This window comes from Lysinibacillus cavernae (genome assembly GCF_009724685.1).
GTDB lineage: Bacteria > Bacillota > Bacilli > Bacillales_A > Planococcaceae > Lysinibacillus > Lysinibacillus cavernae.
Window position 1 is genome coordinate 1 of sequence record NZ_WMEF01000001.1, and the last position, 230,686, is coordinate 230,686.

A 230,686-nucleotide genomic window follows, 5' to 3' on the forward strand; every position below is an offset into this window, starting at 1 on the left:
ACCAGATGGCTGCGTAGTGTTTTTTAGTGTTGTCTACTTAACAGGGGTAAGTCCAGATACCTTCTTTCGAAAGCATCCTCTTTTATTATTGTCCTGATTGTTCAATCCAGTCCTGTAACTTATCTTTTAAAGAGTTAAAACCATTTGCATCCGATTCATCTACACGGTCCTGCAATGATTTACGGGGTGGTGCATCTTTTTTTCGTACTGTTGCAGGGCGATCTTGTAGCGCTCTCATCGATAAACTAATTTTTTCGGCCTCTTCATCGATTTCGAGAATCTTTACTTCTACTTCTTGCCCAACAACTAAAAATTCACTAACATCCTTTACAAAGCCGTATGTTATTTCCGAAATATGCACAAGGCCTTGCGTATTGTCATCTAGCGCAACAAATGCACCGTATGGTTGAATACCTGTAACTTTTCCGGTCAACACGTCTCCTAATTCATATTTTTTCACCATAACCTTTGCCCACTTTCTATTTGTTTGCTACGTATTTATCGGTTAAATTATAACATACGTGTAAAAACGGGGCAAAAAATCTCCTTACTCGGAAATGGCTGTTATGATGCAACGTTTTTCACCTTTCCCTGTAGCCACTGTACCTAACTGGAAGGTTAAATGCTGACCAATCATTTGAGTTGATTCTGACTTAACACCAGCTTTTATAGTTGTTTGAGAGGTATCTGTTGCATAAAGAATTGTAAAATGTTCCATACCATCAAATTGAACCACTTTACTCAAATCTACATCCTGAGATAATAACCGTTTAGCTGTTTCTTGATCACCTTTTCCTTGTGCATATAAGAATAGACTTACAACGTTCATTGGGTTTAATGAATCTAGGATGGTATCATCTTTGCTTGATATATATGCATTATATAGACCTTCGGTTTGAATAATCCACCGGTAATCAATTTGTAAGCTTGTCGAACCATCTTCTGATTCCATATAGACTTCGTTACTCAAATATGAAAGATCCAACCCAATATCCTGTCTTGTCAGATTGTCTATTGTTTTGGATGTTCCTTTTCCCTTAAATTCTTCGAGGATGAATTGTGCAGTCAAGCGCATCGATTCCCCATACTTCCCATTTGCCGTATCATTTAATAGCTTTATATGCTCGGGTGAATATCTACTTTTGTCATCAATCCCTTTTAATAGTACAAACCACCCATTTTCAAACTCTTTCTTTAAATTGTGGAATTGGAAATCAAGTCCTGATGTTGATAGATTATTTATTAATGTTCTTTCGTATAATTTTAAAATACGAGCAGATTCTTCTACAGAAAATCGTAAATCCTCACCTTTTAATAAAGAACCAGTAGCCAAATATTTATAGAAGCCTAAGATATCAGGATGAAGACGGTCAATAGAGGCTGGTGCATCCTTCATAAATATAGGATTTGTTTTAAAACTATAAATATTCCCATCATGAGACAACTCGAAATATTGTTTTTTGGTCGTTGCAATCAATTGTTTTAGTTCTTTAGGATAATCTTTCTTTTCTTGTGAAAGTACCGTATTAAAATGGGAAAGTTCATTTGTATAATATTGCAAAATATCTTTCGTTGTGTAGTAATATATGCTAAAGAAATATCTAGACTCGTCAAAAGACATCGGTTTTTCATGCGTTTCAATTTGCTCTATCAGTTCTCGAGGTGTTTGCAAACTGTCTAGTATTTCTTGTTCTAACTGTGTTAAATATTTTGGATCATAAGTCATTTTATTTAGAACTATTTTTTTATTTTTAGCTTTATCATTGTATTTATAATCAGCGGATTTAACAAATGTTAGTTTCTTAAAGTTTTCCTCAGGTATGTTGAGCTCAAGGCGTGTTTTTTCACGTTTCTCTTGATATTTCTTTTGAAATCTAGAAAACCAATCATCATAGCTGCCTTCTATCTTTTCTTCATCTGAATGAACGAATGCTGAAGGATACATATAAGACGAAATTAAAATACCTACCAAAAGCACACTGGCAATGCTAGCGATCCATACAGCCGATTTTTGCCATTTTGCAGAAGGCTTTCGAACAGGATTGACGCTTTTTAGAGACTCTCTTACATTATCCTCTTCTTCAATCTGTTGAAGAACACGACTGGGATCTAGCTGCGATTCCATTCGTTCATAGGATTTTTTCAATAAAGCCATGCGTTGATCAAATTGCTTATCATCCATTCTCAACACTCCCCTCTTGCACTAATGCTGCCTTTAGCTTTTCTTTCGCACGCAATAATCGCACCTTAACCGTTGATAATGAAATAGTTAGGACCTCTGCGATTTCTTCGTATTTTAATTCGTGGAAATAATACAACACGAGAGGATAACGGTATTTTTCATCAAGAGCCTGAATCGCACTGTGTAGATGCCTGTCCTCTTCGAACAAAAGAACATCCTCTTCTGCAGATGAATAGGTCTTTTGCTGTTGGGCATGTAGTTTGTCCTCTTTTGCCTGCTGTCGCTGTTCCTTACGATAATAATCACGTGTAGCATTTAATGTGATTTTATAGAGCCACGTTGTAAATCGATCCTGTTTAAATTGATGTAAAAAGCGATACAGTTTGACAAATACCTCCTGTGAAACATCAGCTAAATCATTACTATGTACACCACATTGAAAGGCAAACTTTTCAACAGTTCGCTGATGAATACGAATAAGCTCGATATAGGCCTCTTTATCTCCTTGCTGTGCCCTTGCTATTAATTCAACCTCCGTCAAAGCTACCCCCCCTTTTTTTGTTAATGGAACGAAACAATCTACCTAATTGTTACATAATATAGATGTCTTTCCTTATATGTAATCATTCTATAATTTTATGGCTTTCAAAGTAGCATATCTATCATCAATTTTCTGATATTTGCTTGTGTTATGAGAATATTGAGGTAAAATAAATCTTTAGTATAAGGAGGATTTATTTTCGTGTCATCGAGAGATCAATTTACAACTAAAATAGGGTTTATTTTAGCTGCTGCAGGAAGTGCCATTGGGCTAGGGGCTATTTGGAAGTTCCCTTATATGGCAGGTACAAATGGCGGTAGTGTTTTTATTTTATTATTTATTTTGTGTACATTCTTTATTGGCTTACCAGTACTTATTGCTGAGTTTATGATTGGTCGTCGAGGACAAAAGGATGCTGTAACATCATTTAAAGAACAAGCACCAGGAAAGCCTTGGTATTTGATTGGTTGGGGCGGTATGGTTATTGCAGGCCTTATCTTATCATTCTATAGCGTTGTTGGCGGATGGATTTTAAGCTACTTGAGTCGTGCCATTACATTTAAGCTAACGAATGCTAGTTCTGAGATTAACTATGCAGATTTATTTAGCAGTATTATTGCGAGTCCATTTGAGGCAGTTCTTGTACAGGGGCTATTTATGCTATTGACAGTAGTAATCGTATCAGCTGGTATTAAGGGTGGTATTGAAAAAGCTAGTACGTGGATGATGCCTCTACTCTTCATTTTCTTCATTGTGTTAGTTATACGTTCATTAACTTTAGATGGGGCAATGGAAGGCGTTAAATTTATGTTTGTACCTGATTGGTCTTACTTTAACGCTGAAACATTTTTAATGGCTTTGGGGCAAGCATTTTTCTCATTAAGTGTAGGTATTGCTGTTATGATTACGTATGCTTCTTATTTATCTAAAACTGAGAAGATTGGTAACTCAGCTATCAATGTAGCATCCATGAATATTATCATCTCTTTACTTGCAGGTCTTGTTATTTTCCCTGCTGTGTTTGCTCTTGGCTATACACCTGATCAAGGACCTGGCTTAGTATTCATTATTTTGCCAGCTGTATTTGAACAGTTACCTCTTGGTGGTCTATTCTTAACCATCTTTTTCATCCTGTTACTATTTGCTACAGTCACTTCTTCCATTTCTATGTTAGAAATTGTAGTAGCAATTGCAATTGGAGACAAACCAGAAAAGCGGAAAAAGATTGCGTGGATAGGTGGAATCATCATTTTTATCTTCGGTATTCCAAGTGCGCTGTCGTTTGGTATATTATCAGATGTAAAAATTTTAAACCGCTCCATTTTTGATTTTGTTGATTTTCTAACCAACAGTATTGGGATGCCTATAGGAGCCTTCCTAATTTCTATTTTTGCAGGTTATTATTATACAAAGGATATTTCACGTAAGGAATTGGCCGCATCCAGCTTAATGTTTACTATTTGGTACGTTCTAATTCGCTACGTCTCCCCTATCGCCATTTTAATTATTTTCATTCAGGGGATTTTACCTTTATTTAAATAAGTACTAACCTCAAACATTCAATTAAAAAAGAGGTTGTCGAATGACAAACCCCTTTTTTTATAAGAAATATGCAAAATATTTTAAATAATACATTTTGCTTCAAATTTAATAGCAATTAGTTTGTAAGATATGGCTACACAATCTTCAAATGGTATCCATTGTTCAAACGAATGCTCGTATGTTTCTTGAATAACTTTTGCAAGTTTTGATGGATCATCAATCCCTTGCAATGCTGCTACTACATCTGCTGTCTCCGTATCATAATGGTCTGGACCTAAGTGGAATGGATCCCACTCCTCTAGCAGATGTACAGCTGCTTGATTCATTTTAATATTTTCCAAAATACTCACCTATTATCCTTTGATCATACTCGTATGATACCATAGTAAATAAAAAAGAAAAGAGTGATTTGCTTGTCTATTTTTGATCAAACTATTGAACGTCGTTGTACAAATTCCGTAAAATGGGACGCAATGGAAAGTGTTTATGGGCTAAACAATGCGTCAGATATCTTGCCAATGTGGGTAGCCGATATGGATTTCGCTGCTCCTATGGCCGTTTCAAAAGCATTACAGAAACATGCTGAAAACACTGTTTTTGGCTATAGCTTTATGAGCGAAGAAGCGATCCAGTCAATAGTAGACTGGCAAAATACTCGCCATGACTGGCAAATTGATAAAGAATCTATCCTATTTTGCAATGGTGTTGTAGCTGCTTTAGCAAATAGCATTGTAGCACTAACTAATCCCGGAGACAAAGTACTCATTTCACCACCAGTCTACCCACCATTCTTTAACATACCAAAAAGTAATGGTCGTGAAGTTGTAAGCTGCCCGTTAGTAGAAAAAGATGATGTATTTGTCTATGATTTTGAAGCCTTTGAACAGGCATTAGCTCAAAATGTGAAAGCCTACATATTATGTAACCCTCACAATCCAGGAGGCTATGTATGGGATGAAGCTACTTTAAAAGAAATTGTACGACTTTGTGCTAAATACGATGTTATCATTATTTCCGATGAAATCCATGGTGATTTAATGTTAAATGGAGAAAAGCATATTCCTTTAGCAAAAGTTGCAGGTGATGAAATCAATCGTATTGTAACGTGCATGGCTCCTACAAAAACATTTAACTTAGCAGGAATCCACGTTTCTTATATGATCGTGGCAGATAAGAAAAAACGTCTACAGCTAGAGGCAATTAATATGGCAAGTGGGCAAGGATCATTAAATACGTTTGCATCTGTAGCGCTTCATGCTGCTTATACAGAGGGCTCTCCTTGGTTAGATGAATTACTTCCTTATATTTCTGCAAATATGGATTATGTGAAGGCTGAGTTAGAGCAAATTCAAGGCATTCGTGTTCTGAAACCACAATCCACTTATTTACTATGGATTGATTATCGAGAGCTAGAGCTTGAAGAAAATGACATCATGAATCGCTTATTAGAAAATGGCAAGCTTGCATTAGAGCCAGGGACAAAATACGGTGAAGAAGGTAGAGGCTTCCTACGTATGAATGTGGCTTGCTCATTTGAGACCGTACAAGACGGTGTAAAACGCTTTAAAAAAGTTTTTGAACAATAAACAAAGGAAAGAAAGGAATTGAGAAGCTTACTCTCGATTCCTTTTGTCATTTTTCTTCTTTTTTGTGTATTCAGCTATCAATCGCATCCGCCCGTAATAGAAAAAAATGTGTTTTCTATATTGTGAAAGGATAGCTCAACTTAAAGAAATACCTTTTGTATGTTTAAAACTATTGTTTTGTGGAAAAGTTTCTTATCAATTGGATGTAAAAGAGGTGTTTTCTATGGACTTAGCTCCATTAGCGATTAAGCGTGCGTATATGACATTCCTATTTCCCTTCGCCTATTCCACGAAAAATCGTCAAAAAATTTATGATGTTCTATTAAAGGAAGGTTTTTCTTTTTTCACCTTGAATAACACTACTCTTGAAAATGCCTTTTACGGAGACATAACGATTATACATGAGGAGCTTGCCCAATTTTTCTATCCCTTTCTAGAGGATAAATTATTTCCAAACGACAGGAATAGCCCTGACTTTATTCGTTTTTCGAAGGCATTCTATACGCAAGGCTCCTTACATCATCGAGAAAGGCGTATCAATTATGAAGTTATGAGTATTGATGTGACACTATGCCCTTTCGGAAATGGTATCGTGACGGTACGAACAAGCATTACTGATATGCAACATGACATTAGTGATATTTTAAATTTTATTCACTATTTTAGAGTGTTAGAGGCAAAACTACGCGAGGAAAAAGGAGCAAGTCATCATTTTTCATTTGGCAGTTATTCTTCAACAAGTGAACTATTATTTAGCCATTTCATTTCCTATTTACGGCCTTTTCTACTGCATCAACAAGAACTTAGCTATGAAGGCTTACCTTTTTTGGAAGATGAGCGCATGTTTTCTTCTGCTTATTTAATTAGTGAGGAAGAAGAAATCTTACCAGAACATTTATTTCGATTAGGGCAAGTAGATGGCAGGGCACCTGATGGCAAACCCTTTATGTCCAGCACTAACTTTTCGTATATTTCTAACTATGTACAAGAACATGCACATACACGATGGGCACCAAATAGTTATATTATCACTTCGGCACAAGCACAAATGACGCTGACGAATCTACCATTAGAAAATTGTACACATAGCATCCAAGAATTTATGGGTACTCACTATTATAATCTTTTCATTCATTATTTTTACAAAATGATGCTCTTAAAGCTTTCCTATGAATATAGTGAAATTAAGTGGGGCAAGGATAAGCTAGTAGTTAATGAATTAATTGAGTTGATTACAAAATTTTCTGCTCGCTATTATTTTGAGGAGGTCATTGTTCGGACGGAAGGCAGAGAAATTTCCCAAATGCTACGAAAGCTTTTTCGTATAAATGAGCATTATATAGAAACGAAAGCAACGTTGGACAGTTTATATCGAATACAAGAGGATCAATCAGATAATCGAAGTAATAATTTACTGTTTATTTTAACTGTATTTACTGTTGTATCTGGTATTTATGGTATGAACTTAGTCATTGATGGTTGGAAAGATAGCAGTAATTTCGATGGTATTTGGAGCTATACCCTATTCGAATGGGTTGCCTTTATTACCGCTATGTGTGGGATCGGCTTGTCGGTTGTGCTTGTTTGTTTCAGCGCAATCAAATCGCTTCAAAATATTGTTCGTCGTAATAAAAGAACTTAACAATAAAAGAATCTGCTTCCTCAAAATGTAAGGAGGAGGCAGATTCTTTTTCATTATATATTTTGTTGGTTGTTTGTATTTTTCTTCTCTGCTAGAATACGTGCTTCGATTTCTTTTGATTTCATTTCTTGTTTCTTAGAAATTTTTTTGAAAAGCATAAACACGATAATACATAGAATAAGCATGATTAAAAATTCAAAAGCCGCTGGGACATAGCCTGATTTATCTTCAGGGAAATATAAAAATTGGTACATTAAGTTTTGCATACGCTACACGTCCTTATAATTATTATTCAAAGACTGTAATTGACTCAATTTTCACATCTTCTAATGGCTTATCACGGCCATCTTTTTCTACATCTGCAATTTTATCTACAATGTCCATACCTTCTACAACATGGCCGAATACTGTATGTTTATGGTCTAACCAAGGTGTACCACCGTTTTGAGCGTAAGCTTCGATGATCTCTTCTGGGAAGCCAGCTCCTTGTAATTGACGAAGCATATCACTTGGAAGGTGCTTCATTTGTACAACAAAGAATTGAGAACCGTTTGTGTTTGGACCTGCATTCGCCATTGAAAGCGCTCCACGTAGGTTAAATAATTTATCTGAGAACTCATCTTCAAAAGAATTACCCCAAATAGATTCTCCACCCATACCAGTACCAGTTGGGTCTCCACCTTGAATCATAAAGTCTTGAATAACACGGTGGAAAACGATGCCGTTATAGTAACCTGATTTAGCATGACCTAAAAAGTTCTCAACCGTTTTTGGTGCGTGCTCTGGGAACAATTTAATTTTGATGGCACCTAATGTTGTGTTCATTTCTACAAGCACTTCGCCTGCTTGTACGTCTGTTGTTAATTGTGGAAACATTGAAGTCTCTCCTTTAATGGTAAATTTCAGTTTCAATGAAAAAGATGACAGTGCATCCATTCTGACCTCATTTTAGTCTAACATACTTCCTATTGGTTTTCTTCATCAAAGTATTGACGATTTTTGCACTTTTAACAATCATGCTCAAAAGCAAGGAAATAGGTCCGACCGAGTATTTGGAATCCATCCAAAATATGTTATTCTGATGAAGGATTTATAGAAAGAGTGGAGGCACATATGAAAAAGGCTTTTGGTTTTTTTATTATACTTCTATCCCTACCTGCTCTGTGGTGGATTAGTACAAACATTAGGATAGAAATCAATATAGCACAAGCACATGAAGAACAAATCACTAGTGCTATCCATTTACCCGAGGTGCAAACCCAGCTGCCTGTCACCCTTATTGATCAAAATGGGCAAACATTTAGTGAGGAATATGTCGAATGGCGGCAGCCACTAACCTTACAAGAAATTCCACAAATTGCCCAGGAAATATTCATTACAAGTGAGGACGCTGATTTTTACGAACACATAGGCTTTGATTTAAGTGCTATCATTCGTGCGGTTGTAGCCAATTCGAATACCAACACAACCTCTCAAGGCGGCAGTACGATCACACAGCAACTCGTTCGGATGCGGTATTTATCTGATGAAAAAACATATGAACGGAAATTAACAGAGCTTTTTTATGCGTACGAATTAGAAAAAGAATTTGACAAAGAAACCATTTTAACCATGTACCTTAATGAATCCTATTTTAGCAATCAAGTTTATGGAATTGGCGGAGCAGCCACCTTTTATTTTCAAAAGCCACTCCAAGAATTATCCATTGCTGAGATAGCGTTTATTGCTGCTATTCCAAATAACCCCTCGCTTTATAATCCTTTAAAAAATTTCGATCAAACTAAGGCGAGGCAGGAGCGTTTGCTAGATACACTCGCAGCACATGACGCCATATCCAAGGAAGATGCAACAACCTATAAAGCTGAAGCGATTACATTAAATGTTAAAGATAAAATTCAAAGTTATCCGATGTATAGCACTTATGTTCTTCAAGAGCTAAAATGGTTAGTTGCTGAAAAAGAAGGTTATGCGGATCGACTGAGCAATACGGCTAGTGAGGAAGAACAGAAAAAAATTAGAGCACAATTAGATAATCGACTCGATACATTATTTCAAAATGGTCTCATTATTTATACTGCGCTTGATCCAAATAAACAGCAACATGATGAGGATAAAATGTCCGCTATTCTAGGTACAGATCAATTGCAAGCAGCAGGTGCTGTCATTCACAACCAATCTAGAGAAATTGTCAGTCTGTATGCAGGAAAAAACTATGAAAAATTTGATTATCATCGTGCGTTCCAAGGAACACGTCAGCCGGGATCAGCCTTTAAGCCACTGGCAGTCTATGCACCGTTCTTCGAAACAACATCACATACACCCGATTCTATTGTCAATGGTGGTAATTATTGTGTTGGCTCGTTTTGCCCGCAAAACTATGGAGGCTATACGTATGGTGATGTGTCTATTCGTACAGCATTTCGACACAGCTATAATACATCTGCACTGCGTCTCTTTCAAACAGTCGGAGTTGAAACAGCATTCAATTATCTGAATCGCTTTCATTTCCGCTCTATTGAAGAAAAAGATCATAATTATTCGGCTTCATTAGGCGGATTAACTTATGGTGTGACAGCATTAGAGTTAGCAGATGCCTACACAAGTTTTATTGATGGATCTTACGTTCTCGCACATAGTATTCGTAAAGTAACTGCTTTAGATGGGACAGAGCTTTATAGTTGGGATACACAACGTGATCAAATCTGGTCTCCTAAAACTGTGAAATATATGCGTGAACTTCTTGCCGATGTAGTGGCAAATGGAACAGGACAAGGGGTTTACAGTAATAGCGACTATATAGGAGCAAAAACAGGTACAACCAATGACTATCGAGACTACTGGCTCGCCGGGCTTAATGATGATTATACTGCCGCTGTATGGCTTGGTTACGATAAACCTCAATCCATGCAAAAATTAGAAGAATACAAAATTCATCATCAATTGTTTAATGTTTTGCTTGAGTAATGGATAACAAAAAGGTAGCAGTCGCCAATGACTGCTACCTTTTTACTAGTATGTATCTAATTGGCAAACGGTAAGCTTGCCAAAATGCCATTATATAGCTTCAATACAACATAGACAACGAGTGTTAAAAGAATAGTCCACATAAAAAGCTCAAATATTAATAGACCAATTGTGCTACCCATTGACATAAAGTGACTCATTTTATATATGAGATAGATAAAATAAGTAAACACGGTTATGACAAAAACACCTATTAAAACATAAATAAATTGGATCGCAAATGCTGAACACATGGCACCGACAAATAAGATAATGTAACCGCCCCTAGCTTGACTAACGGTTGCTCCATCGTTATCTTTTGAAAAAAACAGCATTCCTAACTCATGAATGGTTTCTCCTACTAGTTTGAGTGCAGAAAAAAGCATAAAAAAAACAATGGCAAAAACAATGAGTAAAAATACACGTAATTCAAAATCAGATAAAAATTCTCGCATACCTGAATAAACGCCAACTGCTTGAAAAATCTGTAAAGATTCTCCAACAGCATACATGCCAAATGTCAAACTAAACAATAAAATTGTAATTAATGGTAAATAACCATAGATATACGGATTCCTCATAAAAAATTTTTTTCCTCTATTTTTATTGATAACTTCCTATTTATAATATAACGAAAATTCTTCCACTACCGCAAGCCAAATCCCATTGGTCCATATGCATTCCCAATAAAAGTACGTTATAATTGGTTTACTTACCTGCATAAAGGAGGGTTTTTTTGTTACAAGTACTTTATATTTTCATTCCAATGCTTGCTGCAATATTTGTGCCATTTTTATATAGACGCATGAAAAATATTCACACAGGCTGGTTTGTTCTTGCTGTACCTGCTACTCTTGCGGTTATCTATGCAACATATATTGCTCAAGTAGCCAAGGGTGAAGTATTTACTGCAGAGCTTCCTTGGATTCCATCGCTCGACATTTCCATCGTCTCCTATTTAGATGGTCTGAGCTTATTATTCTCGCTACTGATTACTGGAATTGGCTCGTTGGTTGTACTTTACTCCATTTTTTACCTAGATAAACATAAAGAAAAATTACATAATTTTTATGTTTACTTACTATTATTTATGTCAGCTATGCTGGGGGTAGTACAGTCAGATCATTTAATTACTTTATATTTCTTTTGGGAACTAACATCTATTTCTTCATTTTTACTCATTGGGTATTGGTATAACCGGGATGCTTCGCGCTTTGGTGCACTAAAGTCCATGATGATTACAGTTGGTGGCGGTTTAATGATGCTAGGTGGGTTCGTTCTTCTTTACTTAATGGGAGGAACCTATTCAATCCGAGAACTCATTGCTATAGCACCCAATTTAGTAGATCAGCCTTTATTCACCTGGTCGCTCGTTTTATTACTCTTAGGAGCATTTACAAAATCCGCACAATTTCCATTCTATATTTGGCTACCCGATGCAATGGAAGCACCAACACCAGTAAGTGCATACTTACATTCCGCAACAATGGTAAAAGCAGGTATCTATTTAGTTGCACGCTTTACACCTATTTTTGCTGCCTCTGAGCTTTGGGTATGGCTTGTAACAGGAGTAGGTATCTTAACATTATTCTGGGGTTCCTTCTTCGCAGTAAAGCAAACAGACTTAAAAGGCATTCTTGCATTCTCTACCGTCAGCCAACTGGGGCTGATTATGTCTCTGCTTGGGGCAAGTGCTGTTGCTTTTCATGCAAACGACTCAGTCGATACGATTAAATTTGCGGCGTTTGCTGCCATTTTCCACCTGATCAATCATGCAACATTTAAAGGTAGTCTATTCATGATTGCGGGGATTGTAGATCATGAAACAGGGACTCGTGATATTCGTAAACTTGGTGGGTTAATGAGTATTATGCCAATTAGCTTTACTGTGGCAGCAATTGGAAGCTTATCAATGGCGGGTCTTCCTCCATTCAATGGCTTCTTAAGTAAAGAAATGTTTTTGACAGCTATGCTTGCACTTCAAAAGTTTGAATTATTCGGCTTTGAAACGTGGGGAGTACTTTTCCCTATAGTTGCTTGGGTGGCTAGTATTTTCACATTTATCTATAGTTTTTATTTTGTGTTCCGAACATTTAATGGAAATTACAAGCCAGATCAATTACCTCATAAACCACATGAGGCACCAATGGGGATGCTAATTTCTCCAATTTTTTTAGCGGCATTAGTTGTGATTATTTTCTTTGTTCCAAACTTTATCGGCAATACCTTTGTAAAGCCAGCTGTTCAAGCGATCCAGCCATTTTTATATGATACACCTCAAGATGTTGATATTCATGTAAATGCTTGGCATGGCATTACCCCTGAACTACTGATGACTATAGGCATTATCCTCATTGGAGTATTGTTATTTGTAGCCTTACCAAAATGGCAAGGAATGTACCAACGATTCCCGCAATCATTAACATTGAACAATGGTTATGACAAAATCATGCAGGGACTCGATGTCGGATTAAACCGTATATCTCGACGCTATATGACAGGCTCGATGCGTCACTATTTACTCTATATGTTTAGTGGAATTGCTATTATTGTTATTGGCTCTCTTTTTGTGAAGGATGCTTTTAGTCTTTCATTACAAGGCTCTTCACCAATTAGACCATACGAAATTATATTGATCGTGGTTTTATTAATTGGAACATCTATCACTATACTGGCGAAATCACGTTTAACGGCCATAATAGGGCTTGGTACTGTAGGTTATACAGTAGCATTATTCTTTGTTATTTTTAATGCACCTGATTTAGCATTAACACAGCTAGTTATTGAAACAATTTCAGTAGCACTATTTTTATTGGCGTTCTACCATCTACCTAAGCTTGGTAAACGAGAGGAACGAATGAGATTCCAGTTAAATCGTGCCATTGTTTCGATTGCAGTTGGTGTTATGGTGACACTGGTTGCACTATCAGCCCATTCACAGAAACTGATTCCGTCCATTTCTAAGTACTACGAGGAAACCGTGTACTCATTAGCTGGTGGTGGAAATATTGTAAACGTAATTTTAGTAGACTATCGTGGTTTCGATACATTATTTGAAATTACCGTACTAGGCATTGCTGGCATGGCCATTTTAGCCATGATTAAATTGCGTATGAATAGAAAGGAGAAAACACATGAAAACAAATGATGTGATAATACAATTTACGGCTAAAATTGTATTTTTCATTATTTTCTTCTTCTCCATTCATATCTTTATGGCAGGTCACTATACTCCTGGAGGAGGCTTTGTTGGGGGACTTCTAACATCAAGTGCCATTGTGCTCTTAGTTTTAGCATTTGATATCAATACAGTTCGTCACATTTTACCTATCAATTACACGTATTTAACAGCTATCGGCTTACTACTCGCCCTTGCTACAGCGGCATTCCCTATGTTTGTGGGCAAACCGTTTTTCACTCATTTCTTTGATTATTTCGATTTACCGCTTCTAGGCAAACAGTCATTACACACGGCTATGCTTTTTGATAGCGGTGTCTACTTGGTTGTTGTTGGCGTTACAATGACCATTATTCAAACGATTGGGGAGGATGAATAATGGAAATAATTATGGCCTTTGTAATCGGCTTTCTCTTTATGGCTGCCGTCTATTTAATTTTATCGAAAAGTTTATTACGCATTATCATTGGGACAGGTCTATTAAGTCACGGCGCCCATTTACTGATATTAACGATGGGTGGCCTTGGTGGCGAAGCACCTCCTGTATTAAACGAAGGAGCTAAAACGTTTGCTGATCCTTTACCCCAGGCACTTATTTTAACAGCTATTGTGATTAGCTTTGGGGTTACAGCATTCTTCCTTGTACTTGCCTATCGTTCCTATCAGGAGCTTAACACAGATGATATTAGCTTAATGAGAGGAAGTGATGAGGATGAATAACTTCCTACTGCTGCCTATCATCATTCCGTTTTTCTTCGGTATGATTCTAATGTTTGGGCAAAAAAATCTAACCTATCAACGATCATTTTCAGTACTTGGAATTGGGCTTGCCTTGATTTCAGCCTTTTCACTTCTTTTTAAAGTAAAAAATGGTGGTATACAAAAGGTAACATTCGGGAATTGGCCCGTTCCTTACGGTATTACAATGGTATCGGATATGGTATCTGCCTTGCTCGTCACTACGACATTGCTGATTGCACTTTTTGTTGTTTGGTATGGTTTTGGTTCTATTACAAAGGAACGCGAACGATTCTTTTATTACCCTGGAATTATGTTTATTTTAACAGGGGTCAATGGCGCCTTTACAACCGGCGATATTTTTAACTTGTTCGTGTTCTTTGAGGTATTGTTAATGGCTTCCTATTTACTTATCGTCCTAGGTGGTGAAAAGGGTCAACTGAAAGGGTCTATTAAATATATTTTAATTAATGTTATTTCATCGGCCTTATTCGTCATTACCGTTGCCTTTTTATATTCTGTAGTAGGTACATTGAACATGGCAGATATTGCTGTCAAAATAGCTGAAATCAATCAACCAGGTATTATTACTGTTATTGCAGTACTGTTTTTAATGGTATTTGGACTAAAAGCAGCTATTTTCCCATTATACTTTTGGCTTCCTACTTCGTATGCAGCAGCACCGATCCCAGTCTTAACACTATTCGGCGCTCTGCTCACAAAAGTTGGCCTATATGCCATTACACGTACCTATACACTATTCTTTGTACATGATTTATCCTATACCCATGATTTATTAATGGCACTAGCCATTGCTACAATTGTTGCTGGGTGCATTGGAGCACTAGCCTATTTTGATGTCAAACTTATTATTATCTATAATATTGTCATTGCAGTAGGTGTCATTTTATTTGGTGTCTCTCAAATGAACGAGGTTGCATTAAAAGGGGCTATGTTTTATTTAATTCACGATATGCTTATAAAGGCCGCGCTCTTTATGCTAATCGGCATTGTCATCTATATTACTGGTACATCTGATTTGCGTAAGATGGGTGGTCTCATGAAGAAATACCCTGCGTTAGGATGGTGTTATTTAATTGCAGCTTTTGGTTTAGCTGGCATTCCACCACTTAGCGGATTTGTTGGAAAGCTACTGATTGTACAGGGGGGCTTTGAGGCGGGTAGTATGTGGAGCAGTATTTTCATTTTAGCTTCTTCACTGCTTGTTCTATTGTCCGTTATCCGCATTTTCATCTATGCTTTTTGGGGTGAGGAGAAAGAAACACACGGATCTGTCGATCAATCCGTCTATAAAATGCTGTTGATGCCAACTGTCCTTTTAGTACTCATTACAGTAGCATACGGCGTTGGTTCGGAATGGATTACGCCATTCATGGACGATGCAGCAAAACTATTAAATGATCCATCTATCTATATAGATGCTGTGATGAAGGAGGATTAACACGATGGCATTTCAAATTATTTTAAACTTTGTACTTGCCTTTGTATGGATGTTCCTATCCTCTAATTACACAGCAACTGGCTTTATCATTGGGTTCTTAATGGGGATCGTTTCACTTATCATCATGCGGAGATTTTTCAAGTCTCGTCTTTATGTCTACCGCTTGTGGTCCCTTATAAAATTGACGTTGCTGTTCTTTAAAGAGTTAGTATTAGCGAATGTTCAGGTTCTAAAAGTGGTGTTAAAGCCTAAATTGGACATGCAGCCTGCTTTCTTTGCTTATCCTACTGTTTTAACACAAGACTGGGAAATCACTTTATTATCGAGTCTTATTACTCTTACACCAGGAACTGTGGTAGTGCATGTATCAGACGATGCAAAAACATTGTATGTACATGCTATTGATATAAGTGATGTGGATGAAGCGATTGCTTCGATTCGAGATTCATTTGAGAAAGCGATTTTGGAGGTGAGTAAATCATGACAACGTTTATTATGGCTGTAATTGTAGTGATTTGCTTATCGATGATTGCGGTCATTTATCGAATGGTAAAAGGTCCTTCCGCATCTGACCGTGTCGTAGCGCTAGATTCACTTGGTGTTTCACTTATTTCTCTTATCGGATTATTTTCGATATTAGTGGAAACAAGCTTTTTCCTTGAGATTATTTTATTGCTGGCGATTTTATCGTTTATCGGTACAGTTGCTTTCTCTAAATTCATAGAGAAAGGAGACATCATTAAACGTGACAATTCTCGCTAATAGTTTAGTGATCTTTTTCATATCTGCTGGGGTGCTTTTTATTGTAGTAACAGCTATCGGACTTGTCCGCTTACCAGATTTGTATACGCGTGCCCACGCTGCTTCAAAAAGTGCAACGCTTGGTGTCATGTGTGTGCTGATTGGTGTATTCTTTCACTTTTGGCTGATTGAAGATCATTTCAATCCACGTATATTATTGGGGATATTATTCCTCTTCATCACTGGCCCTGTTGGTGGACACATTATGACTCGTTCTTCCTATATTGCTGGTGTAAAGCCTTGGAAAGGTACAGTACGTGATGAGTTAGGTCCTGAAATTGACAGAATGAAAAAGGAACAAAATGTGAAATAAAATATAAAAAATCTGCTCGATCATCCAGAAAATCGAGCAGATTTTTTCGTTTAAATATATCCTTTTGAAGTTAAAATAGCAGTCAACTGTTCAACGCACTCCTCAATAGAATGTTGTTCTGTATTTAACATAATTTCAGGATTTATTGGTTCCTCATAAGGAGCACTTATCCCTGTAAAATTAGTAATTTCAGCATTCCTTGCTTTTTTATATAGACCCTTTGGATCTCGTTTTTCACATGTTTCTACCGAACACTTTACAAAAACCTCAATAAATTCACCATCTTCTACAAGCTCACGTACAACTTGCCGATCTTCTCGGTAAGGCGATATAAAAGCTGTTAATACAATTTGGCCGCTTTCTATAAATAACTTTGAAATTTCTCCTATTCGGCGAATATTTTCTTTGCGCCCTGCCTCATCAAATCCTAAATCCTTATTCAGACCATAACGCACATTATCACCATCTAACACGAAGGCTTGATTGCCTCTTTTAAATAATCGACGGGCAAAAGCATTGGCCACAGAAGATTTTCCTGAAGCAGATAGGCCAGTAAACCATAAAATAAAGCTTTGATGCTTATTTTGTAATCGGCGCTCCTCTTTTGTAATGGAGGCTTCGTGCCAAACAATATTTGAACTCATTTGACTACCTCCTTACGCATGCCCTTAATTAATACATCTACTACTTCTTTACGGCTGAATGTACTTGGTGGAACTTCACCATTTCGTAGCATTTCACGTACCTTTGTTCCTGATAAAATGACATGAGCAGAGCCATCGTGTGGGCACGTTTTTGTTGTAGCCATGCCCTCACATTGCTGACAGTAAAAGCTATGCTCGAATTTTAATGGGACTATTCCTAATTCATCTTCAGTGAATTGTTCAAAGATTTTTTGTGCATCGTACGTGCCATAGTAATCGCCTACACCTGCATGATCACGACCTACGATAAAATGTGTACAGCCATAATTTTTCCTTACTAGTGCGTGGAAAATAGCTTCCTTTGGTCCTGCATAACGCATTGCAGCTGGAAAGACACCTAATTGTACACGGCTTGTAGGATAATAGTTTTTCAATAATACTTCATAGCTCTCCATACGTATAGCAGCCGAAACATCATCCGATTTTGTTTCGCCAACAAGTGGGTTTAAAAATAAGCCATCAATCGTTTCAAGTGCCGCTTTTTGAATATATTCATGTGCCCTATGCACCGGATTACGTGTTTGGAAGCCGACAATTGTTTTCCATCCCTTTTCAGCAAATAATTGTCGCGTTTCAATAGGATCAAATGAATACGCAGGAAACTTTTGTCCAATACGTTTGATTAATGTAATTTTTCCTCCTACATAAACATTAGAGCGTTCATGTAGCTTTTGAACGCCGGGATGTGCTAAATCCTCTGTCCCATATACAAGTAAAGCCTCTTTTCGCTTATTCGGCTCATAAATATCGACTACTTCAATAACGCCGTAAATTTTATCATCATAGACTAGTTTTACCTCGTCACCAGGCTGTAGGGTCGCTGCTCTCTCTTTTGTAACAGGTAATGTAATAGGAATACTCCAAACTACGCCTGATGCTAAGCGACTTTTCTCTACGACTGACTCATAGTCTAGTTGTGTTAAAAAGCCTTCGATTGGACTATAGCCCCCTATAGCAATTAACTCTAAATCACTCAAAGAAATTATATCCAGCTCAATCTCCTTGTGAATCGTTGTAATGTCTTTTTCTGGATTAAATGCTTGCACAAGATGCCCACCATGTGGTTGTAAACTCATATAAACTTCCTCCTAAATCTAGTTAAATACTAAGTTTTATGATCAAAATATATTAATAGGAACTATGACACGATTTAAATGCTTTAAATGCCATCCCCTGCATCATAGATAGACTGTTCTTCTTCACGCATCGTACGCATTAAGCTAATGACACCCAGTGTTCCAACAATAATGCTACCATTCAAAACAATGGCATAGAGATCCTTTTCTAAAAACAGCTGCACTAAAAAGTAAGAAATAGTTAGCGAAAAGATGGGCGATACAATCCAAATGCGAATGATTTTTTTCACAATATGTTGATGGAAAATTCGTTTCCCATTCTTCGCCATACCGATTCCAATAATGGATGAAGATGTTACTTGTGTTAATGGCACTGGTAGCCCAAAAATTGAGCTGACGCCAACTAGCAGTGCACCTGTACTTGAAATTAAAATCCCTTCCGCCTTTTGAAAGCGCACAATTTTTTTACCATTTGTTTCAAGAACTCGTTTACCAAGTAGTATGGCGCCTATTGCGACAAATGCTCCTCCAAGTATAATCCCAGTAGTAACATCCATCATCCCCGCCCCAACAAGTGGCCCAACTGCATTAGCTACATTGTTCATACCTGCTGAAAAGGCTTCAAAAAATCCTGCTAATATGAGAAGAACTGTTAAAATAGGACGATCTCTTAGGAGCCCTCTAGTTTGTAATTTATATAACAACTTTCCAAATAGAAAGGTAATGACAAAGGCTACAAGCGGTACAATGACCCAAAAAGCTATGATAACAAGCAAAGAGTGGACAAATAGCACTTTATAAGCAATTCCTACGCCTACGACCGCTCCGACCGTTACTTCACTCGTTGATAAGGGAATGCCTAATAGATTGGCAAAAAATAAGGAGCTCGTCGCAGAAATCAAAATAATAATGACAACCTTTACGGTAATATACTCCTGTGGCATAATGCCTGAGCTAATCGTTTTGACAACTTCTCCTCCGCCTAATACAGCCCCACTATAGACACCTATTGCACATAACAGTAATGCTTGCCACGCTTTGTTGATGGCACCTGCACCGTAAGCGACACCCATTGAGGCTGCTGCTCCGCTTGCCCCTATATTCATCGCAAAAAATAAACTAATCGCTATTGCAACATATTCAAGCATGGCTTAACTCCTTTATTCATGTAACCCGCATTCCGTTTTACCAGACCCTTGCCATCTGCCAGAACGTAAATCATCCATCGTAAACGCTGGCTTTGTACAATGCTCACAGCCGATACTTGGATAGCCTTGATCATGCAATGGATTGTATGGCAAATCGTGCTTGGAAACATAGCGCCAGACATCCTTCCAAGTCCAATGAATCAGTGGACATATTTTAATCGACTTAAATTTATCGTCACGATTAAGAAAATTTGTCTGTTGACGTGTTGGTGATTGTTCTCGACGTAAGCCAGATATCCAAGCCTTTTTACCTGACAAAGCTTCATGTAAAGGCTTAATCTTGCGAATGTCACAGCATTTATTTGGGTTTGACTTCCATAGTTCATCACCATGTTGAGCAGCTTGTTGCTCTAGTGTAAGTGCAGGCTTCTTCATGACAATGTTTAGTTGTGGATATTTTTCTTTGACTTTATTAATCGTTTCATAGGTTTCTTTAAAATGGACATCTGTATCTAAAAATACAATCGTAGCGTCTGGCTTTACCTTAGAAATGAGGTCAATTAAAACAATGCCCTCAATGCCGAAGCTACATGCATAGACGATTTCCTCCCCATATTCTTGATAGCTCCACTGTAAAACCTCTAGCGCAGCCTTATACAGATCATCGACCTGAAAATCAATGATCGGTTCTTGCCAATTTTCGTATGTTAACATCGAATCCCCCTCATAGCAAAAAAGGCGTTCTAACAACAGACACAGTAAAACAGGTCTTTGTTAAAACGCCTCTAGTTTGACTAGCCAGCTCTGTATTTAATGATTGTTCACTAGTATTTGCTACCTCGTTCCACAATCATTCTTCTTATTACCAAATATATACTAAAGTACACCAAGCAGTCAACTAGGTTTTTTAAACTATCTTTTCATTTCACCCATTTTTTCAGTTTCTTGTTGCATATGATGGATTTTATATAAGGGTATGCAAATTAATTTTCTAAATAAATAATCTTTTTTATAATTCCTTGTTGACTAATAGGAAATATATGTTTAATGTATTATTAAAGCTTTAACACAAACAATAAAATGCCGATCAGAAGATCTGAAGGCCATCTACCCATGATATTAGTTCATTGTGGGCGATGGCCTTTTGCATTTTCTAAGCTGAAAAGGAGCGAAATTATTATGAAAAAAAAGAGGAACTTTGTTCTGCAATCATTGGCACTTATATCTGTATTATCCTTGAGTTTAACAGGCTGTAGTAGTGCTAATTCAGATGAAAAAGCAAGTGATCAAGAAGCTAAAAAATCGGTAGAGCTACTAAATGTATCTTATGATCCAACACGTGAGCTTTACGATGAGTTCAACAAAGATTTTATTAAAAAGTGGAAGGATGAAACGGGTCAAGATGTCACAATTAATCAATCGCATGGTGGATCTGGAAAACAAGGGCGAGCCGTTATTGATGGTCTTGAAGCTGACGTTGTAACACTTGCACTAGCTTACGATATTGATGAAATTGCTCAAACACGCGAGCTGTTAAATAAAGATTGGCAAACTGAATTTGACCACAACTCTACTCCATATACATCAACAATTGTCTTTTTAGTACGCAAGGGCAATCCAAAAAATATTCAAGATTGGGATGATCTGACTAAAGACGATGTGTCTGTCATTACACCTAACCCTAAAACATCTGGCGGTGCACGTTGGAACTACTTAGCTGCTTGGGCCTATGCTGGAAAGTTATATAACAATGATGAAACAAAAATAAAGGAATTTATGAAATCACTTTATAGCAATGTAGAAGTACTAGATTCTGGCGCTCGTGGTGCTACAACGACATTCGTAGAGCGAAAAATTGGAGATGTCTTAATCGCTTGGGAAAATGAAGCTTACTTGTCTCTAAATGAATTAGGTAAGGACGAATTTGAAATCATCACACCATCGTTAAGCATTTTAGCAGAGCCACCAGTTGCTGTTGTCGACAAAATCGTTGATAAAAAAGGTACACGTGAAGTTGCAGAGGCTTACTTACAGCATTTGTATAGTGAGATCGGGCAAGAAATAGCTGCGAAAAATTATTATCGACCACGAAACGAAACCATTTTAGCGAAATATAAAGAGCAATTCCCTCAGCTTGAACTTGTTTCCATCGATGATTTTGACGGATGGGCACAAGCACAAGCAACCCATTTTAAAGATGGTGGTACCTTTGATGAAATATACTTACCACAATAAGGAGCGTTTTGATGAGTAGTTTAATCATGCCTAAAAAATCGCGTCGAATTATTCCAGGCTTTCATTTATCTCTTGGTTATACGATGCTATACGTAAGTTTACTAGTGTTGCTACCACTTTCAATGATTTTTATTCATACCATGTCCTTAAGCTGGTCTGCATTTATCGATATCATTACAGAACCTCGTGCTGTTGCTTCTTATAAAATAAGCTTCAGCACAGCGCTGATTGCTGGCTTACTCAATGTTATTTTCGGAACAGTTATCGCATGGGTTCTTGTTCGCTATCAATTTCCCTTTAAACGAATCATTGATGGACTTGTAGATTTACCCTTTGCCTTACCTACTGCTGTAGCTGGTATTGCTTTAACATCTCTCTATGCGCCAAATGGTTGGATCGGCCAATTTTTTGATTTTAAAATTGCCTTTACGCCCCTTGGCATCATTATTGCTTTAACCTTTATCGGGCTACCGTTTGTTGTACGTACTGTACAGCCCGTATTACAAAATATTAGCGCTGAAGTCGAGGAAGCTTCAGCAAGTCTTGGGGCAAATCGTTTACAAACCTTTCGTAGAGTCATTTTGCCAGAGCTATTACCTGCTATTTTAACTGGCTTTTCATTGGCTTTTGCTCGTGCTCTCGGTGAATATGGATCTGTTGTTTTCATAGCAGGAAATATGCCGATGAAAACGGAAATTACGCCATTAATTATTATGACAAAACTAGAACAATATGATTATGCAGGTGCAACAGCAATAGCAGTAGTGATGCTTGTCACGTCCTTTCTTTTATTATTAACCATTAACTTGATACAATGGCTAGCCAATCGTCGGTTTGTACATTAGGAGGTACTATATGGAACAATCAACAGCTATTCAGCAGGCTAGTAATGTGAAAAATAAAGCCGCCACCAAGTCTGCTGCTTTACAGGAGCCTCGTATTATTCGCTATACGTTAACGTTTATTGCCCTAGCTTTCTTAGCTTTCTTTATCGTATTACCTTTAGTAACTATTTTTATTACAGCCTTTCAAAAAGGAGTCGACGTTTACTTTGCTGCTATTACCCATCCAGATGCATTAGCTGCTATTAAACTCACCTTAATTGTCGTAGTTATTGCCGTACCACTGAATGCGATCTTTGGCGTAATGGCTGCTTGGTCGCTCACAAAGTTTAATTTTAAGGGGAAAAATCTATTACTTACCATTGTTGATTTACCTTTTGCAGTCTCCCCTGTTATCGCAGGTTTAGTATTTATTTTGTTGTTTGGCTCACAGGGGCTATTTGGTGATTGGTTGTTCGCAAATGATATCAAAATTGTTTTTGCGCTTCCTGGTATTGTCCTTGCCACTATTTTTGTCACACTACCCTTTGTTGCACGTGAGCTAATTCCTCTGATGCAAACACAAGGTACGTCTGAGGAAGAAGCATCCATTTCATTGGGGGCAAGTGGCTTTAAAACCTTTTGGTATGTCACGTTACCCAATATTAAATGGGGATTATTCTATGGTTTGATTTTATGTAATGCACGAGCCATTGGCGAATTTGGTGCTGTCTCTGTTGTATCTGGTCATATTCGAGGTATGACAAATACGATGCCGCTTCATATTGAAATTCTCTACAATGAATACCAATTTTCAGCTGCCTTTGCTGTTGCTTCTTTAATGAGTGTCATGGCCATCTTTACATTAGTTGTGAAAGACATTATTGCATGGAAATCAAAATCTAGTTAAAAGGAGATGGTCTATTTGAGTATACAAATTAAAAACGTATCTAAAAAATACGGTTCTTTTCAAGCATTGGAAGATATTTCAGTCCATATTCAATCTGGGGAATTAGTAGCGCTGTTAGGTCCTTCTGGATCAGGAAAAACTTCATTATTACGTGTGATTGCTGGACTTGAAACCACTGATGTTGGCGACATCTTATTTGATGATCATTCAATAACTGATAGACACCCTAAGGAACGTAATGTAGGTTTTGTCTTTCAACATTATGCTCTTTTTCGCCATATGACGGTCTTTGATAATGTGGCTTATGGATTGAAGGTACGCCCTCGAAAAAGCAGACCCTCAAAACAAGAAATCAAAGATAAAGTGATGGAATTGTTGCGACTTGTGAAACTTGAAAATTTCTCAGATCGGTATCCAACGCAGCTTTCAGGTGGACAGCGACAGCGTGTGGCACTAGCAAGAGCGCTTGCAGTAGAGCCTAAAGTTCTTTTATTAGATGAACCATTCGGTGCACTCGATGCAAAAGTACGCAAAGAATTACGTCGTTGGCTACGAAAACTACACGATGAATTTCATATTACAAGTATTTTTGTTACACATGACCAAGAGGAAGCTCTAGATGTGGCAGATCGTATTGTAGTAATGAACAATGGCAAAATCGAGCAAATTGGCAGTCCAGACGAGGTCTATACAAATCCAAAAAGTCCATTTGTCTATGACTTTTTAGGCAATGTCAATCTCTTTAAAGGTCGCTTACATAACGGTAAGCTCATGCATGGTGAAATTGCTCTTGATGTACCTGATGCCCTAACACATTCAGATGACAATGCAATAGGCTATGTACGTCCCCATGACATTCATATTGAGAAAGAGCGTAATCTAGGTACGGTTCCTGTTAAAATTAATCATATCCATTTGCTAGGACCTCTTGTTCAAATTGAATTACGCCGTGAGGATCTTGATGAATTTTTAGAAGCAGAGTTATCAAAAGAACAATTTCACCTTCTGCAACTGAAAGTGGGTGACCAAGTATTTGTAAAGCCTAAACAATTAAAGGTGTTTATCCCCGAAGATTACTCCATTTAAAAAACCATGTAGCAGAGAAATTTGCTACATGGTTTTTATTATGAATGAAAATTTCTACCATCATGAACAGCTGTCACATATCCAGTACGAATAACAAAATCACCAAAATGCTCACCTTCTAAACGTTCTTTTGCAAAATGTAGAAGGATTGGTCGTAGCTCTGCTAAAATTTCTTCTTCACCAATATTCTCACGATAGATTTTATTTAATCGGTTGCCTGTAAAGCTTGCACCTAGATACATATTATATTTGCCTGGTCCTTTACCAATAAAGCCGATTTCACTCATGGCTGCACGTGAACAGCCATTTGGACAGCCAGACATGCGAATGACAATTTCTGTTTCATTTAAGCCCGCTTCATCGATAATCGCATCAATTTTCGTAATGAGAGAGGGTAAATAGCGCTCTGCTTCGGCCATCGCTAAACCACATGTAGGTAAAGATACACAGGCAATGGAATTGCGGCGCAGGGCGGAATAATGAGCTCCATCCGTCAGTTTGTATTGTTCAATAACAGCACTAATTTTTTTCTTATTTTGTGGTGTTACATCACTAATCATTAAATTTTGGTTCGGTGTTAAACGAAAATCACCCGTGTGTACCTTTGCGATTTCACGTAATCCTGTTAATAACTGATACTCTTCAAAGTCTTTTATACGACCATTTTGAATGAATAACGTATAATGCCAATTACCATTTGAACCTTTGATCCAGCCAAATTCATCTCCTGTACGCTCGAATGTAAAGGGACGAGCCTTCTGAATTTCCCAGCCTAGACGACGTGTTAATTCTTCTTGGAACCATTCAAGTCCTCTTGCATCGATTGTGTATTTAAATCGTGCATTTTTTCGGACAGAGCGATTCCCATAATCACGTTGGATCGTAATTATTTTTTCTGCTGTTTCCAATAATTTATCTGGCGTAATAAAGCCAATTACACGAGCAAGCTGTGGATAGGTTTCATGATCGCCATGCGTCATACCCATGCCTCCACCAACCGCTACATTAAAGCCAATAAGCTGACTATCTTCAACGATGGCAATCAATCCGATATCTTGCGAATAAACATCAACATCGTTACTTGGTGGGATGGCAATCCCAATTTTAAATTTTCGAGGCAAGTATTGAGCTCCGTATATCGGTTCAATTTCTTCATCCTGACTATCTACTACCTTTTCCCCATCCAACCATAATTCATGATAAGCACGTGTTCGAGGCAATAAATGCTCACTTAGTTTGGCAGACCAGTTGTAAACCTCTTCATGTAAGGCAGATTGGTTTGGATTGACATTACACATCACATTACGGTTTACATCCCCACAGGCCGCAAGAGAATCCAAAAGCACTTCATTGATTTCCTGCATATATTTTTTGACATTCCATTTTAAAATGCCATGTACTTGAAATGCTTGACGTGTTGTTAATTTTAAAGAGCCATTGCCATACTTTCTAGCCATTTCATCCATCACAAGCCATTGTGCTGGTGTGGCTGCTCCACCTGGTGTTCGTACACGCACCATAAATTGATAAGCAGGTTCCAGCTTTTGGCGTTGACGTTCATTGCGAAGATCTCGATCGTCCTGTAGGTAACTACCATGGAATTTCATTAGGCGATTATCGTCCTCTGGAATACCAGAGCTTAATGGATCATTCATGGTACGTTCAAGACTTCCGCGTAGGTAATTACTTTCGGTCTTAATGCGCTCTACATCACTTGGTTTTCCAGGCTGTGGAGGTAAAACTATTTTATCTGTCATTCTATATCGCTCCTTTAATCCATTACACCACGGCGTTTCGGTTTACACCTGAGGCTTCGCTTGCTATTAAAGTATTTATCTTACTATTCGAAAGGGAGGGGTTTTTCTCATATAAAAGGGTGCCCGTTCAGTTAATAAACGTCACGTTGGTAGCGTTTTTGCTGTTTTAATTCGTTCACAAAGACTTTCGTTTCCTCTGTCGTTTTCTGTCCTTGCTGTTCAATAATTCGATGAATAGCTGCATCCACATCTGCTGCCATTGCTTTTTTATCACCACATACATAAATGACAGCACCCTGCTCAAGCCATTCATAAAAACTTGCCGCATTTTCTTGCAATTTATGTTGAACATAGACTTTTTTATCAGTATCACGTGAAAAGGCCACATGCATTTGGCTTAACGTGCCAGAAGCAAGCCAACGTTGACAATCGGTTTGATAAAGGAAATCCGTTACAAAATGCTGATCGCCAAAGATGAGCCAAGCTTTCCCCTCAATCCCTAACTCTTCTCGCTCCTCTAGAAAAGCTCTATATGGAGCAATGCCTGTGCCTGCACCAATCATAATAATTGGTGTATCCTCATGTTCTGGTAATCTGAAGTTTGGGTTTTTATGAACATAGATTGGCAATGTATCGCCAATTTGTATTCGTTCTGCAACATTACCAGAGCAAACACCAAAACGTTGTCGGCCAGCTGTTTCGTAGCTTACTTTGCTAATTGTTAAATGCACTTCTTCACTATTGGCCTTTTGGCTACTAGCAATGGAGTAAAGTCGTGCTGGAATTTTACGCAGCATTTCAACAAACTGCTGAGCACTCCATGTAAATGGTTTAAAATCTTCTACTACATCAAGTAAGTCTCTGCCTGTTGCATAGTCCTTCCATGCACCAGATTCTTGTATTAGCTTTATAAACTCATGATGCTCAGTGTAAGTACCGATTTTTTCTAACAATGGCCTAGATAACACAGTAATTTCTACTTTTTTCTGTAATGCATCCCTTAATGGCATCGTTTCATTTAAAACGGTCACCTCAGTTTCTGGATCGAATTGCAATGCAGTCAGTAATGTATTTACTAACTGCTCATCATTCTCTGGTTGAATCCCAATACTATCTCCAGGCTCAAAATGGAAATTAGCTCCCTCAATAGATAATTCAAGATGACGCGTTTCTTTATTAGAGCCACGACCATTTAAGTTTATATTTTCAAGCACCTCAGCATAAAATGGATTTTTTCTTGAATATGTAGAATCTCCTAGTATTTGTGTTTCATTGTTCGGTGTTGAAGTTGACGCTGCTGAAGTTGCTTGTTGCAGAAATTCCTGTTGAACCTCTGAGAACCACTGTGCAGCTGCGTCATCATAATCCACATCACAATCAGTTCGGGGGACAATTCTTGTTGCGCCTAATTTGGCAAATTGCTCATCAAAGTCCTTACCTGTTTTGCAAAAAAATTCATAGGAGCTATCTCCTAATGCAAGGACTGAATATCGAAGATGCTCTAGTTTTGGTGCTCTTTTACTATGCAAAAATTCATAGAATTGAATCGCTTGATCTGGCGGATCGCCTTCTCCATGTGTACTCACAATAAGTAAGAGATTTGTAATCTTTTTTAAGTTCGTTGCTTTAAATTTCCCTAATGAGGAAACAGTAACATCTACATTTTGAGCTTTTAAGGCTGATGCATACTTTTCAGCTAATCCTTGACTATTGCCTGTTTGAGAGCCATATAAAATCGTCATTGTTGTCGTTATGGGTTGGACTGCTGGTGTTGCTTGTTCACCAATAGCTTCAAGTGTTGCTTGTGAAGCACTTAAATAGCCGCTTAGCCAAATTTTTTGCTCCATTGTTAATTTAGGTAGAAGCTCGTTTAATAATTTTACCTGCTCTTCATTAAATGGACTGTTTATTACTTGCAGTTTCAATCTTTGCCACCTCACGAATCATCATCATTTAATTTTCTTTAAAAAAATTTATCGAAGTCTTATTTTTTCTTTTTTTTCAATTTGAACCACATATGAGTTTTGAACAATCAATGTAATCGATCCATGGTTCACAGTATTTAATATTTGGCGGACATTATCTAATGCTAGATTTACATTTTCAGTCCTTTTATCTACCATTACGAAACACCTTCCTCTTTAAAATGTAGTAATTCATGAATACGTTCTACTAACACTTTTTTTACATTGTCGTCATAGCCTAAGCTTTCACATAACAACATATTCTTGCTGTCAAATTCCTGTAATCGCTTTTTAATACTTTTCCTTAAAATGCCTGTAAATAATAAATACGGTACAATAAAAACCTGCTGTTGCTTCCCGTTATCTTGCTGTAGCCAGTCTTCAAAGGTTGGTCCCATTCCATATAAGAAACATGTATCGACTGCCTTATAGTGATATTTAGTACGTAACCTCATAGCAATTCTAGATAAATCTCTCTTGACGGCTGGATCACTACTCCCACGTCCTATGAGTAAAACACCTGCATTGCTGTTAGGTTGCTGTTTTTCTATTATCCGAGTTTGTAACGTGTCAATTAAAAGTTCATGGATTCCTAGTGGCTCACCGTAAGTAAACTTTATATATGGATATTGCTTTTGAGCTTTTGCAATTTCACTTGGTATATCCTTCTTTGCATGGTGAGCAGCTAACAATAGAATGGGCATAACAGCAATTGCTGTTGCCCCTTTCCGAACGCAGCTCTCAATCCCTTCCGCGATGGTAGGCGTTGCTAGTTCTAAAAAACATATTTCCTGAATGGATAAATCAACAGCTTGTTGAACTCCTTGAAGAAATATTACAGCTTGCTCAACCCCTGCCTTGACACGGCTACCATGTGCAATATATAAAATAGCCTGCATGATTCCACATCCTTACCCTGTAATTTGGGCTGGCTGTGGATTGCCTTGCTCAAACCATTGAATGGTTTCTCTTAATGTCACAACCGCCCCTACTAGTATGATGCTAGGATTTTGAATATTTTCCGCATGCACAATTTCTTCAATTGTTGCTAAAGTACCCGTAACAGTTTTTTGTTTAGAAGAGAATGTTCCCCAATGAATAACAGCCACAGGCGTTTCTTCATCACGTCCATATTTTAGTAATTGGTGGCGGATATACGGCAGATTACCAACCCCCATATAAATGGCAATCGTATCAATCCCTTTGGCAAGACTTTCCCAACGTATCCCATCTTCTTTCCCTTCCTGCATATGTCCAGTAACCATGGCAAAACTCGAACCTAAGTCCCGATGTGTCACAGGAATTCCTGCATAGGCTGGCGCAGCAATACCTGAAGTAATACCAGGTACAATTTCAAATGGAATATGATGCTTGGCTAGCACTTTTGCCTCTTCGGCACCTCTTCCAAAGACAAAAGGGTCCCCTCCTTTTAATCTTGTTACGACTAATCCTTGCTGCGCATAACTGACAAGTGTTTGATTGATATGTTCTTGAATCATGGCATGTTGTTGTGGCAGTTTCCCGCAAAAGATCAATTTAGCGTCCTGCTTGGCATAGGCTAATAGCTCTTTATTAATGAGTCTGTCATATAAAATGACGTCTGCACATTCAATACAACGTAATCCTTTTACCGTAATGAGATCAACATCTCCAGGCCCAGCACCTACGATATACACTTTCCCCATTTCATTTCACTCCTTCTATCAATTACACCTCGGCGTAATTGCCGCTGACGCTTCATTTTTGCGCAGATAAACAACGTTATAAATTTTATTAAGATTGCTAGAAAAGCTCCTCTGTACATCCGCTGGAAGCTATGGGGCAACAAGATGTTGGTCACACTGCTATTGCTACATTATGCGGCTTTTTTTGACGTGTTCCCCTATTTCAGTCTGCGTTTGAATACAAGCTAAAAAACAAAACAAATATTCATCTCTCCCTCTCGAGGAAGGAGTTTTCTGTACCTGATGCTTCGCTTTCGGCACAAAAAATGTTTGCCGAATCAAGATAAAGTAAAAAGGCCAATATTATCCTAGGCACAAAAATGCCTATGAACAATACAAGCCTCTAGTTTGCTAGTCAGCCACTTATTTAATTCTTAGTAATATAATAAGAATAATAAATAATTTAGTATATTCTGTCAACACTAAATTTGCTACTTCTTAAAGCACAACAAAAAACCAGCTGCCGATTTTGAATCTGGCAACTGGTTGATTAATTTATGTTCTTACCAAGGTCTACGATACCGCGGACGTGGTCTATAATATGGACCCGGCGGATATGGACGATAGTTTGGATAATATGGATTGTATGGATATTGATTAAATTGAGAGCCAAGAAAACTCCCTAAAAACCCACCAAAAAACGGTGCGCCAAATGGCCAAAGAAAACCTCCAAATCCTCCTCCTGGGTAACCTCCGAAATTACGCATATGCTACCTCCCCTTTTTACTCTATCCTATGAAGGAAGATACTTCTATCATATGTATAATGCCTAATCTATCGGGATTAGTGCTTAAATCACAAAAAATCAGCGAGAACAGACTCCCGCTGATTGACATGCTAAATTATTTTTCTTCCCCTAGACGTTGGACAAAATTAGCAAGCGTACGTACCATAACCCCTGTACCACCTTTAGGCCCTAAATCATGTATAGCTACTGCATCGGATGTACCAGCAATATCTAGGTGAATCCATGATGTATCACCAACAAATTCGCCTACAAAGCCTCCACCGAAAATCATATGACCATCACGACCAGGAGAGTTATTTAAATCAGCCACATCTGATTTACGAATTCGTTTTTTATCATTCTCTGTTAAAGGCATACGCCAAACAAACTCATCTGTCTCTTTTGCTGCTCCCATAAATGCTTCAAAAAATTCATCATCATTTGAAAGTGCACCAGTTTTATCCATACCAAGCGCAGTAATTACGCCTCCAGTTAAAGTAGCAACATCAATGAGCGATGTAGCTCCCTGCTGTTTCGCATATGTAGTCGCATCTGCCAGAACTAAACGTCCTTCTGCATCAGTATTTAAGACCTCAACTGTTTTCCCACTATACGTCGTAATCACATCGTCTGGCTTAAAGGCTGTGTCAGACACCATATTATCTGTTGAACCGATTACGGCTACAACATTTTTATTTGGACGTAATTCGCCGATAATTTTCATGGCACCAAGTACAGCAGCTGCACCGCCCATATCACCTTTCATACCCACCATCGAGTCTTTTGGTTTTAAAGAATAACCACCTGTATCATACGTTACACCTTTACCCACCAGGCCAATTGGATCTTCAAAATCTTCAGTCGCTTTATATTTTAATGTGATTAATCGAGGTTCTTCATAAGAGCCTTGGTTAACACTTAAAATACCGCCCATACCTAGTTCTTCTAATTCGGCTTTACCTAAAATCTCTACCTCAAAATTGTATTCTACTGCAAGAGATTGTGCATAATTAGCTAAATCCGTTGCTGTTAGTAAATTCGGTGGTAAATTAATTAAGCTACGTGCTTCATTCACAGCATCCGCATAAATCACACCTACTTCAAAGCTAGCCACAACTTCATCTAAATCCTCTGATGTTGTCACAAGATGAACAGCATCGATGCGTTTATCTACTTCATTTGAAGTTGTTTTGTAATGAGGAATAGAATAATAGCCAAGACCTGTTCCTTCTCCTGCTAAAAACGCAACATCTGCCACTGTGATTGATTCTGTTGTAAATGATTCCAGCCAAATGGAATACTCTTTCACTTTTAAAGCTTTTAATTCTTTCCCTACTAAGCCAAATGCTGCTCTAATATCACCTTCTGTTAGGTTTTTACGCTCATCCAAGCCTACAAACAAAATACGTTTTAGGTTGGCATGGCCTTTCACAAATGGTAATTTTGTTAGTTTTTTTAATTCAGTTGACACATCGCCAGCACTAATCCACAAATCAAGGGATTCACCGTAAAAAGATGAAAAACTTGCCCAGTCCTGCATTTGTTCACGATGTTTTGTGACGCCCACCACCAATAGTTCAGTAGAAATTGTTTCAAATGTTTTTGCTTCTTTTACAATATTCATGCAAATTCCTCCATTTCATTTACTATTATAACGAAGTTTCTGAAAAGCGCGTAATATTTGCCTATATCTTCTTTTAGAAAATAATGAATGTTATAATAAAAGCAATTATTTGCGAAGGTTGTGATGAATTTGAGTTTACTTCAAAATACCCCACTACTAATTGCCCTCTTTGCGGTTCTCTTTGCACAGTTTGTTAAAATCCCCATCCATTTTTTAATGACCAGACAAGTGAAGTGGAGTCTCTTTACTTCAACAGGCGGTATGCCTAGCTCTCACTCCGCTTCGGTCACTGGACTGGCAACTTCTATTGCTTATGAGACTGGTTTGGCATCTCCTATTTTTGCGGTAGCCGCTATGTTTTCCATTATCGTTATGTACGACGCGAGTGGTGTTCGCTATCAGGCAGGGCAACATGCTGCTGTATTAAATCAATTGCGCAAGGATTTCCAAACATTACTCCATGATGTAAAAAAATGGCCTCAAATGGATGGGCAAGAGAAAATGGAGGAATTAAAAACATTATTAGGTCATAAACGAAGCGAGGTATTTTTCGGGGCTCTCACTGGTATTTTTATCGCTATCATAACCTACGAGTTTTTCATATGATACACGCAGACACACCCCCTATATGGAGGCTGTGTTTTTTTGATATAAAAAAAGTATTCTTCCTTCAATTGAAAGAAGAATACTTTGTAAGTTAAAACATTCGATATCCATTTTTTCGTAAATAAATCATCACAATACCTGCGACTATAGAGCCCGCAAAGCCACCTGATAAAATAGCAATATCTACAAACTGAAGTGCCTGTAATTTATCCATTAACGCTGGAAATGCAGAACCTGGCTTAAAAATATAATCTAAAAAGCTAACTTCATCAACAATAAAGATTACAACAATTGGATACACAATCGCCATTAACCATGTCATACGTAACAGCATATTTAATAAGAATCCGATACCAAAGAACATGACGAAAAATAACAAAATAGAAATGATTAACTGTACTAATGAAACTGGACCATCCATGTATGTATAACCTCCGTTTTCCTCTCATTAGTTTACATGATTACGACAACGCTTTCAATGAACATATCCTCGTTTTCGCTTGTTCGACATAATTAGGAAAATCATTTTTCTATTTTCAGAAGTTGATCTTGGGTATTCCTTTGCTTTCCGCGGGTAAACTTCCTCCTATCGCGGGTATTACCGCATTAAAAAACTATTGAAGACAAATGCTAATCTTCAATAGTATCTTCTATTACTTTATGAAGCTGATTGAGCTAACAAAAACTTGGGTGATTTCCAAAGCTGTGCCCACTTTTTAAAGGCTGTGATGACGATTAATAAACCAAGCATCAGCATTATGACTGATAATATACCATTTAACATATTGAAGCCTGCAGCCGCTGGATTCCAATACACATTTTTAATCATCCAATAGCCTGCAACATTGACAGTAACGTATAGATAAGTCAATGGAATAAAGCATGTCAATGCATAGATTCGCTTATCTGCAACCTTCAATACCATGGTAACGCCACATACTAAGCCAATGGCTGCCATCAGCTGATTGGATACACCAAATAATACCCAAATGGAACTAATGTCTCCTGAATACAATAGATAGCCCCACATAAAGCAAGCAAGTGCACTGGCAAAAATAGTACCTGGTACCCAGTTGGTACGCTTCAACGGCTTATAAACATTCCCACCAAAGTCTTGAATTAAATAGCGTGCTACCCGTGTACCCGCATCAATTGCTGTTAGAATGAAAACAGCCTCAAACATAATCACAAATTGATAGAAATACGAAGATAATTCTGCGAACCAAGGAATACCTGTAAAGATATCCGTCATTCCAACAGCTAATGTTACAGCACCACCTGTCCTTCCTTCTAAATCCATGCCAATACTTTGTGATAATGCTTGTAAATGAACAGGCTCCATTCCTAATGTAGCAAACACTGCTGGTGCTGAGTTAATCGCAAAATAGTCTGCAGGATGAAGTGCTGTAGCCGCAATTAAGGCCATTACACCTACTAAAGACTCTACTAGCATTGCGCCAAAGCCTACGATACGGATATCTTCCCAACGATCAATCATTTTAGGCGTAGTTCCTGACCCTACAAAAGCATGGAAACCTGAAATGGCACCACAAGCAATTGTAATGGACACAAATGGCCAAACAGGACCTGCAATAACTGGCCCACCACCATGAATAAACTCTGTCAATGGAGGGAATTGAATAGCAGGGTTGACGAAGAAAACGCCAATAATTAATGCAATGAAGACGCCAATTTTCATGAAACTACTTAAATAATCACGCGGAGCCAATAACAACCATACAGGTAAGGCTGCTGCGAAAAAGGCGTAAATCGGTAAGATAATTGCTAATGTATCACGATCAAATGTTAAAAAATCTCCAAATGCTGTGCCTTGAATAAACGGTCCTACAAATACCCCAATCATTAATAAAATAAAACCTACTGTTGACGTAACAATTAAATTGCCTGTTTTTCGATAAGCGATACCCACAAGCATAGCAATTGGAATTGTAATCCCTACCGCAAATGTTCCCCATGGGTTGCGTTCTAATGCACCTAACACCACCATCGATAGACCTGCCATTGTAATCGTAATAATAAATAGCATCGCAAGGCCTGTACAGAATCCAGCAATAGGACCGAGTTCCTCTTTCATAACTTCGGATAATGACTTACCACCATGACGCATGGAAGCAAATAACACAACAGCATCATGGACAGCCCCACCAATCACTGCTCCTATTAGCAGCCATAGGAGCCCAGGTAAATAACCAAATTGTGCAGCCAAAATCGGTCCAACTAAAGGCCCTGCTGCGGCAATTGCTGCAAAATGATGCCCAAATGTTACCCATTTATTCGTTGGAACATAGTCTTTACCATCTTCCAGAGCGTGGGCTGGCGTGGGCGTATCATCTTTTATTTTTAGCACCTTTTTAGTGAAGAAAATGCCATATAAACGATAGCTGATCATCAATATACAAATAGAACCTATCACGATTGTAATCGCATTCATGCAAACACCCCTTTTACTTTTTTCACATCATAGCAAAGGAATGTCCTCATTATTCCGCAATAGACTGAAATGTCAGAATCTTAAGCTGAAAGGTAGTATTCTTCTGTTGAAATGCAACTATTTAGAGAGATCAAAAATTTTTCGTACATCCTTCATATACAATCTACTGACAGGAATCGAATGTCTGTTGTACAATATTAAATTATATTTTGAACTACTCCAAGGCTCTAGTTCCACGATATGCTCTAAATTGACAATGAACGCGCGATGGACACGCACAAAACCTTTTAAAATTAGCTTCTTTTCTAACGCTGCCAATGACTCAGAAGCAAAAAATCTTCCTTGCTCTGTCACAACAACCGTTTTACTTTCTTCAGATGTACAATATAAAATGTCCTGAGTTTTTATTAACAAAATTCGATCATTTACATAAACCGTTAATTTATCGAGCTTGTCCAACTGTGAGACCTTCATTTCTTCTATTGTTTTTGCCTGTGCAGCTCTTTTTTTAGCTAATAATTTTTCAACAGCATTTTGTACTCGCAGTGCATCAAAAGGTTTCAAAATATAATCAAATGCATTGACTTCAAATGCCTGTAATGCATATTCATCATAGGCTGTAGCAAAAATAATTTCTGGTCTCTGTGCATTCAGTATGAGTTGCTTAGCTAAATCAAGTCCATTGTGCATTCCTAACTCAATATCTAAAAATACACAATCGATCTCTTCAAACTGTGATTCTTTATAAAACTCCACTAGATTCTCAGATTCACCACAAACATTTACTAATGCTATTTGTTCTAATAAATAACGCAGCTCAGCGCGTGCCAACGGTTCATCATCCACGATAAATACATTCAATTTTACCTACTCCCATCTTGTCGCCTTTAACGGCAGTTGAATCATAATTTTTGTTCCTACATCTAACGTACTGGCTATATGAAAATCAGCCTCTACGCCGTATATTTCATGAATACGCTGATAAATATTCCATAAGGCCGTCCCTGTTCCTTGCTCCGATTGCATAATACGTTTGCCAAGTTGTTTCACCTGTTCTTTTCGCATACCACAGCCATTATCTTCCGTTAACAGCACTAGTTTATCGTTCACCCTTTGTACTTTGACATAAATTTTGCCTTCCTTGCGATTTTTAAAGGCATGATAAATGGCATTTTCGACAAGAGGCTGCAAGGTAAATGGAGGAATCTGCACATCAAATAGTGATTCATCTAAGATAAACTCAACTTCATAACGATTTGGAAACCTCGTTTGTTCAATTGATAAATAGGCTTCAACGTGATCAATTTCATTTTTTAATGGAATCAGCATTTGCCGAGCACCTTGCAAATTGCTTCTAAAAAATGTACTAAGTTTAATCAATAAAGCTCTCGCCGCATCTGCATCTGTTCGAATCAAGCTTGAAATGGTGTTAAGACTATTAAAGAAGAAATGAGGATGAACTTGTGCCTGTAATGCTTTAATTTCAGCATCCTTTAATAATTTACGCTGTTGTTCAATTTCAGCATACTCAAGCTGTGAGGAGAATAGTCTACTTAAACCCTCCGCGAGCTCCTTCTTCACCCCTGTTAAGGAACCTTCTTTGGTGAAATAAAGCTTCAAGCTTCCTACTGTGCGATGCTGCACTTTTAAAGGCAAAACAATTGCCGCACTTAAGGGGCAACCATCGTGCAGACAATGGATTTCCTTTGCAGATGTAGCCATTAGAATTTTGCCTTCCTTTAATACTCGTTTTGTCAAAGCCGTCATGATTTGGCGATGAATTAAATGATGATCCTCACCAACCCCAACATGAGCCAAGACGCCATTTTTATCGGTAATGGCAACTGCATCTACTTTTATTTCTCGTTTAATAATTTCTGCAACCGTTTGGCAAGATTCTTCATTCAAGCCCTTCCGAAAATGCTCAATTGTTTGTTGGGCAATTGAAAAGGCTTGATGCGTTTGTAATGCCTTTGTTCGTTCTTCTTCATCAATAAACGTTTTAATAATCATGAAAAATAAAAATATCCCAAAGGCATTCATCATGATCATCGGCATCGCAATTAACGATACTAACTGCAAAGCTTGCTCAAATGGCTTCGCGACTACTAAAATCACGATCATCTGTACCGTTTCTGCACAAATTCCAATCACTACAGCTTTTTTATAGGAAAATGTCTGACGTATTTTAAATCGTTTACTTAAACTACCTGTGATAAAGCCCGCTAAAATGGTGGAAATACCACAGGCTATTGCAGTAAAGCCCCCAAGTGTAATGCGGTGAATACCAGCAATAATTCCCACACAGACGCCGACAAGCGGTCCACCAAAAATACCTGCAATGGCAACACCAATTAACCTCGTATTGGCAATAGCCTCCTCTGCATTGATGGTACTATGTATCATCTGATTTAAAGGATGTATTGAACCGCTTTCAATTTTAATACCTGTATAACTACTGATAATACATAAGCCACTAAAGATAAGAATCAGCCATATTTTCTCCTGACTTCCTTGCTCCTGAAACAGCTTCTCTCGAAAGAGACGCCATCTTGACATTAAAAAGGCAAACACAATGATCAGCCCAACTCGCTCTAACATAAATAAAAATAGCTCCATCACAGGTCCCCTCCTGAAGGCTTGTCATTTTTTAAAGAATAAGCGATAAGAGGTATAACCAAAAATATCCCCAGGATTTATCCCTTCTATTGCTTCTAATTGATGTTTTTCGAATTGATTGGATGCCATTTCCCTCAGCATTACAGATGTCGTTTCATCTTGTGCCAGCTCCTGAGGATACAACCATTTGGCTTCTAATATTTCTTTTTCCTGAATGCATACTTGCTGCTGCTCAACTAGCATACGACAATAAAAAATGGCCATATTATCACTTATGTCGTCACGAATGACACCCGTTCTAAATCCAATTAAGCCAGATACTCTACAATCGATCCCTGTTTCTTCTTTTATTTCACGAATGACTGCCTCGTCCACTGTTTCACCTGCATTGACAAACCCTGCTGGCAATGACCAGCGTCCCTTAAGACCGCTATAAGCCTTTTTCACAACTAACCATTGTCCAAGTTCATTGACCGTAACACCTGATACACCCAACCATATTTTCCCTCGATCTTTTTTCATAACTCTCACCTCTATCTAACTATTATACCTGCTTGCTTTCAATGGAAAGAAGCTTTTATTCAGAATTTTAAGACCAATTTATAAATACGTATGTAACCCTCATTTGTAAATATGTTACACTTTTCATAACGAATACGTTCTGTTTAGGAGGAGATCTTATATTAAATACACTATCAGTGTGAGCAAAGTACCTTATAGCAGCACTTATATTAGCAATATTAACTCCTTTTCTAGCCTTTTTTATGCCCTTAACCATATCGCATTCATTCTATTTTCATAGAGATAATGTCGTATTGATTACACCTCCTAGCAACTTTATTATGCTGTTAATAGCCTTAGGATTGACGGTCTTAGCTTTGATTGTACTTGGATTAAAAAGAAATCCATACATCTACGCCATTTCGTGTGTAATCATCTTAAGCAGTATCGTATTAGGTTATTATTCTTTTTTAAGCTATAGCGCCATACAAAAGGAACAAATCGTTTTTCAACATTATCACCATCAAACTATTTATAAATGGCAAGATATAAATGAGGTTATATATGAATACGAAATAGGTACGGTGGGAACGTATTATTTTCAAACGACAAACAATGAACAATTTGTAATAGAAGAAAACGGCCAATTTGGTCTTAATGAAAAGAGGGCCATTTATCAGCTAGCCATTTTAAATGGGACAAAGTTTATTGAGCGTGAAAAGTCTGATTAGCTCATTGGATTTTAATAATTTTTCCATTTTAGAAACTTCTATTACCATAATTACTGAGTTTTAAGAATAATAAGAAGGGAGGAATAGCTATGGTGAAAAGACGTTATCTACATAGAAATGATTGGGATCGAATTATTAAGAGATCTTACAGAGAAAAAGAACTAAATGACGAACAATTTGTAGGTTATATTTCATTAATTCAAATACATAAGGTATCACAACCATTAATTACAAAACACTTAAATAGAGAAATATGTATTGTTGATAATAATTATTCGTGGTTACAACAATTACCATTAAATGAGTGTTTCGCCATTACTACTATGTTTAATAGTGAAGGTGAAATTATTCAATGGTATATTGATATTACTAATGAAAATGGGATTGAAAACAACATGCCTTATATGGATGATTTATTTTTAGATTTAATTGTCTTTCCCACTGGTGAAATAATTCAAAAAGATAAAGAAGAGTTGGAGGAAGCCTTAAAAAATAAATGGATTACCGAACAACAATACGTTCTTGCTTACAAAACTTTCAATAAAGTGTTGGAAGAGATTCAGAATGGCAATTTCAAATACCTTTCTATGAGTTTACAACATCGCAGCTACTTAATATAGACTGACAATATTAACATGACAACTGTTCACAGCTTGCCCCCCAATCATTATGTTGTTTCGAACAAATTGATGGAAAACTAGTATTCACTAATGAGGGAGATTAAGATGATCATTAAAATGACTCAATCAAATATGAAGGATTTTAATAAATCAAACGACGGTTTCATCGTGTCGGGAAGGATTGTACCGACATATGAAAATAATGTTTGGTCATACGCAGAGGAAATATTTTCTGAGCCTTACTTCAAGAAATATGATGATGATGAAATTGATCTTAGTTATATAGAAGAAGACGAGAAAGCTGTATTTTTTTATTACGTTGAAAATAACTGCGTTGGGCACATTAAGATGTGCACTAATTGGAATGGATATGCACTTATTGAAAACATTGCTGTTGCAAAAGATTATAGAAAAAATGGCGTGGGCACAGCCTTACTAAATAAAGCAATGGAGTGGGCAAGAGAAAGGGACTGCTGTGGTCTTATGCTTGAAACACAAGATATCAATGTTTCAGCTTGTTATTTTTATGCAAAAAATCACTTTGTAATAGGTGCAGTTGATACGATGCTTTATTCAAACTTCCAAACAGCGAATGAAAAAGCGATTTTTTGGTATTATAAATTTTAGATCACCGAGATGCCCTGTTTAGTTATACAAAAGGGCTTTCGTTTTAGATTTTTATGCTTTTAGACATAGTAAAAGCCCCTTCAATTTGTTGTTTTCACAACATACAAATCAAAAAGGCTTGTTATCTACAATGCTAAATACATCATTTTAGGGTTATGTTTACACATTTTAAGGTTTGTGTACACATCAATTTCTGCTGTTATTCACAACCCTACTTCAACATTTAGACAATTTATTTTTATTCACAAACCTCAGGCGTACCTTCACGTTTTGCTGTTTTGAAAGACGTACCGCAGCCACATGATGCAATGGCATTTGGATTATCTATTGTGAAGCCACCGCCCATTAGCGATTGTTTATAGTCAATTTTTGTTCCCATCAAAATCGGCGCATCTTCACGGGAAACAAGAATTGATAAACCATGCTGTACATCTTCAAAGTCATCCTCTTTTTTCTCTGTATCAAAATGCATGCCATAGGATAGGCCGCTACAGCCGCCACCGTTCACCACTACACGTAAAAAAGAATTTTGTTCTTCATTATGCTCCATCATTTCATTAATATGAAAGCCAGCAGCTTGTGTAATTTCAATTACTTGCTTTGTACTTGTCATCCCAATCACCTTCCTTCTTATGTATTATCATATCAATTTTGACCATTGTATGACAAACATTCAGCTTCAAGTCGATTTTTAGTCATAATTCTTATAGTTTTCACATAATCAGTATTTTTTATTCATGTTTATAAATACTCTATTGGTATAATAGTTACAACGACTTCTTTCCAGGGGGTAATATATATGGAGATTTCACCATATTATGAAAAAAATATTCAATGTTTGAATTGCAAACAAGAATTTCCAACATTAAAAGTACGCTCAAAATTTATTAAAGTAGATCATACAGAAACTGATTTTCAACCTATTTATGCGGATGATGTGAATGCTCTTTATTACAATGTCTTTGTTTGCGAGCATTGCGGATTTTCCTTTACGGAAGACTTTACAAAATACTTTGCACCAGGAATTCAAGATGAAATTCGCATTCAAATTACTGAAAAATGGGTGCACCATGATTTCAAGGGTGAACGTACTGTATTTCAAGCAATTCAAGCCTATAAGCTTGCTTTTCTTTGTGGCACAATCAAAAAAGAAAAAAATGTCGCGATTGCTGGATTAGCTTTACGTCTTGCATGGCTCTATCGTTCTTTGAACAATAGTGGGCAAGAAGAGCGATTTATAAAATTAGCACGTGATAACTATATGGAATCTTACTCAACTGAGGATTATAGCTCCACACAAATGACAGCTGTCCGTATTATGTACATGATTGCTGAATTATCCAGACGCATTGGAGATATTGAAAATGCCACACGCTTCTTTTCAAGGGTCATTGAAAAACAAAGTGCTGGTGGCGAAGCGAAGATTATTGATATGGCAAAAGAACAGTGGGCTATTATACGTGAAGAAAAAGAACATGCACGCCATGTGTAGCGTGTAGCTAATAAGAAAAGTTCTAGCTGTCTATTCAGCTAGAACTTTTTATGATGACTTAGAATACTTGCTCTACTTCCACAATTCCTGGTACTTCTTCTAATAAAGCACGTTCAATACCAGCTTTCAATGTAATCGTAGAACTTGGGCAACTGCCACAAGCACCTAATAAACGCAATTTAACAACGCCATCCTCAATATCTACTAATTCACAGTCTCCACCGTCACGTAGTAAGAATGGACGTAATTTATCTAATACCTCTTGAACTTGATCATTAATTGTTGCTTCTGCCATTTATCTCGACTCCTTTCCTTATAATGATTATAATGTTAGCAACAGAAAAAATCCAATATTGAATCACAAGGAGAGAAAATATGATGCAACCAACAAAACCTATGATTGAAATTTATGGAACAGCTGTAATCTGTGCTAGCTGTGTCAATGCTCCATCTTCCAAGGATACATATGAATGGCTTCAAGCAGCCATCGATCGCAAATATCCAAATCAACAATATGCTATTCGATATGTCGATATTGAAGGTCCAATTGAGAATGAACGTGACCAACAATATGCGACACGTATTCAAGAAGATGAGTTTTTCTACCCTCTTGTCCTCGTTAATAATGAGGTCGTTGGTGAAGGCTATGTGCAATTAAAGCCTGTATTTACAGCGCTTGAAAATTTAGGCTTTGTTCCAGATGAAACCGTCTAAACAAAGCCAGGGGATTGTTTCAATGATTTTGAAACAATCCCTTTCATTTAGATAATCAGTCTAATTAATCATTTTGACGCTTGTAATACCATAATAATCCTGATTTCATTAAGCGCGCGATGCGTCCTGTTACTGTTGTGTCTGCTAAATACACAAAGCCTTGTTTTTTACCAAGAGCCCCCATGAAGCCTTTTAATTTAATATCCGGCATCTTCTCTGGTAAATGTTCACCTTTCCAACGCATACGAAGAACTTTGACAATTTGCTCTGCTTGTTCCTCCGCTAGTTGCGCAGTTGGAGGGAAATCTGATGAAGCACAATCCCCTACTACATATAAATGTTCATCGTCAAGTACATTAAAATACTGTGTGACAAGTGGACGGTCATGTTTATCCTTCTCAACATCCATATCACGAACGATTTTAACTGGCTGTACACCAGCAGTCCATACAACCGCATCGAGTAAAATTTCGTCTTCATGATTGAAGATTTTACCTGGTTCGACCTTTGTAATATTTGAATTAGCAATAACATCAACATTATGTTTAACGAACCAGTCTTTTACATACTTACTCAGTTTTTCAGGAAAATCTTTTAGAATACGTTGACCACGGTCAAATAACTTTATTTTTAAATCTGATCTACTTTCACGTAGCTCACTTGCAAGCTCAATTCCACTTAAGCCAGCCCCTACAATACCAACTGTAGACCCAGCAGGTAAACCACAAAGTGCTTGGAATGTTGCACGTGATTGTCCCATTGTTTGAATGCTGTATGTGTGCTCTGCTGCACCTGGTACACCGTGATATTTATCTTCACAGCCTAGACCAATGACTAAATCATCATATTCAATACGTTGCCCATCTTCTAGAATGACTACTTTTTCCGCACGATTAATTTCAACTACTTCTCCATATATAGCCGTTAATCGTTCATGCTCTGGGAAGCTTACACGAATTTCTTTATCTGTTGCAGTTCCTGCTGCTAATGCATAAAATTCTGTTTTTAAACTATGGAAAGGGGCTCTATCTACTATAACTACCTCTCTGTCTAATGGTAAGCTATTTAATAGACGAAGCATGACACGCATATTGCCATAGCCGCCACCTAAAAGTACTAATTTTCCCATAATAGTCTCCTTTTATATCTCTTTTAATAATTGTTCACAAAGTATCCACAAACGAGTATAACTGATTGTGAGAAGTTTCACAATATCAGAATGAAATTTTGTGAAAGATTTCACAAAATAAAAGAGAAGTTGTTCATTTCGATTGATTTTAACGCATTTAATAACGTTTTTCCCTTTATCATGAATAAAAAAACAGTTCTTTCCCTTAAACTTAAATCATTGACGAAAATCGTAAAACCGAGTAGCATTACTTTGGTGAGGTGACATGGATGAATCCAATGGTTGAATTTTGTATTAGTAATTTAGCAAATGGCTCTCAAGCAACTTATGAAGTACTCGAACGCGATCCGAACATCGACGTTTTGGAATATGGCTGCCTCAGTTATTGTACAAAGTGCTCTGAATCTTTTTATGCAATTGTAAATGGTGAATTAGTTGAAGCTGATTCTCCTGATGCATTAACAAAAGCCATTTATCATTTTATTGAAGAAAATCCTTTATGGTAGTTTTCTTAAAATACCTATATGAATAAATTTTGAACAAATAAAAAGGATGTTATGCTTAAAATCAGCATAAACATCCTTTTATTACTTTAAAACATCCAATACATATGTAGGCTGATAGTCTTTCTCTAGTACAACCTTTGTGGGCGTTACACCAGTATTAACATGAATCGTATCACAGCCAAAATTAATTCCACACATAATGTCAGTATCATAATTATCACCGATCATCACCATGTCTTCTTTAGCAATACCATGTTCAGCAGCTATCACTTCCAGCATGGCTGGTGATGGCTTACCTATATATATTGGCTCAACATCTGCAACCTCTCCTACTAAGCGAGCAAAAGAACCATTGCCCGGTAAGAAACCGTATTCTGTTGGGAATTTAATATCCTGATTAGTAGCAATAAAGGTTGCCCCTTTTTGAACAAAAATCGTAGCTCTGGCAAGTGCCATATAATCAAGAGTTCGATCAATCCCCATGACAAATACATCTGGCTCATCCTCAACAGGCACAATATTTTCGTTGAGTAATGCCTGACGAATACCATCTGTACCCATCATGGCTACTTTTTTGCCTGTGAAATTTAGTGCCACATACTTCGCTGTTACCAATGCACTTGAATAAATATGCTCTAATGGCGCGTTCACACCAATAGATAGTAAAGCTCCTTGCAGTTGTTCTCGCGTCTTCGAAGAATTATTCGTTACATAGAATGGCTCGATTCCTGCTTGCTGTAAACGATGAATAAAAGCAACTGCAGAAGGAATTCCTTCCTTCCCACGGTAGACAGTGCCATCTAAATCAAAGCAATAAGCCTTATATTGTTTCATTGGTGATCCTCAGGCAAAAATGCAGAAACTGGCCCTAATTCATTGGTTAAATAATTATGAACTGCTGGTGGGAATTGCTTTAAAGCTGATAAATTGTCTGTTAATACATTGATAACCTCTTGGATATCTACATTTATAAACTCACGTACAAGCATTTTACGCAAGCCAACAACTGCTTTATATGGTGCCTCCATTTCAGCAGCTACAACTTTTTCGTCGACTAATATATCAATAATATCCTCGTAGCTTCCTGGATCGCGCATAATGAAACCGTCAATCATTAAATTTCCTACATCCATCATTGACTCCATAATGTTGTGTCCAATTCGCTCGATAGCTAATTTCTTTATATCATTTTGTAGCCAGTTATCCTCTGTCTCCAAAATTGTTAATAGCTCATCTAAGTACTGTAAATTTTTTGTGATTTTATTACGATCTACAAAATACACAAGGAAAGCCCCCATTCAAATCATTAAAAGTTGATAGTCTTTTCTCTTCTATAGTACCATAACTATAGGACTGGAAGGAGATTAAAAGATGGAACGTTTTTTTTTATATGATGATGTAGAAGATACAAAAACACGCTTTGTTAGTTTTGCAGGAAATAAGTTACGTTATGATTTAGCTATTTTACAATCAGGTCGCTTCTTTGGAAAGGTGCTTGTAATGGATATCCAATTTGGCCGCTTTGCTATTATCGGCCCTGATGATGTAGAGGAGCCTGGTTACTTAGAACATGTGTACAATCGCACAGAGGAAGAAACAATAGAACTACGAGAATATTTGCGAGAATTATTGAACTAACACCCTTTCTATCGGGTGTTTTTTTTATGACATCCGCCTTAGGGGTTTATCTTGATGCAGCAAAAAACAACATTTGCTGCAATCAAGATAAAAAAATCCCGCTAGCCTGTAGGCACTTGCGAAATCTTTTTACATATTGTTATTTATTTAAAGTGGATGGATTATCTTTATTATGTGGCTTGTCTTTATTTTCATTATCATTTTGCTTTTTCGCTTGCTGATTTTGACCAATAACTCCTAAATCATCAACACTAATATCAAAACCATATCCATATTCCTCTCGATCTAATGGCTTTTTATTGCGCTTTTCCTTTGCCAAACTCATCACCTCCAATCATAAATTATCCTTTTTTAAATGATTTATACTTCCTTTTTCGCAATACTATGAAGCTGTAGCATCCTTAATAATCCATTGCGCAGCACTTATTAAATCTGGAAAGATGGCATCTGCCAATGGGTCTTGTTCACCTAAAAACACACCTTTTGTTCCTGCTTGTTTTCCAGCGATAATATCTGTGTCCGTATCGCCGACCATATAGGATTTTGATAAATCGATGTTATATTTTTCACCTAAATCCACAATTAATTTACTATTGGGCTTTCGGCAAGCACAGCCTGACTTTGGTTTATGTGGGCAATAAACAACTTCATGAATTGTTGCCCCCTTTTTCTTCAGCTCCTTCACCATATGTTCGTGTATTTTTTGCAAACCACTTTCCTTCATAAAGCCTAAACCGACACCACCTTGATTTGTCACGACAAAAACATAATCAAAATGCTTATTTAATTTCCTGATAGCTTCAGGTACTTGTGGTAAAAAATACAGGTCCTTCGGCTTATTAACAAATTTCACACGACTCGTTAGTACTTCATTGATCACACCGTCACGGTCTAAAAATACGGCTCTTTTCATTTGCAACACACCCTTGATAAGCTGTTTTGTGCTTTAGTTTTCCCAAAATACTTAAAAGAAAACAATGACAAAGAAAAAACCTGATGCCTATCACATCAGGTTTTACTTATTTATTCTGCTAAAGATTCATTGTCTGTTGGCTTTGGTACCTCATTAGTATCCAACACTTCTGGCTGTTTCATTACTTTACCTGTTTTACGTAGTACAAAATAAGCACAGCCAAAATTACAATACTCGTATAGGTAATCTTGAAGCGTACTTATTTTCGTATCAAAAGTTGATTTTTGATTTTTATCATCGAAAAAGCCCTTTAGACGTAATTGATTATAGCCCCAATCACCTACAACATAATCGTATCTGGCTAAGATATCTGAATACCTTTCTTGAAAAACTTCTTCCTGAAAGGCTTCTCGATAATCTTTTATTAGTTCATATTCTAATCCTTCAACTATGATCAAAGTGACACCACCTTTTTCGTTCAGCCTTGACGTTTAGATTTCTGCTTGTAATTGACGTTCTTTCGTTGCTGCATTTACTTGTTCGTCTGCATGATAACTACTACGTACAAGTGGGCCAGCTTCACAATGCTTGAAGCCTTTCTCCATGGCAATTTTACGCAGTTTACCAAATTCTATTGGTGAATAATATTTTTTAACTGATAAATGCTTTTTCGTTGGTTGTAAATATTGACCAATTGTCATAATATCTACATTATTTGCACGTAAATCATCCATTACTTCTAAAATTTCTTCGTGTGTTTCGCCTAAACCAATCATTAAAGATGATTTAGTTGGAATTTCTGGTTGCATTTCTTTAGCTAAACGAAGGAACTCTAAAGAGCGCTCGTATTTTGCACGAGCACGAACTCTTGGTGTTAAACGACGTACCGTTTCAATATTATGATTTAAAATATCTGGTTTCGCATCCATCAACATTTGAAGGTTCTCCTGCATACCACCTAAATCTGATGGTAATACCTCAACAGATGTAAACGGACTTTTACGGCGAATGGCACGAACTGTTTCTGCTAAAACTTGCGCACCGCCATCCTTTAAATCGTCACGTGCTACCATTGTAATAACAACGTGCTTCAAGTTCATAATTGCTACTGAATCTGCTACGCGTTCTGGTTCTGCTAAATCCAGTTCATTTGGTAAACCTGTTTTAACGGCACAGAAACGACAGGCACGTGTACAAACAGAGCCAAGAATCATCATTGTAGCAGTCCGTCTCTCTCCCCAGCATTCATGGATATTTGGACAGCGAGCCTCTTCACATACTGTATGCAGATTTTTCTCACGCATCAGCTTTTTAAGCCCTTTATATTCATCATTCGTGTTTAGTTTTATTTTTAGCCAGTCTGGCTTTCTTACATGTTCTTCTTTACTTGTAGGTTTACAAGATGTCATACGAATATCGCCCCTATCAAAAATGTACATTTTTTAATATTAACTATCTTCACTGTTGTCAATGTAACATATTAAATGAACTCCAACAACTATCACAACAACATTTCTATTTGAAAGGGACAGGTATTTCAATGGAAGGTTGAGGGGCATCAGTGCTATTTGTGTAAATGTTCGGAACGGGACCTCTTGTTAAGCCCATTGCTACTGGGATATCCTGTGCAACGGTTGAAGATTTACTTGCAAATGGGACAATAATCTGGACATTTACCTCTAAATGAATGCCTACTTCCACATAAGCACTGTTGATCCCGAATTCCTGAATGGACGACGTCACATTACTATGAACATTACCAATCACATGAAATCGAATCGGAATCTTTGGCCCTAAGTTTCCTAGCAAGGGTATATTGGCTGCTTGACCCAGCGGAACAAAGAAAACAATACCATCTCCTTCTTGAATTCTATTTATATCATATTCAACATTTTCTAATTCAGGTAAATGTGATAGTTCTCCTTGTTCAGCTTGCTCTAAATACATTTTGACAAGCTCTAATGTCTCTGCTCGAACACGATTAATAATTTCAGTATTAAATTTAGTCGTCATCATTTCAGATGTCCCTGGAGGAATATCTTCAATAATATCATTCACATCTAACACATTGGAAGTACGCGAATTAATAGCTTTACTCACAACGTATGATGCAATCTTAGTGGTTTGTACTTCAGCGTATTGCAAATAGGTTGGCATGAGCCGTTCATTTAAAAAATAAATAAATAATATAAGGCAAAAAACCGTACCAACAATTAAAATCGTTAATCGATTAAGACGCATTCCCCTTCTACTATATGAGCGTAATTTCATTCTTTTTCGAGGGAAAAACAAAAAAATCTCCTCCTGTTCCATAACGTATGAACAGGAGGAGCAATTTATTCTACTTTTGCAGGAACCACATAATCCGTCTCAACATTTTCAATTATAACCTCTGGATAGTCCACTAAATTGATTTCGTATGTAGCTGTGAGCAATTGATCTTGTTCCTCAAAAATACGAATCCACGGCATTGCCGCATCCATTGTATTTTGTCTTGATACAATACCACGTCGTCCATCCGATAATTTTAAAATAACACCATTAGGATAATGGACAACAGCTCTTTTTAAAGCTTTTACAATATGTGCATCATAAAGCGTACCAGATCCCGCTTCTACAATGGCTAGTCCTTGTGAAGGTAGCATCTTTTCACGGTAAACACGATTTGTGGTAACAGCGTCAAACACATCTGCAACGCCAATAATCTTGGCAAATGGATGAATTTCAAAATCAACAAGCCCTCTTGGATAACCACTTCCATCAATGCGCTCGTGATGCTGAAAAGCGCAGTGAGCCACAAGCAATGAGATGGAATGTAAATTCCGCAATAAATCGAAGCCATGGCGAGCATGCATTTTCATTGCCTCATACTCATCATTTGTTAAGCGACCTGGCTTTGTTAGAATATCTTTTGGTACCATTAATTTGCCAACATCGTGTAATAATGCACCAATCCCTATTAAGCGTAAATCTTCAGCTGAATAGCCAAGTTCTTTGGCAATCGCAATTGAATACAATGTCACTTGGAAGGAGTGTTGATATAAATACTCATCAAATAAATAAGCATCCGTTAGAATCGTCAAAATTTCATCATTTCCCGTTACTGCGGAAAGTAGTTCATCTACAATGGAGACAATTGTCTTTGATTGCTGATCTAATATATAAGACGCATTTACTGGATTTAAACCATCCATTGATTGGAATGAATCTTTTATGGTTGAGATTACTTTATTGCGCATAGCAGGTGGAACTGTCTCTTCTACTTCTATACCTTCAGAAATTTCATCGTCAATATATAAATAATGTGTATTTAATTGTTGAAGTCTTTGAATAATACGGTCATTAATGACAACATCTTTCTTTAAAAGCGGATGACCTGCCTCATTCCAAATGGTTCTTCCTAATACCATTCCTTCTTTTAATACATCGATTGAAATTAATCGCATGACTTCTTCCCCAATCCATTCTTTAAACTCTCTCTATTGCTTAAAGAATCTTTGACCATAATCTATCATAATGTTTCGTAAAAATTCAGGTAAAATATATTGCTTTTTTGCATATTTAAAACTTGGATAAAAATAACCAAAAGTAAATAAATCTAACGTTACAAGTTTATAAATGTGATCATTATCTGCTAATTTTCCATTAATCAGTAATTGTCGATTTTCATTCATTGAAAATCCATATGTCAATATTTTTCCAAAAATAACGCCTCTAAACCCTAATCCTTTTAACTCGATATAAGGCCACTCTTCATTTTTGGATTGTATATAAATCTCTTTCATTTCAGCAACAGATAATTCAATTGTACATAAATTAATAGGATGGGGAAAAATTCGATGCAAATCAAGTGCAGTCACAGTTCCCTTAGGTAGACCATCTAAAAATATCCCTGCATTGAATAATGCACAGTCAGCACCACTTTTTTCCAAAATAGCATTTGCAAATAAATCTGATAGCTGTGAGTAATGGAACCATTCCTTATTGTAGGATTTTTTCGTTGTAAATACTGGGGTATTCAGTATTCTATTACCTTCATCCTCCCAAAACTGTACAATTTCCTGTTCGTTTTTAACAATTGGCAAATCCTTATTATGAATTAAAGTATCCTTTTTTTCAACAATTTTCCTCATATTTTTATCGTATTCTATAACAAGATGTCCTGTATATTGTCCAAATTTCCCTCCACCTGTCAGCAAAACACCATTAATGCGTTTACCATTTGGAAAGACATGATGTGTATGAGAGCCGAATATAACATCAATTTCTGGACATTCTTCAGCTAAGAGCTCATCTTCTGTGATGCCTAAATGTGATAGGCACACTACAATGTCTACTTCATCACGTAGTTGATGGGCTAGACGAAGGAGCGTGCTACGTGCCTCGTCCATCTGCCAATTTAACTCTTGATAGTACACTTCAAACATGGCTGTTGCAGCTATTACCCCTACCTTCGTACCTGTTACTGTTGTTAAAACAACGGAAGGCTTCATCCAAGCTGGTTTCTCCCCGTGAGAGGCATAGACATTCGCAACCACAACATCAAATTTTGCTTCATCATATAAATGGAAGAGCTCCTTATGGGACAATGTAATGCCTTCATTGTTACCGATTGTGACAACGTCGTAACCCGCCTCGTTTAGTAACTGTACATTGCCTTTGCCAACTGTCGCCTCTGTATAAATATTAGAACGGTCTAAATGATCCCCAACATCAAACAAATAGCTCGTTTCCCCTATTTTCGCCAGATTGTTACGTATCACTTTCACATAGCTTTGCATTCGTGGCCAATACTTAAAATGACTATGCAAATCATTCGTGTGAAAAATATGGATTCTTTCAAGCATAAAAGCCACCTCATTTCAATTAGCTACATTAATTAAGCCAGTATGCCTTCAATGATGGAACGAATTCCTAATAATAATAAAATAATTCGAAGGGCGAATACAAGCGTATCTGATTTAATTCTTTTATTTAACGCTGCGCCCAATTTTGCTCCAATATACGCCCCTGGAATAACAGGTATTGTGTAAAGCCACGGAACATGACCGAAGTAAACATGACTCGCAGAATTGACAATGGACGTTAAAAATACCATAAACATCGATGTTGCCACAGCGACATGCGGAGGAAATAAAAACAGAATAATCATTGCTGGTACAATCATGGAGCCACCACCGATGCCAAACAGCCCTGAGGCAAAGCCAATGCCAAATGTTAATGCAATAGCAAACCAAATGGGATAACCATACACAAAGGTTTTACCCTCAGAATCAGTAAACTCCTGTTGCATACCATTTTTCACGAACCATTTTACAGGTTTCAATTTTTCACGGACAAGTAAAATAATCGATAAAATAATAAGGAGAATACCAAAATATAAATTGAATGATGGTAAATCTAACCCTTTATTTACCCAAGCACCAAGGATTGTTCCTGGAATGCTCCCAATAAAAAAGATAAAGCCACTTTTATAATCCACCGTTTTGGATTTCATATAGCTTAATGTCGAGGCAAGTCCTGTAAAAATCATCATAACAACCGATAAACCAACTACTTTTTGTGGTGTGATGTCTGGAATCATTCCTAGATTTAAACCGATATATAAAGTTGCTGGTACTAAAACAACGCCACCACCTAGCCCAACTAACGAGCCAATTAGACCAGCAAATAATGCGATAATTACCAAAAAAATAAATTCCATTATAGTTCTCCTTCAAACATGTTTAATTGTTTAGGTGCTAATCCAACATCTTGAATCTTCAAAATGCCTTGTAACTCCTTTGCGTTTTTCGCTGCATGATTACCTGAATTATTATTAAATAACACGAAGAGTTCATCGACCTCTGTTTCGAGCTTTAGCATGCTCTGTCCCAGTTGTTGTAATTCTTCTTTATTATAATCATATAAAAAGCGAACTTTCCGCCAATTTTCTGCATTCCCTGTATTGCGCCAACCATGTATATTGCGACCATGTATACGGACAAGTGCCTTATCGGCAGTCACTACAGGGTAGAAGGGAACTGACCCAACACCAGCCTGTGGTTCATCACAAATCGTATGGATTAATTGATGTTCTCGTAAAAAATCCATCGTCTGCTGTACTACTTTTTCTGCGTACCATGTTTGATTTCGAAACTCAATAGCTACTTCAAAATCCTTAAGTTGTTGTCGGATATACAATAAGTATTGAACATTTTTTCCCTGACAATCAAACCATGGTGGGAATTGTGCTAATATCATGGCTAGCTTTCCATAACGTTTGAATTCATTGGCACATTCGATAAAAGCATTGAACATGTCATTTTTTGATTCAAAAGGAATATCACCACGTAAATGTCCAGTCATGCCTTGATAGGCTTTCACGACAAAACGAAAATTTTCTGGTGTATCCTCACACCATTTACGAACATTCTCCTTAGATGGTATAGCGTAAAAAGAAGTATCGACTTCAACTGTTAAAAAATGACCTGTATAATCGAATAATTTATTCTTTGAGGTAGTCACGCCACTATAAAGTGAAGGGTGATCGCCCCAACCAGTTAATCCAACTACAATCATGTGACATCCTCCTCTATGACCTAATCATAGCACACAGTATCACACTACAAATAACCATCATGTAAAAATTATAGCTTTCTTTCTCTTCTATTATGTACCTACTTTTTTATGGGAACTACAGGGTTCATCATAAAAAGAAAAAGCATAAGTCCATATATCATTGAACTCATGCTACTTAAACTTTATTTAGCAAGATTTTCTTGAATAGCTTCTAAAAACTTAATTCGGCTGTATGCTGGGCCGCCTTCCATTAACGGGTCTAGCACATTGACAAACACTTGGTCATTTTTAAAAGCATTAATATTTTGGATGATTGGATTCTTTTTAAAGTCTTCTAAAGCATTTGGAGCATCCGCATTTTCATCTGTCGAAAACTGAACAAATAAATAATCAGGGTTCATATCTGCAAGTTGTTCCACAGAAATAGCTTCTTGTGATTTTGCTTTTGCAACCTCATCAGGAACTTCTAAACCAAGCTCTCCATATAATACAGCATTTAAAAATACTTCTTTTGGATAAACATAAGCTTGTCCGCCTCGAATACGTATAGCCGCTACTTTTTTACCTTGCAAGTTTTCTGTTAAAGAAGATTTAGCAGCTTCAATATCAGCCTTATATGTAGACAGTATCTTCTCAGCATCTGCTTGCTTGCCAGTTAATTCTGCTACTAAATTCAAATTAGATTCCCAGTTCGTAGAAATATGTGACACTAAAATCGTAGGGGCAATTTTCTCTAATTTACTTTGTACTTCTTCTGGAAACTTTGTTGAACCTAATATCACATCTGGATCTAGCTCTAGTATTTTTTCAAAGTTTGGTTTGATTTTCTCACCAATTGATTCTGCTTTGTCTGTGACTGAAGCATATAGCTCAGGGAACTTACCACCAATAGCAATAGCTCCTACTGGATGAACATCAAGAACGACCATATCCTCCATTGCTTCCATAGCACCTGTTACAACAATTCTTTCGGCCTTTTCTGGCACTTCGTAGCTCTCACCAAGATATTGAATTGTTCTCGTACCATTGTCATCTGTAGCTTTATCTGATGTTTGTGTTGCTTCTTCTTTAGTAGAATCTGTGGATGGTTCTTCTTGTGCTGCCTTTTTCTCGCCACATGCAGTAAGGATCAGCATAAATAATGCTATTAAACTAATAAATAGAAATTTCTTTTTCATGACAATAATCTCCTTTGAATTGTTATGATTATGACAAATAGCTATGGCATTTGGCATATTGAAGTACTAAACATGTTGTAACATTATCAGCTCCTAGTTCACTAATTGATATTGATTCTCATTATCATTTTAGTATGTATTCTTTCAAAAATCCAGTACTATTTCAATATATTATGAAATTAATTCTCAATTAGATTTTTATATAGACATTAAAAGTACAAAAAACCCTTGCTCCAAACCTAGTTGTGACAAGGGTAAGATATAATTAACTGAAACCCTCCATCTCGAATTTGGTAAATGAATGGTTTTAAAGTGTATTCTATCTATTGAAGCAACTCAATCAAATCAACCTTTATAACTTGTATACTTATACTTTTAAATGCCATCAGCAAGAAAAGCGGTATCCAAAATAGTACTATCAGACACCCATTGAGGTGTAATTTAGTTTTATCCTTATAAATAAGCTTTTTTAACTAAATCACGCTAAAATACTTACACTTCATGTAGATATAATTTGAAAACATTACTAAGTAGTCAAAGGTTATTCAGAAAAACATTTTGGTGAATTAGTGGAAGGATTTAAATTAGTAGCCATATGGACGGTTGTATGGTTGGCGGTAGTACGGTGGGTAGAACGGAAAGAACGGGTAGAATGGATAGAATGGGTAGAATGGGTATTGATAACGTGGACGTCTTCTTCTCCGACGCCTTCCATAACTGTCATAATCATAATCGTAATCATCATCGTACCTATCTCTACCATATTGTTCATAATAATCACGCATAATTTTTCCTCCTTTCGATTTCCGTATAGGTTATGCTACATAAGGATTGACCTTCTATATATTTGCCTATATTAAACATCATTCATCTTGCTTGAACCGTGTACTGGCTTTACAAGGAAATTCTTGATGAATTGATACAAGCTATCGGTCTTAAGATCATTTTAATTAATCAATTTAAAAACATAATTTTTCAGAACTATTAGAATCTAGGACAGTAAAAAATCGATTGGATAACAAATGCTTCCGATACACATTTACATAGATATGAATAAAAAAGAAGACGAACTAAAAAAGTTCGCCTCCATAAAGTCAGAATCGGCACGTTTCCGGCACGATCGATTTTTATTGTTGTTTAAAAACCTTTAAATGCTTTTATATCAAGCATTTCAGGTGTATTACCCGATACTGCCTTCCATCTCAAACTTAATCAGACGGTTCATTTCTACTGCATATTCCATTGGTAGTTCTTTTGTGAATGGCTCAATGAAGCCCATTACGATCATTTCTGTCGCTTCTTCTTCAGAAATTCCACGAGACATTAAATAGAATAATTGCTCTTCAGATACTTTTGAAACTTTTGCTTCATGCTCTAAAGAAACATTATCATTAAAGATTTCGTTATAAGGAATTGTATCAGAAGTCGATTGGTTATCCATGATCAGCGTATCACATTCGATGTTTGCACGGGCACCACTTGCTTTAGGACCGAAACGAACTTGTCCCATATATGTTACCTTACCACCTTGTTTAGCAATCGATTTAGATACGATTGTTGAAGATGTGTTTGGTGCCATATGGATCATTTTTGCTCCAGCATGTTGATGCTGTCCTTTACCTGCTAATGCAATGGATAATGTCATACCACGAGCACCTTCACCTTTTAGGATACATGCTGGGTATTTCATTGTTAATTTAGAACCGATGTTACCATCAATCCATTCCATTGTACCGTTCTCTTCAACAACTGTACGTTTCGTAACAAGGTTGTATACGTTATTCGCCCAGTTTTGAATCGTTGTATAACGGCAATATGCATCTTTACGTACAACAATTTCTACAACTGCTGAGTGTAAAGAGTTGGTAGTGTAAACAGGAGCTGTACAACCTTCAACATAGTGTACATGTGCACCCTCGTCCACGATAATTAATGTACGTTCGAATTGCCCCATATTTTCAGAGTTAATACGGAAGTAAGCTTGTAATGGTGTTTCTACTTTAACACCTGGTGGTACATAGATAAATGATCCACCTGACCATACAGCTGAGTTCAATGCAGCAAATTTATTGTCAGTGTAAGGAATAACTTTACCCCAGTATTGTTTGAAAATATCTTCGTTTTCACGTAAAGCAGAGTCAGTATCTTTGAACACAATTCCAAGATCCTCAAGGTCTTTTTTCATGTTGTGATAAACTACCTCAGACTCATATTGTGCTGATACACCAGCAAGGTATTTTTGTTCTGCTTCAGGAATACCTAATTTATCAAAAGTAGCTTTGATTTCTTCAGGTACTTCATCCCATGATCGTTGTGTAGCTTCTGATGGTTTTACATAGTACGTAATTTCATCAAAATCTAAATCTCCAAGATCGCCACCCCATTGCGGCATTGGTTTTGTATAAAATGTTTCAAGTGCTTTTAAGCGGTATTCAAGCATCCACTCTGGCTCTTGTTTCATATTTGAAATTTCACGGACGATTTCTTCAGTTAAACCACGTTTTGAACGGAAAATTGATACGTCCTTGTCATGGAAACCGTATTTGTAATCGCCGATATCAGGCATTTTTTTAGCCATCGTTTCTCCTCCGTTCATTGAGATGTATTTTTCAAGGTATTCACCCCTTGCCTTGAGTGAAAGTATTTTGCTTTCACTCAGGCAATAAGGAAGTAAGTTTTACTTAACACCTTTTTCCATTGCTTTCCAAGCTAATGTCGCACACTTAATACGTGCAGGAAATTGTGAGACACCTTGCAGTGCTTCAACATCCTCAAGGTCATAATTATCGCTGTAGTCTTCACCCATCATCATTTTAGAAAAAACATCTGAAAGCTCTAAAGCTTCTTCTACCTTTTTCCCTTTAATGAGCTGTGTCATCATCGATGCAGAAGACATAGAAATAGAACAGCCTTCACCATCAAATTTCGCATCTTCTACAACGCCGTCAGTCACTTTCAATGTTAAGTGAATACGGTCCCCACATGTAGGATTGTTCATATCAATTGTTACAGCATCATCTTCTAAAGATCCCTTATTACGGGGATTTTTATAGTGATCCATAATAACTGAACGATATAGTTGATCTAAATTATTAAAAGACATCGCCAAAATACTCCTTCGCAGAACGTAACCCTGCAACTAAACGATCAATATCCTCCTCTGTATTATACAGATAGAAACTTGCACGCGCTGTTGCTACTTGCTGAAGACATTTCATTAGTGGCTGCGCACAATGATGTCCTGCACGAACAGCAATACCATTCATGTCAAGCACCGTTGCCACATCATGTGGATGTACATCATCTAAGTTAAATGTCACAAGTCCACAACGCTTCATTGGGTCACGTGGGCCGAAAATTTTCAAACCGTCAATTGATTCAAGCTGATCCATTGCGTAGCCTGCAAGCTTATGCTCATGCGCTGCAATGTTATCTAACCCAATATCAGTTAAGAAATCAATAGCGGCTCCTAAACCTATTGCACCTGCAATAATAGGCGTTCCACCTTCAAATTTCCACGGTAATTCCTTCCACGTTGAATCATAAAGCCCAACAAAGTCAATCATTTCGCCACCAAATTCAATTGGCTCCATCTTTTCAAGGTGTTCCTTTTTACCATATAGTACACCTATTCCAGTTGGTCCGCACATTTTATGCCCAGAGAATCCTAAGAAGTCTACACCTAAATCTTGCACATCAATTTTCATATGTGGAGCAGCTTGTGCGCCATCGGCGACCATAACAGCACCATTAGTATGTGCAATTTGCGCAATTTCTTTAATAGGATTTATTGTTCCAAGTACGTTTGATGCCATTGACACCGCAACAATTTTTGTATTAGGTGTGATTGTCTCACGTACTTTTTCCAGGCTAAGTGTGCCGTCCGCTTCTAGCTCAATATATTTCAATGTCGCATTTTTTTCTTTGGCTAGCTGTTGCCAAGGAATGATGTTGGAGTGATGCTCCATATGGGTAATAACAATTTCATCACCCTCAACAACATTTGCACGTCCATAACTTGACGCTACTGTATTTAAAGCAGTTGTTGTACCACGAGTGAAAATAATTTCCTGTGTTGATTGTGCATTAATAAACTTACGCACCTTTTCACGTGCACCTTCATATTTATCTGTTGCACGATTCCCTAATGTATGCACACCACGGTGAACATTAGAATTATCGAATTCATAATAAGCCTTAATAGCTTCAATCACTTGAACAGGTTTTTGAGACGTTGCAGCACTATCAAGATAAACAAGTCTATGACCGTTTACATCCTGATTTAAAATTGGGAAATAGCTTTTAATGTCTTTATTCATCATTAGCGAACTTTCCTTTCAATAACCTCCGTCAGTTGCTTTTGAACGCCTTCGATTGGTAATTGCGTAACAACTGGCGCAAGGAATCCATGTATAACAAGGCGCTCTGCTTCTGCTTTCGAGATACCACGACTCATTAAATAGTAAAGCTGTAATGGATCTACTCGACCAACAGATGCTGCGTGTCCTGCTGTTACATCATCTTCATCAATTAATAAAATTGGGTTGGCATCCCCACGAGCTTTTTCTGACAGCATTAATACACGAGATTCTTGCTGTGCATCTGCTTTTGTCGCACCATGTTCGATGTAGCCAATACCGTTAAAGATAGATTGAGCTGCATCCTTCATTACACCATGCTTTAAGATATGCCCGTTAGAGTTTTTACCCCAGTGACGAACCTCTGTAGTGAAGTTAAGTTTTTGTTCTCCACGACCAACAACTACTGTTTTTGTATCTGCATGAGAACCGTCACCAATTAAATGAGTAATGTTTTCAGAGATTGTGTCTGAGTCATTCATCAAACCAAGAGCCCAATCAACTTTTGCATCACGTGCTAAACGTGCACGACGATTTACATATGTTGTATAGCCTTTTGCAAGTACATCTACTGCACCATATGTTACTTGCGCATTATCTTGGACAACAACTTCCGCAATAATATTCGCTTGGCCTTTTGCTTCTTCAATTGTAGAAATATATGTTTCAACGTATGTTACAGCAGAGTTTGCTTCCGCTACTACTAATACGTGGTTGTATAATGATGCTTCTGCATTATCATTTAGGAAAACAACTTGAAGTGGTTGTTCAATAATCACGTTTTTAGGTACGTATACAAACACACCACCATTAACAAGTGCTGTATGAAGCGCTGTTAACTTATGCTCATCCACTTTAACAGCTTCTGTCATAAAGTATTTTTGAACAAGTTCACCATGTTCACGAATTGCTGTGAAAATATCTGTAAAAATAACACCTTTATCAGCAAGTTCTTGTGATGCCTTAATATACGCTGGTGTATTATTGCGTTGAATGTATAGGTTTTCTTGTGCTTCAAGGTCAATTAGGCCTTTTGCTTCTTCAGGTAGAGCATCTAATGAAGAGAATGCCTCACTATGAACTGTAAATTCTGGGAAGTTCATGAAATCCCATTTAGTAATATTCGTTCTATCTGGTTTTGGCAATTCTAAACCAGTTACTTTGTCTAGTGCTGCCGCGCGAAGTTCTGTAAACCAAGCTGGTTCACCATTTGCTTCTGAGAACGAGCGCACGTCCTGTACTGTTACAGGCAAGTTAAGTTCCACTGTCATGCTAGTTCGTCCTCCTTCTTATGCTTCTTGCTCTTCTGTTTCTTCTTCGATACCTAATTCTTTTTTAATCCAGTCATAACCTTCTGCTTCTAAGCGTTGTGCAAGCTCTGCACCACCAGATTTAACAACACGACCTTGCATCATTACGTGAACATGGTCTGGTGTAATGTAGTTTAATAGACGTTGATAGTGCGTGATCATTAAGCAGCCAAAGCCTTCACCGCGCATTGCGTTGATCCCTTTTGATACTACTTTAAGTGCATCGATATCAAGACCTGAGTCAATTTCGTCTAAAATCGCAATTGTTGGTTTAATCATCATTAATTGAAGAATTTCATTACGTTTTTTCTCACCGCCAGAGAAACCTTCATTTAAATAACGTTGAGCCATATCTTCATTCATTTCAAGGAATTCCATGTTTTTATCTAATTCACGAATAAATTTCATCAATGAAATTTCATCGCCTTCTTCACGACGTGCATTAATAGCTGAACGCAAGAAATCGGCATTTGTTACACCAGCAATTTCAGATGGATATTGCATAGCTAGGAATAAACCAGCTTGAGCACGCTCGTCTACTTCCATTTCAAGTACATCTTCACCATCAAGCTCAACAGTACCTGAAGTAACTTCATATTTTGGATGACCCATAATAGCAGAAGCTAGTGTCGATTTACCAGTTCCGTTTGGTCCCATGATTGCGTGAATTTCATTTGTATTAATTGTAAGATTTACGCCTTTTAAAATCTCTTTCCCGTCGATTGCAACGTGAAGATCTTTAATAACTAAAGTTGACATGAAAATACCTCCATAGTGTTCAGTGAATGGGTCAACCATTCCTTAATTATCATCATTCTAATCTTAACTGAAAATCGTTCTCTATGCAAACCATTTCAATTACTTTCCCATTCTTCAAATAAAATCTTGAAAAATAAAGGCTTTGTAAGCATTTTCAGATTATTACCACTTCATCTCGTCAATGAGAATGGACTTTCTTCATTTTCAATGAATTATCTCTAATTGAGAATCGATTTCATCTAGCTACATAGTGAAAACCCCGTGAAAAGTGCTAATTGTAGCGGTTTTGTGACGAATTTGCATAAACAACCATATCTATACTATAACCTATTTCATTAAAATGGAATCAATTAAAGTTGATATTGTAAGAAAGAAATTTTGATTAAAAAAGTGTGCGACTTATCCTGAAAAGATGAAAAACGTAGATAAATTAAAAGGCAGAAACATTGATAATCAACATTTCTGCGCTTTCTTTTACATATACATACAGTCAGCCTAGATTATAAGCCCATAAATACCCTTTTGATTCCAGTATAAAAGCAGTTGGATCTGAGGAGTCAGCAATAATAATTGCCCCATTCGTCTTCAGCTCATAGCCATCATTCACACGCTCTATTTGAATGGGCAAACCTATCTCTATAAAAAGCTGACGAATACGGTAGATTGTATTATAAAGATTGGCTAATGCTTTTTTCTCATCTAGATTGGGCCAAATATCATCTAAGATACGATATTTCGATACTACGATTCCTTCGTTGACTAATAAATAATAGAAAAGTTCCTCCGTGACCTTTGTTCGCCATTTGATTGCTCTTCCATTCAACCGCGCGCCAACTTCACCTTTCAATCTAACTTCTAGCTTCGTCGAATTTTGTTTCGATTGACGTCCATAATATTTTATCAATCTATCATTCAATTGAAGCACGATGCTCGGGGTCATTGGTTTCATTATATAATCCAATGCTTGCACTCGAAATGCATCTACAGCATATTTTGCATAGGCAGTTGAAAATACGATTGGAACATCAATACCTTCCTCTACTAAATAAGCAGCAAGTTCCAATCCATTCATCTTAGGCATTTCAATATCTAAGATAATCGCATCGTATTCACCTTTTATTGTCAAAATCTGAGCTGCCGCTTCTATAGGAGATGTATAGGAAGCAATAACCTCAAATATCCCCTCTTTTTCAAGCAAGAGTTTATGCAAATCTGAAATCGGCTGTTCATCCTCTACCATAATAATTCTCCACATGTTGAAGCTCCTTTAAAGGTTGTATTAATAACATCGTTGTACCCTCATCTTTTTTTGAAGTAATGGCAAGAGTAGCATGTGGTATTTCTTTTACTCTACGCAAAACATTAGTAAACCCGATTCCATTTGAAAATTTGTTTTCACCATTATTCATAGCAACTACCTGTTCCTCAGTCATTCCAACGCCATCATCCATCACTTGAATAATAAGATTATCTTGCTGCCTTTTCATTTCAATAGTGACTGTGCCATTTCCGTCTTTTTCAAAAATACCATGTCGAATAGCATTTTCAACTAACGGCTGAATCAGTAAGTTTGGAATTTCTACTCTCGCCACATCTAGTGTTTCCTCTATTGAAAATACAACCGTTAATTTATTACCAAAGCGAGCTTGTTCAATTTCTACATATGCCCGTATGATTTCAAGCTCTTTTTCTAATGTTGCACGTTGTCCCTCCTTGCCTGACTCCAATATATAACGTAAATAGGTAGATAACATCGTTAATAAATGCCCTGCACGCTCTCCATCTGTATAGCAAAACGAAATTATACTACTTAGTGCATTGTATAAAAAGTGTGGATTGATTTGTGCCTGAAGAAAAGCCATTTCATGCTCAATTGCTTTGCCCATCGCCTCTTTTGTTAACGTAATAGCAGATAAACGTGCAATTAACATTTCTTTCGTGGCGGGCTTGCGGATATAATCATTTGCCCCTGATTCAAGTACGAGTGAAATATTAGTTGGATATTCATTGGCTACTAACATAACAACCGGTAAATCGATATAACTATAATATTGACGTATATTTTTTGTCAGCGCAATTCCATCCATTCCTGGCATCACTTCATCTATCATTAAAAAATCAGGCTTTTGTTGTCGGATGATGGCAAGTGCCTCCTCAGAGCTATGCACTAGCTCTATAGAATAATGACTTTGTAGAAGTGTTTGTAGCACTTCTGCATGAATCACATCATCCTCGACTATTAGTAATTTGGGCAAGTTGTCATTAAACAGTGTCTGATCATTCATCGTGACATTCATTTCATCGTCTTTCAGCACTTGCTCATAACCACCAAATGGCAAAGTGATAATAAAACGAATGCCGTTTGGTAATAAATCAATTGAATAGGTGCCTCCCATCTGCTCAATGATGGCTCTCCCAATAGATTGTCCTGTCTCATCTGCTGCAATTTGCTGTATTGGTTCAGGACCAATTCCTTCAATCGAAATTCTTACATCTGTATCAAGATGTAAAACTGTTATAATAACGTCCCCATTAACTGCATGGGAAATAGCTGTTTCTAGTACCCTATATACTATTTGCCCTACCCTTTGTTCATCAGCTTGTACTAATAATTTAGGATTGGTGTACTTATATAGACGAATATGTGTTTTTTTTATCTTTTTTTCATGCATGGTTAACACATGTTGAATAATCATTTGAATATTGACTGGATGTACATCGATATGGAAATCTTGAAATCTAATTCTCGTAAAATCTTTCAAGTCACTTACTAAATATAATAAGCGCTCCAGTTGTTGTTCTAGTAATTGATGTTCTACCGTACTAGACTGGGTCGATAAGGTTTTCGTGACATTTAATGCATGATATAGCGGTTGTTCTAATTCCTTCGTTGTTACCTCTAAAAAAGAATCCTTACCAATTGTTGCTTTTTCAAGGCGATGACTATACATCTCAGCATCTCTCGTTCGATTGATGAGCCGCATTGCTAAGAAGACATTCATACCTATTAAAAAGAATAGTAGACCCACACGATTAAAAACATTTCGTCCTGAGAAAAAAAGTTGATCGAATGTGCCACTTAAACTAAAAATAAAAAGTGACATCATTGTTGCACTTAATATGACTAATTCGTTTTTAGGCACATTCGTACTTTTTGTCATTATCAAATACAATAATCTGCCAATTAGCAGCAATGCTAAAAAATTTATATAGGCGAAAAATATATATTGTAGGCTTGATAAAGATCTTGCTGGTAAAAGAAGCGTTCCAACCCCATACAATATAAGAGGTAGCACGAATAGCATAGCAGTCCTACGCTTCATCATGGCAGACACCGTGTATACAAAGAAAAAGAATAGCATCGCTGCATTCAAGTATGTTACAAAATCTTGCAAACGAAAATACCACTCGAATGTTATAGTAGGAAACTCCCGATAGAGTGTTCGTTCACCTCGTGTACATACTAGGATAGCTAGTGTAAAAAAATACATTGCACTATAAAAAAATGCTTTATCCCTTATTCTAAGTAAATACAAACTAAAATGAAAAATTGAAAATATCAACAACATGACAATGGTCGTTTTTTCTAAATACACATCTTGGATCACATCTTTGGCAAGTGTATCCGCCTCTCCAATATCTATAGGAAATATAATGCCATGTCTAGCATTATAAAAATCGGCTACTTGTATGGTTATGGTCAGTGAATCTGAAGGTGGCGAAAAATACACTTCATAAACAGGATTACTCGGTGTTGATTTTGCTTGAACAGTGGCAAGTGTTCCATATGAAGCAAATACTTCATCATTAATATAAAGTTTATGAGCTGACCAAATATTCCGGACCCGAATGCCTATTTTTCTGAAATGAGGCGGGAGCTTTATCTTAAGCTGGTAAGTACCGTACTTCACATCACCTTGCCATGGTCCAGGGACCAATTCTATTGGGGCAGTGTCAGGAAAGTTTGTAGGCTCAAGGAATTGACCACCTATAAATTGCCATTCTCCAGAAAGTGCTACTATCTCTTCTTCTTTTGTTATTTCTGATAGATCTAACCGTCCATCCATTGCCCGAACCTTCGTCTTACTCGTATCTTGATCGTTAAAAATTAAGTATCCTAAAATGGTGATGGCTATTAAAATAAAGAGCCAGCTTAATCCTTTCTTTATCATGAATTCCACCTCATCCTCATCATACAAAAATTAACTCTCAAATATCTAACAGTTTACAATTTTTTATTTCGGAATTTACAGTCATTTTTCATCTTAAATAATATATAATCAAGGTAAATTCAATCTTATTTTTAGATTAATAGAGGTGAGTTGTAGTGGAGTTACGTCAATTACGCTATTTTGTAGAGGTTGCTGAACGCGAGCATATTTCAGAGGCTGCTGAGCATCTCCATGTAGCCCAATCTGCCATCAGTCGGCAAATCGCAAATCTTGAAGATGAGTTAGGCACCCCGTTATTCGAGCGTGTTGGACGAAATGTTAAATTAACCCCTATTGGGAAGACGTTTCTTGAACATACCATTACAGCACTAAAGGCCATCGATTTTGCTGCAAAGCAAGTGGAAGAATATCTTGATCCAGCTAAAGGTTCTATTAAAATTGGATTTCCAACAAGTTTGGCTAGCTATGTACTTCCAACCGTTATATCAGCCTTTAAACGAGAATATCCTGATTTACAGTTTCAACTACGTCAAGGGTCCTATCGATTTTTAATTGATGCGGTCAAAAATCGGGAGTTAAACCTAGCTTTTTTGGGGCCACTTCCCCCTAAGGACGAATCTATTCAATCAACAATCCTGTTTACTGAAAATATCGCCGCGCTTCTACCCGCCAATCACCCATTAGCTAAAAGAGAAAGTATTCAGCTTGCAGAGTTGAAAAATGATCTCTTTGTGTTATTTCCAGATGGCTATATTTTGCATAAGGTAGCGATGGATGCTTGCCGTGCTGCGGGCTTTTTACCAAATGTTATTTCTGAAGGTGAGGATTTGGATGCATTGAAAGGTTTAGTGGCCGCTGGCATAGGTGTTAGTCTTTTACCTGAAAGCTCCCTTTATGACTCTGCCGCTCGATTTACCATAAAGGTTCCGATTGAATCACCAACAATCCCTAGAACTGTTGGCATTATCTCACCTGTAAATCGAGAAATCGCACCATCAGAAGTCATTTTTTTAGATTTTGTGAAAAACTTCTTTTCTCGTCTTTCGCAATTCCAATAAAAAAATCGCCCTACCAGGCGATTTTTTTTTGAATGAAGCTAATTAGTTGTTTGCTCACCAATCCATTGTAATGTTCTTTCTCCTAATCCTCCTGCTCGCCACAACACAACGTCATGATAGCTTTTCTTTTGTACATATTTGACCCATTTTTCAAGTGTTTCTTGATCAGCATACCAAACCTCATGACTAACATTGCTGTCATCTACATACGTAAAATAAACTGCTCCACTCCCCTTATCGCGCTGTTTGACTGCATTTGTTTCGGCTAATAATTGTTCAGCCTCCAACTCAGTTAAAGCGACCGTTTTACCTTGGGCCACCCATTTGAAACCGCCCGTAGCAAAGGCAATGGCTAAATCTTGATTAGACTTCTTAATTTTTTTTACTAAATCATTGAGAAAAGAAAAAGTGGCTTTCGCACCTGGCCCACTATGGTAACCATGTACATTATAGGCCATTACAGTATAGGTAGGTCCATCTGGCAATTTCACATTAAACGGAAAGCGTGGCTCTAAGACAACATGCAGTGTAACTTCCTTTTTTGAAAGAGCTTGGTATAGCTCATCTAAAAATAGGACATATTTTTGAAGGTCTTCTTGAGCTACCTTTTCATAATCAATCTCAATACCATCCACTTGGTATTGATCCACTACTTGCAAAATATTGCTGATATGCTTTTGCCTCGCTGCAGAATCCTGTAATAGTCTGTGTAAAAGCGTACTATCCTTTTGAACAGATGGGGCGTTATCTGTAACATAATCATTAATTAGCGTTAGTATCACATGATGTGAATCATTAAATTGTTGCTGTGTCTGCTGCAACATGTCGATTGCATTTTCTGTTAATAATAATTCATCTTTACTATTAAAATAAGCACCGAAAACCCGTATATCTTGTAATCCATGTTGAGAATTTTTCACATCCTCTATGGCAGATTTATTTTGCCACTCAGGTAACCAGATGGACAATCGGAGCTTCTCCTTGTTTTTTAATTCTTCTCTTGCTTCAGCTGGTGGCTCTTTACTATTACTACAAGCAGTGATAAATAGTAGTGCTATACAGATAAATAATACAAAATTCTTCACTTGAATCAAATTTCACCCCGATTTAGAAGGTTTCAATAAAGAAATCCACAACATGATTATACATAGCTATAGTTTTATTTTTAACCTTCTCGAAATTCGTATATTGGTTTGTAAAAATGGTTTGATTCTTATTGTCTGAAATCAAAATATCCTCCAATAAGGTATCGTAAATATCATCTGCATACTGTTCATGTGAAGTATCCTTTTTACTATACAACGCACCAAATCCAATCTGTGTCCCTTGTAACTTTGGATTTATTTGAACAGTCTCGGATAATACATTATCTACATCTATTTCTATTTTATCCTTATTGACGGTAATGTTAAATAATCTTTTTTTTGATAAGTTTCTTGGGTATTCTTTTTCATTAATACGAGACCCTTTTTGTGTATCTTGGTAGGTGTAAACGGTCGCTTTGTTAAATGCATATTCCTCTTCATTCCACTTTATTTCATTTAACTGAAAGCGCTCCTTTTCAACAATTCCTGCTCCTGGCAATTTTTCACTTATTACAATGTCATTATCAACTAATGCAACGCGCAAATAGCTATTTGTTTTTTCATCATAATTTACGTAAAAAGCTTGCTGACCAACAATATTCCCATTAAAAGCAAAACTCACATTATAGTGTTCTGGTAGTGCTTCCTTTAACAGAATTCTGCCTTCACTAGATGGTGCTGACGTTAACGTGATCTCATTGTTTTCGAATTCTGCCGCACCATTTATCACATTCCACTCTTGTGCTAATTGATGATCCCCAATCTTGAATTCTACATTCTGTTTACTAGCTTGACGAATTTTCATCATGACATGATTGGTTGACCAATAGGGCGAAACTTGTAATCGGTTTAAGTTATAAAGATCTGCTTGTCGATCATTATAAGCACCTAACTCTAAATTAAAGTGCATACGAAACTTGTCTTTAATTTCCTTGTCATTGACACGCTGTACCAATGGGTCCATGTTGTTGTAGAGTGAGTTGGCATGCATAATCGCATAGGCTTTCGGTACTTCTCCAAACTCTTGTTGATAAATATCCTTCATCAACGTGTAATCCTTCTTAATCCGCGCCTCCATCTCTTGTCGTGTTTCACTTGGAATCATATATTGATTACGAATAAAGTCCATTAAATAGTGGTTATAGTATTCTATCGTTGTTTTATTTGGGACATTATTTTCATCGATCACACCAAGAGACTGCCCCTTATCATTAAAAATATTAATATAGGTTAGCCTATATCCATTAGAGCCTAATTCCCAATATCCGCTTCGCTCCATTAACTTCAAATCTTTTGGCTTTAAAAATTTATTATCTCTAGTATCCATTTTATTGGCATACGTAAACATCGTAGCCTTATAATTTAATTTTTCCATAATATTTTGAGCAAAAATACTAGAGTCTGTTCGTCCATCCTCAAACGATAAATACAACGCTTTTTCTGGTAATGGTTTGTCTTTTTGATAAAAATCTAAAATATCCGTTTGCGTAATTGTTTGATAACCTTGCTTTTCTAGCAATGTTAATTGTTCCTCTAAATTCTTTTTAGAGACATATTTAGGCGAATCATTTCTACTCACACCAAAATAGGAAAGGGCAATAAATCCCTCTTTATTGTTTAATGGTACCGATTCGGCTGTTCTTTTCTCTGTCAGAAAAACTGCTTTTATTAAAATCATCGCTAACAAAACAACAATGATTAATTGCACAATCGAACGTATGAATTTACGACGATTTTTTTTCATTGGCTGTAGTTCTACTTTTTTTTCCTTCATTCCTTCTCACCCATTTTTCTATTTTTCAACATCAAAAATAGGGATTTTCGTAATTTCTGCTTTTCTATTTTCTTTTCTTTCGCTAGAATGTCTTGAGGTGTCTCCCTTGTTCCCCAAGTAGATTTCCAAAATGTTACCCAGGCAACTGGCATCTGCCATAGCAAAATAAATTCATAATAGAGGACAAAGATAAAGCCAAACCCCCATAATTTACTTTTTCTAAAGAATAAATGAGCCAGACTCATTAACATGGCCATTAAAAGTAAACCTATCAAAAAAGTCGTAGGAAAAATGCCGTACATCATCGGTACATAAATTAAGTTGTAAACAACGACAATTGGAGCAGCAATCGGCACAATTAAACCAATGATGAAGAAAAGAAACATAAAAGGTTCCTTTTTCCACATAAATAAAAATGCTCTTAATGACTCTCGTAGCCAAGAACGTTTCCATCTCATTTGCTGTGATAAAAAAACTTTTGTGTCAGAGGGAACGATAGTAGAACAGACGGCATTGTCCTGATAGCCTGTTCGATGTGTTTTCAAAATATAATTGGTCATACTGCGATCATCACCAAATGTTGCTGGCTGACCAAGAAATTTTTGATTGAGCCATGCTGTTTCATTTTTTAAAATAAGCTCTTTTCGATAGCATGCTAATGGCCCCGATAAGCAAGTAACTGTATCAAACCATGATTCAGCTGCTTTCATAATACGGAAGGCAATATAATAGCGGACAGTCTGTAGTTTTGTTAGGGCATTGGTAAATTTATTTTCGACCTCTGTTCGACCAGCCACACCACCCATTTTCGGATCTTGGAAAGGCTGTACTAAATTGCGGATAGCATGTGGCTCTAAAAAGCTATCTGAATCTACAAAAACAACTAAATCATGTTTTGCTTGATGAACACCCGCTACTAATGCTTCACGTTTCCCACCGTTTTGAGGAAGTTTATAAAAATTTAAGCGGTCGTTCGTCCTAAAACGTTCTCCCTCATTATGAATAAGGCTAATCATGTCCCTTGCCTTTTCCTCCGTAAGATCTGTTGAACAATCATCCACAACGATCACTTCTAATTTATCAACAGGATAATATTGATTGATACAGCTCGAAATCGTCCGATGAATCCATTCTTCCTCGTTAAAAACAGGGATAATAATGGAAACTCCTGGTTCAAATTTCGGATTGATCGGCACATTTTTATAGAAAATACCAAATAAATATCTACTTAGTAGAAACGTTGCAGCAATAATACTATAGAGATATAAAAATTTATTAAACCTGAAATAAATCACGCTTTCTGCTCTCATTAACATGACAATAAGCGATACGACCAACAAGAATAAACTGGCCATAAAAATAGAAATGCCCCAACGTTTTTTAATCATATAGTCATTTAAGGGCTTTAAAAATTCACAGGCAGCGTAATAACGTTTTTGTCCATCTATTTCTTTCGTAAAAAAACGTACAACTTTAGCCTTTATTTTTACCTTGGCTTCATACCCCTCAGGCATCGCACCACCTGGTATCGTAAAATTCATTGTTAGAATTTCGTCGATTAACAAATGATGGGGTTGGTTGGAATAAATAAGGATACCTGTTACCGAAATATCCTCTGCAAAGTATTGATCTGCACTTATTTGGCGTCTAGCTCGTCTAATTTGAACCTCAAAGTGAGTTTCATAGCGTAAACTTAATTGTTGAAGACGATATATTTCGTTCACGTCTGTAGGGTCAATTTCCTCTTTCTGATAGGAGGCTCCGCGTCGGTTCACTGGGCTCCTTACATTTTCGGGATCAGGAATATTTGATAGAATCCGTCGATCAGAGCGCGGTATCGTTAAAATCTCTTTTTTCGTTTTCATCAGTCATTCACATCCCTATTGGAATCTTCTTCAATCCAAGTCGACATTTTACTAAAGCTATAACCATCTTGTTGCAGCTTTTCAATAATTAGTGGCAGTGCTTCTACTGTATTTGTTCCATCTAAAATGTGCATAACGATAACTTTCCCTGGCGCAACTCTAGATACCACGCGTTCATAAATGTCCTGTGCCGTGTAATCTAAATTCCAATCAAAAGAAGCAATATCATACATGGCAATAGTTTCAATTCCCGCAGCGGTGATGATTTTGGCCGTTTGCTCATCCATTATTCCCTGTGCTGGCCTGAAATAAAGCAACGGCGGCTCCTGTAATGCAAAGGTCAAAGCCTTATGTGCTTTTACTAAATCTTCCTGCAATTCTTCAGGTGTCATCTTCGTAACATCTAGATGATAATAAGAGTGACTTGCTACCTCATGACCTTCCTCTACAATCATCTTTGCTAACTGTGGATTCTTCTCCACTCCGCTACCGATTAAGAAGAATGTGCTCTTAATATTATATTTACGTAAAACATCTAGCACTTCTTTTACTCGTTTTTCATGTGCCCAATCATCAAAAGTAATGGCAATTTCCTTTTTGGTCGTCTCTTTTCGATAATATAAATTCGGCTGAACATGCTCATAATTTAAATTAGGACGGACAGCATCATAACCAGCTATTTCTTCTACAGACTTTGTTAAATAGCGTTCATCTAACACATCGCTTAAAGTAGTTATGGAATACTCACGTTCCTTAGCTAATTGTTCTAGTAAAGGAATGGCATCAATAATAGCTGGATTTATATAAGTGTTGAGATGAATGATTGAGCCTCTATCAATATATTTGCCAATATAGTTGATCAGCTCCTGCGCACTTTGCATGTTTCTATCAAGTGGATTAATAGATAATCCAATAACAGCCTTCATGTTTAGAGCCGCAGTTGCTAGACGCATATTATCTGTAACATCTCCTGAACGACTGCGAACAAATTTCGGTGTATAGCCTAAATGTTCTTCAAAAATTTGATTGGTTAATATGATTTCTTCATATGTTTGGTCATAATCCAAAGTGGATACATCTGGAAATGTCAATGTACCGTTTTGTACTTCGTGTCCCCTCTGTAAAATGTCTTTAACAAGCTCTGGTTCCTGAGCAACACGCATCCCCTCTAAAAAAAAGGTAGCTTTCATATTTGATTCTTCTAATTTCGTTAGTAGCAACTCCATCGTTTCGTTATCTGCAAAGCCATTAAACGTTAAGGCAACTTTCGGAACGACAATATTGGCATGACTGATTAAATCACTCATAGTACCATTAGATTGTTTGATTTCTATGGAAGAATCAACTGGATGAATCGTTTCTTTCGGAGCGGATTGGCACCCTGCTAAGACCAACATAATCAGCAGGCCACATAGTTTAAGTTGTTTCATTTCCCATGAATTCTCCTTATAACTTGTAATATTTTTTATTATTAAACAAAAAATGGGTATTTCGTGTATCGAAAATTAAAGAAGCTTGTTGATCAATTAAAGAGTAATCTATAGCTGAATGATTCGTTAAAATTAATACCGCGTCTGCATGTTGGATTATTTCTGCTGTTAATGGCACCGTGTTTAATAGGGATTGTTCTACAGAGAATGTTTCAATAAAGGGATCGATAATCTTTAGTTCGCACTGACTATCTAGTAGTTGTTGAATAACACGAAGTGCTGGAGATTCACGTGAATCATTAATATCAGGCTTATAAGTGACTCCAATGACAACAATGTTTGCCTTACACAGTTCTTTATTTTGAATAAGTAAGTAATTTTCTAATCTGTTCACAACAAAGTTAGGCATGGAATCATTGACTTTATCTGCTGCCTCAATTAATGTTGCAGAAATACCATGTTGTTGCCCAGCCCATAATAAATATTTAGGATCGACTGGAATACAATGGCCCCCCACTCCTGGACCAGGTGTAAATGGCATAAAACCATACGGCTTTGTAGAAGCAGCATGAATGACTTCCCAAATATCGATGTCCATTTTATAGCAAATCTGACTTAGCTCATTGACAAGGGCAATATTAATTTGGCGAAACGTATTTTCTAGTAATTTCTCCATTTCAGCCACTCTAGGGCTTGTTACTGTACAAACATTGGTATGGATGACCGTTTCATAAAAAATCTTCGATACTTCTAGGCATGCTGCTGTTATTCCCCCAACTACTTTCGGCGTATTTGAAACGGAAAAATTGATATTCCCTGGGTCAACCCGTTCTGGTGAATAAGCTAAAAATAAATCCTGTCCAATGACAAAACCATACTTTTCTAAAATGGGCTGGACAATTTCTTCAGTTGTTCCAGGGTAAGTTGTACTTTCAAGAATGACTAACGAATTGGTATTCATATTTTGTCCGATGTTATGGGTTGCATCTTCTATATATGAAATATTAGGCGTTCTTTCTGCAGTTGTTGGTGTAGGTACACAAATCATCACAACGTCCACTTGCGATAGTTTTGAAAAATCATTCGTTGCTTCAAATTGATTACTTTGGATGATGTGCTGTATATTTTCTTTAGGTAAATCAGCTATATAACTCTCACCGTTTTGTATCTGTGTGATTTTAGCTTGATTTTTATCAAAGCCTACAACATGAAACCCTCTTTGAACCATTTCGACAGCAAATGGTAATCCTACATAGCCAAGTCCAATAACCCCAATTGTCGCTTTTTTTGTTTGGATTTTTTTTGATAAAGCTGAGCTTAGTGATTTCGTTTTTATTGTCATAAAAAATTACTCCTTCATCTCATCTATTTTTCAATGTTCATGTTAATTTTTCTTTTCCTATTCATTGGCTATAATTGGTTCATGGCAAGCATTCTACTAAGTAATTCTTCACTTCTCATCACCGTTCTGTACAAACCCCTTTCATCGCTACATACTTACATATGATTTTTTTTCAAAATAGATTAATAAAATTTTATTAGACTCAAAAAAGCTTTGTTAATGTTTATATAGTACTAATCGCAACTAAACAATTTCTAAACAATTGTAAAACCTGCTACAAAACACCTATTTTTAAAAAGTTTGGATACTATTCGTGTAATAATTTCGATGATATATAATAATTAATTTTAGGATCACTTATTTACTCTAAAAGAAAATAAATAAAAACAATACTGACGAATGTTAATAATTAGAAAATTAACATTTTTTACTTTTTGAAAATTATCATTAAAAATACCCTCAAGCGTCGGTATTCATCGATACTTGAGGGTATTTATGTTATCTTTCATGCACTTTTTTATTGTTACTAAAGCGATCAACAATCATGGCTAATGCACCATCACCTGTTACATTGGTTGCCGTACCAAAGCTATCTTGTGCTAGATAGAGAGCAATCATCAATGCCACCATTGTTTCGTCAAAACCAAGCATTGTCTGTAACAATCCTATAGCTGCCATCACTGCTCCCCCTGGTACTCCTGGAGCTGCAACCATAGTAATACCAAGCATAAAAATAAAACCTATGTATGTCGGAAAACTAATATCTATGCCGTTCATTAACATAACGCCTAAAGAGCAAGTCACTAATGTAATCGTACTTCCAGATAAATGAATGGTTGCAAACAATGGAACAGTAAAATTCGTCACTCTTTCTGATGCACCTGTTTGCTGTGATTGACGTAACGTAACAGGAATAGCTGCTGCAGAGGATTGTGTGCCCAAAGCTGTGAAATAAGCCGGCAACATCGTACGAAGTAATGTTATTGGATTTTTTTTATTGAGTATACCTGCCGTTGTATACTGGATAATTAAAATTACCCAATGCATTATGATGATCAGTATAAATACTACAGCGAAGACTGATAAAATTTTTACCACTTGACCACCAAATGTCATATTCAAAAAAATACCGAAAATATGGAACGGTAAAAGCGGGATAATCACAAAGGAAATTAACTTTTCAATAATAATATTAAACTCCTCAAAGCCACGTTTCATCACATCGCTTTGGATAGCTGCCATACCAATACCAACAATAAAGGCAAAAACTAATGCGGTCATTACACCCATAAGCGGTGGCATTTCGATGTTAAAAAATGCCTCGGCTAAAAATCCTTCGGGATTATCCATGCTTGTCATCGCACCATCTCTAATAAAGTGAGGCAAAATAGTATTCGCAACAAAAAAAGCCATGATTCCTGCGAAAATTGTTGAAAAATAAGCACAAAACGTTGCTAACCCTAATAACTTTCCCGAGCCTTTTCCTAGCTGTGCTATACCTGGTGCTATAAATGCGATAATAATTAACGGAACTGAGAAGTTCAAAAAGTTCCCAAACAAGCTATTAAATGTTGAAAATACGCGCACTATTGGCTCTGGTAAAAAATTTCCCAGTACGATAGCTAGTAAAATAGCAACGATAATTTTAGCCAAAAGACCAAATTTAAATTTCATTGAATTGTCCTCCTAAAAAAAACAAGTGTATTTCTAGAATGTATTAACAGTAATTTACCATATATCTATACTATTAAATAGGTCTTTGCTAATAGACGGAATGATAAAATTATTACTTATTTTCAAAAAAAGAACTTAGGGTAGAAAAAATACTACCCTAAGTTCTTTTAATATGTTTTAAATACCTTTTGTAAAATGTAATAGGATTGTTTTAAGCGTTCTTCATATACTGGTACCTGCCATGATTCCCACGTGTAAGCTGAAAGTGGTGGTAAAATGTGCTGATTAGCTGCTGGCATTGATTGCACTACATGATTCTCTTTATCTACAAATAATGCACCAATATAAATATTTTTTACTTTAGTGGATGCCATAATCCCATCCTTATAAAGGTCACCTATAAACTCACGCTGGCTAGGATCTTTGGCCTGAATTAATAACCATGGGATACGAAGCTCGATAATGTTGTCATCAGTCCATGTATAATCAACCAATGAATTATAATCTTTCGCTTCTGGATTAGCATTTCCTTCATTTAATTTTCCTGTTTCATAATAACTAAAATCTGTTGTAATATTTTGCTCAGGTAAAAACAGTTGTTTATTCAACACATAGTAAATAGGTGCGAACTTCCCACTATTTTTAGTGACACTAGCCATACGAGGAGCAACTAAATTTAAACGATGGCCATAAAAATAATCATAGAAATCATAGTATTCATCAATTACTACTCTAGAATTACCATTTTTATTGAGCTCAACTATAAAGTCAACGCCATTTGAGAACGTTAAATTTTTAATAGATGTAGCTGAAGTATTCCCTTGATCTGGCACAACATCTAGTAAAATGCGAGGGGAGGTATTTGCTAACGTCTCACTTTTTAATTTAATGTACAAATATCGCTCATCATAATCTATCGCAAAATCGTTTGGATCGTTTGGTGAAGTATCATATAGTTGCTGACCTTTCCACTCGTTTGTATTGCCATCTACTTTCACTTTCAGTCTATCAAAGCTTACTAAACCAAACTGTTGCTCATTGGTTTGTGCATTGGACCAAAATGGTCGACGATTTGAATCATCATAATCCATTGTATTCCATGTACGTTTAAACCACTCGTCTTGCCATGTAAAAACAAGTCCTCCCAGTAAACCTTCATGCATAATATCCTCAAATAAATGTTGAAGTGTTTCTCCCTGTGCTTGCTCTGACATTTGCCCCTGATTCCAACCATATACATTATCATGTGTTTTACCACGGGATGCAGGAATACCAAATTCCGCAATAAGAACAGGCATCTGATGGGCCTCATGAAGCTCTTTTAAATAACCTGCATAGCTATTTTTATTCCCTCTGAAATCGACATAATCCAAATAATCTTTATCATAATTAAAGAAGTCAGGATAGTATGGATACACATGATAAGAAGCAAATTGACCAGGTACATTCATCTCTCCCTTTGTATAAATAACATTTGGATTGACGCCGACTAAATCTTCATCCTCAGATGGTTCCGATGGATGTTCTAGTATGTCAGTTGTAACCCAGTTCGTAAAACTCATTGGACGTAGCCAATTATATTTTTCTTTTTCATAAACGGTAATAAGATCCATTTGTTCCGCTAACCAATGCTCAAATGGTGTAGCATCTTTTGTTTCAAAAAATGTACCATTGTATTGTCCGATATTCGCATGTTTTTCATTGGTTCCAACAACCATATGGGGATACCATTCAATTCCTAATACCCAACCAATAACATATTTAGATACATCCACATCATATAAGCCAGATGCATGTCCTGGTCGTGGCGCCGCATACATATTCCCGTGGATTACATCTACCATTCGTTTCATTTCAAATTGAAAATCTTCTAAAGTATCTTTGTCATAGGCATCCAATGTATCTGATAATCCCTCTTCGTTAATCCAAACTCCCTGTAAAACATATAGTGGTTTAGCTGGATTTTCTTCATTATATTTAGCAAGAGCTCTGTAAAACCCTGGTGGATGGAGTGTATAGACTCGAATCGTGTTGGCGTTCATCTCTGCTATTTGATGGAACCATCGATAGTATTCTTCTTCAGTTATCGCTGCCTCTCCAGGGAAGGCTCCAGGTTTCCCCATCCCAATATTGACACCTTTAAAAACGATAGATTCCCATTCTCCATCTCTTAATACTTCAAATGATTGCCCCTGAATACGTGCATTATAATTCAATTCCTCATGGTTTACAGTTTCCTGAACCTTTTTGTGTTCAAATGTATCAAATATTTTATACATTACTGGTATGTAAATAGACCAATAAAAGGAACTATCTGCATACTTCTCGGCATATTTATAGATTGTCGGTAGCCCTTTGATCTTATAAATAGTAGGAACACGTGCTATATCATTGAAATCACCTGCAAAATAATAACTAGATGTATAGCGTTTATCCTGGGCTACAATTGCTGCAAATTGCTCTGGAATATCGTTTTCCTCTAACAATTTTGTTCCTTTTTTTGTTAAATCCCATTTATAATTTGCCAGTGCTTCATCAGCATATTTAGGTGTAATAATGTCAAACCAATAATCGTATTGTGCGCTTGCAGAAGAATCAAAGTATTTTTTTCCTTCTTCAGTAAACTGTACTTGAATACCTTCAGATTTAACATGCTTATCCGATTCTAGAACAAGGAGCTTTTGTGTAATTTCATTAAATAGTAAAAAGCCTCCACCCTTATAGGGCCAATCATCACCATAGTCGTCTATGACCCATTGTGGTATTTCTAAATTTTTATGATAATCAAGCTCATCGAAATAACGTCCAATCCAACCGGACCATGTGATTCCTAAATAATCCTGTAATTCTTTCCGAACAGCCTCTGATGTTGGCGAGGCAAACGTGTTATACTCGGCAATTAACATACTCTTCTTTTTGCTCGCTAAGCGTTCTACGATTGCTTCCCACTCTTTCTGTTCAAGTCCACCAACAATTTTTTCAGAACGTTCACCTAAACGTTTTTCTTTTTGTAAATCATCTTTGTAAACACCATACGTATCTGCCAAATAGATGACATCATAGTCACTATAGTCCTTTGGTAGATTTTTTTCTACGACGCTTTTAGTTTCGTCATTCGGAATCGTACCATAATAGTCACCTTTCACATCGTATGGTTCATCCTTTAATCTATATTTATAATGGTTTAAAAACCAATTTACGCCTAAATGCTCTCGGTAGGATTCATTTGGAACCGTTTTGTCTATAATCGCCACATTTAGCTGTTTTTCATCACCCAAGTACCACCATGCAACAGGGATAATAATGAGGATTAGTATGACCATAACCCCTATATAGATTCGTTTCATTGACTTTTCTCCTTTTCAGCAATGCCGACACGCTTCATATTTCCCCAATCACTTTTTCTTAACAGAAAACGAATTAATCCCTCACAACGCCAAAACAGTGTAAGTGGGCGATACCAAAAAATTTCTGTAAACGCTAAAAGAATCATGCGTAATAACTCTCTTTTTTTCGGGTAAGTATTCATACTCCAAGATTCGAACAATATCGCTGCTATTGAGAAAATAACACCATAAATAACGAATAGTAATAGTAGTATGAGCGCAATTTCGTAATAAATTTTACCTAAGAAGAATGCTATAACAATATAAATGTATCCGCCTAGCTCAACAATAGGTCCTAGACATTCTACTAGCCAAAAATAGGGGAATGAAATAAACCCGATCTTGCCATATCTAGGATTCAAGGTCATTTTTTTATGCTTCCATAGACTTTCAAATAACCCCTGATGCCATCGTCTTCGTTGATTACGAAGTACGCCTAATGTTTGAGGAGCTTCAGTCCAACAAACTGGGTCAGGTACAAATTCAATACGCTTTTTTTCCTTCTTCTCCTTTATAAGTCGGTGAATAGTAACAACAAGTTCCATATCTTCTCCAATAATATTTGTTGAATATCCCCCTGCTTCCACAGCCCATTTTTTAGAAAAAACGCTAAATGCACCCGATATTATAAGCACTAAATTAAATTTACTAAGGGCTATTCGTCCCATTAAAAATGCTCTCAAATATTCGATCACTTGCATGATCACTAGATAATTTGTAGGTAACTGTGTTTCATAAATAGAACCATACTGCATCTTTGCCCCATTAGCTATCCGAATATTACCTCCTGCTGCAATGACTTCGCCATCAGATAAAATAATCGGCTTCATCACCCGAAGTAAAGATTTTTCATCTAAAATGGAGTCTCCATCAATTGAGCAAAAATACGGATATTGAGACACATTTATGCCTACATTTAATGCATCCGCCTTACCACCATTTTCTTTATCTACTAAAATACAATTTTTATAGATTTCAGATTCATATATTTGCTTAATTTGTTTTGTAGGGATATTTGTCCGAACAATTTTACTTATTGGTTTCATTTGAAAATGTTCAATCACTGTTTGAAGTGTTTGATCTGTCGAACCATCGTTGATAATAATAATTTCTGTTTGGGGATAACGTAAATTTAATAATGAATAAACTGTATCTACGACCCCTACTTCTTCATTATAGGCAGGAACAAGTAAGGATACAGGTTTTGAATAAAAGGCATCTATATGTGCATCATCATATTCTGATGGATCTAATCGATAGCTTTTTCTTAAATCAAGCATGGCAATGATAAACATTGCACAATACGAAACGATAACGAAAAGCATATAAAATAAAATAATGCCTCCAAATAACAACATGCCATAATCTATTATTTTCACTTGTTTTCCTCTTTTCTAGCTGCAATTTCCTGTGCCATTTCAATGGCATATTGGTCATTAGAGGATTCAATGAATTGCTGTAATTTAGCTATACCATATCGATCTTCCACGATAGTCTTCGCTGCTTGTGAACGGACCCACCAATTCTCATCCTGAAGAAGCTGCTCTAAATAACTGTAGGAATAAGTAAGGGGAACATGTTTAAAAACCTTGGCGACCATTAATCTTGCTTCCCACATATCCGAAGTCACAAACGGTATATAGGATTCAATCTCATCTATAACACCCATTTCATAAAGGCCTTTTAATGCTCTTATGTTGATCTCCGCTACATCATGGCTTAATAATTTTTTTAATTGATCAATATACTGCATATTTCTTTTTACAGGTGCAGTATCAATCACTGCAAATTGAATATTGGCTGGCCAACTATTAAAATCATCAAAAAATCTAATAAATACATCGTCCTCTAATAATACAAATAATCTTCTATATTCACTTTCTGAATAACTTACAATTGGCATTTTTATCTTTTCCATAAATAAATTAGATTGGAAAATTGAGTATATTTTCAACAATTGAAAATACTCTTCCTCTGAAATTTTGGTTTTCTCAAATTCTTGACACATAATTAGCAACTCATCTATCTGTAAGTCTGCAATTCGATAGAGAGCATTCATTCTAATACTCCATCGTTTGCTTAATAAATCCTTTTCGTAGAACTTTTTTAAATATTGATTGGAGAATTGTTTAATGTCACACTGCACTTTTTCATTGATTATATTTTTTAAATACGATGAAAAAATTAGTTCAATCGCCTCTACCTGAGCTCTTCCTCGAGGTACAAGCACCATACTAAAATGTTCCTTATTGAATAAGTAGTCGTACCAGAGTTGAGAATAATTTTGTATATAACGATCACGTGCATTTTCAAAATGACTCTCACGCTGTCGTTGAACAAGCAAGTACACCATAAAGATAAAAAGCACAACTAGTAAAATGGCTATTATCGTGATAAGAAAAGAAATAGACAGCTTGATCATAGCCAAAACCTCGCAAATGTTCTTTTAATTTTTGCCTCTAGCAAACGTAAATTGAATGGTTTGACGATATATTCATCAACCCCACCTTCATAAGCATTCAATGCCGCTCCCTCAGAATTACGTTCTGACAACATATATATAATAAATTTCTTTTCATTTGGCATATTCCGCATAATGTGCAAAATTTCTAAACCGTTTTTACGAGGTAAAATATCATTCATGATAACTAAATGCAAATGTCCTGTCTTATAGCTGTCAGATTGTAAAAAGCTATAACCATCCTCATAGTTTTTAACCTCTAACGTGAAATGTGGGATGTCTAATCGGTTCAGTCCCGACTCTAATACTTGCCTAAAAATTGCATTTTGTTCAATGATGCTTACTTTCACTAGTTCAGTTGGTTGTTCACTATAATCTTTTACTTCCGTTATAGTCCAAGTTAATTGCTCATCCCCTGCTAGCATTTCTTTATTTTTAACTAACAAATCTTCAAACATGACATTATTATTTCTTATTTCTGTTATTGAGGCATTTAAAGCAATATGTTGGAGCTTCCGTTCAGCTTTTAAGATAGCAAATATTCGTTTTAAAAACGCTCTAGCTTCCACATCACTACTTTGCAAAAAAAATATACCCCAATGATTTCCATCGGATAATTGAAAAAGCAAGTCTGTTTTGCGTAATTTAGACTGTAAAAATGAGGTCACTTGATGATTTGTATTTGGTTCAGTAGTATTAGCTATTTTTAAAAAGACCGCTGTTATAGTAAGACGTGATCTCATTACACTTTCACGCCATATTTCAAAGTATCGCTCTATTTCATGTTCTTGCATGATTTCATGAGCGATTATTATATCATCCATTAGGATCACTCCAATATTGTATAAATTTATATTTATTATTACTTTCTATCATTTATTTGATAGATAAACAACATTACTATAGTAATAAATATTGCTATATATTTTCTATACATAATTATTGGAAGTACATCTTGAGGTTAATTGCATTTTGTAAACAATTAAACATAGAAAAGGGTACGTAAGCATCTATACTTACGTACCCTTTTCTAGATTTATTCATTACTTTACTGGTACTACTGCACCTTTCCACTCTTCTATAATGAAGTCTTGGATTTCTTTTGAAGTTAATACTTCTAATAATTTTTTAATTTCTGGTTTTGTTTCATCACCTGCACGAACTGCAATAATGTTTACATATGGAGATTCTTTGTCTTCAAGAGAAATAGCATCTTCGATTGGGTTTAAACCGTTATCGATTGCAAAGTTAGAGTTGATTAGTACTGCATCACCCTCATCGTTTTCGTACATTTGTACAAGCATTTCTGGTGCAGTATTCGCATCAAATTTAAAGTTTTTTGGATTTTCTTCAATATCCTTTAATTCTGCTGCCGTTTTATCAATACCTTCTTTTAATTTAATTAAGCCTTTTGCTTCTAATAATGACAGCATACGACCGTGGTCTGATACTGAGTTAGAAAGTAAAATTGTTGCGCCTTCAGGAAGGTCTTCTAATGTTTTATGTTTTTTAGAGTAAATACCGATTGGTTCAATATGAACGCCACCAGCATTCACGAAATCATAGCCATTGTCTTTAATTTGCAAATCTAAGTAAGGAATATGTTGGAAATAGTTTGCATCAAGTGTTTTTGAATCTAAATCTTGGTTTGGTAAAACATAATCTGTATATGTTTCAATTTCTAGGTCGATGCCTTCTTTAGCTAAAATCGGTTTTGCTTTATCTAAAATCACTGCGTGTGGTGTATTTGAAGCACCTACTTTTAATGTTACGTTCTCTTTACTATCTGTATTATCCGATGCTGAATTTGCATCTTCTTTTTTATCAGTACCACATGCTGCTAACGCTAGGACAAGTATTGATAAAAATAATCCTGCTAATAACTTCTTCATTTATGACACTCCCTTTTATTTGTTTAAAATATGTTAGCGGTAAGAACCGGAATAACCACGTATTTCCTGCTAGCGTTTATCAATTCTTTCAGTAAGTAAGTCACCGATCCATTGAATGATAAATACGACTACTAAGATCAAAATAGTTGCCATTAATGTCACATCTTGGCGATTTCGTTGGAAGCCGTCTAGGAAAGCTAAGTTACCAAGACCACCTGCACCGATAATCCCTGCCATCGCAGTATACCCAACAAGAGCAACAGCCGTTACAGTAATACCAGAAATTAGTGCTGGTAATGATTCGGGGATCAGTACTTTCCAAATAATTGTGGATGTTTTTGCCCCCATTGAACGAGCTGCTTCAATGACACCTTTATCAATTTCACGTAATGCAATTAATACCATACGTGCGTAGAACGGAGCTGCACCAATAATTAAAGCGGGTAAAGCCGCATTTGCGCCACGAATTGTACCAAGTAAAAACTTCGTAAATGGAATTAATAAGATGATTAACACGATAAATGGAATGGAACGGAAAATATTAACGAGTGAACCCGTTAAAAAGTTGACAATTTTATTAGCCCATAACTGATTGGGACTTGTTAAAAACAGCACGATACCAATGACTAACCCAAGAATAAATGTGACAACAGTAGAAATTGCCGTCATGTACAATGTTTCGTACGTAGCTTGCCACATATTTTCCCAGTCTACGTTCGGAAAGAGATTAGTTAGCATCTGCAATCACCTCCGTCTGTACTTCGACTGTATTTAAATAACGAAGGGCATCTGCCACATTCGCCTTCGAGCCATCAATTTGCACAATGAGTGTACCGTATGCACCATTTTTTGTTTGCGAAATATTACCGTGAACAATACTAACTTCCACATCAAATTGTTTTATAAGATGTGAGATGACAGGCTGTTCGGTTTTCTCCCCTACAAAAATCAACTTAACAAGTTGTCCAGTTGGGTAATTTGTTTTGATCTGCGCCACCGTATCCTGCGTTTCCTTTGTGTCTGTAATTTGAGATACAAATTTTTTGGTAATAGCTGCTTGCGGTGCTTGGAAAACTTGCAATACCTCACCACGCTCTACAATTTCGCCTGCTTCCATCACCGCTACACGATGACAAATTTTGCGAATGACGTGCATTTCATGGGTAATCAGTACGATTGTTAATCCTAAACGATCATTTATATCAACCAGTAAATCGAGAATGGCATCCGTCGTTTCTGGATCGAGTGCAGATGTCGCCTCATCACATAGTAAAACCTCTGGATTATTAGCTAATGCACGTGCAATCCCTACACGCTGCTTTTGTCCACCAGAAAGCTGTGATGGATAGGCTTTGTCTCGTCCTTCTAAGCCTACAAGTGCAATTAATTCCTTCACTCGTGCATCACGTTGAGCCTTTGAAACACCTGCAATTTCTAGAGGAAAGGCAATATTCTCTGCAACTGTTCTAGACCAAAGTAAATTGAAATGTTGGAAAATCATACTTACTTTTTGTCTAGCTGCTCTAAGCTTTTGCCCTTTAATCGATGAAAACTCTTGATTATTCACCGTTACTTTCCCTGATGTCGGTTTTTCTAAACCATTTAATAAACGAATCATGGTACTTTTACCAGCGCCACTATAGCCGATAATGCCAAAAATTTCACCTTGTTTGATCGTAAGGCTGACGTCTTTGACTGCCGTTAATTCGCCATTTGCTGTTTTGTATTTCTTTGTAATATTTTGAAGCTGGATCATAGCGAATACTCCTTTTCTCATATAGAAAAACCCCTTCACTTATAGACAAGTAGAAGGGGTCACGTAATTATACGTTAAACCGTTCTCTCATCTTTCAAAGAAAAATCTTTGAGTGATTTGGCACCTTTTCACATTGTGATGGTTGCCGGGCTTCATAGGGCACTTCCCTCCGCCACTCTTTATAAGAGTTCGATATATTTAATGTTTTAATAATATAGTTGTTACTTTACCACGCTAGTAAAGTTCAGTCAATTGATTTTTTTAACAATTCGTACAAAAACGGTACGGATTGAAAAGCATAAATTTTATCTGTCACGTTTCCGCCATCACTGACGAGCAAACATGGGACACTTTCAATTTGATGCTCATATGCAACATTCTCTAAAAAGTTTATATTAGCTTTGCCCACTTGTAGCTGTGGCAGTAATTGTTCAATAATCGACATCATTTTAGATGCCACTGCACACGTTCCGCACATGGGCGTATATAAATAAAATGCAGCTTTTTCTCCCGACTGTTTAGCCGCTTCCCACTGCTCTGCTGACCATTCTTCCATTTTTTCACGCAACCTTACAAAATATATTCATTATGGATTGAAAAATGTGCACGAAGTAAAATCATCGCTAACACTTTTCTTGGTGTAGTCTCTACTTCCTTATATGTTGGCATAGTACGTAAATGCTCAGCCTCAGGATAATGTCTGTCCATTAATGCTCGTAGCTTATCTCCAGAAGAATCTGCATCAAAAAAAGTGAATAACTCGCAGCCCTCATATGGATCGAGTAGCACTTCTAATTGATGCACACCGATTGTACCATTCGTACATAGTATAGTAACATTCTCATTCAAAATAGGCTCAATTTGTAGCTTATCTGAGCGTCCTTCTACTATCAAGCATTTTCCCTCGAACATTACGCCACCTCCATTTAGACATCCCCACTTATAAGTCATTATATAACAAAAAACGTCGGTAGTTTCCGACGTTTTTCGATTATGGCTTGTCTTATTCAGCGATCATTTCTTCGTATTGCTCTGCTGTCATTAGTTTTTCAATTTCTGATGCATCAGCAGGCTCAACAACGATCATCCATGCTTTTTCATATGGTGATTCATTAACGAATTCTGGGCTATCTTCTAAATCTGCATTTACTTCAACTACTGTACCTGAGATTGGTGCGTATAATTCAGAAACTGTTTTTACAGATTCTACACTACCGAATGGATCATCTGTTTTGATTTCATCGCCAACTTGTGGAAGCTCAACGAAAACGATATCTCCAAGTTCAGATTGCGCGAAGTGTGAAATACCGATACGTACTTTTCCATCTTCTACTTTTACCCATTCATGCTCTTCAGAGTAACGTAAGTCTTTAGGTGTGCTCATGCAATAAACCCCTCCATAAATATGTAATATATTCACTTTCAGTGTGCCATACTTCTCCTATAAAAACAAGATTCAATTACGTCTCGGCGTCATTGCGTTCAGATTTTTTTCGAGTTCAATCGAAAATCTCCCCTTCAGCAATCTGTAACATCCATTGAAGACTTATCTTGCTTCAGATCATGCATCTGACTACCATATAGAGGTAAGTGCTGAACTGAGATAAATACGGTTATTTCCAAGCTTGCTCAAAATCTGATTCTTTAAACCCTAATGTGACTTTTTTTCCGTCTGTTACGATTGGACGTTTAATTAACATACCGTCAGAGGCAAGAAGCTCAAGCTGTTCGTCCTCAGTCATTTCAGCTAGCTTGTCCTTTAAGCCAAGCTCACGATATTTCATGCCAGATGTATTAAAAAATTTCTTCAAAGGCAGTCCACTTGCTTGCCATAATGCAGTTATTTCATCCTTTGTTGGTGGTTGCTCTACAATGTGTACCTCTTCATAGGAAACTTCATGATCATTTAACCACTTTTGTGCTTTTTTACATGTCGTACATTTTGGATAATGGATAAATTGAATCGTCATTAAAATGCTCCTCTACTGTCTTTTTTCTGTAGTATACCATCATAATTGTTTCGAATGGTGGAACTTCTCTCATTTTTACTGTTCTATTCATCACATTCACTATTTTATCTGTCTCTCTATCTGTTCTATCCATCACTTTCACCATTCTACCCGTCCATACAAAAAAACTTAGCTATCCTCTCACAGATAGCTAAGTTAAGTGTGCTATTAAACAATATATTTTTCAGCTTCGATTAGTTTAACAGAAGCTTCACGTTTCTTCGCAATTAAGTTGTAAGGGTTATTACGCGTAAGCTTACGAAGTGCTGATAATGTCATGCGTGCTGCATCGCCATCTGCAGAAGCAAGAATTGTATCTTTTGCTTCTTTCTCAATTTCTGCGAATGCTTCCTGGCAGAAGATTTGTGTGTATAGCAATTTTTGATGTGCTTTTTCAGCGCCATCACGAGCAATTGCTTTTTCTGTACGTAATACAGCTGACTCCATTGCAAACAATTGGTTAGCAATATTCGCGATATTCACCAATACTTCTTGCTCTTGATCAAGCTTAGCTCCAAAACGTTGAGCTGCTAAGCCTGCTGCTAATACAGCAATTTTCTTCGCATTTTTCACTAGATACTTTTCTTGCGCTAATGGCTCTGTACCAATGTCCTCTGGCATTAACATTAGAAGCTCTTGCTGTAATTTTTGAGCAACTTGTAATAGTGGTAGCTCGCCTTTTAGTGCCTTCTTCATAAATGTACCAGGTACAATCATACGATTAATTTCATTTGTACCTTCAAAAATTCGGTTAATACGAGAGTCACGATAAATTCGCTCCACCTCGTATTCAGCCATAAAGCCATAGCCACCATGTAATTGTACCGCTTCATCAGCAATATAATCTAATGTTTCTGATCCAAACACTTTGGCAATCGAGCATTCAATCGCATATTCAGCGATAGCACCAGCAATTACTTTCCCTTGCTTTTGCTCTTCTAGGCTTAGCTGGCTTAAACGGTCCTCAAATAGACCAACAGTACGATAGTTTAATGATTCAGACGCATACAATTGAGAAGCCATTGTTGATAATTTCTCTTTTGTTAGATTGAAATCTGAAAGCTTTGTTTTAAATTGCTGACGTTGGTTTGTATATTGAATTGCTAACTCCAATGCTCGTTTAGATCCACCAATTGTACCAACACCAAGTTTATAACGACCAATATTTAAAATATTGAAGGCAATCACATGCCCACGACCGATTTCACCTAATAGATTTTCCGCAGGTACTTCTGCATCTTCTAAAACTAATGTACGAGTTGATGATGATTTAATCCCCATTTTTTTCTCTTCAGGTCCTACTGAAACACCATTGTATGCACGTTCTACGATAAATGCAGAGAATTTATCGCCATCGATTTTTGCATACACAACAAATACATCAGCAAAACCTGCATTCGTAATCCATTGCTTTTCACCATTTAAAATATAATGTGTTCCTGCATCATTTAATTTTGCCGTTGTTTTTGCTCCTAAAGCATCTGAACCTGAACCTGGTTCTGTCAATGCATATGCAGCAATTAGTTCACCTGAAGCAAGCTTAGGTAAATATTTTTTCTTTTGATCTTCGTTACCGAATAGGACGATTGGTAATGAACCGATACCAACATGTGCTCCATGTGTGATGGAGTAGCCACCTGCAACGGACATTTTTTCAGCAATTAGTGCTGAAGAAACTTTGTCTAATCCCAGTCCCTCGTATTCTTCAGGTACATCTGCTCCAAGTAAACCTAATTCACCTGCACTTTTCAAGAGACGCACTGAATGTTCAAATTCATGGTGCTCTAAATTTTCAACTACAGGTAATACTTCATTTGCAACATATTCCTCTGTCGTTTTAGCAATCATTTTATGCTCGTCAGTGAAATCTTCTGGTGTAAACACACGATCTAATTCCACATCTTCAGTAAGAAATCCGCCGCCTTTAATGAAATCTGTTGTTTTTTCTGTCATGATAAATTCCTCCCAATGTATTAATTTGATAGTCTATTCCCCTAATAAACATGTATAGAAAAGCTTGACGTATACGATATTCGGAGGCAACCGTAAACAGTACACCTCAAGCTTATCTAGCAAATTTCAAATACGCCAGCAGCACCCATGCCGCCACCAATACACATTGTCACCACACCATATTTCTTCCCTTGACGCTTCAATTCATGAATAAGCTTTAATGTTAATATAGCTCCGGTTGCACCTAGTGGATGACCTAATGCAATTGCTCCACCATTCACATTTACTTTATCTTGGTCGATGCCTAAATGACGAACCACCTGTAATGATTGTGAAGCAAATGCTTCATTGATTTCCCATAAATCAATGTCATCTATTGATAATCCTGCAATTTCTAGCGCTTTTGGCACTGCAACAATTGGACCGATTCCCATTACTTCAGGAGGTACACCACCAACTGCAAAGCCTAGGAATTTTGCCATTGGAGCCAGGCCTTGCTTTTCAGCCTCCTCACGATCCATCACTAATACAGCTGCTGCACCATCGGAAGTTTGAGAGGCATTACCAGCTGTCACACTGCCCTTCACATGGAAAGCTGGACGTAGTTTTGCCAAACCTTCAACAGATGTACCTGGACGTACTCCTTCATCCATATTAAAAGTGAATTTTTTCACTTGTGGTTTATTGTTATCATCTACATAATGCTGTTCCACTTCAATTGGAACAATTTCATCATTGAATTTACCTTCTTTAATCGCCTTTTCAGCAAGTGCATGTGAACGAGCAGCAAACGCATCTTGATCTTCTCGACTGACATTGTACTGACGAGCTACTTCCTCAGCTGTATGCCCCATACCCATATAATATTGTGGAGCTGTTTCAGCTAACGTCGGATTTAAGCGTGGTGTATTCCCCACCATTGGCACCATGCTCATCGACTCCACACCACCAGCAACAATCGCCTTGGAATGTCCTAGCATGATTCGCTCTGCTGCATAGGCAATCGCCTGTAAACCTGATGAACAAAATCTATTAATTGTTAGAGCAGGAGTTGTATCTGGTAATCCAGCAAGTGCACCAATGCTACGTGCAACATTCATTCCTTGCTCCGCTTCTGGCATCGCACATCCTAAAATTAAATCATCAATCGGCCCTTCATAACCTGCTCTTTTTAATGTTTCTTTGACAACGACCGCACCAAAATCATCTGGTCTCACTGTTGCTAAAGAACCTTTTTTTGCTTTTCCAATTGGAGTTCGTGCTCCTGCTACAATAACGGCTTCACGCATCGTTTTAATCCCCCTTTGTTTCATGTGCAAGATTGATCTATTCTGTCAATTAGTTACGAAGTGGTTTACCTTTTAATAGCATGTGTTGCATTCTTTGCTGAGAAAGCGGATCAGCAACAAGGCTTAGGAATGCCTCACGCTCTAAGTTCAATAGATATTGCTCATCAACTAATGTGCCGTATGGAACCTTACCACCTGCAATTACATAAGCTAGTTTTTTAGCAATTTTTAAATCATGTTCACTAATAAAGCCTGACTCAAACATACCTTGTGCACCGATGAGTAATGTACCGTAGCCTGATGCGCCAACTACTGGCACTTTTGTTGGTACTGGTTGTTTGTAGCCTGCTTCGTAAAGTGCTAATGCAGCTTGTTTCGCATCATATAATTGATGATCTGGATTCACAGAAATACCATCTGCAAAGTTTAAGAAGTTATTTTCACGTGCTTCCTCACCAGATGTTGAAACCTTCGCCATTGCAATTGTTTCAAATACTTTATTAGCAATATGTTGATAGTCTACCTCAACGCCATTCGGTAAGCCCTTTAGGAATTTTTGATAAAGCGCTTTATTTCCACCGCCGCCTGGAATTAAACCAACGCCCACTTCCACTAAGCCCATATATGTTTCCATCGTAGCTTGAATGTGTGCAGCTGGTAAGCAAACCTCTGCTCCTCCACCTAATGTCATAGCAAAAGGTGCTGCCACAACTGGCTTACGCGAATACTTGATTTTTTGCATGGCATCTTGGAATGCTTTAATCACAAAATCTAGCTCAAAGATATTATCATCCTGTGCTTCTACTAAAATCATCCCTAGATTTGCGCCAACACAGAAGTTTTTCCCCTGATTACCAATGACTAAGCCCTTATAATTAGCCTCCACTTCATCCACTGCAAAGTTGATCATTTGGATAATATCTAAACCAATAGCATTCGATTGGGAATGGAATTCAAGTAAAGCAATGCCATCACCTAAATCTATTAAACTAGCACCTGTGTTAGATTTAATAACACCGTGCTTTTTCTTATAACGTTTTAGATTAATCTCTTTTTCATTAACTGGTACTTTCACATATTGTGAACCATCGTAATAAGCTAAATCGCCATCTGTTTCGGAATAGAATGTCTCAAAGCCATTTGCTAACATTTCTTTCACAAATGCAGGTACTTCTCGACCTTCTGCCTCCATTCTCTCTACAGATTCCTTCACGCCAATAGCATCCCAAATTTCAAATGGTCCCTGTTGCCAGCCGAAGCCCCATTTCATTGCATTGTCAATGGCTACAATATCATCCGCAATTTCACCATGTAGCTGAGCAGAATAAATTAATGTCGGTGCAAAAATCCCCCATAATAACTGGCCTGTACGATCCTTCGCATATGTTAATGCCTTGACTTTATTAGCCAGCCCACGAGTTTGTTTCGCCATTTCAATAGAAGGTGTCTTTAATTTTTTTGCTGTGCTATACGTTAATGTTAATGGATCAATCTCATGTATCTCTTTACCTTGTTTTAAGAAGAAACCTTGACCTGACTTTGCTCCTAGCCATCCGTTTGTGACCATATTTTGCAAAAATTCAGGTACAGTAAATACCTGTTGCTCCTCACCTGTTGTTTGATCGTAGACATTTTTTGCTACATGAATAAATGTATCTAAACCAACAACATCTAGTGTACGGAAAGTTGCTGATTTCGGACGACCAATAAGCGGACCTGTTACTGAGTCTACTTCACCAACTGAGTAACCACCTTTTAACATTTCCTGTAAAGTTACGAGTAAGCCGTATGTTCCAATTCGATTAGCAATGAAGTTGGGTGTATCTTTCGCAAGAACAACACCCTTACCAAGCACATCTTCACCAAACGTTTTCATGAAGTTCACCACTTCAGGCGCAGTTGTATTGGCAGGAATTACTTCTAATAATTTTAAATAGCGAGGTGGGTTGAAAAAATGTGTTCCTAAAAAATGCTTTTTAAAATCATCTGAGCGTCCTTCTGCCATCGCATTTATACTGATACCTGATGTATTTGAACTAATGATTGTTCCTGGTGTACGAATAGCATCAATTTTTTCATAGAGGCTTTGTTTAATTGGTAAATTTTCTACGACAACTTCGATAATCCAATCTACATCTTTTAGTTTCCCTAAATCGTCTTCAAAGTTGCCAACCGTTAGTAGTGATAAATTTTTCTTAGAAGTAAGTGGTGCTGGCTTTTGCTTTAATAACTTTTGCAAAGCTCCGTTTACAATACGATTTCTTACAGCTGGATGCTCTATAGAAAGACCCTTTGCTTCTTCCTCTTGAGTCAGCTCCTTCGGTGCAATATCCAATAGTAAAGTTGGTATACCGATATTTGCTAAATGTGCTGCAATCCCAGAGCCCATCACCCCAGAACCTAGAACAGCCGCTTTTTTAATGTTGTAAGTCACAAGCAATTCCCCCTTATTCTCCCATTGAATGAATAGCCATTCATTTTTTGGCCAAAAAAATATCAAGTGTACCTTAGTGAATTTTTTGTCCTTTTGTTGAATTAGATTTACTCCATTCAACCAAGCACGACTAAGGTTTATCTCCGTTCTTAAATACACTTCTCAATGAATGAAGATAAAACTACTTTTCTGTTTTTAGTGTAGATTATTTTGTCTAATTTAGCAATCTTTTTTCAAGAATTATTTTTGCAATATATATCTTATTTTGTTTTTTACGAGCAAAAAGCAGACAATATGTAGCTATCGATATGGCCAAACAGAAAACTTTCAGGTTATGAGAAAAATGTGTAGAATGGTAAGCAAGGAGAGTGAATATTTAATGAAAACAATTACTACTGCAGAACAATTTAACGAACTAATCGCTGGTGACCAAAAAGTACTAGTGAAATTTTACGCTGGTTGGTGCCCAGATTGCACACGCATGGATATGTTCATCGATCCAATCATTGAAGAGTACAACCAATATGACTGGTATGAGTTAAATCGTGATGAGCTTCCAGAAATCGCAGACAAATATGATGTTATGGGTATCCCAAGCTTATTGATTTTCCAAAACGGTGAAAAACTTGCTCACTTACACAGTGCCAATGCAAAATCACCTCAACAAGTAACAGAATTCTTATCTGCTGAACAATAAAAAATAAAGCGCTGCATTTCTTCATGAAATGCAGCGCTTTTTGAAAGGAGACCATCATGCGCCAACAACTGGCTTTACGCGGCAAATCACAATATGATCCATCCATTGCACCAAGCTATCGTCATTCTGCCTGTGGACCTACTACAATTCACGTCATTTTAAACTATTTGAACGACTCAGTTCCTTCTATTAATGAACTTTATAAACAACTTGGTGGCACAAAAATTGGTTTATTCAAATGGCGACTTATTCGCAACCTCCGCCGACTGCAACCAACCTGGGATATCCGAACTTGTTCATTAAAAGAAGCATTACAGGAAATAGATGCAGGTCGCCCTGTTGCTATCCGTTTTGATCGCTATTTTAGCCTTCGGTGGCGGGATAAAAAATCGACCTTCGCCTATCATTGGGTACCCCTTATTGGCTATGACATAAAAAATGATGAGCTATGGTTAGTGTTTCATGATAATGGTGGACCAAATCGTGACAGTACAATACGTCATGCACTCTATAAAGATAATGAAAAAGTATTATCTTTTGTTAAAATGACACCTCCATAGAGCAAATAAAATAATGGATAACACATTATTTTACTTGCTCTTTTTCAGTGCATCATATATCACTTCCGCAAAAATATCAGCAGTACGATATGTTTCTTCCAGACTATTTTCTACTCCACCGATAATTTCAATAAAAAAAAGCAGAGCATATTGCTATACTCTGCGATGATGAATTAAATAAGAGAATACAATGAGCGGGCATGCTTCGCAATTAACGTATAGCCACTCTCTTCTATCTCTTTAAAAATTTGTGGTTCATAGTTCGGTAAAACAAGGCTTGTCATATCTGCTTCAATTGGGACATTCGTTTGAATTGTTGCAAGTACATGCGATAATTTTAACATGTCCAAGTTTTCTTGGATTTTTGTTCGTTGACCTGGCTTTAATTCGCCAAGGGACGCTAGAATCTTATCAATCGAGCCATATGTTTGAATTAACGTGAGTGCTTGCTTAGGACCAATGCCTTTGACGCCTGGATAGCCATCACTTGTATCTCCCATAAAGGCTTTAACCTGTGCAAACTGTTCTGGCTCAATACTATATTCTTCTTTAAAGCGTGCATGTGTATATATATCGTACTCAGTATAGCCCTTTTTCATAAAAGCAATCTCGGTAGATGGTTTTAAAAGCTGAAGCAAATCCTTATCTCCACTAATAACGGTAATATCTGCCTTGTCCTGCCATTTAGTAATCATAGAGCCAATTAAATCATCAGCTTCCATGCCCTTTACACCGAAATTTTGCCAGCCAATTTGCTGCGATAGATTTTTCGCCATATCAAATTGAGGCAACATTTCCTCTGGTGGTGCTGGGCGATTCGCTTTATAGCCGTCAAATAAATCATTGCGGAATGTATGTGCTCCCATATCCCAGCAAACAGCCATATGCGTTGGCTTCATGATCGATTGTGCCGTTAGTACATGTCGCACAAATCCTTGGGCGCCATTAGTCGGTGTACCATCTGCAAGACGAATAAAATGTCCCATTGCAGCTGATGCGAAAAATGAACGGAATAACAGTGCCATCCCGTCGATAATCAATAGTTTTGGTTTTGTTGTCATCATGAATTCCCTCTCTATTACAATACAAAGTTTGTATCTATTTATTGTTTCCTACTTAAACATTATAGCAAACTTTCACTATTCAGCATTGTTAATACACGGAAATTCACTTGCTTTACAACGAAACTTTCCCTTTTTTCGAGATGCGATTGCGATGATCCAGTTGAATACCTGTTAACCATTGTAAAAATGCCGTGACACCGATCTTCACTGTTTCTGGTCGCAATGTTCCTTCCCTTGGGTCAGCATAAACAAAATCAATATGACGAACCCCTTCATTTTCACCAATAAGCTTGAGGATATCAAATAACTCATAGGCCGTTAAACCACCTGGTGTTGCAGCTGGGACATCTCGTGCAAACATAATATCGAGTGCATCTAAATCAACTGAAACATAAATGCGATCTACCTCATACATAAGCTGACGCAGCATTTCACGGATTGTGAGCTGAATACCATCACGTCGCATCTGTTTTAACGTAATCATATGAATCCCCTGTTCTCGTGCATAATGAATCATTTCAGGTGAGTTGAAAAAACCATGCAAACCGACATTATACACATGTTTCCCCTCAACAACCCCTGCTGCAATTAACTGGTGGATTGGAGAATCTTGCGCTAAACCAACTTCCTCTTGGTTTCTTGCATCTAGATGTGTATCAATTTGAATAATACCAATGCGATCTTGCGGAAAAGCATTCTTTATACCTCTTAGGGAACAGGCGGTAATCGCATGATCTCCTCCAATCAAACAAGTAAAGCTTTTTTGAAAGGCAATGCTTAAATTTTCAGCGGCAGCCTCGATGGCAGATTCTGAAAGCATTCTATCTTGTTCATGAATCGCAACATCCCCTATATCAACGACTGACAGTGCGCGTAAATTTACCTGCTCATCTAAATTATACGATTGAAAACTTGGCCAAACTTTACGAAATGCGGTTGGGTATTGCGCTTTTGTGGATGCTCCACCTGCATATGATAATAGAGCTCCATATAAGACAATGTCCACATCATTTGGGTTTGGATTTGTTTGCTGCTTAATCCATTGATGCATGGCTGAACCATTTTCTTGCTTCCATTGGCATTCTGGTTGTATAAACATATTCATCTACCACCTTCATATCTTTTCTATTCAAGTTGAATTGGCCTACACCAACTCTCACTCTCCTCAAAATGTCCTACCATTTATTTTCTATTGTAATAGTACCATTCGTACATTCATCTTCGTCATCGTTTTTCTTTTTTCCTCTTTTCTTTCTAACTTTTCTCCTTATACAAAAAAAAGCAAACTAGATACCAGTTTGCTTAGCAAAAACCATATACCAGTAGGTGCTTTACGTGAAAACACCACTATTTTGATTACCTTTCCCCTATTTCGGAGCAGTTGACTACATTTTTGGCGTGCTTTGACAACTTTAATGAGCGAGTTATCCTTCTTTGAACAACCAAACTAGTCTACTACTTCTGCTGCTTAGAGAGGCTTTCGCAAAGTTCTGCGACCTCATACATGGCATAACTTTGAAAATTATATTGGCTGCGCAATTCTTGAAAATAACATAATAGTTCCTCAAGCATCGCTAAATTTTTATCCACATGCTTACCAAAATTATGAGGATGCCACCATAAATGATAAAATGCTTGTGCCTTTGCTGCCTCTAACATGCCTTCCTTTATACGCTTCACTTTTAAACCTTCGAATACACGTAGCGGACTGCAATAAGGCCTTAAAAAGGCACTTGACCGAATATTAATTAGTTGTTCCTCTTGCATTTCCTCCAGTGTCGCCATATGATGACCAGTTAGATTCCAATAACTATCTAGCCACTTCTTGGCTCCCATAAGCCTACCCTTCTTCGTAAACTTTTGGGCATCGTACAAAGTATGATTTTCAGTACCTCTGTAGCAAACAAAGCCTGCTTCTAAACATGCTGTTAAATAGTCTTTGTTTACTTGATTGCGAGGAAAGACAATTGATTTCATAGGAGCGGTATACCCCTCACTAATGGTTTTTGTCGCGTGTAAGTCTGCACAAAAGGCTGCTTCTGTTTGACCTTTTTCCAAGCAATAGAAATGAGAAAAGGTATGACTACCTATTTCCTGATGTGGTGTACGTTTAATACCCTCAATTAACGATTTACCAAAATGCAAGAGATCCTCTTGTTCATTTTCGCCTACTTTTGCTAGCTGGGTATGTGCAGCAAAGCGCATATTGTCATATTTCACAGGGATACCTCGTAAATAATGAGCCATTTCTGCCTTTGATTCTGCAAATAATAATCCGACTGTAGCCCAAGTCGCGTGTATGTCATATTGCTCAAATAACGTTAGTATCCTGGGCAAGGCTTTACGTACACCATATAGGTTTTTATTGTATTGTCCATATCGAAATACATCATGGACACCCCAATTCAGCTCAAAATCTAATGAAATAACGAGACCCCCACCATTCATGTAGCTACTTCCTCCATTTTTGCACACCAAGTAACAGTGCACGTATTTTTGATTGGATAATGTAGCCTGAGTAAACATGGACAACCTGTCCACCAAAGCTTAGTTTAAAGGCTCGTACATTTCGATTTTCTGTTAACTCGCCCATATCATATAGCATAAAACCATGCTCCTTTAGATGCAGTAGGTTATGCCAGATTAAAAATCGATTGGCATAACGGATAGGTCGTTTTAAACGAGCAGGCAAAGCTGATGCATGACAAGTTGCCTCATAATAGGACATTGCTTTTTTCTCATGCACAATATCCAATCGATAGCACAGTGTTTGTCCACAAATACTTTGGATCTCAGATAATAATAAAGCCCCCTGTTCATTTAGGAGCAATATTGTTTCCATTTGCGACTTGCCAATCGTTTCAAGCTTTTTTCTTTTGGCGAAATGATTATAAAATTGCTGAAAGGCTCGCAAATTTTCCATGGAAGGCTCTTTATACAATATAACTTGATAAAATTCCTTTTCGGCACGGCGTAAAATTTTTCGATTTCCTTCAGAAAGTGCTAAATACAATGAAAGTTCATGCTCTTGAAGATGAATGTGAACCGTTTCGCTTTTAACAAGCTTTCGGCTAGGTACCAATGAATGTGTATAACCTACTACCTTCATTGATTTTCGAACATTCGCTGGCTTTTCTAGAAAATAAAAATGTTGCATTGCGATATTCCATCGCTTACTTTTAATGGACAGAATGAACATCGCCCCCACTCTCTGTATATTTTTCTACACGATGTCGCTCAAAACGAGCGAATTTATAATGTTTCATTCGAGAAATAGGTTTATAGCCTAGCTGTACTAAGCGCTTACGCTTTCGCCATTGCCAAAAGCTTGCCGTTACCCACAATGTTTGAGCTGGTTTTATTTTTCGGAAATACGCTGTAATAATATCGATCTGCTTGAAAACATCATAGGCTAAAAAATAGGTTTGCTTCGGTAAAGGTTCTACCATTTCCAATGAATCGACTCGCCAATTTGTGGCATGTAACGCAAACGCTGGCTTATTCGTTTCCGCAAAGGAGTCTTTATAAATTGTGTATCCCTTATAAAAGAGGGCAATGATTTCTTCTTGATCAAGCTGCATCGCTTCCTGAATCGACATTTCTTCAAATAAATGACCGATAGGCTGCTGTGGCGATACATCCTCTAATGGGGATAATTCATATAAATTCACTTGTTTCACACGAATAAATCTTTCTACGAATTGTTGTCCATATTCTAGCCAATCTTTTACCTTTCCATACTTTACTAAATAACGTAATTGACCAAGTGTATTGCGTTTCCAATCTACAACTCGCTGATTGCCTTTTACATATTCCTTGAGTCTTTCCTTCAACGTTAAAAAACCTACCAGTAAATTTGTACGCTTTGTACCACCGCTGGCAAGCATATGTCTTGTAAAATCAATGCTGGAACGCCAGTCAAATTTGTAAGGTTCATAGCCTATGCTCATATCAAATAAGCGATAATTGTCAGCAAACGTCCGTTGGATGGTTTCCTGATTGACTATACGGCCAGCACCAAATAAATTAAATGTAGGTTCATGTGCAAGAGCATAAGTGACATAACGACCTCGACAGCAAAGGCCGTATGTGAAAGCAATCCATTGGTTTTCAAAGACAAGTGCATCGACCTCCACATGCAATGCCTCTCCTTTAAGCATTGTTAAACGCTCAAAAAAATCTCTTTTCTTGCCCTTTGTAAAATCACTCGTATCAATCTTTTTTGCCCATCGTCTATCAAACAATCGAAACATTTGCCAAAGCTCATCCCGTGAAGGCACTCGCCTTGTTAAAGAGCCAAGGTTTCGTAGCTTACGTTCCCGCCTATCGACACCATGCATTTTTCTACGTTGCTTGTAATGGTGCTGAAAGTCTACTTCAGAAAAAGCAAGGTATGGTGTCACAACACGGAAAATACTCGCTCGTAATTGTCTTTCAACGAAGTATTGCTCCAAGATTTTTGTAGACACTTTACTCTCTAATAAGCCATTCAATGAAAAAATAACGTGCCGATACTTTTTAATCAATTCATCGAATACAAAGGTCGTTACTTGCAGTAACCATTCTTGTTTGGCAACAACCCCTGTATAGTTCGCTATATTTTTACCTGCAAAGCTATACACCCTTATCCCCCATCGAACTGACACGGTAAAGGGGAAAAAGGCAATGATCGTCCCTTCATGTTCAATGGCATAAAGCTCGACACGTTCTTTACGACCTACAATTTGCCACCAATTATAAAACCAAGCAAATTCTATAAATGGATTATCATTTTCCTCTGCTTCTAAAATGCCATCCCAAATTTCCTTGTACCACATAAGCTCATCATCTGTTCTAATGCAAATTAATTGCAATTTAATCCCCTTTCTTCGCTAGTTCTAAAACAGCCTGTTGATAAACAGTTACTGTTTTTTGATACATGGGCGTGAACGTGAAATTCTGTAAATAACGGCGTTCACTTGCCTCCCCCATTTGTTGTCTTAAAGCGACATCCATTAACAATTGATGAAGTCGCTTCTTCAATAATTCGTTATCTTCTCGCTCCACTAAAAATCCATTGCCACCATCTGAAACTAGCTCTTTAACACCACCTACATTTGTTGCAATAATTGGAAGACCTACACGCATCGCTTCAATAATGGAAATCGGCAAGCCTTCCCAATCAGACAACAGAACAAATAAATGGCTTTTCTCTAGATAAGAATGAACGTCTAATTGATTGCCTAAAAACGTTACACGATTCGTTAAACCATGCAGTTCAACGAATTCCTCTAGAGCTGGACGAAGTGAACCATCTCCAATTAATTGAAGCTGCCATGGAATATCTGTCAGCTCCTCTAAAGCTTTTAGCAATGCATCCTGTCTTTTCGGCACTTCAAAACGAGCAACCATGACAATGACTGGCTGCTCCATACATGTCTTTTCTGTTGTCGAGCTTTTCTCAATTGGGTCAATGCCGTTATGGATGGTCAGTAATTTATGAGATGGAGCTACCTTCTTCATTAGTGCTAGTTCCCGGTCATATTCAGACACAGTAATAATTTTGGTAGTAAATAGCTGAACCGACTTTTCCACCCGATGATAAAGCAGCTTTTTCTTTTGTGGAACACCTTCTGTAAAACTCCAGCTATGTGCAGTAAAAACAGTTGGAATACGTAGTAAGCTACCAACTATACGACCTATCACACCTGCTTTGGATGAATGGGTGGCTACAACATCAGGTTGTATACTTTTGAAGAGAGCTCTTAATTGCCAGAATGTCTGAAAATCTTTTGTTACATGAATAGCTCGTTGCAAGGCAGGAATACTGATGACGGGAATTTGTTGTTCTTGTAAACGCCACAGTGATGGCTGATAGCAGCCTGTTACTACTGTGACTTCATGCCCATCCTGTTTAAGCTGGATAGCAAGTGCCTCCACATGTTTTTGCGCTCCTCCAACTTTATCCATTCGTGTAATAAGCTGAACGATTTTCAGTTCTGCCACTCCTTATTTTTTAATAGGCACCTGTTCTTGCTACTACGACATAAAGTGTCTTCAACAAAATTTGGACATCCATCCAAAAGGAATAATTTTCAACGTATTCAATGTCATATGAAATTTTTTGTCCATGTGAAATATTAGACCTGCCGTTAATTTGTGCAAGGCCCGTTAAGCCTGGCTTTACCTCCAGACGTCGAGCCTGCAAAGGGTTATAAGCATTCGTAATCGTTGGAACCTCTGGACGTGGACCTACTATGCTCATATCACCCTTCAACACATTTAAAAGTTGTGGGATTTCATCAATACTTAGCTTTCGAAGGATAGCCCCCACTTTTGTGATCCGTGTATCTTGCTCTGTTTTAAAATAATAATCATCAGGGATACCATTGGCACAAATAGCAGGCATATTCACTGGAACTGCCTGTATACACATTGTTCGTAGCTTCCAAATCACAAAGCGGTGATGCTCAAGGCCAGTTCGTATTTGTTTGAAGAAAATGGGGCGACCTGTCGTCATGAGTAAAATGAGGAATACAGTTAGCATCAGAGGGATTGTCATGAAAAGTAAAAATAATGCCCCTACAATATCAAATATTCTTTTGCCGTACTGACCATAGAATGTGAGATTCTGAGCTGTCTGAACGTGCAATACATCATCCTTTGCATTTTTTTAGCACTTAACACTATATATTCATTTTGAATATTTCTAGAACTATTAAAAAAAAGTGCTTACTTTATACAAAAAAAGAGTTATGTCAGCGACACATGCTGAATAACTCCTGTTGCCTTATTATATGCTTGTTTCCAAAATTTGAGCCTCACATACAATCACAACATTGCCTTTTAATGCTTTACTTATCATACATGTTTGTTCCGCCTTCTGTGCTAGGCGATCAATTCTTCTTTCAAGATGTTCTGATAGTTCTTGAACAATAATTTTTGGTTTATGGACAATTTTTTCATAAGTAAAAACCCCATTTTCTACGCTGACAAATCCTTCTGCCTGCATGGATAATTCCAGCACGTCAATTTCTGATCTTTCAAGGAGGGCAGCTAATGTTATTAAATAACAGGTTGCCGCCGCACCTAAGAGCATTTCATCAGGATTTGTACCAATGCCAGGTCCATTCATTTCCCGAGGAATAGAAATTTGTGTTTGCAGATTGCTTGCAGTGATGTTCCCTGTGCCATTTCTACCATCTGACCAAGTCAAGCCCATTGTAAATTTATGCTGAACCATTCTATATCCTCCTTTATTTAGTGAGCTAAGAAAAATGCCCGCTCACATTCGTAAGACGAGCATTCCCTTTATTCAATTATTACTGTGTTTTTTTCTGTCTCAACAAGGCGACCTTTTTTTGTCACGTTTTGGTACTCAGCAAGGCGAGCCATTGTACGCCAATAGTGATAAACCAGACGGTCAATCCATAGCAAAGCCTCCACTTTCGATACGGCTGTTTCTAACTCTACCACATTTTCAACAGTGTGCTCGAAATAGGCGTTTCGTTTATCACGGCGAACTACCGCCAATTCAGATGAAGTAACCTCAAGTAAGGCTGCAATCTCAGGCAAGCGTTCATCCTCATCGATTATCAGTAGTACTTTTTCCAATACTTCCAACCACTTTTGAGTTAATGTAGTCTGCAATTGGAAGGCGTTAGGATGTTGTTCTCGTAACGCCTTCGTCAAACGGTATAAGTGATCTATTGCATGTAGAAGGGCAATATGCTTATAACGTTCCTTTTGTGAAGAAGATTGTATGGCATCCATAAATAAACGTGATTTTTCAATTGCTTCATCAATTTGAGCCAATTTACTGTCTGTTTCAGCTGTCCGCTTCTTCCCTTGAATAAGAGCTAGTATAACAGTCGTCAATTCTTTGGTAATGTCCTGTAATGTATTAAAGGAAACCTCTACAGCTACTCCAGGTAATTTAGCTACACTATCATCTAAATTACGTGTTAAATGGTTCCCTTTTTCAGATATCATTTTTTCAATAGCCTTTGCAAAAGGACGAACAAATGGCACAAAAAGTATCGCTCCAATGACACTAAATAATGTATGGAAAACAGCAATGCCCAGTGTCTCATCGAAGCTACCATTGATGGATTTTGTGACAAATTTGGTCAATGTAAACATAAACGTTGCACCAAATGTCACGATGATAGCAGTAACTACATTAAACAAGACATGTGTCACAGCTGTTCGTTTAGCTGCTGTTGATGCGCCTATCGCTGCAAATAATGCAGTAGCAGTCGTACCAATATTTTGCCCGATTACTAAATAGGCAGCCTGTTCAAAATCAATAGCTCCCGCATATAAGGCTGTTAAAGTAGCCGCTATTGCTGCACTGGAAGCTTGCATAATGACAGTCATGACAAGACCCAAAACAATTAATATTAGTTTTCCACTAATAGAATCTGCATCAAATGCATCGAATGGAATTTTGTCTTGTACAGCTGCCATTCCTCCTTGGAGGACATCTATACCTAAGAATAATAAACCAAAACCAGTAACAAGCCCCCCAACTGATTTGTAATCGCGTGGTGCGAGCAATTGTACAAACACACCAAGTGCAATAAAAGGCAGCGACATGGTCTGCATATTAATCTTGAAGCCGATTAATGAAATAATCCAACCAGTACTTGTACTCCCGATATTCGCTCCAATAATGACACCAATTGATTGTACAAACGTTAGGAGTCCAGCACTGACAAAACCAATTGTAATCAAGGTTGTGGCAGTGGAGGATTGCACTAACATCGTCATGAAAGTACCCGATAAAACAGAGCTAATGGTCCCACCTGTAAAACGATTCAGCCATTTTTTTAAGGCATCTCCTGCCAGTTCTTTTAAACCGTTAGTTAGCATCGTCATACCAAGTAAAAATAAACCGATGCCCCCTATCACATTGATCAATCTATCAACACTCCCTACTTAATAGTCTCCAAATATGTACGGCTCCTCTTTTAAGGAGTTTTATTACTCAAACATTCTTAATAGTACCACTATTAAATTTGAGAAAATAGGGTCGTTTTCCTTTATCGTACAAAATCAACCATTATTTTACGAAAAACAATGTCATAATTTTTATGGTAGAATAGAATAAATAATTCTTTAGGAGATTTTCAAAATGATTTTAACAAAGCAAGAAGCAGTACAAGCATTAAAAAAGAACAAGTTCATCGGTTTTACTATCACAACAGGCAATATTATTATGAAAAAGATTAATAAAACCGATTATAATATTTTTGTTTTTGAAGAAGGAAAAGATAAGCCATTACGCTATGTTGGCTCTATTATGAACGTTATGGCGACAATGAGTGATAAGGCGTCCAAAAAAGATTTTGTCATAGTAGAACAGCTTCCAACACAAAACAGCGTAGCAGAGCCTACTGAAAGTGAAGTAACAACGGAGGCTCAACTAGCGCCAACACAAGAAAAAGAAGAAATTGTAGTTGAAGGTCAAGAAGAAAGCCGTGCTATTGCTGGCTATGAAGGACTATATGAAATGACTTCAAGTGGTCGAATCATTACAGTACGTGAAAATCGTCCGTTAGCTCGTTGTAATGATGAATATGGCTTCCATATTGCACGACTAACAAAGGATGGCAAAGCATCTAGTCAGAATGTCTTTGAACTTTGGAAACAAACTTTCCCTGAGCTAGAACATACTCAGTTCAAAGGTGCACTAAAAGCTAAATATGGTACAGGCTGTAAGCTTATCGATAAACCTGGCATCCATTTTTAAAGAAATACCCTCAGCATTTTTGCTGAGGGTATTGTTATTTACCATTGATATATTTTTCGCCATTTGAATAGCTTTACTATGTTGATTTTGGCTACTTTATGAAAACCTGCCTGCACGAGCTTTCTTCGCCTGCGTCCATCGTACCATGGGGCTAACGTACAAACAGTTCTCCCTTCGCGCTGCACATCAGCAACAATTTCGGCTAATCGCTGACTGTCATATTCTCTTATAAACGACACATTGGATGCAAGCTCATACGAATAGCCAACCGATTCTTCAGATGCTATTTTATCGTGTCTCCTATATACGATTTCATCGCTATATCCAAAAAGTCTATATCCCTTATAAAAATGAGTAACATAGTTTGGTCGCTTATTCATCCTCATAATATCCTTCATTTGTACCTCATGAAAGTTCATTAGTCCTTTTTCTTCTTTTTGCTGCGCGATATAGACATCTAAAATGTGAACTGCTACGATACGTTGAAGCACTTTCTTTATGGTGCTTAACCAATCTTTTACGTTTGCATTCTTCACAAAATAACGCAGCTCTCCTAATCTGTCCCGCTTCAATTTCACTAGCTGATGATTATTCGTTAATTTACCTTTTAGCTGATCCCGTAATACCATACATGATCGAATAAAACGCTCTTTGGTTCCTTTTGTACTCATAATGAATTTTCTTGTAAAATCAATATGTGTATACCACTCAAACTTATAGGGTTCATAGCCGCTTCCAAAATCATAGTAACGATAGCCTGAGTCGTGTGCTTTTAGCATGTTTTCTTTTTCAATGATGCGACCTGGACCAAACCTATTGAAATCAGGCTCATGACCCATTGCCAGACAAAAATTACGCTCTCTACAGCATAGATCAATCGTAAAACCAATCCAATGTCCTTCAAATTGTAAGCTATCAACCTCTACCTGAAATGCCTTGCTGTTGGTTTTGGCTAATCGCTCATAAAATAAGCGAGTTTGCTTTTCTGTAAAACCACTTTTATCAATTTTCTTTTGCCATCTTCTCGTAAATAACGTAAACATGTCCTGTATATGATTATGCTTCACACCTTGAAAGACTACTTGACCAAGTGACTTTAATTTATGTTCACGACGCTTCAAGCTTTTAAATTTTTTCCGGTGCTTTTTCAGAAACTCATCTAATGAGATCGATTGAAAATCTATATAGGATGTTACAGTTCGAAATATAGAATAAGACATCTGATATTCTATCGCATACTTTTCTAGTGTTTGAGAGGTACCTTTACTTTCTAACAACCCTTGTAACACCATTAAATAACGCTTATATTTTTGTGAAAGCTCCTTCAATAGGAAGTCAATCGACCGTTCTAGCCATTGTTTCTCTGCAATCACTTCCATATAGGTCGCAAAACCTTGTCCTAAAAAGCTAAAATGATGCATTCCATATCTCACGGAATGAACGAACGGAAAAAAAGCAATGGCCATACCTTGATGTTCGACTACATAAATCTCTACATTGTCATGAACCCCTAGTGTTGTCCACCACGTTGAGATCCATTCGTACTCAATAAACGGATTATTATTGTGCACTCGTTCAAGTATCCCTGACCAAGTACTTCTATAAGGTTCTAACGCTTCAATGTCCGTGATGAGTCTATAAGCTAGCAACGTACTCAATCGCTCCTTTTTCCGTTTTCGGCGCCATACATTTAGTAGCCACTATATTCCTAGCAAGAAAGTGTTAGAACATTATCCCCATGTAAAAACCCTTCCTCATCAAATACGTCGGAAGGGTTTCGTCCAATTTATACGTTTACAAGTGATGCCTCTTCTTTTGCTATTACCTTTGCCATATGTGTTGTCGCTACATAGCTTAATGTCATACCAGGTCCAATGGTTGCGCCTGGTCCGGGATACGTTTCTCCCATAATAGACGCTGAACAATTGCCTGAAGCATACAACCCTTTGATTGGGTCGCCATTTCCCTTTATCACCCGAGCATATTCATCCACTACCAAGCCACCCTTTGTGCCTATATCTCCTGGAAACAGACGCAATGCATAGAACGGAGCTTTCTTGATCTCTGCTAAATTTGGATTTGGCAAGGTTGGGTCGCCATAGTAATTATCATAGGCACTATCTCCTCGAGAAAAATCATCATCATGACCATTCCGTGCAAAGTCATTAAAACGATTCACTGTCCCTAGTAGGCTCTCAGCTGGCACATCCATTTCTTTAGCAAGCTCTTCAATCGTCTCTGCACTTTTCACGATACCATGATCAAACCAACTTTTTGGAAAGGCTTGTCCTGGGAACAACCCTGTAAAAATATAACGACTTTTAGCAGAGGCATCAATCAAAATCCAGGAAGGAACAGCAAGCTTGGTTGTTTCTTGATGCTCGTACATCGTATCTACAAATTCATGATAGGGTGCCGCTTCATTGACAAAACGTTGTCCTACGCTATCTACAACGATCATATTTGGTACACCCCTGTCTGCCACAAGAAAGAAGGGTTGTCCTTGAGGATCAATAACAGAGGGCGCTCCCCACACCTTATCCATTAAATCTAATGTAGCACCAATTTTTACACCAGGCTCAATGATATCCCCTGTTTGCCCTTCTGGTGAAGAAGTCCAGGCTACATTCGTTGGGCCTGGTAAATACTTTTCACGAAGTGTCTGATTTTGTGAAAAACCACCAGATGAAAGAACAACACCTTTCTTCGCCTCAATTCGTAGCTCTTGTCCATCTCGCACAGCAACAATACCAATAACTCGTTCCTTGTCCATAATGAAATCTTTAAAGGCAGTCGATAGCCAAAGCTCGCCATTCGCTTCCGCAAGAGACAGTCGTAAACGTGCTACTAAAGCTTCTCCCAACGCTACTGGATCACTCTTCGTCACCTTTGATTTGACTAGGCGCATCCCTAACTTCAGCGCAGTTGTTTTTCCTTTTAACGTTCTTGTAATCATATTTACCTTATGAAACTCGTAGCTATTCATCGTGAAGCCTTTTGTTGATAGCGTTGCACGACGCATAGTATTCGCTAAAGAGCCTATTTTCGTTAAATCGAAAATAAGTGGTTCAATAGAACGCCCTTGTGACAAGCCACCTGGTTTTTCGGGATAATAATCAGAATAGCCCTTTGCATATTGGAAACGCATATGCTTTGTTTTATTATATAAAAAACGTAACATTTCGGGTCCCCTCGTAATATAGGCTTCCTTCAAAGCTTCTGGTACACGATCACCAATTGTTGAATCTAAGTATTGGCGGGCAAGCTCATGTGTATCTGGAACACCTGCCCCTTTAATGACATGATTATTCGGAATCCATAAGGCCCCACCTGAAATAGCAGAAGCTCCACCATAACGATCTGTTTTTTCAATCACTAATGATTTCAATCCCTGTAACTTTGCGGTTAAACCTGCTGTCAATCCCGCAGCTCCAGAACCTACTACCACCACATCATAACTTACATCCCATTTCATGCAACCATTCCTCCCCTTCGTGAGCTAAATCGATGAACATAGTCTTTCTATTAAAAAGTATAGAATTAAACTAATATTCAGTCAATTTAATAAGTTCGTCATTTTCCTACATTCATAAGCAATAAACATATTTTAAGAAACGTTGCTGTAAGCATATTCATTTCTACTTAGCATATAGTTGGTAAAACGGCATTAAGTTTATGATAGGGCGGAGGAATTTTACAGGTGAGTGCAATGATACTTGGTGGATTTCTTTTTTTCAGTGTGAGCATTGGGGGCGCGATTGCCTGGGTTTTCTCTAAGCTATTTCAGCATACAACACAAGGATTATCATTATTATGTGGCGGTTTTTTAGTAGGCTTGCTTGTTCTAGATATCATCCCTTCTTCATTTCAAATCTATCAATCATTCGGTATAATACTGGGTATTTTTATTGGCTATTTCATCTTTCAACTATTAGACACCTTATTTCATGCTTCTCATTCGCAAAACCCCTCTGTCTCTCTACTAACCCTTGCTATGATTATCCATACAATACCTATTAGTCTCACTGTCGGAAATTTACTTGGAAATGCAGCGTTAAGTATTTCTCTCACAGCCTCTATTATTCTTCATCATGTTCCTGAAGGCTTTGCCCTATCAACAGCACTCATTTCTCAGGGTGAAAAACTATGGAGACTTTTCATTTATTTCTTTCTCTTCTCCATTTTCTTTAGTATTTTCATCTGGCTTGGTCAATATTGGGCTTTAACTGACAAAGCTCAGGGCATTTTAATGGGCGTTTCTATAGGATTAATTGCTACAGCCAGCATTTCTGAATTTATTTTGCATCAACTTCGGTCGGTCTCCGCCAAAGCTTTTTTCATGTATCTCCTATTAGGCTATCTACTGAGCTATATTTTCCATATACTTGTCGATTAAAAAAGGTGTCTCCATGTTCACTTGAGACACCCTCCAGACTGTAGACAAACTCAAAAAATTTGAGAGTTTGCCTACAGTCTTTTTTCTTTTACAATGAAATAAAGTAAAGCCGTTGATTTCCACTACGGGCGGACGCTTTCCGCGGGCGGGGTCGAGCTGCTTCCCTCGCTCTGTTACTGCCGCTTCACTTTCGTACAGAAAACATCCGCTCAGTCCAGGATCTCGACTTTCCCGCAGGAGTCGCCGCCCTTCGTTCCAATCAACTTCTACATAAAGAACTCCCTATTCATATATTGATAAAAAATATACTTTCAAGGTGATGAATCATGATGATGAAGAATCAAATCAATGAACGTGAACAATTATAAATGTTAACGATTGATCAATTAGTACAAAAACTAGAGTCCATGCAGGTGATGCTTACTTTTGCTGCCAAAAATTTAAAGAAACTGGCAACTTGGACATAGTAGGTAGCTTAAAAGAGTTCTTATGCTTGAAGAGTATGATTAAACGGATAGAAAATCACCATTTTTAAACCTATTCATAGAAGAAAAAAAGACAAAAGGAATCGAGTTTGAGCTTCTCGATTCCTTTTGTTGACACCCTCTTATTCTTCTTCACTAAATAGCATTAAAGTAAGTGTTAAAATTTTAGAAACCTCTGCACGAGTAAGATTTCCTTTTGGATTGAACTTGCCATTCGTGCCATTTAAAATTCCTAAATGCTGCAATAGACCAATAGCCTCTATGGTTTCATTGCGCATTTGATTTTTATCTGTAAACGTGTTGTTTTTACTTACTTGCGAAAGGTCAACTTCCATAGCAGTTAAGTACTTAGCAGTAATGTATGCCATTTCCTCACGTGTAACAGGCTTTTTCGGCTCAAATTTTTCGCCATTAAAAATATCAATCAAGCCATACTCTTCTAAAATCGCTACTTCCTTTGCACCCCAAAAGCCATTAAGATCTGTATAAGTAGCAGGTCCCTCATAATCTTCATTCACATTTAAGCCTGATGCGCGGAAAATAATAGCTGCAAGTTCTCCACGAGTCACTTGTCCATTTGGATTAAAGGTCGTTGCCGTTGTCCCATTAATCATATCTGCTTGATATAGTAATTGGATATAGCTCTCTGCCCAATGACCAATAGCATCCTTGAAATAACCCCCTGGTTTTAGCTCGACATCTGCACGAGCAAATACCGTTACCATATCATTTAAATCTTCCGCACTAACAGCTTCCCATTTGCCAGCCGTGTAGATTTCACTCTTATAACCATTACCAGTTTGTGTAATTTTTATTTGAATCGCATTACCGAAAACTTTCTTAAATTCCTCATAGTTTTCCTTAAACTCTTTTTCTCCCTCTGGGTAGAGGTTTGTGCCATCCTTGTAGGATTGAAGGATCGCCTCTAAAGAAATCTTTACTGTAATACTATTTTTTGTTGTCACAATCGTGACTTCATCATTCTCAAATCCTATTTTAGATAACAATAGCATTTTATAGATATCTTGATAGGACATTGCTTGTAATTGACTAGTGGCTGCAACAGCCTGCTTTGGATGGATAATACTTGCCACATTCACAGCTTCCTGCGCATGTGCCTGTCCAGCAAATCCTCCTGTAAAACAGGCAATACTTAGTGCGCCAGCTAACATTATTTTCTTCATCGTTCTTCCTCCTTCGATTCATAAATTCAGTGTACTAAAACAGTAGTTAGTAAATCTATAAAAATATGTAAATTATATAATAATTATAAAAAAGACCTATTTATTACATATTAAAATTTTACTACTTCTTATTTCATCTCTGCATGCATTCAAATAAGCAACAAGATAATTTTTTATTATTTCTAGAAAAATTTAATAATATTACCTCCATCCATTGATTACTACCATGATTTTTATATGTGTTTCTAGTCATAGATGCTATAAAAGTCACTAGCCTTATATGTCCTAAATTTAACAACTACAAACATACAATAGAAAATCATGCTTACAGGAGGTTTCTCAATGGTGATCACCCCTGGCATTAAAGATTTACCCTATGTCTTGCAAATAGATGGGACGAAGTTTTTCACTTTGATTGCAGAAGAAATAACGTGGGAGCTTGTAGATGGAATTTCTATTCAAGCATGGGGGTATAATGGCTCCACGCCTGGTCCTACGATTCGTGTGTATCCTGGCGATCGTGTATGTATTCGTGTTATCAACCGCCTTCCTGAAAAAACTAGTGTTCATTGGCATGGCTTAATCGTCCCGAACATGATGGATGGTGTACCACCCATCGAACCTTCACCCTTTATCGAACCAGGGCATTATTTCGATTATCACTTTACAATTAAAAATCCCCCAGGTACATATATGTATCATTCCCATGTGAATGTGCCTGTGCAGGATAATGCTGGGCTATTAGGCGGCTTTATTGTAGAAGAATCAAGCTTGCGAAACACCCCTCACTTCAAGGATTATCTGTGTCTATTACAAGAATGGGCTATAGATCAATTATCCTGGGGGAAGCTTACAAAAGGTACGTATCCTTTAAACTTCATTAAGCCTGCATTTAATTTCTTCACGATCAATGGCAAATGCTATCCTTTCACAAAGCCATTAGCCGTACATTTGGGTGATACTGTAAAAATTCGTTTTGGCAATATTCAGATGCATCATCATCCCATCCATTTACACGGTCACCAATTTCACGTTGTTGGAGCAGATGGTTTTCCCATAGCTAGCCATACACAAATCGCGAAAAACACCATTCTTGTGGCATCTGGTGAAACATGGGATATTTGCTTTATAGCGAATAACCCTGGTATCTGGCCCATGCATTGTCATATGCCTCATCACGTTACCAATAATGGAGCTCCAGGTATTGGTGGCATGTTTACTACCGTGAATTACCTTTAACATGAGGGCAGCTTAATTGCTGTTCTTTTTTACGTTATATTTCTTGATTGTTGGGTACATACTTGAAAAGGAACATCGCACAAACTTTATATCTATATAATATTAGAGTCTATCATTTGATTTTTATTCAGTGATAGAAGTAGTATAGAACTGTAAGTAAGGATTATCTACATATCCACACTATTATATTAATGTAGCAATTTCAAAGGAGGAATTTAGATGAATTATCAAAACATTACGGTTGCAGGTAGCGGTGTCTTAGGAAGCCAAATTGCTTATCAGTCTGCTTTCAAAGGGTTTAATGTAACGGTTTACGATATTAACGACGAGGCGCTAAAAAATGCACAAGATCGTATCACAAAATTAAAACCGCTTTATCAACAAGACTTAGGTGCAACACAAGAAGAAGTAGATGCTGCCTATTCACGACTTAGATTTAATAGTGACTTGGCACAAGCCGTTGCCAATGCTGATCTTGTTATTGAAGCAATTCCTGAGGTTGTTAGCATCAAAACAGATTTTTACACTACTCTTGGCAAAGTAGCTCCAGCAAAAACAATTTTTGCGACAAACTCATCTACTTTATTACCTAGCCAATTTGCAGAAGCAACTGGCCGTCCTGAGAAATTTTTAGCTTTACATTTTGCGAATACAATTTGGAAAAACAATACTGCAGAAATTATGAAACATCCTGGTACAGATATGAAGGTTTTTGATGAGGTTGTTGAGTTTGCACGAGCAATCGGCATGGTTCCACTTCCATTATATAAAGAGCAACCTGGCTATATTTTAAACTCATTGCTAGTGCCATTTTTAGATGCAGCTGAATCATTACTAGTAAAAGAAGTGGCTGATCCAGAAACAATCGATAAAACATGGATGATTGGTACAGGCGCTCCACTTGGTCCATTCGCTATTTTAGACATCGTTGGTATTAACACTGCTTACAATATTGTTGAAGCGAAAGCAAATGCTACGAGCGATGAAAACATGAAAAAATTAGCCAACCTATTAAAAACGGAGTACATCGATAAAGGAAAACTTGGTCGTGCTACAGGTGAAGGTTTCTACACCTATCCAAACCCAAGTTTTGCACAACCAAATTTCTTAAAAGGCTGATGATACCGAAAGAGCAATGCCCGCATTAAACGGAGCATTGCTCTATTTTTGGTTCATGTGAAAAAATCCCAAAAACTAGGCGTGTCCTGAAATTCTTTTGTTGCAAGCTTTTCAATAATTTTCAACTTGATTTCCTGTTCCAAGTCCTCTCTTTCCTGAAAACTTGTTTGGTGGAGACACTGTTTAATTTTCGGTATAAAGTTCTCAATAATCATTAACGTCTCCTCATTATATTTGTTTTCCATTGTCTATTTCTCCTCTTTTCTAAGCATGTGATGAAGCTTCTTTAATGCCTTTCGATGAAGATTGGATATATTCTGAGGTGTTGTTTGTAATGTTTCAGCGATAACTTTTATAGAGCAGTCTTTAACATAAATCATCTCTAAAATTTGAAGCTGCTTGTGCGTTAATTTTTTTAGCGAGATGAATAACTTTTCATTTTCAACCGTGTCTAATAAACCTTTCCCAATCCTATCACCTTCTCTGGTGCTGTCAGTCTCTAATAAGCCATTATCTACAATTAATAAGTAACGGTTTTGCAATCTTCTCCTTTTTTTATCAAAATCCAAGCTGTAGAAATAAATTAAATTACTGACATATTTTATTGTCCGAACCCTTATATAGTGTGATTGAAAAGTTTCATCAACCATTTTCATATTACGATCGGTTGGATATAAGATAGCTTTTTGAACCAAATAAAGATTTTGAGCATCAGCTAAAAAACTTTTAATAATTGGGTTTTTGATTTGTTCCATATTCCTGCAAAAAAACTCTTCTATTCTTTGGTATTCATTACTCATACCCATCACTCCTCTATATCCGCCTTCTTGCTAAATAAAGTGAATATCATCTATCTATTATAAACCAAAAACAGAACAAATGTTCTAAAAATTATCAAATGCTATTGATTTTATTAAGCATAAATTCACTTTTAGTAAATGAAAGGCACAACCATAATGAAGGAGGAAGATGTCATGCTAACACCTGAAACGATTCAACTGTGGATTAGTCTAATTGGAAATTCTGGTTTTCCTATCACCATCACCATCTATCTCTTTGTGCGATTTGAGAAGAAAATTGAGAATTTAGAAGCGGTCATCATAAAGTTATTAGAAAAAAGCGGAGATTCATGATAGATAAAAAAAATTACGGCAGCACCCTTTTTAAAGAGTGCTGCCGTGTGGCTAAACTGTGCATCTGCATACAATATAAGTAAGAACAAATACTTTTTAGATGGGAGGAGATTTTATGAATCACAATATTATGATATCAACCAATATTGTCATGACCATTTTTCTCATGCTAGGTATTTCCTATAATTACCACTACGATTCATTCCCCATTCAAATTGAATTTTTAGGCAATCTTGGATTTTGGCTAACGCTCCCATTATCAATCATTATTATCGTGCTAAGTATATGGTTACTTATCAAGAAAGTAGGCATTGTTAGCTCTTTACTTTCACTTTTTATTGCAGGTATTATTTTATTCATTGCTATATGTACATTGTTCCATTGGCATACACCATAATAATGTAAAGTCTTTGAAGGTTTGATACCTTCAAAGGCTTTTTTGCTTTAGAAATACAGCACCATATAATCTTCGTCAAAATATTGCGTTCCTATTTTTAACGCTCGCCTTTCTGTCCCAAACACTTCAAAACCTAAAGAAGTGTATAACCCTTTTGCTGAATCATTGGCAGACACAACTGTTAAATTGATCTGTTCAACGTCAGCTAGTGCCTTTGCCTTATTAATGACTTCTAGCATTAACTGTTTTCCTAAACCAAGCCCTCGCTTTTTCGGAGAAACATAAACGGCGAAAATGTTCGCTTTATGCTTTAGCTTCATTTTATTCTCCTGCACCAATGTCGCTACGCCCAGCAAATCATCATTTTCAAATGCCCCGAATGTAAAGGATCCCTGTCCTTCGAGTCTACTTGCAAACAAGTCAAGCGGCATATCCTTTTCTTCCTCAAAGCTAGAGCCAAATGCCTCTGGATTCGTTTGTAGTCCTTCCAATCTCAAATTCCGATAAATCCCAGCATCTGCTGCAGTTAAAAGCCTAGTTTGCATTCTATTTCCTCCCATAGCACTTTTCATTTTTATCGACCATCATGAATAGCATTTGATGTACTTTTTCCAGAAACCTCCTTAAAATAAAAATAACAAAGGAGATTAAAAACCGATGAAATCTAACAGTATGGCCAAACATTTTCTTACACTACAGGAGCAACGAACTCACTATTTACCAGCTATTCATGCGCTTTCAAAGGAAGAACTATGGCGACGCACACTTGAAGATAAATGGTCTATTGGTGAACACTTTTATCACCTTTATTTGATTTTCAAAATGCTCCACAAAGCAACCAAGTATTCTTTTTTCCTTTTACCAATCGCCAAAATGCGGAGGAACAAGCCCTTCGCTACTGAAATACATAATATTTTTGAAGAATATCAAGCGAACAAAGGAAAAGGTATGCGTGCCCCAGGAATTTTAGTACCACCAAAGAAAATACGTTTTGCACTAAGTAGTCATGATATCGAGCAATTACTCCTTAACGAAACATTGGCTTTGCAACAGTTTGTAAAAGATATCGAGGAGGATATTGCAGGGCATATTATTTTTCCAGATCCTATTGCCAATTATCCTAACCTTATTCAAGCTATTCAGTTGTTGGCCATTCATGAGCGACATCATTTTGAGATTGTAGGAAAGATGATAGGAAAAAAATGAAAAGGAGTGACCTAAAATGATCGTCTTCCCCCATTAGGTCACTCGCAGATTTCTATAGAAGCATTCGTAAAAACTGTTCAAAATGGACGCCTGCCTCGCGCGGAACTTGCTCTCTTGACGTAGCTTCAATCGCAGCAGCTAAAAACATCTCAGCCAGCTTCATCGACTCCACTAAATCTTGCCCACGCATCATGCCACCCATAATAATTGATGCAAATAGGTCCCCTGTGCCTGAATAGCTCTCACCATTATAGTTACGGATACTATGAAAAGACCGCTCCGTATCGACAAACATATTCCCAACAAAACGCTTGCCAACATCCACTGCTGGTGGATTCAAACCAGTAATAATCACGTTTGCCCCAGTTGCCTGCTGTAGCTCCTGACCTGCCTCTTCAAGTGTTAGCATATAATCTGAATCGTTTTGATAGCTCTGAAGCTTCTCATACGACAATCCAGTAAGCAAGCAACATTCCGTAACATTTGGCGTAATAATGTCAGCACACTTCACTAACGCTTTCATACGATCAAGTAACTCACCTGTAAACATTTTATAGACCTCGCCGTGGTCGCCCATCACTGGATCCACGAGCAATGTCGTCTTATTTGAGTGAAACACGTCTAAAAAGCGAAATATAGTATCAATTTGCTCCTTACCTGTGACAAAACCTGTGTGAATGCCATCAAAGGTAGCTCCAAGCTTGCTCCACTCATCTACAAAATAATCCATCTTTGACGTTAAATCCTCACAATAAAAGCTCGAGTACCCCGTTTGCGCCGTTAATATAGCCGTTGGTAATGGCACCGCTTGAACGCCCATCACAGACAACACAGGCATCGCAGCCGTTAACGAGCACTTCCCAAAGGACGACATATCTTGAATTACAGCAACTTTTTTCATCATACATTCCACCTAACTAAACCTGCTTATAGTCTCCTCATCGTATCATAATTAGAAGAATGCGAAAATAACCTCAATCTGACCCTTAACTTTTTTACTAAATTGACACTTTTACAACAGTCAGTCCTTTGCTAAAGTAAAAATCATCAAAATATTCATCATAGTGAGGAAGAGACACATGCAAAATATACAAAGGCCATCCTATACAAGATCACGCACAAAAACATTTGATTTAGTCATTACAGCCATTTTAGCAGCACTTGTTTTCGTTGCCACAATGTTTATCAATCTTAAGCTACCTTTCGGTCAAGGTGGGCTTATTCACTTAGGAACATCCATGCTTTTCATCTCAGCCATTTTATTCGGACCTAAAAAAGGCGCACTTGCTGGAGCTATTGGAATGGGCTTATTCGATATCGTAGGGGGCTGGTTAATTTGGGCGCCGACTACTATTATTTCACGCGCATTACAAGGCTTCATCGTCGGTAAAATTGCTTGGTCAAAAGGACATCGAGGCGACAATATTGGACTGAACATTTTAGGAGCGGTAGTATCAATGCCCGTGATGATGGCCGTTTACTATATCGGCCAAGCCATTATGTTCAATAGCTGGATTGCACCACTAGCATCCATTCCAGGGGACGTCATTCAAAACATTGTCGGCTTAATTATCGCCATACCAGTATGTATCGTACTGAAAAAAACACCATACTTTAAAAAGAATTATTAATGGAAACACGCCATCTTGCTGTTCTACTCGCAGCTTTGATGGCGTGTTTTTGTGATGAAAACGAGGGAATTTATAGATAAAGCGAAACTAGCCCCCGTCTTTTTCATACTATATGGTGGAGGTGTAAAAATGCCAAGAGTAAAATACCGTGATGCAGACGTTGCCTTGATGGCTAGGATGATGCGAGCTGAAGCTGAAGGCGAAGGAAAACAAGGCATGTTATACGTAGGTAATGTCATTGTGAATCGTGCTGTAGCAACATGCTTAGACTTCAATGATGTCAGAACTATTGAGCAAGTGATTTACCAAGTACAAGGAGGCAACTATTCGTTTGAAGCCGTACAAAAAGGCAATATGTTTTACCAAAGAGCAAGAGAAACGGAAAAAAGATTAGCGAAACAGAACTTAGACTACTGGCGAGAACATCCAGCAAAATTCGCACTCTGGTACTTCAATCCATATGCTCCTTGTCCCCCAACATGGTATGGCCAACCATTTACTGGACAATTCAAAAACCACTGCTTCTATGAGCCAGCACCAGGAACTTGTGAAAGTGTTTATATGGGATAGGTAGTTATTACATCGATAAAAAGGGAATGCCTGCCATAAAGGTATTCCCTTTTTATCGCAATGAGTTAAATATGTTCACTTTCATTTTGTTACAGTTGATAATATACAAGAAAAATTAATACATGTTGTCATAATATCTTAATCAAAAAAGAAGAATGGCACATATAGTAGGTATATGAAAAAAACTGAAAAGGACAGTGATCTATGGTTCTAATTAAATGTGGTTGTTGCAGTAAGTTGATTGAGAATCGCGCAAAGAGCATTTATAACAATGAAGTCGATAAATTTTACTGTAACGAATTCTGTCAAAAAAAAGATATTGATTATTTAAATAGTAAGCTTCCTAGTCTTAAAGATAAAAATGGTCAACTTTACTGGGATTTTCACTTTTAGTTTACTAACTCTTTTTTAATTAATTGAATAAGAATATACCTGATCATCCATAAACAAAAGTGCACGTGGTTAATTGCACATGTACTTTTGCTTGCTAATTAGTCTTTGTATTATTACATTTTACCTCCTGCTTTCAGTGGCTTTTCCTTAAATAACATCACGCCAATCAAGCCTATTAAAGAAAATATGACTGGCGAGATGAAACCATAGTAGTATCCATCACCTATATTGCCTGAAGCAGCCTGAAAATGATCCAAAATAAAGCCAAAAATAATGGGTAGCAATACTGCACTTAAAAAGCCCCCTGTATTCGCAAATCCAGAAACGATGCCTGATTCAGATAGAGGGAAAGTTTGACGAACCGCTGCAAAGGTTAAGGCACTTGCACCATAGCCAAAGCCGATGATAAAGAACAGTATGATGAGCATGAAAATTGACGGATGCCCTTTAAATAGAAGAAATGAAAACCACCCTATTAAAACTGTAATATGAACAACAAAATAGGACCTTTTAATCGTTCCCAGCCAACCTGCAATCCAACTAGTTAAAGGAGCTCCAATCAGCGCCCCGATAAGACCGATCATAATGAGCTGGCTTGCCTCTGAAGGTGTCATCTCATACATATTGATCCCGTAAGGTACAGCCCATGAACTGATAAAGCCAACATAGCCCCCAACAACCCCAAAATGACAAAAAAATAAAGCCCATGCTTGCCTACTCAAAAATATTCTGCGTAATAAAACAGTGGTTTTTTCACGTTGTACTTCCTCAGTCACAACGACAGGTTCCTCTGGAAATATGCGTTTTGTGTTTTTGACAAGCACAAAATAAAGAAGTACACCACATAAACATAATAAGAGTCCCGTTGATAAAAATGTAATTCGCCAACCAAATAAAAGAATGAATGTAGCAAAAGGAACAGTCGCCAATAAAAAACCTAAACTCCCTGTCATCCCTGCAAAGCCAATTAGTCGTACAAACTCCTTTTTCTGAAACCATTGCGCCAAAATGAGCACCATATTCACCCATATGGTCGCATCCCCTACCCCAGTGAGCATTCTAGAAAAAAACAATATGAACTCATGTGTACCTAAACTGTAAAGAATTGTACCTAACCCTGTAAGTGTGGCACCAACGATGAGAAAAAAATTCGGTCCAAACCGATCCGCTAAAATCCCCATCGGAATTTGCAAACTCGTATAGACAAAAAATTGAATACTCGTTAATAGTCCAATCGTCGATGCCGTCACACCAAAATCCTTCATCAATTGGTCCGTAATTAACCCCGGAGCAGTTCGCTGACTGGCCATTAACAAATAGGTAAACAATACAGCAACAAACACAATCCATCTGTACTTGTGATGTTGTTTGTCCAATAATCACTACTCCTATTAGCTTTTATTTTATGTATATGAATTTTTGGTTGGGGTGAAGACCTGTTTTTGGGGGTTAGTTTTAAATGTGCATTTTATTTAGGCTTTTGACTTGGTTTACAAGAAAAATGTCTTACATCCTAATACAGATTCAATTTTAAGAAAACGCACCATGTCTATAAGACGGGTGCGTCAATGCTAACCTATACTGCTGGCTGAGGCTGTGCTTCACTCACATGTACTGCAGGTTTACGGTCTTTCCAAGGCATTGCTTCTTCTAACTGTCTACCTATTTGTAATAATGTCAATTCATCTGCAAATTTACTTGTCAATTGTAGTCCAATTGGTAAACCTGATTTACTTTCTGCTAAAGGTAATGATAATGAAGGCTGACCTGTAGCATTAAATAAATTTGTAAACGGTGCATACGTGAAAATTTGCTCCGTCCATTCAACAGCTGAAATGGTAGGATTATTCGCATTTAATTCGCCAATTTTTGCAGGGAGTGTGCCGATTGTTGGGCTCAATAAAATGTCATAGTCTTCAAAGAAGCCTGCTACTTGACGCGAAACGACTGCATTAATATGAATGGCTTCTAATAAATCAGACGCCTTTAAATTACCGCCATATTCATAGCATTTCCAAATGGCTGCTTCAACATTGTCTGGAGAAACTGCTTTACCAGTCCCTGCTGCGGCACCCTTAATCATTTGATAAATATTGGCTGTCCAAATATCGACCGTAGCCTTTGTAAATGTCCCTTGTTCATATTTCGGACGAGCTTCTACTACTTCATGTCCTAGGTCCTTTAAAGCTTGAACTGTTTTATGAACAGCTTCAATGCATTCCGGATCTACAAATGCCCCAGAATTTGTCTCAGTTGTCCATGCAATTTTTAAAGGGCGCACTTTTTCATAGATTAGTTGTCCATACGGCGCATGTGTTACTTCTAATTTAGAATAACTTCCTAAATCAGGACCTGCTACTTGATCCAGTAAAACCGCTGTATCGCGAATTGTACGTGTCACAGCGAACTCAATCGCAATTCCATTTAAAGGCTCACTATTGAAAGGACCAGTAGGAACTCTTCCTCGTGTAGGTTTTAATCCAACTAACCCACTGCAGGAAGCGGGAATACGGATAGAACCACCGCCATCATTCGCATGAGCAATTGGCACAATACCACTCGCAACAGCTGCTGCTGAACCACCACTCGAACCACCCGGACTATGATTTAAATTCCATGGATTACGTGTTGCACCATAAATAACCGCTTCAGTAGCAGCATTATAACCAAACTCTGGTGTTGTCGTAGTACCTGCTAAAATTAAGCCAGCTTTTCTAAAACGCGCCATTAATTCACTATCAACTGGTACAATCGTATTTTCCCCTATACGACTCCCCATACTATGCGGGACACCTTCTGCATGTAACACGAGCTCTTTAATTAAAAACGGAACACCTGCAAACGGAGCATTATCATCAATTTTTTCAATTGCTTTATCAGCTTGTTCTTCTAACACACTGACTACCGCATTAATTGATGGGTTTACTTTTTTGATTCCCTCTAACGCAAGCTTTGTAAGCTCTTGTGGTGTTACTTCTTTTGATTTTACTAGTTCTGCTAACCCCGTTCCGTCATATGAAGCATACTCTTGTAAATTCATATCATCACCTCGTATAGTAGTAATCTTACAACTATAATGTACTGAATTTTCTAAATATAAAGTATTACCCGAAAGGATAATTCTTCTTTAAGTAGAATATGAATGCATAATGGAGAAACGAGGTGATGTGATGTTTTTGGAAAATGATTTAGAAAACATTCTTAAAGCTAGTTATCATATTTCCAATATGAATGTGAAGCAAAGCAATGAGGGTTTTAAAAATGAACTTTTGCATACGTTAAGTGAACATCTCGGGTATCACCATATGCTATTTTGGGATATATCGAATAATGAATTAAATGCACCTGTACATTTTAATATAGAGATTCATACAATTAATGATTATTTACAAATCTATAAAAATTTTGATCCATTACATCCTCAAAATATAGACACACACCATGCCATTCAGTTGATGAATAAAAATGAGGTTATGTGCCTGCAAAAACAAACCCATTATAAAGAAGTTTTTTTGAGAAAAAATTGTTACGAAGATGAAATGGCCATGTATTTGAAAGTAGACGATAAACTCATAGCAGTTATCGGCTTTTTAAGAAAAATAGGCGAGAAGTTATTTAATGAAAAAGATATTTTAATGTTACTGTATTTGAAAAAAAATATTGAAAACATTTACGCCTTACATCACTATTCTCAACCCCCTATACTGTTTGAAATGACAGCACGAGAAAGAGAAGTTTTAAATTTTGTTTTCAAAGGCTTGAAAAATGTAGAAATTGCCCAGCAATTATATGTCAGTGAAAATACGATAAAAAAACATCTTCAAAACTTATATAGAAGATTTAAGGTAACCAATCGTACACAGCTGTTGGCGAAATGTTTAAGGTATATCGACCCTGTTTAATTATGTTGATCAGTAATCAGTACCTCTTTAGACATTTTATCGGCAATACTGGATTCGCTTTTAAAAATATCACATAGATATGTGCATTAAATGAAATCCAATCAATGGGGGTTTTCTTCATCCCCCACCGATTGTGCAGTTCGTGACCGTCTAGTTGACTCGTTCTCTTCTATTTGAGGGACTGATCTTTAATGTGGGATTACTGCGTACATTCACTTTACTTCTTTCATAAATACCCTGAAGTTTTCAACGATTTCTTTTGCTTTAGTACGATATAAATAATGATCACCTTCAAATGTCATCACTTTCCCATGTACAGAATCTTTTATTTGTTTTTTATGCTCTGGAACCCATCTGTCAGTTACTGGATGATTCGCTTGTATAAAGAAAATAACAGGAAGATTTTTTGGGAATGATAAATTTTCAGCGGCTTTAAAATTTCCATACATCATTTCAGCTTCATTTAATTGAGTGGGATTATACATATTTTTGTGTTTAAGAATTCTCAATTGTTCTTTTGTTTTATCATCATATGGTAGTACAGCGTAAGGGTCATCACCTAGCTTCACTTGCAATCTAGCTAAACCCGATTTTTTAAGTAGTTTTATAGTTGTTATTATTGAAGAATCAATCTTTTTCTCACTTATCGTTGGCACACTGCTATCGAGCCCGACAAATGCACTCACTTCGTCTGGATATTTGTTCACATAATCCAATCCGTAAAGGCCTGAAATGGAGTGGCCCATTAGAATATAACGCTCAATATGAAGTTGCTGTAAAGCTTCATGAATTTCACTGACAATATTCTCTGTACTTCGTTCCTTTTCAGTTAAATCACTTAATCCATAACCAAAAGGCTCAATAACAACAACTTTGTAAAATGGAGACAATTCATCTACTAATAGTTGAAAATCAAGCCCTGGTGCCGCCGTTCCAAAACCAGGTAAAAGCACGACGGTTTCTTCGCCATCTCCTTGAATGAAGACATTCATATTTTTCCCGTCTACTGCTACAGTCTGACCATATGTTTCTAGCTTTCCTTGCTCCATTTTGCTGCAGACAATATTGACTAGAAAAACAATCGCTAAAAAAAGTAATATGGCTATAACTAAACCTGCAATTATTTTACTTATAATCGTTATCGTTTTTTTCATTCTGTTTGCACGAGGTATAGAGTGGCAAGTGTGGGCCTTTTCCTCATTTGGTCTCGTGCCTCTCCTCCTTTTCGTTATCTCTTGATCATCAGTGTATTTCGGCTACTTTCACAAACCGTTATGGATAGCTTATACATTGAAGGTGTACTCTCTATGACAACAATATGAATGGAGGATGAACAAAATAAAAATATGTTACGGTGTCACGTGTGATAAAGCTTTACACATGACGCCGTAACATAGAGAAAACGGGTTTATTACCATAATTCGAATGTAGTTACTCTTGTGGTATTGGAATGCTACAGGACTTAATACCTTTTCAATCTCTTCTACACTGTCTGTAGTTTATATTTTTTAACTTCCATCGGAATAGGCGACACATACTCTTCACCATTTCGCTGTTCAATTAACTCTGCCTTTGCTTTTTCAAGGATTTCAGGGTTATGCAGGACTTCAATGGCTGTTGCTGCCATAACTTTACCAGCATGAAGCATTCCTTTATGGCCAATTGAGGTTTTTCCAGTTGAAACAACCTGCCAAGTATGAAGCGGAGTTCCTACTGGTTCACATGCTACCAAACATTGTACTGTAGGGACAACCCAGCTTACATCGCCAACATCGGTTGTCCCAGGAAGAAAACCATTTGATGGAATAAATGGATCAATGACATCCGCTAAATCTTTTCCTTCTAGTTCCTTATTAACCTGAATATCTCCCCTTTTATCTACGTCAGATAGAGTTGCCCGAATGGCCTTCGCAAATTGTAGCTCCTTTTCATCATACTGAGGAACACCTATGGCAACAAAGTTATCATATAAGACTTTTTCTAACGTATTATTTGGCAATATATTAGCGGCAGCAGAAGCAAAGTCTATTTCCACTTGTGTACCTGTCATAAGAGCAGCACCTCTTGCAATATCGCAAATGCGCTGATAGATATCTTCTGTTTGAGAAACAAGTGGTGCACGAATAAAATATAATACATCTGCATTTGCTTGAACGACATTTGGTGAAACTCCGCCGGAATTAGTAATAGCGTAATGAACCCTTGCTTCAGGGATAATGTGTTCCCGTAAATAGTTTACACCAACATTCATTAGTTCAACGGCATCAAGAGCACTTCTTCCAAGATGTGGGCTATCAGCGGCATGAGCACTTTTTCCTCTGAATCTATAGGAAACTTCATAACAAGCAAGAGATGACATAGACCATACGGCATTCCGAGACCATGGATGCCAGCATAAGGCATAATCTACATCATCAAATAATCCCTCTCTTACCATAAAGGTTTTACCACTGCCTATTTCTTCCCCAGGACAACCATAATAACGAACCGTTCCTTCTAGGTTGTTTTCTTCTAAGTAATAACGGATCGCAATTGCCGCGGCTAATGCACCTGTACCAAGTAAATTATGTCCGCAGCCATGGCCATTTCCACCTGTCTTAATAGGATTATAGTTAGTATCTCCTCCTACTTGGCTTAAACCAGACAAGGCATCAAATTCACCTAATACAGCAATAATCGGTTTCCCTGTTCCAAAGCTGCCGATAAAGGCGGTATCGATATTTCCTACACCTTTCTCTACAGCAAAACCTTCTTCTTCCAAAGTTTTACATAATAATTCTGCTGATTGAAACTCTTCGAAGCCTGTTTCTGCGTAACCCCAAATTTGATCACTGACAGCAATCAATTTTTGTCGTTTCTCTTCAATAATTTTTGATAGAGTATCACGATAATCCAATTCATTCACCTCGTTAGAAAATTATTTTTATACTAATGTTTTTTCTATCTATTAAAATGGACCATAATTAATAGCTTGAGCAATGATTAAGAAGATCACAACAATCACAGCCTGAATCAATACATATGGCAACACCCATTTTACCCATTTGGAATAAGAAATACCCATCATACCTAGGGCTGCAAGCAGCAAGCCACTTGTCGGAATAATTAAATTGGAAACTCCACCACCCATTACAGTTGCAAACACAGCTGTTTGCCTCGTGACACCGACTAGATCTGCCAACGGAGCCATAATCGGTATAACCAAAGATGCATGTCCGCTTCCGGAAGGCACAAGGAAATGGATAAAGAAATTGGCAACCCCTATTCCTATAGCTGTAACACTAGGTGGCAGGCTGTCAAGTAAACTAGAGGTAGCATATAAAATGGTATCTAGTAGACCTCCGGAAGTAAGAACAACGAGAATTGTACTTGCAACACCAATAATCATGGCACCTGGAACCATTTCAGAGCACCCTTTTATAAACGCATCTGTCATTTCATTTCCAGAGAGTTTTCCGATAAGTCCCATAATAATGGCGCCTAGTAAGAAAATGCCAACAATTTCACTGATATACCAGCCAAGACTAATAACACCGTAGATCAGGGCAATAAAGCAGCCTAAAAAGACTAACAGTGAAATTGAATGCCTTTTACCTAACTTGTAATTACTGTCAAACTCAATACTTTCGGTTGGACTAAACCTTCCGTACTCAGCTAGTTCAGGATTTTTTTCAATTTTATTAACATGTCGCAAAATGTAGACAACCGATAAAATATAGAATACAACGTAAAGGGCTATACGTAAGCCAATTCCTGAGTACATAGGTAGTTCAGCAATTGTTTGAGCAACACCAATTGAAAAAGGATTCGTAATTCCTGCAGTAAATCCAGCTCCTAGCATCCCAAGAACAACAATTGCAAGGCCTGTTAACGCATCAAAGCCTAGTGCAATAGCCATCGGAGCAATGATAGCAATATAGACTAATGCGTCCTCAGCCGATCCAATAAGAGTACCAAGCAATGAAAACATGAGGACCATAATCGGAATAAGCCATTTTTTCTTTGCCCCAAATTTTTGAACAGTAAATCTAATTAAAGAATCAATGGCTCCTGTCGCTTGCATAATGCCAAGGGCACCGCCAAAAAGTAAAACAAACAGGATAATCGGTGCGGCGTTTACCATACCTTGGTGAAACGCGTTAAACATGTCTAGTAACCCTACAGGTGTGTTTTCAATGAATTCAAATTTTGAAGGATCAATCATTGTTCTGCCATTTTCCTCATATCTCTCGTAATGACCAGCAGGTATCACATAGGTTAACAGAGTAATAGCTACAATGATTAAAAACATCAGAACATAGGCACTTAACCCGCCTTTTTTCTTGTTTTTCTTTTGAAAACTTTCTTCTACATTTAATGGTTTGGCAACACTCAAAGGTAACACTCCTTATTGGTTTGTAAAATAACCTGTCCTACTATGAATCAACCTTTAAAACAATCAAGTTTTAATCATCCTTCCAACAGAAATTTAATTTAGTGAATATTCAAATTTCTTAACGTTTTCATAATTTTATCCTGATTTTTGGTCACTGATATTCCAATAAAGAATATTCAATATTACTATTTTAAATATTAAAAATAATGATAATATTAAAATAATTAAACCATTGAAATATAATCGTTATTAAATAAAAAAAAGCTTTAGAGGAAAGGTTGTTATTTAATGGAGATTAGACATCTTCAAACATTTCAAATAGTAGTAGAAGAACAAAATCTAATACAAGCAGCTATGCGTCTTAATTACTCACAACCTACTTTGACAAAACATTTACAGCTTCTAGAGAATGAGGTGGGCTTACCTCTTTTTGAGAAAGTAGACAATCGAAGAAAATTAACGAAAGTTGGTGAAATTCTATATGATCATGCAAAAAACATTTTAAATGAATTGTTTACTCTACAAAGGAAAATAGAGGGGTTTAAAGGGGAAAAACAAATTATTCGTGTTTGTGGATTGGATGACCATTGTGAACGTTTTTTTCTGCCACAAATAGTAAACTTTCAAAAAAATAATCAAAATGTTTTGATAGAGGTTTATTCTGTCAACAGTAGTGATGATGCACTAAAAAAGGTACTCTTTAATGAGGCGGATTTTGCTATTGTGAATGGGAGACCTTTAAACTCCGATTTTTCTTACCAATGCATTGATTATGACGACTTGGTGCTGTTTGCTTCGAGTGAAGTAGCAAATGACACTTACCAAACAGAAGATTACCTAGCTAAATATCCGGTTCTATTTGATCATCGAGCACCCTTTATAAATTTTGAAATACTAAAAAGGCGGACGCACTTTCCAAATACTATATACTGTAATAGTGATGAAACAATTAAAAACGCCGTCCTCAACCATCCATATCTTGGGATCATTGGGACAGGGAGAATTAAAAAGGAAATTGAATCGGGAACTGTCACTATTTTGGAAACATATACTTCAAACCTTCCAGTCAAATTCATTGCACTTACGAAAACACTAAGTAACCCTATTTTTCAAGACTTTTATACTTCGATAAGTAATGCATATCGTTCGTGATCCTAGAACCAGATAGCAATCAATACCTGGTCAGTTTGTAATTTATTTTCTGTAGTGTATTTAACCATAACAAAACTGCACTTCCAATTGGGGTGTGGTTCATTAGGCTAGGGTTTTTCAACTTGCACATGAATCCCCTTAACAGGTTTAATTATTAAGTATAATCTTGCCAATAATAAAATTAAGTATATCTTTGCCAACACGGCAAAAATATACTTAAGATCACAATATGACTGCATTTGCACTCACTTTATGTATGGAGACGGCGGGAGTTGAACCAACCGTCTCAGAATGACGTAATACCAAGGTCTGCGGGGGCAATTTATTTTTTGACTATGTTTTTGATTATATTTAAAAATAAAAATTTCGACGACTTAATCTCTTCTTTTAATCAATTATGAATAAAGGTATTTATAGAATTCATAATACTAAAAGTTAACTTTTGACCTAAATCTAGTTATATAACTTAATTTATTCTCATGATGCTTTAAGTTGGAACTAAAGTAAGTTCCTTTTTCTTTAAATTTTTTTATACTTAGATACAATAGCATTTATAATCATATTAATACTTTTAGTCTTTTCAACTGCATCTTTACTTACGGATGGTTTATCAGAATGAACAATAGAGTTACGGTATTTTCTTAATTCATTAATTTCATTAGATAGATCTTCGTCAATGACATTTAATGAACCAAGGATTTTTAAAGAACTCATAATATTTGGTTTGAAATTTCTTCTATTTTTATTGGAATAATTATTATATACAATTTCTTTAAAATTAAATTTCTCCCCCAACAGAATGATGTTATTTTCAATAGAATTATAATTTTTTAAAAACTCTTCTAAATTCCCCTTTTGTTCACGACTATATTTATTATCTCTTAACAAACTTTGATTAGCTTTCTCTATACTTCTCGGATTAGCCATACTCCAGCTGAATAAAACTATTGAAACTATTTCAGTTAATACAGTAATCATTGTTTGATTAAGTATAAAAGAGTACATATTTTGAGAGTTAATATTAAATAATGAATTCAAAGTAAGTAATGACATTACAATACCTAGAATACATCCTATGCCTAGTACGATTATTTGTCTAAAATATTGGCCCTTTAGTTTTTCAACTACATCATAATACGACTCATCATTTTCAGCCAATTTACTTAGTTTATCATTAAAAAAAATATACCCAGTTAATGTTAATCCATAAAGCCCAGCTATTACTTGTGCTGAAGTTGAGTATATATAAAGAATTTGATTCTCATTTAGAAATAAATAAGGTAAATTTGATACAAATAAGTTTGATACAAATAACACTAGTTGAATACTAAAAAATATATAATAAAATTTATATTTCGCAATATTTGCATTTATATATGTTTTTATTGTTTTGTCATATGCTTCCCTACTTACAATTATAGCCATTATCCCTTTTCTCCAAGTTATTAATTAAATTCCTATCAAGTAAATTAATCTTCTATAGGATAAACCACTAGTAAGGTAGATCTGGTAAATACTAACGCATTTTAGTCCTGATAAAAGTTATAAAGCTGGTTTATATCTATAGTTATCCCTCCATCAACCAGTCTATCTTTTCTGCTGTTGAATAGTTTATCTAATATCACCTTTTTATCCCTAAATAATCCAAAATGGATTTTCTTATGACAAACTAGACATATTGAAACTATATTAGCATGGATGTCTAGGCTATGATCAAACTGTCCCTGATACCGCATAGGTATAAGATGATGGGCCTCTACATAATTTTTTCCACTAAACTTAGAAATAAACTGCTTGTGTTTATTATCAAACTCACACAAATAGTTTGCATCAGCCACAGCCTCACTTGCATATCTAGGATTTCTACACCATATCTTTTTGCTATTTAAGAGTTTGAAGCTAGCTTTTCCTAATGGCTTATCTTCAATTTTCAACTTACTAGCATCTGAAATATCTTCTATAAGGTACTTTTCAAATTCTTGTTCCTCTCTAAATAGCTCAACTTGTAACTCCATGTCATCGTTAAACTCAATGTATTTTTTTAAATACTTTAAAGCAGCACTATACATTCTATTTCCTTTATCATTCTTCTTTTTAAATTCTACATTATTAAGAATTGTATCAATAATATCTGTATTAGTTTGATTAAACAAATCCTCTTTTCGTAATCCGTAATTATCCAATTCTGATGAGATTATATTAATTGCATTAGAATATCTCTCAATGGAGTAAGGTTTTAATTCAGCATGGATTTCTAACCACTCAGCAAAAGTATCCTTATTTATCAATGTTATTTATACCACCCTTTCTTTTATCAAATAAATATAATTAAATAACTTACAGTCAATAAGAAGCAATGAACAAAAAAGAGCGCTCTTGCGCTCTTTTACATTAAAAGCTCTCTAGTTCATGTCCTTCATAATTTATGATCATATTTTTCAAAAAAATATAATTCAACTAAGAAACAATGATCATTTTATTCATATCTATCTACAATTAAACTATCCCAATATGAATTATTTGCTCTCCATTGAGAATAAGGTCTTGCATTTCCTTCATACATGCCACTATCAAAAAATACAATCCCTTTTTCAACAAGTTTAATCCATAAATCATAACTAAATGGTTCACCAAAGCATATTTCATGATAAGCCCCATCTAAACCTTTTTTACATGTAAACCAACCTTTATCATTAAATTTATCTTCAAGTTTGGCTTTCAAACATTTATCACTTCGTTTTTGACTCGGTGATACTTCACCAAACCATATAGCTAATATTACTATTCCATTTCGAAATGAATCTGGAACAATATTAAACTTATCTTCTCTTTCATCTTTGCTAAAATCATAAATAGCTATTATATCTTTCTTAGGGGTAATCTCCAATTTTTGACCAAATTTATTGAATTTATCAATTTTAGGACATGGCTCTCCGGACCAAGAATATCGACCATTCTTTTCTATATTTGGTTTCCCAAATATTTTTAAAAAATGATCTCTTCTATCTATCGCTCTTCTTTCTTTAAAAACATGCGAAAAATTAGGATCATTAAAAATATATCTATTAGCCGACCAATCACCAAAAGTAGTTTTAGAAGTAGTTTCATTTTTAAGCTCATACCCATAAAGGTCTGCACGGTTATCACCATTAGCACTAACTCCAAATTGCTTCTCTAGCCAATGACCTTTATTTCCATCATGATTAATATTTGTCCCACTTATATCAGGATATTTCCCCTTTACATTTTGCCTAAATAATTTAATTATCTGTTCCTTAGTTGTCATATAACTCTCTCCCTTATGATTTTAAATAAATCAAAGAATGTTGTTTAAATAGTCATAGCATTATTTCATTTCTAGACATTGAATATATAATACTATTTTCTATTATTAACAATAATACCATATTACCATATTTCATCCTATATTTACCCTAAAAATCAGTGAGTATAATAACCTAAGTTTTCAAATGTCTATACTTTTAAAAAGCAGTATTAACAAAAAGTAAAAAAGGCTAACGAGGAAAAGAAAATAACATCGACATTAAAAAAGGACCCTTAATCAGGGCTTAAGGATTTATTACGGAAGCGTTCATTAGCACTTTTCTACCTTTTCTATTATGTATATAATAAACTAATTATTTAGTATACTTTTTATTAAAGTTTTACATTCATTGCTTTTAATACCTCATCGATATTTTCATAATTATCTACAAATCCATAATCAATAGCATCCCACAAATATAAGGAGGCTATAGAACAATAAGGCTTCCAATATTCACCTTTTTCTTTCAAAACTAGTTTATTATCATTAATATTTTTATTACCATAAAGCCATCTACTTGCTCTCTGTAATCCAACATCACCAAGTGATAAAATATTTTTTCTTCCAAGTGAAAATATTAGAAACATTTCAGCAGTCCATAATCCTATCCCTTTTACTTTAGTTAAAATTTGTATTACTTCTGTATCTGGTAAATTATCTAGTATTAAAAGATTTACTTCTTGCGACTGTACTTTTAAACAAAGATCTCTGATATATGAAACTTTCTGTTTTGAAATACCTACTTCTCGTAAAGTTTCATCATTAATATTTTCTATTGTAAAAGGATTAACTTGATTATTTACTATGTTAAAGAATCTCGATGAGATAGTAGACGCTGCTTTAACAGATAACTGTTGCCCTATAATAGAACGTACTAATGCTGAAAATCGGTCTTCTTTTAAATCCAAACTATTTTCGCCAATTAGTAATATTAGCTTTGCCAATTGAGGGTCAACTTCTTTAAGTACCTTTAATTCATTACTTTCAAGGTCAAATTTTATTTTTTTCATTTCTTCTTAGTCCCTTTTTATTTTCTTGAATATGAAATATCTTTATTATCTCGATTTTTTATTTCATTCATCTTTTTATAAAAGCTGTCTTCAAGATCTATCTCAAAAAAATTAGCAAATTTACATATATACGCGATACAATCTGCTAACTCTTTTCCAATGTCTTCTTTAACTATATCCTTGGCTAATTTAAATGCTTGATCCTTTCTTATTCCATCATTTATATATTTATTAGTAATATTAAATGCTCTTCGAAATTCCTCTGCTACTTCAGACACTTCAGTTGTTAATAGCATATAGTTATTAAGTAGAGAGGACCTACTTTTTTCATATTCTGAAGTTTGTATATCCCATTGCATTTCTTTTTGAAATTCTGCCGCAAATTTTTGAACTTTTTTCATTGTTATCACTCCGTATTATATAACAACTATTTATTAACCATAAAATTCCGAAATCAAATAAATAAGTTGTATGAACATTAACTATGATATTATTATAACCATAAATTACTAATGTTTTCATAAGATTTTGGAGGAATTTTTTTATGTTTAAATTATTTCATGAAGGAAAAATCACAATAAAGGGGATCCCAATACAATGGATTCCAAAGATAGAGATTTATTATCCTGATTTACCACAATTTCCTATAATGTATATACATACTAAATTTCAAGGAGAAAGATTAATAGCTTGTCCTGTTAGTGTAAACTTTTATTTTTCAGGGAAATATTGTGACGCAGAATTTACTGTCCTTTCTAATAGAGCTTTCAATACTTTAATTAATGAAATATTAGAAAGAGAAATAATGGAGAGAATAGGGTTTTCCAAAAAAATTTCTAAGAAAGATATAATAGAATGCTGTAAATCAAATACACAATTTGAAAGAATAATGATTGACTTATGGCAATATATTGAAAAATCATATGGGGAATCAATTCCATTTGGAAGATATTATGAAGAAATATATTCTATAGTACGGTTTGTTTCTGCATGGCAACCTAAAACCGGAAGACAAAGTGAAATGAGGATGCTCTATAATTTTATGAGTGCTTTTGGGGAAGAAGTATTATTTCCTCAAGAATGGAGTCATTTAGAATACTATATTATTCCTAACTATGATGATACTCTAAGGTCAGATTTCTCTGATTTTAATAAATTCAACAAGTTATATATTGCGATGAGTAAAGTCTTTGAAACTGAATTTTCTAAGAATTATACAATTCAAAATACTACATTTAAAGTGATGTCTAAAGCTTGGAAACAAAATAAAGAGGATTTTATCAACAGTGTTTCTAGGAGATTATTAGATGAAGGGAAAATTAACCTTGAAGATAAGTATTATATAGAAATGCTAGTCGATGCATTTAATCGACATGCATGGAGAGCAGCTTTTTTTATTAGTGCTTATTTAAATATAAAATATACTGATTACCGCACTTGGACAAAGGAATTCTTTATGGAATTCTATGATAAAGGAAGTAATTTAAAGGGATATTCAGAAAAAGTAATGGCTTGTTTTTTACAACAAGGTTTCGGAAAAGAAGAAATAATACCTGTTGATACTTGGATAGAAACATTTTATAAATTTCCATTAGGAATTAATTCAAGAACAGATTTTTATACATTGTTCGATGGTTTAGGAAAAATGGAAAGGGTTATATGGCTAGCAAGTCAATCCAATAAAACTAATATGAGAGACTTTTTTGACGTATTATGGTGTCAAAGATATGGTGTCATCGGTAATAAAACTCTCCGAGGAATAAATCCACTTGCCTGCTATGGATGTAAACTAAAAAACACTTGTGTTGGATTAGCTAACTCAAAAAGTTTGAATATATATATAGATAATGATATTGTTGTAAAAGATTTTGACAGACTAATACAGCCTTATTTGAGTTATAATATTCAGTTTATTTGCGTACTCGAATATGATGTTCCAAAAAAAATTTATAAATTAATTTCAAATAAATGGACTTTAGTAGACGAATTTTCTGGATATGTTTTAATTGAAAATGATAAACTAAACGCAGAATTAATAAAGAGGAAAATTATAACGTTTGATGAATTTGTTCATAATAATTAAAACAGAAAATGACCTATAGGTCATTTTCTGTTTTTACAAGGTAAACTATATCAATGAAAATTTTAAGATTTAATATCATTAAATTTCTCGTTAAGCATTAACAAAATTTATTATGTTATCAGATTTATTCTCTATTGTAATAATATTTAACAGATCCATTGCTAATAGCATATTTTTCGCAATTGCTTCGATAACTGGTACAGTAACTGAATTTCCAAATTGTTTATAAGCCTGAGAATTTGAAACAGGAATTAAATAGTTATCAGGAAAACCTTGTAAACGCGCACACTCTCTTGGTGTTAATTTTCTAGGATTTTTTCCAGGTCCCCGATCAATAAGAATTTCACTACCATCTTTATAATATCGTGCACTTATTGTATTTGTATATGCACTATCTTCATTAAATAAAGAGAAACCAAAACCATTTCCCTTTTTCTTATGCATTTCTTTTCTTCGTAAATGACCTTCGTAGAGTTTATCTGAAATAGTAAATTTTTCATCTACAAACTGTTCAAGAATGTTACCCACTTTAGTCTCTATTCCAGATGGTTTGGGAAACTCAAATGGTACCAGAGCGCCATCTCTTCTATTATCAAATCCAACAATAAAAATTCTTTCTCTATTTTGAGGTACACCAAAATCTCTTGCAGCTAATACTTCAATATGAACTGAGTAATCAAGTTCATGTAGGGTGTTTCTAATTACTTCTATTGTTCTTCCTTTATCATGTCCTCTTAATTGTTTTACATTTTCAAGTAAAAATGCAGCGGGCCTTTTTTCTTTTATTATCCTTGCTATATCAAAGAACAGGGTTCCTCTGGTATCATCAAACCCTTGTTTCAGTCCAGCCTGTGAAAAAGGCTGACATGGGAATCCGGCTAAAAGTATATCATGATCAGGTATATCCTTTTCATCAATTAATGTGATATCACCATGAGGTGTCTCACCGAAATTAGCTTTATATGTTTTTTGCGCAAACTTATCCCATTCTGATGAAAAAACTGTATATCCTCCGAACTTTTGGAAAGCAAGACGGATACCACCAATACCAGCAAAAAGATCAATTATTTTAAAATTTGCTTGAGATAACTCAGGATTTGGGAAAGGTGGTTGTTCTGGATATTCTACAATCTTTTTAAAATATAGCTCTTCGGGTTTAAGTTCTCCATTTTCCCAACTTCGTAACATTTTATCTCCATTTTTAGGAAAATTAAGTGCATCAGCAAACTCCTTCAATGTCATATCCAATCGAAATCTTTTATCTTTAATAAATTTACTATAATCAACATTAGACAAGATAATACCTCCTAGTAAAAACTCATTTTAACATACATCAAAAGATAGTAGCATAAATACTTATCCTATAATATCGCGCCAATTTTTCCCTGAAATAGATGTTGGAACGATAAAGTATTTGGCATTATCTAACTTTAATAATAAAAAGGAACAAGAATCTCCACTTGTCTCAACCAAATAATGAATTCCTTTCTCATAGATATTATTATCCCACTCAAATATATACTGTTGATTTAAGGGAATATTAAATTCCTTAAGAAGAAATTTTTTCATTACAGACAAAGTGCCATCTTCTTTTTCTGTAATACTAACTCCTTCATTTAAAGTAATTAAAAAGGCAAATTGATAATTTTCATAAATTAGATGCGAGAAAGGTGTACCTTCTTCAACATTTAATTTATTCTCACTTAAATAAATATTTAATCCGCTAGGTGATGGATAAAGTAAATTTGCTTTTTTAATATCTATACCCTTCAAATTATTTCACCCGCCTATCCTAAATGCTATGTCCATTATATAATAAATTTCTATGAAAAATTAATATTTAGATCGACATAGATTTTATTTTTGAATGTGATTTGAGTAAAGATTTTTATAAAGACAAACTGAAATTAAATATTTTAACTTCCCCCCAAATCTTTCTTTACATCTTCTATGAAGATAAATTTGTCTTTGAATTGATTTGAATAAAATTAAATAAACTGTCTTCCCTAAAAGGCTTCCCCCCATATGATTCTATTTATTCCAATAAAAAACCTCAATTCATTAAAAGAATTGAGGTTTTTTATTTCACTATAATAATATAGATTTAAAACAGTTCATAATGCTCGAAAAAAGCAATAGTGTTTATAAAAAGGCAAATGGTATTCAATTTAAAGGATCCAATTACTTTATAATGTATAATTTAAGTTTTTTCCCTTAACTTTTCTTTATATGTTTTCTGTAAGATTTAATCACATCAAGAATGTACAATTGCTCTTCTTCAGATAGTTCTTTTACTAAGTTGTAAATTTCTGATAATATTTTTTCACTTTTTAAAACTTCAATATTATTCATTTCACCAATGTCATGCAACAACCACCCTTGATTTATTTCCAAAAAATCGCATAAAGCATTAATAATCAATGGTTGCGGGGTTTCAATTTTATCGTGTTCTAAATTAGTTATAACACCTCGCGATGTACCAATCATTTCAGCCAGTTTTTCCTGAGTAAACCCTTTAGACTTTCGAGCTTTTTTTAATCTTTCACCAAGTGACAATCTATTCACCGCCTTTTAAAAGAAGATTACCATGACAAAAAAAGTATTGTCAATACATTAAAGTTTTGACAATACATTACACAGTACTTCCAATACATTTTTTAGTAATTACGTAAAATTTATAAGACTAATAAAATCGACCTGATTACTTTTACTAATATTAAAAGATGAATATCAATGCATACAAAAAGGACTTAAAGTCATTTGTATAATAAGTCCTTTTTTAGATGAATTTATGCTAAATTTAATACTTTTGAAACTATAAGGATAGATGCAATAAAAGCTAGAGCACCACATATGAATATAAGATATACAAAGGATAGCCCATTGAAATAAGTTACTTGGAATATCTTGTGATAGCCTATATAGAATAATAAAAATAATACTATAGTCAAAATAAGAACCAGAGCTTCAGGAAATGCCATATGTTTCACCACCAATCAAATAAGCTAATATTATAGCAAAGGCAAAATAGCCATTTTAGTATTTTAGTCCTTTAATTTTAACGTGATGTAAGAATATAGATATTTAAAAATAAAACTTTTAAATTATTTGCTATGTTGATTCTCATCTAGTTCTTTATTTTCGCCTATATGCGCAATTTCTTTCTTTAAACATTTTTTTGTGAATGCCATACCACGCAAAATATCAAGGATTTTTTCTTGACATTCAAAAGGAACTTGGCTTGCATGCTGCATGATTTCATCTATTAATACGTAATTTTTTTTCATTTAAAAACCTCCTTGTTTTATCAAAACATTTTTGTATTTTAAATACATTTTATTTCACTTTAAATGTATTGTCAATACTTTAATGGTGTATTACCTATCCAATACCGTATTGACAATACTAGTGAAATTGTAAAGACAATCTATATTTTTAGTATTATATTAAAAAATAAATATATATTATTTTAATAGAAAGACGCAGAGTGATTGTAATAATCACTCTGCGTCTTTTTATTAATTTGGAAAGGGTTGAATAAAATGGATGATAAAAAAATCTCCCATGCAAAACGGATAAATATCGTACAAATTAAATTAATTCGAGAAAGGAGCATTATGTACAAAGATCGCAAAATCCGCTCCCCGCAAAATGCTTATGAAATAATTAGGGATTTCTTAGGGGATAATGATCGAGAACATTTTGTTGTTTTATGTTTAGATACTAAAAATCAGCCTACATGTATTCAAACTGTTCATATAGGTAGTATAAATGCAAGTATTGTACATCCACGTGAGGTGGTGAAAAGTGCTATTTTAAGTAATGCTGCTTCTATAATTGTTGCACATAATCATCCAAGCAATGTGGCAATCCCTAGCGCTGAAGATATAGAGGTGACTAATCGACTTAAAGAAGCCAGTAATATCATTGGCATTGAATTATTAGATCATCTGATTATTTGTGAAGATTCATTTCTTTCTTTAAAAGAGAGTGGATATATCAATTAAAGAGGTGTTTTAAATGATTAAAATCTTACTGCCTATTGTTGTCGCTGTGTTAACTGAGTTATTGAGAGATGACACTGATTCGAATTAGATTTCATCTATAAGAATGGGGCTGTCCCAGAAAACCGATTTATGAATAAAAATCAAAAGGCAGAAACGTTGAATTAAAAACATCTCTGCCTTTTGATTTATATGATTTTATTCCAAAATGGACTTATGGGACAGCCCCCTCCCTTTTAATTTTCTAAGTTCTATTTCTTATTAAATCTATATAATCCAAGTATCTTGGTAAATGCCGAACAATATTTAGATGGCACCTATCAATCTTCTTCCTCCATTCTAGAATTAGTAAGACAGGAAAATTCACTCACTTCAAGATAAAAATGATTTATTATCTTTTTAGTCAAGAATATTACGAATAGTTTTAATACTTTGCTTACACACTTTAAATTGACCGATTTGTATTCAATCTGTTCATAGATGATAACACTTCAAAATCATAAAATAGGCTATTTTATCTGCTATTTTATTTTATTAATTTCTTTTTCATTTCGCACTATTTTGTCATAAATGACTTTACAATATACTGAAAAGATCTTTGCAAATTCCCCTTTTTTTTCATTATTAAAGTTAAACCATTCATAATCATTTATTTTTTCAATCCAAGTACTATATGGGTCGAGTTTTTCAATTAATTGGATAATCTCCACTCTATAATTCTCATTATATTTTGTTTTTAAAGTGCTTAAGATACTGGCTCTAATCGAAGATATTAGCCTTTTTAAATATTCGATATGCAGTGGCTCTTCAATAAATTTCTCATATTTTGAGTGTTGTATCGTTCTTTTCAAATTCAACATTCCGGGAATTTTTAATATCTCAATAAAGTTTTCATTCTCAGCTTTTATAAAATGTTTTTTATTTTCACTTAAATCTCCTGTTGCAAATTTAAATGAAGTTTCAATTAACAAGAAGATATCGAATAAATTAGAATATTTGTTGAATAGAAATACATTCGCAGATATATTATTTTCGCTGATTGGAAAATCATTTAAAACTTCACAAAAAACTCGGAAATTATTGTGTAAGGTAGAGTAATATTTTTTACTTTCCTCATTATTAACATATTTATTTTTCGAATTTTTTAAATTAAGTACTTTTTGATTCAAAATTTTTCCGTTGGTGTCTATCCATCTTGAATTTAACATTAGACAATAAGTATATACACCTATTAAATGTTTTGGAACTTTAAATTTATTACTAATATGATCATAATGCATTTCAATTTGTTCTATAATTTTTTCTATATTTATAGCTTTTCCTTTTTCAAATAACTCATATTCATAACTATCTGAAAATTTAACAGACTCTATTAAATCACTTGCGTTTAAGAATAATAGCTCTTGTATAGTATCTTGTATTAATATTCCTTTTTGTTTTTGATTATCAAAAGATTCTATTTCCTCAACAAAAAGCTCAATTAATAAATCCAATATTATTGCAGCAATAATATCTATCTCTTCTAAATTATAAGAGTAATTCAATTCCAAACGATATAGTAAGTCAGACTTCTGTAGTAAATCATCATCAATCTCTTCATATAAGTAATTACTAACTCCACCAAATTCAAAACTCTCTGCTTCTTTTAATAATTTATCTCTGGATCTTTGTATGTCTTCTTTGTTACCCACTTTATTTCTTTCGATAAATATTTGTAATACTTCATCTTCCTCCACAATTAGGTTATCCAAAAAAAGTTCATAATCATCTTCAATATGTACTAAAGGATTTGTAAGTTTTTTATTTATTTTCACTTCGATTACATTATCCATAATTTCTGAAAAAATATACTTCGAATTTTCGGTATCCATTAACTTTATTACTGAATTTAAATTAGCAATTTTTTCATCTATATCAATAAACATTGCAGACTACACTCCCTCTATGTTCCAAGTGTTCTAATTATTCTTAGAATTTTTATTTCTTATTATTCATTTTATCAATTAATACGATTTTGGAATATAAAGAAGTTTTTCGCTAAGCACTTGGAACACTTGGAACATTTAAAACCATTATTAATTTATCAAATTTTAATTTCCCATTTTATCTATATTTTTTTTGAATAAATCCGTAAAGCTAAGTATGACCAATATCTTTAATTAAGATAAATTATAAAGACACCGCGCGGAACAATTTTAGTTACAGAGGAGAATTTAAAGATGAATACAGAAAAAATAATCAATCAAAGCAAAGAAATGTATGACAAAAGCATTGCAAATGACGAGAAATTCTTCTCGTTAATTATTGACAGTACGGAAAAGAAATTGATTAATCATACGTCCATCAACATCCCTGAAAGTGCGCTTATAATTATAAATAGTGAAAATTACTTTTTATCTAAGGGATACTTTAAAAATGTATCTATTAATCATTGTGAAAACCTTAAAATAGATTTTAATTCTAAATGTATAATAACTTTTGAATTAGAAAACTATGCTCCAAAAAGAATTAACGCTTTATTTAATTCCTTTATCTTGTCATTACAAAGTTCGAAACTTAAATGTGTCTATGAAGACACTATAGAAAGTATATTTATTTATTTTGCCGATGAAAACTACGAATATTTATCTTCATATTACTTTAACAATGAAAATGATTGCATCCAGAAAATAAGTGGTAAGCAAAGGATTGGTGAATTATTTATCAAAACCCTTCTTCATTCAAAAGGTATTATAAATTGGAAGGTTATCAAAGGAGATGCAAAAAATGTCTAAAAATGACATTTTTAATAACTATCGCCCTGAAAACATTACCATGAGAAGGGTTAATCCCGAATTGAACAAGTCGAATGATACTACCAATATTTTTGCTGAATATGAACAGGCTATAAACCCGTCTGATATAGACAAATTATTTCTAGATATAACCCATAAAAATAATGATAACAAAGAATACTTGCATTCCTTATCAACTATTCAAACAAATACTGATATAAACGAACTATTTTCCAACATTACCCACAAGGGCAATGACAACAAAGAATACTTGCATTCCTTATCAACTATTCAAACAAACAATAAAACTGTAAAAAGTAATTACAAAAATGCTCATTTACCAGCTAATAAAATTGCTGAATTAATAATTAGCGAATTTAGTTTTGTGATAATAAACAATTTACCTCATTATTGGGATAACAAAAAATCATATTATATCGCTCTTTCATCCGAAAGAGCAGATAACTTTATAAGGAGAAATATTCCACCAAATTTGAAATCACAAATAAATTCTAGGTTAATTCACGAAATATATCGTTGGATTCTTTCAGATACATCAATAATTGTAGACTCTTCTAAAGACTTGAAAAAAAAGCAAAAATTAATCGCCTTTAAAAATGGTATTTTTCACATTAAGAAACAGAAGTTACTTAGCCACGATCAAAAGTATTTCATCACATCTGTTATTAATGCAGATTATATTAAGAAAGAAACTAAAGGTACCTATTTCATTAAATTTATTGATGATATCAGTAAAAATGATTCAGCTTTAGCAACTAGGTTACAAGAATTGTTTGGCTACGTAATTTCTGAAGTGAGAAATATTAAAATCATCCCTTTTTTATTGGGTCCTAAAGATTCTGGTAAATCTATTATTTTGAAATTATTGGAGTATATGATTGGACCAAAATACTATACTTCTATTAGTATCGACCAATTAAACCGTCCTGAATATTTAGCCGAACTCTATGGAATGAAACTAAATACTTGTGCTGAAATGCAAGAAATTTCACTTTCTAGATTAGACATTATAAAAAAATTAACTGGTGGCGATTCCCTAACTGCAAAACCACTATATAATCAGCCCTTCAAATTTATAAATTCAGCAGCATTAATTTTTGCTGGCAATAGCTTGCCAAAGATAAAAGGTACAGATAACTACAATGCTTTTTCAAAGAGAATAGAGATTTTCCCTTTTTTAAACACCATTCCAAAAGAGAAACAAGATCCACAGTTATTTGAAAAACTAGTAAAGGAAATAGATTTTATTGCTCAATGGGCTGTACAGGGATTCATCAGATGGAAAAATAATAACTTTAACTTTACAAATACAAACTTAATTGATGATACTTTATTGCAATTCGAGCGTAATTCAAATTCATGCCAAGCTTTCATAAATGATGAATGTATACTTTCTAATAATAAGAAAATCTTTAGTAGTGATTTGTACACGGCTTATAAAGCTTATTGTGAAAAATACAGTCTTATACCAACATCACAATTTGAAATGCAAAAATTATTAACCACACAATTTAATATTAAAAAAACTAAATTTAGAATGAACAATGAAAATCGAAATGGCTACATTGGAATTACATTAATTGATTATTATGAAGGAGAAGATAATAATGGAGTTTAATGAAAATAAATTAAATGGCAAAATTTTAGAGGCAATAACAGCCATAGTCAACCAAATTTCAAGTCAAAGTACCTCAAATTGGCTGAGTATGAAGGAAGCCGCAAAATATGCTGGTGTTTCCTACAATACCCTTATGAAATTCCCCCATAAAGGATTAAAAATATGCAAAATTGACGGTATCAAACGCGTATCAAAGAAAGAAATCGACCGCTTCCTAGATGAGCATAGCTTTTAATACTTCAAGCGGATTTTTCCTCAGTTAAATTATATATTATAACAGTGAGGACCAATCCTCTTTTTATATCTTGCCCCCGCATCGATATTAGGAGGATCACTATGACAAATAATAATTCTTCACCCATTAAAAGTTATGAAAACAAAGATGGTAAGACGTTTTATAAATTCCAAGTTTATTTAGGTGTAGACGAGCTTACAGGTAAAGCTCGCAGTACTACCCGTAGAGGTTTTAAAACAAAAAAAGAAGCTGAGCTTGCTTTAGCTCGTATCAAACTTCAAGTCTCCGAAGGCATATACAAACAAAAAAGCACAGAGACATATCAGGAAGTATACGATCTTTGGATCACCCAATACGAACAAACAGTTGAAGAAAGTACCTTCGTTAAAACAGTCGGCTACTTTAAAAATCATATCTTACCTTCTATGGGCAGTTACCGTATCGAGAAAATTACGATCGCTATTTGTCAAAAACATTACAATGAATGGGCCGCAAAAGTTAAAAAAGCTCGTACAATTAAATCTTATGCTAAAAAAGTATTGGATTTCGCTATTGTGCATGGCTTTATTCAAACAAATCCCTTCACCCATGTTGAGACAAAAATTAAGAAAACCTTTATGGAGAGTACTGAAGATGAAAATGAAAACTTTTATACGAAGGAAGAGTTAATTTCATTTTTAGAGAAAGCAAAAGATCACCTAAACTATAAAGCATATTCTCTATTCCGTTTAATTGCTTATACAGGCATGCGTAAAAGCGAGGCATTAGCTTTAACATGGAATGATGTGAACTTTGTGGAAAGTGAGTTAACTATTAATAAAGCTATTGGACGTGGTAAACAAACACAGCTTTATTTGAAGACCACTAAGACAGGTAAACCTCGCACGATCAAATTAGATGAAACAACTTTATCGATCTTGAAAGAATGGAATATACTTCAAAAGCAGCAATATATTCAGTTAGGCATCAATACTCTGAAGAAAAATCAATTGATGTTTAGTAATACTAAAAACGATTTTATCCAACCTAGTCAAGTTCAGAAGTGGATGTATAGTGTTCAAAACAAATACACTTTGAAGAAAGTGTCACCACATGGTTTACGCCATACGCACTGCTCTCTGCTATTTGAAGCAGGTGCAAGCATTAAAGAAGTTCAGGATCGACTTGGCCATTCTGACGTAAAAACTACATTAGACATTTATACACACGTCACGAAAAAGGCCAAAGAAGGCGCTATACAGAAGTTTGTGAGCTATTTAGAAGGTTAAATTTTTGACTGAGTTTTGACTAGAAATTGACTAGATATGATTGAAAACAGGTGATATTGGATGAAATTAAAAAAGTGTCAAAACCCTGTATTATCAAGGGTTTTGACACTCATTGAAATCATTCGATTTCAGAAAATGGAGACGGCGGGAGTCGAACCCGCGTCCAAAGACTCCAATACTTCAGCTTCTACGCGTGTAGTTTGCCTATTTGGGATTCACGTAACATTATGCCGACAAACAGGCGTCCTGTACGCTAACCTGGAAATCTCTTGCCGGTGACTCAGATGGCACCACCGACCGTATCCCACTAAAGTTGGGCCCCACGTTCTCTACATGGGCGATAGAGAGGCAGAGCGCTTACGAGCTTACGCTGCGAAAGCTAAGTTTTGTTGTTTGCCAGTTATTATATAACTGTCGTTGATGACGGAGCCGAGCCCTCCGACGCGCGACTAAAGCTTGAACCATCCCTGTCGAATCCGTAACGTCCCCTTGATATATGAAGCGAAGCGGTTGGGCCTCGTTCAAACAAAGAGCTAGAATTGCTTCTAGTACGGTGGGAGCTTAAAAGTACGCTTCCATGAAATCTGGCAATCAGTAATACATATTATAAAACAAATTTGGCAATAGTTCAAGTGTCCCGCCATAGTAGAAAAAATTGGCTTAGCCACCTATGCTATCCGCCAGATTGAGCTTTCTATCCATCATTTTAGTCGTTCTATCCATCACTTTCGCCGTTCTATCCACCACATTTCAATCTCTATCCGTCACTTCCGCCATTATCCACTACATTTCAATCTCTATCCGTCACTTCCGCCATTCTATTCATCGCATCAATTTCTATCCGTCACTCCCGCCATTCTATCGCCTCGTCAGCACCTCACTACACTCTGCAACAGGCACTCCAACCCCAAAGCAAAAAGCTCACCAATAATAGTGAGCTTTCTCGGAATCTATTAAATTTGATTTTTGGATTTGAAGGTACGTTCCATTTCGCGTTTGGCTTCTTTTTTGCGCATGTCGTTGCGTTTATCGTAGTCTTTTTTACCTTTGCCGACGCCGATTAATAGCTTGGCATAGCCGTCTTTGATGTACATTTTCAATGGAACGATTGTGTAGCCGTCACGTTTCACGGCACCGACTAGCTCGCCGATTTGCTTTTTATGGAGTAGCAATTTGCGGGCGCGCAGTGGGTCGTGATTGAAACGGTTTCCTTGATCGAAGGGGCTGACATGCATGTTGCTAATCCATGCTTCGCCATTGGTAATTCGAACATAGGAGTCCTTTAGTTGGGCCTTGCCTGCACGAATGGATTTGATTTCTGTCCCGGTTAGGACCATACCTGCTTCGATTGTGTCCTCAATAAAGTAATCGTGTCCAGCTTTTTTGTTTTGTGCTAATACTTTTCCAGAACCTTTTGCCATATGATTCACCCTCTACTTTAAAGGTTGAGCTTCAGCGAAAGCATCCTTTCAAAGGACGCTTTCGCTCCTGCTTATTTACGTTTTGTTTTTTTCTTTTTGTTTTTCTTTGCGACGCCCTCATAAAACTTTTGCTTTTGTTTTACATGTTTTTTAGGGCCTGGGCTTGAGTCATCTTTGCGGCGTCCACGTGGGTCACGGTCGCTTTCACTGCGTTCCCCGCGTTTTGGACCACGACTTCCGCCTTCCTCTTGGCGACCGCCTCTACGGTTGCCGCCACCACGTCCGCCTTTTTCCTCGTCGCTGCGTGTGCTTCGGCGACTTCGTCCATCTTTGTTATCGTTATAATTTTTACGTGCGTGGATAACAGTCGGTGCTGCTTTGCGTGTTCGACCAAATGAAGTGACCATTCCAACGATTTCAAAATCAATGGATGACTCCTCAATAATGACATTCGCAACACGAACTGTCACTTCATCACCAATTCGGAACTGACGATTTGTTCGTTCACCGATCATCATCATTTGACGATCATCAAAACGGTAGTAATCATCCGTCATATTGCTAATATGGACAAGTCCTTCAATCGTGTTTGGCAGCTCCACGAAAATTCCGAAGTTTGTAATAGATGAAACGATTCCTTCGAATTCTTCACCAATTTTATCGGACATATATTGTGCTTTTTTCAGGGCGTCCGTATCACGTTCTGCATCGACAGCACGACGTTCACGCTCTGATGTATGGTCAGCAATTTCATCCATTGCCATACTCCACTGTGCAACCGTTTCTCGAGACGTATCCTTATTAATTAAATACGTACGAATTAAACGGTGTACGATTAAATCTGGATAACGACGAATTGGTGATGTGAAGTGTGTATAGAAATCGGTTGATAAGCCAAAGTGACCAAGGCTTTCAGGGTAATATTTTGCCTGTTGCATCGAGCGTAAGAGCATCGTTGAAATGACAGGCTCTTCTGGCATACCTTCAATTGCTTTCAATACATCCTGTAACGCCTTAGGATGGACGGTATTACCTGTACCTTTAATTAAAATACCGAAATTCGTGACAAATTCAAAGAAGCGTTGAAGCTTTTCTGGCTTTGGATCTTCGTGAATACGATATAGGAACGGTACATTCATCCAGTGGAAGTGCTCTGCTACTGTTTCATTGGCAGCTAGCATGAAATCTTCAATTAATTTCTCTGCTACAGTACGCTCACGTATTTCAATATCAACTGGCCATCCTTCATCGTTAACGATCACTTTGGATTCTTTAAAGTCAAAGTCAATCGCCCCTCGTGATTCACGTTTACGACGTAAAATGTTAGACAGCTCAGCCATGTTTTTAAACATTGGAACAAGTGGCTCGTAGCGTTCCATTAACGCTTCATCCTGCTCCTCTAAAATTTTATAAACGTCCTTATAGGTCATACGCTCTGTCGTTTTAATAACACTTTGGAAAATTTCATGTGAAATCACATTCCCACTAGCATCAATAATCATTTCACAGGATAGGGTTAAACGGTCAACCTGTGGGTTTAATGAACAAATGCCATTTGATAAACGATGTGGGATCATTGGAATGACACGGTCTGTTAAGTAGACACTTGTCGCACGGTCGTAAGCTTCAATATCAATAACTGAGCCTTGCGTTACATAATAACTAACATCTGCAATATGTACGCCAAGCTTATAAGTACCATCTACATTTTTAATTACGGTTACTGCATCATCCAAGTCCTTTGCATCAGCACCATCAATCGTCACAATCGTTTCATGTCGTAAATCACGGCGGCCAACTAAATCAGCCTCGGTAATTTCATCTGGTACTCGTTGTGCAGCAGCGATGACTTCATCTGGGAATTCAGGTGGAATGTCATGCTTATATAAGATCGATAAAATGTCTACACCGGGATCATTTTTATGCCCTAAAATTTTCGTAATATAGCCTGTAGCAGATTTTAAATCTTCAGGCCATGTTGCAACCTCAACAACAACCTTGTGTCCCTCGACAGCACCTAATGTATCACCTTTAGCGATAAAGATATCCATTGGTAGCTTTTTATCGTCTAAGACAACAAAGCCAAAGCCACGATTTGCCTGGAATGTGCCGACAAAGCTTGTTTGACCACGCTCAACGACCTTTGTTACAGTTCCTTCTCGGCGATCCCCGAATGATTCTTTTAAGACACGAATCAAAACGATATCTCCATTAATTGCACCGTTAATTTCATGTGGCGGGATGAACACATCATCCATGCCTTCAATATCAGGTGACACGAAACCAAAGCCCTTCGCATGCCCAATAAATTTACCTCTAAGTAAATTCATCCGCTCCGGTAAGCCATAACGATTCGAGCGAGAACGCACAACTAAGCCTTGCCCTTCCATGCGAACAAGCGTTTTAACAAGCTCTTTAAATTCCTCAGCATCCTCAAAGCCGAATTCATCCTCAATTTCTCCGACAGTTAATGGTTTATACTCATCTTGACCGAAAAAATCGAGTAAACGACTTTGTAGTGTATCTTTTTGGTCTTTCATACATATTCCCTCCTTCATGAGAAAATCCTATTTATAATTTATTGTGCCCAATTTAGGCTTTCTAAAAAGCGATAAATATCTTCATGTAATTGATCTTTTTCTTGATCTAATGTAATAACATGTTTTGAGTTTTCATACCACTTGATGTGCTTATCAAGTGACTCAGTTTGATTATATATAATGTTGGCAGATTCTGTCTCTATTACTTCATCATTTGTAGCTTGTACAACAAAAATAGGGGCATAAATCATGTCAATTTCTTGACGTGTACGTGCAATAAATGCACGAAGCTCCTGAAGAGATGGCATGCCTTTTTCAGCAATACGTGCAACCTCTGTGACGATTTGTTCTTGCTGTTTACCTTGGAATTTTTTATAGTCTCTAGCATATTTTAAAACACCCTCGAACATGACATCTGTTGTACGCATAGTCATAGGGGCACACATTGTGACAATGCCTTTAACAGGGTTATTTAATGCTACGTTTAATGCCATCACACCGCCTAGTGAGAGGCCAGCAACGGCAATTTCCTGATAGCCAGCTTCCTGTAACTGTTTGTAGGCAGCTACGACATCCTGCCACCAATCAGCTGGACCTGTTGTGATTAGTTCTTCCGGTTCCACACCGTGACCTTTATAGTGAGGTGCTAATGTAGTATACCCTTTTTTCTCTAAAAATCTACCAAGCATTCGCACGTCTGCCGAGCTTCCTGTAAAGCCATGTAATAATAAAACGGCACGTGGACCTGCTTGAAAGAAAAATGGCTGTGATAATGATTTATTCATTGTAAGTACTCCTTCCTCCTGAAACACTCATACATACTATACCCATTATCGCCACCTCGCTTATGCCTTAGTGAATGACATTTGGCTATTGGGTTACAATTCATTTTTTGCTATGGAGAGAGAATTTACCATTAGGTAATGATAAAAGAAAACGCCCAACCAATTTGGTTAGGCGAAATATCTTCAACTATTAGATTTTTGTAATAGCGATTGCTAAAATAAAGAATAGGATTGCTAACACAATTGTTGCACGGTGAAGGATTAAATCCATACCACGTGCTTTTTGCTTTCCAAATAGTTGCTCAGCTCCACCCGAGATGGCACCTGATAAGCCTGCACTTTTACTAGATTGAAGTAATACCACAACGATTAACGCTAATGATACGATAACTAATGAAACTAATACTACTGTATGCATTCACTGCACCTCCCGAACTTTGAAACATCACAACAGACTATATTATAACAAAAAAAGGTTGCCATGACAAACTTAGCTTTATGTTTAGTAGGAATTTTCCGCTTTATGCACGTCTACTTGTCACCTTTTACTACTATTAGTGGATGTCACACGCTTCCAAATTATCTTATAATGGTAAAAAAAGATTTTTTTGGAGGAAAGAAGTTTTGAACAAAAAAATAATAATGCTGCTTTTATTATGCTGTATGATTCCCTTTGTGACAGCATGCTCAAAAGCAATTAATATACTACTTGAAGAAGATGATGTAACAACAGAGACCTTAGCTGAAGAAACAAAAAACGATGTGAAAAAGCCAGAAAATAAAGCACTATCCGAATCTTTTTCACCTTCGGAATTATTCTCAACAACGCTATTTAAGGATGATCCTGCTTTACTACAATTTACAAAAAGGGTTGAAAAACAAGTAGCTAAATTTGAACAGCACTTTGAAGTTCCTTATACAGGAAAGCTCGATTTCGAGGATTTTGAAGTACAACTAAATGATTTAAATAGCTTGATTACTTTTGTAGATCCGTATACAGCAGGTTATTTCCTTACCTATGAATGGACAGCATGGGAAACAGATGATGGCTATTTAGTTGAATTGTCGATTGATTACCTCACAGATGCTAAGAAGGAGCAAAAGGTCAATCAATATGTGGAAGAGTTTGCAGATCAGTATATCACGAAAGAAATGACAGATTTTGAACGTGCTAAAACGATTAATGATTATGTTGTACAGTTAGCAACGTATACAGAACAAGGCTCTACTGAGGGCCAGTCTGTTTTTGAATTAATTAGTGAAGAAACTGCGGTATGTCAGGCTTATGCATTACTTGCTTATCGTCTGTTTTTAGCGTCTGATCTTGATGCGAAATATGTTTATGGCTATAGCGAGGATCAACTACATGCTTGGAACTTAGTCAGTATCGATGACGATTGGTATCATCTTGATACAACTTGGAATGATGTTGATCCCGAAGAACCCTATACGGTTTCTTATGAATATTTTTTAGTTAATGATGAAAAACTAAGTCAAGATCATTTATGGGCAACTGAAAACTACTTTGCCGCAACGAGTGATGACTATGATTTTATGCATGATATGTGGTATGCCAACACCGTAGATACTGTGATTTATTATAACAGCCTGAACGATAATAAGGTCTATTCTTATGATGTTGCCACGAATGAAAATAAGCAAATTACAGAAACTGCCTGCTATTATTTAGCTACTTATAGTGACTCCATTTATTGCAGTGACTATGACAATGCTGGCTATTTAACAAAAATTAATGTCGATGACGGTTCCGAAGAAGTATTATTCGAGGATGAAGTGCTTAATTTATACATCCAAGATGGTATTTTATATTACGAAACATTAGACGGCTCACAACATCAACAAAAATTGTAAGGCCTCAATAGAATCTGTGTGACTTTTTCACAGATTCTATTCTTCTCTTGACTCATCCGTAGCATCCAGGAAAAAGTCCAAACGAAAGGAAAATCACCACAACGCCACAGATATATACCTCCACATTTACATTATTACCATATTTTATTAACAAATTATTAACGGTAGCTTTACACCCTTCCTTTACACTTACATTTGAAATCACCTAAAGGAGGAAAATCATGAAATACGCAAAAAAATGGACTTCATTGTTTTTAGCAAGTGCAGTGACTTTATCCGCAGTTAGTATCCCACAACAAGAGGTACAAGCAGCAGAAGTAAATAAACCGACAAATGTCATTATGCTTGTGATGGATGGAAGCAGTAATAATGCTGTAACCCTTTCTCGTTGGTATAAAGGTGAGAGCTTAGCAATGGATGAAATTTTATCGGGTGCTATGCGCACATATTCTGCTGAATCAGCCATTACCGATTCTGCGCCTGCTGCTACTGCGTTAGCAACTGGCCATAAATCGAACGATAAATATGTAGGTGTGCTACCATCGGTGATTAATTCACCTGGATTAGCGCAAATCTCTCAAGAGGATGCTTTCCGACCTGTAGCCAATGTGCTTGAAGGGGCTAAGCAGCAGGGCAAGTCGACTGGATTAATTTCTACTTCTGAAATTCAACATGCCACACCAGCTGGTTTTTCAGCACATGTTAACAATCGAAGTCAATACGGTGATATCGCTGAGCAGCAAGTTTACCAAAACATAGACGTGGTATTAGGTGGCGGTTTAGAATCGTTATCACCAGGTACATCTAAAAATGCTCGTAAAGATGGCGAGGATTTAATCAAAGTTCTAAATGATAAAAGTTATGATCTAGTTAAAACGCGTGATGAGCTAGTCAATAGTCAGTCCTCAAAAATTTGGGGAAGCTTTGCACCAAGTGCACTTGCTTATGACTTAGATCGTGCAAAAACAAGAGCAACTGAGCCTACGCTTGCTGAAATGACTAATAAAGCGATCAATACACTGAAAAAGGATGAGGATGGCTTCTTCCTCTTTGTTGAGGGTAGTAAGGTCGACTGGGCAGCACATGCCAATGATACAATCGGTATTATTAGCGATATTTTATCGTTTGATGATGCGGTAAAAGAAGCAGTAGATTTCGCGAAGGAAGATGGCAATACATTAGTTATTGCTGTTACAGACCATGGGAATAGCGGGATTACAATGGGGAACGCAAACACAACGAGTACCTATTCAAACATTCCAGTCTCTGCTTATATTGATCCATTGAAAAAAGCATCGATGACGGTTGAAGGAGCATTGAGTCAACTAAAAGAAGATCGCTCCAATTTAGTAGAGGTAGCTGCCCTTTATGGTTTAGATCAATTAACTGAAGACGAGTTATCTACATTAAAATCTGCTAAAGACTTAGGCAGTGAAATGGTTAAAATGCTAGCAAATCGCGCAAACATTGGCTATACAACAGGTGGCCATACTGGTGAAGATGTATTCTTATATTCTTTCGGTCCTTCTAAATTGACAGGACTTGTAGAAAACACTGATTTAGCTCATAGTATGGCGAAATTTATGGGCTTTGACTTAAATGCTTTGACAAATGATTTATATGTGCCAGCAACAAAAGCCTTTGCAGAAATGGGCTTTACTACAAAAATCGATTTATCGGATAAAGAAAATCCAACATTTATTGCACAAAAAGCGGATGTGACAGTGAAAATTCCAGTCAATAAAAATACAATGATTTATGAACAAACTTCAACGAATACTGCAAAGACCCATACATTTGACACAATTAATGTCTACAACGGCTCTGAATTTTATGTATCAAAAAAAGTTATCAATGCAATGAAATAAAAACAATGGCGCAAACATAAGTTGAGATTATTCACTTATGTTCGCGCTTTTTTTACATAAAAATGACCATCCAACAATTTGAAGTATCCACACTTTCCTCCAGAACCTTAAATTTACCTTAATTTAATCTTATGATTTACTGAATTCATCTTAATTCAGCAACATTTTTCTCCACATTCCGTCAAATCAGTGTTAAAAACATAAGGTAAGGATTTTTAACTAGTAAATTACTATTTTTTGAAAGTTTAATCCTATACTTTTTTTCATTGGAGGTGGACAAATGCAATCCATCAAAAATAATGAGCATTTACGCTTTATTGGCTTGACGTTATTTTATTTGATCGTTTTGGTACTGCTGTTTCTTATACATGGCTTCCATGATATGAACGCTGGACCATTTATATATACGGAATTTTAAATAAAGGAGATTTAATTATGTTACGTATTTTAGCAGCTATTGAACGCGTGGCAACCCAGCAGCCACAAAGAACTGCTTATCAAACGCACAATGCCTCCTTAACATACGGTGAGCTTTGGCACTTATCGGATTGTGTGGCCGATTATATGATGAAGCTTAACTTACGGAGACAACAACCTATTGTCGTTTATGGACATATGTCCCCTCTACAAATTGTTGCCTTTTTAGGTGCTGTAAAGGCTGGTCACCCATACGTACCCGTTGACTCGTCAACCCCAACCGAACGATTACAGCTCATTTTAGAAGCATCTAAAGCAGGCTTATTGTGCACAACAGAGCCATTATACATGCTGACAAACATCCCCGTTATGGCGGTGAGCGATATGTTAGAGTCCTCCTCATCAGAAACACCTCCGTCAACAGCATGGGTGCAGAATGAGGAAATTCATTATATTATTTACACTTCAGGTTCAACTGGTCAACCAAAGGGTGTACAAATAACAGCTAATAATTTAGCACACTTCGTCACATGGATGCAGGAGCACTTCCCTTTACAAAAAGATGGCGTCTTTTTAAATCAAGCACCTTATTCCTTTGATTTATCTGTGATGGATCTCTATCCAGCTCTTGTAGGAGGACATACGCTTTATGCGATTACACAACAAGAAATTGCTAACCCTAAAGCGTTGTTTGATTCCTTAGCTACATCGAATACCCGTGTTTGGACTTCTACGCCTTCCTTCGCCAAGATGTGTTTAATGAACAAAGAGTGGAATCAAGAGCTTATGCCAGCATTAGATACTTTTTTATTCTGTGGTGAGGTACTACCACTAGCGGTTAGTAACGAGTTAATGCAGCGTTTTCCACAGGCGACCATTTTCAACTTATACGGACCAACGGAAACAACTGTGGCTGTATCCTATGTTGAGGTGACAAAAGAGTTAGTAGAACGCTTTGAGCAATTACCTATTGCCCCAATTACGGATCCAAGCGTGTCTTTAGTAGAAGATGGAGAAATTGTGATTTCAGGTCCAACTGTTAGTGCAGGGTATTTAGGAGCGCCTGAATTAACCGCGAAGGCCTTCCCGACTGTAGCTGGCAATCGCATCTATCAAACTGGGGATATGGGTTATGAGCAAGATGGCTATTTGTTCTTTTCTGGTCGCAAGGATTTCCAAGTTAAACTACATGGTTATCGTTTAGAAATCGAAGAAATTGAAAAACAAATAAGCAACCTTCCACCTGTTTCAAGCTGTGTGGTTATACCCGTTTATAAAGAGAAAGAAATTATTTCTCTAAGCGCCTATCTTGTTTTACGAGAGCCATTAAAGGACTCTGCCTTCAAAACGACCAAACAGTTAAAAGGACTTTTATCAGAGTACTTACCTGCTTATATGATACCTAAAACGTTTAAATATATGGATGCTTTACCGTTAAATCCAAATGGTAAGGTTGATCGTAAAGGATTGGCGGTTATGGAAACAGTATGACGCCTTATGGAAATATAGCATTCTTTGTGATTATCGGACTTTTATTACTACCAACCATGTTATTAGGTTTACGAGGCAAATCATCGAAACACTATAATCTATTTGTATCGGTGATTGTCTTAGCCATGATCTTTGGAAATTCGTTGAATGGGTCCATTTCGCTCATTCTATTTACGGTCTTCCAGGTAGTCCTTATTGTGGCTTATCAACGCTACCGACTTCTGCAAAATAGCGGCACAATCTTTGTCATGGCTGTACTATTATCAATTTTGCCGCTTGTCCTTGTAAAAGTACTACCTATTCTTGGTTTACATCATTTATTTGGCTTCCTTGGTGTATCCTACATTACCTTTAAAGCTGTACAAATGATTTTAGAAACCCGTGATGGCCTAATGAAGGAGAAAATTTCCGTCTTAGAGCTAGCCTATTTTTTACTGTTCTTTCCTACAGTATCATCAGGTCCTATCGATCGTTGGCGTCGTTTTTCAAAGGATTTTCATACAGTGCCTTCTTCGGAAGACTATCAAAAACTTTTGTTGAGCGGTATTAACTATATCTTTGTAGGCTTTTTATATAAATTTATTTTGGCGTATTTAATTTACAACTACACGCTTATTTATTTGCCAAATCATACGTATAACTATTTGACACCTTTCCAAGGCCAACTTGCGTATATGTACATGTATAGCTTTTACTTATTCTTTGATTTTGCTGGCTATAGTGCATTTGCAGTTGGTGTTAGTCGAATCATGGGGATACAAACGCCTATTAACTTTAACCGCCCATTCGCCAGTCGCAATATTAAAGACTTTTGGAACCGTTGGCATATGAGTCTTTCCTTCTGGTTTAGAGATTATGTGTATATGCGATTCGTGCTTTGGATGACAAAGAAAAAATGGCTGAAAAATAAATTCGCCATTTCCTATATGGGCTTCTTTTTACTGTTCTTTTTAATGGGTATTTGGCATGGTCTAGAATGGCACTTTGTAGTCTACGGACTCTATCATGCCCTATTAATTATATGTTTTGATAAGTTTGAACGCTGGAATAAAAAGCATAAGCGTTGGCCAAAAAACAAATGGACTCATGCCATTGGCGTATTCATCACGTTTAATGCCGTTTGCTTTGGCTTCTATATTTTTTCTGGCAAATTATTTTAACCAAAGGCTGAAAAAGCCTGTTCAATAAAGGAGAATTATTAATGGATAAACAACAAGTTTTAGAAATGCTAGTCGAGTTATGTGAAGATGAAATTATTGTAGAAAACCCAGATATTGATTTATTCGAAGAAGGTCTTCTAGACTCATTTGGTACAATTAATTTATTAGTAGAAATTGAAAATCGTTTTTCTATTTCTGTACCGATTACTGATTTTAATCGTGAAGAATGGAATACGCCTAACCGAATTGCAGGGAAATTAGCTGAAAGACAATGATAAAGAAAGGCTTTCTATCTCTATTTATTGCCTTAGCACTTTTTACTGGCTTTGTCTTCTTCCCTAACGCTTGGATCAAAGCATGGATTTCAGATGAGGATGTTGAGCAAGCCAAAACAAATATGTCTCCGCTTGTATTCCAAGGTGCGTATTTACAGGAGCGAATGTTGCAGGAGTCTAATTCTATGCCTTTATACGGTTCGTCAGAATTAAATCGTTTTGACCCGTTCCACCCATATAATTATGCACGTGCAACCGATGCTCCGTATTCGACATTTATGATAGGTCGTGGGGGCATGCAGTCCATTACCCATTTTTTAAATTTTGCTACACAAGAGAAAAATTTAAAGGATAAAAAAGTAGTCTTTATCATTTCTCCACAATGGTTTACGGAGAGAGGCATGGGTGAATTTCATTTTTCACCAAATTACTCTATGTTACAGGCCTATGATTTAGCGTTTAATCAAGAGATGGATGCCGACCTTCGTAAACGTGCAATGGAACGCCTGTTAGAATTTGATACCGTCAAGCGAGATCGTCTCTTAAAAACGATGTATCAATACCAAATGTCAAACGGCAAAGAAAAACCGATTACTGGACGTATGGCCATGGTGGCAGGACGTTTTCATAAGGAATTGCTAGAAAAAAAGGATTTATATTATTCGCTATTCCCACGTAAAGGTCATCCCTTAAAAAGTAATGATAAGCTCATTGCCAATCAATCCTTTGAACAGCAAGTGCAGGCTGCTGAAGCATATGGGAAGAAACGTGTATCCAATGAATACATGATTGAAAACCGCGCTTATAAGCGCCTGGTTAACGCTAATTTTTCAAAGTTTAAGGACATGAGAAAGCATGAAGACTATACGGAATCTCCAGAATATAAGGATTTTCAGTTAGTCATGGATGTGTTAAAGGATGCTGGTGCTAAGCCATTATTCGTCTCTATCCCCGTTAACGGTTATTGGTATGATTATAATGGCTATCCTGAGGAGCGTCGTCAAAAGTACTACGCGAAGATGGAGCAAATTTTAAAGGATGCCAATGTCGACTACGTTGATTTTACAGACCATGAGTACGATCCTTATTTTATTATGGATACGATTCATATGGGTTGGAAAGGCTGGGTCTATCTGGACCAGCATATGGATAAATATTGGGCACAGCAATAATCCGTTTTATTAGCTAATGGAGGGTCAGTCTGAAGTGTTAAATCACTACAGACTGACCTTATTTATTTTCATTTGCTTTCATCATAATTTAATGAGAAAAGTCTAAGATCTTCAGGATCATTGGAGAATTGGAGTAGCCCTTCAAACTGCAAGCCTATTCTTTCGAGTAACTTAGCTGACGCGTGATTATCCTGGGTTGTGATGGCCACAATTCGATTTAACCCTAGTGTATCTATACCATATGCTAATACAGCTGACGCTGCTTCATAGGCATATCCTTTTCCCCAATAATCAGGGAGAAAAGCGAATCCAATATCTACATCTTCTAGCGATTCTCTTTTTACGAAACCGCAAATTCCAATCGGGGTTTGATCTTCTTTTTTTTCAACTAAATATAGGCAGAATCCGAATTGCTCATACATGCGTATTGGACCATTTTCTATATAACTAGACGCCTCCTCTACGGTCTTCACACCGCGGTCACCAATGAATTGTATCCACGAAGGATCATTCACTAGTTCAAGAATAAATTTCGCATCATCTGTTGTTTGTAAGCGCAGTATAAGTCGTTCAGTTTCAAGTATTTTCATTATCATCCTGCTCTCCTTTCATCTGTATGGCTAGAAGCTTAAAGCCAAATTTACTATTCTCCCATTCAGACGTTAAAATGGAATAATGATATTCATCAACCCATTGTTCCTTTGTATCATCCATATTAAATCTTCTTAAAAGAAGATGGTCTGTTCCAGCAAAAACTTGAATTTTTTTTCTATAGTATTTTCCCGTTCAAAACTTTCTAAAATCTATACGCTTCTTAGCTATTATAATCATTTTAACCGTGATATGCTCTATTCTGCTCGAATGTCCCATTTTGCCCTAGGACTCTCCCCTGATATCAATTTCTCTCAATAAGCACAACAAAACAAATCGTCTCAAAAGTATGATTGTACTTTTGAGACGATTTCAGCGTAGCTACTAATTCATAGCTTATTTTAAGTTATAGAATGATTTTAAACCAAGGTACTCAGCTGTTGAACCAAGTTGATCTTCAATGCGAAGAAGTTGGTTATATTTAGCTACACGGTCTGTACGTGATGGAGCACCCGTTTTAATTTGACCAGCGTTTGTTGCAACTGCGATATCAGCAATTGTTGCATCTTCTGATTCACCTGAACGGTGAGAGATAACTGCTGTGTAGCCTGCACGTTTCGCCATTTCAATCGCTTCAAACGTTTCTGTTAATGTACCGATTTGGTTAACTTTGATAAGGATCGCATTCCCTACGCCTTGCTCAATACCAGCCGATAATTTTTTCGTATTTGTTACAAATAGGTCATCACCTACTAATTGTACGCGACTACCGATACGATCCGTTAATAGCTTGTGTCCAGCCCAGTCATTTTCGTCTAAGCCGTCTTCAATTGAAATAATTGGGTATTTGTTTGTTAACTCTTCGTACCAATCAACCATTTCTTCAGAAGTTTTCACAACACCTTCACCATCTAAGTGATATTTGCCGTCTTCTTTATTAAATAGTTCAGATGATGCTACGTCCATCGCAAGTTTCACTTCTTCGCCTGGTTTGTAGCCTGCTTTTTCAATCGCTTCTAAGATGACAGTGATCGCTTCTTCGTTAGAGCCAAGGTTTGGTGCGAAACCACCTTCGTCACCTACTGCTGTGTTATAGCCTTTTGCTTTAAGTACTGCCTTTAAGCTGTGGAAAATTTCAGCGCCAATACGTAATGCATGACGGAAAGATTCTGCACCAACAGGCATAACCATGAATTCTTGAATGTCTACATTGTTATCTGCGTGAGCGCCACCATTTAAAATGTTCATCATAGGTACTGGTAATTGTTTTGAGTTAAACCCACCAAGATATTGATAAAGAGGTACGTCTAAATAATCTGCCGCAGCATGTGCAACTGCCATGGATACACCTAGAATTGCGTTGGCACCTAGCTTGCCTTTATTTTCTGTGCCATCTAGCTCGATTAAAGCTTTGTCAATGACAACTTGGTCAAGAACTGAATAGTTACCTTCTAATTCTTGCGCAATAATTGTGTTAACATTTTCAACTGCTTTTAATACACCTTTGCCTAGGTAACGAGAATTGTCACCATCGCGTAATTCTACCGCTTCGTATTCACCTGTTGATGCACCTGATGGTACGATTGCGCGTCCAAATGCGCCTGATTCTGTAAATACTTCAACCTCTACTGTTGGGTTCCCACGTGAGTCTAAAACTTCGCGCGCATAAATCTGTGTAATAAATGGCATAATTAATTCTCCTCTTTTTCAATTAATGATTGTCCTGTCATTTCAGTAGGTTGTGACACCTCTAATAATTCTAACATGGTTGGCGCTAAATCGGCTAAAATGCCACCATTTCTTAACACTATATTTGGTTTTGTCACAATTACTGGAACAGGATTAGTTGTATGAGCTGTCATTGGCTCCCCAGCTAAAGTTAATACTTCATCAGAGTTACCATGGTCAGCTGTAATAATAGCTGCGCCACCTTTTGCAAGGAGAGCATCTACTACTTTCCCTAGACATTCATCTACTGCTTCAATGGCTTTTATAGTTGGCTCAAGCATTCCACTATGACCAACCATATCAGGGTTAGCAAAGTTAAGAATAATGCCATCAAATTTATCAGCCGCTATTTCTGCTAGCAATGCTTCTGTCACCTCATAGGCTGACATTTCAGGTTTTAGATCGTATGTGGCAACCTTTGGAGATGCAATTAAAATACGTTCTTCACCCGGGAATTTTTCCTCACGTCCACCACTCATAAAGAATGTAACGTGTGGATATTTTTCTGTTTCGGCAATGCGTAACTGTGTTTTTCCATTCATTGCTAATACTTCACCAATCGTATTTTTCAAGTTGTCATTTTCATAGGCAACCTGTGCATTGACCTCGTCACTATAATGTGTGAAGGATACAAGCTTTAAATTCTTTGGATGCTTCGCAGATACAGCAAAACCATCAAATGTTTGATTTGTGAATACTGTTGATAGCTGAATGGCACGATCAGGACGGAAATTAAAGAAAATAACTGCGTCATTATCGTTTATCGTCGCCACTGGCTCACCATGCTCTTGAATGCTAAATGGAATGACAAATTCATCTGTTACTTCACGTTCATAGGATGCAGCAACGCCACTTTTTGCACTTTCTGCTGTTTGCCCAACACCATCGACAAGTACATTATAAGTGAGTGCAACACGGTCCCAACGTTTATCACGGTCCATCGCATAGTATCGTCCATGAATAGAAGCAAATTGACCTACACCAATTTCAGCCATTTGTTTTTCTGTTTCTTCGATATAGTCTAATGCTGTTGTTGGTCCAACATCTCGACCATCTAAGAAGCCATGTACGAAAACGTCTTCTAAGCCCTGTTGTTTAGCTAGCTTTAAAAGAGCAAACATATGCTCATAATGACTATGAACACCACCATCTGATAATAGGCCCATAACATGTAGTTTCGACTGATGAACTTTTACATATTCAATAGCGTCTAAAAATGCTTGATTTGTATAAAAATCGCCTTCACGAATTGATTTATTTAGGCGTGTTAAGCTTTGATATATAATACGTCCCGCACCGATATTTAGATGCCCCACCTCTGAATTCCCCATTTGTCCTTCTGGTAATCCAACGGCTTCTCCTGATGCTGTTAATGAGGCATGAGGGAACTGGCTCCAATATCGATCAAAATTTGGCTTGTTCGCCTGCGCTACTGCATTTCCAAATGTTTCATCTCGAAATGCAAAGCCATCTAAAATAATTAATGCTACTGGCTTTTTAGGCATTTGCTGCCGCCTCCAATAATGTTAAATAAGATTCTGGTTGTAGGCTTGCTCCACCAACTAATGCACCATCAATATGTTCTTTCGATAAAAGCTCCTGAATGTTGTCAGGCTTGACGCTTCCACCATATTGAATGCGAACAGCATTTGCCGTTTTAGCATTGTATAGCTCTTCGATTACTCCTCGAATCGCTCCACATACTTGATTTGCATCGTCTGCCGTAGCTGTTTTACCAGTACCAATCGCCCAAATCGGTTCATACGCAATGACCATATGCTCTACTTGCTGTGCTTCAAAACTAGCAAGTGCCGCTTTAATTTGACCCGCAACCTTTTGCTCTGTCGTGCCTGCTTCACGTTCTTCCAGCGTTTCGCCGCAGCAAATAATTGGCACGATACTATGTGCGAGTGCTGCTGCTACCTTTTTATTAATCCCTTCATCTGTTTCATTGTAATATTCACGACGTTCTGAGTGACCTAAAATGACATAATCTACTTCTACACTCGCTAGCTGTGATGGGCTAATTTCACCAGTAAAGGCACCTTCATTTTCATAGTGCATTGTTTGTGCACCAATCGCTAACTCTGACTCACTAGCAACCTGCACAAGTGTAGGTAGATAAAGAGCTGGTGCGCAAACAACAGCATCTACTTTGTCATTGGAAGGAAGTTTATCCTGTACGGCATCTACAAACTGAATAGCTTCTTCAAATGTCTTAAACATTTTCCAGTTCCCTGCAATAATTGGTTTACGCATCATTTTGCCTCCGATTGTTTATTTATCGTTTAGTGCTACAATCCCTGGAAGCTCTTTGCCTTCCATTAATTCTAGGGAAGCACCGCCGCCTGTAGAAATGTGATTCATTTTATCTGCTACTTCAAATTTTTCAACAGCAGCTGCAGAATCACCTCCACCGATTACTGTATAACCTGTTGTTGTCGCCATTGCGTCAGCAACCGTTTTTGTACCGCTCGCAAATTTATCCATTTCAAAGACACCCATTGGGCCGTTCCAAATGATTAATTTAGAGTTTTTGATTACTTCTGCGTAGTTAGCAGCCGTTTTTGGTCCTATGTCTAGACCCATCCAATCAGCTGGAATAGCGTCTACATCAACAACTTGTGTTTCAGCATCTTTTGAAAATTCATTCGCCACTACAGCATCAATTGGCATATGTAATTGCACGCCTTTTGCTTTTGCTTTTTCAATAAAGGATTTTGCTAGCTCAATTTTATCTTCTTCTAACAAAGATTTACCGATATCGTAGCCCTGTGCCTTGATAAATGTAAAGGATAGTCCGCCACCGATAATTAAGTGATCTACTTTTTCTAATAAACTTTCGATAACACCAATTTTATCTTTTACTTTGGCACCACCGATAATCGCTGTAAATGGATGTTCAGGGTTCGATAATGCTTTGCCCAGTACATCTAATTCCTTTTGCATTAGGAAACCAGATACAGCTGGAATATGCTTAGCAATCCCTTCTGTAGTAGCATGTGCACGGTGAGCTGCACCGAAAGCATCATTAACATAAATATCAGCTAGTTGAGCAAACTGTTGTGCTAATGCTGGATCATTTTTCTCTTCGCCTGCATGGAAACGCACGTTTTCAAGTAGCACAATGCCCCCATCTTGCATGTTCGCAATAGCTTCTTCCACCGCTAGCCCAATTGATTCATCTAGCTTTGTAACAGGCTTGCCCATTAATTCAGCTAAGCGAATACCAACTGCTGTTAAGCGCATGTCCTCTTTTACCTCACCCTTTGGACGTCCTAAGTGAGAAGCTAAAATTACTTTGGCACCTTGCTCTACTAAATACTCAATTGTAGGAATGGCTGCACGAATACGTGTTTCATCTGTAATTTCACCATCTGCCATTGGTACATTAAAATCTACACGTACAAAAACGCGTTTACCTTTTACATCAATATCTTTCATTGTCTTCTTATTTAACATGAAGAAACTCCCTTCAAAGTTCGTTTTAGTCTTACATCTTTGTGTTTTACCCATCTTGGCTCCACACCATGCTTACTAAATAGAAAAGGCACTTTGCACTTTTTTGGTACATCATCTAGAAGGAAGAAGAATCCCCAACTTTTGATAATGAACCCTAATACTTGTTTTTATAGTAGCAAAAGTTAAGTGTAATGTCTTGCAATTGCTTGATCGTGTATAAAAAGAGAGTAAGGGGTAAAATCCCTTACTCTCTTTACCCTTGTATATTATATCTATTCGATATTATAAAGGCTATACTTTTTGTGCATAAAAAGCAGTATTATGTCACACTTTTTACTCAAAATGTCGAAATATGATACTTATTTATGGTTTAAACCTTGCTCAGCAATATATAAAGCTAAGTCCATTAAGCGAGTAGAGTAACCAATTTCGTTATCATACCAAGCAAGTACCTTCACCATTTTGTTTTCTAACACCATTGTTGAAAGACCATCTACAGTAGATGAATAATGGTTACCATTATAATCAATTGATACTAATGGCAGTTCATTGTAATCTAAAATGCCTTTTAATTCATTTTCAGAAGCTTCTTTTAATACCGCATTGATTGACTCTTTTGTTACTTCTGCATTTAATTCTACGACTAAGTCCACACATGATACGTTTGGTGTTGGTACACGCATAGAGAAACCATCTAGCTTACCTTTTAATTGTGGTAATACTTTTGAAACAGCTACCGCTGCACCTGTTGTTGTTGGTATCATAGACACTGCTCCTGCACGTGCACGACGTGGGTCAGAGTGTGGGAAATCTAGAATTCGTTGGTCATTTGTATAAGAGTGAATTGTTGTCATCATACCGCGTTCAATGCCAAATTTTTCATCTAACACTTTTGCTACTGGTGCAAGACAGTTTGTTGTACATGAAGCATTTGAGATGACATCATCAGTTGCTGGATTATAGTCCTTGTGGTTTACACCCATGACAAACGTAGGCATTGCCCCTTTAGCTGGCGCAGATAGAATTGCTTTCTTCGCACCTGCTTCAATATGTTTGCCTACTTCTTCCATTGAACGGAATCGACCCGTACATTCAAGAACTACGTCTACACCTAATTCACCCCATGGTAATTGTGCTGGATCTTTTTCAGCATATACTTTTACGCGTTGACCATTTACTACGAAAGAATCTTCATCTGCATTGACTTCAGCATCATAGATACCGTGGACTGAATCATATTTCAATAAGTGTGCAAGCTGACCAGCATCTGTTAAGTCGTTTACGGCTACTACTTCAAATTCATCATGCTTCATTGCCTCACGAAATACTAAACGTCCAATACGTCCAAATCCATTAATCGCTAATTTTAATGCCATTGTTAATTCCTCCAATAATGTGTATTATCTGCCTCTAATGAATAGAGACATTAAATTTGCTTTATGCTCATTCAAAAAGTGTTGAAACACTTTCTGAGAAAGAGTGACTTGATTGGTACTGTCCCATCATTCAAGATGGTTGTCTTCTATAGAAGATAAATTGGCAGCAATTGCTTTTGCCGCTGCTTCATCTGTTATAAATATTGTTTGCTTTGGTGCCACTTTAAAATAAGAAAGCATGGCATTGACCTTTTGTTTTCCTGCTGCAACTGCAATGACTTGCTGACTGTTTTTTACCTGCTCAAGTTGAATACCGATCGTGCGAATACGATGTACGATTTCTCCTTCAGCGTTAAAGTAATAACCAAAAGCTTCACTTACGGCGCCCTTCTCCTCTAGAATTCGCAAATCCTCTGGAGATGAGTTACGACGAATCGCCATTTCCTCAGCAGAGCCAATTCCATGAATAACACAATCTGCTTGATCATAAAATGCCATCATTTCAGTTACCATCGGCTCTGTTAGCATCGCTTGATAAGCTTGCTCACTTAAATGCTCTGGTAAAAACAATGTACGGTATTGTGCCTCCATCTGCGTGGCAAATGTTGCAACAAGCGTATTAGCTTGCATTTGCATCTCATGTCCAATCCCTCCACGTGCAGCAACAAAAGTAATATCCTTTTGTATTTCTAGTGGATGTAAAAATTGTGCAAGAGAGCCGACAGATTTACCGCCAGTGACAGCTACTACCTGCTCATCAAAAGCCGCGGACATAAATTGGAGTGCCGCTTCTTTGCCAAGCAAGGTTAGGATCGTATCGTCTTCATTGTAATCCCCAGGAACAACAACTACTCGTTGTATGCCAAAATGGTTTTCAAGCACTTTTGCAAGCTGGGTTAGACCAGACCATTCGTAAACGATGGCTCTTAATTTTTCAATAACTAATTCACCATCATCTGTACATACCATACCCGACTTTTGCGAATCTAATAACCCTTGTTCACGTAAAATGTCAGTTTCTTTGCGTATTTCTCTTTCTGTCATTTTCAATGAATCTGCGAGTGTGCGTCGTCCGATGGGCTGCGTGAGTTGAACGGCTTGCAAAATTCGATATCTTGATTGCAGAAGCGGATACATTTCAGGAAGTAGCCTTTGCTGTGCCTCTGGAACAGTTAACATATTTATCTACTCCCTTATCAATAGTCGTGGGTCATAATTTATCCCACTATATAATTTTGTGTCCCACTTATGGTTTTATTATAATACGCTTTGTTTTAAAGCGCAAGTAATTGTATAGTTTTGGATTAAAAAAAGCCTCGCAGCCATGAAAACAGCTACGAGACTTTGATGAGCTTATTTTGTGAAAGATAAAATCGCGTTCTTCTTAAATCCTTCTAAAGCTTTTGTTGCTTCACTTTTATTTGTAAATTCAAAAATACGAACATCCTTTTTCTCAAATACTGTAATAACCCACATTGTAAAATCTCCCTTCACAACATTCATTTTTGTAATATAACAATCACTAAAATTTGTGATACTTTTGATAAACTGTTTTATAACAACTTCTTACTTGATACCTATTCTACTCCGATTTTTAATAAAAGAAAGTCCAATGTGAAGGTCTTCACAAACTGTTCAAATTCAAAACGCTTTCATTGAACAATTTGTGAATTGTGTGAATCACAGCTAATATTAGAGAAATTTTTACCGTTAATAACTTTTTACACGTTTGCTTAATTAACTACCTAAATGCTCCATCAACGTGGCATAATCCAGATTGCCATACTGGATTACAACGCCATCCTTTTCTACTACCGGAATCATGAGCATATATTTTTCGTGTATGTGATCATCCTGTTCAATATCAATCATGTCAATATCAAATGGTACATCTTCCTGTACAAGCTTTAATGTTTGCAATCCCTCTACACACAATGGACAATTTGCCCGACTAAAAAATTTTACAATCATGGATAGCACCTCCTTATTTTATTATAAACGAAAGTACTAGCTAGAAGCCTCTTCTACTCATTGACAGCTTTTGAGTGAACATGGATGATGCCACTAGAATGTTTTTACCAGATTATAAAAGAGATAACCTTATTCGATTAAGTATCACTCAAGTGAATGAACACTTCATTCACAACGGTATTGCAGAACTAGCTCAGTGTATTTCTTCATTAGAACGGAAAAAGGCATTGTGTGCGAGCAAGCTGCACGTCAATGCCTTTTGTTTCATGTTATTTTAAATGACTGTCGAAGAATTTCACCATGGCATTATAGAAATCAATTTTGTTTTCTTCGTTCGCGAAGCCATGCCCTTCGTTATCCTTTAGCATATACTCTACGTCTACGCCTCTAGCACGCAAAGCTTCCACAATTTGATCCGATTCTGCTTTATTAACACGTGGATCGTTTGCACCTTGAGCGACAAACAAAGGTGTTTTTATTTTATCCGCATGGAAGACAGGTGAAACAGCTGTTAATAATTCTTTGTCCTTCTCTGGGTGACCTACTCGCTCATAAAACATGTTACGCATAGTTTCCCAGTATGGAGGAATCGTATCTAATAAAGTGAAAATGTTAGATACCCCTACATAGTCTACTGCCGCAGCATATAAATCTGGCGTATACGTAATACCCGCTAACGTTGCATAACCACCAAATGATGCTCCATAAATACCAATACGCTCGGGATCTGCGATGCCTTGGTCAATCGCCCATTGGACTCCATCTGTAATATCGTCTTGAATTTTTAACCCCCATTGCTTATTACCTGCCTGAAGGAATTCTTTCCCATAGCCAGTTGAGGAGCGGAAATTCACTTGTAGCACGGCATAACCTCTGTTTGCTAATAACTGTACTTCTGGATTGAAGCCCCACATATCACGAGCCCACGGTCCACCGTGTGGATTTACGATAAGAGGTAGATCTTTAGCTTCTTTATTTTTCGGTAAAGTTAAATAACCATTGATTGTTAAGCCATCTCGACTCTTATAAGAAATTGGATGCATTTCTGCAAGTTCCTCTGAGTTTAACCATGGACTTAAAGTGGCCAATTCTGTTAATTTGTCTGTAATTGAATCATAGTAATAATATTTTCCATAAACGGTGTCACTTGAAACACTCACAATAAATTTTGTCATCTCTTTATTGTAGTCATTGATCCCTAATTCACTTTCATGCACACCAAGTTTATTTTGAATTTTACGGAATAGTTTTTCAAAGTCCTGATCAAAGAATTGATAATGTGTTTTGTCAGTAATATAAGCACCATACAACAATTTATCTTGTTCAGCGTTATACAATACCCCCGAAACATCCACTTCATCATTGGACATAATTACTTCTTCATTCCCTTGCAAGTCATACTTCACTACTTCTACTTTGTCTCTGCCTTTGTTTGAGGTTGCATAAATAGATTTATTGTCTTTGGAGAATGCTAGTGGCATTACTTCATCCCCAGCCTTCATTTCAATAAATGGTTTGAATTCATCCTTTTCAGAATCTCGATAAAGGACAGTCCCTTCCACACCATCAGATGCAACCGCAATGCGTACATTTCCATTACGATCTGCTAACCAGCTTGTTACATTCCCTGGGTTTTTTGCAACATGAGTCGTCTCACCCGTCTTTACATTCAGCTTGTACACATCAAAAACAGTTGCATCCTCTTTATTCATCATAATTAGAATTTCGTCTTTAACACCTTGAAGGCTACTTAATATCCCTACTGTTACATTTGGATAAGGCGTTAAATCTTTTTCCACAGAGCCATTAAATGTTGTAGAATAAATATGGTAGTTTTCATCTCCACCTTTATCTTTTAAATAAAGTAGAGTATCATCTTTCCAGAAGAATCCTGCAATATCACGATCTTTTGAGCTTGAGACACGAACTGGCTCACTATCGTCATTCATTTTTTTCACAAATACATTCGAACGGCTCTCCCATGCTGAGGCAAACGTAATATAATTGCCATCAGGTGAAAGCTCATAGCCGAAATTTCCTGGATTTTTCATGAAGTCTTCAACAGAAGTTTCCTTTACACCTTCATGATTGGAACCATTTTTTATATTTTTTGCATTGCTTAACAGTTTCACTGCATCTTGTTTTGAAATAAAGTCAGTGCTCAATGACACATCCTTAAATAAACCTAGCTTATTTGCTTTCTCTAAATACTCAGCAAGTGAAGCTTCTTTTTCTTCTTTATTTAAAGCTCTTACTAAAATACGAGCCGCTTCATCCCGTTTAATCGACAAACTTAAATTTGTGAACTCCCCAGCCTTTACCCATGTATCAATAATTTGTTGACGCATTGCATCTGATCCATGCTGGAATGTTAAAGTTGTTACAGATAAATTTAAAAATTCCTGTGCAGACATATGTTCCTCTTGTGCTAGTACGACACTGTTTGTTTCGTTGGCAGCGCGTACTTCTTGCATTGTTACAGGAATAACAGCAGATGTTGTTAAAATAATTGCTAATGATGCAGATAAAAACCTTTTTTTCAAAATGATTCCTCCCTATATCAGTTTACGTTATATCGAAAGTCGATATATTCAAATTATACCAATTTTTGTATTATTGTCAATGATTGATATTTTTTAATGATCATTACTTTTTTTCACTCATAATGAAAGCGAACTAAACAATTAGTTCGCTCTTGTTTTTGAAAAAAGGTGATGTCAACGGCAGAAACAGCCATTTTGAAAGGCGAGGGGTTGATTTCCGTTCCGCCAGCGTCCTTTCCAGGGGGCGTCCGATGAGCCGCTTCACTCACTGCGTTCGCTCCAGGGTCTCAGCTGTGACGCTAAATCCCCTAGGAGTGACGCTGGCTCCACTCCAATCAACCATGTGGCAAAAGAGTCTTTTCCTTATCTTTTATACTAGCCCTAGATTATTTGTATAATTAAAAAAAGGATAAGCTCTTATTTTCAATGTAGAGAAGTGAATAGTGACAACACCACCTCTCCATAAAATGAATAGTGAATACCTACATTTTATTTGAAAACCTTTGCTAAAAAGTTAACATTTTGTGAGTTGGAGTGGAAGGCTACTTGACTCCCGTGGGATAGCGAGACAGGCGAGCCCCTGCACGGAGCGGTAGCGGAGGAAGCGGCTCGGCGCTCGCCCACAGGAAAGCAAGTAGCCTGCAACGGAAAGTCATTTTCACCTTTCACAATATTTCTATTGATCGTTTGGTTTTATAACACTATGAAGCGAACTAAACAATTAGTTCGCTAGGTATTACTATTAAAATTTTCGGCTTGCTCCTCCGCCTGCGGAAGAGCCACCACCGAACCCACCAAAGCCACCTGGGTAACCACCATAGCCTCCAGCTCGTGGACCTCCGCCACCTTTCGAAAAGAACGAATAAATAATGATAACTACGATAATGATTAAAATAATTAACCAAGTTGGCATGTCTTCATCTTCGTTTGCTCCTGCTGGTAATTCACCATTCCAGTTATATTCTTCGGCAACAGCGCGAAATACTTCAGCATACGTAGCTTGAAACGCTTGATCAATGTCACCCGTACTAGCAGAAGGGTAAAATGCATGATCTAAAATACGTCCTAATTTACCATCAGGTAAAGGGCCCTCTAATCCTTGACCAACAGCTATTACTACATCATTCTTTCCTTCGCCTTGCCCAAATGTGGCTAAAATTAAGACACCGTTATTTTTTTCTTTATCACCTATCCCCCATGAACGAATCATTTTTGTTGCATACATTTTCGACTCTTGTTCATGAAGACTATCAATTGTTACAACCATGATTTCAGCACTTGTGCCTTTATCTAACTGCTCTGAGTATTGGTTTAATTCTTTTTTCAAATTGGCAGATAAAACATTGGCAAAGTCATGTACATACGTATTTTTCATTGGTGATGGCATAGCTGCTTTCGTCATATTCGTAAAAAAAAGAAGCGCTGAACAAATGACGATCATCTGTACAATGCGACGTTTCATTATTGTGTACCTGATTGACTAAAATCGATAGATGGTACCTTGTCAGCTCCTGCCGCTGCTTTAAAATATTCTTTTTGTTCAAACCCAAACATTCCTGCGATTATATTACCTGGGAAACGTTTAACTTGTTTATTAAATTGTTGTACCTCATTATTGTAATCCTCGCGTGCTACAGCCAAGCGATTTTCAGTGCCTGCTAGCTCATCCATCAACTGACGGAAATTGGCATCTGCCTTTAAGTTAGGGTAACTTTCAACAACTACAAGTAAACGGCTAAGTGCACCCGTTAAAGCATCATTTGCAACAGCTTGCTCCTTAGGTGTGTTAGCACTGCCCATTTGCGCACGTGCCTCCGTAATATTTGTAATCACCTCTTGTTCATGATTCGCATAGCCTTTCACAGATTCAACCAAATTGGGAATTAGATCGAAGCGACGTTGGAGTTGATTTTCAACTTGAGCCCATTTAGAATCAACATTTTCCTCTGCTGTCACCAATCTATTATATTTAGGAATGAATAATAAGGCGAATACAATAAGAATGATGATAAGTATCCCAATTGGTCCAAGCCATTTTTTCAATTCTAAAACCTCCTCAACTTGCATTTCCTTATGGCATTAGTCTATATTTTTGTCTTTACATTTATACCGTATGAATTTCACTTGACTCGACATACTAAATACTGCAACAAAATATCATTGAGGAGGCGTTTTTTTTGTCACAATCGTTTTACAATGAATCATCAAATCAAACAAATTTCAATCAACAACATAGTCTAAATCATGGTGGTCATGAGATGATGGACATGCATGAAACAATTGGCGAAATTATTGCAGGTATGAACCAATCCATTATTTTACGTCCACAAGTGAAAGATCCGGAATTACTCACTATTTTGGATCGCCAATATAATTTCACTTTAGGTATGTACAATACAATTGTAGAGTCCTTTAAAACAGGGCATGACCCTTCTGTTCCAACTGGACGATACCAAATGGAAACAGGCAATGATTTTAAATACGGTTTAACTCCAGGGCAACCGAAAAAGCCAATGCAAAATGCCAATGAAATTAATGATGAAGCCATTTCCGGTTTCTTACTAGGTGCTCAAAAGGGAGCAGCAAAATGTATGACTGCTGCCGCAACGGAAACGACAAACCCTGTCGTTCGTCGTGTTGTTGCTGATAGTATTCCCAACTGCATTGAAATGGCATACGAATTATCCATTTACCAAAATAAACATGGTTATTATCAAGTACCTCAGTACTCTCAACAAGATATGCAAACCATGCTTAATGCATACGACACAACTACTAATCCCCTTCATTAAAAAACAGTCCATGGTGATAAATTCTCACCATGGACTGTTTTAACAAGATAAACTCTAATTATAGTACCTTTCCTAAAAACGCCTTTGTGCGCTCACTTTGCGGATTACCAAACAATTCCTCTGGTGAGCCTTCTTCTACGATATACCCTCCATCCATAAAGACTACTCTATCGCCAACTTCACGAGCAAAGCCCATTTCGTGCGTTACAACAATCATTGTCATCCCTTCAGCAGCTAGATTTTTCATAACATCTAGCACTTCCTTCACCATTTCAGGATCAAGTGCCGAAGTAGGCTCATCAAATAAAATAGCTTTTGGTTTCATTGCCAAGGCACGTGCAATAGCTACACGCTGTTGTTGACCACCTGATAGCTGCTCAGGATAATTATAGGCCTTGCTGTCGAGCCCTACCTTTTTCAATAACTCATGTCCTAGTTCTTCAGCCTCTGAACGACTCATTTTCCGAATTTGCATAGGTGCCATCGTAACATTATCGATAACAGTCATATGTGGGAACAAGTTAAATTGTTGAAACACCATACCAACTTCTGCTCGAATTTCATTGATATTCGTTTTCGGATCATTAATCTGCACATTTTCAATATAAATTGCCCCATCTGTTACTTCTTCTAGCATATTAATGCATCGTAAAAATGTACTTTTCCCTGAACCTGACGGCCCAATCACACAAACAACTTGTTTTTCTTGGATTTCATAATCGATTCCTTTTAATACTTCAAGCTTGCCAAAATATTTGTGTAGGTTCTCAATTTTTATCATCTTGCTTCCCGCCCTTCTGCCTTACGAGGGACATAACTATTGCTAAATCGTTTCTCGATATATGCGACAATCTTTGTTACACCATACGTTAAAACTAAATATAGTAATGCAGCAACAATATACGGTTCCCAGAAGCGGAAGCTTGCACCAGCTACAACCTTACTAGCATATAAAATATCTGGTGCCGCAATAACTGTTACTAATGATGAATCCTTTAATAATGCGATGAATTCATTCCCTAAAGGTGGAATCATACGTCTAAATGCTTGTGGTAAAATGACCTTACGCATTGCTTGATTATGTGTTAACCCAAGAGAACGAGCTGCCTCCATTTGCCCCTTTGCAATACTTTGAATACCTGCACGGAAAATTTCCGCATTGTAAGCAGCACAGTTTAAAATAAGCGCTGTTATCCCTGACACCATATATCCTAAAGAATGGCCAAAGATGGTTGGAATAACTGCTAAATGAATTAACAAAATTTGCACAAGCATCGGTGTTCCACGGAATAAATCGATATATAGTTTAGATGGCCAATAAATCCATTTTTTACTCGATAATTTCCCTAGGCCTAAAAATAGCCCTAATAGAATACCTCCAAAATAACCACTAAGTGTCAAAATAAGTGTTACGCCAATACCTCGTATAAACATATCTCGGTAGTTCCAGACAATGTCCCAGCGTAAGTCAAAGATGTCCATCCGAAAACCCCATTCCCCTTTAAAGTTACGAAAATTAAATGAGCCGCTAGCACAGTGACTATGCTAGTGGCATCACCATTTATTGATTACTAAAAATCAGTACCTGTAATTTCTTTTAATTTACCGTTCTCTTTAATCTTTTTAAGACCTTCATTTAATTTATCTAATAGCTCTTTATTACCTTTTTGAACCATAAAACCGTAGTGCTCTTTTTCGAATGCATCATCTTCTATTACTTTAAGTTTTTGATCTGGGTGCGCTTTAATATATTCATAAACTACTGCATTATCCCCAATAGCTGCGTCAACGTTACCGTTTAGCATCTCTTGAATAGCGATTGGTTGACTTTCAAATGCCATAATATTTGTACTTGCTTCACCTTGTAGCTTTTTCGCAGCCATATGACCAGTAGCATTAATTTGTACAGATACCTTTTTATCTTTTAGTTCATCTAGCGATTTAATCTTTGAATCCTCTTTTACAACGATCAACAATTGAGATTCATAGTATGGCTCTGTAAAGTCAAATGATTCTTTACGTTCTTCAGTAATTGTAATCCCAGAAGCACCGATATGCGTTTCACCGTTTTTAATTGTTTGGAATACTGGCTCCCAACCAATATTATTCCACTCTACTTCAAAGTCCATTTCATCAGCAATTGCTTGTAAAATATCGACATCAATCCCTACAATTTTCCCTTTATCGTCAACAGATTCAAATGGTGCGAAAGTTGCCTCTGTACCTACTTTATATACTTTCTTGCCATCTCCTCCATCTTCTGAAGGTGTGCCACCTGAAGATGCATCATCCTTTGCACCACATCCTGCAAGGGCTAATGTTAAAGCTGCTATAACCATCAGTAACATCCACGCTGTTTTTTTCATTGTATTTCCCCCTATTTCGATAATTTTCCGAAATGCGCATTATTTTTCGCAATTCGGAAATGTTAGACTATTAGGTCAATTATATTAACATTATAGTATTTAGACAACAACTTTTCGCATAAAACTAAATATTTTTTAATATTAATTAATAATAAACTCATATAAATAGAAAAAATATGTATTAATAACAAAAAACTAAACCTAAAACTAATATATATACAATGTAAACCATTCTAAAATTCGATGAATTTTGGCAAAAAAAAAAAGAATCCCCTCAGAAAGGATTCTTTTTTTCGACTATTACTAGTCTTCACGTACAGTATGTTCACTAAAAAATAATTTGGAGTTGTTGCTTTTTTGAAGGTTTGAAAGGCATAAATAGGGGAATAATGCCAAATAGGGCAGTCTTCCCTTTATTTTCCCTCTCCATCTCCAGTAAGCAGGCTGCTAAACTACTTATTAGGAGATCAAGCTATAACAGTATTTCTATATTCAGTAAAATGGCGCCCTCGGAGGGAATCGAACCCCCAGTGCAAGAACCGGAATCTTACGTGTTATCCATTACACCACGAGGGCAAAAGACACAAAAAAAAAAGTACTCACTCTAGGCTTACAAAAAGCATGATGTAGATAACCCTCATTTTTGAAGCATACCTGCAAAATAGTGTCCTGTACTTTAAATTTATAACCTTACTTATTATACAAACCTATCGTATATATTTCAACCATAGAATGCAAAAATAATTTATTTTTTTATTTCACTTTAGCAGGGTTAATATTTGACCTTCCCTGACTATAATGTGTATGATAAGGATACAGCTGAAATAACAATGGAAATTTTCAGCAAAGGTATTCGAATTTAGTTTTTTAAGGAGGATTTAACATGAATTTAATTCCTACAGTTATTGAACAAACAAGTCGTGGTGAACGTGCATATGATATTTACTCACGTCTACTTAAAGACCGTATTATCCTTTTAGGAAGCGCAATTGACGACAATGTTGCTAACTCCATTGTCGCACAACTTCTTTTCCTACAAGCAGAAGATCCAGATAAAGATATCTCTCTTTACATTAATTCACCAGGTGGATCAATTACGGCTGGTATGGCTATTTATGACACAATGCAAATTATTAAACCTCAAGTGCAAACAATTTGTATTGGTATGGCCGCTTCAATGGGTGCTTTCCTACTTGCAGCTGGTGAACCTGGTAAACGTTTTGCATTACCAAATGCAGAAGTAATGATTCACCAACCACTAGGTGGTGCTCAAGGTCAAGCAACAGAAATTGAAATCGCTGCTAAACGTATTTTGTTCTTACGTGAAAAATTAAATAGCATTTTATCTGAACGCACTGGTCAACCACTTGAAGTCATTTCAAGAGACACAGATCGCGATAACTTCATGACTGCTGAGCGTGCAAAAGAATATGGTTTAATCGACCACATTATGCACCGTAGCGATAATAAATAATAAAAGAGAAGGCATCACAGAGTTACTCTGTGATGCCTTCATGTTGTTGAAAAAAGGTGATGGCAACGGCAGAAACAGCCATTTTGAAAGGCGAGGGATTGATTTCCGTTCTGCCAGCGTCCTTTCCAGGGGGCGTCCGATGAGCCACTTCACTCACTCCGTTCGCTCCAGGGTCTCAACTGTGACGCTAATCCCCTAGGAGTGACGCTGGCTCCACTCCAATCAACCATTCTGCAAAAGTGTCTTTTCCTTACTTTCATACGAGACGTAGTAAACAAAATAACCCATTATTTGTATGATTAGAGAAAGGATAGCCCCTTATTTACAATGTGGAGAAGTGATGAGTGACCCCCCTCCATAAAGAGTAGTGAATACCTTCACTTTATTTGAAAACCTTTGCTAAAAAGAAACATTTTTATGGATTGGAGTGGAAGGCTACTTGACTCCCGTGGGATAGCGAGACAGGCGAGCCCCTGCACAGAGCGGTAGCGGAGGAAGCGGCTCGGCGCTCGCCCACAGGAAGCCTTGCTCTACGCGAAAGCGAAGCGTCAGCGACAAAGCAAGTAGCCTGCAACGGAAATCCATTTTCACCTTTCACAAAAATTCTATTGGTGGTTTTGTTTTTCAACACTACGAAGGCATCACAGATTTACTCTGTGATGCCTTTTGTTGTTCGATGCTAATAAGATTGTTAGTCTTCGTTTTCAATAATTGTTGCCAATGCTGTAACCGCTTGCTCAGCATCACTGCCTTCACTACTTAAAGAAACCTCAGTACCTTTAGCAACAGCCAAGCTCATGACACCCATAATGGATTTGGCATTGACTTTTTTCTCATCCTTTTCTAGAAAGATATCAGCACTAAAGCGATTTGCTTCCTGCACAAATAGTGCTGCTTGTCTAGCTTGTAGTCCTAATTTTAATTTAACCTGGACTCTTCTCTCAATCATTCACAAAACTCCCCTTCACTACCGTTCATCTATTAGTTTTATCTTACCTTACTTACTAGCAAAAGAACAATAAGCGATTAGCATGACATTCATACCTGAAAAGTATGAAAACTTAACCACCTATTTTTTCACCGCGTCTTAATGCATCCGCAATCTCATCAATTTTTCTTAATCGATGGTTAACGCCTGACTTACTTACCGTTCCACTTGATACCATTTCTCCAAGTTCTTTTAACGTAACATCTTGGTACTCTACACGAAGACGTGCTATTTCACGAAGCTTCTCTGGTAGTTGATCAAGGCCAATTGAATTTTCAATAAATCGAATATTTTCTACCTGTCGTAATGCTGCACCAATGGTTTTGTTTAAATTGGCTGTTTCACAGTTCACAATACGGTTGACACTATTGCGCATGTCTCGCAATATCCGAACATCTTCAAACTTCATCATTGCCTGATGAGCACCTACAATATTAAGGAAATCTGAAATTTTTTCTGCTTCTTTTAAATAAGTAACAAAACCTTTTTTGCGTTCGATTGTTTTGGCATTGAGTTCAAATTCATTCATTAAATCCATTAATGCTTCACCATGCTCTTTATATAAAGAATAAATCTCTAAATGGTAGGCTGATGTTTCTGGATTGTTGACAGAACCGCCTGCTAAAAACGCACCTCTTAAATACGCTCTTTTTTGGCCACTCTTTTTAATGAGTTTTCTTGAAATTGTATGGTTAAATTGAAAGTCGTCTGAGATGATTTCTAAATCAATTAACAGCTCGCGTGCACCTTCTCTTACACGACATATATATACGTTATTTTTTTTGAGTCGCATTTTTTTGCGAACAAGTAATTCTACATTGTACGGATACAATTTTTTCATTATCGTATATAGTCTTCTAGCAATTGCAGCATTTTCAGTCTGCACGTCTAAGCTTAGTTGTTTATTTGCAAAGGATAATGAACCATTCATACGAATTAGGGCAGAAACTTCTGCTTTCATACAATGATTGTCCGCTTCTATTTGCGTTAATTCCTTTTTTGTTTCAGAAGCAAAAGACATATCATGCCCCCCTTTCAATCATGTTTTCTATGTATATGTTCATCTTACCATATACGATAGACGCATTATGTTTCTATAATTGGTCCTCTTACTTTTTGATGGTAAATATCCGCATAATCTACCAGCCATTCTGCAACATTGGTAGCGTTATGTCGAACGGTCCCATCTGGACGAATCGTAGCGATGTCACGTTTAATGACCTCTAAGCCCATACTTTCAAGCTTTGCGACATCAAATGTCACTGGTTCCGCTCTCTCTTCTTTATACAATTCTTTTACAGGGTTAGGGAGTTCTTCTTCGTTTACTAAAATTGAATCAATAAAGTCGTTGCCAACATGCTTATGTATGGCTGTTACATGATCGCCTGCTGTATAAGAAATCGTTTCACCTTTTTGTGTCATTAAATTACAAACATATATTTTTCTTCCTTTTGCTTTAACAACAGCTTCTCCTATCTCTTTAACAAGCAGATTTGGAATAATACTTGTGTATAAGCTTCCTGGGCCAATTAAAATATAGTCTGCACGATGAATAGCACGAATGGCTTCTGGTAACGGTTGCACATTTTCGGGTACTAAAAAAACGCGATCGATGCGCTTGGACGCTGTTGGTATTTTTGATTCTCCTTCAATAATTGAACCGTCATCTAACACAGCATGTAAGTTTATTTTTTTATTTGCAGCTGGTATGACGCGACCATGAACTTTTAAAACTTTTCCCATCTCGCTGATTGCATGATTAAAATCTCCCGTAATATCAGTAAGTGCTGTTAGCATCAAGTTCCCTAAGGAATGACCTCTTAAATCCTCAGATGCTGAAAAGCGATATTGGAACATTTGCTCTACAAGTGGTTCAATATCTGATAATGCAGCAATCACATTGCGAACATCACCAGGTGGTGGAATATCATAGTCATCACGTAATCGGCCTGAAGAACCACCATCATCTGCTACTGTCACAATAGCAGTAATATCAAATGGGTGGTGCTTCAGCCCGCGAAGTAATGTGGAAAGCCCTGTGCCACCACCTATTACAACAAGCTTTGGTTGCTTTTTCCCCATTCACTCATTCCTTTCTACGATTAATATCACGATGCGTAATAACCGTATTTTCCTTGCCCGCAAAATATGCCCCAAAAAACTCTGCTAATGTTACTGAGCGATGCTGACCTCCAGTACAACCAAAAGCAATGACGAGCTGTGATTTGCCTTCTTGTCGATAAAGAGGAATCATAAAGTCCAACAAATCCGTTAGTTTTTGTATGAGTATTTGCGTATCTTCCAAAGCTAAAACATAAGAAGATACCTCTGTTTGAAGACCCGTTTTCGGACGTAGCTCCTCCACATAATATGGATTTTTAAGAAAACGAACATCGAACACTAAGTCTGCATCAATTGGCATACCGTGCTTAAAGCCAAAGGACATAATGTTAACGGTAAAAATAGTATCTGCCTCACTAGCAAATTCTTTGACAATCCTTTCACGCAGCTGCTTTGGTTTCATGTTAGATGTGTTATAAACAAAATTAGCACGGCCCTTTACTTCAGATAAAAGCGCTCGTTCTTGTTTAATTCCATCAAGAGGTAAACCATTTACCGCTAATGGATGGGCACGTCTTGTCTCCTTATAGCGTCTTACTAAAGTGGCATCGTCTGCATCTAAAAATAATATACGAGCAACAATATCGCCTTCTTTTAGTATATGGTCTAACGCCCCAATAAGAGCATCAAAAAAGTCGCCACCACGCATATCCATTACGGCCGCAATACGCGTACTATTTTTACCAGAATCTCTTAGCAGAGTTAAAAAAGTTGTAAGTAACGCAGGTGGTAAATTATCAATACAGTAATACCCTAAATCTTCAAAGCTTTGAATAGCTACGGTCTTCCCAGCCCCAGACATTCCTGTAATAATAACCAATTCATGTGTACTTTGTTGGCCTTCAACCACCACTGTCATGCAACTCCTTTATTGTTCTTTTGATATTTGTATTTTCTGATGAAGTAATTCAAAATTCGTCGTATAGTCAAACGTACCATACTGAATGCCTGATTGCGATACGGCGAATTGTAAATTAGTTCGATCTCCTTCAGCCATTGGCAAATGTGCTAAATCCTCTACTGGGTGCCATGCAAGCTTGCCTTCTCTAGTTTCTTCAAAGGGTATTCCTTCTACATCCTTTGCAACAAATGTATAGAGCATCCATTCATCCACAACATCATCGTTTTCTATAATAACCATCGTATAAACACCCTTTAAATGAACATTCATAGGTGTAACATTTGTCTCTTCTTGGAACTCACGTACAGCAGCTTCAAAGATGGACTCGCCGCTCTCCATTTTCCCTCCTGGAGCAACGTACCATCCTCGTCTTGGTTTCTGAAGTAATAATACTTTACCGTTTTTTACGGCAATTAAATTTGCAATTCTTTGCATAGGCACACCTCTAATCACTTTTGCATTCTACTCTCCATTATAGCAAGACCACGCAAGATTTGTCCTCAATTACTACTCTCTTCCCAAGACAATTAACAATTTAGTTTTATTCAATAGCAGTGATTTAAATTCGGGCGAAATTTACGATTCTTTATAATATTTCTTTTTCATTTTATACAAATAAAAAAGTAGGTTGCTCCCACCTAATTGAGGCGGAAACAACCTACTAAACAAAATAAAAGGGGGATTGCTAATTACACTTTAAATCATACACCTTTTATATGTCATTCAAGTTACAGCAATATTAAAACCACATTAAAATTGTATATTTTTCCTTAAAATAGCCAAGTTATGCGTTAATTTTCTCTAATAACTCTTCTACATAATGTTGTACAGCTTGTGCGGCAATACTGCCATCACCAGTCGCTGTAACAATTTGACGAAGTGATTTTTCACGGACATCTCCAGCAGCAAAGATACCAGGGATTTTTGTTTCCATATTGTCATTTGTCAAAATATAGCCTGCATCATTTAAAATGCCTAATGACTCAAATGGTTTTGTTAAAGGCAACATACCTATATAAACAAAGACACCATCAGCTGCAAATTCAGATTCAGTACCATCAATAGTAGATTGTAGTGTTACACTCCCTACTTTACCATTAGCTTCATTAATTTCTTTTACAGTTGCATTCCAAATGAAATCGATTTTCTCATTGGCAAATGCTCGATCTTGTAGAATTTTTTGTGCACGTAATTTATCACGACGGTGGACAATTGTTACTTTATCAGCAAAGCGTGTTAAATAGACACCTTCTTCAACAGCTGAATCTCCGCCACCTACAACAACTAGATTTTTTTGTTTAAAGAACGCACCATCACATACTGCACAATAGCTGACACCACGGCCACCAAGCTCTTTTTCACCAGGCACACCCATTTTTTTATACTCTGCACCTGTTGTAATAATAATGGCACGTGTTTTATATTCTTTTGCACCCGATTTAATTGTTTTATAATCTTCACCGTCGATGATTTCTGATACATCACCATAGGCATATTCAGCACCAAATTTTTTAGCATGTTCAAACATTTTTGTAGAAAGCTCAGGCCCTAAAATCGTGTCAAAACCTGGGTAATTTTCTACTTCTTCTGTGTTTGCCATTTGTCCACCAGGGATACCACGTTCAATCATTAATGTTGACAAATTTGCACGAGATGTATAAACAGCTGCAGTCATCCCAGCAGGACCTGCACCAATTATTACTACATCATAAATTTTTTCTTCCGACATAAATACTTCCCCCTAAACAGAATACTTTTTATCTTCATTCAACGAATAAGTGTAACGTCACCTACAGAAGAAGATAAAGCCCTTGGCTAATAGGCCGGTTATAAACACACTGTCGCCAAGGAAATTAGTGATAACGTTAGTATGTTCATCGTATGTGAAAGTATAAAGTTATTCAACTATGTTGCTCACACGTTAATTATGACTGTTTGGTAAAAATGTTAAAATTTCATCAATATACTTCGATAAAGTGGATACAGATACTCCATATTGCTGGGCTATTTCCTTTTTTGTTACTTTAAGCATCTGGGAAGACCTGAATAAATAATCATTTGCCCCTGCAATCGCTGTGGGATTTGTAAAACGATAGTTTTGTATCAAAGCTTGTTCGCATAATACAAACCACATTTGAAACATCGGTACAATGAGTGATGATAGCTTTCCATACTGCTCTAATAAAATTTCCGACACATTGACAGCTCGTAAAAAGCTTGCTTCTACTTTGTTTTTCTTATCAAATTCATGGCCCAGTGCATAAGCTAAAAACAATTTTTCGAAAGTGCCTAATTGTTCAATATCAACCAATTTGGGATGGGCAATAATTTCTTGCTTATGCGCAGTACCTTTCAATAAAAACAAACCAAAAATGCGTTCACTTGTATAGTTGCTTTCTAATTTTTCAATTATAAAATCACGATCATGTTCCAAAGAGTCTAGCTCAAATTCATTTTCTTGTTGGCGCCAAGGCTCGAAGCCCTCTTTATCTGGATCTAGCTCCAAAAGCTGATCCCATGCACTTTTCGATATCTCCTTATGTCCTGAGAAATAGGCCGCATGTGACAACCAAAAGTAGAACCCTGCATCTCCAGCGTAGCCTCTCTTTTGCATACTACGCAACCATTTATAGGCTAAATCGTATTGGCCTATTAAGGCTAATGTAGCACCTAGCTTATAACGATGCTCCCATGTATATGGCTGAATTTTAACAAGTACATTTAAAAGTCCTTGTAAATCCTCTTCATTCTTTTCATAATACGCAATCACCGTTAAATTACATAGCGCATGTAGGTTTCCCTTATTTTCACGTAGCACTGTATGTAAGAGAGCCTTCGCCTGTTCTTCTTCTCCAACATAAAAATAAGCGAGCGCTAAATTATTATAGGCTGACCAAAATGCTGGGCGATCTTCAATTAAATCTTCTAGAATAGTAATAGCTTCCGGAAAATCCCCCTTTTCCATACAACGACGAGCTTGCTCCTGACGATACAAATCCTCTCCAGATCCCTCAGGTTCTTCAAAATCATCCTGCTCGAAAGCGACAAATTCTAATATTTCTGCTGCTTCATCTGCATAAGCACCATCTGGCTCTAGCTGCAAATATTCTTCAGCAAAGCGTTTAGCATCATGCATGATACCCACACACCCTGATACTTCTGCCATATAAAAAATGATTTCCGGATTATCTGGATCAATTTGATAAGCACGACGAAGCAGGTCATACGCTTCTTCAAAACGTTGACCTTCTAATTCTACTATGGCAAGCTGCAAGATAATCATTGGATCATCGGGACTTAAATCTACAGCACGCTGTAAATATTTATAGGCTTTATTCATTTGTCCACTGTTCATTGCTTGAATTGATTTTTTATAATAATAGTCGCCTGTTGGAATGAACGACACTATATTCGATTGATTCTCACTTTGACGTTTCTTTTCCAATATATTTCCTCCGAAACAAGAAATAAGGAACGCATTTTACGTTCCTTTACACAGTAATCCCTATTATACCATACAATCAATAATATGCTGTTATTTCTCCTCGTGACGTTTTTCCAACACATGCAGGACATCATAAATACTTACTTTCTGTTCTTGTAGTAACACTAGGAGGTGATAAATTAAATCCGCTACTTCCCATTTCACTTCTTCTGCATCGCGATTTTTTGCACCAATGACAACCTCTGTTGCTTCTTCACCAACCTTTTTACAGATTTTATCGATGCCCTTATCAAATAAATATGTAGTATATGCTCCTTCTGGCATTTCCTGCTCTCGCTTTTTAATAACATCGACAAGTTTAGCAATTATATCCACAGAGCCAACTTTAGCATTTTGTTGAATAACCTCCGTAAAACAAGAAGTTGTACCATTATGACAAGCGGGTCCAGCAGGTAGAACTTCTACAACTAATGCATCTTGATCGCAGTCCGCTTTTATCGATATTACTTTTTGGGTATGACCACTTGTTGCTCCTTTATGCCAAAGTTCTTGACGTGAACGAGAATAAAACCAAGTTTCTCCTGATTCAATTGTTTTAGCTAATGACTCTTTATTCATGTAAGCCACTGTCAGCACTTCTTTAGTATTGGCATCTTGTACAACAGCTGTAACAAGACCTCTCTCATCAAATTGAATATTCTCGATCATCTAACCGCCACTCCTTTTTCACGTAAGTATTCTTTTACTTGCGCTACGCTCGTTTCTTTGTAATGGAAGATAGAGGCTGCAAGTGCAGCATCTGCATCTACCTCTTCTGCTAATACTTCGTAAAAATGTTCGGCATGCCCCGCTCCACCACTAGCAATAACAGGGATTGTCACGGCCTCTCGTACCGCCTTTGTTAACGCCAAATCAAAGCCAGATTTTTCTCCGTCTTGATTCATACTTGTTAATAAAATTTCACCAGCCCCTAAACGCACAGCCTCCTTTGCCCAATCAACGGCTGACCAAGTAGTTTTGTTGCGTCCACCATGTGTATAAACCATCCATGTCCCATCCTCTTCACTATAGCGAGCATCAATTGCAACAACGATACATTGTGTACCAAAGAATTCAGAGCCTTCTTGAATAAGCGCTGGTCGCTCTAAAGCCGAGGTATTCACTGATACTTTATCAGCACCCGCACGTAAAATTCGTTTCATATCATCCAACGTACGAATCCCTCCACCCACTGTAAAGGGAATTGCAAGCGTAGAAGCTGTTTGGCGAACAACATCTACCATCGTTTCACGACCTTCATGTGAAGCAGAAATATCTAAAAACACAAGCTCATCTGCTCCTTGCTCATCATAGAACTTCGCAAGTTCTACTGGATCGCCCGCATCACGAATGGCTACAAATTGTATACCTTTTACAACGCGTCCCTCCTTCACATCAAGACATGGGATAATACGTTTTGTTAGCATGCCTTCACACCTTTCAGCCATTGCTCTAATAAATAAACACCCAATTCTCCCGATTTTTCAGGGTGAAATTGCATGCCTGTCACGGAACCATTCGACACAATACCTGGAACTTTAATGCCATAATAGTCTGCATAGGCAACAAGCTCCGAATCTTCTACATCTGTTGCATAAAATGAATGGACAAAATAGACATGCTTCGCTGATGCTCCATTCTTTAACCATGTAGGGCGATGCATCATAATCAGTTCGTTCCATCCCATATGTGGCACTCGATATGATTGACCTTCGTTCATACCGCTAAAGCGTTTAATACGCCCCTTGAAAAAACCTAATCCTTTTGTTGGTGTTACTTCATCACTTTGCTCAAATAATAGTTGCATTCCTAGACAAATTCCTAATAGAGGGCGATTTTCGCTCTGCGCTTTTTGTAAATAACAATCTAATTTTTTTTCTGCTAAACGTTTTCTGGCATCAGGGAATGCACCAACACCTGGTAATAAAAGTGCATCTGTAGCATCTAACACCTGTTCATGAGCCGTCACTACGACCTCACAGCCCAGTCGTTTTAATGCCTGTTCCACACTAAATAAATTGCCCATACCATAATCAATGACACCTATTTTCACGTTAACAGCCCCTTAGTCGATGGTACTCCTTTAACACGTGGGTCAATTTCCACTGCAGCATCAATTGCACGTGCCAATGCTTTGAAAATTGCCTCAATAATATGATGTGTATTCTGTCCATAAGGTACAATTACATGAACATTCATCCGTGCTTCAAGCGCAAATTTCCATAAAAATTCATGTACTAATTCTGTATCAAAAGTTCCTACTTTTTCTTTTAATTCTGGCACACGATACTCTAGATGCGGACGATTCGAGCAATCTACAACCACCTGTGCTAGTGCGTCATCCATAGGCACAAATGCTGTACCGTAGCGTTTAATGCCCTTTTTATCACCAAGCGCTTCTCGAATAGCCTGTCCTAAGACGATGCCAAGATCCTCTGTTGTATGATGATCGTCGATATAGGTATCACCATTCGCTTGTATCGTCCCATTAAATAAGCCATGCTTGATAAATAAATCGAGCATATGATCCATAAAGCCCACGCCTGTTTGGATATCAGCTTTGCCTTCACCATCTAAATCAATCGCAACTGAAATTTGCGTTTCATTTGTTGTACGCTCCACTTTTGCATATCGTTTCTTCTCTGTCATTGTTCTATTTCTCCCATCCACGAGATTCCACTGCACGTGCATGGCCCTCTAAACCTTCCATCCTTGCTAAACGTGCAATTTTTGGTGCATTGTCTTTCCAAGTTTTTTCACTGTAATAAACAATACTTGATTTTTTCATAAAATCATCTACATTTAAGCCACTTGCAAAACGCGCTGTGCTATTGGTTGGTAACACATGATTCGTCCCTGCAAAATAATCACCAACAGGCTCTGAACTATACCTACCAATAAAAATACTACCAGCATGTCTTATTTGGTCAGTTATAGCCACCGCATCTTCTGTAATAATTTCTAAATGCTCAGGTGCTAATGTATTAATCGCTTCTACTGCGTCTAACAACGTATCAGCTACATAAATAGTCCCAAAATTCTCTATAGAAGCACGTGCCACTTCTTGACGAGGTAAGTTCACCAACTGCTTCTCTACTTCCTCGGCTACTTTTTTGGCTAAATGCTCTGAGGTCGTAACAAGTATGGCACAGGCCAATCGATCATGCTCTGCTTGTGATAAAAGATCGGCAGCGATTTCATCAGGATATGCTGTGTCATCAGCCAGTACAGCTATCTCACTAGGTCCCGCAATCATATCAATCGCTACTTCGCCAAATACCTCACGTTTAGCAAGAGCCACAAAAATATTTCCTGGACCTGTAATTTTATCGACTGGGGCAATTGTTTCTGTGCCGTATGCAAGGGCAGCAATCGCTTGTGCTCCACCCACCTTATAAATTTCATCAACCCCTAAAAGATGAGCTGCCACAAGTACTCCTGCTGGTAGTTTTCCATTCTGACCTGCTGGAGAAGTAATAACAATGCGCCTCACTCCTGCTACCTGCGCTGGAATGACATTCATTAACACAGATGAAGGATATGCTGCTGTTCCCCCTGGAACGTACAATCCAACTGAATCTAGAGCTATCACTCGTTGACCTAACCAAGAACCGTCACCCAACTCTAGGCGATAACCTGAACGTATCTGTTGTTCGTGATAAAGACGAATATTTTTGGCCGCTTCTTCCAAATCTTTATAGAGTTGTCGATCAAGAGCATTTACCGCTTCTTGCATTTCGGCCTTTGTGACACGCAAATTTTCAGGTACATAGCCATCCCATCTTTCCGTGTAGGCACGTAAAGCTGTATCTCCCTGTGCCTTAACATCCGATAGCACTTGCCGCACTACTTTTAACTGTTCCTCATTTCCCCCCTCAAGTGGTCTTTTTAAGGAAATGCCTTTTGTAAGCTTTGTTATTTTCATAGGATTAATCCCCTTTAGTCTTTCATATGTAGCTATACGATTACTTTTTGTGCAGATTCACACATTTCTTTAAACGCTTCACAAGGTCAATAATACGATCACCCTTCATACGATAACTTACAGGGTTTGCAATTAATCGAGAAGAAACATCCGTAATAAATTCATACTCTACTAAACCATTCTCTTTTAATGTACGTCCTGTAGAAACAATATCGACAATCCGATCAGCCAAGCCAATCATTGGTGCTAATTCAATAGATCCATTAAGCTCAATAATTTCAACTTGCTCACCAATACCTTTGTAGTACTTCATTGCGATATTCGGATATTTCGTGGCAATTCTAGGGGCAATTTCATTCATCGTAGTATTAGGTAAGCCTGCTGATGCGATATAGCAATGACTAATTTTCAAATCAAGTAATTCATGCACCTCTCGCTGTTGCTCTAACAAGACATCCTTCCCAGCAATCCCAATATCAGCAACACCATGTTCAACATAGACAGGAACATCCATTGGCTTTGATAAAATAAAGCGAATTTTTTCTTCTGGTATTTCAATCATTAATTTACGCGACATTTCTACTTCTTCTGGTAAATTAAAGCCCGCCTCTAACAGCATTTGATATGCCTCTTCAAAGATTCGTCCTTTTGGCATTGCAATCGTTAATTCATTCACTACCAACTTCCTCCTGTCCAACAACTACCACTTCTGTAAAGTATGCTAAAAAGGCTGCTTCATCGACTAGGCTACTACGTAACTGTAAAGTAGCTAATTTCCCTGCTGCTCGTAATGCTTTTACATGTAATAAAGCTGCTTCATATTGTTTTTCCTCAAAAAGCACCACTGTTGCTTCTTGCCGCTTCTCCGACTGCCCATTCAATGTTTCCAACAAACGATCGACTCGAATGCTAAAGCCTGTAGCTCCAACTTTTGAACCAAACACCTCTAACAAGCCATCATAACGGCCACCATTACCTAATGGAAAACCGCTTCCTACAGCAAATACTTCAAAAAGCATACCTGTGTAGTAGCTCATATGACTAGAAAGTGTAAAATCAAAAGCTACATATTCAGCTAAGTCAGACATTTCCAGTAGTTGAGCAAGCTGTTGCATGTATTCTAACGCATCATTTTTGCGTACATATTTTTCGATATCACGGATATCCTTCACATCCATTGCTTCTTCAATAAATTGCAACAGTGCATCAGATTTAGCTTTCGGTAAATCAAATGACTCCACCGCTTCTTCAAACCCAACATAATTTCGTTGGACAAGCAATGTTCTAAGTGTTGCTTGCTGTTCAATACTCTCTGTGTAATCTTGTAAAATGCAATTTAGGATGCCTGCATGGCCAATCGTTACCTTAAACTCTTCTAATTTAAAATGCTTTAATAGCTCCATTGCCGTCACAATGACTTCTGCATCAGCAAATACTGATTGATCACCTATTAACTCTATCCCCATTTGATCGAATTCTGCTGGTCTTCCCCCCTCTGTTTCTTGTGCTCGAAAAACACTTGCGAAATAAGCAAGGCGTAGAGGGATCATTTCTTTCAATAATTTTGAAGTAGCTACTCGTGCAATCGGTGTTGTCATATCAGGTCGCAGTACTAATGTGTTTCCCTGGCTATCCACTAGCTTAAATAGATGAGCATCCGCAATCGCTGAAGCTTTCCCAACTGTATCGAAATACTCAACAGCAGGTGTTTTAATAAACTCATAACCCCTTTTATATAAAAAGTCTCTGCCTGAATGTCTAACAGCTTCAACTTTCTCAAAGATTTGCGGAAATGTATCGCGCATTCCAAGTGGTTTTTCAAACATTTTTATTGACGACATATGGACACTTCCTCACATTTCACTTTAATTCACTAGAGTATTAGAGAATCAGATTATGAAAGAATTCTAACTTATTTCTTTTAAACAGTCAACGTTATATTCTCTAATTTTCAAAATCTTTAAATACTTACTATTCCGTTAATTATACACATTGAATGCTGAACAATTACATAAAAAACACGACATCATTTCTCTTATAATCTAACAAAACGCTTTACTGAGAATGAGAATGTGTCTATTTTGTGACAAGATAAACAGTAATCATGTAAAGTATAATCTAAAAAATTGATAATGATTCTCTTTTGAAAAATAATTGACAAAGATATAGATATTTCAATGATTTATTCTCAATACAGAAAACTATAAATTATTTTAAAATAATTAAATCCAATCTATTAATTATAATGATTCTCAATCTCATTATCAACAAGAATACTTTATTATCAATATATCCATTGATTATTACTCTCATTCTACTTTTTCTTTTACTTCTTAAAAAGCTTAATATAGAATAACTTTAATAACAAAAAGCACCATATTAACTACACATTGGAGGGATTTATTATGGCATGTCCATTCGTACAACTTAGTGAGCAAATGATCGTTAGTATTTGTAAAGGTGATTTTTATCCTGGTGACAAAGTGACACTACACACAACTGAAGACATTGATGGGACTGCAATTAAATCAACCTTTGTTGAATCAACTTGCTTAGGTGATCACGACAATTGTGAATTTAAATCAGACTATGACGCAGCTCTTGCATAAACAGTAAAGGCTACTCCAAGAACTACTAGTTTTTGGAGTAGTTTTTTTATATAAAAAAACTCACGAAGTATATACCAATACAACGTGAGTTTTTATTATTTTTTTGGTGTACACCACTCGACAACCTCATTGCGCTTACGCTCTGCCATTTGTTCAGCAGTATAAATAATTTGCATAGGATTGCCTCCTGCTAAACAACCTGCTGGCACATCTTTATGTACAAGTGTGGCAGCTGAAACAATAGCGCCATCACCGATTGTTACACCTGGTAAAATCGTCGAATTTGCACCAATCATTACTTCATTACCAATATAAACATCACCTAAGCGATATTCCTCTATTAAATATTCATGCGCTAAAATTGTCGTATTAAAACCAATAACCGTATTTTCGCCAATGAAAATACGTTCAGGAAACATTGTATCTGGCATGACCATTAAGGCCAATGAAGTTCGCTCGCCAATAGTCATCTTTAAAAATGTTCGATAAAGCCAGTTTTTCACACGTAAAATTGGTGTGAAGCGTCCAATTTGAATGACAATGAAACACTTCATCACCTTCCAAAAGGACACCGTATCATAAATGTTCCAAAGCGAATTGGCTCCTTCGACACGGTAACGTTCTGTTTTACGCGCCATCTACCCTTACCCCTCTTTCACAATAGCAAATAAATCTGTCATATGATGCAACAAATATTCTGGCTTATACTGTTGTAAGTATGCTTCTCCTTTAATTGCCCAAGCAACACCAGCTGCTCTTACACCAGCACGATGTCCTGCTTCAATATCATGCGAATTATCACCAATCATAATGGCATCTTCATTGTCTATCCCTAAGCGTTCCAAAGCAAGTAATACTGGCTCTGGATCAGGCTTCACATTTTTCACATCATCTGTGCCTATACGAACATCAAATAGATGGGTAGCTCCAAGAATTGACAGTCCACGATCAATGGTATCATTACGTTTCGTCGATACAATAGCCAATCGAATTCCTTGTGCTTTTAATTGCTCTAATGTTGACACGACATCAGGATATTGACTAACAAGTTCATCATGATGTGCTATATTCCAAGCACGGTATTTTGCTATTAATGCGTCCTCTTCACCTGGTGCAATGTCGTTAAATGTCTGTTTTAGTGATGGACCAATGAATTTCAAGCAATCATTTGGCGAATATTGCCCGGGAAATCGCTCATTTAACACATGCATAAATGTTTGAATGATTAAATCATTTGTATTAAGTAAAGTCCCATCAAAATCAAATAGTAATGCCTTTACAGCCATATTTTACATCCCCTTACTTATCATCCAAGTATTTCACGGCTGGTTTCACCTTTATTCTGCGATAAATAATGGCACCTAGACCTACTACAATACTAATAATGGATACAACCTGTGCTGAGCGTAAATCGCCTACTAGGTATAGACTATCTGTACGCATTCCTTCAATATAGAAGCGACCGATAGAATACCAAATTAAATAACCGAAGAAAATTTCCCCACGATTTAAATTCACTTTACGTAATACTAATAAAATGATAAGCCCAATCAAATTCCAAACTGATTCATATAAAAACGTAGGGTGTACATACGAACCTAATTCTTCTATATACATTTGATTGATAATCCAATCTGGAAGCATTAGGTTTTCTAAAAACGCCTTTGATACTTCACCACCATAAGCCTCTTGGTTCATAAAGTTGCCCCAACGGCCAATAATTTGTCCAATTAAAATACTTGGTGCTGCAATATCCGCTACTCGTAAAAAGCTTACATTTTTTATACGAGTAAATATGTAAGCCGTCACAAATGCCCCGATGAGTGCTCCGTGAATGGCAATACCACCATTCCATATCTCAATAATTTTGCTTGGATTTTCACTATAGTAATCCCAACGCATTGACACATAATAAATACGTGCACAAATGATGGAAATTGGAACTGCCCATAGTAATAAATCTGCGAGGAAGTCTTCAGGCAGTCCTCGCTTAACAGACTCTCTCTGCCCAACTACATAAGCTAAAATAATACCCGATACAATTAGCAATCCATACCAACGAACTGGAATTGGTCCTAAATGAAAGGCAATCGGGTCAATCTGTAATAGTAATAAATCCATCTTCTGCTCCTCTCAATATGTCCATGAACAATGAACTAGCAAATAACTTTTTAATCATCTAACACATCATTCGACGTAATAACTTCATCTAATCGTCTTGAAAATTCCTCGGCTGCATTCACGCCCATTTTCTTTAAACGATAATTCATTGCAGCTACTTCAATAATAACTGAAACATTGCGTCCTGGTCTTACAGGGATTGTTAATTTTGTCAGCTCTGTATCAATTATTTTCATTTTCTCTTCTTCTAAGCCTAGTCGATCATACACTTTTTGTGGATCCCAAATTTCTAGCTCAATAATGAGTGTAATACGTTTATATGGGCGTACCGCACTTGCACCAAATAGTGTCATAATGTCAATAATACCAATGCCTCGTATTTCCAATAAATGCTCTAATAAAGGTGGTGGACTACCAATTAATAAGTTTTCTGATTCTTGACGAATCTCAACACAATCGTCCGCTACTAAACGATGACCTTTTTTAACGAGCTCAAGCGCTGTTTCACTTTTACCTACGCCACTTTTACCAATAATAAGCACACCGATTCCATATACATCAACAAGTACACCATGCGCAGCTGTCATTGGTGCTAAGCGTCCTTCTAAATAGTTTGTCAATCTACTCGAAAATTTGGTTGTCGTCATATGTGTTTTAAAAACGGGAACATGTTTTTCGTTGGCAGCCTGTAGAAGCTCCTCAGGTATTTCTAAATCTCGAGAAATAATAATAGCAGGCGTATCTTGCGAACAAAGTAAACGCATACGCTCAAGCTTTACATCTACTGGCAACATTTCAAAAAAGGAAAGTTCAGTTTTGCCAAGCAACTGTACACGATTGGCCGGATAATGTGTAAAATATCCTGCCATTTCAAGCCCTGGTCTTGAAATATCACTTGTCACAATCGTCCTGCCGATTCCTTCCTCACCAGCTAATAACTCTAACTTAAATTTCTCCATAACATCTCTTGTTAATACTACGACCAATGAAAAAGCCTCCAATCAATGGATAAGGTTCTCCTTATTTTAGCATGTCTATGTATAAAAGAAATGTATTTACTCTCAACTCAGACTTTACTTTAATTAAAAAAACTAGCGGTTCTCCAGCCCGCTAGTTTTTAAAAAGCTCTTATTTTTTAGTAGCTAACCATTTAGCAACTGCTTCAGCATCTGCGCCTTTTACAATTCCTCCTGGCATACCACCTTTACCATTATTAATAATATCTAAAATTTCCGATTCCGATAAACGAGAACCTACATCGTTTAATGCTGGTCCAGCGGCACCTTGTAGCTCGCCACCGTGACAAGACACACAAGATTTCATTGCAATAGCCTCACCATCTGGCTCTGTAGCACCTTCATTATTAGTTGCATTTTTATCTCCGCCACCACATGCAGCTAAGAAGATTGCTGATCCGAACACTAATGTTAACATTGCTTTTTTCATTAGTACCCCTCCTCATAATAAATAACTTACGCCGCCATTATACCAAAATTATGCACGTTTGAAACCTTCTCCTAATACCTCATAAGCATCAGAAACGATAACAAACGCTGATGGATCAACGCTTTTAATGAGTTGTTTCAGCTTTGTGAATTCTGTTTGATAAACAACAACCATAAGAATTGGTCGCGCCTCTCCAGTATAACCACCGATTGCTGGTAACTTCGTTACACCCCGATTAATTTCTGCATAAATGGCTTCCCTTACCTCATCTTGTTTCAACGTAATAATATAGACCATTTTAGATTGACTAAAACCTAGCTGAATAATATCAATCGTTTTTGTCGTAACAAAAAGTGCAATCAGAGCATACAAACCTTTCTCTAAATCAAAAACAACTGCAGCACTAATTGCGATGATTCCATCTATTAACAGTACACTTGTTCCAAGCGATAATCCTGTATACTTCGTAATGATTTGCGCTAGTAAATCAGTGCCACCAGTTGAAGCATTCCCTTTAAAGACCAGTCCTATTCCTAGGCCAACAACAATTCCGCCAAAAAGAGCTCCTAGTAAAGAATTATCAGTCCAAGGCTCCCAGCTATTTGTTAGCAAGACAATAAACGGTAACGTGATCGTACCGATAAATGATTTAATGCCAAATTTTTTGCCAAGCAATAACACACCAGCAATAAATAATGGAATATTAAATGCATATTGAACAATTCCCGGATTCCAACCAAATAAACCATGCAAAATAGTGCTAATTCCACTTACCCCACCTGAAGCGACTTGATTTGGTAATAAAAAAACATTAAAACCAATGGCAATAATTGCCGCTCCTACAATCACATACACATACTCCACAATGCTTTCTCTAACATCATGTTTCATTTCCCCACGCCCACTTCAACTATCAGAATTTTTTTAAGACGAGATGATTATAGCAAATACTTTACACGTTGAGAACTTCATCCTGATGAAGGAAACACTGCATTGTGGAAGATATAAAATAAGCTATCTTAACTGAAAAGTTAAGATAGCTATTGCAGTGGAAATTTATAGACTTTTATTAAAACGATTTTTCTGCCCATTCTATAGCCTCATAGTATAAATGTTCAATATCAACTAATTGGATATTCAACTGTGCAGCTAACTCATCTAATCGTTGCCAATCTAATTTACCTAAAGCAATACTAAACTCTAGATAAGGTGTCATTTCTGTTTCATAACCTAAGATTGTATTCGTAATGTCCTCAGAAAACGGTAGCTGCAGTAAAATGACATCCATCGGTCTTTGTAGCAATGTATCAATTAGTGAAAACATACCTACTAAGAAATATTCTGAGAAATTCTTTTTGTAAGAAAGCTTCGCGAGTTTCTCACAGACTTTTGCACGGAATAAAGACGTACACATTACTTCTTTAAAAAGATCTGAATCTGCGTCGATTTCTATTTCACGCATGGCCAATAAATATATCCATTTTCGTAAATTCGATATTCCCAGAAGCACAATGGCTTGTTTTATAGAACGTACTTTAGATTTAGAACGTTTAGATGAATTATTAATCATTTGTAATAATTTATACGTCAATGAAATATCTCGTTCAATATTTTCTGCTAATAATTGAATATTGGGTTCTTCCTCTTTTAACAACGAGATGATATGAATGTACTGAATCGTATTCGCTGGAATGTCCGTTGCTCGTATAATTTGAGGTTGTTCAAAAAAATAGCCTTGAAATAAGACGTAACCAGAAACCTTGGCCACTTCAAATTGATGACGAGTCTCTACTTTTTCAGCGAGCAATTGAATATGCGGAAAATTATTCTTTACTTTATTTTCAATCTCCATTCTTTTGACCATAGGTGACGCTAAAAAATCTACTTTAATATAGTCGATTTGTTCGAATAATTCGTTATAGACTTCCACATGTTCATTCATAATAAAATCATCTAATGCAATTTGGAACCCATATTTTTTTAGTTCAATCACACGTTCCACTAACTGAGAAGTAAGCGGAACATCCTCTAATATCTCAATTACGACCTGTGAAGGATTTAAAAATTCATGAATGGAGCTCATTAGTAAGTTTTCAGTAAAATTAACAAAACCTGGTTTACCTTTTGTTACCTCTTCAAAACCAATTGAAAGAAATGAGTTCACTAGTACATCAATAGTTGCTGCATCTGAATCAACCAATGGAAATGCATTTACGTCTTTGCCACGATATAATAATTCATATGCAACGACCTGTTCATGAAGATTAAAAATAGGTTGTCTGCCGATAAATATCTCCATATTGTAGCCCCCATTTCTCCATTTTCTAGTAATTAATAGTATAACATTTTTAACGACCTGGTGCTTATACTTCCATAAAATTTAGCATGGTAGCACTGGATTTATTAGACAAACTACAAGAAAAGACAGTCCCAGCGATAGTGTATCACTTAAGGACTGTCCTCATTATTTACCAACTTTGGATTTGATCGCACCGATTATTGCAGGCACAACTGATATAATGATAATCAAAATCAGTACAACAGAGAAGTTATCTTTAATAATAGGAATATTACCAAAGAAGTAACCTAGTAATGTACAGCTGAATACCCATAAAAAAGCACCAAAGATATTGTAAAATAAGAAATAGCTATATTTCATTTTACTTGCACCCGCCACAAACGGGATAAATGTACGGATAAATGGCATAAAACGAGCGATAACAATCGTTTTCCCACCATGTGTATTAAAGAATTTTTCAGCTGCCTCCATACGTTCTTTTTTGACAACTCTACCGAGGAGACTCTTTGGAGGGATAGATGTTCCTACCTTATGACCAATATGGTAATTCACCGTATCTCCTAAAATAGCTGCTACTAAAAATACAGGGATTAAGATCCACATATCAAAGGCCCCCATTGCGGCAGCTAGTGTACCACTAGCAAATAGCAATGAATCACCAGGTAGAAATGGGAAAATAACAACGCCTGTTTCTACAAAAACAATTGCAAATAAAATAAGATAACTCCAATTACCAAAATCACGAATAATTTCTTCTAAATGCACATCGATATGCACAATAAAGCTTATTAACTCCTTAATGAGTTCTATCATGTTTTTGTATGCTCTCTTTCAATAGTATTTTTACCTAAAACTTTGACGTAGCTTCACATCAAAGGGTTCCAGCTTTGTATGTCTCTTTTACATTACTTTCACACTATATGACAAGCTCTTGAAAAATATGTAGAAGATTTCACAAGTTTGATTTTATCACTTACAGTCGTCTACTCTCAACTGATTTTACTATTATACGAATAATGTACAAAAAAAGAGCTACCATTTATCAATAGTAGCTTCTCTCGTTTAAACTTTTTCTTTTAAAGAACGACGTAGTATTTTTCCTGTCGTATTTTTCGGTAGTTCATCTATAATCTCTATTACTTTCGGAACCTTGTATTTCACCATATGCTTGGCACAATAAGAAAGTAGATCTTCGGTTGTCGTAGCTGCTACTTCTTTTAACACTACATATGCATGAACAGCTTCCCCTAAGTTAGGATCTGGGCATCCTACCACTGCTGCCTCTACAATGTTTTTATGGGCAAACAGTACTTCCTCAACCTCTCGAGGATAAACATTAAAGCCCCCTACAATAATCATATCCTTTTTACGATCGACAATGTAGAAATAACCTTCTTCATCTACTTTCGCTAAATCTCCTGTATAGAGCCATCCATCGCGTATCGCCATCGCCGATTCTTCAGGCATTTTATAGTAACCCTTCATCACGTTAGGTCCACGTACAATCAGTTCTCCAACTTCACCAACAGGTACTTCCTGACCATTCACATCGACAACTTTATTCTCTACATTGCTAATTGATGTACCAATAGAGCCCGCTTTACGATCACGATCTAATGGATTAAAGCATGTAACGGGTGAAGCTTCTGATAAGCCGTATCCCTCTGACACACGCACATTAAATTTCTGCTCGAAATTATGTAATAGTGCAACAGGCAATGAGGCCCCCCCTGAAATGGCTAAACGGATCTTCGAGAAATCTTCAGGATTGCCTTCAGGTAATTGATATAAGAAATTATACATTGTTGGAACACCAGCAAATACAGTCGCTTTTTGCTCTTGTGCTAAGGCAAAAATTTCGCTAGGACTAAAACGTGGTGCAAGTAAAACCGTTGCTCCACTTAATAAAGGAGCGTTCACCACAACTGTTAAGGCAAATACATGGAACACGGGTAATGTAGCAATGACACGATCATCTACATTAATCCCCAAATAATGAGCAACATCTCTCGCATTTGAATAGACATTGCCGTGTGTCAGCATAGCACCCTTTGGACTACCTGTAGTTCCAGAAGTATATAAAATGATAGCATTGTCATCATCTGCTACCTCAACAGGTTGTAAAGATTGAGATGCCATAGCGATGACTTGTGTAAATAAATGCGTTTTTTCTTGTGCTTGTGGTGATAAAGCTGCGACTTTTTCAGCTATATCCGCTGTTGTTTCACAAACTACAAATGTTTTTACTTGTGGAAATGCTTGTACACCTTTCTCAACCAATGGTAACAACGCATCCAGTGCAATGACTGCTTTTACGTCCCCATTATGCAAAATATAAGAAATCTCATCCGGTGTATAGATAGGATTAACTGGTATTGCCGTTGCCCCAATGCGCATTGTTGCATACAAGGCAATTAAGTAATGCGGCGTGTTGCCGAGTAAAAACGCCACATGATCCCCTTTTTCAACACCTAAATCTTGTAACCCCTTTGCAAAGCGACCAACAGTAAGCTCAAATTCACCGTAAGTCGTATCCTTCCCCATAAAATGATACGCAACTTTTTCCGGTTGTTCTGTTGCCTGTTGGCGAACACGTGAAACTAAATTCAATTACACCATCCCCTTATCGTATAAAATGAATCGTTATTCAGTAATATTATATAAGAAATGTATCTAAAAGACAATGAGTCTTTTTATTTCATGTCATAAATTACGTCAAATAATTCATTTTTTTCTCTCTTAGACAAATACATCATGAGCGGATATGAGAAATGTAACGCCAACGGATTAAATAAAAGTAGACAACTTGTATTAACACAAAAAAGCCAAAAGAAAAGAACACTTCTTTTGCAATAGAAATATTTGCAATGTCTCTCAAAATACCTTGAACCATTAGAAAAGCAAAGGCACTGTGCATCATTGCAACACCCCAAGGCAAGAAAAATTGAGGAAATAGGTGGCGATTAACTAGTTTTTTCAGCTCCGTATCAGTTAAACCCATGCGCTTTAATACATCAAATTTACGTTTTTCTCGTTCAAGTGAAGTATGCAATTTGAAATAGATAAAGCTCCCTGCTGCAAGTAAAAATACAGTTGCAACTAATACACCCACTAATGTAAATAATGAGTAGGTAGCTAGTATATAAGAATAATTTAATCCTGCATTTTCAAAGTAGAAAGGGCTAAATTTATCTTTCTTAATAAAATATAAATTTGATTCTAGATGATCTATATCTCTACCAATTTCTTTTGTTTCCATCCATTGTGGAATAACAAATGTAAATAAATGATAGCTCGGCTGAATAATGTCTAGATCAGAAATTGGATGAATAAGCTTTTCAAAGTCCTCATCACTGATGACGATCGAATTGACACTTACAATCGAACCTGGAAACACTATTTTTGGATAGACACTATCGATAGTTATCGGTATATTATTTTCTTCTAACACTGTATGCACGATTCTATTTTTTAATTTTTTTAGTGAATCCTCTGAATAAGGGATAAAAACTGCCTCACCAGCTTCCAAATTCAGCAATGGATAACTATAGGAAGAAAGCAAGACATTCATATCAGACTCTCGAAAGACCTCCACTTCATTTCGAGTGAAAGAAGATGTTTGCTTGACGACAATAAAACGGGACAACTGATAGGATAGACCTTTCTCCTCTAATTGTAGCCTTAATGAATTGATATGCTCCCGCTCGAATGGATTATCGACATCCCCCTTATAAACTAACCCTAGTGGATTTAAGCGATCATATTGGGCTGTATAAGAGGACATGGTTGCTAATACACCTACAGATAAAAATGCAAGTGTTGAAACCATCGTAACAACGAAAAACATTTTCACGTTATCCATCATAATATGAGCTTGTTCCGCTAATGAGAGCAAACGATAACGTTGCCAGTGGTATTTACGTTTTCTACGTGCTAAATCTAAAAAACATGGGACGGAATCACTAAAAAAATAATATGTTCCAAATGTCGCTGAAAATGGTATTAACAAGGTTAGCCCAATTAATGAAGTATGCCCCACAACAAACGCGAGAATATACGTCGTTAAAATTAAAGCAACACCATAAACAGCTCGGATTTTTGAATAGGTTGTTAAGCTATTTAAATAGTCACTACCTTTAATGAGATCTCGTAATTTTCTCTCTCTTGTAAAGTACACACTAATAAAAGAAATCACGACAAATGCACTAGAAAAAACACCAATCGTCAACAAGAATGGCTCCCAGGAAACATACATTGGTAAATCATCTAAATGTAAGATTTCTCGCACAATCATAAAAAAGAATTTTGAAAACGAGAAACCAAAGACAATCCCTACAATAATTGAGCCTACGCCAATAATCATTGTCTCTAAGAAGACAAGTTTATTCATCTGACGCTTTTCCATTCCTAAATGCAGTAAAATGGCAAATTCATGAGATCTAGCCTCTAAAAAGGCACTCATTGAATAATATAAAAAGAATAACGTAAAGAGGACGAGTACAATTTCAGCACCTACCATCCCAATAAGCGATACTTCCCCTAATATCCCACGTTCAATATCAGGGTGAAACATCAGCATTGAATAGATAAAAAATACAGCCACAGAAAAAAAGCTCGCCATGAAAAAGGCACCATATATCCGGCTGTTCCGTACGACATTACGGTAAGCGAATTGTCGAAAGGTCACCTACTTGCCCTCCTCCTAGTAAGCTCAAAACATTTAGTATACGTTGGAAAAACATTTGACGACGGTCATCACGATAAATTTCATTAAAGAATTCACCATCTTTAATGAATAACACTCGATCACAATAGCTTGCTGCAATCGGATCGTGGGTTACCATCACAATCGTTGTCTGTTTATCCTTATTTACTTTTGTTAAAAGCTCAAGCACATCACGCGAAGAATTGGAATCTAAATTACCCGTCGGCTCATCAGCTAAAATGAGACTAGGGTTATGAATAAGTGCTCGACCAATTGCGGTTCTTTGCGCCTGTCCACCAGATATTTCGTTTGGACGTTTATGCAGGAAAGAAGTTAAGTCTAGCTTTTCTACAATATTAGCCAAACGTTCCTCCATTACTTCTAACGGCTGCTGGTCTAATGTTAATGGCAGTACTATATTTTCTTCGACCGTCAGCATATGCAAAAGATTGAAATCCTGAAACACAAAACCTAGCTGTCTTCTTCTAAAGTAAGCTAGCTCCGTTGCATTCAGTTTATGTGGATTCATGCCATCTAGTATGATTTCGCCACTAGTTGGCTCATCAATTGTCGAAATAATATTCAGCAACGTTGTTTTGCCGCTTCCTGAAGGCCCCATAACAGCTAAAAACTCGCCTTCTTCAACATCAAAGCTCAATTGATTTAATGCACGATGCGTAACCTTACCTTCATAAACTTTTGTTACATCTTTAATTTGTAAAATAGGCATACTTCATTCACCTTATTTCTTCATTAATTCTAAGGATTGTGGTAAATGCCACTCTAATACGACCTCAAAGCCGATTTGAAAATGGGGCTCTGTTAAAGTTAAAAGTGGCTCTTCCTCTACTAAACTAAAGCAATGCTCCCCAATAATGACATCCCAAGCATCTATTTCTCCCTCTTTGATCTCACCACACACAGTATAATAGCCACTGTACATAATCTGTTGACCTTCAACAGGGAATGCATTTAATAATGTCGGTTGGTGTAAGTTTAACCCAAGCCTATTTGAAAAATGCAGTAGTTCTACATCTAGTATTTCATTCGCCATAAGGAAATTTTGATAGGATAAACTATCCCCTTCTTGCATGTGTGTCATATTAAGAGCTTTTGTTTTCTCCTTATCAATCGTTAATAACCAATCATCAATACGTACTTCTTCCATCCTAGCGCCCCCTAATTTGTAAATGTCACAGTAACCATCGTTCCATTTCCTACCTCTGATGTAATAGCCAATTCATGTCCAAGCTTTTCACAGATTTCTTTGGCTAAATATAGGCCCATTCCCGTAGACTCCCCTGTTTTCCGCCCATTTTCACCAGTAAAAAAGGCTTTCGTAACACGTGAAAGATCAGAAGCTGGAATCCCAATTCCTTCATCACGAATGGCTAGCTGTACATACCCATCCTTTTCAATGGCAGAAATCACAATTTTTTTATTGGCTTCGAACGTGTACTTCACTGCATTGGTTACAAATTGACCTAGAATGAATCGAAGCCATTTCGAATCACTGGCAACAATTAAATCATCCTCAATATGAATTTCAGGGAAAACCCTTTTCGTAATAAATAAACGTTTATTTTCATTAACAGTTGCAGTCACAATTGCTTTTAGTGCAACCCTTTCTACTTGCATATCGTCCTCAAAATTTTCTAAACGCGCATTAACAAGGACCATGTCCAAGCCCCTGCGTAAACGATCAATTTCCTCTTGGACATTTTTCTTCTCAAGAGGACGGTCATCCTGCAATAATAACTCAATAACAGAAATAGGTGTTTTCATCTGGTGCACCCATTGGTTCATAAACTGATCATGACGTTTTTGACTTGCGTATAGTGAGTGAAGCTCATGCTGATAAAGTCGATACAACTCATGCATATATTTCTCGGTTTGCATAGCTTCTGGCGTTTTAGCATTTTTTTGTAGTACATCCTCCATCGCTGTAGGGAGCTGGGTTATTTTCAATAAATAACGTTGTCTCATTAAATAGCGAACAAGCAAAAAAGAAGCTAATAGTACAAGACTAATACAGAAGGAGTAAATAGCTGTATCAATATTTCGAAAACCATCTAATGCATACAACACCATAATGAAGCCAACTAATAAGAGCTGAAACACAATAAATGATACGTAATCACGTAAAAATAATTTCCAGCCCACTATAGCTCACCTGCACTTAATATGAAACGATAACCTGCACCACGTACGGTTTCGATTGTTGACGATATGTCATAATCCGCCAACTTTTTACGTACTCGGGTCATATTAACATTTAACGTATTTTCATCGACAAATGCCTGATCGTCCCACAGCTCCTCTAAAAGTTGCTCACGCGTCACTACTTTCGGCGCCCCCCCCATAAGTAGTTCTAAAATGATACATTCTTTTTTCTGAAGAGGAATTTCTAAATCATTTTTATGCAGCTCCATTCTTTCTAAGTGAAGTACAAGCTGCCCTTGTTTTATTGTCCGCTCCTCTTGTCTTGCTGCATACTCACCATATGTACGGCGAAGATGACTACGGATTTTAGCCAACACAATTTCATAGTTGAATGGCTTAGTAATGAAATCGTCGCCTCCATTTTCAAGTGCAAAAATTTGGTCCATTTCCCCTGAGCGTGCAGAAATAAAAATAATTGGACACGTTGTATGTTGACGCAGCTGACGACACCAATAGTAGCCATCATATGCAGGCAAATTTATATCAAGCAACACCATATGTGGATTAAATGCTGTAAATTCTTCTATAAGATGATCAAATTCTCGAATTGTTGCCACTTCGTATTGATATTTTCTAAGCGTTTCCGCTAGTAATGATGCAATCTTGACATCATCTTCAACTATGAATATTCGATGCTTTTCCATATCAACACTCCTTTCTTTCTATATTGTATCAAAAAAGGGTTCGATGACATAATTGTCAGCGAACCTTTAGGCTAAAACATTACACGAAACCGTATTTTACTTAATAAATTAATTGTAAAAAGTCTTCTGTTGAAATTCCACCAAAATATGTAGGAATATCAATGTCAGCTAATGCCTGAGCAATGGCTGCTCTGTCATAGTTTGTCCCAACTAAGCGCTGTTCTATGTCAGCAATATCACCTACACCAAAGAAATCACCAAAGATATGCGCATCTTCAATTACACCATGGTTCACTTCAAGGCGGATATCAATGCCTCCTGTTGGGAAACGGTGTGTTTTTTGAATATTAAAGCGTGGTGATTTCCCAAAGTTCCACTCCCAAGTTTGATAACGCTCTGCTGATAGCTTGTGAATATTTGCCCAATCTTCCTCAGTTAACTCATAATAACGAATATTTTCTTCTCCACCGAAAATGGATTTTAAAATTTCAAGGCGGAATTCCTCTACTGTCAGTTTCTCTTTTAAAAATTCCGAAATGTTTGCTACTCGAGAGCGAATAGATTTAATGCCTTTCGATTCAATCTTATCCTTTTTCACCTTCAAGGCTGAAACAACCGCATCAATTTCTGTATCAAACATCAATGTACCGTGACTGAACATACGCCCTTTTGTGGAAAACTGTGCGTTTCCAGAAACTTTACGCCCTTCAGCTAGAATGTCATTGCGACCTGAAAGCTCTGCATTCACACCCATTTTTGCTAAAGCGTCAACCACTGGCTGTGTAAATTTTTTATAATTCATAAAGCTATCGCCATCATCATTTGTAATAAAGCTGAAGTTAAGATTTCCTAAATCATGATACACGGCTCCACCACCTGACAGACGACGTACAACAATAATGCCATTATCCTCTACATAGTCTGTATTGATCTCTTCAATTGTATTTTGGTTTTTACCGATGATGATCGATGGCTGGTTGATGTAGAAAAGTAACACTGGCTCTTTCTCAACATCCATCGTTTTTAGCAAATACTCCTCAATAGCAAGGTTAATGCGTGGATCATGGATCCCTTTATTATCAACGAAAATCATAGTTTACGATTCCTCCTCCACAAAATATCCATATTTATTTTAACGTAAATTAGGCATTTTGTGTTGACGAAAAGCATCTGTTATAATACACTAGAAAATATAAGAACAGTAATAGTACAGATGAACTTAAAGGAGGAGTCCACAATGTTAGAAAACGTAGTTGAATTTTTCAAAAATTTGCCTGCTAAGCAATGTACTGAGTGCGGTGAAAAAATGGAAGAACAAAGCGAATGCTACAGCAACACTTGTGAAAAATGTAACCACCTATAAGCATTTGCCTATTCTGTAATCGTCATATACGTGCCCCACACGTAGCAAACATGACACGCTTCATCATATATATGATGAACTCTTAATTAAATCTCTTACACTTACAAAACAACAGCTGATACGCTCATATCAGCTGTTGTTTTTTGTTTTTGAAAAAAGAAGATGTCACACCTTTTGGCAAAGCAAGGGGGTGGCCTGCGTCCTTTCCAGGGGACGTTGGATGAGCCGCTAATCCCCTAGGAGTGACGTTGGCTCCACTCCAATCAACCAATCTGCAAAGTGGATTTTCCTTCATACTAACAATAGTGAACAAAATAGCCCATTATTTGTATAAATAATGAAAGGATAGGCTCTTATTTTCAATGTAGAGAAGTGATTGGTTACCCTCCCCCCTCAATAAAATGAGTAGTGAACACCTTCACTTTATTTGAAAACCTTTGCAAAAAAGTGGGTTGGAGTGGAAGGCTACTTGACTAACGTGGGATAGCTCAACGCTCGCCCACAGGAAAGCAAGTAGCCTGCAATGGTAATCCATTTTCACCTTTCAAAAAAAATTCTATTGGTGGTTTTGTTTATCTCATTTGAGGCTGAAGAAGTAGCATTGTATGTTGATAAGCGTTCATTGGTAATATCTGACATTAACAAAAAAGCACTCACCGTACATTGGGTGAGTGCTCAGACTGTAGACAAAAGGAATCGAGAAATTCATACTCGATTCTTTTTGTCATTTTTTCTTCTTTGAACATGTTTAAGAATGGTAATTTTCTACCCATTTAAACATACTCTTTCAGCATAAAAACTCTTTTAAGCTCCAAGTAGTCAGTTTCTTTAAATTCATGGTAGCAAAAGTAAGCATTGCCTACATGGACAATTTTTTAAGACCTCTTAAGGTTATCCATAGCATCCCAAGCATTTCTTTCGCATCCGCAAAGACACGCTCAATTGTTTCTTTAAATGGATATATAAATGAAAAATCAATAGCAGCCTCTAGTTTTCGTACTAAATATTCTTCAGGTAACAATTGATCAATCGCTAACAATTCTAATTGTTCACGTTCATTTATTTGATTTTTCGTCATCATGGTTGATCACCTCGAAAGTTTACTTTTTATCACATATGAATAGGGATTTCTTTATGTAGAAGTTGATTGGAACGAAGGGCGGCGACTCCTGCGGGAAAAGCGGGAAAGTCGAGATCCTGGACTGAGCGAATGTTTTCTGTACGAAAGCGAAGCGGCAGTAACAAAGCGAGGGAAGCAGCTCGACCCCGCCCGCGGAAAGCGTCCGCCCGTAGTGGAAATCAACGGCTTTACTTTATTTCATTGTAAAAGAAAAAAGACTGTAGGCAAACTCTCAAATTTTTTGAGTTTGTCTACAGTCTGAGAGATGCCTCAATTTTAGAGGCACCTCTTTTTTGCTTGTCTTACAGTTAAAATTCTTTATCCATTTGTGGTGAAGTTCGATAAAAACGAAAATTACCAGATTCAATTCTTGCAACCGTATTTTCTTTAATTCGATCATGACAAATCGTACACATATAAGTATGAATTGGACGATTACGTAACTTCTTGGCTAAAGGCAAATTATCATCTATAGTTTGAATCGTATCGCAAATAACGCATTTTACGCGCATTGCATTCCCTCCTATTCAGCGCGAATGGCTGATACGTTTTTAATAGGATTGTCAATATTTGAACCATCTCTTAATAATACATGGATTGGGCCATCTTCTAAAAGAGGTTTGCCGTCTTGGCTATATTTTAATATAAGTGTATACGCTTCATCAATTGTGAATGGATATTCTTGACCATCTTCGCATGATAAGACTATTTTTGTCGCTTCAGGTTTAATTTCAGCATTCTTCAAAAAATGACTTAATTCGATACCAAATGTACCTGTTTCCAATCCTTTACGGTCAAATTTACGCTCTGATTTTAATGTGGGTGGAAATGTTGCCCCCTCCATGATTTCACGTGACCAGTGAGCACCGACCTCACGCATATATTTGATGTCTGAATCTTCTTCAACATCTTGTTTAGTGAAGTAAGTGTTTAAATCTAATTTACGATCATCGAAAATCCACACAGTGGGATCTAATGTTAGTTGGTATGAAACTGCGCCCGTGATAGGAATAATTGTTTCCATAATAGAAATCCTCCTCAAATCTTGTATATCCATGACATAGTATAACGCTAATGACTAGAGATAATAAAGAAATATAAATCGAATTCTCTATTTTCCAATGAAGACACTTGCATTTTTAACGACGAGAAGATAAACTTTATTAAGATAGAATCGAAGAAATATCAGATAATGGGGGCGTCCTCATGGATACGAAATCACAAACTTCTTTTCAAGAGAAGGCTTTGGAGCTATTAGTTGCTGATGCAGACAAGATTGCTCGCCTTATTCGAGTACAAATGGATCATTTAACAATGCCACAATGCCCTTTATATGAGGAAGTATTAGATACACAAATGTTCGGCCTGTCACGTGAAATCGATTTTGCTGTGAAGCTTGGACTGATTGAACGTGAAAAAGGCAAAGAGATTCTCGATTCACTCGAGAAGGAACTTTCTGTACTACACGACGCGTATACAGACAAATAAAAAGAAAAACTCAAACGCTTTTTTGCGCTTTGAGTTTTTTTACTAGAACGAGGTTTTCCAATGAGACAATACTTAAAACGTTATGCACAAAATTTTGATTACGCCTTATTTTTTACGGTCCTATTGTTGAGTTTATTTGGATTAATCATGATTTATAGTTCAAGTATGATGGTGGCCATTGTACGTGAAGGACAAGCTCCAGACTACTTTTACCAAAAGCAAATAACTAATTTAACAGTGGCGTTTTTAGGGTTTATAGTAGCAGCATTTTTCCCTTATAAGCATTATGCCAATAAAAATATTATGCTGCTTCTTACAGTCATATTAGTTGTACTATTTACTTGGCTGAAGGTAGCAGGTCATGGTGCGGAAGATGTAGGTTCACAAAGTTGGATACATGTACCAGGTTTAGGTAACTTTCAGCCTTCTGAGTATGCAAAACTATTTATAATTTTATATTTTGCAGCTGCTTTTTATCGTAAAGCCCAAAAATATACGTTTGAAAAACTACAACCAACCGAAATTTTTTATCCAATATTCCTATGGATTCTAGTAGTTGCTGGGGTAGCCTTTGAAACAGATTTAGGGGCGGTCATTATTTTATGTGGAATTGCCGTATCGGTAGTAGCTTCAAGCGGTATTCCATTTAAAACGTTTTGGAAGTTTTTTGGTGTGTTAGGTGCGTTTGGTGGAGCGATTATCGGTATACTTTGGTTATTTAAAGGGGAGTTACTGACAGGAAGTCGAAAAGGACGGATATTATCTTATTTAAATCCGTTTGAGTATGAAGATGGTAGTGGTCACCAAGTGGTGAATAGTTATTATGCAATTGGCGGAGGCGGCTTAGAAGGGCGTGGCCTTGGTCAATCGATTCAAAAATTAGGTTACTTGCCTGAACCACAAACAGATTTTATTATGGCGATTATAATGGAAGAATTGGGGATATGGGGAGTATTAATTGTCCTAAGTGGTTTAGGGTTTATTGTATATAAAGGTTTATCGATTGCATTACGAACAAAAGATCCATTGGCACGCATGATTGCGGCTGGTATTGCGAGCTGGATTGGCTGGCAGTCGTTTATTAATCTTGGGGGTGTAACTGGGTTAATCCCGTTAACCGGTGTAACGTTACCTTTTATAAGCTATGGCGGTACATCTATAATCATTCTATCTTTAGCTATGGGCATATTAATCAATGTTTCTATGTTTGAAAAGATAGAGAGGAAAAAAACACAATCATAAAGGGGGATATCTATGGAATCAATCAACAAAATTCTCGTAGCCAATCGAGGAGAAATTGCAATTCGTATTTTCCGTGCCTGTACGGAGCTGAATATTCAAACGGTAGCTATTTATTCAAGGGAGGATAGTGGTGCTTTTCATCGCTTTAAAGCAGATGAAGCTTATTTAGTAGGAGCAGGCAAGAAACCAATCGACGCCTATTTAGATATTGAGGGCATTATTGCTATCGCAAAAGATGCAAATGTTGATGCGATTCATCCAGGGTATGGTTTTTTATCAGAAAACGTGGAATTTGCGCGTCGCTGTGAGGAAGAGGGCATTGTTTTTATCGGACCAACTTCTCAGCATTTAGATATGTTCGGTGATAAGGTCAAAGCGCGTGCACAAGCCATTGCCGCCGAAATTCCTGTTATTCCTGGTACAGATGGTCCAGTAGCTGATCTAGCAGAGGTAGAAGCATTTGCTAGTAATTATGGCTATCCAGTTATGATTAAGGCAGCACTTGGCGGTGGTGGTCGTGGCATGCGTCTTGTGCATACGCCAGAGGAACTAGCTTCTTCCTATGAACGAGCTAAATCAGAGGCAAAAGCTGCTTTTGGGTCGGATGAGGTGTATGTAGAAAAGGCCATTATTAAACCAAAGCATATTGAAGTACAAATTATTGGCGATAAGCAAGGTAATATTGTGCATTTATATGAACGTGATTGCTCGATTCAACGTCGTCATCAAAAAGTAGTTGAAATTGCCCCATCCAATTCGATTTCTGAAGATTTAAGAAATCGTATTTGTGATGCTGCCGTGAAAATAATGAAGAATGTCTCGTACATAAATGCAGGGACAGTGGAATTTTTAGTCGCAGGGGACGATTTTTATTTCATCGAGGTAAACCCTCGCATTCAAGTAGAACATACGATTACAGAAATGATTACAGGTGTCGATATCGTCCATACCCAAATCAAGGTGGCAGCGGGCTATAGTCTACACAGTGAAGAAATCCATATGCCAAAGCAGGAAGAGATGCCAATGATTGGCTATGCTATTCAGGCTCGTGTGACAACAGAAGACCCTGCAAATGACTTTATGCCGGATACAGGGAAATTAATGGTTTATCGATCAAGTGGTGGTTTTGGTGTGCGCTTAGATGCCGGAAATGGCTTCCAAGGTGCTGTCGTAACACCGTATTACGATTCCTTACTTGTGAAAATCTCAACATCAGGCATGAATTTTAAAGAAGCTGCTGCGAAAATGGACCGTAATTTAAAAGAATTCCGTATTCGTGGCGTTAAAACAAATATTCCATTTTTAAATAATGTGGTGACACATGAGGAATTTTTATCAGGTGCCTTTGATACAAGCTTTATCGATACAACACCTGAGCTATTCGATTTTCCGGTGCGTAAAGACCGTGGGACAAAATTGTTAAGCTATATTGGTAATGTGACATTAAACGGATTCCCTGGTGTAGAGCAGAAATCAAAGCCAATTTTTGTACAGCCGAACATTCCAAAAATTGATCAACTTATTGTGCCACCAGCAGGTACGAAACAGATTTTAGATACACAGGGGGCAGATGGCTTAGTGCAGTGGATTTTAGCACAGGATGAAGTACTGCTAACAGATACAACATTCCGTGATGCTCACCAATCACTGCTCGCTACACGTGTTCGTTCACAAGATATGATCCAAATTGCAGATGCGACAGCTCGAATGATGCACCAACTGTTCTCACTGGAAATGTGGGGCGGGGCAACATTTGACGTAGCCTATCGTTTCCTAAAAGAGGATCCGTGGGAGCGTCTAGCGAAACTGCGTGAGCAAGTGCCAAATGTGTTATTCCAAATGTTATTGCGCGGAGCCAATGCCGTTGGTTATACGAACTATCCGGACAATCTAATCCGTGAATTTATTGCTGAATCGGCGACATCAGGTATTGATGTATTCCGAATTTTCGATAGCTTGAACTGGATTAAAGGCATGGAAGTAGCTATTGATGCGGCTCGTCAATCTGGAAAAATTGCCGAAGCGGCGATCTGCTATACAGGGGATATTTTGGATGACAATCGTGCGAAATATTCCGTGCAATATTATAAAGACATGGCGAAGGAGCTAGAGGCAGTAGGTGCTCATATTCTAGCTATTAAAGATATGGCTGGCTTACTAAAGCCAGAAGCGGCTTATCGTTTAATTTCTGAGTTAAAAGAGACGACAAGTCTACCAATTCACTTGCATACGCATGACACAAGTGGCAATGGGATTTATTTATATGCTAAAGCCATTGAAGCAGGCGTAGATATCATCGATACAGCTCTTGGATCCATGGCGGGCTTAACATCCCAGCCAAGTGCAAACTCCTTGTACTATGCGATGAAGGGCAGTAAACGCGAGGTGCGTGCGGATATAGACGCTTTAGAAAAATTATCGTACTACTGGGATGATGTTCGTAAATACTATAAAGATTTCGAAAGTGGCATGATCAGCCCGCATTCAGAAATTTATGTGCATGAGATGCCAGGTGGACAATACAGTAACTTACAGCAGCAGGCAAAAGCGGTGGGTCTTGGAGATCGTTGGGAAGAAGTTAAACACATGTATTCACGTGTGAATCTCTTGTTTGGGGATATCGTCAAAGTGACACCATCTTCCAAGGTGGTGGGCGACATGGCACTCTTTATGGTGCAAAATGATCTAGACGAAAACACTGTATTAACAAGAGGGCAAACGATTGACTTCCCAGACTCCGTGATTGAATTCTTCCAAGGGTACCTTGGTCAGCCACATGGCGGATTCCCAGAGGCATTACAAAAAGTAGTGCTTAAAGACCGTGAAGCGATTACGGTACGCCCTGGTGAGTTACTAGAGCCTATTCAATTTGAACAATTGGAGGCTGTCTTAGAGGATAAATTAGATCGTCCTGTTACGAAGAAGGATGTATTAGCCTATGCCCTCTATCCAAAGGTATTTGAAGAGTATGCGAAAATGACAGAATCCTTTGGCAATATTTCGGTCCTAGACACACCAACTTTCCTATATGGCTTAAAACTTGGAGAAGTTATTGAAGTCGAAATCGAAAAAGGGAAAACGTTAATTATTAAGCTCGTATCCATCGGTGAACCGCAGCACAATGGGACACGTGTCCTGTACTTTGAGCTGAACGGACAATCTCGTGAATTGGTAATTCAAGATATGACTGTTGAGGTAGATGGCAATATAGCTTTAAAAGCAGATCCGAGCAATCCAAACCAAATTGGGGCTACAATGCCAGGTACCGTGTTAAAGGTAGTTGTCTCTAAAGGAAGCCCTGTCAAACGTGGTGATCACCTGTTAATCACAGAAGCGATGAAAATGGAAACAACCGTCCAAGCACCAAAAGACGGTGTCGTGAAAGAGGTTTATGCAAGTGCAGGGGATGCTATTTCAACAGGGGATTTATTAATTGAAATTGAATAAATAATTGTGAAAAAAGGTTATTAGATGCTATTTATAGTATCGATATAACCTTTTTTTATTGTATTTAAGCAATAAATTATATAAAATTTGATTAAGTAATCAAAAAAATGGTCATTCAATCAAATGGAGGGTTTATCGTTTTGAATAAAAACACCTTTATTCAGGAAGCAAGAAAGCAGCAAATTATTGAAGCAACAATAATAACGCTAGATGACATTGGTTATGTGAAGGCGAGCTTAGCACAAATAGCTAAACGAGCCTCTATTAGCACAGCATTAATTTCCTATCATTTTGCAGATCGACAAGATTTAATTGATCAAAGTCTGCAAGCATTAATTGAACAGTCTGCAACATTTATTTTGACAAAAACATACGCTGCCAATGATCCGGTTACTCAATTAGGCAATTTCATAGAGGCAAGTATTACTTATCAAGCGACACACGAGAAGGAGAAAGCAGCATTATTAGAAATCGTATTCAACGCTCGTACAACTGAAGGTGTTCCTTATTATAAACTACCGGATGACGATGAAGATCCACTATTGAAGGCATTATGCAACATACTAGAGGATGGTAAAAAACAAGGGAAATTCTTTGTTGGCTCTGTCACAATCATGGCAAAAGTAATTCAAGGAGCTATTGGTGAATATATGCTAATAGGGGGACCGATTTCGATTGAGGCAGAGGAGTATAGTGAAGAAGTAACTAAAATCATATGGACAGCAATGGAAGTAGAGGGACCTAAAAATGCTTAAAACGTTATTTAATTGGATGTTAGTCATTGGTTTAATCTTATTAGGAGGCCGTCTTGTAACGGTAATATGTCGATATTTCGACATTCCTTTTACAACGTTTTTTAAGGATTATACACTAATATCTATGATTATTTTAATAGTAGGAATTATAGGGACGGAGACAATGAAGAAACAAAAATAAGGATAATAGAAAAAAAGATTCGTCACTTTGAAAGTGGCGAATCTTTTTTAATTTACTATTTCTTTTTATCATTATAATTACTACGAGCAACTAGCATGATCATGTAACATAATAGGCCGAATAAAAGGGAAATAAATAATGAATGCAGCAAAGCTACCGTTAAATTCAGTCTAGTTAGGACTACTAACATACCAGCAATCACTTGTAAAACTACTATAGTAAATGCAATAACCCACCCATAGTAAATCACACGTTGATTTTTATATTCCTTCACAGCATGCCAAGTTATGTATGCAATCCAAATGAAAATAATAAGAACAGCTAGTCGATGTCCCATTTGCACCCATTCATACATATTATTCGGTGGAGCTAAAGGTGTTTCGTTATAGCAAAATGGCCAGTCAGGACAAATTAAGCTCGAATCGGTATGACGAACTAGTGCCCCTGTATAAACGACTAAATAAGAATAAATTGTGACAGCAATTGTATGCCAACGTAGCTTTTTACCAATAAATATATTATCGGCGTCAAATTTTCGATCCACTTCAAATACAATCATAGAAAGAAGAAGTACCGCGGCAAAGGAAATAAGAGAAATCCCAAAATGAAGTGCGAGGATGAAATCACCTTGCCCCCATAATACTTGGGCAGCTCCGATAAGAGCCTGTGCGATTAAGAAAAACATCGCTAAGAAACCTAAAAGCTTTACTTCACGAATATGTCCGAGTTTACGCCAAGTCCAAACTGTTAACACAAGAATTGAAATAGATACGACACCTGTTACAAGACGATGTGAAAATTCAATAAGGACTTCTGGTGTAATCTCCTTTGGAATAAGAGATCCATTACAATCAGGCCAGTTTCGACCACAGCCTAAGCCACTATCTGTTTTGGTAACGAGAGCCCCACCTAGTAATATAAGGAGCATCCCTACTGTAGCGGCAACAGCAAACCACTTCAAATACCTGTTGTGTTGCATAAAATGAGTCACCTACTTTATCTATCAACATTACAAGAACGTAATGTTTCTGCTACTAGATAATATCGAAAATACGTATAAAAAACAACTTGTAAAGAGAAGGGAGTACTAGATGTCGATTCCATTTCACAAATTGTTCATAATTTCGTGCTTTAACCTTCACAATTCATTTTAGAAAATGTTTTACTATAGATATGTTGTTTTTAATTATATTTCTAGACAAAACTAATTTTTACAACTTCATCTAAATTTCACTTAATGTCTAGAAATCAATCGCAAATTTCGCTATAGTTAGTGTTAGCGGAATATGCTTACAAAAATGAAAGGAGAGGTATTATGTCAAACGGTCGTACACTGGCGGCTACTAGAAATACTGGTCCAGAAACAACATCTGTTGTAAAAGATTTCTTAGCACTAATAAAAATTGGAATCGTTAACTCGAATCTTGTCACAACGTTTACAGGGATGTGGCTGGCTTTTCAGTTTACTAGTAGACATTTCTTGCAAGAGCTTGATGTCATATTTTACACCATGCTGGGTGCGGCATTAATCATTGGTGGTTCAGGTGCAATGAATAACTATATTGATCAGGATATAGATCCTATCATGAAAAGAACAAAAGCAAGACCGACAGTGACTGGCAGATTCAAGCCAAACTTTGTATTGACCATTGCCCTCTCATTTTTAATTGTAGGTGAAATTTTGTTATTTGCGGCATCGTTTGCAGCCGGCATGTGGGGACTAGCAGGAATATTTGCTTATGTCGTTCTGTATTCAATGTGGTCAAAGAGAAAGCATGTTAGTAACACGGTTGTAGGAAGTATTTCAGGGGCTATTCCTCCAGTTATTGGATTTGCAGCAGTTGAGCCTGCTTTAGGTCCAGGAGCACTTGCCTTATTCCTTATTATGTTTGCATGGCAACCACCACATTTCTATGCACTTGCTATGAAACGGACTGAGGAATATCGTGCAGCTAAAATACCAATGCTACCTGTAGTAAAGGGATTTAAACGTACAAAGTACTCAATGTTATTCTGGATTCTTTTATTATTACCGTTACCTTTCCTTTTACCGGAGCTTGGAATTGGCTTTTTAATTCTTGCTACTACATTGAACTTGGGTTGGTTAATACTAGCTCTGAAAGGCTTTACAACAAAAGATGATATGAAATGGGCAAATAAAATGTTTATTTATTCGTTGAATCATATGACCATACTATTTGTAGCCATCATAATATTTGCGGTGTTTAGCTAAATTTAGGGATTCTTTCTTTTTCTAAAGAATTCATATAGACAGAACTAATGTCCTATGTACGCATGAAAATACAACAAAGAAAGAGGGGTTTAATTAAGCTATGATGAAAGGGCTTAAAAAATGGCGTCTTTTTTCACTGCTAACAGTGATGATGGTTTTCCTTTCTGGTTGTGGTGAAGATTATCTTTCTACACTCAAACCATCTGGAGAAGTAGGTAAACAACAATTGAATTTATTACTGTTAACTACTGTAATTATGACGCTAGTAGTAGTAATAGTATCCGTTATTTATTTACTTGCATTCTTAAAATTCCGTCGTTCACGCGTTGGTGAAAATGTTATCCCTAAGCAAGTAGAGGGTAGTCATACGTTAGAAGTGATTTGGACAGTTATACCGATTATTTTATTATTAATTATCGCTGTACCAGTTGTTACAACTACTTATAAATTTGCAGATGTTGCTGCAATGGATGAGGTAGATGAAGAAGGGAACAAAACGGCCCTGACTGTCAATGTAACAGCAAAATTATACTGGTGGGAATTCGAATACCCTAACCAAGGTATCGTAACGGCTCAAGAGCTAGTAGTACCAACAGGTGAAAAGGTTTACTTTAATTTAAAAGCTGCCGATGTTAAGCACTCATTCTGGATTCCTGCTGTAGGCGGTAAAATGGATACAAACGTAGAGAACTTAAACAAATTCTACTTAGTATTCGATAAAGAATCTAAAGATCTTAAAGATGGCGTATTTTATGGAAAATGTGCTGAATTATGTGGACCTTCACATGCATTAATGGACTTTAAAGTAAAAGCATTAAGCCCAGATGCATTTGACGCATGGGTTGACGCAATGAAAGCGACAGAAGGACAAACTGCAGACAAAGCTTCAACAGATCTTGGTGAAGCAACTTTTGCTAACAGCTGCTTAGGCTGTCACGCTATCTCAGGTTCAGGAGCAGGCGGTACACCAGGTCCAAACTTAACTACGTTTGGTGACCGTAACCGTGTTGCTGGTTTCTTAGAGCACAATGAAGAAAGCTTAAAAGCTTGGATTAAAAACCCAGAGGAATTTAAACCAGGTAACTTAATGATGAATGCTGATGGCACTGCGCCTATTTACGGCGATTTATCTGACGAAGAAATTGAAGCTCTTGCAACTTATATCATGGGCTTATCAGTAGAAAAATAATTTTTCGTTTTATGTAACAAATTTTGAGGGAGGTAAAAGTTGTGAGCTCATACACACAGAAAAAGGGCTTTGGAGCAACTGTCTGGGATTACATTACTACTGTTGACCATAAAAAGTTAGCAATAATGTATTTATTAGCCGGTACATTGTTCTTCGCTATCGCTGGTTTTGAAGCGTTATTAATGCGTATTCAGTTAATGAAACCAAATAACGATTTCGTGTCAGCTGGTTTTTTCAATGAATTATTAACAATGCACGGAACAACTATGTTATTCCTAGCTGCTACTCCATTACTATTCGCATTTATGAACATGCTTGTACCATTACAAATTGGTGCGCGTGACGTTGCATTCCCGTTCCTTAACTCATTAGGGTTCTGGTTATTCTTCCTAGGTGCAGTATTCCTTCACCTGTCATTCTTTATGGGTGGCGCTCCTGATGCGGGCTGGACTTCATATGCATCATTATCTTTATATTCTCCAGGGCATGGTATTGACTTCTATGTACTTGGTTTACAAATTTCAGGGGCAGGTACTTTAATTTCAGGTCTTAACTTTATTGTTACGATTATTACAATGCGTGCTCCAGGTATGACATTCATGCGTATGCCATTATTCACATGGACAGCTCTTGTTTCAAGTGCATTAATTTTATTCGCATTCCCTCCATTAACAATTGGTTTATTAATGATGTTATTTGACCGTATGTTCGGTGGTAACTTCTTTGACCATACAATGGGTGGTAACACAGTAATTTGGGAGCACTTATTCTGGATCTTTGGACACCCAGAGGTTTATATCTTAGTATTACCGGCGTTCGGTTTATTCTCTGAGATTATTCCTACGTTCTCTCGTAAACGCTTATTCGGATACTCTTCAATGGTATTCGCAACAATTTTAATTGGTTTCTTAGGGTTCATGGTTTGGGCCCATCACATGTTTACAGTTGGTCTAGGGCCAACAGCAAACGCAATCTTCGCTGTTGCAACAATGGCAATTGCGGTTCCAACAGGTATGAAAGTATTCAACTGGATTCTAACTATTTGGGGCGGATCTATTAAAGTTACAACACCAATGCTATATGCACTTGGTTTCATCCCGTCTTTCGTTGCGGGTGGTGTTACAGGGGTAATGCAAGCATCTGCACCTCTAGACTATCAATTACATGATTCTTACTTTATCGTAGCTCACTTCCACTACGTAATCGTTGGTGGTATCGTTACAGCATTATTTGGTTCGGCGCACTTCTACTGGCCAATTTTCTTCAACCGTATGTTAAACGAAACATTAGGGAAATGGACTTTCTGGGTATTCTTCATCGGATTCCATTTAACATTCTTCGTACAACATTTCCTAGGATTAATGGGTATGCCACGTCGCGTATTCACTTACATGGAAGGTCAAGGTTGGGATCAGTTCAACTATATTTCTACAATCGGTGCATTAATGATGGGTGTTGGGGTTATCATGATGGTAATCAACTGCTTAATGTCTATCAAAGGTAAACCAGCAGGTCGCGATCCATGGGGCGATGGCCGTACATTAGAATGGGCTATTCCACAGCCAATTCCATTCTATAACTTCCGTCAAACTCCACTTGTTCGTGGATTAGATCCATATTGGATTGAAAAGCAAGAAGGAAACAAAGAAGGTATGACATATGCTGAGCCAATCGGTGATATCCATATGCCAAATAACTCAGCGATTCCATTCGTAATTTCATTAGGTATGTTTATTGCAGCATTCGGTGCACTTTATAATCCAGATGCAGATAAGCCATGGTCAATCTATGTGTTAATCATTGGTCTAGCAATTACATTTGGTGCGATGATTGTTCGTTCTGTTAAAGACGATCATGGTTTCCATTTACACAAAGAAGAAATTCTTGAAATTGAAGAGCATCTTTACGGCAAAGGGGGAAATAAATAATGGATTTCAATACTAAATTTACTCCTCATACTTGGCCAGATCATCCTGAACAAGCTACGATGGAAGGTAAAAACAAAGTCGTTGGTTTCTGGATTTTCCTTGCCTGTGAAGTTGTACTTTTCGCAAGTTTATTCGCTACTTATTTAGCGCTTAAGAACAAAGGGCCAGCTGGCATGGAGTTCACAACTCAAGGTTTATTTGAATTACCATTAGCATTTGCTATGACGATGTTATTATTAACATCATCACTAACATCTGTTTATGCCATTTACCACATGCGTAACTTTAACTTTAAAGGTATGCAAACTTGGTTAGCGATTACTTTAGCATTAGGTCTTGGATTCTTAGCACTTGAAATCTACGAATTCCAACACTATGTGCACCTTGGTTTTACATTTAACCAATCTGCATTCGCAACTGCATTCTATTCTTTAGTTGGTACACACGGTTTCCACGTAACTTTAGGTCTTGTATGGATTGCAACTTTAATGATCCGTAATGCTAAACGTGGTTTAAACTTATACAATGCACCTAAATTCTTCGTAGCTGCTTTATATTGGCACTTTATTGACGTAGTTTGGGTATTTATCTTTACAGTAGTTTACTTGATGGGAGTGATCGGATAATGTCTTCACACGATACACCTATAGTTGCTAAGTCACAGGCACAATATGAGTATGATCGTCATCATAATGCCGTTCATATGCGTAAACAAGTAATCAACTTCGCGCTTATGATATTCTTTACGTTTATTGCATTCGCAGTAGTTGCAGCTGATTTTTCTAAATACTTAATTATGCCTTTCGTTTTATTGTTAGCTGGTGTTCAAGTTGTACTTCAGCTTTATTCTTTCATGCACTTAGAAGACAAAAAAACTCACTTCGGTGGCGTTATTGGTTTCTTCATGTGGGTGGGAATGTTAATCGCATTTACATTCTTCTTAGCCTTTTTAACAATCATTTGGTGGTAAACACCAAAAAAAGCACGTTCGTACGAAATGACGAACGTGCTTTTCTTATGTTTGAAAGTTGCTTAAGTTTCAAAAAGAAGCAAACACTGTTAAACTTAACATTTGTTCACCTTTCGTTCATTGCAGTATAGCTGTAAGCGTTTTATAATAGGAGTACTGAAGTTTAAAGGAGTGCGTTCTGTATGCCACTTAGTATTTTTGGTTTCCAAGCATTATGGAGCCCATATTTAATAGGGGTTCTTGTTTTCATAACAATCATCTATTTTTTAGTCACAGTAAAGTGGCGTAAGGATTTTAAAGTAAGTGAGCCTTTAAAAAAGGGAGAAGCGATTTATTTCGTGTTAGCCATGATTACCATTTATATCATCAAAGGATCACCTGTGGATTTAATGGCTCACATTATGTTTACCATGCACATGGTGCAAATGGCAATCTTATTATTGCTTGTACCTATTTTCTTAATCAAAGGTATCCCCTGGTGGGTTTGGAAGGTTGCGATTGAAGCACCGGTTGTTAGAACCTTGTTTAAAGTACTGACATTACCAGTTGTTGCAGTCTTTGTGTTTATTGGTTTATTTTCCATCTATCATTTACCTTCAGTATTAGATTACATTAAATTAAATGAAACATTACATGGTACCTATACATTTGTGTTATTTCTTTCTGCTATTTTTATGTATTGGCCTTTAATTCAAAAAATGCCAAATAGCGCTCAAATGAAGCCCTTGCATAAATTAGCCTATATTATTGCAAATGCTGTTTTAATTACACCAGCTTGTGGATTAATCATTTTCGCCCCTAATGCAATGTATGAAACATATACAAGTGGTGAAGCATGGCTTAAGGCAATGGAGCTTTGTGTGCCAGCCTCTACGTTGTCAGGCTTATCATTATCAGGGCCTGAGTTGTTTACAGACATGAAACCTGTTGCAGATCAGCAATTAGGTGGCGTATTAATGAAAATCTTACAAGAACTTATTTTTGGTGTACTCATTGGTACAATTTTTACAAAATGGTATCGTGCTGAACAAAAAGATCCAGATAAAATCACTGCTGACGCATTAGCTGAACATCAAAAAAGATGGGAAAGTCAACAGCAACATTAATTGTAAAATAGAAATTTACTTTGTATAAGGGGTTTTGACAATGGAATTGCAAATTTTGCCTACTATTAGTACATCATTTATCGTGATTAGTGCTGTACTAGTAGCGATAGGATGGGGCTTAATTTTAAAAAGAAATGTAGAGGGACATAAAAAAGTAATGCTTGCTGCAGGTGTTGCAGCACTTATCTTCTTTATTATTTATGCTTCACGTACAATATTTATTGGAAATACTGCATTTGGCGGTGGAGAACATTTAAAACCATATTATACGTTCTTCTTAATTTTCCATATTATCCTGGCGACAACTGGAGCCGTGTTTGGAATTGTTAGTATTATTTCAGGTTTAAAAACAAATATCAAATTGCACAGACGTATTGGACCAATTACAAGTATTATTTGGTTCTTTGTTGCCATAACAGGTGTACTTGTTTATTTATTATTATATGTTTTATTTGAACCAGGTGAAACAACATCAGTCATTAAAGCCATTTTAGGGTTTTAAAAAAATCTCCCTCCTTATTTTTGTAAAGGTGGGAGATTTTTTGTAATTGGCTGGAATATTGAAAGTATGACGACAACAAGTAATGGTCCAATTAAAATGCCAAGAAATCCAAATATTTTAAAACCAATAAACATCGCAATAAAGGTATTCAAGGAAGAAAGTCCAATTTTATCGCCAATAATTTTTGGTTCAATCATTCGACGTACTAAAAATTGCCCCACTGTTAATAAAATTAAGACGGCAGCATAGAGATAATCACCAGCAAATGCCTGATAAATCGCCCAAGGGACTAATAAAATAAATGAATCAAGAAAAGGGATAAAGTCTAACACAACAAGCAAAAATGCTAATACTATAGCAAACGGAGTTTTTAAAAAATAAAATGCTGCGAAAGATATAGCAAATATACTAATGCCAACTAGGAATTGTGCTTTTAGAAATCCAAATAGAGCTAATTTAACACGATGTCCAATAAAAATGACTTTTTGATGATAATGAAAAGGGATAGGTGTTAATATTTTCCGGTTAATGGTTGGTAATTCTAAAAGCAACATATATAAAACAATCCAATAAACAAAAATATCAAATAAACGTGTAGGAATATACGTTAGTAAAGCAGACAAGACGTTAATGTTTGTTAAGGATAGGGCAAATTTTTCGATGGAAGCTAAAGCTTTTGCAATCATGAATTGAATTTGTGAAACTAATTCTACAGGTAAATGATAGGTATAGTTGCTGAGCTTGGATTGCATTTGAATCCATAAAGCGGATAATTGATTAAGATAATCGGGAATATCAATGATAAATGAAGAAAATTGTTTCCAGCTTATATAGAGGATAAGCGTACATACTAATAAAGAAATACTTAAAAAAAATAAAAAAAAGATGAAGACAACAATTTTACGTTTTTTTCGAAACCGTTTGCTCATTCGAACAATAATTGGTTCTAACAGTAATGCGGTTAAGTAGGCAAGTAAGATCGGTAATGATATTGAAATGAACCAAAGGATAAGGATACCCATCGCGATGACAATAATGGGATGTCGAAAAAAAGGACGATTAAAAAATGATAACATTTTTTCACCTACATCTTGTAATAGATATAAGTAGTATGAGAAGAAAAAATATTTTTACTCAAAATAAAAAAAGACTGGACCACCAGTCTTTTCACAACCATGAAGCTATTAACGCTATATGTGCTGTCACTTTAATTGACTAAAGATTAGCGTGCGTTAACAGGTTCAAAGTTATTTTTATTTGTAGGCTCGATTGAGAATTGATCTAATTCTAATTTAACCTTTTTTAAGATTTCTTCGCATTTTTTTACAAGATGTGCTGGGTAAACTTCATCATCCCCATATTCTACACCATGTGGATAGTAGTATTTACCAAGGGCTGGTTTCATTAACGTAAGGATGGCATCGTGTGCGCCTACATCACCTGAAATGGCATATGCGAATACGCGTAGGTAATAGCGACCTTCACGAGTATCGAAACGTTTATCGAATGTCATACGCTCGTAATCCCAACCGCCATCACATTCTAAACCGTGTTTTTTCATAATGCTGACAATTAGTTCTTGATCAGCTGTTAAATTTTCAAGGTTAGTATTTTCAAAATACATGTATAGTCCTCCTTTAGGTTCTCGTACAAAGTATACGCTCATTTTTATAATAGAGCATATTCGACATTGTTGCAATGACAACATTGTGTCAACCCAATTACAATTGATATAATTACTTACAATAATGGTGATGAAAAGGAGTGCTGTATGAAAGCTTTATTCCGCATTTTAATGGTTTGTGGTGCAATTGCACTAATTGGCTTTATGTTTTTTAATACACCGAAGGAAAATGAGCCGCTTGAAGGGCCAAATACCAATTCTAATATAATACCTCAAACACAACTAAAGCAGCAGTCCGCTGTAGGAGCAATGACACGTCCACAAACGGGCATATCAACATTGATAGGAAAAGGTACACAAACTGTTTTAGAGCAATATGGGGAACCAGCTAGAAAAGAACCATCCTCCTTTGGTTATCAATGGTGGGTCTACAATGAAGATGTTTCTACGTTTTTTATGATTGGCGTTGAAAATAATGTTGTATCGCAAGTTTACATAGCAGGACAAGAGATTGATGCATTTCCTTTTAAAGTTGGTCAAAAGCGAGATGAAATATATCGCATGACGATCATTGATTATGAGGTAGCTGCCACTGTAGGGGAAAACATTTTCATTTTCTCGATGAGTGAAGAAGATATGCAAACAAGGTTACTTGTTAAATTTGATGGCCTGTATGCGCAGCTTTATATAGATAGGGAGACAAGTGAGTTACAAGGAATACGCTATACAGACAGTGAAACACTTGTCCTTCATCAGCCATATGAAATGAGTTATCAGGGGGAGCTTGTTAGACGTACACCTCCTTCCTCATTTTTACAACAAGAAATCGATGTGGCAAGTGCCAAACAGCTTGATGACTTATTAAATGTGACGAGAGTACATCACGAATTGTCCCCTTTAGAGATGGATGAGTCATTGGAAGAAGCTGCAAGAATGCATAGTGAAGATATGAAGATACAAAACTTTTTAGCTCATGAATCACCAACATATGGCGATCTGAAAAAGAGGTTACAAGAACAAAATATTGACTATAGTGAAGCCAACGAAAATCTTGCAACTGCTTATTTTGATGCAATTGAAGCAATGCATGGCTGGACAAACTCTTCTGAACACAGGAAGGTATTATTGAATGATCGTTACACACTCGTTGGTTCTGGCGCTTTCGTAGATTATTATACGCAAATCTATCTAGAGCCTACTTTACAAAAGATGGATAGTGAAGAGCAAATTAACGAAGAGCAAGAAAAGGAAGAATTAGATAGCGAAGAATCTACAGAAAACAAGGGTCAAACCTCACCATAACAGAAGAAAATCCGTATGAAGACAAGCTTTCGACAATCGAGCATGTCTTCATTTTTTTATGTAGTTTATCGCTCCGATAAGCTTCTACACTTTTCGTCACACCGTTACAAACGCCGTCATATGATAGAGAACTGAAAGGGGGAATGAGACTTGCAATTAGCTGAGTTATTAAAAGACTGGCCATGTAGTGTAACGGGAGGATCTATTCGAACAGAAATTACAGGTGTAGAGGACTATGCACAAGCAGTGCAACCTGGTGACATTTTTATTGTACGAAAAGGCAAAAAAACATCAGGAAGTCGTTTTGTCAAAGAAGCATTGGCACGTGGTGCTGCTGCCATCGTTTCTGAAGAAAGTATCTCTTTGCCAATTATTGATAAAGAAGTTCCTTTTGTATGGGTTCCTAATACAGCATTATTTTTATCGTATGCAAGTGCGAAGCTCGCTGCTTTTCCAGCAGAAGCATTAACTGTTGTTGCGATAACCGGTACAAATGGCAAGACAACAGTGAGTCATTTTGTCAGTCAGCTCTTAAATGCTCTACATAAAAAAGCGGCAGTTATTGGAACGGTTGGCTTTTTCATTAATGGTGAAAAACAAACTACTGCATACGAACAACTAACAACATTGCAAGCCAAAGAATTACAACCCATATTAAAGCAATGTGTCCGTAAAGGTGTTACACATGTTGTGCTTGAAGCATCCTCAATGGGCTTACAACAGCATAGGCTCGATCACTGTGACATTGACTGTGGTGTATTTTTAAATTTATCGGAAGATCATTTAGAAGATCATGGCGGATTAGAAGCCTATAAACGTGCGAAGAAAAGATTAGCCGATTTATCAAAAAAGTTAGTGTTAAATGGAGATGATAATTTTTGCCGTTCTGTTGGTATTTATGATAAGAAAAAATCCTGTTCATTTGGTTTTGATAATCACAATGATTTACATATCCAAATCGTCAGTGAAACAGTTGGAAAAACAGTACTTTGTTTACAAACAACAGCGAGCGAACATATTGTGGAAATTCCTTTTGTAGGGAAATATCATGTGCAAAATGCAATAGCTGCATTAATGGCCGTATGGCGTTTAGGCGTACCTATGGAAGATATAGTTGGACATATGTGGACATTAAAACTACCAGAAGGACGGCTTGAGAAGATTGATAATCCCTTAGGTATAGAGGTTTATGTAGATTATGCCCATACAGCAGAAGCCTTACAAGCAGTATTACAAACCTTTGATCGTTCTAAAACTATTTACCTTGTCTTTAGTTGTGGAGGAAATCGTGATAAGGCGAAACGATTCGCCATGGGAGCAGTAGCAAGTAAATACGCTGACGTAATATATTTAACAACGGATAATCCACGTGATGAAGATCCAATCGTTATTAATGAAAGTATAATTGCTGGTTTTACAGAGCAGCAATATTACGAAATTTATTTAGATCGAAAACTTGCCATCCATCAAGCGTTAGCAAAGGCAGAAAAGGGCGATATTGTCCTTGTTGCCGGAAAAGGGCATGAACAAACACAGCAAATTAAAAATGAAAAATTCCCTTTTTCCGATCAACAATGTATTATAGATTATTTTTCGAGTCTAATTACGGACGACGCTGAATAACAAAGAAAGATCCCGTAGCAATGGCCAGCTTACGACCAGTTTCATCTTCAATATCACATTCCATGACAAGCGTTTGACGCCCTTTATGGACAAAACGGCCACGCGCAATCAGTTCTTTATTCGTTGTAGTAGCTATATATGATACATTCATATTCGTAGTGACAACATTATATCCATCTGGCACAGAGCGTGAAGCCAGCCCTCCCATAGCAGCATCGGCAATCGTTGCAATAATGCCGCCATGGGGTACCTTAATCGTATTATGAATGACAGGTGTAATAGGGATACGGACTTCGCTGACCTCTGGCTCAAATTTTCCTACCATATGTAGGGCAGCATTAATATAACGGCGATGAATGCCTTGTTGTTTTTCCCGCAGTCCATTTAAAAGATGTACTAAAACTTCTTCATCTTCCTCGTTACTTTCTTGTAAAATTGTGGCTAGTAATTGTTCTATCTGTCCTTTAGATGTTGTCATCAACTGGAAAACCTCTTTCATTAAAAATATCAATAATGTAAAATTACCATAAAATCTGTTATGATGGGAAAGAGATTGGGGGAATTAAATATGATGATGACCTCTGACTGGGTAATCATTTTGGATGAGGCCGAAGCGCTTTGTGAAATGATTCTTTCCTCAGAACCTGCGGTTGCGCTACATCAAGCATATGATGAAGTATATAGCGATGCACAAATTGTAGAAGCTATTTACGCATTTAATCGCATGAAAGAGCAGTACGAAGATGTACAACGTTTCGGAAAATATCATCCGGACTACCATACAATTATGAAGTCGATCCGCCAACAGAAGAGGGCGCTTGACTTAAATGAGAAAATTTCAGCTTTAAAAATTGCTGAAAACGATTTTCAGGACTTACTTGATGAAATTAGCCTTTTAATAGGTAAAACAGTTTCTGAAGCGGTAAAAGTTCCTGTTAGTAACCCATTCTTTGCATCTGGTTCATCTTGCGGAGGAGGATGTGGCTCGGGCGGTTCATGCTCTTGCTCAGCATAAAATACGATGTGTATGAAGCACATCTCTTCTAGACTGTAGATAACTCAAGGTATTAACAGAGTTTGTTTACAGTCTTTTTTCTATACAATTTATTTGGACAAAGAAGATGATGCTTGATTTTACTGGTGATCAAGATGTGGAACAAGTAAATGCATTAGCACAATAAATAAAAACGCCTGATTTGGGTGGCACAGTAACAGATGCCATATTGCATTATATAAAATAATATTTATTGAAATGGGGTAGTTCTTATGTTAAATTTCTTTTCTTATAATTGGACAGTAAGAGACGAGTGGATAGAGTGGTGCTCCCAACTTCATCATGACGAGTTATTGCAAACTCGGAATGGTGGGGTAGGTAGTATTTTACAGACATTATTTCATATTATTGAAGTGGAATATAGCTGGATTCGTGGTATTCAGGGGCGAGAGGATAAGGTACACTACTTTGAGGATTATCAAACCTTAGGGAAAGTGAAAAAGCTTTCCACAGACCTCCGACAGGAAATAAGAGAATTTTTAATAACTTATAATGAGAAGAATGACGTTGTGGTAACAGTCTCTTGGGACGAAAATGAATACAGCAAAAATGAAATTTTGCATCATATTATCGCCCATGAAATTCATCATATTGGGCAGCTTTCCGTTTGGGCAAGAGAATTAGGACGAGCACCCATACAGTCTAATTACATAGGTAGAACTTTCAAATACTGAAACAGGAAAGGGAAGGTATTTAACTAATATCCTTCCCTTCCGTGTGTTCATCATGATAAAGACTCTTGTACTTGTAATAACTCCGCAGCAATATCAGGGCGATCTGTAACAATTCCCTTTGCTCCATTATTGATTAATTTTTTCATTGTGTCGATGTCATTGATGGTCCAATAGTGAACAGGTATGTTGAGGTTATTTAAAAACTGAATAAACTTTGGTGAATCTAATGCGATAACCCCTGATTTTGGTGGGATTTGGAATACATCTACTTTCGGATGATATAAATGCCCAAATTGACTGGAGAAGGAAGCAAATGCTTTTCTCACATCTGATTCACCTGCACCAAGTGCTACTTGATTTTGAGCATATAAATTAAAGCGATCGATTTGTTCACCATAAAAGCTTGTCACAACGACACGGTGTTCGACGCCAAGCTCTTCAATTAAGCGCCAGAGTTTTGAAGGCATTAGACTTCCTTCGTATGTATCTGGAGCATCTTTAATATCGATATTGATTAGCATGTTTGGATAAGTTTCAAGTAGCTCTCGTAAGGTCACTACATTTAATTTATCCTCTCGATATGGGAAAGCACCCTCTAAATCTTCAAATTGGTAGCCATGGTTTAAGGCATTGATTTCCACCAATGTCATATCGGCAATAAGGCCGTAGCCATCAGTTGTTCGTTCAACTGTATCATCATGGAAAACAATGATTTCTTCGTCTTTCGTTAGACGAATGTCGATTTCAAAGCCATCAACACCTAACTGTGCAGCTTTTTCAAATGCGATCATTGTATGTTCAGGTGCTAAAAGTGCTCCGCCACGATGCGCAAGAATGATGGGGCGATCGAATTGTAATGCTTGTTTGCCTTCACGTTGCTGTGGTTTAGAAATGGCTTTACTGCCTGCCCAAGCTGCCGCACTTGCAGCTGCGATTGCAAGCGCAATTTTTGTTTTCTTACCCATATTCGTCCTCCTTAACAATTATCTTCATATAAAAAGTAATGGTGAATTCATTGTTCAATGATTAGTATTTACTTATAGTCACAGAGAGTACTAAAGCTAGTAACTAGTATAAGTGAATGATGATTTTTTCATGCCGCCTATTGCTGTCAACTTGTGTAACAATTGTTATGAGGGTTCAAATGTGTTGGAACAGTCCATTTGAGGCATTATCATCCTTCAGCAAGTTTATGTTTTTTTAAAACAACTGATTCATATCACTACGATGTTCAACGTAGTATGCTTTTCCATTATAACGGAAAATTGAGTGTTCTGTCAGCTAAACTCTGTTGCTATCATTTTCCGGTCTATGGTATTCTTTTATGTAAGAAATGAGGGAATCTAATATGAACGAACGACAAGGGCTAATCGTTTACGTCCATCAATTAAAACATGCGAAGTCACTTCGAAAATATGGTCATGTTCTTTATATTTCCAGGAGGCAAAAATATGTAGTGCTTTACTGTGATCGCGAGGACATTGACATGATGACAACAAAACTACAACGCCTCCCATTTGTGAAAGACGTTGTGGAGTCTTACCGTCCATTTGTAAAAACTGAATATGAAAATGCAAAACCAGATAAAGCAAAGGAATATGACTATAAAGTAGGTCTATAATCTTACGTCAATGCAGGTAGATAGTTATTTAGTCTTAATATACCGATTAAGTATTGATAAAATAGTTTTGATTCCGAAAATATAGATGAGTGCTTTATTTCTACAACAACTGCTTTTCGATTGAGTTGTTCTACTTGTGCTTCAAACATGTTTTGTCGCTTTGTTGGTTGTTCTTCATCGTATGGGATACCTTCTCGACAAATGTAAATAGGCATGAACTTACTTTCGCCAACCGGTTTGAGGGCGACAGCTAAAGAAGTCACCTTCTTATCTTCTTTTGTAGATGTTAGTATAAAGGCTTGATGAAAGCGTTCATGATTTGTTTTGATAATTTCGAGCAGCTCGTAAACATCACCATAGCCTTCACCTAATTCTATAAATTGTTGTGGCATAATAATTGCACATCCTTTCCAATACTCATAGTATCATGCTGCGGGAGGTCAAGCACATGAAATTTGCATTAAGCTTTTTTTCTATTTTAGCACTAATTATTACAGGAACATTATTTTTCCAATATCATGCTTATTCATCCGATTTAGAAACAGGCATAGGGGATTTTCATTACTCTCAGCAAATTGAGATTGTCTATCGTGAAAATAGCTTAGATATTCGTCATCATTTTAAAAATTTACCGAATCAAAAGGTAAAAATCAAATGGCCAGAAAAAGCTACAAACCTTAGTTGCTTTATTGAGAGTGAGAATAGCTGTGAGCGTTTATCAGATGAAGTCTCTTATTTTGCAAAAGGAGAAACGAAATCACAATCTGTGTCATACATAATTCCAATAGAAGGCGGCTTAAAAAATAAGATGCTCCTTCAAAATGTTTTTGCTACACTAATAAATGGTGAAGCGTCTTATTCGATTGTTTCTGTTTCCACAGATAGTAAAGTTAATGGACAATGGATTACAGGTTTACCTTTAGTAGGGCAACAGCAGCTGTCGCTTGTCAATTACACAATGTTTAGAGGGAACGGTACCGTCCAGGATCTTTATTGGCAAGCAGGTAAACTTAAAGTTCAAGAGCAAACGCCTGTACTATCTATCTATGCGCAGCAGGCAATACCTAATGATTTTCTAAAATCATTAGAAAATTTACAGTTTTTAAATGATGAGCATATCACTATTATTCAAGAGAAAAGTCCAGTAACAAATCATGATGAAAGATTGTTATTTTTACCAACACTTACTGCACAAGCTGTTGAGCAGGAAGTTGTTTTGTCACAAATCAAAACACAATTTAAATTTGTAGATTCTCCAGAATGGTTGCCAGAAGTTGTGGCATCCTATTTAGTAAACGATCCAATTGGTGGAGATAAAACTAAGAAAATCGTCAAAACTTTAAATGAATACATGACGGATAGTCAACAGCAAACTTGGCAGGAAACGTTGAAAAAGTTTGGGGATGAACCTATTTCACCTGATACAATGGACAAGTATTTATCGCAAGTATTAGATAGTAAAACTTCTTATTTTGCATTAAATGCAGCCCAGAAAGATGGCACATATCCGCTATTATTTGAGGATGCACGTGATGTTTATGTGAATGACGTATTGAAGGAAGACGTTCATGTTATTCTATATGAAGGTCAAGTGTTGTATACGGCAGATACGTTATTGCCTTATCTTGGCTACACTTCTGAGGAAGGGAAGAATGGCTTTTATGTAAATAGCGAGCATCGCACATTCCGATTCCCTAAAGAGCCTGGATTCTATGTATTCAACAAACGGAGATATTCAACCATTTCTGAACCAATCATTAAGATTGCTGATCATTATTATGTAGAAGAAGCTTGGTTACAACGTTTGTTCCTAGTTGAGCTACAAAAGAAGGAAGAGCGTATTCAAGTATTAACACAAGAAC

Annotated in this window: 229 protein-coding genes, 1 tRNA gene, 1 other RNA gene and 1 riboswitch (1 of these 232 cut by a window edge); of the genes, 72 read left to right on the forward strand and 159 right to left on the reverse strand. The window is 36.8% G+C overall.

Annotated elements, in window-relative coordinates; all coding sequences use genetic code 11:
- Positions 1-85: 85 nt before the first annotated feature.
- The 3 genes from yugI to GJU32_RS00015 all read right to left on the reverse strand — a co-directional run bounded on the left by yugI (position 86) and on the right by GJU32_RS00015 (position 2,723).
- On the reverse strand, positions 86-463 hold the full coding sequence (yugI, locus tag GJU32_RS00005; protein WP_155589917.1) for a S1 domain-containing post-transcriptional regulator GSP13: 378 nt from the start codon (positions 461-463) through the stop codon (positions 86-88).
- A gap of 84 nt (positions 464-547) precedes the next feature.
- Positions 548-2,182 (reverse strand): hypothetical protein, encoded by a 1,635-nt coding sequence (locus GJU32_RS00010; protein ID WP_155589918.1) that lies wholly within the window; start codon positions 2,180-2,182, stop codon positions 548-550.
- Positions 2,175-2,723 (reverse strand): RNA polymerase sigma factor, encoded by a 549-nt coding sequence (locus GJU32_RS00015; protein WP_155589919.1) that lies wholly within the window; start codon positions 2,721-2,723, stop codon positions 2,175-2,177. The genes GJU32_RS00010 and GJU32_RS00015 overlap by 8 nt, the downstream gene beginning before the upstream one ends.
- 201 nt (positions 2,724-2,924) lie before the next feature.
- Between GJU32_RS00015 and GJU32_RS00020 the strand changes: the two genes are divergently transcribed.
- Complete coding sequence (locus GJU32_RS00020; RefSeq protein WP_155589920.1) at positions 2,925-4,265, forward strand: sodium-dependent transporter; 1,341 nt, start codon at positions 2,925-2,927, stop codon at positions 4,263-4,265.
- An 80-nt stretch (positions 4,266-4,345) separates the two neighbouring features.
- Here GJU32_RS00020 and GJU32_RS00025 read toward each other — a convergent pair whose 3' ends face one another.
- Entirely contained in the window at positions 4,346-4,606 is a 261-nt protein-coding gene (locus GJU32_RS00025; protein WP_155589921.1) for a DUF1871 family protein, read from the reverse strand.
- A gap of 72 nt (positions 4,607-4,678) precedes the next feature.
- On the opposite strand from GJU32_RS00025, the gene GJU32_RS00030 reads away from it, so the two are divergent.
- A complete protein-coding gene (locus tag GJU32_RS00030) occupies positions 4,679-5,851 on the forward strand; it encodes a MalY/PatB family protein (RefSeq protein WP_155589922.1) in 1,173 nt (390 codons plus the stop codon).
- A gap of 223 nt (positions 5,852-6,074) precedes the next feature.
- On the forward strand, positions 6,075-7,493 hold the full coding sequence (locus tag GJU32_RS00035; protein ID WP_155589923.1) for a magnesium transporter CorA family protein: 1,419 nt from the start codon (positions 6,075-6,077) through the stop codon (positions 7,491-7,493).
- A gap of 53 nt (positions 7,494-7,546) precedes the next feature.
- Here the strand turns inward: GJU32_RS00035 and GJU32_RS00040 are convergent, their stop codons facing one another.
- Together GJU32_RS00040 and GJU32_RS00045 are read right to left on the reverse strand one after the other, a co-directional pair.
- Entirely contained in the window at positions 7,547-7,759 is a 213-nt protein-coding gene (locus tag GJU32_RS00040; protein WP_155589924.1) for a hypothetical protein, read from the reverse strand.
- 22 nt (positions 7,760-7,781) lie between these two features.
- Positions 7,782-8,369: a peptidylprolyl isomerase gene (locus GJU32_RS00045; protein WP_155589925.1), complete on the reverse strand. Its 588-nt coding sequence runs from the start codon at positions 8,367-8,369 to the stop codon at positions 7,782-7,784.
- 237 nt (positions 8,370-8,606) lie between these two features.
- On the opposite strand from GJU32_RS00045, the gene GJU32_RS00050 reads away from it, so the two are divergent.
- Complete coding sequence (locus tag GJU32_RS00050; protein ID WP_155589926.1) at positions 8,607-10,457, forward strand: transglycosylase domain-containing protein; 1,851 nt, start codon at positions 8,607-8,609, stop codon at positions 10,455-10,457.
- A gap of 56 nt (positions 10,458-10,513) precedes the next feature.
- Here the strand turns inward: GJU32_RS00050 and GJU32_RS00055 are convergent, their stop codons facing one another.
- Positions 10,514-11,077: a DUF5366 family protein gene (locus GJU32_RS00055; protein ID WP_155589927.1), complete on the reverse strand. Its 564-nt coding sequence runs from the start codon at positions 11,075-11,077 to the stop codon at positions 10,514-10,516.
- A gap of 155 nt (positions 11,078-11,232) precedes the next feature.
- Here GJU32_RS00055 and GJU32_RS00060 point away from each other — a divergent pair, with 155 nt between their 5' ends.
- Genes GJU32_RS00060 through mnhG form a run of 7 tightly spaced genes read left to right on the forward strand, consistent with a single transcriptional unit; the run spans position 11,233 to position 16,988 of the window.
- Positions 11,233-13,644 (forward strand): Na+/H+ antiporter subunit A, encoded by a 2,412-nt coding sequence (locus GJU32_RS00060; RefSeq protein ID WP_155589928.1) that lies wholly within the window; start codon positions 11,233-11,235, stop codon positions 13,642-13,644.
- Positions 13,631-14,053, forward strand: coding sequence for a Na(+)/H(+) antiporter subunit B (locus GJU32_RS00065; RefSeq protein WP_155589929.1), 423 nt, complete (start codon positions 13,631-13,633; stop codon positions 14,051-14,053). Before GJU32_RS00060 ends, GJU32_RS00065 begins: the two co-directional genes overlap by 14 nt.
- Positions 14,053-14,394, forward strand: coding sequence for a Na(+)/H(+) antiporter subunit C (locus GJU32_RS00070; RefSeq protein WP_004228379.1), 342 nt, complete (start codon positions 14,053-14,055; stop codon positions 14,392-14,394). Before GJU32_RS00065 ends, GJU32_RS00070 begins: the two co-directional genes overlap by 1 nt.
- Complete coding sequence (locus GJU32_RS00075) at positions 14,387-15,874, forward strand: Na+/H+ antiporter subunit D (RefSeq protein ID WP_155589930.1); 1,488 nt, start codon at positions 14,387-14,389, stop codon at positions 15,872-15,874. Before GJU32_RS00070 ends, GJU32_RS00075 begins: the two co-directional genes overlap by 8 nt.
- A 4-nt stretch (positions 15,875-15,878) precedes the next feature.
- On the forward strand, positions 15,879-16,358 hold the full coding sequence (locus GJU32_RS00080; protein WP_155589931.1) for a Na+/H+ antiporter subunit E: 480 nt from the start codon (positions 15,879-15,881) through the stop codon (positions 16,356-16,358).
- The gene (locus GJU32_RS00085) at positions 16,355-16,636 is read left to right on the forward strand and encodes a Na(+)/H(+) antiporter subunit F1 (protein ID WP_155589932.1); all 282 of its coding nucleotides are present in this window, start codon (positions 16,355-16,357) and stop codon (positions 16,634-16,636) included. The genes GJU32_RS00080 and GJU32_RS00085 overlap by 4 nt, the downstream gene beginning before the upstream one ends.
- A complete protein-coding gene (gene mnhG / locus GJU32_RS00090; protein WP_155589933.1) occupies positions 16,620-16,988 on the forward strand; it encodes a monovalent cation/H(+) antiporter subunit G in 369 nt (122 codons plus the stop codon). The genes GJU32_RS00085 and mnhG overlap by 17 nt, the downstream gene beginning before the upstream one ends.
- 50 nt (positions 16,989-17,038) lie before the next feature.
- Here mnhG and cysC read toward each other — a convergent pair whose 3' ends face one another.
- The 4 genes from cysC to GJU32_RS00110 all read right to left on the reverse strand — a co-directional run bounded on the left by cysC (position 17,039) and on the right by GJU32_RS00110 (position 20,630).
- Positions 17,039-17,632, reverse strand: a complete 594-nt coding sequence (cysC, locus tag GJU32_RS00095; RefSeq protein ID WP_155589934.1) for an adenylyl-sulfate kinase — start codon at positions 17,630-17,632, stop codon at positions 17,039-17,041.
- Positions 17,629-18,768: a sulfate adenylyltransferase gene (gene sat, locus GJU32_RS00100; RefSeq protein ID WP_155589935.1), complete on the reverse strand. Its 1,140-nt coding sequence runs from the start codon at positions 18,766-18,768 to the stop codon at positions 17,629-17,631. The genes cysC and sat overlap by 4 nt, the downstream gene beginning before the upstream one ends.
- An 83-nt stretch (positions 18,769-18,851) precedes the next feature.
- A complete protein-coding gene (locus tag GJU32_RS00105) occupies positions 18,852-19,916 on the reverse strand; it encodes an inorganic phosphate transporter (protein ID WP_155589936.1) in 1,065 nt (354 codons plus the stop codon).
- A gap of 12 nt (positions 19,917-19,928) precedes the next feature.
- Positions 19,929-20,630 carry a phosphoadenylyl-sulfate reductase gene (locus tag GJU32_RS00110; protein ID WP_155589937.1) on the reverse strand — a complete coding sequence of 234 codons (702 nt, stop codon included), beginning with the start codon at positions 20,628-20,630 and terminating at the stop codon, positions 19,929-19,931.
- 465 nt (positions 20,631-21,095) lie between these two features.
- Between GJU32_RS00110 and GJU32_RS00115 the strand changes: the two genes are divergently transcribed.
- Genes GJU32_RS00115 through GJU32_RS00130 form a run of 4 tightly spaced genes read left to right on the forward strand, consistent with a single transcriptional unit; the run spans position 21,096 to position 24,968 of the window.
- Positions 21,096-22,151 carry a sulfate ABC transporter substrate-binding protein gene (locus tag GJU32_RS00115; RefSeq protein ID WP_155589938.1) on the forward strand — a complete coding sequence of 352 codons (1,056 nt, stop codon included), beginning with the start codon at positions 21,096-21,098 and terminating at the stop codon, positions 22,149-22,151.
- Between the two features lie 11 nt (positions 22,152-22,162).
- Entirely contained in the window at positions 22,163-22,996 is an 834-nt protein-coding gene (gene cysT / locus GJU32_RS00120; RefSeq protein WP_155589939.1) for a sulfate ABC transporter permease subunit CysT, read from the forward strand.
- Between the two features lie 10 nt (positions 22,997-23,006).
- Positions 23,007-23,882, forward strand: coding sequence for a sulfate ABC transporter permease subunit CysW (cysW, locus tag GJU32_RS00125; RefSeq protein ID WP_155589940.1), 876 nt, complete (start codon positions 23,007-23,009; stop codon positions 23,880-23,882).
- Between the two features lie 15 nt (positions 23,883-23,897).
- Positions 23,898-24,968, forward strand: coding sequence for a sulfate/molybdate ABC transporter ATP-binding protein (locus GJU32_RS00130; RefSeq protein WP_155589941.1), 1,071 nt, complete (start codon positions 23,898-23,900; stop codon positions 24,966-24,968).
- A 38-nt stretch (positions 24,969-25,006) separates the two neighbouring features.
- Here GJU32_RS00130 and cysI read toward each other — a convergent pair whose 3' ends face one another.
- The 7 genes from cysI to GJU32_RS00165 all read right to left on the reverse strand — a co-directional run bounded on the left by cysI (position 25,007) and on the right by GJU32_RS00165 (position 32,764).
- Positions 25,007-26,725: an assimilatory sulfite reductase (NADPH) hemoprotein subunit gene (gene cysI, locus GJU32_RS00135; protein WP_155589942.1), complete on the reverse strand. Its 1,719-nt coding sequence runs from the start codon at positions 26,723-26,725 to the stop codon at positions 25,007-25,009.
- 131 nt (positions 26,726-26,856) lie between these two features.
- Positions 26,857-28,650, reverse strand: a complete 1,794-nt coding sequence (locus GJU32_RS00140; protein WP_155589943.1) for an assimilatory sulfite reductase (NADPH) flavoprotein subunit — start codon at positions 28,648-28,650, stop codon at positions 26,857-26,859.
- 48 nt (positions 28,651-28,698) lie between these two features.
- The gene (locus GJU32_RS00145; RefSeq protein ID WP_079561519.1) at positions 28,699-28,848 is read right to left on the reverse strand and encodes a YezD family protein; all 150 of its coding nucleotides are present in this window, start codon (positions 28,846-28,848) and stop codon (positions 28,699-28,701) included.
- Entirely contained in the window at positions 28,848-29,588 is a 741-nt protein-coding gene (locus GJU32_RS00150) for a sirohydrochlorin chelatase (protein WP_155589944.1), read from the reverse strand. The genes GJU32_RS00145 and GJU32_RS00150 overlap by 1 nt, the downstream gene beginning before the upstream one ends.
- Positions 29,589-29,600: 12 nt before the next feature.
- Positions 29,601-30,374: a uroporphyrinogen-III C-methyltransferase gene (cobA, locus tag GJU32_RS00155; protein ID WP_155589945.1), complete on the reverse strand. Its 774-nt coding sequence runs from the start codon at positions 30,372-30,374 to the stop codon at positions 29,601-29,603.
- A 542-nt stretch (positions 30,375-30,916) separates the two neighbouring features.
- Positions 30,917-31,120 carry a uroporphyrin-III methyltransferase gene (locus GJU32_RS00160; protein ID WP_155589946.1) on the reverse strand — a complete coding sequence of 68 codons (204 nt, stop codon included), beginning with the start codon at positions 31,118-31,120 and terminating at the stop codon, positions 30,917-30,919.
- A gap of 135 nt (positions 31,121-31,255) precedes the next feature.
- Entirely contained in the window at positions 31,256-32,764 is a 1,509-nt protein-coding gene (locus GJU32_RS00165; protein WP_155589947.1) for a leucyl aminopeptidase, read from the reverse strand.
- A 123-nt stretch (positions 32,765-32,887) separates the two neighbouring features.
- Here GJU32_RS00165 and GJU32_RS00170 point away from each other — a divergent pair, with 123 nt between their 5' ends.
- A complete protein-coding gene (locus GJU32_RS00170; protein ID WP_155589948.1) occupies positions 32,888-33,370 on the forward strand; it encodes a divergent PAP2 family protein in 483 nt (160 codons plus the stop codon).
- Between the two features lie 91 nt (positions 33,371-33,461).
- Here the strand turns inward: GJU32_RS00170 and GJU32_RS00175 are convergent, their stop codons facing one another.
- From GJU32_RS00175 to GJU32_RS00195, 5 genes are all read right to left on the reverse strand, one after another.
- Positions 33,462-33,791, reverse strand: coding sequence for a YuiB family protein (locus GJU32_RS00175; RefSeq protein ID WP_155589949.1), 330 nt, complete (start codon positions 33,789-33,791; stop codon positions 33,462-33,464).
- 237 nt (positions 33,792-34,028) lie between these two features.
- The gene (locus GJU32_RS00180; protein ID WP_155589950.1) at positions 34,029-35,822 is read right to left on the reverse strand and encodes a carbon starvation CstA family protein; all 1,794 of its coding nucleotides are present in this window, start codon (positions 35,820-35,822) and stop codon (positions 34,029-34,031) included.
- A gap of 117 nt (positions 35,823-35,939) precedes the next feature.
- Complete coding sequence (locus GJU32_RS00185) at positions 35,940-36,683, reverse strand: LytR/AlgR family response regulator transcription factor (protein ID WP_155589951.1); 744 nt, start codon at positions 36,681-36,683, stop codon at positions 35,940-35,942.
- Positions 36,684-36,689: 6 nt separating this feature from the next.
- Complete coding sequence (locus tag GJU32_RS00190; RefSeq protein ID WP_155589952.1) at positions 36,690-38,441, reverse strand: sensor histidine kinase; 1,752 nt, start codon at positions 38,439-38,441, stop codon at positions 36,690-36,692.
- Between the two features lie 24 nt (positions 38,442-38,465).
- On the reverse strand, positions 38,466-38,963 hold the full coding sequence (locus tag GJU32_RS00195) for an NUDIX hydrolase (RefSeq protein ID WP_155589953.1): 498 nt from the start codon (positions 38,961-38,963) through the stop codon (positions 38,466-38,468).
- 320 nt (positions 38,964-39,283) lie between these two features.
- Between GJU32_RS00195 and GJU32_RS00200 the strand changes: the two genes are divergently transcribed.
- The 3 genes from GJU32_RS00200 (at position 39,284) to GJU32_RS00210 (ending at position 40,920) form a co-directional block, all read left to right on the forward strand.
- Positions 39,284-39,673: a hypothetical protein gene (locus tag GJU32_RS00200; protein WP_230874880.1), complete on the forward strand. Its 390-nt coding sequence runs from the start codon at positions 39,284-39,286 to the stop codon at positions 39,671-39,673.
- An 89-nt stretch (positions 39,674-39,762) separates the two neighbouring features.
- Positions 39,763-40,293 (forward strand): ribonuclease FAU-1 family protein, encoded by a 531-nt coding sequence (locus tag GJU32_RS00205; RefSeq protein WP_155589954.1) that lies wholly within the window; start codon positions 39,763-39,765, stop codon positions 40,291-40,293.
- Between the two features lie 105 nt (positions 40,294-40,398).
- Positions 40,399-40,920, forward strand: a complete 522-nt coding sequence (locus GJU32_RS00210; protein ID WP_155589955.1) for a GNAT family N-acetyltransferase — start codon at positions 40,399-40,401, stop codon at positions 40,918-40,920.
- A gap of 238 nt (positions 40,921-41,158) precedes the next feature.
- Here the strand turns inward: GJU32_RS00210 and GJU32_RS00215 are convergent, their stop codons facing one another.
- Complete coding sequence (locus GJU32_RS00215) at positions 41,159-41,533, reverse strand: HesB/IscA family protein (RefSeq protein WP_155589956.1); 375 nt, start codon at positions 41,531-41,533, stop codon at positions 41,159-41,161.
- A gap of 186 nt (positions 41,534-41,719) precedes the next feature.
- Between GJU32_RS00215 and GJU32_RS00220 the strand changes: the two genes are divergently transcribed.
- The gene (locus GJU32_RS00220) at positions 41,720-42,412 is read left to right on the forward strand and encodes a DUF2225 domain-containing protein (protein WP_155589957.1); all 693 of its coding nucleotides are present in this window, start codon (positions 41,720-41,722) and stop codon (positions 42,410-42,412) included.
- A gap of 58 nt (positions 42,413-42,470) precedes the next feature.
- Here the strand turns inward: GJU32_RS00220 and GJU32_RS00225 are convergent, their stop codons facing one another.
- The gene (locus GJU32_RS00225) at positions 42,471-42,707 is read right to left on the reverse strand and encodes a NifU family protein (RefSeq protein WP_155589958.1); all 237 of its coding nucleotides are present in this window, start codon (positions 42,705-42,707) and stop codon (positions 42,471-42,473) included.
- An 83-nt stretch (positions 42,708-42,790) separates the two neighbouring features.
- On the opposite strand from GJU32_RS00225, the gene GJU32_RS00230 reads away from it, so the two are divergent.
- The gene (locus tag GJU32_RS00230) at positions 42,791-43,126 is read left to right on the forward strand and encodes a YuzD family protein (protein ID WP_155590686.1); all 336 of its coding nucleotides are present in this window, start codon (positions 42,791-42,793) and stop codon (positions 43,124-43,126) included.
- 64 nt (positions 43,127-43,190) lie between these two features.
- Here the strand turns inward: GJU32_RS00230 and GJU32_RS00235 are convergent, their stop codons facing one another.
- On the reverse strand, positions 43,191-44,255 hold the full coding sequence (locus GJU32_RS00235; RefSeq protein ID WP_155589959.1) for an NAD(P)/FAD-dependent oxidoreductase: 1,065 nt from the start codon (positions 44,253-44,255) through the stop codon (positions 43,191-43,193).
- Positions 44,256-44,524: 269 nt separating this feature from the next.
- Between GJU32_RS00235 and GJU32_RS00240 the strand changes: the two genes are divergently transcribed.
- Positions 44,525-44,761: a YuzB family protein gene (locus GJU32_RS00240; protein ID WP_155589960.1), complete on the forward strand. Its 237-nt coding sequence runs from the start codon at positions 44,525-44,527 to the stop codon at positions 44,759-44,761.
- 81 nt (positions 44,762-44,842) lie between these two features.
- Here the strand turns inward: GJU32_RS00240 and GJU32_RS00245 are convergent, their stop codons facing one another.
- Both GJU32_RS00245 and GJU32_RS00250 read right to left on the reverse strand, forming a co-directional pair.
- The gene (locus GJU32_RS00245; RefSeq protein WP_155589961.1) at positions 44,843-45,595 is read right to left on the reverse strand and encodes a TIGR01457 family HAD-type hydrolase; all 753 of its coding nucleotides are present in this window, start codon (positions 45,593-45,595) and stop codon (positions 44,843-44,845) included.
- Positions 45,592-46,044 carry a DUF86 domain-containing protein gene (locus GJU32_RS00250; protein ID WP_155589962.1) on the reverse strand — a complete coding sequence of 151 codons (453 nt, stop codon included), beginning with the start codon at positions 46,042-46,044 and terminating at the stop codon, positions 45,592-45,594. Before GJU32_RS00250 ends, GJU32_RS00245 begins: the two co-directional genes overlap by 4 nt.
- 88 nt (positions 46,045-46,132) lie before the next feature.
- Between GJU32_RS00250 and GJU32_RS00255 the strand changes: the two genes are divergently transcribed.
- The gene (locus tag GJU32_RS00255) at positions 46,133-46,399 is read left to right on the forward strand and encodes a DUF3055 domain-containing protein (RefSeq protein WP_155589963.1); all 267 of its coding nucleotides are present in this window, start codon (positions 46,133-46,135) and stop codon (positions 46,397-46,399) included.
- 139 nt (positions 46,400-46,538) lie between these two features.
- On the opposite strand, the gene GJU32_RS00260 is transcribed toward GJU32_RS00255, so the two are convergent.
- The 18 genes from GJU32_RS00260 to GJU32_RS00345 form a co-directional block, all read right to left on the reverse strand.
- On the reverse strand, positions 46,539-46,724 hold the full coding sequence (locus GJU32_RS00260; protein WP_196426545.1) for a hypothetical protein: 186 nt from the start codon (positions 46,722-46,724) through the stop codon (positions 46,539-46,541).
- 57 nt (positions 46,725-46,781) lie between these two features.
- Positions 46,782-47,312 (reverse strand): D-glycero-alpha-D-manno-heptose-1,7-bisphosphate 7-phosphatase, encoded by a 531-nt coding sequence (locus GJU32_RS00265; RefSeq protein WP_155589965.1) that lies wholly within the window; start codon positions 47,310-47,312, stop codon positions 46,782-46,784.
- A gap of 110 nt (positions 47,313-47,422) precedes the next feature.
- Complete coding sequence (locus GJU32_RS00270; protein ID WP_155589966.1) at positions 47,423-47,770, reverse strand: YutD family protein; 348 nt, start codon at positions 47,768-47,770, stop codon at positions 47,423-47,425.
- Positions 47,771-47,803: 33 nt separating this feature from the next.
- The gene (gene lipA, locus GJU32_RS00275) at positions 47,804-48,721 is read right to left on the reverse strand and encodes a lipoyl synthase (protein ID WP_155589967.1); all 918 of its coding nucleotides are present in this window, start codon (positions 48,719-48,721) and stop codon (positions 47,804-47,806) included.
- A 106-nt stretch (positions 48,722-48,827) separates the two neighbouring features.
- Entirely contained in the window at positions 48,828-49,625 is a 798-nt protein-coding gene (gene yunB / locus GJU32_RS00280) for a sporulation protein YunB (RefSeq protein ID WP_155589968.1), read from the reverse strand.
- Positions 49,626-49,648: 23 nt separating this feature from the next.
- The gene (locus GJU32_RS00285) at positions 49,649-50,758 is read right to left on the reverse strand and encodes an HD-GYP domain-containing protein (RefSeq protein WP_155589969.1); all 1,110 of its coding nucleotides are present in this window, start codon (positions 50,756-50,758) and stop codon (positions 49,649-49,651) included.
- Positions 50,759-50,791: 33 nt separating this feature from the next.
- Positions 50,792-52,159: a bifunctional metallophosphatase/5'-nucleotidase gene (locus tag GJU32_RS00290; protein WP_155589970.1), complete on the reverse strand. Its 1,368-nt coding sequence runs from the start codon at positions 52,157-52,159 to the stop codon at positions 50,792-50,794.
- 32 nt (positions 52,160-52,191) lie between these two features.
- Positions 52,192-53,016: a sulfite exporter TauE/SafE family protein gene (locus tag GJU32_RS00295; RefSeq protein WP_155589971.1), complete on the reverse strand. Its 825-nt coding sequence runs from the start codon at positions 53,014-53,016 to the stop codon at positions 52,192-52,194.
- A complete protein-coding gene (locus tag GJU32_RS00300; protein ID WP_155589972.1) occupies positions 53,016-53,873 on the reverse strand; it encodes a DUF72 domain-containing protein in 858 nt (285 codons plus the stop codon). Before GJU32_RS00300 ends, GJU32_RS00295 begins: the two co-directional genes overlap by 1 nt.
- A gap of 182 nt (positions 53,874-54,055) precedes the next feature.
- Positions 54,056-55,051, reverse strand: coding sequence for an ABC transporter substrate-binding protein (locus GJU32_RS00305; protein ID WP_155589973.1), 996 nt, complete (start codon positions 55,049-55,051; stop codon positions 54,056-54,058).
- Between the two features lie 541 nt (positions 55,052-55,592).
- Positions 55,593-55,832 carry a hypothetical protein gene (locus GJU32_RS00310; RefSeq protein ID WP_155589974.1) on the reverse strand — a complete coding sequence of 80 codons (240 nt, stop codon included), beginning with the start codon at positions 55,830-55,832 and terminating at the stop codon, positions 55,593-55,595.
- Between the two features lie 399 nt (positions 55,833-56,231).
- Complete coding sequence (gene sufB / locus GJU32_RS00315; RefSeq protein ID WP_155589975.1) at positions 56,232-57,629, reverse strand: Fe-S cluster assembly protein SufB; 1,398 nt, start codon at positions 57,627-57,629, stop codon at positions 56,232-56,234.
- A 99-nt stretch (positions 57,630-57,728) separates the two neighbouring features.
- Positions 57,729-58,154, reverse strand: a complete 426-nt coding sequence (sufU, locus tag GJU32_RS00320; protein ID WP_155589976.1) for a Fe-S cluster assembly sulfur transfer protein SufU — start codon at positions 58,152-58,154, stop codon at positions 57,729-57,731.
- Positions 58,144-59,373, reverse strand: a complete 1,230-nt coding sequence (locus GJU32_RS00325) for a cysteine desulfurase (RefSeq protein WP_155589977.1) — start codon at positions 59,371-59,373, stop codon at positions 58,144-58,146. The genes sufU and GJU32_RS00325 overlap by 11 nt, the downstream gene beginning before the upstream one ends.
- Entirely contained in the window at positions 59,373-60,680 is a 1,308-nt protein-coding gene (gene sufD, locus GJU32_RS00330; protein ID WP_155589978.1) for a Fe-S cluster assembly protein SufD, read from the reverse strand. Before sufD ends, GJU32_RS00325 begins: the two co-directional genes overlap by 1 nt.
- An 18-nt stretch (positions 60,681-60,698) precedes the next feature.
- A complete protein-coding gene (gene sufC, locus GJU32_RS00335) occupies positions 60,699-61,478 on the reverse strand; it encodes a Fe-S cluster assembly ATPase SufC (RefSeq protein ID WP_004228249.1) in 780 nt (259 codons plus the stop codon).
- A gap of 490 nt (positions 61,479-61,968) precedes the next feature.
- Positions 61,969-62,733, reverse strand: a complete 765-nt coding sequence (locus GJU32_RS00340) for a response regulator (RefSeq protein WP_155589979.1) — start codon at positions 62,731-62,733, stop codon at positions 61,969-61,971.
- A complete protein-coding gene (locus tag GJU32_RS00345) occupies positions 62,705-65,650 on the reverse strand; it encodes a histidine kinase (RefSeq protein ID WP_155589980.1) in 2,946 nt (981 codons plus the stop codon). Before GJU32_RS00345 ends, GJU32_RS00340 begins: the two co-directional genes overlap by 29 nt.
- A 155-nt stretch (positions 65,651-65,805) precedes the next feature.
- Between GJU32_RS00345 and gltC the strand changes: the two genes are divergently transcribed.
- Complete coding sequence (gene gltC, locus GJU32_RS00350; protein WP_131521218.1) at positions 65,806-66,708, forward strand: glutamate biosynthesis transcriptional regulator GltC; 903 nt, start codon at positions 65,806-65,808, stop codon at positions 66,706-66,708.
- Between the two features lie 38 nt (positions 66,709-66,746).
- Here the strand turns inward: gltC and GJU32_RS00355 are convergent, their stop codons facing one another.
- The 21 genes from GJU32_RS00355 to GJU32_RS00450 all read right to left on the reverse strand — a co-directional run bounded on the left by GJU32_RS00355 (position 66,747) and on the right by GJU32_RS00450 (position 93,058).
- Positions 66,747-67,793 (reverse strand): glycosyl hydrolase family 18 protein, encoded by a 1,047-nt coding sequence (locus GJU32_RS00355; RefSeq protein WP_230874881.1) that lies wholly within the window; start codon positions 67,791-67,793, stop codon positions 66,747-66,749.
- A gap of 22 nt (positions 67,794-67,815) precedes the next feature.
- Positions 67,816-69,567, reverse strand: a complete 1,752-nt coding sequence (locus GJU32_RS00360) for a polysaccharide deacetylase family protein (protein ID WP_155589982.1) — start codon at positions 69,565-69,567, stop codon at positions 67,816-67,818.
- Positions 69,564-71,432: a glycosyltransferase family 2 protein gene (locus GJU32_RS00365; RefSeq protein WP_196426546.1), complete on the reverse strand. Its 1,869-nt coding sequence runs from the start codon at positions 71,430-71,432 to the stop codon at positions 69,564-69,566. Before GJU32_RS00365 ends, GJU32_RS00360 begins: the two co-directional genes overlap by 4 nt.
- Complete coding sequence (locus GJU32_RS00370) at positions 71,432-72,862, reverse strand: polysaccharide deacetylase family protein (protein WP_230874882.1); 1,431 nt, start codon at positions 72,860-72,862, stop codon at positions 71,432-71,434. The genes GJU32_RS00365 and GJU32_RS00370 overlap by 1 nt, the downstream gene beginning before the upstream one ends.
- Before the next feature lie 16 nt (positions 72,863-72,878).
- The gene (locus GJU32_RS00375) at positions 72,879-74,204 is read right to left on the reverse strand and encodes a nucleotide sugar dehydrogenase (RefSeq protein WP_155589984.1); all 1,326 of its coding nucleotides are present in this window, start codon (positions 74,202-74,204) and stop codon (positions 72,879-72,881) included.
- 498 nt (positions 74,205-74,702) lie between these two features.
- Positions 74,703-75,878 (reverse strand): dicarboxylate/amino acid:cation symporter, encoded by a 1,176-nt coding sequence (locus GJU32_RS00380; protein WP_155589985.1) that lies wholly within the window; start codon positions 75,876-75,878, stop codon positions 74,703-74,705.
- Between the two features lie 167 nt (positions 75,879-76,045).
- Entirely contained in the window at positions 76,046-79,225 is a 3,180-nt protein-coding gene (locus tag GJU32_RS00385; protein ID WP_155589986.1) for a hypothetical protein, read from the reverse strand.
- Positions 79,222-80,643 carry a glycosyltransferase family 2 protein gene (locus tag GJU32_RS00390; protein WP_155589987.1) on the reverse strand — a complete coding sequence of 474 codons (1,422 nt, stop codon included), beginning with the start codon at positions 80,641-80,643 and terminating at the stop codon, positions 79,222-79,224. Before GJU32_RS00390 ends, GJU32_RS00385 begins: the two co-directional genes overlap by 4 nt.
- On the reverse strand, positions 80,640-81,686 hold the full coding sequence (locus tag GJU32_RS00395) for a HEAT repeat domain-containing protein (RefSeq protein ID WP_155589988.1): 1,047 nt from the start codon (positions 81,684-81,686) through the stop codon (positions 80,640-80,642). The genes GJU32_RS00390 and GJU32_RS00395 overlap by 4 nt, the downstream gene beginning before the upstream one ends.
- Entirely contained in the window at positions 81,683-82,549 is an 867-nt protein-coding gene (locus GJU32_RS00400) for a response regulator (protein WP_155589989.1), read from the reverse strand. Before GJU32_RS00400 ends, GJU32_RS00395 begins: the two co-directional genes overlap by 4 nt.
- 219 nt (positions 82,550-82,768) lie before the next feature.
- On the reverse strand, positions 82,769-83,617 hold the full coding sequence (locus GJU32_RS00405) for a MetQ/NlpA family ABC transporter substrate-binding protein (protein WP_155589990.1): 849 nt from the start codon (positions 83,615-83,617) through the stop codon (positions 82,769-82,771).
- Positions 83,618-83,686: 69 nt separating this feature from the next.
- Positions 83,687-84,355, reverse strand: coding sequence for a methionine ABC transporter permease (locus GJU32_RS00410; protein WP_155589991.1), 669 nt, complete (start codon positions 84,353-84,355; stop codon positions 83,687-83,689).
- Complete coding sequence (locus GJU32_RS00415) at positions 84,345-85,373, reverse strand: methionine ABC transporter ATP-binding protein (protein ID WP_155590688.1); 1,029 nt, start codon at positions 85,371-85,373, stop codon at positions 84,345-84,347. Before GJU32_RS00415 ends, GJU32_RS00410 begins: the two co-directional genes overlap by 11 nt.
- Positions 85,374-85,457: 84 nt before the next feature.
- Positions 85,458-85,561, reverse strand: a riboswitch (SAM riboswitch).
- A gap of 56 nt (positions 85,562-85,617) precedes the next feature.
- Entirely contained in the window at positions 85,618-85,929 is a 312-nt protein-coding gene (locus GJU32_RS00420; protein ID WP_155589992.1) for a thioredoxin family protein, read from the reverse strand.
- Positions 85,930-85,943: 14 nt separating this feature from the next.
- A complete protein-coding gene (locus tag GJU32_RS00425; RefSeq protein ID WP_155589993.1) occupies positions 85,944-86,285 on the reverse strand; it encodes a toprim domain-containing protein in 342 nt (113 codons plus the stop codon).
- Between the two features lie 91 nt (positions 86,286-86,376).
- Positions 86,377-86,757, reverse strand: coding sequence for a glycine cleavage system protein GcvH (gene gcvH / locus GJU32_RS00430; RefSeq protein ID WP_155589994.1), 381 nt, complete (start codon positions 86,755-86,757; stop codon positions 86,377-86,379).
- A 229-nt stretch (positions 86,758-86,986) separates the two neighbouring features.
- Positions 86,987-87,343, reverse strand: coding sequence for an arsenate reductase family protein (locus GJU32_RS00435; protein WP_155589995.1), 357 nt, complete (start codon positions 87,341-87,343; stop codon positions 86,987-86,989).
- Positions 87,300-87,488, reverse strand: coding sequence for a hypothetical protein (locus tag GJU32_RS22990; protein WP_230874883.1), 189 nt, complete (start codon positions 87,486-87,488; stop codon positions 87,300-87,302). The genes GJU32_RS00435 and GJU32_RS22990 overlap by 44 nt, the downstream gene beginning before the upstream one ends.
- A gap of 62 nt (positions 87,489-87,550) precedes the next feature.
- The gene (locus tag GJU32_RS00440) at positions 87,551-89,335 is read right to left on the reverse strand and encodes an acyl-CoA dehydrogenase family protein (protein WP_155589996.1); all 1,785 of its coding nucleotides are present in this window, start codon (positions 89,333-89,335) and stop codon (positions 87,551-87,553) included.
- A gap of 116 nt (positions 89,336-89,451) precedes the next feature.
- Positions 89,452-90,624: an acetyl-CoA C-acetyltransferase gene (locus GJU32_RS00445; protein ID WP_155589997.1), complete on the reverse strand. Its 1,173-nt coding sequence runs from the start codon at positions 90,622-90,624 to the stop codon at positions 89,452-89,454.
- A gap of 49 nt (positions 90,625-90,673) precedes the next feature.
- On the reverse strand, positions 90,674-93,058 hold the full coding sequence (locus tag GJU32_RS00450; RefSeq protein ID WP_155589998.1) for a 3-hydroxyacyl-CoA dehydrogenase/enoyl-CoA hydratase family protein: 2,385 nt from the start codon (positions 93,056-93,058) through the stop codon (positions 90,674-90,676).
- Positions 93,059-93,437: 379 nt separating this feature from the next.
- Here GJU32_RS00450 and GJU32_RS00455 point away from each other — a divergent pair, with 379 nt between their 5' ends.
- Both GJU32_RS00455 and GJU32_RS00460 read left to right on the forward strand, forming a co-directional pair.
- Complete coding sequence (locus tag GJU32_RS00455) at positions 93,438-93,755, forward strand: thioredoxin family protein (protein ID WP_196426548.1); 318 nt, start codon at positions 93,438-93,440, stop codon at positions 93,753-93,755.
- 56 nt (positions 93,756-93,811) lie between these two features.
- The gene (locus GJU32_RS00460; RefSeq protein WP_155589999.1) at positions 93,812-94,315 is read left to right on the forward strand and encodes a C39 family peptidase; all 504 of its coding nucleotides are present in this window, start codon (positions 93,812-93,814) and stop codon (positions 94,313-94,315) included.
- A 173-nt stretch (positions 94,316-94,488) separates the two neighbouring features.
- On the opposite strand, the gene GJU32_RS00465 is transcribed toward GJU32_RS00460, so the two are convergent.
- The 9 genes from GJU32_RS00465 to GJU32_RS00505 form a co-directional block, all read right to left on the reverse strand.
- Positions 94,489-95,376 carry a 5'-3' exonuclease gene (locus GJU32_RS00465; protein WP_196426549.1) on the reverse strand — a complete coding sequence of 296 codons (888 nt, stop codon included), beginning with the start codon at positions 95,374-95,376 and terminating at the stop codon, positions 94,489-94,491.
- Between the two features lie 115 nt (positions 95,377-95,491).
- Complete coding sequence (locus tag GJU32_RS00470) at positions 95,492-96,484, reverse strand: arginase family protein (protein ID WP_155590001.1); 993 nt, start codon at positions 96,482-96,484, stop codon at positions 95,492-95,494.
- 350 nt (positions 96,485-96,834) lie between these two features.
- Positions 96,835-97,827 carry a polysaccharide deacetylase family protein gene (locus GJU32_RS00475; protein ID WP_155590002.1) on the reverse strand — a complete coding sequence of 331 codons (993 nt, stop codon included), beginning with the start codon at positions 97,825-97,827 and terminating at the stop codon, positions 96,835-96,837.
- A gap of 4 nt (positions 97,828-97,831) precedes the next feature.
- Positions 97,832-98,536, reverse strand: a complete 705-nt coding sequence (locus GJU32_RS00480) for a hypothetical protein (protein WP_155590003.1) — start codon at positions 98,534-98,536, stop codon at positions 97,832-97,834.
- 22 nt (positions 98,537-98,558) lie between these two features.
- The gene (locus tag GJU32_RS00485; RefSeq protein ID WP_155590004.1) at positions 98,559-100,232 is read right to left on the reverse strand and encodes a GNAT family N-acetyltransferase; all 1,674 of its coding nucleotides are present in this window, start codon (positions 100,230-100,232) and stop codon (positions 98,559-98,561) included.
- Between the two features lies 1 nt (position 100,233).
- Positions 100,234-101,364, reverse strand: coding sequence for a glycosyltransferase family 4 protein (locus GJU32_RS00490; RefSeq protein ID WP_196426550.1), 1,131 nt, complete (start codon positions 101,362-101,364; stop codon positions 100,234-100,236).
- A gap of 10 nt (positions 101,365-101,374) precedes the next feature.
- Positions 101,375-102,010: a sugar transferase gene (locus GJU32_RS00495; protein ID WP_155590005.1), complete on the reverse strand. Its 636-nt coding sequence runs from the start codon at positions 102,008-102,010 to the stop codon at positions 101,375-101,377.
- A 141-nt stretch (positions 102,011-102,151) separates the two neighbouring features.
- Entirely contained in the window at positions 102,152-102,601 is a 450-nt protein-coding gene (locus GJU32_RS00500) for an SACOL1771 family peroxiredoxin (RefSeq protein WP_155590006.1), read from the reverse strand.
- Between the two features lie 68 nt (positions 102,602-102,669).
- Positions 102,670-104,271 carry a Na/Pi cotransporter family protein gene (locus GJU32_RS00505; RefSeq protein ID WP_230874920.1) on the reverse strand — a complete coding sequence of 534 codons (1,602 nt, stop codon included), beginning with the start codon at positions 104,269-104,271 and terminating at the stop codon, positions 102,670-102,672.
- A gap of 223 nt (positions 104,272-104,494) precedes the next feature.
- On the opposite strand from GJU32_RS00505, the gene GJU32_RS00510 reads away from it, so the two are divergent.
- Positions 104,495-105,112 (forward strand): 3-ketosteroid-delta-1-dehydrogenase, encoded by a 618-nt coding sequence (locus GJU32_RS00510; RefSeq protein ID WP_155590008.1) that lies wholly within the window; start codon positions 104,495-104,497, stop codon positions 105,110-105,112.
- A gap of 38 nt (positions 105,113-105,150) precedes the next feature.
- Here the strand turns inward: GJU32_RS00510 and GJU32_RS00515 are convergent, their stop codons facing one another.
- Together GJU32_RS00515 and GJU32_RS00520 are read right to left on the reverse strand one after the other, a co-directional pair.
- The gene (locus GJU32_RS00515) at positions 105,151-106,761 is read right to left on the reverse strand and encodes a GNAT family N-acetyltransferase (protein ID WP_155590009.1); all 1,611 of its coding nucleotides are present in this window, start codon (positions 106,759-106,761) and stop codon (positions 105,151-105,153) included.
- A gap of 137 nt (positions 106,762-106,898) precedes the next feature.
- A complete protein-coding gene (locus GJU32_RS00520; protein WP_155590010.1) occupies positions 106,899-108,587 on the reverse strand; it encodes an FAD-binding protein in 1,689 nt (562 codons plus the stop codon).
- A 234-nt stretch (positions 108,588-108,821) separates the two neighbouring features.
- On the opposite strand from GJU32_RS00520, the gene GJU32_RS00525 reads away from it, so the two are divergent.
- Positions 108,822-109,508, forward strand: coding sequence for a ZIP family metal transporter (locus GJU32_RS00525; RefSeq protein WP_230874921.1), 687 nt, complete (start codon positions 108,822-108,824; stop codon positions 109,506-109,508).
- Between the two features lie 607 nt (positions 109,509-110,115).
- Here the strand turns inward: GJU32_RS00525 and GJU32_RS00530 are convergent.
- On the reverse strand, positions 110,116-111,177 hold the full coding sequence (locus GJU32_RS00530) for an S-layer homology domain-containing protein (protein WP_155590012.1): 1,062 nt from the start codon (positions 111,175-111,177) through the stop codon (positions 110,116-110,118).
- A 342-nt stretch (positions 111,178-111,519) separates the two neighbouring features.
- Here GJU32_RS00530 and GJU32_RS00535 point away from each other — a divergent pair, with 342 nt between their 5' ends.
- Positions 111,520-112,416 (forward strand): copper oxidase, encoded by an 897-nt coding sequence (locus GJU32_RS00535; protein ID WP_155590013.1) that lies wholly within the window; start codon positions 111,520-111,522, stop codon positions 112,414-112,416.
- A gap of 219 nt (positions 112,417-112,635) precedes the next feature.
- A complete protein-coding gene (locus tag GJU32_RS00540; RefSeq protein WP_155590014.1) occupies positions 112,636-113,535 on the forward strand; it encodes a 3-hydroxyacyl-CoA dehydrogenase in 900 nt (299 codons plus the stop codon).
- Positions 113,536-113,588: 53 nt separating this feature from the next.
- Here GJU32_RS00540 and GJU32_RS00545 read toward each other — a convergent pair whose 3' ends face one another.
- Together GJU32_RS00545 and GJU32_RS00550 are read right to left on the reverse strand one after the other, a co-directional pair.
- The gene (locus tag GJU32_RS00545; protein ID WP_155590015.1) at positions 113,589-113,780 is read right to left on the reverse strand and encodes a hypothetical protein; all 192 of its coding nucleotides are present in this window, start codon (positions 113,778-113,780) and stop codon (positions 113,589-113,591) included.
- A 3-nt stretch (positions 113,781-113,783) separates the two neighbouring features.
- Complete coding sequence (locus tag GJU32_RS00550; protein WP_155590016.1) at positions 113,784-114,335, reverse strand: RNA polymerase sigma factor; 552 nt, start codon at positions 114,333-114,335, stop codon at positions 113,784-113,786.
- Between the two features lie 174 nt (positions 114,336-114,509).
- On the opposite strand from GJU32_RS00550, the gene GJU32_RS00555 reads away from it, so the two are divergent.
- Positions 114,510-114,668 carry a YvrJ family protein gene (locus tag GJU32_RS00555; protein ID WP_155590017.1) on the forward strand — a complete coding sequence of 53 codons (159 nt, stop codon included), beginning with the start codon at positions 114,510-114,512 and terminating at the stop codon, positions 114,666-114,668.
- Between the two features lie 115 nt (positions 114,669-114,783).
- On the forward strand, positions 114,784-115,065 hold the full coding sequence (locus tag GJU32_RS00560) for a hypothetical protein (protein WP_230874885.1): 282 nt from the start codon (positions 114,784-114,786) through the stop codon (positions 115,063-115,065).
- Positions 115,066-115,112: 47 nt separating this feature from the next.
- Here GJU32_RS00560 and GJU32_RS00565 read toward each other — a convergent pair whose 3' ends face one another.
- Positions 115,113-115,610: a GNAT family N-acetyltransferase gene (locus GJU32_RS00565; RefSeq protein WP_155590018.1), complete on the reverse strand. Its 498-nt coding sequence runs from the start codon at positions 115,608-115,610 to the stop codon at positions 115,113-115,115.
- A 112-nt stretch (positions 115,611-115,722) separates the two neighbouring features.
- Here GJU32_RS00565 and GJU32_RS00570 point away from each other — a divergent pair, with 112 nt between their 5' ends.
- A complete protein-coding gene (locus GJU32_RS00570) occupies positions 115,723-116,271 on the forward strand; it encodes a DinB family protein (RefSeq protein ID WP_155590019.1) in 549 nt (182 codons plus the stop codon).
- Positions 116,272-116,323: 52 nt separating this feature from the next.
- Here the strand turns inward: GJU32_RS00570 and GJU32_RS00575 are convergent, their stop codons facing one another.
- Positions 116,324-117,172 carry a pyridoxamine kinase gene (locus GJU32_RS00575; protein ID WP_155590020.1) on the reverse strand — a complete coding sequence of 283 codons (849 nt, stop codon included), beginning with the start codon at positions 117,170-117,172 and terminating at the stop codon, positions 116,324-116,326.
- 178 nt (positions 117,173-117,350) lie between these two features.
- On the opposite strand from GJU32_RS00575, the gene GJU32_RS00580 reads away from it, so the two are divergent.
- Positions 117,351-117,902, forward strand: a complete 552-nt coding sequence (locus tag GJU32_RS00580) for an ECF transporter S component (RefSeq protein WP_155590021.1) — start codon at positions 117,351-117,353, stop codon at positions 117,900-117,902.
- 129 nt (positions 117,903-118,031) lie between these two features.
- A complete protein-coding gene (locus tag GJU32_RS00585; RefSeq protein WP_155590022.1) occupies positions 118,032-118,472 on the forward strand; it encodes a cell wall hydrolase in 441 nt (146 codons plus the stop codon).
- Between the two features lie 506 nt (positions 118,473-118,978).
- On the opposite strand, the gene GJU32_RS00590 is transcribed toward GJU32_RS00585, so the two are convergent.
- Together GJU32_RS00590 and GJU32_RS00595 are read right to left on the reverse strand one after the other, a co-directional pair.
- On the reverse strand, positions 118,979-120,241 hold the full coding sequence (locus GJU32_RS00590) for an MFS transporter (RefSeq protein ID WP_155590023.1): 1,263 nt from the start codon (positions 120,239-120,241) through the stop codon (positions 118,979-118,981).
- Between the two features lie 200 nt (positions 120,242-120,441).
- Positions 120,442-121,905: an amidase gene (locus GJU32_RS00595; RefSeq protein ID WP_155590024.1), complete on the reverse strand. Its 1,464-nt coding sequence runs from the start codon at positions 121,903-121,905 to the stop codon at positions 120,442-120,444.
- A gap of 109 nt (positions 121,906-122,014) precedes the next feature.
- Between GJU32_RS00595 and GJU32_RS00600 the strand changes: the two genes are divergently transcribed.
- Positions 122,015-122,767: a response regulator transcription factor gene (locus tag GJU32_RS00600; RefSeq protein WP_230874886.1), complete on the forward strand. Its 753-nt coding sequence runs from the start codon at positions 122,015-122,017 to the stop codon at positions 122,765-122,767.
- 212 nt (positions 122,768-122,979) lie between these two features.
- On the opposite strand, the gene GJU32_RS00605 is transcribed toward GJU32_RS00600, so the two are convergent.
- From GJU32_RS00605 to GJU32_RS00615, 3 genes are all read right to left on the reverse strand, one after another.
- Positions 122,980-123,921: an alpha/beta fold hydrolase gene (locus GJU32_RS00605; RefSeq protein ID WP_155590026.1), complete on the reverse strand. Its 942-nt coding sequence runs from the start codon at positions 123,919-123,921 to the stop codon at positions 122,980-122,982.
- Between the two features lie 329 nt (positions 123,922-124,250).
- On the reverse strand, positions 124,251-125,663 hold the full coding sequence (locus tag GJU32_RS00610; RefSeq protein WP_155590027.1) for a M20 family metallopeptidase: 1,413 nt from the start codon (positions 125,661-125,663) through the stop codon (positions 124,251-124,253).
- Between the two features lie 51 nt (positions 125,664-125,714).
- A complete protein-coding gene (locus GJU32_RS00615) occupies positions 125,715-127,142 on the reverse strand; it encodes a YfcC family protein (RefSeq protein WP_230874887.1) in 1,428 nt (475 codons plus the stop codon).
- Positions 127,143-127,430: 288 nt separating this feature from the next.
- On the opposite strand from GJU32_RS00615, the gene GJU32_RS00620 reads away from it, so the two are divergent.
- Positions 127,431-128,294 (forward strand): LysR family transcriptional regulator, encoded by an 864-nt coding sequence (locus GJU32_RS00620; protein WP_155590028.1) that lies wholly within the window; start codon positions 127,431-127,433, stop codon positions 128,292-128,294.
- A 519-nt stretch (positions 128,295-128,813) separates the two neighbouring features.
- Here the strand turns inward: GJU32_RS00620 and GJU32_RS00625 are convergent.
- The 5 genes from GJU32_RS00625 to GJU32_RS00645 form a co-directional block, all read right to left on the reverse strand.
- Positions 128,814-129,719, reverse strand: a complete 906-nt coding sequence (locus tag GJU32_RS00625; RefSeq protein ID WP_155590029.1) for a hypothetical protein — start codon at positions 129,717-129,719, stop codon at positions 128,814-128,816.
- A gap of 101 nt (positions 129,720-129,820) precedes the next feature.
- Positions 129,821-130,582 (reverse strand): hypothetical protein, encoded by a 762-nt coding sequence (locus GJU32_RS00630; protein ID WP_155590030.1) that lies wholly within the window; start codon positions 130,580-130,582, stop codon positions 129,821-129,823.
- 188 nt (positions 130,583-130,770) lie between these two features.
- On the reverse strand, positions 130,771-131,580 hold the full coding sequence (locus GJU32_RS00635) for an LlaMI family restriction endonuclease (RefSeq protein ID WP_155590031.1): 810 nt from the start codon (positions 131,578-131,580) through the stop codon (positions 130,771-130,773).
- A 371-nt stretch (positions 131,581-131,951) separates the two neighbouring features.
- On the reverse strand, positions 131,952-132,629 hold the full coding sequence (locus GJU32_RS00640) for a DNA-3-methyladenine glycosylase family protein (RefSeq protein ID WP_155590032.1): 678 nt from the start codon (positions 132,627-132,629) through the stop codon (positions 131,952-131,954).
- A 17-nt stretch (positions 132,630-132,646) separates the two neighbouring features.
- Positions 132,647-133,030, reverse strand: coding sequence for a MazG nucleotide pyrophosphohydrolase domain-containing protein (locus GJU32_RS00645; protein ID WP_155590033.1), 384 nt, complete (start codon positions 133,028-133,030; stop codon positions 132,647-132,649).
- 143 nt (positions 133,031-133,173) lie between these two features.
- Between GJU32_RS00645 and GJU32_RS00650 the strand changes: the two genes are divergently transcribed.
- A complete protein-coding gene (locus tag GJU32_RS00650; RefSeq protein ID WP_155590034.1) occupies positions 133,174-134,712 on the forward strand; it encodes a hypothetical protein in 1,539 nt (512 codons plus the stop codon).
- Between the two features lie 90 nt (positions 134,713-134,802).
- On the opposite strand, the gene dcm is transcribed toward GJU32_RS00650, so the two are convergent.
- The 4 genes from dcm to GJU32_RS00670 form a co-directional block, all read right to left on the reverse strand.
- The gene (gene dcm / locus GJU32_RS00655; protein ID WP_230874888.1) at positions 134,803-136,008 is read right to left on the reverse strand and encodes a DNA (cytosine-5-)-methyltransferase; all 1,206 of its coding nucleotides are present in this window, start codon (positions 136,006-136,008) and stop codon (positions 134,803-134,805) included.
- 60 nt (positions 136,009-136,068) lie between these two features.
- Positions 136,069-136,485, reverse strand: a complete 417-nt coding sequence (locus GJU32_RS00660) for a hypothetical protein (RefSeq protein ID WP_155590035.1) — start codon at positions 136,483-136,485, stop codon at positions 136,069-136,071.
- Between the two features lie 441 nt (positions 136,486-136,926).
- On the reverse strand, positions 136,927-137,268 hold the full coding sequence (locus GJU32_RS00665) for a helix-turn-helix domain-containing protein (protein ID WP_155590036.1): 342 nt from the start codon (positions 137,266-137,268) through the stop codon (positions 136,927-136,929).
- A gap of 548 nt (positions 137,269-137,816) precedes the next feature.
- Complete coding sequence (locus tag GJU32_RS00670; RefSeq protein ID WP_155590037.1) at positions 137,817-137,999, reverse strand: hypothetical protein; 183 nt, start codon at positions 137,997-137,999, stop codon at positions 137,817-137,819.
- A 255-nt stretch (positions 138,000-138,254) separates the two neighbouring features.
- On the opposite strand from GJU32_RS00670, the gene GJU32_RS00675 reads away from it, so the two are divergent.
- Positions 138,255-138,719 (forward strand): JAB domain-containing protein, encoded by a 465-nt coding sequence (locus GJU32_RS00675; protein WP_155590038.1) that lies wholly within the window; start codon positions 138,255-138,257, stop codon positions 138,717-138,719.
- 518 nt (positions 138,720-139,237) lie between these two features.
- Here the strand turns inward: GJU32_RS00675 and GJU32_RS00680 are convergent.
- The gene (locus GJU32_RS00680) at positions 139,238-140,641 is read right to left on the reverse strand and encodes a hypothetical protein (protein ID WP_155590039.1); all 1,404 of its coding nucleotides are present in this window, start codon (positions 140,639-140,641) and stop codon (positions 139,238-139,240) included.
- Between the two features lie 294 nt (positions 140,642-140,935).
- On the opposite strand from GJU32_RS00680, the gene GJU32_RS00685 reads away from it, so the two are divergent.
- The 4 genes from GJU32_RS00685 (at position 140,936) to GJU32_RS00700 (ending at position 144,632) form a co-directional block, all read left to right on the forward strand.
- Positions 140,936-141,490: a hypothetical protein gene (locus tag GJU32_RS00685; protein WP_155590040.1), complete on the forward strand. Its 555-nt coding sequence runs from the start codon at positions 140,936-140,938 to the stop codon at positions 141,488-141,490.
- A complete protein-coding gene (locus GJU32_RS00690) occupies positions 141,483-143,129 on the forward strand; it encodes a DNA primase family protein (protein WP_196426552.1) in 1,647 nt (548 codons plus the stop codon). The genes GJU32_RS00685 and GJU32_RS00690 overlap by 8 nt, the downstream gene beginning before the upstream one ends.
- The gene (locus GJU32_RS00695) at positions 143,119-143,364 is read left to right on the forward strand and encodes a helix-turn-helix domain-containing protein (protein WP_155590042.1); all 246 of its coding nucleotides are present in this window, start codon (positions 143,119-143,121) and stop codon (positions 143,362-143,364) included. The genes GJU32_RS00690 and GJU32_RS00695 overlap by 11 nt, the downstream gene beginning before the upstream one ends.
- A gap of 101 nt (positions 143,365-143,465) precedes the next feature.
- The gene (locus tag GJU32_RS00700; RefSeq protein WP_155590043.1) at positions 143,466-144,632 is read left to right on the forward strand and encodes a site-specific integrase; all 1,167 of its coding nucleotides are present in this window, start codon (positions 143,466-143,468) and stop codon (positions 144,630-144,632) included.
- Between the two features lie 133 nt (positions 144,633-144,765).
- Here the strand turns inward: GJU32_RS00700 and ssrA are convergent.
- From ssrA to secG, 5 genes are all read right to left on the reverse strand, one after another.
- Positions 144,766-145,121: a transfer-messenger RNA gene (gene ssrA / locus GJU32_RS00705) on the reverse strand.
- Positions 145,122-145,585: 464 nt separating this feature from the next.
- Positions 145,586-146,053 carry an SsrA-binding protein SmpB gene (smpB, locus tag GJU32_RS00710; RefSeq protein ID WP_155590044.1) on the reverse strand — a complete coding sequence of 156 codons (468 nt, stop codon included), beginning with the start codon at positions 146,051-146,053 and terminating at the stop codon, positions 145,586-145,588.
- Between the two features lie 71 nt (positions 146,054-146,124).
- Complete coding sequence (rnr, locus tag GJU32_RS00715) at positions 146,125-148,593, reverse strand: ribonuclease R (RefSeq protein ID WP_155590045.1); 2,469 nt, start codon at positions 148,591-148,593, stop codon at positions 146,125-146,127.
- 38 nt (positions 148,594-148,631) lie between these two features.
- The gene (locus GJU32_RS00720; RefSeq protein WP_155590046.1) at positions 148,632-149,378 is read right to left on the reverse strand and encodes an alpha/beta hydrolase; all 747 of its coding nucleotides are present in this window, start codon (positions 149,376-149,378) and stop codon (positions 148,632-148,634) included.
- Between the two features lie 190 nt (positions 149,379-149,568).
- Positions 149,569-149,796 carry a preprotein translocase subunit SecG gene (secG, locus tag GJU32_RS00725; RefSeq protein ID WP_008173196.1) on the reverse strand — a complete coding sequence of 76 codons (228 nt, stop codon included), beginning with the start codon at positions 149,794-149,796 and terminating at the stop codon, positions 149,569-149,571.
- A 224-nt stretch (positions 149,797-150,020) separates the two neighbouring features.
- Here secG and GJU32_RS00730 point away from each other — a divergent pair, with 224 nt between their 5' ends.
- From GJU32_RS00730 to dltD, 7 genes are all read left to right on the forward strand, one after another.
- The gene (locus GJU32_RS00730; RefSeq protein ID WP_230874889.1) at positions 150,021-151,250 is read left to right on the forward strand and encodes a transglutaminase domain-containing protein; all 1,230 of its coding nucleotides are present in this window, start codon (positions 150,021-150,023) and stop codon (positions 151,248-151,250) included.
- Positions 151,251-151,471: 221 nt separating this feature from the next.
- Positions 151,472-153,118, forward strand: a complete 1,647-nt coding sequence (locus GJU32_RS00735; RefSeq protein ID WP_155590048.1) for an alkaline phosphatase — start codon at positions 151,472-151,474, stop codon at positions 153,116-153,118.
- A 280-nt stretch (positions 153,119-153,398) separates the two neighbouring features.
- Positions 153,399-153,536 (forward strand): teichoic acid D-Ala incorporation-associated protein DltX, encoded by a 138-nt coding sequence (locus GJU32_RS00740; RefSeq protein ID WP_155590049.1) that lies wholly within the window; start codon positions 153,399-153,401, stop codon positions 153,534-153,536.
- 17 nt (positions 153,537-153,553) lie between these two features.
- Entirely contained in the window at positions 153,554-155,026 is a 1,473-nt protein-coding gene (gene dltA / locus GJU32_RS00745; protein ID WP_155590050.1) for a D-alanine--poly(phosphoribitol) ligase subunit DltA, read from the forward strand.
- On the forward strand, positions 155,023-156,186 hold the full coding sequence (gene dltB, locus GJU32_RS00750; protein WP_155590051.1) for a D-alanyl-lipoteichoic acid biosynthesis protein DltB: 1,164 nt from the start codon (positions 155,023-155,025) through the stop codon (positions 156,184-156,186). Before dltA ends, dltB begins: the two co-directional genes overlap by 4 nt.
- 41 nt (positions 156,187-156,227) lie before the next feature.
- A complete protein-coding gene (gene dltC, locus GJU32_RS00755) occupies positions 156,228-156,461 on the forward strand; it encodes a D-alanine--poly(phosphoribitol) ligase subunit 2 (RefSeq protein WP_155590052.1) in 234 nt (77 codons plus the stop codon).
- Positions 156,458-157,633: a D-alanyl-lipoteichoic acid biosynthesis protein DltD gene (dltD, locus tag GJU32_RS00760; RefSeq protein WP_155590053.1), complete on the forward strand. Its 1,176-nt coding sequence runs from the start codon at positions 156,458-156,460 to the stop codon at positions 157,631-157,633. Before dltC ends, dltD begins: the two co-directional genes overlap by 4 nt.
- Positions 157,634-157,701: 68 nt before the next feature.
- Here the strand turns inward: dltD and GJU32_RS00765 are convergent, their stop codons facing one another.
- The 13 genes from GJU32_RS00765 to GJU32_RS00820 all read right to left on the reverse strand — a co-directional run bounded on the left by GJU32_RS00765 (position 157,702) and on the right by GJU32_RS00820 (position 171,347).
- Positions 157,702-158,223, reverse strand: coding sequence for a GNAT family N-acetyltransferase (locus GJU32_RS00765; protein WP_155590054.1), 522 nt, complete (start codon positions 158,221-158,223; stop codon positions 157,702-157,704).
- On the reverse strand, positions 158,210-158,347 hold the full coding sequence (locus GJU32_RS00770) for a hypothetical protein (protein WP_155590055.1): 138 nt from the start codon (positions 158,345-158,347) through the stop codon (positions 158,210-158,212). Before GJU32_RS00770 ends, GJU32_RS00765 begins: the two co-directional genes overlap by 14 nt.
- A gap of 273 nt (positions 158,348-158,620) precedes the next feature.
- Positions 158,621-159,913, reverse strand: a complete 1,293-nt coding sequence (gene eno, locus GJU32_RS00775; protein ID WP_155590056.1) for a phosphopyruvate hydratase — start codon at positions 159,911-159,913, stop codon at positions 158,621-158,623.
- 2 nt (positions 159,914-159,915) lie between these two features.
- Complete coding sequence (gpmI, locus tag GJU32_RS00780; RefSeq protein WP_155590057.1) at positions 159,916-161,457, reverse strand: 2,3-bisphosphoglycerate-independent phosphoglycerate mutase; 1,542 nt, start codon at positions 161,455-161,457, stop codon at positions 159,916-159,918.
- Positions 161,450-162,211 (reverse strand): triose-phosphate isomerase, encoded by a 762-nt coding sequence (gene tpiA / locus GJU32_RS00785; protein WP_155590058.1) that lies wholly within the window; start codon positions 162,209-162,211, stop codon positions 161,450-161,452. Before tpiA ends, gpmI begins: the two co-directional genes overlap by 8 nt.
- 18 nt (positions 162,212-162,229) lie before the next feature.
- Positions 162,230-163,414, reverse strand: a complete 1,185-nt coding sequence (locus GJU32_RS00790) for a phosphoglycerate kinase (RefSeq protein ID WP_155590059.1) — start codon at positions 163,412-163,414, stop codon at positions 162,230-162,232.
- Positions 163,415-163,773: 359 nt separating this feature from the next.
- Positions 163,774-164,790, reverse strand: a complete 1,017-nt coding sequence (gene gap / locus GJU32_RS00795) for a type I glyceraldehyde-3-phosphate dehydrogenase (RefSeq protein WP_155590060.1) — start codon at positions 164,788-164,790, stop codon at positions 163,774-163,776.
- 126 nt (positions 164,791-164,916) lie between these two features.
- Complete coding sequence (locus GJU32_RS00800; RefSeq protein WP_155590061.1) at positions 164,917-165,969, reverse strand: sugar-binding transcriptional regulator; 1,053 nt, start codon at positions 165,967-165,969, stop codon at positions 164,917-164,919.
- A 174-nt stretch (positions 165,970-166,143) separates the two neighbouring features.
- Complete coding sequence (locus GJU32_RS22995; protein ID WP_196426587.1) at positions 166,144-166,293, reverse strand: hypothetical protein; 150 nt, start codon at positions 166,291-166,293, stop codon at positions 166,144-166,146.
- Positions 166,294-166,527: 234 nt separating this feature from the next.
- Positions 166,528-166,761, reverse strand: a complete 234-nt coding sequence (locus GJU32_RS00805; protein ID WP_155590062.1) for a glutaredoxin family protein — start codon at positions 166,759-166,761, stop codon at positions 166,528-166,530.
- A 269-nt stretch (positions 166,762-167,030) separates the two neighbouring features.
- Positions 167,031-169,304, reverse strand: a complete 2,274-nt coding sequence (locus tag GJU32_RS00810; RefSeq protein ID WP_155590063.1) for a S9 family peptidase — start codon at positions 169,302-169,304, stop codon at positions 167,031-167,033.
- A 742-nt stretch (positions 169,305-170,046) separates the two neighbouring features.
- Positions 170,047-170,766 (reverse strand): TPM domain-containing protein, encoded by a 720-nt coding sequence (locus GJU32_RS00815; protein WP_155590064.1) that lies wholly within the window; start codon positions 170,764-170,766, stop codon positions 170,047-170,049.
- Positions 170,766-171,347 (reverse strand): LemA family protein, encoded by a 582-nt coding sequence (locus GJU32_RS00820; RefSeq protein WP_155590065.1) that lies wholly within the window; start codon positions 171,345-171,347, stop codon positions 170,766-170,768. The genes GJU32_RS00815 and GJU32_RS00820 overlap by 1 nt, the downstream gene beginning before the upstream one ends.
- 134 nt (positions 171,348-171,481) lie before the next feature.
- On the opposite strand from GJU32_RS00820, the gene GJU32_RS00825 reads away from it, so the two are divergent.
- The gene (locus GJU32_RS00825) at positions 171,482-172,096 is read left to right on the forward strand and encodes a spore coat protein (protein ID WP_155590066.1); all 615 of its coding nucleotides are present in this window, start codon (positions 171,482-171,484) and stop codon (positions 172,094-172,096) included.
- Between the two features lie 58 nt (positions 172,097-172,154).
- On the opposite strand, the gene GJU32_RS00830 is transcribed toward GJU32_RS00825, so the two are convergent.
- The 4 genes from GJU32_RS00830 to GJU32_RS00845 form a co-directional block, all read right to left on the reverse strand.
- The gene (locus GJU32_RS00830; protein ID WP_155590067.1) at positions 172,155-172,877 is read right to left on the reverse strand and encodes an amino acid ABC transporter ATP-binding protein; all 723 of its coding nucleotides are present in this window, start codon (positions 172,875-172,877) and stop codon (positions 172,155-172,157) included.
- Positions 172,874-173,578 carry an amino acid ABC transporter permease gene (locus tag GJU32_RS00835; RefSeq protein ID WP_155590068.1) on the reverse strand — a complete coding sequence of 235 codons (705 nt, stop codon included), beginning with the start codon at positions 173,576-173,578 and terminating at the stop codon, positions 172,874-172,876. The genes GJU32_RS00830 and GJU32_RS00835 overlap by 4 nt, the downstream gene beginning before the upstream one ends.
- A gap of 89 nt (positions 173,579-173,667) precedes the next feature.
- A complete protein-coding gene (locus GJU32_RS00840) occupies positions 173,668-174,462 on the reverse strand; it encodes a basic amino acid ABC transporter substrate-binding protein (protein WP_155590069.1) in 795 nt (264 codons plus the stop codon).
- Between the two features lie 501 nt (positions 174,463-174,963).
- Positions 174,964-175,038: transfer RNA gene (locus tag GJU32_RS00845), tRNA-Arg, on the reverse strand.
- Positions 175,039-175,345: 307 nt separating this feature from the next.
- Here GJU32_RS00845 and clpP point away from each other — a divergent pair.
- Complete coding sequence (gene clpP / locus GJU32_RS00850) at positions 175,346-175,936, forward strand: ATP-dependent Clp endopeptidase proteolytic subunit ClpP (protein WP_155590070.1); 591 nt, start codon at positions 175,346-175,348, stop codon at positions 175,934-175,936.
- A gap of 22 nt (positions 175,937-175,958) precedes the next feature.
- Here clpP and GJU32_RS23515 read toward each other — a convergent pair whose 3' ends face one another.
- The 15 genes from GJU32_RS23515 to GJU32_RS00925 form a co-directional block, all read right to left on the reverse strand.
- Positions 175,959-176,084, reverse strand: a complete 126-nt coding sequence (locus GJU32_RS23515; protein ID WP_274381793.1) for a hypothetical protein — start codon at positions 176,082-176,084, stop codon at positions 175,959-175,961.
- 543 nt (positions 176,085-176,627) lie between these two features.
- Positions 176,628-176,885, reverse strand: a complete 258-nt coding sequence (locus tag GJU32_RS00860) for an HPr family phosphocarrier protein (RefSeq protein WP_155590071.1) — start codon at positions 176,883-176,885, stop codon at positions 176,628-176,630.
- Between the two features lie 112 nt (positions 176,886-176,997).
- Entirely contained in the window at positions 176,998-177,945 is a 948-nt protein-coding gene (gene whiA, locus GJU32_RS00865) for a DNA-binding protein WhiA (RefSeq protein WP_036126718.1), read from the reverse strand.
- 65 nt (positions 177,946-178,010) lie between these two features.
- The gene (locus GJU32_RS00870) at positions 178,011-179,006 is read right to left on the reverse strand and encodes a gluconeogenesis factor YvcK family protein (protein WP_155590072.1); all 996 of its coding nucleotides are present in this window, start codon (positions 179,004-179,006) and stop codon (positions 178,011-178,013) included.
- Positions 179,007-179,010: 4 nt separating this feature from the next.
- Complete coding sequence (gene rapZ, locus GJU32_RS00875; RefSeq protein ID WP_155590073.1) at positions 179,011-179,904, reverse strand: RNase adapter RapZ; 894 nt, start codon at positions 179,902-179,904, stop codon at positions 179,011-179,013.
- 9 nt (positions 179,905-179,913) lie between these two features.
- On the reverse strand, positions 179,914-180,381 hold the full coding sequence (locus tag GJU32_RS00880; protein WP_155590074.1) for an NUDIX hydrolase: 468 nt from the start codon (positions 180,379-180,381) through the stop codon (positions 179,914-179,916).
- 349 nt (positions 180,382-180,730) lie between these two features.
- On the reverse strand, positions 180,731-181,675 hold the full coding sequence (trxB, locus tag GJU32_RS00885) for a thioredoxin-disulfide reductase (RefSeq protein ID WP_155590075.1): 945 nt from the start codon (positions 181,673-181,675) through the stop codon (positions 180,731-180,733).
- A gap of 192 nt (positions 181,676-181,867) precedes the next feature.
- Positions 181,868-183,391 carry a tetratricopeptide repeat protein gene (locus tag GJU32_RS00890; RefSeq protein ID WP_155590076.1) on the reverse strand — a complete coding sequence of 508 codons (1,524 nt, stop codon included), beginning with the start codon at positions 183,389-183,391 and terminating at the stop codon, positions 181,868-181,870.
- Positions 183,392-183,481: 90 nt separating this feature from the next.
- Positions 183,482-184,099: a bifunctional phosphoribosyl-AMP cyclohydrolase/phosphoribosyl-ATP diphosphatase HisIE gene (gene hisIE / locus GJU32_RS00895; RefSeq protein ID WP_155590077.1), complete on the reverse strand. Its 618-nt coding sequence runs from the start codon at positions 184,097-184,099 to the stop codon at positions 183,482-183,484.
- Complete coding sequence (hisF, locus tag GJU32_RS00900) at positions 184,096-184,857, reverse strand: imidazole glycerol phosphate synthase subunit HisF (RefSeq protein ID WP_155590078.1); 762 nt, start codon at positions 184,855-184,857, stop codon at positions 184,096-184,098. Before hisF ends, hisIE begins: the two co-directional genes overlap by 4 nt.
- Positions 184,851-185,483: an imidazole glycerol phosphate synthase subunit HisH gene (hisH, locus tag GJU32_RS00905; RefSeq protein WP_155590079.1), complete on the reverse strand. Its 633-nt coding sequence runs from the start codon at positions 185,481-185,483 to the stop codon at positions 184,851-184,853. Before hisH ends, hisF begins: the two co-directional genes overlap by 7 nt.
- Entirely contained in the window at positions 185,480-186,079 is a 600-nt protein-coding gene (gene hisB / locus GJU32_RS00910; RefSeq protein ID WP_155590080.1) for an imidazoleglycerol-phosphate dehydratase HisB, read from the reverse strand. Before hisB ends, hisH begins: the two co-directional genes overlap by 4 nt.
- A gap of 4 nt (positions 186,080-186,083) precedes the next feature.
- Positions 186,084-187,355: a histidinol dehydrogenase gene (gene hisD, locus GJU32_RS00915; RefSeq protein ID WP_155590081.1), complete on the reverse strand. Its 1,272-nt coding sequence runs from the start codon at positions 187,353-187,355 to the stop codon at positions 186,084-186,086.
- A gap of 40 nt (positions 187,356-187,395) precedes the next feature.
- Positions 187,396-188,031, reverse strand: a complete 636-nt coding sequence (gene hisG, locus GJU32_RS00920) for an ATP phosphoribosyltransferase (RefSeq protein ID WP_155590082.1) — start codon at positions 188,029-188,031, stop codon at positions 187,396-187,398.
- Positions 188,024-189,196: an ATP phosphoribosyltransferase regulatory subunit gene (locus GJU32_RS00925; RefSeq protein ID WP_155590083.1), complete on the reverse strand. Its 1,173-nt coding sequence runs from the start codon at positions 189,194-189,196 to the stop codon at positions 188,024-188,026. The genes hisG and GJU32_RS00925 overlap by 8 nt, the downstream gene beginning before the upstream one ends.
- A 564-nt stretch (positions 189,197-189,760) precedes the next feature.
- Here GJU32_RS00925 and GJU32_RS00930 point away from each other — a divergent pair.
- Entirely contained in the window at positions 189,761-189,964 is a 204-nt protein-coding gene (locus GJU32_RS00930) for a hypothetical protein (protein WP_155590084.1), read from the forward strand.
- Between the two features lie 95 nt (positions 189,965-190,059).
- Here the strand turns inward: GJU32_RS00930 and GJU32_RS00935 are convergent, their stop codons facing one another.
- From GJU32_RS00935 to GJU32_RS01005, 15 genes are all read right to left on the reverse strand, one after another.
- The gene (locus tag GJU32_RS00935) at positions 190,060-190,602 is read right to left on the reverse strand and encodes an acyltransferase (RefSeq protein WP_155590085.1); all 543 of its coding nucleotides are present in this window, start codon (positions 190,600-190,602) and stop codon (positions 190,060-190,062) included.
- A 6-nt stretch (positions 190,603-190,608) separates the two neighbouring features.
- Positions 190,609-191,250, reverse strand: coding sequence for a pyrophosphatase PpaX (gene ppaX, locus GJU32_RS00940; protein ID WP_155590086.1), 642 nt, complete (start codon positions 191,248-191,250; stop codon positions 190,609-190,611).
- A gap of 13 nt (positions 191,251-191,263) precedes the next feature.
- Positions 191,264-192,085: a prolipoprotein diacylglyceryl transferase gene (lgt, locus tag GJU32_RS00945; protein WP_155590087.1), complete on the reverse strand. Its 822-nt coding sequence runs from the start codon at positions 192,083-192,085 to the stop codon at positions 191,264-191,266.
- Between the two features lie 50 nt (positions 192,086-192,135).
- Complete coding sequence (gene hprK / locus GJU32_RS00950; RefSeq protein ID WP_155590088.1) at positions 192,136-193,071, reverse strand: HPr(Ser) kinase/phosphatase; 936 nt, start codon at positions 193,069-193,071, stop codon at positions 192,136-192,138.
- A 142-nt stretch (positions 193,072-193,213) separates the two neighbouring features.
- On the reverse strand, positions 193,214-193,531 hold the full coding sequence (gene cccB, locus GJU32_RS00955; RefSeq protein ID WP_155590089.1) for a cytochrome c551: 318 nt from the start codon (positions 193,529-193,531) through the stop codon (positions 193,214-193,216).
- 48 nt (positions 193,532-193,579) lie between these two features.
- Entirely contained in the window at positions 193,580-194,422 is an 843-nt protein-coding gene (locus GJU32_RS00960; RefSeq protein ID WP_155590090.1) for a YitT family protein, read from the reverse strand.
- 178 nt (positions 194,423-194,600) lie between these two features.
- Positions 194,601-195,830: an EAL and HDOD domain-containing protein gene (locus GJU32_RS00965; RefSeq protein WP_155590091.1), complete on the reverse strand. Its 1,230-nt coding sequence runs from the start codon at positions 195,828-195,830 to the stop codon at positions 194,601-194,603.
- A 165-nt stretch (positions 195,831-195,995) separates the two neighbouring features.
- On the reverse strand, positions 195,996-196,640 hold the full coding sequence (locus GJU32_RS00970; RefSeq protein WP_230874923.1) for a VTT domain-containing protein: 645 nt from the start codon (positions 196,638-196,640) through the stop codon (positions 195,996-195,998).
- 252 nt (positions 196,641-196,892) lie between these two features.
- Positions 196,893-198,440, reverse strand: a complete 1,548-nt coding sequence (locus GJU32_RS00975) for a fatty acid--CoA ligase family protein (RefSeq protein WP_155590093.1) — start codon at positions 198,438-198,440, stop codon at positions 196,893-196,895.
- A gap of 142 nt (positions 198,441-198,582) precedes the next feature.
- Positions 198,583-200,517 carry an FtsX-like permease family protein gene (locus tag GJU32_RS00980; RefSeq protein ID WP_155590094.1) on the reverse strand — a complete coding sequence of 645 codons (1,935 nt, stop codon included), beginning with the start codon at positions 200,515-200,517 and terminating at the stop codon, positions 198,583-198,585.
- Entirely contained in the window at positions 200,489-201,265 is a 777-nt protein-coding gene (locus GJU32_RS00985; protein WP_155590095.1) for an ABC transporter ATP-binding protein, read from the reverse strand. Before GJU32_RS00985 ends, GJU32_RS00980 begins: the two co-directional genes overlap by 29 nt.
- 12 nt (positions 201,266-201,277) lie before the next feature.
- Entirely contained in the window at positions 201,278-201,703 is a 426-nt protein-coding gene (locus GJU32_RS00990) for a hypothetical protein (RefSeq protein WP_155590096.1), read from the reverse strand.
- Positions 201,704-201,714: 11 nt separating this feature from the next.
- A complete protein-coding gene (locus GJU32_RS00995) occupies positions 201,715-202,698 on the reverse strand; it encodes a sensor histidine kinase (protein WP_155590097.1) in 984 nt (327 codons plus the stop codon).
- A complete protein-coding gene (locus GJU32_RS01000; protein ID WP_155590098.1) occupies positions 202,698-203,402 on the reverse strand; it encodes a response regulator transcription factor in 705 nt (234 codons plus the stop codon). The genes GJU32_RS00995 and GJU32_RS01000 overlap by 1 nt, the downstream gene beginning before the upstream one ends.
- A gap of 100 nt (positions 203,403-203,502) precedes the next feature.
- Complete coding sequence (locus GJU32_RS01005) at positions 203,503-204,495, reverse strand: lipoate--protein ligase (RefSeq protein ID WP_155590099.1); 993 nt, start codon at positions 204,493-204,495, stop codon at positions 203,503-203,505.
- 144 nt (positions 204,496-204,639) lie between these two features.
- On the opposite strand from GJU32_RS01005, the gene yhfH reads away from it, so the two are divergent.
- The gene (gene yhfH, locus GJU32_RS01010) at positions 204,640-204,765 is read left to right on the forward strand and encodes a protein YhfH (protein ID WP_004230455.1); all 126 of its coding nucleotides are present in this window, start codon (positions 204,640-204,642) and stop codon (positions 204,763-204,765) included.
- Between the two features lie 859 nt (positions 204,766-205,624).
- Here the strand turns inward: yhfH and GJU32_RS01015 are convergent.
- From GJU32_RS01015 to GJU32_RS01025, 3 genes are all read right to left on the reverse strand, one after another.
- On the reverse strand, positions 205,625-205,843 hold the full coding sequence (locus GJU32_RS01015; protein ID WP_155590100.1) for a hypothetical protein: 219 nt from the start codon (positions 205,841-205,843) through the stop codon (positions 205,625-205,627).
- 350 nt (positions 205,844-206,193) lie between these two features.
- Positions 206,194-206,397 (reverse strand): YlaI family protein, encoded by a 204-nt coding sequence (locus GJU32_RS01020; protein ID WP_155590101.1) that lies wholly within the window; start codon positions 206,395-206,397, stop codon positions 206,194-206,196.
- A gap of 11 nt (positions 206,398-206,408) precedes the next feature.
- Positions 206,409-206,909: a molybdopterin-binding protein gene (locus GJU32_RS01025; protein ID WP_155590102.1), complete on the reverse strand. Its 501-nt coding sequence runs from the start codon at positions 206,907-206,909 to the stop codon at positions 206,409-206,411.
- Positions 206,910-207,091: 182 nt separating this feature from the next.
- Between GJU32_RS01025 and GJU32_RS01030 the strand changes: the two genes are divergently transcribed.
- The 5 genes from GJU32_RS01030 (at position 207,092) to GJU32_RS01050 (ending at position 212,998) form a co-directional block, all read left to right on the forward strand.
- Positions 207,092-207,373: an Fpa/YlaN family protein gene (locus GJU32_RS01030; protein ID WP_004224778.1), complete on the forward strand. Its 282-nt coding sequence runs from the start codon at positions 207,092-207,094 to the stop codon at positions 207,371-207,373.
- A gap of 60 nt (positions 207,374-207,433) precedes the next feature.
- A complete protein-coding gene (locus tag GJU32_RS01035; protein WP_155590103.1) occupies positions 207,434-208,615 on the forward strand; it encodes an FtsW/RodA/SpoVE family cell cycle protein in 1,182 nt (393 codons plus the stop codon).
- 12 nt (positions 208,616-208,627) lie between these two features.
- Complete coding sequence (gene pyc / locus GJU32_RS01040; RefSeq protein ID WP_155590104.1) at positions 208,628-212,062, forward strand: pyruvate carboxylase; 3,435 nt, start codon at positions 208,628-208,630, stop codon at positions 212,060-212,062.
- A 140-nt stretch (positions 212,063-212,202) separates the two neighbouring features.
- The gene (locus GJU32_RS01045) at positions 212,203-212,817 is read left to right on the forward strand and encodes a TetR family transcriptional regulator (RefSeq protein WP_230874890.1); all 615 of its coding nucleotides are present in this window, start codon (positions 212,203-212,205) and stop codon (positions 212,815-212,817) included.
- Positions 212,810-212,998 (forward strand): hypothetical protein, encoded by a 189-nt coding sequence (locus tag GJU32_RS01050; RefSeq protein ID WP_155590105.1) that lies wholly within the window; start codon positions 212,810-212,812, stop codon positions 212,996-212,998. Before GJU32_RS01045 ends, GJU32_RS01050 begins: the two co-directional genes overlap by 8 nt.
- Positions 212,999-213,053: 55 nt before the next feature.
- Here the strand turns inward: GJU32_RS01050 and GJU32_RS01055 are convergent, their stop codons facing one another.
- Complete coding sequence (locus tag GJU32_RS01055) at positions 213,054-213,977, reverse strand: COX15/CtaA family protein (protein WP_155590106.1); 924 nt, start codon at positions 213,975-213,977, stop codon at positions 213,054-213,056.
- A gap of 336 nt (positions 213,978-214,313) precedes the next feature.
- Here GJU32_RS01055 and cyoE point away from each other — a divergent pair, with 336 nt between their 5' ends.
- The 7 genes from cyoE to GJU32_RS01090 all read left to right on the forward strand — a co-directional run bounded on the left by cyoE (position 214,314) and on the right by GJU32_RS01090 (position 220,926).
- Entirely contained in the window at positions 214,314-215,231 is a 918-nt protein-coding gene (gene cyoE, locus GJU32_RS01060) for a heme o synthase (protein WP_155590107.1), read from the forward strand.
- A 100-nt stretch (positions 215,232-215,331) separates the two neighbouring features.
- Positions 215,332-216,420 (forward strand): cytochrome c oxidase subunit II, encoded by a 1,089-nt coding sequence (gene coxB, locus GJU32_RS01065; RefSeq protein WP_155590108.1) that lies wholly within the window; start codon positions 215,332-215,334, stop codon positions 216,418-216,420.
- Between the two features lie 41 nt (positions 216,421-216,461).
- The gene (gene ctaD, locus GJU32_RS01070; RefSeq protein WP_155590109.1) at positions 216,462-218,348 is read left to right on the forward strand and encodes a cytochrome c oxidase subunit I; all 1,887 of its coding nucleotides are present in this window, start codon (positions 216,462-216,464) and stop codon (positions 218,346-218,348) included.
- The gene (locus tag GJU32_RS01075; protein ID WP_036125326.1) at positions 218,348-218,974 is read left to right on the forward strand and encodes a cytochrome c oxidase subunit 3; all 627 of its coding nucleotides are present in this window, start codon (positions 218,348-218,350) and stop codon (positions 218,972-218,974) included. The genes ctaD and GJU32_RS01075 overlap by 1 nt, the downstream gene beginning before the upstream one ends.
- Positions 218,974-219,318, forward strand: coding sequence for a cytochrome C oxidase subunit IV family protein (locus tag GJU32_RS01080; protein ID WP_054611714.1), 345 nt, complete (start codon positions 218,974-218,976; stop codon positions 219,316-219,318). The genes GJU32_RS01075 and GJU32_RS01080 overlap by 1 nt, the downstream gene beginning before the upstream one ends.
- 182 nt (positions 219,319-219,500) lie before the next feature.
- Positions 219,501-220,424, forward strand: coding sequence for a cytochrome c oxidase assembly factor CtaG (ctaG, locus tag GJU32_RS01085; protein WP_155590110.1), 924 nt, complete (start codon positions 219,501-219,503; stop codon positions 220,422-220,424).
- 40 nt (positions 220,425-220,464) lie between these two features.
- Positions 220,465-220,926: a DUF420 domain-containing protein gene (locus tag GJU32_RS01090; protein WP_155590111.1), complete on the forward strand. Its 462-nt coding sequence runs from the start codon at positions 220,465-220,467 to the stop codon at positions 220,924-220,926.
- Between the two features lie 14 nt (positions 220,927-220,940).
- Here GJU32_RS01090 and ytvI read toward each other — a convergent pair whose 3' ends face one another.
- A complete protein-coding gene (gene ytvI / locus GJU32_RS01095; RefSeq protein ID WP_155590112.1) occupies positions 220,941-222,002 on the reverse strand; it encodes a sporulation integral membrane protein YtvI in 1,062 nt (353 codons plus the stop codon).
- A gap of 146 nt (positions 222,003-222,148) precedes the next feature.
- Complete coding sequence (locus tag GJU32_RS01100; RefSeq protein WP_141903391.1) at positions 222,149-222,550, reverse strand: YugN family protein; 402 nt, start codon at positions 222,548-222,550, stop codon at positions 222,149-222,151.
- 147 nt (positions 222,551-222,697) lie between these two features.
- On the opposite strand from GJU32_RS01100, the gene GJU32_RS01105 reads away from it, so the two are divergent.
- Together GJU32_RS01105 and GJU32_RS01110 are read left to right on the forward strand one after the other, a co-directional pair.
- Positions 222,698-223,852, forward strand: coding sequence for a CAP domain-containing protein (locus GJU32_RS01105; protein ID WP_155590113.1), 1,155 nt, complete (start codon positions 222,698-222,700; stop codon positions 223,850-223,852).
- Positions 223,853-224,002: 150 nt separating this feature from the next.
- The gene (locus tag GJU32_RS01110; protein ID WP_155590114.1) at positions 224,003-225,475 is read left to right on the forward strand and encodes a UDP-N-acetylmuramoyl-L-alanyl-D-glutamate--2,6-diaminopimelate ligase; all 1,473 of its coding nucleotides are present in this window, start codon (positions 224,003-224,005) and stop codon (positions 225,473-225,475) included.
- Here GJU32_RS01110 and GJU32_RS01115 read toward each other — a convergent pair.
- Positions 225,456-225,953 (reverse strand): PaaI family thioesterase, encoded by a 498-nt coding sequence (locus GJU32_RS01115; protein WP_196426553.1) that lies wholly within the window; start codon positions 225,951-225,953, stop codon positions 225,456-225,458. The two genes, GJU32_RS01110 and GJU32_RS01115, sit on opposite strands and share 20 nt — an antisense overlap.
- A 90-nt stretch (positions 225,954-226,043) precedes the next feature.
- On the opposite strand from GJU32_RS01115, the gene GJU32_RS01120 reads away from it, so the two are divergent.
- Both GJU32_RS01120 and GJU32_RS01125 read left to right on the forward strand, forming a co-directional pair.
- A complete protein-coding gene (locus GJU32_RS01120; protein ID WP_155590116.1) occupies positions 226,044-226,490 on the forward strand; it encodes a YlbF/YmcA family competence regulator in 447 nt (148 codons plus the stop codon).
- A 251-nt stretch (positions 226,491-226,741) separates the two neighbouring features.
- On the forward strand, positions 226,742-227,203 hold the full coding sequence (locus tag GJU32_RS01125) for a DinB family protein (protein WP_155590117.1): 462 nt from the start codon (positions 226,742-226,744) through the stop codon (positions 227,201-227,203).
- A gap of 50 nt (positions 227,204-227,253) precedes the next feature.
- On the opposite strand, the gene GJU32_RS01130 is transcribed toward GJU32_RS01125, so the two are convergent.
- Positions 227,254-228,168 carry a glycerophosphodiester phosphodiesterase family protein gene (locus tag GJU32_RS01130; RefSeq protein ID WP_155590118.1) on the reverse strand — a complete coding sequence of 305 codons (915 nt, stop codon included), beginning with the start codon at positions 228,166-228,168 and terminating at the stop codon, positions 227,254-227,256.
- A gap of 383 nt (positions 228,169-228,551) precedes the next feature.
- On the opposite strand from GJU32_RS01130, the gene GJU32_RS01135 reads away from it, so the two are divergent.
- The gene (locus GJU32_RS01135) at positions 228,552-228,824 is read left to right on the forward strand and encodes a YlbG family protein (RefSeq protein ID WP_054611705.1); all 273 of its coding nucleotides are present in this window, start codon (positions 228,552-228,554) and stop codon (positions 228,822-228,824) included.
- Between the two features lie 2 nt (positions 228,825-228,826).
- Here GJU32_RS01135 and GJU32_RS01140 read toward each other — a convergent pair whose 3' ends face one another.
- Positions 228,827-229,216 (reverse strand): DUF7147 family protein, encoded by a 390-nt coding sequence (locus GJU32_RS01140; RefSeq protein ID WP_155590119.1) that lies wholly within the window; start codon positions 229,214-229,216, stop codon positions 228,827-228,829.
- Positions 229,217-229,272: 56 nt separating this feature from the next.
- On the opposite strand from GJU32_RS01140, the gene GJU32_RS01145 reads away from it, so the two are divergent.
- A protein-coding gene (locus tag GJU32_RS01145; RefSeq protein ID WP_155590120.1) for an RNA polymerase II crosses the window boundary here: on the forward strand, positions 229,273-230,686 show its 5' portion. It continues 8 nt past the right edge of the window; only the first 1,414 of its 1,422 coding nucleotides appear in the window; the start codon lies at positions 229,273-229,275; its stop codon lies beyond the right edge, outside the window.

Excerpts from the sequence above, each read along its gene's own strand:
- yugI (WP_155589917.1), bottom strand. The coding sequence starts at position 463 with ATGGTGAAAAAATATGAATTAGGAGACGTGTTGACCGGAAAAGTTACA.
- GJU32_RS00010 (WP_155589918.1), bottom strand. The coding sequence starts at position 2,182 with ATGGATGATAAGCAATTTGATCAACGCATGGCTTTATTGAAAAAATCC.
- GJU32_RS00035 (WP_155589923.1), top strand. The coding sequence starts at position 6,075 with ATGGACTTAGCTCCATTAGCGATTAAGCGTGCGTATATGACATTCCTA.
- GJU32_RS00040 (WP_155589924.1), bottom strand. The coding sequence starts at position 7,759 with ATGCAAAACTTAATGTACCAATTTTTATATTTCCCTGAAGATAAATCA.
- GJU32_RS00045 (WP_155589925.1), bottom strand. The coding sequence starts at position 8,369 with ATGTTTCCACAATTAACAACAGACGTACAAGCAGGCGAAGTGCTTGTA.
- GJU32_RS00050 (WP_155589926.1), top strand. The coding sequence starts at position 8,607 with ATGAAAAAGGCTTTTGGTTTTTTTATTATACTTCTATCCCTACCTGCT.
- GJU32_RS00055 (WP_155589927.1), bottom strand. The coding sequence starts at position 11,077 with ATGAGGAATCCGTATATCTATGGTTATTTACCATTAATTACAATTTTA.
- GJU32_RS00065 (WP_155589929.1), top strand. The coding sequence starts at position 13,631 with ATGAAAACAAATGATGTGATAATACAATTTACGGCTAAAATTGTATTT.
- GJU32_RS00070 (WP_004228379.1), top strand. The coding sequence starts at position 14,053 with ATGGAAATAATTATGGCCTTTGTAATCGGCTTTCTCTTTATGGCTGCC.
- GJU32_RS00075 (WP_155589930.1), top strand. The coding sequence starts at position 14,387 with ATGAATAACTTCCTACTGCTGCCTATCATCATTCCGTTTTTCTTCGGT.
- GJU32_RS00080 (WP_155589931.1), top strand. The coding sequence starts at position 15,879 with ATGGCATTTCAAATTATTTTAAACTTTGTACTTGCCTTTGTATGGATG.
- GJU32_RS00085 (WP_155589932.1), top strand. The coding sequence starts at position 16,355 with ATGACAACGTTTATTATGGCTGTAATTGTAGTGATTTGCTTATCGATG.
- cysC (WP_155589934.1), bottom strand. The coding sequence starts at position 17,632 with ATGAGTTCAAATATTGTTTGGCACGAAGCCTCCATTACAAAAGAGGAG.
- sat (WP_155589935.1), bottom strand. The coding sequence starts at position 18,768 with ATGAGTTTACAACCACATGGTGGGCATCTTGTGCAAGCATTTAATCCA.
- GJU32_RS00105 (WP_155589936.1), bottom strand. The coding sequence starts at position 19,916 with ATGCTTGAATATGTTGCAATAGCGATTAGTTTATTTTTTGCGATGAAT.
- GJU32_RS00110 (WP_155589937.1), bottom strand. The coding sequence starts at position 20,630 with ATGTTAACATACGAAAATTGGCAAGAACCGATCATTGATTTTCAGGTC.
- GJU32_RS00115 (WP_155589938.1), top strand. The coding sequence starts at position 21,096 with ATGAAAAAAAAGAGGAACTTTGTTCTGCAATCATTGGCACTTATATCT.
- cysT (WP_155589939.1), top strand. The coding sequence starts at position 22,163 with ATGAGTAGTTTAATCATGCCTAAAAAATCGCGTCGAATTATTCCAGGC.
- cysW (WP_155589940.1), top strand. The coding sequence starts at position 23,007 with ATGGAACAATCAACAGCTATTCAGCAGGCTAGTAATGTGAAAAATAAA.
- cysI (WP_155589942.1), bottom strand. The coding sequence starts at position 26,725 with ATGACAGATAAAATAGTTTTACCTCCACAGCCTGGAAAACCAAGTGAT.
- GJU32_RS00145 (WP_079561519.1), bottom strand. The coding sequence starts at position 28,848 with ATGGTAGATAAAAGGACTGAAAATGTAAATCTAGCATTAGATAATGTC.
- GJU32_RS00150 (WP_155589944.1), bottom strand. The coding sequence starts at position 29,588 with ATGCAGGCTATTTTATATATTGCACATGGTAGCCGTGTCAAGGCAGGG.
- cobA (WP_155589945.1), bottom strand. The coding sequence starts at position 30,374 with ATGGGGAAAGTGTATATCGTAGGTGCTGGGCCTGGAGATGTTGATCTC.
- GJU32_RS00160 (WP_155589946.1), bottom strand. The coding sequence starts at position 31,120 with ATGCGTAATTTCGGAGGTTACCCAGGAGGAGGATTTGGAGGTTTTCTT.
- GJU32_RS00165 (WP_155589947.1), bottom strand. The coding sequence starts at position 32,764 with ATGAATATTGTAAAAGAAGCAAAAACATTTGAAACAATTTCTACTGAA.
- GJU32_RS00170 (WP_155589948.1), top strand. The coding sequence starts at position 32,888 with ATGAATTTGAGTTTACTTCAAAATACCCCACTACTAATTGCCCTCTTT.
- GJU32_RS00175 (WP_155589949.1), bottom strand. The coding sequence starts at position 33,791 with ATGGATGGTCCAGTTTCATTAGTACAGTTAATCATTTCTATTTTGTTA.
- GJU32_RS00180 (WP_155589950.1), bottom strand. The coding sequence starts at position 35,822 with ATGAATGCGATTACAATCGTGATAGGTTCTATTTGTATATTGATGATC.
- GJU32_RS00190 (WP_155589952.1), bottom strand. The coding sequence starts at position 38,441 with ATGGAGCTATTTTTATTTATGTTAGAGCGAGTTGGGCTGATCATTGTG.
- GJU32_RS00195 (WP_155589953.1), bottom strand. The coding sequence starts at position 38,963 with ATGAAAAAAGATCGAGGGAAAATATGGTTGGGTGTATCAGGTGTTACG.
- GJU32_RS00200 (WP_230874880.1), top strand. The coding sequence starts at position 39,284 with ATGCTGTTAATAGCCTTAGGATTGACGGTCTTAGCTTTGATTGTACTT.
- GJU32_RS00205 (WP_155589954.1), top strand. The coding sequence starts at position 39,763 with ATGGTGAAAAGACGTTATCTACATAGAAATGATTGGGATCGAATTATT.
- GJU32_RS00210 (WP_155589955.1), top strand. The coding sequence starts at position 40,399 with ATGATCATTAAAATGACTCAATCAAATATGAAGGATTTTAATAAATCA.
- GJU32_RS00215 (WP_155589956.1), bottom strand. The coding sequence starts at position 41,533 with ATGACAAGTACAAAGCAAGTAATTGAAATTACACAAGCTGCTGGCTTT.
- GJU32_RS00220 (WP_155589957.1), top strand. The coding sequence starts at position 41,720 with ATGGAGATTTCACCATATTATGAAAAAAATATTCAATGTTTGAATTGC.
- GJU32_RS00225 (WP_155589958.1), bottom strand. The coding sequence starts at position 42,707 with ATGGCAGAAGCAACAATTAATGATCAAGTTCAAGAGGTATTAGATAAA.
- GJU32_RS00230 (WP_155590686.1), top strand. The coding sequence starts at position 42,791 with ATGCAACCAACAAAACCTATGATTGAAATTTATGGAACAGCTGTAATC.
- GJU32_RS00235 (WP_155589959.1), bottom strand. The coding sequence starts at position 44,255 with ATGGGAAAATTAGTACTTTTAGGTGGCGGCTATGGCAATATGCGTGTC.
- GJU32_RS00240 (WP_155589960.1), top strand. The coding sequence starts at position 44,525 with ATGAATCCAATGGTTGAATTTTGTATTAGTAATTTAGCAAATGGCTCT.
- GJU32_RS00245 (WP_155589961.1), bottom strand. The coding sequence starts at position 45,595 with ATGAAACAATATAAGGCTTATTGCTTTGATTTAGATGGCACTGTCTAC.
- GJU32_RS00255 (WP_155589963.1), top strand. The coding sequence starts at position 46,133 with ATGGAACGTTTTTTTTTATATGATGATGTAGAAGATACAAAAACACGC.
- GJU32_RS00260 (WP_196426545.1), bottom strand. The coding sequence starts at position 46,724 with ATGAGTTTGGCAAAGGAAAAGCGCAATAAAAAGCCATTAGATCGAGAG.
- GJU32_RS00265 (WP_155589965.1), bottom strand. The coding sequence starts at position 47,312 with ATGAAAAGAGCCGTATTTTTAGACCGTGACGGTGTGATCAATGAAGTA.
- lipA (WP_155589967.1), bottom strand. The coding sequence starts at position 48,721 with ATGACATCTTGTAAACCTACAAGTAAAGAAGAACATGTAAGAAAGCCA.
- yunB (WP_155589968.1), bottom strand. The coding sequence starts at position 49,625 with ATGGAACAGGAGGAGATTTTTTTGTTTTTCCCTCGAAAAAGAATGAAA.
- GJU32_RS00285 (WP_155589969.1), bottom strand. The coding sequence starts at position 50,758 with ATGCGATTAATTTCAATCGATGTATTAAAAGAAGGAATGGTATTAGGA.
- GJU32_RS00290 (WP_155589970.1), bottom strand. The coding sequence starts at position 52,159 with ATGCTTGAAAGAATCCATATTTTTCACACGAATGATTTGCATAGTCAT.
- GJU32_RS00295 (WP_155589971.1), bottom strand. The coding sequence starts at position 53,016 with ATGGAATTTATTTTTTTGGTAATTATCGCATTATTTGCTGGTCTAATT.
- GJU32_RS00300 (WP_155589972.1), bottom strand. The coding sequence starts at position 53,873 with ATGATTGTAGTTGGATTAACTGGTTGGGGCGATCACCCTTCACTTTAT.
- GJU32_RS00305 (WP_155589973.1), bottom strand. The coding sequence starts at position 55,051 with ATGAAAAAGAAATTTCTATTTATTAGTTTAATAGCATTATTTATGCTG.
- sufB (WP_155589975.1), bottom strand. The coding sequence starts at position 57,629 with ATGGCTAAAAAAATGCCTGATATCGGCGATTACAAATACGGTTTCCAT.
- sufU (WP_155589976.1), bottom strand. The coding sequence starts at position 58,154 with ATGTCTTTTAATAATTTAGATCAACTATATCGTTCAGTTATTATGGAT.
- GJU32_RS00325 (WP_155589977.1), bottom strand. The coding sequence starts at position 59,373 with ATGATGAATAAAGACATTAAAAGCTATTTCCCAATTTTAAATCAGGAT.
- sufD (WP_155589978.1), bottom strand. The coding sequence starts at position 60,680 with ATGACAGTGGAACTTAACTTGCCTGTAACAGTACAGGACGTGCGCTCG.
- sufC (WP_004228249.1), bottom strand. The coding sequence starts at position 61,478 with ATGTCAACTTTAGTTATTAAAGATCTTCACGTTGCAATCGACGGGAAA.
- GJU32_RS00340 (WP_155589979.1), bottom strand. The coding sequence starts at position 62,733 with ATGTGGAGAATTATTATGGTAGAGGATGAACAGCCGATTTCAGATTTG.
- GJU32_RS00345 (WP_155589980.1), bottom strand. The coding sequence starts at position 65,650 with ATGATAAAGAAAGGATTAAGCTGGCTCTTTATTTTAATAGCCATCACC.
- GJU32_RS00360 (WP_155589982.1), bottom strand. The coding sequence starts at position 69,567 with ATGAAGGAAAAAAAAGTAGAACTACAGCCAATGAAAAAAAATCGTCGT.
- GJU32_RS00365 (WP_196426546.1), bottom strand. The coding sequence starts at position 71,432 with ATGAAAACGAAAAAAGAGATTTTAACGATACCGCGCTCTGATCGACGG.
- GJU32_RS00370 (WP_230874882.1), bottom strand. The coding sequence starts at position 72,862 with ATGAAACAACTTAAACTATGTGGCCTGCTGATTATGTTGGTCTTAGCA.
- GJU32_RS00375 (WP_155589984.1), bottom strand. The coding sequence starts at position 74,204 with ATGACAATAAAAACGAAATCACTAAGCTCAGCTTTATCAAAAAAAATC.
- GJU32_RS00380 (WP_155589985.1), bottom strand. The coding sequence starts at position 75,878 with ATGAAATTTAAATTTGGTCTTTTGGCTAAAATTATCGTTGCTATTTTA.
- GJU32_RS00385 (WP_155589986.1), bottom strand. The coding sequence starts at position 79,225 with ATGAAACGAATCTATATAGGGGTTATGGTCATACTAATCCTCATTATT.
- GJU32_RS00395 (WP_155589988.1), bottom strand. The coding sequence starts at position 81,686 with ATGATCAAGCTGTCTATTTCTTTTCTTATCACGATAATAGCCATTTTA.
- GJU32_RS00400 (WP_155589989.1), bottom strand. The coding sequence starts at position 82,549 with ATGGATGATATAATAATCGCTCATGAAATCATGCAAGAACATGAAATA.
- GJU32_RS00405 (WP_155589990.1), bottom strand. The coding sequence starts at position 83,617 with ATGAAGAAGTTATTAGCAGGATTATTTTTATCAATACTTGTCCTAGCG.
- GJU32_RS00410 (WP_155589991.1), bottom strand. The coding sequence starts at position 84,355 with ATGCTAACTAATCTCTTTCCGAACGTAGACTGGGAAAATATGTGGCAA.
- GJU32_RS00415 (WP_155590688.1), bottom strand. The coding sequence starts at position 85,373 with ATGATCCAGCTTCAAAATATTACAAAGAAATACAAAACAGCAAATGGC.
- GJU32_RS00420 (WP_155589992.1), bottom strand. The coding sequence starts at position 85,929 with ATGGAAGAATGGTCAGCAGAGCAGTGGGAAGCGGCTAAACAGTCGGGA.
- GJU32_RS00425 (WP_155589993.1), bottom strand. The coding sequence starts at position 86,285 with ATGTTCGAGGGAAAATGCTTGATAGTAGAAGGACGCTCAGATAAGCTA.
- gcvH (WP_155589994.1), bottom strand. The coding sequence starts at position 86,757 with ATGAGCACACCTAAAGACTTACGTTACTCTGAAGAGCATGAATGGGTA.
- GJU32_RS00435 (WP_155589995.1), bottom strand. The coding sequence starts at position 87,343 with ATGACGATTCAATTTATCCATTATCCAAAATGTACGACATGTAAAAAA.
- GJU32_RS22990 (WP_230874883.1), bottom strand. The coding sequence starts at position 87,488 with ATGGTGAAAGTGATGGATAGAACAGATAGAGAGACAGATAAAATAGTG.
- GJU32_RS00440 (WP_155589996.1), bottom strand. The coding sequence starts at position 89,335 with ATGACAGAAAAAACAACAGATTTCATTAAAGGCGGCGGATTTCTTACT.
- GJU32_RS00445 (WP_155589997.1), bottom strand. The coding sequence starts at position 90,624 with ATGCGTGAAGCCGTTATTGTAGCAGGAGCACGAACTCCAATTGGAAAA.
- GJU32_RS00455 (WP_196426548.1), top strand. The coding sequence starts at position 93,438 with ATGAAAACAATTACTACTGCAGAACAATTTAACGAACTAATCGCTGGT.
- GJU32_RS00460 (WP_155589999.1), top strand. The coding sequence starts at position 93,812 with ATGCGCCAACAACTGGCTTTACGCGGCAAATCACAATATGATCCATCC.
- GJU32_RS00465 (WP_196426549.1), bottom strand. The coding sequence starts at position 95,376 with ATGACAACAAAACCAAAACTATTGATTATCGACGGGATGGCACTGTTA.
- GJU32_RS00470 (WP_155590001.1), bottom strand. The coding sequence starts at position 96,484 with ATGAATATGTTTATACAACCAGAATGCCAATGGAAGCAAGAAAATGGT.
- GJU32_RS00475 (WP_155590002.1), bottom strand. The coding sequence starts at position 97,827 with ATGAATGGTGGGGGTCTCGTTATTTCATTAGATTTTGAGCTGAATTGG.
- GJU32_RS00480 (WP_155590003.1), bottom strand. The coding sequence starts at position 98,536 with ATGCAACATTTTTATTTTCTAGAAAAGCCAGCGAATGTTCGAAAATCA.
- GJU32_RS00500 (WP_155590006.1), bottom strand. The coding sequence starts at position 102,601 with ATGGTTCAGCATAAATTTACAATGGGCTTGACTTGGTCAGATGGTAGA.
- GJU32_RS00510 (WP_155590008.1), top strand. The coding sequence starts at position 104,495 with ATGATTTTAACAAAGCAAGAAGCAGTACAAGCATTAAAAAAGAACAAG.
- GJU32_RS00520 (WP_155590010.1), bottom strand. The coding sequence starts at position 108,587 with ATGAAATGGGATGTAAGTTATGATGTGGTGGTAGTAGGTTCTGGAGCT.
- GJU32_RS00525 (WP_230874921.1), top strand. The coding sequence starts at position 108,822 with ATGATACTTGGTGGATTTCTTTTTTTCAGTGTGAGCATTGGGGGCGCG.
- GJU32_RS00530 (WP_155590012.1), bottom strand. The coding sequence starts at position 111,177 with ATGAAGAAAATAATGTTAGCTGGCGCACTAAGTATTGCCTGTTTTACA.
- GJU32_RS00535 (WP_155590013.1), top strand. The coding sequence starts at position 111,520 with ATGGTGATCACCCCTGGCATTAAAGATTTACCCTATGTCTTGCAAATA.
- GJU32_RS00540 (WP_155590014.1), top strand. The coding sequence starts at position 112,636 with ATGAATTATCAAAACATTACGGTTGCAGGTAGCGGTGTCTTAGGAAGC.
- GJU32_RS00545 (WP_155590015.1), bottom strand. The coding sequence starts at position 113,780 with ATGGAAAACAAATATAATGAGGAGACGTTAATGATTATTGAGAACTTT.
- GJU32_RS00550 (WP_155590016.1), bottom strand. The coding sequence starts at position 114,335 with ATGAGTAATGAATACCAAAGAATAGAAGAGTTTTTTTGCAGGAATATG.
- GJU32_RS00555 (WP_155590017.1), top strand. The coding sequence starts at position 114,510 with ATGCTAACACCTGAAACGATTCAACTGTGGATTAGTCTAATTGGAAAT.
- GJU32_RS00560 (WP_230874885.1), top strand. The coding sequence starts at position 114,784 with ATGAATCACAATATTATGATATCAACCAATATTGTCATGACCATTTTT.
- GJU32_RS00565 (WP_155590018.1), bottom strand. The coding sequence starts at position 115,610 with ATGCAAACTAGGCTTTTAACTGCAGCAGATGCTGGGATTTATCGGAAT.
- GJU32_RS00570 (WP_155590019.1), top strand. The coding sequence starts at position 115,723 with ATGAAATCTAACAGTATGGCCAAACATTTTCTTACACTACAGGAGCAA.
- GJU32_RS00575 (WP_155590020.1), bottom strand. The coding sequence starts at position 117,172 with ATGAAAAAAGTTGCTGTAATTCAAGATATGTCGTCCTTTGGGAAGTGC.
- GJU32_RS00580 (WP_155590021.1), top strand. The coding sequence starts at position 117,351 with ATGCAAAATATACAAAGGCCATCCTATACAAGATCACGCACAAAAACA.
- GJU32_RS00585 (WP_155590022.1), top strand. The coding sequence starts at position 118,032 with ATGCCAAGAGTAAAATACCGTGATGCAGACGTTGCCTTGATGGCTAGG.
- GJU32_RS00595 (WP_155590024.1), bottom strand. The coding sequence starts at position 121,905 with ATGAATTTACAAGAGTATGCTTCATATGACGGAACGGGGTTAGCAGAA.
- GJU32_RS00600 (WP_230874886.1), top strand. The coding sequence starts at position 122,015 with ATGGAGAAACGAGGTGATGTGATGTTTTTGGAAAATGATTTAGAAAAC.
- GJU32_RS00605 (WP_155590026.1), bottom strand. The coding sequence starts at position 123,921 with ATGAAAAAAACGATAACGATTATAAGTAAAATAATTGCAGGTTTAGTT.
- GJU32_RS00620 (WP_155590028.1), top strand. The coding sequence starts at position 127,431 with ATGGAGATTAGACATCTTCAAACATTTCAAATAGTAGTAGAAGAACAA.
- GJU32_RS00625 (WP_155590029.1), bottom strand. The coding sequence starts at position 129,719 with ATGGCTATAATTGTAAGTAGGGAAGCATATGACAAAACAATAAAAACA.
- GJU32_RS00635 (WP_155590031.1), bottom strand. The coding sequence starts at position 131,580 with ATGACAACTAAGGAACAGATAATTAAATTATTTAGGCAAAATGTAAAG.
- GJU32_RS00640 (WP_155590032.1), bottom strand. The coding sequence starts at position 132,629 with ATGAAAAAAATAAAATTTGACCTTGAAAGTAATGAATTAAAGGTACTT.
- GJU32_RS00645 (WP_155590033.1), bottom strand. The coding sequence starts at position 133,030 with ATGAAAAAAGTTCAAAAATTTGCGGCAGAATTTCAAAAAGAAATGCAA.
- GJU32_RS00650 (WP_155590034.1), top strand. The coding sequence starts at position 133,174 with ATGTTTAAATTATTTCATGAAGGAAAAATCACAATAAAGGGGATCCCA.
- GJU32_RS00670 (WP_155590037.1), bottom strand. The coding sequence starts at position 137,999 with ATGAAAAAAAATTACGTATTAATAGATGAAATCATGCAGCATGCAAGC.
- GJU32_RS00675 (WP_155590038.1), top strand. The coding sequence starts at position 138,255 with ATGGATGATAAAAAAATCTCCCATGCAAAACGGATAAATATCGTACAA.
- GJU32_RS00680 (WP_155590039.1), bottom strand. The coding sequence starts at position 140,641 with ATGTTTATTGATATAGATGAAAAAATTGCTAATTTAAATTCAGTAATA.
- GJU32_RS00685 (WP_155590040.1), top strand. The coding sequence starts at position 140,936 with ATGAATACAGAAAAAATAATCAATCAAAGCAAAGAAATGTATGACAAA.
- GJU32_RS00690 (WP_196426552.1), top strand. The coding sequence starts at position 141,483 with ATGTCTAAAAATGACATTTTTAATAACTATCGCCCTGAAAACATTACC.
- GJU32_RS00695 (WP_155590042.1), top strand. The coding sequence starts at position 143,119 with ATGGAGTTTAATGAAAATAAATTAAATGGCAAAATTTTAGAGGCAATA.
- GJU32_RS00700 (WP_155590043.1), top strand. The coding sequence starts at position 143,466 with ATGACAAATAATAATTCTTCACCCATTAAAAGTTATGAAAACAAAGAT.
- smpB (WP_155590044.1), bottom strand. The coding sequence starts at position 146,053 with ATGGCAAAAGGTTCTGGAAAAGTATTAGCACAAAACAAAAAAGCTGGA.
- rnr (WP_155590045.1), bottom strand. The coding sequence starts at position 148,593 with ATGAAAGACCAAAAAGATACACTACAAAGTCGTTTACTCGATTTTTTC.
- GJU32_RS00720 (WP_155590046.1), bottom strand. The coding sequence starts at position 149,378 with ATGAATAAATCATTATCACAGCCATTTTTCTTTCAAGCAGGTCCACGT.
- secG (WP_008173196.1), bottom strand. The coding sequence starts at position 149,796 with ATGCATACAGTAGTATTAGTTTCATTAGTTATCGTATCATTAGCGTTA.
- GJU32_RS00730 (WP_230874889.1), top strand. The coding sequence starts at position 150,021 with ATGCTGCTTTTATTATGCTGTATGATTCCCTTTGTGACAGCATGCTCA.
- GJU32_RS00735 (WP_155590048.1), top strand. The coding sequence starts at position 151,472 with ATGAAATACGCAAAAAAATGGACTTCATTGTTTTTAGCAAGTGCAGTG.
- GJU32_RS00740 (WP_155590049.1), top strand. The coding sequence starts at position 153,399 with ATGCAATCCATCAAAAATAATGAGCATTTACGCTTTATTGGCTTGACG.
- dltA (WP_155590050.1), top strand. The coding sequence starts at position 153,554 with ATGTTACGTATTTTAGCAGCTATTGAACGCGTGGCAACCCAGCAGCCA.
- dltB (WP_155590051.1), top strand. The coding sequence starts at position 155,023 with ATGACGCCTTATGGAAATATAGCATTCTTTGTGATTATCGGACTTTTA.
- dltC (WP_155590052.1), top strand. The coding sequence starts at position 156,228 with ATGGATAAACAACAAGTTTTAGAAATGCTAGTCGAGTTATGTGAAGAT.
- dltD (WP_155590053.1), top strand. The coding sequence starts at position 156,458 with ATGATAAAGAAAGGCTTTCTATCTCTATTTATTGCCTTAGCACTTTTT.
- GJU32_RS00765 (WP_155590054.1), bottom strand. The coding sequence starts at position 158,223 with ATGAAAATACTTGAAACTGAACGACTTATACTGCGCTTACAAACAACA.
- GJU32_RS00770 (WP_155590055.1), bottom strand. The coding sequence starts at position 158,347 with ATGGATGATACAAAGGAACAATGGGTTGATGAATATCATTATTCCATT.
- eno (WP_155590056.1), bottom strand. The coding sequence starts at position 159,913 with ATGCCATTTATTACACAGATTTATGCGCGCGAAGTTTTAGACTCACGT.
- gpmI (WP_155590057.1), bottom strand. The coding sequence starts at position 161,457 with ATGCCTAAAAAGCCAGTAGCATTAATTATTTTAGATGGCTTTGCATTT.
- tpiA (WP_155590058.1), bottom strand. The coding sequence starts at position 162,211 with ATGCGTAAACCAATTATTGCAGGGAACTGGAAAATGTTTAAGACATTT.
- GJU32_RS00790 (WP_155590059.1), bottom strand. The coding sequence starts at position 163,414 with ATGTTAAATAAGAAGACAATGAAAGATATTGATGTAAAAGGTAAACGC.
- gap (WP_155590060.1), bottom strand. The coding sequence starts at position 164,790 with ATGGCATTAAAATTAGCGATTAATGGATTTGGACGTATTGGACGTTTA.
- GJU32_RS00800 (WP_155590061.1), bottom strand. The coding sequence starts at position 165,969 with ATGTTAACTGTTCCAGAGGCACAGCAAAGGCTACTTCCTGAAATGTAT.
- GJU32_RS22995 (WP_196426587.1), bottom strand. The coding sequence starts at position 166,293 with ATGAATGTTGTGAAGGGAGATTTTACAATGTGGGTTATTACAGTATTT.
- GJU32_RS00805 (WP_155590062.1), bottom strand. The coding sequence starts at position 166,761 with ATGATTGTAAAATTTTTTAGTCGGGCAAATTGTCCATTGTGTGTAGAG.
- GJU32_RS00815 (WP_155590064.1), bottom strand. The coding sequence starts at position 170,766 with ATGAAACGTCGCATTGTACAGATGATCGTCATTTGTTCAGCGCTTCTT.
- GJU32_RS00830 (WP_155590067.1), bottom strand. The coding sequence starts at position 172,877 with ATGATAAAAATTGAGAACCTACACAAATATTTTGGCAAGCTTGAAGTA.
- GJU32_RS00835 (WP_155590068.1), bottom strand. The coding sequence starts at position 173,578 with ATGGACATCTTTGACTTACGCTGGGACATTGTCTGGAACTACCGAGAT.
- GJU32_RS00840 (WP_155590069.1), bottom strand. The coding sequence starts at position 174,462 with ATGAAAAAAACAGCGTGGATGTTACTGATGGTTATAGCAGCTTTAACA.
- clpP (WP_155590070.1), top strand. The coding sequence starts at position 175,346 with ATGAATTTAATTCCTACAGTTATTGAACAAACAAGTCGTGGTGAACGT.
- GJU32_RS00860 (WP_155590071.1), bottom strand. The coding sequence starts at position 176,885 with ATGATTGAGAGAAGAGTCCAGGTTAAATTAAAATTAGGACTACAAGCT.
- whiA (WP_036126718.1), bottom strand. The coding sequence starts at position 177,945 with ATGTCTTTTGCTTCTGAAACAAAAAAGGAATTAACGCAAATAGAAGCG.
- GJU32_RS00870 (WP_155590072.1), bottom strand. The coding sequence starts at position 179,006 with ATGGGGAAAAAGCAACCAAAGCTTGTTGTAATAGGTGGTGGCACAGGG.
- rapZ (WP_155590073.1), bottom strand. The coding sequence starts at position 179,904 with ATGACAGTGGTGGTTGAAGGCCAACAAAGTACACATGAATTGGTTATT.
- GJU32_RS00880 (WP_155590074.1), bottom strand. The coding sequence starts at position 180,381 with ATGCAAAGAATTGCAAATTTAATTGCCGTAAAAAACGGTAAAGTATTA.
- trxB (WP_155590075.1), bottom strand. The coding sequence starts at position 181,675 with ATGTCGGAAGAAAAAATTTATGATGTAGTAATAATTGGTGCAGGTCCT.
- hisIE (WP_155590077.1), bottom strand. The coding sequence starts at position 184,099 with ATGATCGAGAATATTCAATTTGATGAGAGAGGTCTTGTTACAGCTGTT.
- hisF (WP_155590078.1), bottom strand. The coding sequence starts at position 184,857 with ATGCTAACAAAACGTATTATCCCATGTCTTGATGTGAAGGAGGGACGC.
- hisB (WP_155590080.1), bottom strand. The coding sequence starts at position 186,079 with ATGACAGAGAAGAAACGATATGCAAAAGTGGAGCGTACAACAAATGAA.
- hisD (WP_155590081.1), bottom strand. The coding sequence starts at position 187,355 with ATGAAAATAACAAAGCTTACAAAAGGCATTTCCTTAAAAAGACCACTT.
- GJU32_RS00925 (WP_155590083.1), bottom strand. The coding sequence starts at position 189,196 with ATGTCGTCAATAAAAATGTTTGAAAAACCACTTGGAATGCGCGATACA.
- GJU32_RS00930 (WP_155590084.1), top strand. The coding sequence starts at position 189,761 with ATGGCATGTCCATTCGTACAACTTAGTGAGCAAATGATCGTTAGTATT.
- GJU32_RS00935 (WP_155590085.1), bottom strand. The coding sequence starts at position 190,602 with ATGGCGCGTAAAACAGAACGTTACCGTGTCGAAGGAGCCAATTCGCTT.
- ppaX (WP_155590086.1), bottom strand. The coding sequence starts at position 191,250 with ATGGCTGTAAAGGCATTACTATTTGATTTTGATGGGACTTTACTTAAT.
- lgt (WP_155590087.1), bottom strand. The coding sequence starts at position 192,085 with ATGGATTTATTACTATTACAGATTGACCCGATTGCCTTTCATTTAGGA.
- cccB (WP_155590089.1), bottom strand. The coding sequence starts at position 193,531 with ATGAAAAAAGCAATGTTAACATTAGTGTTCGGATCAGCAATCTTCTTA.
- GJU32_RS00960 (WP_155590090.1), bottom strand. The coding sequence starts at position 194,422 with ATGAAACATGATGTTAGAGAAAGCATTGTGGAGTATGTGTATGTGATT.
- GJU32_RS00965 (WP_155590091.1), bottom strand. The coding sequence starts at position 195,830 with ATGGAGATATTTATCGGCAGACAACCTATTTTTAATCTTCATGAACAG.
- GJU32_RS00985 (WP_155590095.1), bottom strand. The coding sequence starts at position 201,265 with ATGCCTATTTTACAAATTAAAGATGTAACAAAAGTTTATGAAGGTAAG.
- GJU32_RS00990 (WP_155590096.1), bottom strand. The coding sequence starts at position 201,703 with ATGGAAGAAGTACGTATTGATGATTGGTTATTAACGATTGATAAGGAG.
- GJU32_RS01000 (WP_155590098.1), bottom strand. The coding sequence starts at position 203,402 with ATGGAAAAGCATCGAATATTCATAGTTGAAGATGATGTCAAGATTGCA.
- GJU32_RS01005 (WP_155590099.1), bottom strand. The coding sequence starts at position 204,495 with ATGATTTTCGTTGATAATAAAGGGATCCATGATCCACGCATTAACCTT.
- yhfH (WP_004230455.1), top strand. The coding sequence starts at position 204,640 with ATGTTAGAAAACGTAGTTGAATTTTTCAAAAATTTGCCTGCTAAGCAA.
- GJU32_RS01015 (WP_155590100.1), bottom strand. The coding sequence starts at position 205,843 with ATGACGAAAAATCAAATAAATGAACGTGAACAATTAGAATTGTTAGCG.
- GJU32_RS01020 (WP_155590101.1), bottom strand. The coding sequence starts at position 206,397 with ATGCGCGTAAAATGCGTTATTTGCGATACGATTCAAACTATAGATGAT.
- GJU32_RS01025 (WP_155590102.1), bottom strand. The coding sequence starts at position 206,909 with ATGGAAACAATTATTCCTATCACGGGCGCAGTTTCATACCAACTAACA.
- GJU32_RS01030 (WP_004224778.1), top strand. The coding sequence starts at position 207,092 with ATGGATACGAAATCACAAACTTCTTTTCAAGAGAAGGCTTTGGAGCTA.
- GJU32_RS01035 (WP_155590103.1), top strand. The coding sequence starts at position 207,434 with ATGAGACAATACTTAAAACGTTATGCACAAAATTTTGATTACGCCTTA.
- pyc (WP_155590104.1), top strand. The coding sequence starts at position 208,628 with ATGGAATCAATCAACAAAATTCTCGTAGCCAATCGAGGAGAAATTGCA.
- GJU32_RS01050 (WP_155590105.1), top strand. The coding sequence starts at position 212,810 with ATGCTTAAAACGTTATTTAATTGGATGTTAGTCATTGGTTTAATCTTA.
- GJU32_RS01055 (WP_155590106.1), bottom strand. The coding sequence starts at position 213,977 with ATGCAACACAACAGGTATTTGAAGTGGTTTGCTGTTGCCGCTACAGTA.
- cyoE (WP_155590107.1), top strand. The coding sequence starts at position 214,314 with ATGTCAAACGGTCGTACACTGGCGGCTACTAGAAATACTGGTCCAGAA.
- coxB (WP_155590108.1), top strand. The coding sequence starts at position 215,332 with ATGATGAAAGGGCTTAAAAAATGGCGTCTTTTTTCACTGCTAACAGTG.
- GJU32_RS01075 (WP_036125326.1), top strand. The coding sequence starts at position 218,348 with ATGGATTTCAATACTAAATTTACTCCTCATACTTGGCCAGATCATCCT.
- GJU32_RS01080 (WP_054611714.1), top strand. The coding sequence starts at position 218,974 with ATGTCTTCACACGATACACCTATAGTTGCTAAGTCACAGGCACAATAT.
- ctaG (WP_155590110.1), top strand. The coding sequence starts at position 219,501 with ATGCCACTTAGTATTTTTGGTTTCCAAGCATTATGGAGCCCATATTTA.
- GJU32_RS01090 (WP_155590111.1), top strand. The coding sequence starts at position 220,465 with ATGGAATTGCAAATTTTGCCTACTATTAGTACATCATTTATCGTGATT.
- ytvI (WP_155590112.1), bottom strand. The coding sequence starts at position 222,002 with ATGTTATCATTTTTTAATCGTCCTTTTTTTCGACATCCCATTATTGTC.
- GJU32_RS01100 (WP_141903391.1), bottom strand. The coding sequence starts at position 222,550 with ATGTATTTTGAAAATACTAACCTTGAAAATTTAACAGCTGATCAAGAA.
- GJU32_RS01105 (WP_155590113.1), top strand. The coding sequence starts at position 222,698 with ATGAAAGCTTTATTCCGCATTTTAATGGTTTGTGGTGCAATTGCACTA.
- GJU32_RS01115 (WP_196426553.1), bottom strand. The coding sequence starts at position 225,953 with ATGACAACATCTAAAGGACAGATAGAACAATTACTAGCCACAATTTTA.
- GJU32_RS01120 (WP_155590116.1), top strand. The coding sequence starts at position 226,044 with ATGATGATGACCTCTGACTGGGTAATCATTTTGGATGAGGCCGAAGCG.
- GJU32_RS01125 (WP_155590117.1), top strand. The coding sequence starts at position 226,742 with ATGTTAAATTTCTTTTCTTATAATTGGACAGTAAGAGACGAGTGGATA.
- GJU32_RS01130 (WP_155590118.1), bottom strand. The coding sequence starts at position 228,168 with ATGGGTAAGAAAACAAAAATTGCGCTTGCAATCGCAGCTGCAAGTGCG.
- GJU32_RS01135 (WP_054611705.1), top strand. The coding sequence starts at position 228,552 with ATGAACGAACGACAAGGGCTAATCGTTTACGTCCATCAATTAAAACAT.
- GJU32_RS01140 (WP_155590119.1), bottom strand. The coding sequence starts at position 229,216 with ATGCCACAACAATTTATAGAATTAGGTGAAGGCTATGGTGATGTTTAC.